The 230,686-nt window shown below is 53.5% G+C and carries 216 protein-coding genes and 1 pseudogene (1 of these 217 cut by a window edge); 105 read left to right on the top strand and 112 right to left on the bottom strand.

Annotated elements, in window-relative coordinates:
• Positions 1 to 564, bottom strand: partial view of a ketopantoate reductase family protein gene (locus PAT9B_RS28390; RefSeq protein ID WP_013512732.1) — the 5' portion only. The gene continues 321 nt to the left of window position 1, outside the view; the window shows 564 of its 885 coding nt (coding positions 1-564); it begins with the start codon at positions 562 to 564; its stop codon lies beyond the left edge, outside the window.
• Positions 561 to 1,205, bottom strand: coding sequence for an ABC transporter permease (locus PAT9B_RS31050; RefSeq protein WP_013512731.1), 645 nt, complete (start codon positions 1,203 to 1,205; stop codon positions 561 to 563). Before PAT9B_RS31050 ends, PAT9B_RS28390 begins: the two co-directional genes overlap by 4 nt.
• Before the next feature lie 342 nt (positions 1,206 to 1,547).
• Between PAT9B_RS31050 and PAT9B_RS28380 the strand changes: the two genes are divergently transcribed.
• Both PAT9B_RS28380 and PAT9B_RS31330 read left to right on the top strand, forming a co-directional pair.
• Positions 1,548 to 1,832 (top strand): helix-turn-helix transcriptional regulator, encoded by a 285-nt coding sequence (locus PAT9B_RS28380; protein WP_013512730.1) that lies wholly within the window; start codon positions 1,548 to 1,550, stop codon positions 1,830 to 1,832.
• A gap of 272 nt (positions 1,833 to 2,104) precedes the next feature.
• Positions 2,105 to 2,260: a hypothetical protein gene (locus tag PAT9B_RS31330; protein ID WP_223300537.1), complete on the top strand. Its 156-nt coding sequence runs from the start codon at positions 2,105 to 2,107 to the stop codon at positions 2,258 to 2,260.
• Between the two features lie 4 nt (positions 2,261 to 2,264).
• Here the strand turns inward: PAT9B_RS31330 and PAT9B_RS28370 are convergent, their stop codons facing one another.
• Positions 2,265 to 2,894 (bottom strand): DNA-binding protein, encoded by a 630-nt coding sequence (locus PAT9B_RS28370; protein ID WP_013512729.1) that lies wholly within the window; start codon positions 2,892 to 2,894, stop codon positions 2,265 to 2,267.
• A gap of 212 nt (positions 2,895 to 3,106) precedes the next feature.
• Here PAT9B_RS28370 and PAT9B_RS28365 point away from each other — a divergent pair, with 212 nt between their 5' ends.
• Entirely contained in the window at positions 3,107 to 3,580 is a 474-nt protein-coding gene (locus PAT9B_RS28365; RefSeq protein WP_013512728.1) for a DUF4174 domain-containing protein, read from the top strand.
• Here PAT9B_RS28365 and PAT9B_RS28360 read toward each other — a convergent pair.
• The 8 genes from PAT9B_RS28360 to PAT9B_RS28325 all read right to left on the bottom strand — a co-directional run bounded on the left by PAT9B_RS28360 (position 3,577) and on the right by PAT9B_RS28325 (position 13,002).
• Complete coding sequence (locus tag PAT9B_RS28360; RefSeq protein WP_013512727.1) at positions 3,577 to 5,022, bottom strand: amidohydrolase family protein; 1,446 nt, start codon at positions 5,020 to 5,022, stop codon at positions 3,577 to 3,579. The two genes, PAT9B_RS28365 and PAT9B_RS28360, sit on opposite strands and share 4 nt — an antisense overlap.
• Positions 5,022 to 6,665 carry an ABC transporter ATP-binding protein gene (locus tag PAT9B_RS28355; protein ID WP_013512726.1) on the bottom strand — a complete coding sequence of 548 codons (1,644 nt, stop codon included), beginning with the start codon at positions 6,663 to 6,665 and terminating at the stop codon, positions 5,022 to 5,024. Before PAT9B_RS28355 ends, PAT9B_RS28360 begins: the two co-directional genes overlap by 1 nt.
• Positions 6,662 to 7,537: an ABC transporter permease gene (locus tag PAT9B_RS28350; protein ID WP_150105906.1), complete on the bottom strand. Its 876-nt coding sequence runs from the start codon at positions 7,535 to 7,537 to the stop codon at positions 6,662 to 6,664. Before PAT9B_RS28350 ends, PAT9B_RS28355 begins: the two co-directional genes overlap by 4 nt.
• Before the next feature lie 15 nt (positions 7,538 to 7,552).
• Positions 7,553 to 8,494, bottom strand: coding sequence for an ABC transporter permease (locus PAT9B_RS28345; protein WP_013512724.1), 942 nt, complete (start codon positions 8,492 to 8,494; stop codon positions 7,553 to 7,555).
• Positions 8,495 to 8,510: 16 nt separating this feature from the next.
• The gene (locus PAT9B_RS28340) at positions 8,511 to 10,106 is read right to left on the bottom strand and encodes an ABC transporter substrate-binding protein (RefSeq protein ID WP_013512723.1); all 1,596 of its coding nucleotides are present in this window, start codon (positions 10,104 to 10,106) and stop codon (positions 8,511 to 8,513) included.
• 74 nt (positions 10,107 to 10,180) lie between these two features.
• A complete protein-coding gene (locus PAT9B_RS28335; RefSeq protein WP_013512722.1) occupies positions 10,181 to 11,035 on the bottom strand; it encodes a D-amino-acid transaminase in 855 nt (284 codons plus the stop codon).
• Positions 11,036 to 11,051: 16 nt separating this feature from the next.
• Positions 11,052 to 11,975, bottom strand: a complete 924-nt coding sequence (locus tag PAT9B_RS28330; protein ID WP_013512721.1) for an N-carbamoyl-D-amino-acid hydrolase — start codon at positions 11,973 to 11,975, stop codon at positions 11,052 to 11,054.
• A 106-nt stretch (positions 11,976 to 12,081) separates the two neighbouring features.
• The gene (locus tag PAT9B_RS28325) at positions 12,082 to 13,002 is read right to left on the bottom strand and encodes a LysR family transcriptional regulator (RefSeq protein WP_013512720.1); all 921 of its coding nucleotides are present in this window, start codon (positions 13,000 to 13,002) and stop codon (positions 12,082 to 12,084) included.
• Positions 13,003 to 13,180: 178 nt separating this feature from the next.
• Between PAT9B_RS28325 and PAT9B_RS28320 the strand changes: the two genes are divergently transcribed.
• Positions 13,181 to 14,080 carry an AEC family transporter gene (locus PAT9B_RS28320; RefSeq protein ID WP_013512719.1) on the top strand — a complete coding sequence of 300 codons (900 nt, stop codon included), beginning with the start codon at positions 13,181 to 13,183 and terminating at the stop codon, positions 14,078 to 14,080.
• Here PAT9B_RS28320 and PAT9B_RS28315 read toward each other — a convergent pair.
• From PAT9B_RS28315 to PAT9B_RS28305, 3 genes are all read right to left on the bottom strand, one after another.
• Positions 14,051 to 15,172 (bottom strand): FUSC family protein, encoded by a 1,122-nt coding sequence (locus PAT9B_RS28315; RefSeq protein WP_013512718.1) that lies wholly within the window; start codon positions 15,170 to 15,172, stop codon positions 14,051 to 14,053. The genes PAT9B_RS28320 and PAT9B_RS28315 overlap by 30 nt on opposite strands.
• 14 nt (positions 15,173 to 15,186) lie before the next feature.
• Positions 15,187 to 16,566 carry a diguanylate cyclase gene (locus PAT9B_RS28310; RefSeq protein ID WP_013512717.1) on the bottom strand — a complete coding sequence of 460 codons (1,380 nt, stop codon included), beginning with the start codon at positions 16,564 to 16,566 and terminating at the stop codon, positions 15,187 to 15,189.
• A 205-nt stretch (positions 16,567 to 16,771) separates the two neighbouring features.
• Positions 16,772 to 17,638, bottom strand: coding sequence for a LysR family transcriptional regulator (locus PAT9B_RS28305; RefSeq protein WP_013512716.1), 867 nt, complete (start codon positions 17,636 to 17,638; stop codon positions 16,772 to 16,774).
• A gap of 91 nt (positions 17,639 to 17,729) precedes the next feature.
• Between PAT9B_RS28305 and PAT9B_RS28300 the strand changes: the two genes are divergently transcribed.
• The 5 genes from PAT9B_RS28300 (at position 17,730) to PAT9B_RS28280 (ending at position 24,053) form a co-directional block, all read left to right on the top strand.
• Positions 17,730 to 18,716: a nitrilase family protein gene (locus PAT9B_RS28300; protein WP_013512715.1), complete on the top strand. Its 987-nt coding sequence runs from the start codon at positions 17,730 to 17,732 to the stop codon at positions 18,714 to 18,716.
• 276 nt (positions 18,717 to 18,992) lie between these two features.
• A complete protein-coding gene (locus PAT9B_RS28295) occupies positions 18,993 to 20,069 on the top strand; it encodes an alpha/beta fold hydrolase (protein WP_013512714.1) in 1,077 nt (358 codons plus the stop codon).
• A 110-nt stretch (positions 20,070 to 20,179) separates the two neighbouring features.
• On the top strand, positions 20,180 to 21,799 hold the full coding sequence (locus tag PAT9B_RS28290) for a methyl-accepting chemotaxis protein (RefSeq protein WP_013512713.1): 1,620 nt from the start codon (positions 20,180 to 20,182) through the stop codon (positions 21,797 to 21,799).
• Between the two features lie 247 nt (positions 21,800 to 22,046).
• Entirely contained in the window at positions 22,047 to 23,408 is a 1,362-nt protein-coding gene (locus PAT9B_RS28285; RefSeq protein WP_013512712.1) for a bifunctional diguanylate cyclase/phosphodiesterase, read from the top strand.
• 96 nt (positions 23,409 to 23,504) lie between these two features.
• A complete protein-coding gene (locus PAT9B_RS28280) occupies positions 23,505 to 24,053 on the top strand; it encodes a GNAT family N-acetyltransferase (protein WP_013512711.1) in 549 nt (182 codons plus the stop codon).
• Positions 24,054 to 24,099: 46 nt separating this feature from the next.
• Here the strand turns inward: PAT9B_RS28280 and PAT9B_RS28275 are convergent, their stop codons facing one another.
• From PAT9B_RS28275 to PAT9B_RS28260, 4 genes are read right to left on the bottom strand one after another with little or no spacing between them, the layout of a single operon-like run.
• Entirely contained in the window at positions 24,100 to 24,846 is a 747-nt protein-coding gene (locus PAT9B_RS28275; protein ID WP_013512710.1) for an anti-sigma factor, read from the bottom strand.
• The gene (locus tag PAT9B_RS28270; RefSeq protein WP_013512709.1) at positions 24,843 to 25,352 is read right to left on the bottom strand and encodes an RNA polymerase sigma factor; all 510 of its coding nucleotides are present in this window, start codon (positions 25,350 to 25,352) and stop codon (positions 24,843 to 24,845) included. The genes PAT9B_RS28275 and PAT9B_RS28270 overlap by 4 nt, the downstream gene beginning before the upstream one ends.
• 9 nt (positions 25,353 to 25,361) lie before the next feature.
• The gene (locus PAT9B_RS28265) at positions 25,362 to 25,901 is read right to left on the bottom strand and encodes a cytochrome b (protein WP_013512708.1); all 540 of its coding nucleotides are present in this window, start codon (positions 25,899 to 25,901) and stop codon (positions 25,362 to 25,364) included.
• Positions 25,898 to 26,953, bottom strand: a complete 1,056-nt coding sequence (locus PAT9B_RS28260; protein ID WP_013512707.1) for a catalase family peroxidase — start codon at positions 26,951 to 26,953, stop codon at positions 25,898 to 25,900. The genes PAT9B_RS28265 and PAT9B_RS28260 overlap by 4 nt, the downstream gene beginning before the upstream one ends.
• Before the next feature lie 196 nt (positions 26,954 to 27,149).
• Between PAT9B_RS28260 and PAT9B_RS28255 the strand changes: the two genes are divergently transcribed.
• Complete coding sequence (locus PAT9B_RS28255) at positions 27,150 to 28,349, top strand: MFS transporter (protein WP_013512706.1); 1,200 nt, start codon at positions 27,150 to 27,152, stop codon at positions 28,347 to 28,349.
• 76 nt (positions 28,350 to 28,425) lie between these two features.
• Positions 28,426 to 29,325, top strand: coding sequence for a LysR family transcriptional regulator (locus tag PAT9B_RS28250; RefSeq protein ID WP_013512705.1), 900 nt, complete (start codon positions 28,426 to 28,428; stop codon positions 29,323 to 29,325).
• Here PAT9B_RS28250 and PAT9B_RS28245 read toward each other — a convergent pair.
• The 3 genes from PAT9B_RS28245 to PAT9B_RS28235 form a co-directional block, all read right to left on the bottom strand.
• Entirely contained in the window at positions 29,311 to 29,856 is a 546-nt protein-coding gene (locus PAT9B_RS28245; RefSeq protein ID WP_013512704.1) for a DUF924 family protein, read from the bottom strand. The two genes, PAT9B_RS28250 and PAT9B_RS28245, sit on opposite strands and share 15 nt — an antisense overlap.
• 65 nt (positions 29,857 to 29,921) lie before the next feature.
• The gene (locus PAT9B_RS28240) at positions 29,922 to 30,644 is read right to left on the bottom strand and encodes a metallophosphoesterase (protein WP_013512703.1); all 723 of its coding nucleotides are present in this window, start codon (positions 30,642 to 30,644) and stop codon (positions 29,922 to 29,924) included.
• Positions 30,645 to 30,651: 7 nt separating this feature from the next.
• A complete protein-coding gene (locus tag PAT9B_RS28235) occupies positions 30,652 to 31,047 on the bottom strand; it encodes an ACT domain-containing protein (RefSeq protein ID WP_041526300.1) in 396 nt (131 codons plus the stop codon).
• 117 nt (positions 31,048 to 31,164) lie between these two features.
• Here PAT9B_RS28235 and PAT9B_RS28230 point away from each other — a divergent pair, with 117 nt between their 5' ends.
• On the top strand, positions 31,165 to 31,794 hold the full coding sequence (locus PAT9B_RS28230) for a LysE family translocator (protein ID WP_013512701.1): 630 nt from the start codon (positions 31,165 to 31,167) through the stop codon (positions 31,792 to 31,794).
• Positions 31,795 to 31,842: 48 nt separating this feature from the next.
• On the opposite strand, the gene PAT9B_RS28225 is transcribed toward PAT9B_RS28230, so the two are convergent.
• Both PAT9B_RS28225 and PAT9B_RS28220 read right to left on the bottom strand, forming a co-directional pair.
• Positions 31,843 to 32,385, bottom strand: coding sequence for a carboxymuconolactone decarboxylase family protein (locus PAT9B_RS28225; protein WP_013512700.1), 543 nt, complete (start codon positions 32,383 to 32,385; stop codon positions 31,843 to 31,845).
• A gap of 1 nt (position 32,386) precedes the next feature.
• Positions 32,387 to 33,205, bottom strand: coding sequence for an SDR family oxidoreductase (locus PAT9B_RS28220; RefSeq protein ID WP_013512699.1), 819 nt, complete (start codon positions 33,203 to 33,205; stop codon positions 32,387 to 32,389).
• Positions 33,206 to 33,375: 170 nt separating this feature from the next.
• Between PAT9B_RS28220 and PAT9B_RS28215 the strand changes: the two genes are divergently transcribed.
• Positions 33,376 to 34,320: a GlxA family transcriptional regulator gene (locus tag PAT9B_RS28215; RefSeq protein ID WP_013512698.1), complete on the top strand. Its 945-nt coding sequence runs from the start codon at positions 33,376 to 33,378 to the stop codon at positions 34,318 to 34,320.
• An 82-nt stretch (positions 34,321 to 34,402) separates the two neighbouring features.
• Here the strand turns inward: PAT9B_RS28215 and PAT9B_RS28210 are convergent, their stop codons facing one another.
• From PAT9B_RS28210 to PAT9B_RS28195, 4 genes are read right to left on the bottom strand one after another with little or no spacing between them, the layout of a single operon-like run.
• Positions 34,403 to 35,374 carry an XdhC family protein gene (locus PAT9B_RS28210; RefSeq protein WP_013512697.1) on the bottom strand — a complete coding sequence of 324 codons (972 nt, stop codon included), beginning with the start codon at positions 35,372 to 35,374 and terminating at the stop codon, positions 34,403 to 34,405.
• Between the two features lie 22 nt (positions 35,375 to 35,396).
• The gene (locus PAT9B_RS28205) at positions 35,397 to 36,725 is read right to left on the bottom strand and encodes a cytochrome c (protein WP_013512696.1); all 1,329 of its coding nucleotides are present in this window, start codon (positions 36,723 to 36,725) and stop codon (positions 35,397 to 35,399) included.
• An 11-nt stretch (positions 36,726 to 36,736) separates the two neighbouring features.
• Positions 36,737 to 38,983 carry a xanthine dehydrogenase family protein molybdopterin-binding subunit gene (locus PAT9B_RS28200; protein ID WP_013512695.1) on the bottom strand — a complete coding sequence of 749 codons (2,247 nt, stop codon included), beginning with the start codon at positions 38,981 to 38,983 and terminating at the stop codon, positions 36,737 to 36,739.
• Positions 38,980 to 39,438 (bottom strand): (2Fe-2S)-binding protein, encoded by a 459-nt coding sequence (locus tag PAT9B_RS28195; RefSeq protein ID WP_013512694.1) that lies wholly within the window; start codon positions 39,436 to 39,438, stop codon positions 38,980 to 38,982. The genes PAT9B_RS28200 and PAT9B_RS28195 overlap by 4 nt, the downstream gene beginning before the upstream one ends.
• Before the next feature lie 390 nt (positions 39,439 to 39,828).
• Here PAT9B_RS28195 and PAT9B_RS28190 point away from each other — a divergent pair, with 390 nt between their 5' ends.
• The 5 genes from PAT9B_RS28190 (at position 39,829) to PAT9B_RS28170 (ending at position 44,860) form a co-directional block, all read left to right on the top strand.
• Positions 39,829 to 40,716, top strand: a complete 888-nt coding sequence (locus PAT9B_RS28190) for a LysR family transcriptional regulator (protein WP_013512693.1) — start codon at positions 39,829 to 39,831, stop codon at positions 40,714 to 40,716.
• Positions 40,717 to 41,002: 286 nt separating this feature from the next.
• Complete coding sequence (locus tag PAT9B_RS28185) at positions 41,003 to 42,565, top strand: PTS sugar transporter subunit IIA (RefSeq protein WP_013512692.1); 1,563 nt, start codon at positions 41,003 to 41,005, stop codon at positions 42,563 to 42,565.
• 26 nt (positions 42,566 to 42,591) lie between these two features.
• A complete protein-coding gene (locus PAT9B_RS28180; RefSeq protein WP_013512691.1) occupies positions 42,592 to 43,611 on the top strand; it encodes a PTS fructose transporter subunit IIC in 1,020 nt (339 codons plus the stop codon).
• 8 nt (positions 43,612 to 43,619) lie between these two features.
• Complete coding sequence (locus PAT9B_RS28175; protein WP_013512690.1) at positions 43,620 to 44,477, top strand: helix-turn-helix transcriptional regulator; 858 nt, start codon at positions 43,620 to 43,622, stop codon at positions 44,475 to 44,477.
• A complete protein-coding gene (locus tag PAT9B_RS28170) occupies positions 44,474 to 44,860 on the top strand; it encodes a PTS fructose transporter subunit IIB (RefSeq protein ID WP_013512689.1) in 387 nt (128 codons plus the stop codon). Before PAT9B_RS28175 ends, PAT9B_RS28170 begins: the two co-directional genes overlap by 4 nt.
• Here the strand turns inward: PAT9B_RS28170 and PAT9B_RS28165 are convergent.
• Entirely contained in the window at positions 44,857 to 45,606 is a 750-nt protein-coding gene (locus PAT9B_RS28165; protein WP_013512688.1) for a phosphatase, read from the bottom strand. The two genes, PAT9B_RS28170 and PAT9B_RS28165, sit on opposite strands and share 4 nt — an antisense overlap.
• 68 nt (positions 45,607 to 45,674) lie before the next feature.
• A complete protein-coding gene (locus PAT9B_RS28160) occupies positions 45,675 to 46,343 on the bottom strand; it encodes an HAD-IA family hydrolase (RefSeq protein ID WP_223300535.1) in 669 nt (222 codons plus the stop codon).
• Positions 46,344 to 46,626: 283 nt separating this feature from the next.
• On the opposite strand from PAT9B_RS28160, the gene ptsP reads away from it, so the two are divergent.
• The 5 genes from ptsP to tal all read left to right on the top strand — a co-directional run bounded on the left by ptsP (position 46,627) and on the right by tal (position 53,079).
• Positions 46,627 to 49,137 carry a phosphoenolpyruvate--protein phosphotransferase gene (ptsP, locus tag PAT9B_RS28155; RefSeq protein ID WP_013512686.1) on the top strand — a complete coding sequence of 837 codons (2,511 nt, stop codon included), beginning with the start codon at positions 46,627 to 46,629 and terminating at the stop codon, positions 49,135 to 49,137.
• A 59-nt stretch (positions 49,138 to 49,196) separates the two neighbouring features.
• Positions 49,197 to 49,517, top strand: coding sequence for a PTS fructose transporter subunit IIB (locus PAT9B_RS28150; RefSeq protein WP_013512685.1), 321 nt, complete (start codon positions 49,197 to 49,199; stop codon positions 49,515 to 49,517).
• A 171-nt stretch (positions 49,518 to 49,688) separates the two neighbouring features.
• On the top strand, positions 49,689 to 50,792 hold the full coding sequence (locus PAT9B_RS28145; RefSeq protein ID WP_013512684.1) for a PTS fructose transporter subunit IIC: 1,104 nt from the start codon (positions 49,689 to 49,691) through the stop codon (positions 50,790 to 50,792).
• Between the two features lie 9 nt (positions 50,793 to 50,801).
• Positions 50,802 to 52,055: a class II D-tagatose-bisphosphate aldolase non-catalytic subunit gene (locus tag PAT9B_RS28140; RefSeq protein WP_013512683.1), complete on the top strand. Its 1,254-nt coding sequence runs from the start codon at positions 50,802 to 50,804 to the stop codon at positions 52,053 to 52,055.
• A gap of 73 nt (positions 52,056 to 52,128) precedes the next feature.
• Positions 52,129 to 53,079, top strand: a complete 951-nt coding sequence (gene tal, locus PAT9B_RS28135) for a transaldolase (RefSeq protein WP_013512682.1) — start codon at positions 52,129 to 52,131, stop codon at positions 53,077 to 53,079.
• A gap of 106 nt (positions 53,080 to 53,185) precedes the next feature.
• Here tal and PAT9B_RS28130 read toward each other — a convergent pair.
• Positions 53,186 to 53,904, bottom strand: a pseudogene (locus PAT9B_RS28130) (Rpn family recombination-promoting nuclease/putative transposase).
• Between the two features lie 348 nt (positions 53,905 to 54,252).
• Here PAT9B_RS28130 and PAT9B_RS28125 point away from each other — a divergent pair.
• Positions 54,253 to 55,428 carry an MFS transporter gene (locus PAT9B_RS28125; protein WP_041526298.1) on the top strand — a complete coding sequence of 392 codons (1,176 nt, stop codon included), beginning with the start codon at positions 54,253 to 54,255 and terminating at the stop codon, positions 55,426 to 55,428.
• Between the two features lie 7 nt (positions 55,429 to 55,435).
• Here PAT9B_RS28125 and PAT9B_RS28120 read toward each other — a convergent pair whose 3' ends face one another.
• The 3 genes from PAT9B_RS28120 to rpiB all read right to left on the bottom strand — a co-directional run bounded on the left by PAT9B_RS28120 (position 55,436) and on the right by rpiB (position 58,989).
• Positions 55,436 to 56,347, bottom strand: coding sequence for a LysR family transcriptional regulator (locus PAT9B_RS28120; protein WP_013512680.1), 912 nt, complete (start codon positions 56,345 to 56,347; stop codon positions 55,436 to 55,438).
• A 160-nt stretch (positions 56,348 to 56,507) separates the two neighbouring features.
• A complete protein-coding gene (tkt, locus tag PAT9B_RS28115; protein WP_013512679.1) occupies positions 56,508 to 58,499 on the bottom strand; it encodes a transketolase in 1,992 nt (663 codons plus the stop codon).
• 31 nt (positions 58,500 to 58,530) lie between these two features.
• Positions 58,531 to 58,989: a ribose 5-phosphate isomerase B gene (gene rpiB, locus PAT9B_RS28110; protein WP_013512678.1), complete on the bottom strand. Its 459-nt coding sequence runs from the start codon at positions 58,987 to 58,989 to the stop codon at positions 58,531 to 58,533.
• Between the two features lie 444 nt (positions 58,990 to 59,433).
• Between rpiB and PAT9B_RS28105 the strand changes: the two genes are divergently transcribed.
• The 13 genes from PAT9B_RS28105 (at position 59,434) to PAT9B_RS28045 (ending at position 73,954) form a co-directional block, all read left to right on the top strand.
• Positions 59,434 to 60,777: an MFS transporter gene (locus tag PAT9B_RS28105; RefSeq protein ID WP_013512677.1), complete on the top strand. Its 1,344-nt coding sequence runs from the start codon at positions 59,434 to 59,436 to the stop codon at positions 60,775 to 60,777.
• Positions 60,777 to 62,522: a dihydroxyacetone kinase family protein gene (locus PAT9B_RS28100; protein WP_013512676.1), complete on the top strand. Its 1,746-nt coding sequence runs from the start codon at positions 60,777 to 60,779 to the stop codon at positions 62,520 to 62,522. The genes PAT9B_RS28105 and PAT9B_RS28100 overlap by 1 nt, the downstream gene beginning before the upstream one ends.
• A 3-nt stretch (positions 62,523 to 62,525) precedes the next feature.
• The gene (locus PAT9B_RS28095) at positions 62,526 to 63,302 is read left to right on the top strand and encodes a triose-phosphate isomerase family protein (protein ID WP_013512675.1); all 777 of its coding nucleotides are present in this window, start codon (positions 62,526 to 62,528) and stop codon (positions 63,300 to 63,302) included.
• Entirely contained in the window at positions 63,302 to 64,114 is an 813-nt protein-coding gene (locus PAT9B_RS28090; RefSeq protein ID WP_013512674.1) for a sugar phosphate isomerase/epimerase, read from the top strand. The genes PAT9B_RS28095 and PAT9B_RS28090 overlap by 1 nt, the downstream gene beginning before the upstream one ends.
• A gap of 2 nt (positions 64,115 to 64,116) precedes the next feature.
• Complete coding sequence (locus PAT9B_RS28085) at positions 64,117 to 64,974, top strand: phosphogluconate dehydrogenase C-terminal domain-containing protein (RefSeq protein ID WP_013512673.1); 858 nt, start codon at positions 64,117 to 64,119, stop codon at positions 64,972 to 64,974.
• 121 nt (positions 64,975 to 65,095) lie between these two features.
• Entirely contained in the window at positions 65,096 to 66,064 is a 969-nt protein-coding gene (locus tag PAT9B_RS28080; RefSeq protein WP_013512672.1) for a sugar-binding transcriptional regulator, read from the top strand.
• Positions 66,065 to 66,097: 33 nt separating this feature from the next.
• Positions 66,098 to 66,535 carry a 6,7-dimethyl-8-ribityllumazine synthase gene (locus tag PAT9B_RS28075; protein ID WP_013512671.1) on the top strand — a complete coding sequence of 146 codons (438 nt, stop codon included), beginning with the start codon at positions 66,098 to 66,100 and terminating at the stop codon, positions 66,533 to 66,535.
• Between the two features lie 223 nt (positions 66,536 to 66,758).
• Positions 66,759 to 67,742, top strand: a complete 984-nt coding sequence (locus PAT9B_RS28070; protein ID WP_013512670.1) for an ABC transporter permease — start codon at positions 66,759 to 66,761, stop codon at positions 67,740 to 67,742.
• 32 nt (positions 67,743 to 67,774) lie between these two features.
• A complete protein-coding gene (locus PAT9B_RS28065; protein WP_013512669.1) occupies positions 67,775 to 68,773 on the top strand; it encodes a sugar ABC transporter substrate-binding protein in 999 nt (332 codons plus the stop codon).
• 54 nt (positions 68,774 to 68,827) lie between these two features.
• Positions 68,828 to 70,951 (top strand): SMP-30/gluconolactonase/LRE family protein, encoded by a 2,124-nt coding sequence (locus tag PAT9B_RS28060; RefSeq protein ID WP_041526297.1) that lies wholly within the window; start codon positions 68,828 to 68,830, stop codon positions 70,949 to 70,951.
• Positions 70,948 to 72,033: a hypothetical protein gene (locus PAT9B_RS28055; RefSeq protein WP_013512667.1), complete on the top strand. Its 1,086-nt coding sequence runs from the start codon at positions 70,948 to 70,950 to the stop codon at positions 72,031 to 72,033. Before PAT9B_RS28060 ends, PAT9B_RS28055 begins: the two co-directional genes overlap by 4 nt.
• A complete protein-coding gene (locus tag PAT9B_RS28050) occupies positions 72,026 to 73,516 on the top strand; it encodes a sugar ABC transporter ATP-binding protein (RefSeq protein WP_013512666.1) in 1,491 nt (496 codons plus the stop codon). Before PAT9B_RS28055 ends, PAT9B_RS28050 begins: the two co-directional genes overlap by 8 nt.
• A gap of 24 nt (positions 73,517 to 73,540) precedes the next feature.
• Positions 73,541 to 73,954 carry a carboxymuconolactone decarboxylase family protein gene (locus PAT9B_RS28045; RefSeq protein ID WP_013512665.1) on the top strand — a complete coding sequence of 138 codons (414 nt, stop codon included), beginning with the start codon at positions 73,541 to 73,543 and terminating at the stop codon, positions 73,952 to 73,954.
• Between the two features lies 1 nt (position 73,955).
• On the opposite strand, the gene PAT9B_RS28040 is transcribed toward PAT9B_RS28045, so the two are convergent.
• From PAT9B_RS28040 to PAT9B_RS28025, 4 genes are read right to left on the bottom strand one after another with little or no spacing between them, the layout of a single operon-like run.
• A complete protein-coding gene (locus PAT9B_RS28040) occupies positions 73,956 to 75,533 on the bottom strand; it encodes an aldehyde dehydrogenase (NADP(+)) (RefSeq protein WP_013512664.1) in 1,578 nt (525 codons plus the stop codon).
• Between the two features lie 12 nt (positions 75,534 to 75,545).
• Entirely contained in the window at positions 75,546 to 77,018 is a 1,473-nt protein-coding gene (locus tag PAT9B_RS28035) for an aldehyde dehydrogenase (RefSeq protein WP_013512663.1), read from the bottom strand.
• A gap of 21 nt (positions 77,019 to 77,039) precedes the next feature.
• Positions 77,040 to 77,831, bottom strand: a complete 792-nt coding sequence (locus tag PAT9B_RS28030) for an amino acid ABC transporter ATP-binding protein (protein WP_013512662.1) — start codon at positions 77,829 to 77,831, stop codon at positions 77,040 to 77,042.
• 1 nt (position 77,832) lies between these two features.
• Complete coding sequence (locus PAT9B_RS28025; RefSeq protein WP_223300543.1) at positions 77,833 to 78,717, bottom strand: amino acid ABC transporter permease; 885 nt, start codon at positions 78,715 to 78,717, stop codon at positions 77,833 to 77,835.
• Positions 78,718 to 78,897: 180 nt separating this feature from the next.
• On the opposite strand from PAT9B_RS28025, the gene PAT9B_RS28020 reads away from it, so the two are divergent.
• The 5 genes from PAT9B_RS28020 to PAT9B_RS28000 all read left to right on the top strand — a co-directional run bounded on the left by PAT9B_RS28020 (position 78,898) and on the right by PAT9B_RS28000 (position 84,453).
• Positions 78,898 to 80,118 carry a D-arabinono-1,4-lactone oxidase gene (locus PAT9B_RS28020; RefSeq protein ID WP_013512660.1) on the top strand — a complete coding sequence of 407 codons (1,221 nt, stop codon included), beginning with the start codon at positions 78,898 to 78,900 and terminating at the stop codon, positions 80,116 to 80,118.
• A gap of 120 nt (positions 80,119 to 80,238) precedes the next feature.
• Positions 80,239 to 81,351, top strand: coding sequence for a mandelate racemase/muconate lactonizing enzyme family protein (locus tag PAT9B_RS28015; protein WP_013512659.1), 1,113 nt, complete (start codon positions 80,239 to 80,241; stop codon positions 81,349 to 81,351).
• Entirely contained in the window at positions 81,344 to 82,408 is a 1,065-nt protein-coding gene (locus tag PAT9B_RS28010; RefSeq protein ID WP_013512658.1) for a proline racemase family protein, read from the top strand. The genes PAT9B_RS28015 and PAT9B_RS28010 overlap by 8 nt, the downstream gene beginning before the upstream one ends.
• Positions 82,409 to 82,433: 25 nt before the next feature.
• Positions 82,434 to 83,339: a dihydrodipicolinate synthase family protein gene (locus PAT9B_RS28005; RefSeq protein ID WP_013512657.1), complete on the top strand. Its 906-nt coding sequence runs from the start codon at positions 82,434 to 82,436 to the stop codon at positions 83,337 to 83,339.
• A 151-nt stretch (positions 83,340 to 83,490) separates the two neighbouring features.
• Positions 83,491 to 84,453, top strand: a complete 963-nt coding sequence (locus PAT9B_RS28000) for a dihydrodipicolinate synthase family protein (protein WP_013512656.1) — start codon at positions 83,491 to 83,493, stop codon at positions 84,451 to 84,453.
• 93 nt (positions 84,454 to 84,546) lie between these two features.
• On the opposite strand, the gene PAT9B_RS27995 is transcribed toward PAT9B_RS28000, so the two are convergent.
• Both PAT9B_RS27995 and PAT9B_RS27990 read right to left on the bottom strand, forming a co-directional pair.
• The gene (locus PAT9B_RS27995; protein WP_013512655.1) at positions 84,547 to 84,756 is read right to left on the bottom strand and encodes a YdgH/BhsA/McbA-like domain containing protein; all 210 of its coding nucleotides are present in this window, start codon (positions 84,754 to 84,756) and stop codon (positions 84,547 to 84,549) included.
• 150 nt (positions 84,757 to 84,906) lie between these two features.
• Positions 84,907 to 86,097 carry an MFS transporter gene (locus PAT9B_RS27990; RefSeq protein WP_013512654.1) on the bottom strand — a complete coding sequence of 397 codons (1,191 nt, stop codon included), beginning with the start codon at positions 86,095 to 86,097 and terminating at the stop codon, positions 84,907 to 84,909.
• A gap of 339 nt (positions 86,098 to 86,436) precedes the next feature.
• On the opposite strand from PAT9B_RS27990, the gene PAT9B_RS27985 reads away from it, so the two are divergent.
• The 5 genes from PAT9B_RS27985 to PAT9B_RS27965 all read left to right on the top strand — a co-directional run bounded on the left by PAT9B_RS27985 (position 86,437) and on the right by PAT9B_RS27965 (position 92,960).
• Positions 86,437 to 87,237 carry a phytanoyl-CoA dioxygenase family protein gene (locus PAT9B_RS27985; protein ID WP_013512653.1) on the top strand — a complete coding sequence of 267 codons (801 nt, stop codon included), beginning with the start codon at positions 86,437 to 86,439 and terminating at the stop codon, positions 87,235 to 87,237.
• Between the two features lie 10 nt (positions 87,238 to 87,247).
• Complete coding sequence (locus tag PAT9B_RS27980; protein ID WP_013512652.1) at positions 87,248 to 89,080, top strand: carbamoyltransferase; 1,833 nt, start codon at positions 87,248 to 87,250, stop codon at positions 89,078 to 89,080.
• Positions 89,081 to 89,149: 69 nt separating this feature from the next.
• Entirely contained in the window at positions 89,150 to 90,256 is a 1,107-nt protein-coding gene (locus tag PAT9B_RS27975; protein WP_013512651.1) for an SGNH/GDSL hydrolase family protein, read from the top strand.
• A gap of 120 nt (positions 90,257 to 90,376) precedes the next feature.
• Positions 90,377 to 91,624 (top strand): ATP-grasp domain-containing protein, encoded by a 1,248-nt coding sequence (locus tag PAT9B_RS29540; RefSeq protein WP_013512650.1) that lies wholly within the window; start codon positions 90,377 to 90,379, stop codon positions 91,622 to 91,624.
• Positions 91,625 to 91,634: 10 nt separating this feature from the next.
• Positions 91,635 to 92,960 carry an acetyl-CoA carboxylase biotin carboxylase subunit family protein gene (locus PAT9B_RS27965; RefSeq protein WP_013512649.1) on the top strand — a complete coding sequence of 442 codons (1,326 nt, stop codon included), beginning with the start codon at positions 91,635 to 91,637 and terminating at the stop codon, positions 92,958 to 92,960.
• Between the two features lie 24 nt (positions 92,961 to 92,984).
• Here the strand turns inward: PAT9B_RS27965 and PAT9B_RS27960 are convergent, their stop codons facing one another.
• Together PAT9B_RS27960 and PAT9B_RS27955 are read right to left on the bottom strand one after the other, a co-directional pair.
• Positions 92,985 to 94,055 (bottom strand): Gfo/Idh/MocA family protein, encoded by a 1,071-nt coding sequence (locus PAT9B_RS27960; RefSeq protein WP_013512648.1) that lies wholly within the window; start codon positions 94,053 to 94,055, stop codon positions 92,985 to 92,987.
• On the bottom strand, positions 94,052 to 95,488 hold the full coding sequence (locus tag PAT9B_RS27955) for an NAD(P)/FAD-dependent oxidoreductase (RefSeq protein WP_013512647.1): 1,437 nt from the start codon (positions 95,486 to 95,488) through the stop codon (positions 94,052 to 94,054). Before PAT9B_RS27955 ends, PAT9B_RS27960 begins: the two co-directional genes overlap by 4 nt.
• A 203-nt stretch (positions 95,489 to 95,691) precedes the next feature.
• On the opposite strand from PAT9B_RS27955, the gene PAT9B_RS27950 reads away from it, so the two are divergent.
• Together PAT9B_RS27950 and PAT9B_RS27945 are read left to right on the top strand one after the other, a co-directional pair.
• The gene (locus tag PAT9B_RS27950; RefSeq protein ID WP_013512646.1) at positions 95,692 to 96,576 is read left to right on the top strand and encodes a transporter substrate-binding domain-containing protein; all 885 of its coding nucleotides are present in this window, start codon (positions 95,692 to 95,694) and stop codon (positions 96,574 to 96,576) included.
• Between the two features lie 269 nt (positions 96,577 to 96,845).
• Entirely contained in the window at positions 96,846 to 97,499 is a 654-nt protein-coding gene (locus PAT9B_RS27945) for a GntR family transcriptional regulator (RefSeq protein ID WP_013512645.1), read from the top strand.
• Positions 97,500 to 97,542: 43 nt separating this feature from the next.
• On the opposite strand, the gene PAT9B_RS27940 is transcribed toward PAT9B_RS27945, so the two are convergent.
• Together PAT9B_RS27940 and PAT9B_RS27935 are read right to left on the bottom strand one after the other, a co-directional pair.
• Positions 97,543 to 98,475, bottom strand: a complete 933-nt coding sequence (locus PAT9B_RS27940; protein ID WP_013512644.1) for a ribokinase — start codon at positions 98,473 to 98,475, stop codon at positions 97,543 to 97,545.
• A 10-nt stretch (positions 98,476 to 98,485) separates the two neighbouring features.
• Positions 98,486 to 99,367, bottom strand: coding sequence for a MurR/RpiR family transcriptional regulator (locus PAT9B_RS27935; RefSeq protein ID WP_041526295.1), 882 nt, complete (start codon positions 99,365 to 99,367; stop codon positions 98,486 to 98,488).
• Positions 99,368 to 99,603: 236 nt separating this feature from the next.
• Here PAT9B_RS27935 and PAT9B_RS27930 point away from each other — a divergent pair, with 236 nt between their 5' ends.
• On the top strand, positions 99,604 to 100,554 hold the full coding sequence (locus PAT9B_RS27930) for a sugar phosphate isomerase/epimerase (RefSeq protein WP_013512642.1): 951 nt from the start codon (positions 99,604 to 99,606) through the stop codon (positions 100,552 to 100,554).
• A gap of 62 nt (positions 100,555 to 100,616) precedes the next feature.
• Entirely contained in the window at positions 100,617 to 101,852 is a 1,236-nt protein-coding gene (locus tag PAT9B_RS27925) for an MFS transporter (protein WP_013512641.1), read from the top strand.
• A gap of 57 nt (positions 101,853 to 101,909) precedes the next feature.
• On the opposite strand, the gene PAT9B_RS27920 is transcribed toward PAT9B_RS27925, so the two are convergent.
• From PAT9B_RS27920 to PAT9B_RS27895, 6 genes are all read right to left on the bottom strand, one after another.
• Positions 101,910 to 103,319, bottom strand: a complete 1,410-nt coding sequence (locus PAT9B_RS27920) for a 6-phospho-beta-glucosidase (protein ID WP_041526313.1) — start codon at positions 103,317 to 103,319, stop codon at positions 101,910 to 101,912.
• A gap of 134 nt (positions 103,320 to 103,453) precedes the next feature.
• The gene (locus PAT9B_RS27915) at positions 103,454 to 104,254 is read right to left on the bottom strand and encodes a Cof-type HAD-IIB family hydrolase (RefSeq protein ID WP_041526312.1); all 801 of its coding nucleotides are present in this window, start codon (positions 104,252 to 104,254) and stop codon (positions 103,454 to 103,456) included.
• A gap of 110 nt (positions 104,255 to 104,364) precedes the next feature.
• Positions 104,365 to 105,804: a 6-phospho-beta-glucosidase gene (locus PAT9B_RS27910; RefSeq protein ID WP_013512638.1), complete on the bottom strand. Its 1,440-nt coding sequence runs from the start codon at positions 105,802 to 105,804 to the stop codon at positions 104,365 to 104,367.
• 38 nt (positions 105,805 to 105,842) lie between these two features.
• Entirely contained in the window at positions 105,843 to 106,175 is a 333-nt protein-coding gene (locus tag PAT9B_RS27905) for a PTS lactose/cellobiose transporter subunit IIA (RefSeq protein ID WP_041526311.1), read from the bottom strand.
• Positions 106,175 to 107,491, bottom strand: coding sequence for a PTS cellobiose transporter subunit IIC (locus tag PAT9B_RS27900; RefSeq protein WP_013512636.1), 1,317 nt, complete (start codon positions 107,489 to 107,491; stop codon positions 106,175 to 106,177). The genes PAT9B_RS27905 and PAT9B_RS27900 overlap by 1 nt, the downstream gene beginning before the upstream one ends.
• Complete coding sequence (locus tag PAT9B_RS27895) at positions 107,491 to 107,811, bottom strand: PTS sugar transporter subunit IIB (RefSeq protein WP_013512635.1); 321 nt, start codon at positions 107,809 to 107,811, stop codon at positions 107,491 to 107,493. The genes PAT9B_RS27900 and PAT9B_RS27895 overlap by 1 nt, the downstream gene beginning before the upstream one ends.
• Before the next feature lie 270 nt (positions 107,812 to 108,081).
• Between PAT9B_RS27895 and PAT9B_RS27890 the strand changes: the two genes are divergently transcribed.
• From PAT9B_RS27890 to PAT9B_RS27875, 4 genes are all read left to right on the top strand, one after another.
• A complete protein-coding gene (locus PAT9B_RS27890; RefSeq protein ID WP_013512634.1) occupies positions 108,082 to 109,095 on the top strand; it encodes a LacI family DNA-binding transcriptional regulator in 1,014 nt (337 codons plus the stop codon).
• 182 nt (positions 109,096 to 109,277) lie between these two features.
• On the top strand, positions 109,278 to 111,083 hold the full coding sequence (locus tag PAT9B_RS27885; RefSeq protein ID WP_013512633.1) for a beta-glucoside-specific PTS transporter subunit IIABC: 1,806 nt from the start codon (positions 109,278 to 109,280) through the stop codon (positions 111,081 to 111,083).
• Positions 111,080 to 112,546, top strand: coding sequence for a glycoside hydrolase family 1 protein (locus tag PAT9B_RS27880; protein WP_013512632.1), 1,467 nt, complete (start codon positions 111,080 to 111,082; stop codon positions 112,544 to 112,546). The genes PAT9B_RS27885 and PAT9B_RS27880 overlap by 4 nt, the downstream gene beginning before the upstream one ends.
• A gap of 22 nt (positions 112,547 to 112,568) precedes the next feature.
• Positions 112,569 to 113,396: a PRD domain-containing protein gene (locus PAT9B_RS27875; RefSeq protein ID WP_013512631.1), complete on the top strand. Its 828-nt coding sequence runs from the start codon at positions 112,569 to 112,571 to the stop codon at positions 113,394 to 113,396.
• Here PAT9B_RS27875 and PAT9B_RS27870 read toward each other — a convergent pair whose 3' ends face one another.
• The 3 genes from PAT9B_RS27870 to PAT9B_RS27860 form a co-directional block, all read right to left on the bottom strand.
• A complete protein-coding gene (locus tag PAT9B_RS27870) occupies positions 113,397 to 114,227 on the bottom strand; it encodes an SDR family oxidoreductase (RefSeq protein ID WP_013512630.1) in 831 nt (276 codons plus the stop codon). It lies immediately after the preceding gene.
• Positions 114,228 to 114,352: 125 nt separating this feature from the next.
• Positions 114,353 to 115,033: an NADPH-dependent F420 reductase gene (locus tag PAT9B_RS27865; protein ID WP_223300542.1), complete on the bottom strand. Its 681-nt coding sequence runs from the start codon at positions 115,031 to 115,033 to the stop codon at positions 114,353 to 114,355.
• Positions 115,034 to 115,089: 56 nt separating this feature from the next.
• A complete protein-coding gene (locus tag PAT9B_RS27860) occupies positions 115,090 to 116,361 on the bottom strand; it encodes an NTP/NDP exchange transporter (RefSeq protein WP_013512628.1) in 1,272 nt (423 codons plus the stop codon).
• 247 nt (positions 116,362 to 116,608) lie between these two features.
• Here PAT9B_RS27860 and PAT9B_RS27855 point away from each other — a divergent pair, with 247 nt between their 5' ends.
• Positions 116,609 to 117,265 (top strand): carboxymuconolactone decarboxylase family protein, encoded by a 657-nt coding sequence (locus PAT9B_RS27855; RefSeq protein ID WP_013512627.1) that lies wholly within the window; start codon positions 116,609 to 116,611, stop codon positions 117,263 to 117,265.
• A 24-nt stretch (positions 117,266 to 117,289) separates the two neighbouring features.
• Entirely contained in the window at positions 117,290 to 118,345 is a 1,056-nt protein-coding gene (locus PAT9B_RS27850; protein WP_013512626.1) for an NAD(P)-dependent alcohol dehydrogenase, read from the top strand.
• Between the two features lie 36 nt (positions 118,346 to 118,381).
• Here PAT9B_RS27850 and PAT9B_RS27845 read toward each other — a convergent pair whose 3' ends face one another.
• Positions 118,382 to 119,275 carry a LysR family transcriptional regulator gene (locus PAT9B_RS27845; RefSeq protein WP_013512625.1) on the bottom strand — a complete coding sequence of 298 codons (894 nt, stop codon included), beginning with the start codon at positions 119,273 to 119,275 and terminating at the stop codon, positions 118,382 to 118,384.
• Positions 119,276 to 119,554: 279 nt separating this feature from the next.
• On the opposite strand from PAT9B_RS27845, the gene PAT9B_RS27840 reads away from it, so the two are divergent.
• The 7 genes from PAT9B_RS27840 to PAT9B_RS27810 all read left to right on the top strand — a co-directional run bounded on the left by PAT9B_RS27840 (position 119,555) and on the right by PAT9B_RS27810 (position 126,942).
• Positions 119,555 to 119,809, top strand: a complete 255-nt coding sequence (locus PAT9B_RS27840; RefSeq protein ID WP_013512624.1) for a DUF1471 domain-containing protein — start codon at positions 119,555 to 119,557, stop codon at positions 119,807 to 119,809.
• Between the two features lie 161 nt (positions 119,810 to 119,970).
• Positions 119,971 to 120,321 carry a helix-turn-helix domain-containing protein gene (locus PAT9B_RS27835; protein ID WP_013512623.1) on the top strand — a complete coding sequence of 117 codons (351 nt, stop codon included), beginning with the start codon at positions 119,971 to 119,973 and terminating at the stop codon, positions 120,319 to 120,321.
• A gap of 36 nt (positions 120,322 to 120,357) precedes the next feature.
• Positions 120,358 to 121,518, top strand: a complete 1,161-nt coding sequence (locus PAT9B_RS27830) for an efflux RND transporter periplasmic adaptor subunit (RefSeq protein ID WP_013512622.1) — start codon at positions 120,358 to 120,360, stop codon at positions 121,516 to 121,518.
• Positions 121,518 to 124,658, top strand: coding sequence for an efflux RND transporter permease subunit (locus tag PAT9B_RS27825; protein ID WP_013512621.1), 3,141 nt, complete (start codon positions 121,518 to 121,520; stop codon positions 124,656 to 124,658). The genes PAT9B_RS27830 and PAT9B_RS27825 overlap by 1 nt, the downstream gene beginning before the upstream one ends.
• Before the next feature lie 157 nt (positions 124,659 to 124,815).
• The gene (locus tag PAT9B_RS27820) at positions 124,816 to 125,214 is read left to right on the top strand and encodes a cupin domain-containing protein (protein WP_013512620.1); all 399 of its coding nucleotides are present in this window, start codon (positions 124,816 to 124,818) and stop codon (positions 125,212 to 125,214) included.
• A 142-nt stretch (positions 125,215 to 125,356) separates the two neighbouring features.
• The gene (locus PAT9B_RS27815; protein WP_013512619.1) at positions 125,357 to 125,572 is read left to right on the top strand and encodes a hypothetical protein; all 216 of its coding nucleotides are present in this window, start codon (positions 125,357 to 125,359) and stop codon (positions 125,570 to 125,572) included.
• 113 nt (positions 125,573 to 125,685) lie between these two features.
• Positions 125,686 to 126,942, top strand: coding sequence for a chloride channel protein (locus PAT9B_RS27810; RefSeq protein ID WP_013512618.1), 1,257 nt, complete (start codon positions 125,686 to 125,688; stop codon positions 126,940 to 126,942).
• Between the two features lie 63 nt (positions 126,943 to 127,005).
• Here the strand turns inward: PAT9B_RS27810 and PAT9B_RS27805 are convergent, their stop codons facing one another.
• Entirely contained in the window at positions 127,006 to 127,323 is a 318-nt protein-coding gene (locus PAT9B_RS27805; RefSeq protein WP_013512617.1) for a hypothetical protein, read from the bottom strand.
• Positions 127,324 to 127,781: 458 nt separating this feature from the next.
• On the opposite strand from PAT9B_RS27805, the gene PAT9B_RS27800 reads away from it, so the two are divergent.
• Entirely contained in the window at positions 127,782 to 128,984 is a 1,203-nt protein-coding gene (locus PAT9B_RS27800; protein ID WP_150105901.1) for a hypothetical protein, read from the top strand.
• Positions 128,985 to 128,997: 13 nt separating this feature from the next.
• Here PAT9B_RS27800 and PAT9B_RS27795 read toward each other — a convergent pair whose 3' ends face one another.
• Entirely contained in the window at positions 128,998 to 130,188 is a 1,191-nt protein-coding gene (locus PAT9B_RS27795; RefSeq protein ID WP_013512615.1) for an MFS transporter, read from the bottom strand.
• A 201-nt stretch (positions 130,189 to 130,389) separates the two neighbouring features.
• Between PAT9B_RS27795 and PAT9B_RS27790 the strand changes: the two genes are divergently transcribed.
• The 7 genes from PAT9B_RS27790 to PAT9B_RS27760 all read left to right on the top strand — a co-directional run bounded on the left by PAT9B_RS27790 (position 130,390) and on the right by PAT9B_RS27760 (position 136,533).
• The gene (locus tag PAT9B_RS27790) at positions 130,390 to 131,358 is read left to right on the top strand and encodes an AraC family transcriptional regulator (RefSeq protein ID WP_013512614.1); all 969 of its coding nucleotides are present in this window, start codon (positions 130,390 to 130,392) and stop codon (positions 131,356 to 131,358) included.
• Between the two features lie 163 nt (positions 131,359 to 131,521).
• On the top strand, positions 131,522 to 132,877 hold the full coding sequence (locus PAT9B_RS27785; protein ID WP_013512613.1) for an MFS transporter: 1,356 nt from the start codon (positions 131,522 to 131,524) through the stop codon (positions 132,875 to 132,877).
• A gap of 59 nt (positions 132,878 to 132,936) precedes the next feature.
• Positions 132,937 to 133,584: an NAD(P)H-binding protein gene (locus tag PAT9B_RS27780; protein WP_013512612.1), complete on the top strand. Its 648-nt coding sequence runs from the start codon at positions 132,937 to 132,939 to the stop codon at positions 133,582 to 133,584.
• A 224-nt stretch (positions 133,585 to 133,808) separates the two neighbouring features.
• Complete coding sequence (locus PAT9B_RS27775) at positions 133,809 to 135,080, top strand: OprD family outer membrane porin (protein WP_013512611.1); 1,272 nt, start codon at positions 133,809 to 133,811, stop codon at positions 135,078 to 135,080.
• A gap of 171 nt (positions 135,081 to 135,251) precedes the next feature.
• Entirely contained in the window at positions 135,252 to 135,833 is a 582-nt protein-coding gene (locus PAT9B_RS27770) for a flavodoxin (RefSeq protein WP_013512610.1), read from the top strand.
• Positions 135,834 to 135,890: 57 nt separating this feature from the next.
• The gene (locus PAT9B_RS27765; protein WP_013512609.1) at positions 135,891 to 136,088 is read left to right on the top strand and encodes a hypothetical protein; all 198 of its coding nucleotides are present in this window, start codon (positions 135,891 to 135,893) and stop codon (positions 136,086 to 136,088) included.
• Complete coding sequence (locus PAT9B_RS27760; RefSeq protein WP_013512608.1) at positions 136,057 to 136,533, top strand: hypothetical protein; 477 nt, start codon at positions 136,057 to 136,059, stop codon at positions 136,531 to 136,533. The genes PAT9B_RS27765 and PAT9B_RS27760 overlap by 32 nt, the downstream gene beginning before the upstream one ends.
• Before the next feature lie 59 nt (positions 136,534 to 136,592).
• Here the strand turns inward: PAT9B_RS27760 and PAT9B_RS27755 are convergent, their stop codons facing one another.
• On the bottom strand, positions 136,593 to 138,884 hold the full coding sequence (locus tag PAT9B_RS27755) for a FepA family TonB-dependent siderophore receptor (RefSeq protein ID WP_013512607.1): 2,292 nt from the start codon (positions 138,882 to 138,884) through the stop codon (positions 136,593 to 136,595).
• 208 nt (positions 138,885 to 139,092) lie between these two features.
• On the opposite strand from PAT9B_RS27755, the gene PAT9B_RS27750 reads away from it, so the two are divergent.
• A complete protein-coding gene (locus tag PAT9B_RS27750) occupies positions 139,093 to 139,431 on the top strand; it encodes a DUF488 domain-containing protein (RefSeq protein WP_013512606.1) in 339 nt (112 codons plus the stop codon).
• Positions 139,432 to 139,491: 60 nt separating this feature from the next.
• Here PAT9B_RS27750 and PAT9B_RS27745 read toward each other — a convergent pair whose 3' ends face one another.
• The gene (locus PAT9B_RS27745; protein WP_013512605.1) at positions 139,492 to 140,607 is read right to left on the bottom strand and encodes an alkene reductase; all 1,116 of its coding nucleotides are present in this window, start codon (positions 140,605 to 140,607) and stop codon (positions 139,492 to 139,494) included.
• 101 nt (positions 140,608 to 140,708) lie between these two features.
• On the opposite strand from PAT9B_RS27745, the gene PAT9B_RS27740 reads away from it, so the two are divergent.
• Positions 140,709 to 141,620 (top strand): LysR family transcriptional regulator, encoded by a 912-nt coding sequence (locus tag PAT9B_RS27740; protein ID WP_013512604.1) that lies wholly within the window; start codon positions 140,709 to 140,711, stop codon positions 141,618 to 141,620.
• A gap of 114 nt (positions 141,621 to 141,734) precedes the next feature.
• Complete coding sequence (locus PAT9B_RS27735; protein WP_013512603.1) at positions 141,735 to 143,516, top strand: tannase/feruloyl esterase family alpha/beta hydrolase; 1,782 nt, start codon at positions 141,735 to 141,737, stop codon at positions 143,514 to 143,516.
• Positions 143,517 to 143,556: 40 nt separating this feature from the next.
• Here PAT9B_RS27735 and PAT9B_RS27730 read toward each other — a convergent pair whose 3' ends face one another.
• From PAT9B_RS27730 to PAT9B_RS27695, 8 genes are all read right to left on the bottom strand, one after another.
• Positions 143,557 to 144,345 (bottom strand): hydroxypyruvate isomerase family protein, encoded by a 789-nt coding sequence (locus tag PAT9B_RS27730; RefSeq protein WP_013512602.1) that lies wholly within the window; start codon positions 144,343 to 144,345, stop codon positions 143,557 to 143,559.
• 10 nt (positions 144,346 to 144,355) lie between these two features.
• Positions 144,356 to 145,627 carry a 3-oxo-tetronate kinase gene (gene otnK, locus PAT9B_RS27725; RefSeq protein ID WP_013512601.1) on the bottom strand — a complete coding sequence of 424 codons (1,272 nt, stop codon included), beginning with the start codon at positions 145,625 to 145,627 and terminating at the stop codon, positions 144,356 to 144,358.
• On the bottom strand, positions 145,621 to 146,298 hold the full coding sequence (locus PAT9B_RS27720; protein ID WP_013512600.1) for an aspartate/glutamate racemase family protein: 678 nt from the start codon (positions 146,296 to 146,298) through the stop codon (positions 145,621 to 145,623). Before PAT9B_RS27720 ends, otnK begins: the two co-directional genes overlap by 7 nt.
• A gap of 23 nt (positions 146,299 to 146,321) precedes the next feature.
• Complete coding sequence (locus PAT9B_RS27715; RefSeq protein ID WP_013512599.1) at positions 146,322 to 147,011, bottom strand: substrate-binding domain-containing protein; 690 nt, start codon at positions 147,009 to 147,011, stop codon at positions 146,322 to 146,324.
• Positions 147,012 to 147,053: 42 nt separating this feature from the next.
• A complete protein-coding gene (locus PAT9B_RS27710) occupies positions 147,054 to 147,692 on the bottom strand; it encodes an aldolase (RefSeq protein WP_013512598.1) in 639 nt (212 codons plus the stop codon).
• A 25-nt stretch (positions 147,693 to 147,717) separates the two neighbouring features.
• Complete coding sequence (locus PAT9B_RS27705; protein WP_013512597.1) at positions 147,718 to 149,040, bottom strand: MFS transporter; 1,323 nt, start codon at positions 149,038 to 149,040, stop codon at positions 147,718 to 147,720.
• A gap of 85 nt (positions 149,041 to 149,125) precedes the next feature.
• Positions 149,126 to 149,893, bottom strand: a complete 768-nt coding sequence (locus tag PAT9B_RS27700) for a DeoR/GlpR family DNA-binding transcription regulator (protein ID WP_013512596.1) — start codon at positions 149,891 to 149,893, stop codon at positions 149,126 to 149,128.
• Positions 149,894 to 150,169: 276 nt separating this feature from the next.
• Complete coding sequence (locus PAT9B_RS27695; protein ID WP_013512595.1) at positions 150,170 to 151,060, bottom strand: LysR family transcriptional regulator; 891 nt, start codon at positions 151,058 to 151,060, stop codon at positions 150,170 to 150,172.
• A 97-nt stretch (positions 151,061 to 151,157) separates the two neighbouring features.
• Here PAT9B_RS27695 and PAT9B_RS27690 point away from each other — a divergent pair, with 97 nt between their 5' ends.
• The 3 genes from PAT9B_RS27690 (at position 151,158) to PAT9B_RS27680 (ending at position 154,365) form a co-directional block, all read left to right on the top strand.
• A complete protein-coding gene (locus tag PAT9B_RS27690; protein ID WP_255360085.1) occupies positions 151,158 to 152,603 on the top strand; it encodes a coniferyl aldehyde dehydrogenase in 1,446 nt (481 codons plus the stop codon).
• 26 nt (positions 152,604 to 152,629) lie between these two features.
• On the top strand, positions 152,630 to 153,313 hold the full coding sequence (locus tag PAT9B_RS27685; RefSeq protein ID WP_013512593.1) for a type 1 glutamine amidotransferase domain-containing protein: 684 nt from the start codon (positions 152,630 to 152,632) through the stop codon (positions 153,311 to 153,313).
• A gap of 98 nt (positions 153,314 to 153,411) precedes the next feature.
• Positions 153,412 to 154,365, top strand: a complete 954-nt coding sequence (locus PAT9B_RS27680; RefSeq protein WP_013512592.1) for an aliphatic sulfonate ABC transporter substrate-binding protein — start codon at positions 153,412 to 153,414, stop codon at positions 154,363 to 154,365.
• Between the two features lie 170 nt (positions 154,366 to 154,535).
• On the opposite strand, the gene PAT9B_RS27675 is transcribed toward PAT9B_RS27680, so the two are convergent.
• From PAT9B_RS27675 to PAT9B_RS27630, 10 genes are read right to left on the bottom strand one after another with little or no spacing between them, the layout of a single operon-like run.
• On the bottom strand, positions 154,536 to 155,504 hold the full coding sequence (locus PAT9B_RS27675) for a nucleoside hydrolase (RefSeq protein ID WP_013512591.1): 969 nt from the start codon (positions 155,502 to 155,504) through the stop codon (positions 154,536 to 154,538).
• A gap of 12 nt (positions 155,505 to 155,516) precedes the next feature.
• Positions 155,517 to 156,494 carry a substrate-binding domain-containing protein gene (locus tag PAT9B_RS27670; RefSeq protein ID WP_013512590.1) on the bottom strand — a complete coding sequence of 326 codons (978 nt, stop codon included), beginning with the start codon at positions 156,492 to 156,494 and terminating at the stop codon, positions 155,517 to 155,519.
• A 48-nt stretch (positions 156,495 to 156,542) separates the two neighbouring features.
• Positions 156,543 to 157,514, bottom strand: a complete 972-nt coding sequence (locus PAT9B_RS27665; protein WP_013512589.1) for a ribokinase — start codon at positions 157,512 to 157,514, stop codon at positions 156,543 to 156,545.
• A gap of 2 nt (positions 157,515 to 157,516) precedes the next feature.
• Positions 157,517 to 158,407: an allose kinase gene (gene alsK, locus PAT9B_RS27660; protein WP_013512588.1), complete on the bottom strand. Its 891-nt coding sequence runs from the start codon at positions 158,405 to 158,407 to the stop codon at positions 157,517 to 157,519.
• Positions 158,404 to 159,096, bottom strand: a complete 693-nt coding sequence (gene alsE, locus PAT9B_RS27655; RefSeq protein ID WP_013512587.1) for a D-allulose 6-phosphate 3-epimerase — start codon at positions 159,094 to 159,096, stop codon at positions 158,404 to 158,406. Before alsE ends, alsK begins: the two co-directional genes overlap by 4 nt.
• Complete coding sequence (locus PAT9B_RS27650; protein ID WP_013512586.1) at positions 159,096 to 160,145, bottom strand: ABC transporter permease; 1,050 nt, start codon at positions 160,143 to 160,145, stop codon at positions 159,096 to 159,098. Before PAT9B_RS27650 ends, alsE begins: the two co-directional genes overlap by 1 nt.
• A 14-nt stretch (positions 160,146 to 160,159) precedes the next feature.
• The gene (locus tag PAT9B_RS27645) at positions 160,160 to 161,149 is read right to left on the bottom strand and encodes an ABC transporter permease (protein WP_013512585.1); all 990 of its coding nucleotides are present in this window, start codon (positions 161,147 to 161,149) and stop codon (positions 160,160 to 160,162) included.
• Positions 161,142 to 162,650 (bottom strand): sugar ABC transporter ATP-binding protein, encoded by a 1,509-nt coding sequence (locus tag PAT9B_RS27640; protein WP_013512584.1) that lies wholly within the window; start codon positions 162,648 to 162,650, stop codon positions 161,142 to 161,144. Before PAT9B_RS27640 ends, PAT9B_RS27645 begins: the two co-directional genes overlap by 8 nt.
• Before the next feature lies 1 nt (position 162,651).
• Positions 162,652 to 163,635 (bottom strand): substrate-binding domain-containing protein, encoded by a 984-nt coding sequence (locus PAT9B_RS27635; RefSeq protein ID WP_013512583.1) that lies wholly within the window; start codon positions 163,633 to 163,635, stop codon positions 162,652 to 162,654.
• A 4-nt stretch (positions 163,636 to 163,639) separates the two neighbouring features.
• Positions 163,640 to 164,479 carry a DeoR/GlpR family DNA-binding transcription regulator gene (locus PAT9B_RS27630; RefSeq protein WP_013512582.1) on the bottom strand — a complete coding sequence of 280 codons (840 nt, stop codon included), beginning with the start codon at positions 164,477 to 164,479 and terminating at the stop codon, positions 163,640 to 163,642.
• 729 nt (positions 164,480 to 165,208) lie between these two features.
• Between PAT9B_RS27630 and PAT9B_RS27625 the strand changes: the two genes are divergently transcribed.
• Positions 165,209 to 165,607 carry a hypothetical protein gene (locus tag PAT9B_RS27625; RefSeq protein WP_150105900.1) on the top strand — a complete coding sequence of 133 codons (399 nt, stop codon included), beginning with the start codon at positions 165,209 to 165,211 and terminating at the stop codon, positions 165,605 to 165,607.
• 62 nt (positions 165,608 to 165,669) lie between these two features.
• Here PAT9B_RS27625 and PAT9B_RS27620 read toward each other — a convergent pair whose 3' ends face one another.
• The 8 genes from PAT9B_RS27620 to PAT9B_RS27585 are packed head-to-tail and all read right to left on the bottom strand — an operon-like array spanning position 165,670 to position 173,005.
• Positions 165,670 to 167,340, bottom strand: coding sequence for an AMP-binding protein (locus PAT9B_RS27620; RefSeq protein WP_013512580.1), 1,671 nt, complete (start codon positions 167,338 to 167,340; stop codon positions 165,670 to 165,672).
• Positions 167,321 to 168,586 (bottom strand): MSMEG_0569 family flavin-dependent oxidoreductase, encoded by a 1,266-nt coding sequence (locus PAT9B_RS27615; protein ID WP_013512579.1) that lies wholly within the window; start codon positions 168,584 to 168,586, stop codon positions 167,321 to 167,323. The genes PAT9B_RS27620 and PAT9B_RS27615 overlap by 20 nt, the downstream gene beginning before the upstream one ends.
• A gap of 17 nt (positions 168,587 to 168,603) precedes the next feature.
• Positions 168,604 to 168,894, bottom strand: coding sequence for an MSMEG_0570 family nitrogen starvation response protein (locus PAT9B_RS27610; protein WP_013512578.1), 291 nt, complete (start codon positions 168,892 to 168,894; stop codon positions 168,604 to 168,606).
• Positions 168,895 to 168,908: 14 nt separating this feature from the next.
• Positions 168,909 to 169,868 carry a sll0787 family AIR synthase-like protein gene (locus PAT9B_RS27605; RefSeq protein WP_013512577.1) on the bottom strand — a complete coding sequence of 320 codons (960 nt, stop codon included), beginning with the start codon at positions 169,866 to 169,868 and terminating at the stop codon, positions 168,909 to 168,911.
• Complete coding sequence (locus PAT9B_RS27600; protein WP_013512576.1) at positions 169,865 to 170,428, bottom strand: MSMEG_0567/Sll0786 family nitrogen starvation N-acetyltransferase; 564 nt, start codon at positions 170,426 to 170,428, stop codon at positions 169,865 to 169,867. Before PAT9B_RS27600 ends, PAT9B_RS27605 begins: the two co-directional genes overlap by 4 nt.
• Positions 170,429 to 170,438: 10 nt before the next feature.
• A complete protein-coding gene (locus tag PAT9B_RS27595) occupies positions 170,439 to 171,548 on the bottom strand; it encodes an MSMEG_0568 family radical SAM protein (RefSeq protein ID WP_013512575.1) in 1,110 nt (369 codons plus the stop codon).
• Complete coding sequence (locus PAT9B_RS27590) at positions 171,508 to 172,509, bottom strand: Nit6803 family nitrilase (RefSeq protein WP_013512574.1); 1,002 nt, start codon at positions 172,507 to 172,509, stop codon at positions 171,508 to 171,510. Before PAT9B_RS27590 ends, PAT9B_RS27595 begins: the two co-directional genes overlap by 41 nt.
• A gap of 13 nt (positions 172,510 to 172,522) precedes the next feature.
• The gene (locus PAT9B_RS27585) at positions 172,523 to 173,005 is read right to left on the bottom strand and encodes an MSMEG_0572/Sll0783 family nitrogen starvation response protein (RefSeq protein WP_013512573.1); all 483 of its coding nucleotides are present in this window, start codon (positions 173,003 to 173,005) and stop codon (positions 172,523 to 172,525) included.
• Between the two features lie 368 nt (positions 173,006 to 173,373).
• Here PAT9B_RS27585 and PAT9B_RS27580 point away from each other — a divergent pair, with 368 nt between their 5' ends.
• Positions 173,374 to 174,774, top strand: a complete 1,401-nt coding sequence (locus tag PAT9B_RS27580; protein WP_013512572.1) for a PLP-dependent aminotransferase family protein — start codon at positions 173,374 to 173,376, stop codon at positions 174,772 to 174,774.
• A 196-nt stretch (positions 174,775 to 174,970) separates the two neighbouring features.
• Here the strand turns inward: PAT9B_RS27580 and PAT9B_RS27575 are convergent, their stop codons facing one another.
• The 4 genes from PAT9B_RS27575 to PAT9B_RS27555 all read right to left on the bottom strand — a co-directional run bounded on the left by PAT9B_RS27575 (position 174,971) and on the right by PAT9B_RS27555 (position 180,280).
• Positions 174,971 to 175,579 (bottom strand): TetR/AcrR family transcriptional regulator, encoded by a 609-nt coding sequence (locus PAT9B_RS27575; protein WP_013512570.1) that lies wholly within the window; start codon positions 175,577 to 175,579, stop codon positions 174,971 to 174,973.
• 128 nt (positions 175,580 to 175,707) lie between these two features.
• A complete protein-coding gene (locus PAT9B_RS27570) occupies positions 175,708 to 176,691 on the bottom strand; it encodes a ParB family protein (protein WP_013512569.1) in 984 nt (327 codons plus the stop codon).
• Entirely contained in the window at positions 176,688 to 177,896 is a 1,209-nt protein-coding gene (locus PAT9B_RS27565; protein ID WP_013512568.1) for an AAA family ATPase, read from the bottom strand. Before PAT9B_RS27565 ends, PAT9B_RS27570 begins: the two co-directional genes overlap by 4 nt.
• Positions 177,897 to 179,260: 1,364 nt before the next feature.
• Complete coding sequence (locus tag PAT9B_RS27555; protein ID WP_013512567.1) at positions 179,261 to 180,280, bottom strand: RepB family plasmid replication initiator protein; 1,020 nt, start codon at positions 180,278 to 180,280, stop codon at positions 179,261 to 179,263.
• Positions 180,281 to 181,400: 1,120 nt separating this feature from the next.
• Between PAT9B_RS27555 and PAT9B_RS27550 the strand changes: the two genes are divergently transcribed.
• Positions 181,401 to 181,844 (top strand): GNAT family N-acetyltransferase, encoded by a 444-nt coding sequence (locus PAT9B_RS27550; RefSeq protein WP_223300541.1) that lies wholly within the window; start codon positions 181,401 to 181,403, stop codon positions 181,842 to 181,844.
• A 120-nt stretch (positions 181,845 to 181,964) separates the two neighbouring features.
• On the opposite strand, the gene PAT9B_RS27545 is transcribed toward PAT9B_RS27550, so the two are convergent.
• From PAT9B_RS27545 to PAT9B_RS27530, 4 genes are read right to left on the bottom strand one after another with little or no spacing between them, the layout of a single operon-like run.
• Entirely contained in the window at positions 181,965 to 182,876 is a 912-nt protein-coding gene (locus tag PAT9B_RS27545; protein WP_013512564.1) for an aminotransferase class IV, read from the bottom strand.
• Between the two features lie 15 nt (positions 182,877 to 182,891).
• Positions 182,892 to 183,671 carry an amino acid ABC transporter ATP-binding protein gene (locus PAT9B_RS27540; protein WP_013512563.1) on the bottom strand — a complete coding sequence of 260 codons (780 nt, stop codon included), beginning with the start codon at positions 183,669 to 183,671 and terminating at the stop codon, positions 182,892 to 182,894.
• A 15-nt stretch (positions 183,672 to 183,686) separates the two neighbouring features.
• A complete protein-coding gene (locus PAT9B_RS27535; RefSeq protein ID WP_013512562.1) occupies positions 183,687 to 184,352 on the bottom strand; it encodes an amino acid ABC transporter permease in 666 nt (221 codons plus the stop codon).
• A 12-nt stretch (positions 184,353 to 184,364) separates the two neighbouring features.
• Positions 184,365 to 185,036, bottom strand: coding sequence for an amino acid ABC transporter permease (locus PAT9B_RS27530; protein ID WP_013512561.1), 672 nt, complete (start codon positions 185,034 to 185,036; stop codon positions 184,365 to 184,367).
• Positions 185,037 to 185,176: 140 nt separating this feature from the next.
• Here PAT9B_RS27530 and PAT9B_RS27525 point away from each other — a divergent pair, with 140 nt between their 5' ends.
• Positions 185,177 to 186,571: an MmgE/PrpD family protein gene (locus tag PAT9B_RS27525; protein WP_013512560.1), complete on the top strand. Its 1,395-nt coding sequence runs from the start codon at positions 185,177 to 185,179 to the stop codon at positions 186,569 to 186,571.
• Between the two features lies 1 nt (position 186,572).
• Here PAT9B_RS27525 and PAT9B_RS27520 read toward each other — a convergent pair whose 3' ends face one another.
• Entirely contained in the window at positions 186,573 to 187,358 is a 786-nt protein-coding gene (locus PAT9B_RS27520) for a transporter substrate-binding domain-containing protein (protein WP_223300544.1), read from the bottom strand.
• Positions 187,359 to 187,660: 302 nt separating this feature from the next.
• Here PAT9B_RS27520 and PAT9B_RS27515 point away from each other — a divergent pair, with 302 nt between their 5' ends.
• Entirely contained in the window at positions 187,661 to 188,914 is a 1,254-nt protein-coding gene (locus tag PAT9B_RS27515; protein WP_013512558.1) for an SfnB family sulfur acquisition oxidoreductase, read from the top strand.
• 51 nt (positions 188,915 to 188,965) lie between these two features.
• Here PAT9B_RS27515 and PAT9B_RS27510 read toward each other — a convergent pair whose 3' ends face one another.
• The 5 genes from PAT9B_RS27510 to PAT9B_RS27490 all read right to left on the bottom strand — a co-directional run bounded on the left by PAT9B_RS27510 (position 188,966) and on the right by PAT9B_RS27490 (position 194,023).
• Positions 188,966 to 189,886 (bottom strand): ABC transporter permease, encoded by a 921-nt coding sequence (locus PAT9B_RS27510; protein WP_150105912.1) that lies wholly within the window; start codon positions 189,884 to 189,886, stop codon positions 188,966 to 188,968.
• Between the two features lie 58 nt (positions 189,887 to 189,944).
• Positions 189,945 to 190,958, bottom strand: a complete 1,014-nt coding sequence (locus tag PAT9B_RS27505; RefSeq protein WP_013512556.1) for an ABC transporter permease — start codon at positions 190,956 to 190,958, stop codon at positions 189,945 to 189,947.
• Complete coding sequence (locus PAT9B_RS27500; RefSeq protein WP_013512555.1) at positions 190,955 to 192,478, bottom strand: sugar ABC transporter ATP-binding protein; 1,524 nt, start codon at positions 192,476 to 192,478, stop codon at positions 190,955 to 190,957. Before PAT9B_RS27500 ends, PAT9B_RS27505 begins: the two co-directional genes overlap by 4 nt.
• Positions 192,468 to 193,454 (bottom strand): sugar ABC transporter substrate-binding protein, encoded by a 987-nt coding sequence (locus PAT9B_RS27495; RefSeq protein ID WP_013512554.1) that lies wholly within the window; start codon positions 193,452 to 193,454, stop codon positions 192,468 to 192,470. The genes PAT9B_RS27500 and PAT9B_RS27495 overlap by 11 nt, the downstream gene beginning before the upstream one ends.
• A 197-nt stretch (positions 193,455 to 193,651) precedes the next feature.
• A complete protein-coding gene (locus PAT9B_RS27490) occupies positions 193,652 to 194,023 on the bottom strand; it encodes an EthD domain-containing protein (RefSeq protein ID WP_013512553.1) in 372 nt (123 codons plus the stop codon).
• A gap of 74 nt (positions 194,024 to 194,097) precedes the next feature.
• Between PAT9B_RS27490 and PAT9B_RS27485 the strand changes: the two genes are divergently transcribed.
• Positions 194,098 to 194,448 (top strand): MerR family transcriptional regulator, encoded by a 351-nt coding sequence (locus PAT9B_RS27485; RefSeq protein ID WP_013512552.1) that lies wholly within the window; start codon positions 194,098 to 194,100, stop codon positions 194,446 to 194,448.
• A gap of 961 nt (positions 194,449 to 195,409) precedes the next feature.
• Here PAT9B_RS27485 and PAT9B_RS27480 read toward each other — a convergent pair.
• Positions 195,410 to 195,727, bottom strand: coding sequence for an ASCH domain-containing protein (locus PAT9B_RS27480; protein WP_013512550.1), 318 nt, complete (start codon positions 195,725 to 195,727; stop codon positions 195,410 to 195,412).
• Positions 195,728 to 195,987: 260 nt separating this feature from the next.
• On the opposite strand from PAT9B_RS27480, the gene PAT9B_RS27475 reads away from it, so the two are divergent.
• Complete coding sequence (locus PAT9B_RS27475; protein ID WP_013512549.1) at positions 195,988 to 198,027, top strand: RNA-binding domain-containing protein; 2,040 nt, start codon at positions 195,988 to 195,990, stop codon at positions 198,025 to 198,027.
• A gap of 136 nt (positions 198,028 to 198,163) precedes the next feature.
• Here PAT9B_RS27475 and PAT9B_RS27470 read toward each other — a convergent pair whose 3' ends face one another.
• Both PAT9B_RS27470 and PAT9B_RS27465 read right to left on the bottom strand, forming a co-directional pair.
• Complete coding sequence (locus tag PAT9B_RS27470) at positions 198,164 to 198,652, bottom strand: DinB family protein (RefSeq protein WP_013512548.1); 489 nt, start codon at positions 198,650 to 198,652, stop codon at positions 198,164 to 198,166.
• A gap of 66 nt (positions 198,653 to 198,718) precedes the next feature.
• Complete coding sequence (locus PAT9B_RS27465; protein ID WP_013512547.1) at positions 198,719 to 199,702, bottom strand: helix-turn-helix domain-containing protein; 984 nt, start codon at positions 199,700 to 199,702, stop codon at positions 198,719 to 198,721.
• Between the two features lie 283 nt (positions 199,703 to 199,985).
• Between PAT9B_RS27465 and PAT9B_RS27460 the strand changes: the two genes are divergently transcribed.
• The 10 genes from PAT9B_RS27460 (at position 199,986) to PAT9B_RS27415 (ending at position 207,694) form a co-directional block, all read left to right on the top strand.
• A complete protein-coding gene (locus PAT9B_RS27460) occupies positions 199,986 to 201,032 on the top strand; it encodes a phenylacetaldoxime dehydratase family protein (protein ID WP_013512546.1) in 1,047 nt (348 codons plus the stop codon).
• A 43-nt stretch (positions 201,033 to 201,075) separates the two neighbouring features.
• Entirely contained in the window at positions 201,076 to 201,942 is an 867-nt protein-coding gene (locus PAT9B_RS27455) for a transporter (RefSeq protein WP_013512545.1), read from the top strand.
• A gap of 113 nt (positions 201,943 to 202,055) precedes the next feature.
• Entirely contained in the window at positions 202,056 to 203,570 is a 1,515-nt protein-coding gene (locus tag PAT9B_RS27450) for an amidase (RefSeq protein WP_013512544.1), read from the top strand.
• 58 nt (positions 203,571 to 203,628) lie between these two features.
• Positions 203,629 to 204,246 (top strand): nitrile hydratase subunit alpha, encoded by a 618-nt coding sequence (gene nthA, locus PAT9B_RS27445; RefSeq protein ID WP_013512543.1) that lies wholly within the window; start codon positions 203,629 to 203,631, stop codon positions 204,244 to 204,246.
• 12 nt (positions 204,247 to 204,258) lie between these two features.
• Positions 204,259 to 204,918: a nitrile hydratase subunit beta gene (nthB, locus tag PAT9B_RS27440; protein WP_013512542.1), complete on the top strand. Its 660-nt coding sequence runs from the start codon at positions 204,259 to 204,261 to the stop codon at positions 204,916 to 204,918.
• Positions 204,915 to 205,352 carry a nitrile hydratase accessory protein gene (locus tag PAT9B_RS27435; protein ID WP_013512541.1) on the top strand — a complete coding sequence of 146 codons (438 nt, stop codon included), beginning with the start codon at positions 204,915 to 204,917 and terminating at the stop codon, positions 205,350 to 205,352. Before nthB ends, PAT9B_RS27435 begins: the two co-directional genes overlap by 4 nt.
• 26 nt (positions 205,353 to 205,378) lie before the next feature.
• The gene (locus PAT9B_RS27430; protein WP_013512540.1) at positions 205,379 to 205,588 is read left to right on the top strand and encodes a CbtB-domain containing protein; all 210 of its coding nucleotides are present in this window, start codon (positions 205,379 to 205,381) and stop codon (positions 205,586 to 205,588) included.
• 10 nt (positions 205,589 to 205,598) lie between these two features.
• Positions 205,599 to 206,366 (top strand): CbtA family protein, encoded by a 768-nt coding sequence (locus tag PAT9B_RS27425; protein ID WP_013512539.1) that lies wholly within the window; start codon positions 205,599 to 205,601, stop codon positions 206,364 to 206,366.
• 4 nt (positions 206,367 to 206,370) lie between these two features.
• A complete protein-coding gene (locus tag PAT9B_RS27420; RefSeq protein WP_013512538.1) occupies positions 206,371 to 206,913 on the top strand; it encodes a histidine phosphatase family protein in 543 nt (180 codons plus the stop codon).
• A 142-nt stretch (positions 206,914 to 207,055) separates the two neighbouring features.
• Complete coding sequence (locus PAT9B_RS27415; protein WP_013512537.1) at positions 207,056 to 207,694, top strand: NAD(P)H-dependent oxidoreductase; 639 nt, start codon at positions 207,056 to 207,058, stop codon at positions 207,692 to 207,694.
• Positions 207,695 to 207,725: 31 nt separating this feature from the next.
• Here the strand turns inward: PAT9B_RS27415 and PAT9B_RS27410 are convergent, their stop codons facing one another.
• The 5 genes from PAT9B_RS27410 to PAT9B_RS27390 all read right to left on the bottom strand — a co-directional run bounded on the left by PAT9B_RS27410 (position 207,726) and on the right by PAT9B_RS27390 (position 214,223).
• Complete coding sequence (locus tag PAT9B_RS27410) at positions 207,726 to 208,733, bottom strand: substrate-binding domain-containing protein (RefSeq protein WP_013512536.1); 1,008 nt, start codon at positions 208,731 to 208,733, stop codon at positions 207,726 to 207,728.
• Between the two features lie 29 nt (positions 208,734 to 208,762).
• A complete protein-coding gene (locus PAT9B_RS27405; protein WP_013512535.1) occupies positions 208,763 to 210,172 on the bottom strand; it encodes a sucrose-6-phosphate hydrolase in 1,410 nt (469 codons plus the stop codon).
• Complete coding sequence (locus PAT9B_RS27400) at positions 210,172 to 211,542, bottom strand: sucrose-specific PTS transporter subunit IIBC (RefSeq protein ID WP_013512534.1); 1,371 nt, start codon at positions 211,540 to 211,542, stop codon at positions 210,172 to 210,174. The genes PAT9B_RS27405 and PAT9B_RS27400 overlap by 1 nt, the downstream gene beginning before the upstream one ends.
• Before the next feature lie 67 nt (positions 211,543 to 211,609).
• A complete protein-coding gene (locus tag PAT9B_RS27395) occupies positions 211,610 to 213,130 on the bottom strand; it encodes a carbohydrate porin (RefSeq protein ID WP_013512533.1) in 1,521 nt (506 codons plus the stop codon).
• 166 nt (positions 213,131 to 213,296) lie between these two features.
• The gene (locus PAT9B_RS27390; protein ID WP_013512532.1) at positions 213,297 to 214,223 is read right to left on the bottom strand and encodes an aminoimidazole riboside kinase; all 927 of its coding nucleotides are present in this window, start codon (positions 214,221 to 214,223) and stop codon (positions 213,297 to 213,299) included.
• Between the two features lie 382 nt (positions 214,224 to 214,605).
• Here PAT9B_RS27390 and PAT9B_RS27385 point away from each other — a divergent pair, with 382 nt between their 5' ends.
• From PAT9B_RS27385 to PAT9B_RS27375, 3 genes are all read left to right on the top strand, one after another.
• Positions 214,606 to 215,580: a DUF1852 domain-containing protein gene (locus PAT9B_RS27385; protein WP_013512531.1), complete on the top strand. Its 975-nt coding sequence runs from the start codon at positions 214,606 to 214,608 to the stop codon at positions 215,578 to 215,580.
• Positions 215,581 to 215,607: 27 nt separating this feature from the next.
• Entirely contained in the window at positions 215,608 to 216,636 is a 1,029-nt protein-coding gene (locus tag PAT9B_RS27380) for a methionine synthase (protein WP_013512530.1), read from the top strand.
• 192 nt (positions 216,637 to 216,828) lie between these two features.
• Positions 216,829 to 217,038, top strand: a complete 210-nt coding sequence (locus tag PAT9B_RS27375; RefSeq protein WP_013512529.1) for a YdgH/BhsA/McbA-like domain containing protein — start codon at positions 216,829 to 216,831, stop codon at positions 217,036 to 217,038.
• Positions 217,039 to 217,106: 68 nt separating this feature from the next.
• Here PAT9B_RS27375 and PAT9B_RS27370 read toward each other — a convergent pair whose 3' ends face one another.
• Both PAT9B_RS27370 and PAT9B_RS27365 read right to left on the bottom strand, forming a co-directional pair.
• The gene (locus tag PAT9B_RS27370) at positions 217,107 to 217,847 is read right to left on the bottom strand and encodes an SDR family oxidoreductase (protein ID WP_013512528.1); all 741 of its coding nucleotides are present in this window, start codon (positions 217,845 to 217,847) and stop codon (positions 217,107 to 217,109) included.
• Positions 217,848 to 217,984: 137 nt separating this feature from the next.
• Positions 217,985 to 220,261: a TonB-dependent siderophore receptor gene (locus PAT9B_RS27365; protein ID WP_190274701.1), complete on the bottom strand. Its 2,277-nt coding sequence runs from the start codon at positions 220,259 to 220,261 to the stop codon at positions 217,985 to 217,987.
• Between the two features lie 728 nt (positions 220,262 to 220,989).
• Here PAT9B_RS27365 and PAT9B_RS27360 point away from each other — a divergent pair.
• The 3 genes from PAT9B_RS27360 (at position 220,990) to PAT9B_RS27350 (ending at position 223,371) form a co-directional block, all read left to right on the top strand.
• Complete coding sequence (locus PAT9B_RS27360; protein ID WP_013512526.1) at positions 220,990 to 221,259, top strand: hypothetical protein; 270 nt, start codon at positions 220,990 to 220,992, stop codon at positions 221,257 to 221,259.
• A gap of 107 nt (positions 221,260 to 221,366) precedes the next feature.
• Positions 221,367 to 221,783 carry an Exc2 family lipoprotein gene (locus tag PAT9B_RS27355; RefSeq protein WP_013512525.1) on the top strand — a complete coding sequence of 139 codons (417 nt, stop codon included), beginning with the start codon at positions 221,367 to 221,369 and terminating at the stop codon, positions 221,781 to 221,783.
• Between the two features lie 346 nt (positions 221,784 to 222,129).
• On the top strand, positions 222,130 to 223,371 hold the full coding sequence (locus PAT9B_RS27350) for an OFA family MFS transporter (protein WP_013512524.1): 1,242 nt from the start codon (positions 222,130 to 222,132) through the stop codon (positions 223,369 to 223,371).
• A 23-nt stretch (positions 223,372 to 223,394) separates the two neighbouring features.
• Here the strand turns inward: PAT9B_RS27350 and PAT9B_RS27345 are convergent, their stop codons facing one another.
• Entirely contained in the window at positions 223,395 to 224,279 is an 885-nt protein-coding gene (locus PAT9B_RS27345) for a LysR family transcriptional regulator (RefSeq protein ID WP_013512523.1), read from the bottom strand.
• 133 nt (positions 224,280 to 224,412) lie between these two features.
• Here PAT9B_RS27345 and gstA point away from each other — a divergent pair, with 133 nt between their 5' ends.
• Entirely contained in the window at positions 224,413 to 225,018 is a 606-nt protein-coding gene (gene gstA, locus PAT9B_RS27340) for a glutathione transferase GstA (RefSeq protein ID WP_013512522.1), read from the top strand.
• Positions 225,019 to 225,073: 55 nt separating this feature from the next.
• On the opposite strand, the gene PAT9B_RS27335 is transcribed toward gstA, so the two are convergent.
• On the bottom strand, positions 225,074 to 225,421 hold the full coding sequence (locus PAT9B_RS27335; protein ID WP_013512521.1) for a cupin domain-containing protein: 348 nt from the start codon (positions 225,419 to 225,421) through the stop codon (positions 225,074 to 225,076).
• A gap of 26 nt (positions 225,422 to 225,447) precedes the next feature.
• Positions 225,448 to 226,347, bottom strand: coding sequence for a LysR family transcriptional regulator (locus PAT9B_RS27330; protein WP_013512520.1), 900 nt, complete (start codon positions 226,345 to 226,347; stop codon positions 225,448 to 225,450).
• 167 nt (positions 226,348 to 226,514) lie between these two features.
• Here PAT9B_RS27330 and PAT9B_RS27325 point away from each other — a divergent pair, with 167 nt between their 5' ends.
• Positions 226,515 to 227,495: a LacI family DNA-binding transcriptional regulator gene (locus tag PAT9B_RS27325; protein ID WP_013512519.1), complete on the top strand. Its 981-nt coding sequence runs from the start codon at positions 226,515 to 226,517 to the stop codon at positions 227,493 to 227,495.
• Between the two features lie 85 nt (positions 227,496 to 227,580).
• Here the strand turns inward: PAT9B_RS27325 and PAT9B_RS27320 are convergent, their stop codons facing one another.
• Complete coding sequence (locus PAT9B_RS27320) at positions 227,581 to 228,942, bottom strand: RHS repeat-associated core domain-containing protein (RefSeq protein WP_223300540.1); 1,362 nt, start codon at positions 228,940 to 228,942, stop codon at positions 227,581 to 227,583.
• Between the two features lie 300 nt (positions 228,943 to 229,242).
• Here PAT9B_RS27320 and PAT9B_RS27315 point away from each other — a divergent pair, with 300 nt between their 5' ends.
• A complete protein-coding gene (locus tag PAT9B_RS27315) occupies positions 229,243 to 229,452 on the top strand; it encodes a DUF1471 domain-containing protein (protein WP_013512517.1) in 210 nt (69 codons plus the stop codon).
• A 283-nt stretch (positions 229,453 to 229,735) separates the two neighbouring features.
• Complete coding sequence (locus PAT9B_RS27310; RefSeq protein ID WP_013512516.1) at positions 229,736 to 229,945, top strand: glycine zipper domain-containing protein; 210 nt, start codon at positions 229,736 to 229,738, stop codon at positions 229,943 to 229,945.
• 62 nt (positions 229,946 to 230,007) lie between these two features.
• On the opposite strand, the gene PAT9B_RS27305 is transcribed toward PAT9B_RS27310, so the two are convergent.
• Positions 230,008 to 230,667: a DUF2625 domain-containing protein gene (locus PAT9B_RS27305; RefSeq protein WP_013512515.1), complete on the bottom strand. Its 660-nt coding sequence runs from the start codon at positions 230,665 to 230,667 to the stop codon at positions 230,008 to 230,010.
• Positions 230,668 to 230,686 lie beyond the last annotated feature (19 nt).

Here is a 230,686-nt window from a genome sequence, read left to right as displayed (position 1 = left end):
GGTCAGTGTGGTCAGCAACGAACTGGCGATATTGATGCGCAATTTTCGCCAGACTTCATGACGCAGATCACCCACCGGAATCACCGGCAAAGCGGGAGACAGCAGGTCAGTCAGTTGCCGTAATCGCTCGCTCCGGCCACCGCCAGGTTCCCCCAGATAGTAGCGCGCGCTAGCTCCTTCCTGTTTAACGACACCGGGGGCGATTAACTGACTGGGGCAATGAATAATGCACCCCACCGCACGTGACAAACCGATGTGGCGATCCATCACCGCTTCCGGGTCCAGCGTCACGCCGGGTACGGCCAGGTTTTGACTGCTGAAATACCACCACGGCACCCCATTCTGCGCAAAGATCACCGGGGTATCTTTCCCCAGTAAACGCGCCAGAGCCGGTGCTGACGCCGTCAGTGCATGGGCTTTTAAGGTGCAGATCACCACATCCTGCACACCGAAATCCGCTGCCTCTGCGCTGGCCGCAACCTCAACATGGAAGGTGCCGGTTGCGGCAACATATTCCAGACCACGTTCGCGTATCGCTGCTAAGTGCGCCCCCCTGGCAATCACACTGACCTCAGGCGCACATAGACGGATAAGAAGAACAGGCTGAGTGAAAATGCTGGCAGGATCAGGTGGTGCAGCACATCGGCGATGTGTTGCCAGATATTGACGTAATTGGCCCCGACAGTGGAAAACCCCCCGGAAGGTAGCCAGGGTAATTTCAGCGAGAAGGCGACAATCAGTAACAAGCCGATCCAGAATAAAGGCGTGGCAAACCCCAGGGTGGAAAAAACCGAGATCAGGCCGTCGATCCAGCTTCCCCGATAACGGGCAGCCAGTATCCCGAGCAGAACACCCAATACCAACGCGAAAAAGATCGCCGTCAGCGCCAACAATAACGTGGCAGGCAGGCGGCTGATAATCAGATCGCTGACGCTGGAGTTATAAAGAAACGAATACCCCAAATTAAGATGGAAGATAGCATTAAGATAATGGGTAAATTGCTGCCACAGCGGCACATCAAGACCGTATAACTGTCGCATTTCATGCATATATTCGGCAGAAGCGCCGCCAGATTGTGCGGCAATCACATCAGCCAAATCACCGGGTGCAAGCTTCATTAAGCCGAATGCCAGCAGAATAATAATGATGACGGTAGGAATGACCTGTAGAAGCCGAAAGCCTATGTATCTTAGGGTGCTGTTCATAGTTATCTCCTCGCCACTGGAGAGTATCGAAACAGGGTAGAATGCAAATCAACTAATTGTTATTAACAAAGTCCAGAAGTGGCATTGCAGGAAATTAAACAGCCCATCTGAATAATTAAAAACAGCAATATTATGCCTGATAATGCAATAAGTTTAATTTCATAGGGTTGAATCTGTCGTCGGTTCATGGGTATCAATTGCGCACGGCAATAAAGTTATCGCGCTTGATATTTCACCACGAAATGATCGGTTGGCTTTTATTACCATGCGATGTGGTTGATTGACAGCGGATCGCATAAGCGCCATGGTGAAACGCCGGGTAGACGCACGGAAATCAGGATTATGACAACCTTTGCCAATAACAGTAGACTGCTGGCGCAATGCCTGCGCATCCTGGGTCACCCGGACCGGCTGCATATTGCTTTCACACTCAGCCAGCACCCGGCTACCGTGGCGGAACTGGAAGCAACAACGCGGATTGCCCAACCTTACCTGTCTCAACACCTGGCCTCTCTGCGCAAGGCGCAGCTCCTGGTCGCAACCCGTACTGCCAGATCGGTGACCTATCGTCTCAGCAGTGGATTGCCAGAAAACCTTATTTCAGCGTTATTGCTGGCGGATCAATAATAAAGCATTCCGTGCCATCTGCATTGACGGCGTTATTTGTCCGGGTTAGAACCTTAGATATATTAACGATGACAAAACAGAAGGCACATTATGTCTTCATTACCACCTGAAGCTGTAATTGAGGAATTTTTTAGCCGTGCCGCAAGCGCGCAAGATGTATCAGTTATTGCGGAGTTGGTCAGCGATGATGTTGACTGGTATATCGCCAGATTCGCGAGCATATCACCTCGGAACATTTCGAAATCAGTGGTCTGTTGGCACAAGGCAACAGAGTGCTGGTACCGGGCAAATTGGCCCCACGGGTGAATAACACCGGCAAGCTGATTGAGACCGAGTTTGTGTTTGATTTTACTGTCTCAGATGGCCTGATCAGCCGTTTCCGGCTGTTTGACGACAGCTTCGCGGTGTCTCAGGCCTGTGTCAGTTAACGACTCAACGCGCCAGCTGGTAAAAAGGCACTCGCCGGGTTGTGCCGGTGAGTGTATCGAAGACATCGGTTTCTGCGGTGACAATCTTCATCCCCGTTTTTCTCAATCGCTGCACCTCGGCGGCAATGCGCTGCAGTCCAAACCAGAAAAGCCCATCCAGTGCCGTCACCGGTAATCCCGACTCAAGCGCCAGTTTAAGCCGTTCACGCGGCGCTTTAACCTCTTTGGCGATTTGCTGATAAGGCGCAGCACTGCCCCCTACGGCATCCGCCCTGCGGATGCGGGTCGAAAGGCGATACTGAAATTCGTCAGGAATCTGGCTCAAATCGCTGTTCAGGCTGTAAACACAACCAAAACGCTTGCCATTAAACAGCACGTTTTTCTGCTGGATTTGCAGTTCATCCCGTAGACCGGCAATCAGTTGGGGTGCGCGGATCAGCAGCAACCGGAAAGGGAGTTCAAAACTGGTGACATAATCGACATTGAGCAAGGCGATGCGCAGACGCTCTTCGGCCCCGGCATGGCACTGGCGACACTCTTCCAGTACTTCTTCCCACTGCTTTACCAGTCTGGCTGGCTCGGCGCTTTCCGTAAAACTGTACTTCTCAATGTGATAATCAATTTTCCCGCTCACCCGCAGTTCCCTTTTGATTATGCTTCAGCATCGGCCGCCATCGTTATCAACCTCTGAATATACCCGATCACGCGGTGCCGGGCTAAAAAGTTATTATTGGTCCGGTTGGTAAAGTCAGGTGAAATATCCGTCACACCGCCGCTGTTCCGCTAGCCTTATCAGGGTGGATGCGTATCTATCATCCCCATATATCGCCACCGGGAGCCAGAACCATGATGCCAATAAAACCTTTCTTTTCTTCCCACCTGCATGGTCTCGTTGTTCAGGCAGCCATGTTGTCCTTTTTACTGTGCAACGCGGCACTGGCAGCAGACAGCCCTTTGTTTCGTCCCTTGGCACCTGACACCGCCGATCTGAATCAATATCGCTGGCATAATCGGCCTGTGGTGATCTTTGCGCCCTCGGCTAAAGACGCTGATTATATTCAACAAATCGCGATACTTAACCATAACCAGGCGGAGCTGGCTGAACGTGACATTATCGTGTTGAGTGACACGTCGCCTGCGGCCCATGGGCAACTGCGTTCTCAACTCAAGCCGCAAGGTTTCGCCGTGGTGCTGGTGGGCAAGGATGGCGGGATGAAATTGCGTGACACCACACCGCTAAGCGCAGAAGTATTGCTATCCACCATCGACCGCATGCCGATGCGTAAGGCCGAGGCCAATCCGGCACTGCCCCATAATTAAAAAGCTGGGTTGAACTGCCGCGTTAACAGGCGGCCATTGCGCCTTTGAACCTGCCCCTGCTCATAACTCGCCACGCCGTTAACGATCACCAAATCAATACCCGGTGCCTGGCGGCAGGGATCGCTGTAGGTCGCCACATCTGCAATCCGTGCCATATCCACCAGGGTCAGATCCGCAAAAGCACCCGCGCGCACGATGCCCCGATCCTGCAAACGAAAGCGTTGCGCCGACAACCCGGTCATTTTCCGCACCGCTTCAGCGAGGCTGAATAATTTCAGATCGCGGCAATAATGCGCCAGCACGCGGGGAAACGTCCCCCACAGGCGCGGATGCGGATTGGGATCGGCAGGCAGGCCGTCGGACCCAATCATCGCCAGCGGATGAGCAAGGATTGTGCGGACATCGTCCTCGTTCATCATCGAGTAAATCGCGCCTGCCGGACGCAAGCGCTCCGTGGCTTGCCACTGATCCACCCCCCACTCCGCCGCTATCGCCTGCAACGTTTTTTTCGCCATCTCCGGATGAGGCTCCGACCAGGTGATCAAAATGTCCATCGTGCCATCCACACGCCAGGCATCCAGCGTGGTGGAACTACAGGCATAGGGGTAACAATCGCAGTTGCAGGGTTGTTGGCTGGCGGCGTTTTCCAGTGCCGCCAGCGCCAGCGGTGCCCGTCCCCAATTGCCTGCCCCGGCACACTTCAGGTGTGAAATCACCAGATCGGCCCCGGCACGCCGGGCAGTGCTGAATGATTCCTCAAGAGAATCCAGCAGCCCCGCATGTTCATTGCGCATATGGGTGGTGTACAAGGCACCGTAACGCCCGACGATATCCACCAGCGGCTGCATCTCGCTGGCCGGTGCCTGTTTGGCGTTAGTATATGCCAGACCCGAACTCAGGCCGATAGCCCCCGCCTGCAGTGCTTCCTCAAGCGTCGCAGACATCTGTGCCAGTTCCGACGCGGTGGCCGGACGATCAAATTCCGTCATCACATTGGCGCGTAACGCGGTATGCCCAATCAACGCCGCCACGTTCACACTCGGGACCGCGCGATCGACCGCTGCGGCATAATCCTGGAACCTGGGATAAACAAACGCCTCTTTTGGCCCCAGCAGGTTCATCGGATCGGGAGGGGCCGCCGGTAAACTGACCGGCGAGGCACTGATACCACAATTACCCACGATCACCGTGGTGACACCCTGCGCAATTTTAGCCAGCATCTCCGGCTGTTGGATCACGCTGGTATCATCATGGGTATGCACATCGATAAATCCCGGCATCAGGTAGCGCCCGTTACCGTCGATCACCCGCCGTGCAGGCTCACCGCGGAGATCGCCAATCGCCACGATACGGTCGCCCTGTACGGCAACATCGGCCAGATACGGCTCAGCACCACTGCCATCCACCACCGTCACTGCCCGGAACAGTAAATCAAACGCCATCACCCTATCCTCCTGCCACTCGCGAAATCCCAGCCTTGCCCCGGAACGGCGGCCATCAGTTGTTGGGTATACGGATGTTGTGGCGCGGCCAGCACCTCGATCGCCGCACCGTATTCCACCACCTCACCACGCTGCATCACCAATACGTCATCACACAGCTGGGCAGCCACCCGTAAATCATGGGTAATAAACAAAATGGCGACGCCAAGGCGACGTTGAATGTCGTCCAGCAGTTGCAGTACCTGGGCCTGTACGGAGACATCCAGTGCCGATACCGCTTCATCGGCGACAATCACATCCGGTTCCATCGCCAACGCACGGGCGATCGCGATCCGTTGTCGCTGCCCGCCGGAAAATTGGTGCGGGTAACGCTCGATGGCATCGGCTGGCAACCCGACCAGTTCCAGCAACTGCTGGCCGCGCGCCCAGGCGGCGGCGAAAGGCACACCATGATTCATTGGCCCTTCCACCAAACTTTTACCGATGCTGATACGCGGGTTCAGAGACCGATTGGGGTCCTGAAATATCATCTGGATACGTTTACGATGGGGTTTTAGCCCGGCGGGAGAAAGCTCGGAGATATCGTTGCCGGTCACGCGGATGGCACCCGTATCCGGCGTCAGCAAGCGCATCACGCAACGTGCCATCGTGGATTTGCCCGAACCACTCTCGCCGACGATCCCCAGCGTTCGGCCACGCTTCAGGCTGAAGGTCACATCATGCAACGCGCGCGTTCCTGCCCGCCGTTTACCCCACCATGCTAACGCGCCACGTTTGGCCGGGAAAACTTTGCCCAGCTCCACCACATCCAGCACCACCTGAGCACTGACGGGTGTTCGCGGCGCACGTGGGGCCAGGCCAGGCACGGCGGCCAGTAGCGCTTTGGTGTAGGCTTCGCGCGGCTGCGACAACACCTGCTCCACCGCACCAGACTCAACCACCCGGCCTTTGCGCATCACGCAAACCCGGTCAGCAATATCCACCACCACGCCCATATCATGCGTGATAAAAAGTACCGCCGTGCCATGCTTCTGCTGCAACTCGCGGATAAGTTTGAGGATCTGTTGTTGGGTGGTCACATCCAGCGCGGTGGTCGGCTCATCGGCAATCAACAGGCGGGGTTCCAGCACCAGCGCCATCGCAATCATAATGCGCTGGCGCTGGCCGCCACTCAGCTGGTGTGGATACGCACCGTAAATGCGTGAGATATCGGGCAGATGGACCTGCGACAAGGCATCCATAACCCGGGCATGGCGTTCCGCTGCACGCAGAACGGTATGGGTTTGCAGCACTTCGTCGATCTGCCGCCCTACCGTTAGCACCGGATTGAGGGCAGTCATCGGTTCCTGAAAGATCATCGCCATATGGCTGCCACGTAATGCCTTACGCCGCCCAGGGGTGACCTGTAACACATCTTCGCCATTCAGCCAGATATGCCCGCTTTGCACCTGTAATGCCCCTTTCGGCAGCAAGCCCAGTGTGGCCAGCGAGGTGACTGATTTGCCCGAACCGCTCTCGCCAACCAGGCACAAGGTTTCCCCGGCGTGAATGGTGAAGGAGATGTCCTGAAGAATGGGCGCGCCCTGTGCGGTATTGACCGACAGATGTTCGACATGCAGCACATCATGATGCTGTTCGCTCATTTGCGCTCCTTTTTATTCAGCCGTGGATCGAGGGCATCACTCACCACATCACCCAGCAGATTGATCGACAAAATGCACAACGAAAGAAACAATCCTGGCCATAACACCAGCGACGGTTTGAGCTGGAAGTAGACGCGTCCCTCAGCAATGATGTTGCCCCAGGTGGGGATCTCAGTGCCGATCCCCGCGCCGAGAAACGACAGAATCGCTTCGGTGAGAATGGCCGATGCGCAGATATAAGTACTTTGTACGATCAACGGCGCCAGGGTGTTGGGCATCAGATGGCGGGTCAGCACGGTGAAGGTGGAGGTGCCCGTTAAGAGTGCGGCTTCGACATAGGGTTCTTCACGTGCAGACAACACCCGCGAACGCACCAGCCGCACCACCTGCGGGACTTCCGGCACCATAATCGCTACCATCACCGTCCAGATACCGGCGCTGCTCAGTGACACAATCGCGATGGCGAGCAGAATGCCCGGTATCGCCATCAGACCGTCCATCACCCGCATTAATAGCGCATCCAGCCCGCGAAAATAGCCTGCCAACAGCCCCAACGGCAGGCCGATCACGATGCTCATCACCGTGACGCCGAGCCCCACCATCAATGAAATACGCGCACCATATACCACACGCGAAAACAGGTCGCGGCCATAGGCATCCGTCCCCAGCCACCAGGTCGCGCTGGGCGGTTTAAGACGAACGGCGGGTGCCAGTGCCTCGGGATCGTGGTTGGCAATCCACGGTGCCAACAGCGCCATGCAGACGATCAGCGCCAGTACCATCAGCGCAATAACCGACAGCAATGGCATCCGTGGCAGGGATAGCCAGCGTCGTCTGGGCGTCGGCAGGATTGCAGAAACAGGTTTACTCATGCTCATGCCTTACCCTTAATAACGGATGCGCGGATCGCTCAGCGCATAGGAGAGATCGATCAGCAGATTGATCACCACATACACCCCGCTGGTTAGCAGGATCATGCCCTGAATCACCGGGTAATCGCGGGCCAGTACCGCATCGACAATCAATCTTCCCAGTCCGGGGATGTTAAACACGCTTTCGGTGACCACGACACCTGAGATCATCAGGGCAAAACCGGTGCCGATGACCGTCAGGATCGGGATCATCGCATTGCGCAGCGCATGGCGAAATAACACATGGATTTCCGCCAACCCCTTGGCCCGTGCGGTACGGATATAATCTTCCCCCAGCACCTCCAGCACGCTGGCGCGGGTCATGCGGGCCACCAGGGCGATATACACCGACGATAAGGTCAGGGCCGGTAAAATAATACGCTCGGCAAACGGCCACACGCCTTTGCTGATGCTGGTAAATCCCTGTACCGGCAGCCACCGGAGTTCGATGGCAAACAGGGTCGCCAACAGGTAGCCGATGACAAAGACGGGAATGGAGAAACCCAGCACGGAGACTGACATCACCAGGTTGTCGATCCAGCTTCCGTGTTTCCAGGCAGCCAGCACACCAAGAGGCACCGAGATCAGGATGGTGAAGAGAATCGCCACCAGCGCCAGGCTTAGCGTCGGTTCAAGACGCTGACCAATCATGGTCAGCACCGGGGTGTGTGCCATCAGGGAAGTGCTGAAATCGCCGTGCAGTAGCTGCGAAACCCAGACAAAAAACTGTTGATACAGCGGTTGGTCCAATCCCAGATTGGCGCGAATCGCTGCCAGCTGTTCTGGCGTCGCCATATCACCGGCAATAATCGCCGCCGGATCACCCGGCGACAGCCGCAACAACAGAAAGACAAACAGCGCGACCACCAGCATTACCGGAAATGCCGCCAGCACGCGGCGAATAAAATATCCAGCCACAGGAACCCCCTTGCGATCAGTCGTCTTTCTCGACGTTCCAGAACACCGTTGAGGGTCCGGTCATTAAATGGCTGATGTGGTTGCTCCACGCGGCAACGTCATAAAATTGCCCGAGCGGAATGTAGCTGACCTCGTCCATCGCATGCTTTTGGATCTCCACTGCAATCGCTTTCTGTTGCGCGGGATCGGTAGCGGTGGCGAAATCCACCTTGAGTTGATTCATTTGTGGATCGGTCGGCCAGCCAAACCAGGCACCTTTGCGTCCCCCACCATCGAGCATCGGATTGACCACCGGGTTCCAGATGGTTTCCGCATTCCAGTAGGTGAAGAACATATTCCAGCCCCCCTGAGCCGGTGGATTCGGGTTGGCGCGGCGTGACACCAGGGTCTGCCAGTCCATCGGTTGCAAATCCACCTTGAAGCCCACCTTACGCAGTGCCTGTGCCGCCACCACCGGCTGTGAAGCCTGGCTCGGGACATCCGTTGGCTGCATGATCACCACCGGCGTGCCGTCGTAACCGGCCTTTTTCAGTAACGCTTTCGCCGCTTCAATATTGCCGCCTTTCAGCAGGGATTCACCGCCCGCCTCGCTTTCCAGCGCCGTACCGCAGCCGAATACCGAGGCACAGAATTTGTAGTACTGCGGGTTGCCGACCAACGCATCCAGCACATCCTTCTGGTTCATCGCCAGCAAGGCAGCGCGACGAATATCCGGGTTGTTAAATGGCGGATAGAGGAAGTTCATCCGGCCACCGGTCATCGAACCGAGTTTACTCAGGGTGCCGGTTTTCAGGTTGGGATCGGCCTGCACCATCGGCAACAGGTCGATCGGCAACTGCTCGATAAAATCAATATCCCCGGAGGACAAGGCATTAATCGCCGTCATCCGGTCGGGCATGTTGATCCATTCAACCCGATCAACCTTCACCACTTTGCCACCGGCAGTACCACTGGCTGGCTCTTTGCGCGGCACGTACTGCTGGAATTTCTCGTACACCACGCGGTTACCGGGATCGAACTCACTGGCGACAAATTTAAACGGCCCGGAGCCGGTATAGTCGGTGATCATCTGACCATCCGGTGTATTGGCGACCCGCTCCGGCATCATAAACGCCGCCACGGATGAGGGTTTCGCCAGCAGTTGCAGCACATAGCCAAAGGGTTTTGCCAGCTTGAGCGTGATGGTTTTGTCATTGGTGGCGGTGATGCTGTCGACATATTTCATCATCAGTTGGCCGCCGACGTCGTAGCGCGCCCAACGTTTCAGCGATGCCACACAATCGGTGGCCGTTACCGGTTTACCGTCATGCCACAGCAGCCCGTCACGCAGGGTGAAGGTGTAGGTCAGGCCATCGGGGGAAATTTTCCAGTCCGCCATCTGCGGTTGCGGCGTCTGTTTGTCATCCATCCCAATCAGCGTGTCGTAGATCATGTAGCCGTGGTTACGGGTGATCTGCGCGGTGGTTGCGATCGGATCTAACACACGCAATGAAGAGGACATCACCGCATGAATCGTCTTCTCCGCCGCCATGGCCGAAGGGGTGGCGATAGCGCTACTCAGCGCAAGGGTAAAAAGACAGGCAATCAATGAACGTGACGGAAATCGTTTCACTCTTAACACTCCAGTAGAAAGCAACCCCTGGTGCCGGGCGTTGCGGTGCGTAATGTAAGGAGACTGCACGGTCGTCAGGCGGTGACTGCCAGCGCCCGATCGATATAAAACTGCCTGATGCGTTGCGTCAGCTGACCGGGTTGACCGTCGCCGACAGGCTGACCGTCAACATTGACGACCGGATACACAAACGAGGTTGATGAGCTGATAAAGGCTTCAGCGGCGTGTTTCACCTCGTCGAGGGTAAAGCCGCGTTCTTCTATCCGCAGACCTTGCTGATGAATCAAGGTAATCAGCGTACTGCGGGTGATGCCTGGCAGCAGCAGTCGCGACAGCTCACGTGTGACCACCGCCCCGTCAGCCGTGACGATAAACGCATTGTTGGAGGTGCCTTCGGTGATCAAGCCCTCTTTTACCAGCCAGGCATCGTCAGCACCGCGTTGTCGCGCCTGCTCTTTCGCCAGGCAGGCATACAACAATTGCGTGGTTTTGATATCACAGCGTCCCCAACGCAGATCCGGCAGGCTGATAATCTTCATCCCCTGCTGTGCCAGCGGGCTGGCGATGATATTTTTCGCCTGGGTATAGAGCACCAGCGTGGGCGGCGTGCCCTCGGCCGGGAAGGCGAAGTTGCGGTCTTCAACGCCGCGACTGACTTGCAGGTAGACCAGGCCTTCCTGTAAGGCGTTGCGGCTCAATAAGGTTTGATGAATGGCGAGCAACTCGTCATCACTCAACGGCAGGGCGAGCGCCATCTCGCCCAGCGAACGGCGTAAGCGGGCAACATGCAGGTCAAAATCCAGCAGCTTGCCCTGCAACACGGCAGTTACCTCATAGATGGCATCAGCAAAGGTGAAACCGCGGTCAAAAACCGAAATTTTTGCCTCATTTTCTGCAATAAACTCACCATTCAGATAGACGGTGCGCATGACTCAATCTCTCCGGTTAAGGGCGTTCAACACCCGTCTGACGCGTGATGATGCCGTAATGTTCGATGCGACGATGGCGGGCGAAATTGAAAATGGTGGTTTTGCCAAACTGGCACAAATCCATGTCGCAGCGGTGGGTGATCAGCTCATCCCCCTGACCGCTGGCCCTGGCAACCACGAATCCATTCGGATCGACGATCACGCTGCCGCCCATCAATGGGAAACCATCCTCTACCCCGGCTTTCGCCACCCCAACCACCCAGGTTGCATTCTGGTAAGCGCCAGCCTGCATGCAGAGTTCGGAGTGAAACAATCGTTTGGTCTCACCCTCATTACGTTCAAGGGCGTTCACTGAAGGGGTGTTATAACCGAGGGTGATCAACTCAACGCCCTGTAAGCCCATGACCCGATAGGTTTCCGGCCAGCGGCGGTCGTTGCAGATACACATCCCCATTACCGCCCCCTCGTTTTCCCAGGTGGGAAAGCCCAAATCACCGGGTTCAAAGTAGCGTTTTTCCAGATGCTGGAAATCACGGTGCGGGTCGTATTCATCATGACCCGGCAGATGCACTTTGCGGTATTTCCCGACAATGTTGCCCTGACGATCGGTAACGATGGAGGTGTTAAAGTGACGCCCTTCCGGGGTCAGTTCGGCGTAACCGAAGGAAATGGCGATACCGTGCTCACGTGAGAAGTCAAACAACGGTTGCGTGACCGTGCCCGGCATCTCGCGTTCAAACCAACTATCGACTTCCTGCTGATCTTCCATATACCAGCGTGGAAAAAACGTCGTCAGCGCCAGTTCAGGAAAAACCACCAGTTCACACCCCTGCTGCCGTGCCTGCTCCAGTAACGCCAGCATCCGTTGCACCACACTCTCTCTTGAATCGCTTTTCTGGATTGCTCCCAACTGAGCACCGCCAATGACAATCTCGCGCACGTCCTATTCCTCAACATGACCGACCCGGTGTCGGCGCTTGAGGTCATTGTGTGAGGTTCAGGGCGCTCTGTCGTATACCTTTATGTCGCCTGCACTTAACCTGAGGTTAATCCAGGTTGAACAGATGAAAACCACTGGCGTCCAGCACCCGGCGCAGATGTTCGACAAACACCTGCGCGAATTGCGCCAGCGGTTCATGCCGCAGGTGCACCAGGCTGATGGTCAGGCGTTCTTCGCCGAGGATCGGCAGCACCGCCATGCGTTCACTGCCCGACGCGCGGAAGGAAATTTCATCAACCACGGAGAATCCGCTGCCATTTTTCACCAGCGCACAGGCATGATGCGGGGAATCAACATCAATGCTCGGTCGGTAAGGCAGCCCTACGCGTTCGAATGCCTTCATCATAAAACTGTGAAACGGGGTATCGGCGGAATAGCCGATGAATGGCATCTCAGCCAGCGCCTGAGGTAACTCTTTAGCGGGCAGCTGCGTCACCGGATGGTCCAGCGGACACACCACCATCACGCGGATATAGCTCAGCGGGACGGCGAGAATATTAGGATGATCAATAGGAAACAGGGAAATACCCAGATCGGCATGCTGGTCCAATAGCCGATCGCGCAGCAACAAATGGCGCAGACACTCCAGACTGACCTGGATATGCTCATTGCACTGCCTGAAAGCACCAATGGCATCTGGCACTAATTGATGCCCCAGACTGGGGCTACTGGCAATGCGTAAGACTCCCTGCCGCTGCTGTACCAGGTTATGCAACGTGGTGTTGACCCGCTGAATATCGCGATACACCGATTCGACATCATTAAACAGGCTGCGGGCTTCCGGCGAAGGATAAAGTCGCCCCTTAACCCGCTCGAAAAGTTTGAAACCAATACGCGCTTCCGTATGGGAAAGCATCCGGCTGACGGCGGGTTGCGACACATACAGCAGTTGTGCAGCACCGTTGATTGAACCGGTGATCATCACCGCGCGGAATACTTCAATCTGACGCAGATTAAGCAACTGCATTCGACGTTCCTCTGAGGAATGAATGGCCTGCGTATACCGACATACGCTTAACACCAGGTTATAGGCTGTTAGCAATTAGCATGCCAGCGCGCCTCAGTGCCGGAGAAAGGGCACTGACAGAGGGGAGCGGTCCCGGTAATAATAAGATTCGCCCGTCTTTATATCGGAGTCTTTTGCTGTGAGCGCTGCACACATTATTTTGCCGGTTTTTCTGTTGATTATTTTGGGCTATGTACTGGCACGTCGTGGCGCGCTTGATTCGCATGCCAACAAAGCGTTGGGGAATCTGGCTTTTAAGTTATTTATGCCGATGGTGTTGTTTACCGGTATGGTCAATGCACCGTTACAGGATGGCCTCAATATCAGAATCCTTGCGGCCTACTTTGTACCGGCATTACTTATTTTTTCACTGGTTAACCTCGTCGCACATCGGTGCATGGGCTATCCCACTCCTTTCGGCCTCACGGCGTCTTTTTCCAACAACGCCCTGATTGGTCTGGCGATGGTCGCCGGGATGTATGGCGATGCGGGCCTGGTGTTGCTGTTTACCGTGCTCGCTGTCCATAGCCTGCTGCTGTTCAGTTTTCAGAGCCTGTACAGCAGTCTGACCAATGGCGAACCTTTTAAAGCCAGGATTCTGCTGGCAAGTCTGGCTAATCCGATGATTGTCGGATTGCTGGCGGGGACGGCGGTGAACGTGTTGGGTGTCACGCTGCCTGACTGGATAATGAAGCTGGCACACTGGCTGGCGCAGGCCGCGTTACCCTGCGCATTGATAGTACTGGGGGCTAACCTGTCTGGGTTCCGGCTGCGTCCAAATGCCAGCGTTGTTGGGATTACCGCTGCGAAACTGATTATTATGCCGTTGGTGGTGCTGCTGGCGTGCTTACTGCTGGATATTGATGGCATGCCGCGCGGGGTATTGATCCTGATGGCCGCCAATCCCTCCGGCGTCAATGTGCTGGGGTTTTCACGCACGCAGGAAGATAGCCAGATAACCAGCTCGGCGATATGCCTGACCACCTTGCTATCCATGGTAACGCTGCCACTATGGATCGGGATCAATAGCCTGTTTTAACAGGTTTTTTACCACATAATCGCCCACGACCATGACCAGGGCGAGAATCGTCACGGCCAGCAAAATACTCAGACAACGAATGACCCCGATTTTGACATCCGCCAACCATAACTGGTCCTGGATAAAAACAATAATCCAGGCGATGGTAAATTGACGCCCTAAATAACTGACGTCCGGTTTTTTCTGTTGCAGGTGGCTACCCAGCCATAATCCTGCCGTCAGCGTAATAATGTAAAACGAGGGCGACCCCCGTAATAACGGTAACAGCAGCAGGCTGAGCACGGCGGCAATAAAACAACCCGCAAAACGCTGCTGCATTCGCTGTTTAACCAGTGAAGTTCTGTCCTGGTTGGTATTGGGCAGAATCAATATCGCCAGCACGGAAACCATCGCTTGCCAGAAGCCCGCCATAGAAAATTTCAACAATATTGAGGCGACCAGCGCTAAGGTGATCCCCGCCAGTATGGCAAGCTGAAGACGCAGGGACGAGCTTATCTTGCTTTCGGGTAAATCCTGATGCGGAGCAGAGCCGGGTTGAACGTCATTAAGGGGATGGAACAGCAGCACCGTAAAAACACAAAGCGCGCAACCAATCATCACTTCTTCAAGACGTTCCAGCGCAAAGCTGAATAGCGCTTGGGTATCGTTGACCGTTTGCGCCTCGGCCAGCACCATCATCGCGGTGACCACCCCTAATATCCAGGCATAGGCACGGGAAGACGCCACCGCTATCCAGACCACGACTCCACCACAGCACGCACAAAACAGGATCAGGAGATAAGGGTTAGCAGCCAGAATCGGCGTCAGGATCAGGGCTACGCCTCCGCCGATAAACGTCCCGACAATCCGATGCCCCGCACGCGTCAAACTCGCACGGACAGCCAGGCTCATAACCGCAAAGCTGCTGAGTGCAGCCCAGCCGGGATAAGCAAGGTGCAGCGCGTCGGAAACGGTCACCGACAACAGTAGAGCGATGATAACCTGAAGCGTAAAAACCTGTTGCAGCAGCACGACACGACAACCCACCCACCCTCTTGTCAGCCAGCTGACCAGCAGCTGCAACCGAAATTTAAGCAGTTGATATCTGGCCATGCTGAGACCCTTACTTACTGTTGCTCGATACGATTCCTGCCGTTGCGCTTGGCCTGATACAACGCAACATCCGCCCGATTGAGTAACTGATTATAGTCTGGGTGTCCATCATGGACGGTATAACCAATACTGACTGTGAGGGGGAGAATTTTTCCGGAAACCGCTTCAAAAGGCGTGCTGCTGACGATGCGACGGATGCGTTCCAGCAGGGTATAGGCTTCTGACCGTCCGGCTTCCACCAGCACAATCATGAACTCTTCGCCGCCGTAGCGGAACACATAATCACTGGCACGAATATTATCGCTCAGCAAGTTAGCAATATGCGTTAACGCACGATCGCCAACAGAATGTCCCCATTCATCGTTAACTTTCTTGAAAAAGTCGACATCGATAATCGCCACGCTCAATGGCAGATGGTTTTCCATCGCCAGGCTGACTTCATGTTTCAGGACAATCGGCAAATAACGCTTATTCAGTAAATTTGTCAGGGCATCTTTGCCGTCTTGCATATGCGAGACGTCATTGAACAGCATCTCCATATAGGTGCCAATTTTCTGACAACAGGCATGGATGGTGCGCAACAGATCCTGCATTTTTTCTACGGGTATGACCGCTGTAATATCCAGATGCGCCATCTTTTCGTCAATGGTGGTCATCAGTTGGCGTATTTGTTGAATCTGATCATTTTCGCCAAACTGGCGCGCACATTTATGGCGGAACCATAAGCCAAAATTGGATTCAGCAATTTTTATCAATGGTTCCGTCTGGTGAACACCACTGACCAACCCGTAAATAACCGAGTTTTCCCAACTGGAAAGCGCAGACTGTTGTTTGCCTTGTTCCTGATAAGCATTATTCATCAATACATGCATGCGATACGCTTCTTCATTGCGCGTGGCGCGGTAATGAGACATCGCATAGGCGTGACTCATCATTTCAATCGCAATATCAATCGCCATTGCAGCATAGTGCATCACCTGTAAACCAAGGGCCGTGGTAATATTATTGTCAGTGACATAGTCATAAATGCCATATTTAAGCTGACGGGCACCTCGCTGAACAAATTCCACCGGAATACCGATGCGGGCGTGCACACCCCCGACGTGATATTGCTGTTGCGCCAGCACTTCAAACTGACTTTCGTCTTGCGTCAGAATCGCCTTTACCCATTTAGACAAGGAGCGGCTCAGCTGTTCTTCTACCAGCTCATAGGACAAATGCCTGGAAATCGCCGGATCTTTAAACAAGCTTTCATAAAATCGATGCGCTAAATTGTCTGATTGTTCTTCGGCAATATTTCGCAGAATAACAATGACATCTTGTGGAAGCTCTGCACGTAAAGGCTGCCATTCTTTAAGAATAACAGAGATATATTGTTTAATTTCTTCCTGCATTTTTTGATCGACCAAGTGTTCGCTGGAGAGTCTGGTGAAAATAAAAGCGGCTATCCTAACATACCTGATCCAGTGGCCTTGGGCTTTTAACGCTTCCCAGACAAAAATAAGAGTTTTGCAGCTTTCAATGCAATTATCGCCTGCCACGATTTAAAAGAAAAAGCCAACTTATCCTTAGCGTATATCCGCGTTCACCAAACATAATTCAATTGCCTGGCGACAAAACGACATTCAGGAAATTATCACGCAGTGGATCTCTGATAGCGGGATTCCAGGCAATCCCGGTTTGCCAGTGAGTCCGCTCTCCGCTCAGCGCCAGCAGCACCACACCCGATGGCAGGATATGGCTGACGCTGGCAGGCAGCAATGCTACACCCTCTCCCGCGGCGACCAGCGCCAGCAGGGTCTGGATATCATCGGCTGCCGCGACGGTTTGAGGTGCCAGATGATGTTCACGCAAAAAGGCCTCTCCTTGCGTCACCAGACCTTCCCCCCGGTTCGGGCTAAGCCGCAGCAGTTGACTGCGTTGGATCACCTGGCGGAAGTCGCCCATCGCGGCAACGTGCTCGGGGGCGGCCAGCACCAGTGTTTCTTCCTTAAGCAGCGCCGATGCCAGCGGCTCCGGCGCAGGAAGCCGAACAAAGCCGCACTGCAACTGACCTTCCATCAGCCATTGAAACTGCATGGCAGAAGGCAGGTCATTCAGCGTAATCCTGACGGACGGATAACGGGCGCGAAAGGCCGCCACTTTTAACGGTGCCAGTTGAAAAGAAGAAATACCAAATCCCAGCTTGAGTTGCCCCGCACTGCCACTTTGCATGCCAGCCACGTCGTTACGGAATAACTCATGACGTTGCAACAAATCACGTGCGCCGGGCAAAAGTTGCTGTCCGCTGACCGTGAGTTTTGCGCCATGACGCCCGCGCTGAAATAGCGTCATGCCCATCAAATGTTCCAGAGCCTGAATCTGTTTGGTCAGTGCCGGTTGGGTGATACACAGGCTTTCTGCCGCCTGATGATAGCGTCCCTGTTCTGCTAAGGTGACGAATGCACGCAGTAATTTGATATCCATTCCAGTTCGTTATCAAAAGTGGATAATTGGTGATTATACCCGGCACGTTCTCTTTGGTGAAATCTTCGCACTTTCCAACGAGGAGAAACAAATGGACGATTTAATCCGGGTTGCCACCGTGCAGTTTTGCCATCGCGCCAGCGATAAGGCTTACAATCTCGGCGTAATGAAAAACTTTATCCAGCAGGCCGCACATCAGGGTATTAAGATTCTGGCCTTTCCCGAAATGTGCATCACCGGCTACTGGCATGTTCCCGATCTCACTGCTGATCAAGTGAGCGATCTGGCTGAATCCATTGAAGATAGCCCCTCACTGGCTCCCCTGCTGGCACTGGCAAAGCAACATGATATGGCGATTGGCGCAGGTTTCATTGAGCGGGGCAACGACGGGCTGAATTACAATTCCTATGCGGTCTGTATGCCGGATGGCAACATCCATGTCCATCGTAAAATGTACGCATTTGAACATCAGGCCATTGTACGTGGCGATCGCTTTACCGTCTTCGATACGCCCTGGGGCGTCAAAGCCGGGGTGCTGATTTGCTGGGATAACAATCTGGTCGAGAATGCCCGTATTACTGCGCTGATGGGTGCCGACATTCTGATCGCGCCCCATCAAACCGGCGGTACGCATTCCCGCAGCCCGTTTGGCATGAAACCGATCCCCGTCAGCCTGTGGGAAAACCGCCACGAACAACCGGAAATGCTGGAAGCCGCCTTGCGTGGCGACAGCGGCCGCGGCTGGTTGATGCGTTGGCTGCCATCAAGGGCGCACGACAATGGCCTGTTTATTCTGTTCAGTAATGGTATTGGTCTGGATAATGGCGAGATACGCACCGGTAATGCAATGGTGCTGGACCCCTACGGCAGAATTATCAATGAAACCTGGTCCGCTGAGGATACGCTGGTGGTGGCCGATCTGGATACCAGCCTGTTGGCGATGTCCACCGGACGGCGCTGGATTCACGGACGTCGCCCCAATCTCTACGGCATGTTGTGCGAACCGCAATGTTATGAACGCGATGCCCGCGAGGCACGTTTCTCGGACGATATTCCTTCTTTCGGTCAGAAGAAATAACCCAAAACGTCACGCTTAAGCAACACAACAGGTGACCAGCAGAAAACATCCCCTTTACTTGTATCGGGCTGAACTAATCATCTGAAGCAGGCAGCAAAAATAATACAAGGATGTATTATCCTAAGAAAAACCAACTAAAAATCGTCTTGTTAAAACTCAAAATCAAAGAGCATTGTGTGTTTTTTCCCTGATGTTGTTGATGTTCATTGGGATTTTTCTTAATTGAAACTAATATCAGGCCTCCAGGGGACTACATATAACTTAAGAGTTGCTTTTATGATTAGTCGCACGATATCAGGAGTGGCATGTACCCTTCTGTTAGCTTTATCACCTTTAAGCCAGGCAGCAAATGTATTACCTGCACCCAAAGAAGCTGACTGGGTCGCCAAAGAATTTACTTTTAACAACGGCGAAAAACTGAAAGATTTACGTATTCATTACTACACACTCGGCGACCGCAGTAAACCTGCGGTATTATTACTCCACGGAACTAACCAGCCAATTAACGCGTTACTGGCTCAGGGTTTTGCCGGTGAGCTATTTGGTCCGGGGCAGGCACTGGATAGCAGTAAATATTTTATTATCATCCCGGAGAGCATTGGCTCCGGAAAATCATCCAAACCTTCGGATGGTTTACGCATGGCTTTTCCTCACTATGATTATGACGATATGGTGACTGCCCAATATCGCTTAATTAAAGAAGGTTTGGGTATTTCTCATCTGCGGCTGGTGATGGGCTATTCGATGGGAGGAATGCAGACCTGGCTATGGGGTGAAAAATACCCGTCGATGATGGATGCGCTGGTGCCGATGGCATCACAACCCAATGAATTGTCCGGTCGCAACTGGATGCTGCGCCGCATGCTGGTCGAATCCATCAAAGGCGATCCGGCCTGGGCAGAAGGCAACTATCACCAGCAGCCGCCGGTGCTAAAAACCGCCAATATTATGTTCAGCATCGCCACGACCGGCGGTACACTGGCGTATCAACACAAAGCACCCACGCGTGCGCTGGCGGATAAGCTGGTTGATGAACGTCTTGCAGCACCGGTCACTGCCGATGCGAACGACCTCATTTACATCTGGAGTTCATCGGCAAATTATAATGCGTTACCTGCCCTGAATCGCATTAAGGCACCGATGTTAATTATTAACTCCGCAGATGATGAACGAAATCCGGTGGAGACTGGCATTTTACAGGGTGAATTGCATCAGATAAAACAGGCTGAATTGCTGCTTATCCCGGCGAGTGCGGAAACCAGCGGCCATGGCACCATGATGCAGGCAAAATTTTATCATGCACGGCTGAAAACGTTCTTAGCACATACGCCCGTTACCACAGAAAATCATTAATATTTTTCTTTATCGGGAAGTCACTCAGGTGACTTTCCATTTTTTAATAAGGGATTTATTTTCGACAGCACTCTCCTTTTTATCATTTAATCGTTAGCAGGGAACACTCTATGTTTCGTAGAATAAAGATCCGTACTGCACTCAGCATAATGATTTTTTCACTGACTGCATTATTACTCTTCGTCGGCGTTCTGGGATTATTTGCCGTGCAGTCGGGAAATAAATCCTTTGCCACGGTAGACACTGAAGTTTTGCCAGGATTAGTGGCGCTGAATGAAAGTTCAGAACTCTTATTACGTGGCCGACTGGATTTGCGTTTATATGAATCACTGATGGGTAGCGGCGACACCGAAAAAGCCAAAGTTGCGCTGGAGCGCGCCCGTGGAAAAATTGATAGCGCCAGCGCGAAATGGCAGGACTATCTGAAATATCCGCAATCCGCAGAAGAGCGGCCGATTGCGGCAAAAATGGCCTCCACCCGTGATGCGTTAATGAAAGAATTCATTGATCCCGCCTTTGTTGCGCTGGAAGCCGGTAAGTTAGACGAATATCGTCAGCGAGCAGGCAAATCGACGGCGCTGTATGGTGCATTTGATGCCGCCTCTAAAGCACTGGTCGCCTTTAAACTGAAAAGCATTGATGTCGCCTATGACGATTCCAGCGACCGGGTAAAACGCATGGCGTTCGTTTTGTACTTCTCCATCGCCTGCGCCCTGGTACTGGCCGGTCTGGCCTGGTCGGTAATGACCAATCTGATCGTCAAACCACTCAATAACGTGATCGCTATATTTGACCGTATCGCCGAAGGCGATCTGCGCGCCCGTATTGATATCAGCGGGAAAAACGAGATCGCCCAGCTGTTTGCCGCCGTACAGCGCATGCGCGACGGGCTGGAAAACATGGTACTGATGGTGCGCAGCGGAACAGATGCCATCGGCACCGGCGTGGAAGAGATCGCCTCCGGCAATATCGATCTCTCCAGCCGCACCGAGCAACAGGCTGCTTCGCTGGATGAAACCGCATCCAGCATGGAGCAAATCATGGCGACGGTGCAGAATAACGAAGACAACACCCGCAAGGCGAATGCGCTGTCACAGAAAGCGTCAAACTCCGCGTCACGCGGTGCTAACGTGGTGTCGGAAGTGGTATCCACCATGAGTTCGATTGAGAAAAGCTCCGCCAAGATTGGCGATATCGTCGGGGTTATTGATGGCATTGCTTTCCAGACCAACTTGCTGGCGCTGAATGCCGCCGTTGAAGCCGCACGTGCCGGAGAAGCAGGACGTGGATTTGCCGTGGTGGCCTCAGAAGTGCGTGTGCTGGCGCAGCGCAGCGCTACGGCTGCGAAAGAGATCGGCACCATGATTAATGACTCGCTCAGCAGTATTGAGCAGGGTTCCGGGCTGGTGAAACAGGCGGGCGTTACCATGAATGAAGTCATGGTTGATGTGAAAAAAGTGGTCGAGATTATGGATGAAGTGATGCTGGCCTCCGGGGAGCAGACACGCGGTATCTCGCAGATCAATATTGCCATTCAGCAGATGGACGGCGTGACCCAACAGAATGCCTCGCTGGTTTCTGAAGTGGCAACAGCGGCCAGTTCGCTACAAGAACAGGTAGTGAACCTGCAACAGTCGGTGACGCGTTTCCAGGTGGATGACGATAAAGCCACATTTGGAAATGATCGCTATACCGGCCCGCATGACCTGGCATTGATTAACCTGAACTGATCGCAAATAGCCGGACCTTTTCTCCCGCAGAGATAAAGGCCCGGCTGAAATAAATGACGTCACCGCCCCTCTGCTACCCCCTCTATACGGCTCTGTCAGCTTAACTCACCGCCAGCAAGATATATCTTTCGCCATCAAATATCGTCTCTGCCGATAAATAATGCAAAAAAAATAATGACACCTCACAACTGCAATCTCGTTATAATATGATGATTCATCACCTATAACATTTAAAAAGAGAAGAAGAATGAATGCTTATTTCGCCACCAGATACGCAAAAATAAAGAACTTACCATTCATTCTAAAGGGCAATAGCGCTGAGAGAAAGCTCAGTCTGACCATTCTCATCTCTGGCATCGCCAGCATTTTGGCCGGTGTCTATATGGCTGCGTTAAACTTTTCCATTGGCGATCGCGCTATCGCGTTTTTTTATTGCATGACCACTATTCAAGGGGTATACATTTCGGCCACCGCCTTCTGGAATAACATTAATCGCCACATTTATATTATTACGCACAGTTTATTACTTAGCATTATTCTGCTTTGCCTTTTTGATAACAATCATGATTTTGCCAAACATTCCGAATACAATTACCTTGTCGCATTAACAATTGGTGCCGCATTGGTATTACGCCAACAGTCCTGGTATTTAAAGCAGGCATTTCCTTTGATTTGTCTGCTGGTATACCTGTTTTTTGTATCCACCGGCACATTATGGCAGGATGGTCGCCTCCAGACTGATATGGCGCATATATCCGGTTTTTATATCGCTAACTGCTCGGTGCCTGTGGTGGCGCTTTTACTGGCTGTATTTACCGCACGCGGAAATTACTCTGAAACCGATTTAATTAAGCGTGAACTTTCTCTGGCGATTGAGCGAAACCAGTTGCAATTGTATTACCAACCACAACTGGACAGTAATAAGGCCTTGATTGGCTTTGAAGCTCTGCTGCGCTGGAAACATCCGGCCAAAGGGTTTATCTCTCCTGAAGTATTTATTCCGATAGCCGAGAAAAGTGGTCTGATTATCGACATCGGAAGATGGGTCATGGAGCAAACATTACGGCAAATTGCTGAATGGGAACGCCTTCACCACCTCGGAGACATTGCCTTCTCCATCAACATCAGCCCATTACAGCTCATGCACCGCAACTTTACTCAGGATACGCTACTCACATTATCACGCAGTAAAATCCGCCCGGAAAGAATCAAGTTTGAAATAACCGAAACCACCTTCATCTATGATCAGGAGAAAATTGCTGAAGTCATGCATCGCTTCAGTGCGCTGGGCATAAAATGGGCGATTGATGACTTTGGTGTGGGTTATTCATCGTTAAAATCAATCAGCGATTTCGCTGTTGATGATATCAAGATCGATAAGTCACTTATTATGCAAGTATTCAAAAATGAATCCGCATCTTTAGTGGTACAAAAAACCATCGAATTATCCCGTGAGATGGGGTTAAACGTGCTCGCCGAGGGAATTGAAAATGAAGAATATTTTGAATACCTGAAAAAAATGGGCTGTCATTTGTTTCAGGGTTTTCATTTCGCCCGTCCCCTGCCTGCGGCCGATGCCTTGATGTGGATTAAAAAACAAAGATTATAATGAGAAATCCGCCCCTCCCGCGAGCGTTAACTTTTGGTGTCGGGGAATGAAATAACCTATACTGCCGCTCATTACCATCGTATTTCAGGGAAGAAAATGCATCTGCTTTCAACCAACCGTACCGATATCTATCTGCTGACAGAAAATCTCTCTGCGGCTTATCTCGCTTTTTTAGTGCATAACCGGGACCATTTTTCCCCTTTTGAACCTTTACGTACCGACGAGTATTTTACCCTTGATCACACCCGTCAGCGGATTATCGATTCAAGCGCTGATTTTGTCGCCAGAAAAAACCTGTTGCTGGTTTTTACACCGCAAGGCGAAGAGAAGATCATTGGCAGCATCAATTTTACCAACTTCGTATATGGTGTTTTCCAGGCATGCTATCTGGGTTTTTCCCTCGACAGCAGGTATCAGGGCAAAGGATTCATGCACGAAGCGCTGACGATGGCGCTGTCTTATGTGCGAAGAGAATATGGTTTGCATCGGGTGATGGCGAATCATCTCCCCACCAACCTGCGTAGCAGCAACACCCTGGCGAAGCTGGGATTTTGCCAGGAAGGCTATGCAAAGTCCTACCTTAAAATCAACGGCAGCTGGCAGGACCATGTTCTTAATGCATTGGTTTTCGATGAAACTATCTGACTGCCAGCCGGGGGATTAACCTCGATGGTTGTTCCCCTGGTTTGCATTAACTCGTCGCCAGCGCCACTGCCTTGCGCAACCCGCTCACCCCGGACGAGTTAACTGGCGTCACCAGCGCGTAGTTGTAATGCTGATCACTCCAGTACTGTGCCATCACATCGTCGGCCTGACGTTCACCATGGGGTAATTTCACCGGATCCAGCGGGCGGATATACCAGCCCACCCGTGTCCCTTGCGGGTCCTGATACATAATCAGCGCGGCTGGCCCCTGTGCCGTCGCCATCAGCCGCGCCCCCACCAGCCTGAAACCAAACTGTTCGAGATTGGGTGGCGGATTACCATTGATAAAATACCGTGCCACCCAGCTGCTGAGTTCGGCGTGCTGGCTCGCTATTACGTCCATCGGGGTTTGTGTCTGATTATCAAAGATTTTATAAGCCTGCACGGCGTCTTCCATCGGCTGCGGGCTGCTCATGGTCTGCGACTCTTTCAGTTGCCAACCGGCGACACCACCGATACTTACCGCCAGTACCAGCATACACGCCGTCGCCAGTTGCCGTAACCGCTGTTGCCGCATCTGACGCCGCAGGTATTGGGGATGGGGACGATCCATTGCCGGCGAGTGCCGGCTGATAGCCTGCCGCAATTGTTGCGCGTCCGCCCGCCAGCCAGCAACTTGCGCAGCAGCCTGCGGATTGTCCTTCAGATAACGTTCAACGCGCTCTGCCGTGGCTTCATCCGCTTCGCCATCCATCCAGGCATGGAGATCGTGTTCATCAGGTGGCAAAGTCATTTCAGTCTCCTTAGCGGCAATGGCGTCGCCTTACCTTCCAACTGCTCATGCAGCAACTTGCGTCCACGTGACAACCGCGACATCACGGTCCCCAGGGGGATATCCAGCGTTTCAGCCGCCTCTTTATAGCTCAGGCCTTCAACACTCACCAACAATAAAATGACGCGATAATCCTCAGGTAACGCCGCAAATACCGCCAGCGTATCGTCGGCAATCGCCATCGATTCGGAGGATTGTGCAAACATCTCTTCACCGCTGAAAAAAGTCAGCAGCTTCATATAGCGCTTGCGCCGCCGTTCGCCATCAACAAACTGGCGATACAGAATGGCAAACAACCAGGCGCGCAAACTCTGTTCCCCCTCGCTCTGCCGCTGGCGGGTTAACGCTTTCGTCAGGCAACTTTGCACCAGATCCTCCGCGCTGTGCGGATTGCGGGTCAGCCACAGCGCAAAACGTTCGAGATGGGGCATCATCTGGCGGATTTCATCATCAGTCAGCTGGGACATGGCTATCCTTTAGCGTCTACGGGTGCCCGACATACTGGAAAAAACCCCATCGCGCAGTATCAACGCATGAAACAGCGCGGCGGCTAAGTGCAGCAACACGGTGATAAATAATATCAGCGCCACCAGGGTATGCAGTGGACGCAGTATGGCGTACCAATCATTATCCACCGGCAAAATCGGCGGCAGAACCCAGTGACCACCTAAAGTGATCGGGACGCCCGCCGCAGACAGCATCCCCCAGCCGATTAACGGTTGGAGCAGCATCATCGCATACAGTGCCCAGTGCGAGAGATGCGCCATGCCACGCTGCCAGGCAGGGAGAGACGCAGGTAATGCCGGGGTAACAGTAGCAAAGCGCAACCACAAACGCACGATCACCAGCACCAGAATCATCAACCCCAAGGGTTTATGGATGGTGACCAGCAGGCTATGTAGCGACGACACGGTGGCGACCATTGCTACGCCAATAAACAGCATCGCCACAATCGCCGCCGCCATTAACCAATGAATAATGCGCAGTGCAGGGTGAAAATAGCCGACATGTCTCATAAATGGGTCCCCGCTTGTTGTGCCTGTTCATGTGTGCGCAGGTTGTAGGATTTGGCATAAGCCGCCGAACGCGCATTAAGTAACGGATCATCGGATGCAGCAATACCATCCGGCAGAATCAGCGGATCGTAATTGATGTCGTTGCACGGTCCCTGCTGCTGCGGCACTGCCCGGGTTAGCACTAAGGTCCCGGCATTGATGGTTTGACGGTCGGCAGGCCAGACTTTCGTCGCATTGCTGCCATCATCACCTGGCTGGGCAACGGTAATGATCAGATCCCATTTCAGCGGCGCTTGTTTCAGACGTTGTTCTAAATCCTGTTGGAGAAAATCTTTGTCATTTTTATCCGCCGCACTGATCGGCTGATAATCGGCATGCGGCACCATACTCCAGCGCACCAGATGCGCAGCGCCCGCTTTATCGATAAAGCGAAACGCATTCAGACTATTAAAACGATCGCTGGCCCAACTGGAGGAGGGAACGTATTGCTTTGCCCAGGCAAGGAACGCCTTGAATTCAGGATGTTTCCCAACGAAGGCACCTAACTTCTGTGGATCGGGTTTACCTGTCGCCGGATCGGGTAGCGTGGCGGTTTGCAGTTCATAAAATCCTTCCGGCGTTGCGACCGGGAACAACGGCATAGCATTCATTCCGGTACGCCATTGCTCACCGTCGTTCAGCTGAAAAGCTAACGCCATACTGCGCACCGGCACCGCATAATCCGGCGCTGACGGGTTACCCCCTGCGATGGCAAAGCGCCCGGTTACCGAGGTCTCACCCGGTGCAAAGAGCGCCGCGCGTGATAACGCACTGGCGTTGCCGTTGGCAGCAAACGTGCCAATCACGCAGATCCCTTTGGCATGGTTGCGGCGATAGCCCGGGTGCTCACCGCCCGCTTGCTGCAACACCGAGACCAGTTTGTCCGAGGTCAGGCGTTCTGGCGTCAGCCAACCACCTGCCCACAAAAACAGCACGAGTAAAACCAGTGGAACCAAACCGATCAGCAATACGCGCCGAAGTTTCTGACCGGTAGAAAGTGGAGTTGGAATCATTTTTTGCTCACCCTGCTCACATTGAGCCCATAAGACGAATGAGCGGCAGGTTTATTCCCGCAACCAAAAAATTTTTTATACGTGAGTGAAGCGATCAATAAGATATAAATTAAATTATAGGTAGTACAATTATCATGATTATATTTATGTAGCAGTTGTCATTACTCTGCACTCCTCAATGTCACGGGAGGCAGATATGCCACTGGTAATTTACGTTTTTACAATCAGCGCCTTTGCGCTGGGACTGGCCGAGTTTGTCCCAATCGGCCTGACCGATATCATGGCGCGGGGTCTGGGTGTGGATGTCGAACAGACCGGTATCATCATCACCGCATACGCGCTAGGCGCGACCTTCGCGGCACCGGTACTGACAGCGTTGACGGCGGGCTGGAGCAGAAAAGGCACCATGCTGGTGACGGCACTGGTGTTTACGCTTGGCAGCCTGTTCTCTGCACTGGCGGTTAACCTGCCGATGATCATCATCGCCCGCTTTGTCGCGGGTCTGGGTCATGGCCTGTTCCTCGCGGTAGCTTCCAGTACGGCGGCGCGGTTGGCAGGCAGTCACAAAGCCGGCAGTGCCGTGGCGGTGGTGTTTGGTGGTTTCACCCTTGCGATGGCGATTGGTGTTCCACTAAGCACCTGGCTCGGCAGTTTCATTTCATGGCGGCTGGTGATGGGAGCGATCGCCGTGTTTGGTGCAATCGGTTTTCTCGGTTTACTGTTGGGTATGAAAGATCCGTTGCCAACCGCGCCCCAAGAGCGTGCCGGTGGCGCGCTGGAGCATATTGCCGCCATCTTTAACCGGAAGCTGCTGGCAGGCGCGTTGGTGACGGTGCTGGCGTATGGTGGATCCTTCACGGCCTATACCTACATTGCACCGTTTCTCACTGAGATGACCCAGGTTTCTGCCCGTACCGTCAGCCTGTTTATGCTGATTTTCGGTGTCATGGCGGCGCTGGGCAATATTCTTGGTGGCCGTCTGACCGATAAAATGGGGGTGAATCGTGCCAATATCTTCATCGTGAGTGGGCTGGTTATCGTGACGGCCGGTATGTGGCTGTTCAGCCAATCGGCGGTGATGATGGGTGTGCTGGTCGCCATCCTCGGCATGCTGACCTTCGCGGCAGTTCCGGCACTTCAGGCCCGACTGATTGGCGTCGCTGAAGTCCACGCTCCCCATGCTCACGGTGTCGCGGCGGGTCTGAATATCGCGGGGTTCAACTCCGGGATTGCCCTGGGTTCGGTGCTCGGGGGGGTGACCATTACCGGGCTGGGGATCATCTGGGTCGGTCTTGCCGGAGCAATCCTTTCCTTGCTGGGGCTGGTGCTGTTGGTGGCACAAATCAGACGCGGTGGTGATATCACGTTACGCTCGGCTGTTGGCACAGGACACTGAACGGAGCGCCTTTACGGCGCTCCTTTATGATGTAGCGGCGCGATTTATCGCGCGATCCCGATGGACAGGTAACATTATGAGTCACCTTGCGCACTTACGTACCTTTTTGGAAGCTTACCGATGCGGATCATTCTCGCGGGCGGCAGAGCAACTCGGCATCACGCAGCCTGCGGCGTCTTTGCATATCCAGTCTCTGGAGCATTTTGTCGGTAAACCACTGTTTATCCGCCAGGCACGGGGAGTCAGCGCCACGGATGCCGCTGACGAACTGGCGCGATCGATATCGCCCTTTATCGATGGCCTGGAGGCCAAACTGGCCAGTTTCCGCCCCGGAGAAGCGCAGGGGAAAACCCTGTACTTCATCGGTTCCTCCGACTTTGTGCACTATCGCTTTGCCGCTACACTTGCCCGACTGATGGACCAGGGTTATCGCATTCGCTTTAACATTGGCACCCGCCAGCAAATTTACGAAAAACTGCATCAGGAAAGTGTCGATTTTGCCATTACCGCCACCCCACCGGATGAACGATTATTTGGCTATAGCCTGCTGCATACCGAGCGTATGTTGCTGGTTCACGCCCCAGCACTGACCGAAATGATTGGTCATCATCCAACACCGGATACGCTCTGTAACGTCCCGCTGATTGCCTTCGATGAAGAACTCCCATTGGTGAGAAACCTGTGGAGCATGATGTTCCGCAGCGCGCCAAGCTTACAGGCCAGCTGTACCGTACCGGATATGCGCATCATCAGGCAAATGCTGATCGGCGGCCACGGCTGGAGTGTATTGCCTGATTATCACTGCGAAGACGCTTTACAGGAGGGGTTACTGGTCAGCCCGACGCACAAGGAACTGGCTCCGACCAGCCATCTTTATCTGGTCTGGCATAAAAATCGGGCGGGAAACAGCATGACTGCGGCCCGGGAAGTGATCATGTCTTCTTTTCCCTTCCCCAGCAAATCAGAAGAAAGATAAGCGCTTTTGCTCCAGAAAGGCCCGTTCCTCAGCTGATGACGCCCTGCCCAACAGCGCATTACGATGCGGATAGCGGCCGAACCTGAGGATAATGTCGCGATGTTGCTGTGCACTTTGTGCATAGGAAGTCCCTTTAAGTTGTGCAAACAGCCCCACCGCTTTTTCATGAATGGCGACTGACTCCGAATGCATCCACGGCATTAACATAAACCCCTTTTCGTCGAGGGTGAGATATTCCCACCCCTCAATGTTTAACGCCTCCTGCGAGAGGATCAAGGCCATGCCATCCTGCTGCCAGGCAACGCTACTCTGACGGTTCAGGTTACGGGAAAATTGGTCGAGAATAATGATTTCGGCGAGACGGCCGTAGAGATTTTCACGCCAGGTAAACAGTTCCCCCCGGCAGGCTGACACCCAGCAATGACCAAATAACCGGCGTATTTCGTCGTCAAACGCCTGATCGTTTTTGAACCATTTATCTTCGCTGGTATGACTGAACCAGAACTGGAGCACATCTTCGTAATTCATCATTTACCCTCCACCACCATCATCGTAGCGGCGCGATTGATCGCGCCGCTACGGAATGTACCTGCACGTCAGAGGGAAACATGGTGACTGGTCAGCACGTTATCCACATAACGATGAATCATCAGCGCCGGAGGATCGTTAACCGGGGGAACCGTATCGGTACCAAACCAGACGGGATTCGCCGGGCACAACGAGCCACAGATATAAGCCGGCACCCCGGCTAAAGCACCCGCTATCGGTCGGTGAACATGACCAGAAGCAATCGCCAACAGCTTGCCGGGCATATGCCTGATCAGCGCAGCCAGCTCGGGAACGCCTGCACACATCGTCTTGTCCAGTGAGGGGATCCCCGATGCAAAAACATGATGATGCAGAAATAGCAGCGCGGGGGATGTATGGATATCCCGGAGTTGTTGCTCCAGCCACGCAATATGATTAACTACGCTACCTGCTGTCACACCCACTAACGTGGAGTCCAGGCCGAGCAGACGAAGATCACCAGCATCATAATTAAAGTGCAGAAACTCATCTGCGGCAGTAGCCCCCCAAACCGCACGCATCTGGCGGCGATCATCAGAATTACCGGGAAGCACCCGCGAAGGCCACTTTTTCTGGCTAAGCCGCTCGGCAATCAGCGCATACCCTGCAAGCCACTGGTTATCAATCAAGTCCCCGGTCAGCACCAGAACATCCGGGTTAAGCTGATCGAGCCACGCAAGGGCCTTATCGAACCGTTGCAGATTGTCATTGTCAGGGGACGCATGAATATCTGAGATCTGCGCAACCAGCATATTTACCTCAGCATGCGGCAAGGGAACCAATAACCGCGATGGCGCGATCCGTATCCTCCCAGGCCACAAAAATATGGTCATGGTAGTAACCCGCAACCACGTTGCAGCTGATGCCCTTCTCTGCCAGTGCCGCAGAAAATGCCGCAGTCAGCCCAACGGCAGCCAGTGAAGAATGGACTTCCAGGGTGATCCATCCGGCGAGATAGTCATAGCCAATGCCTTGCGCCTGCGCCACCGCGAGCGGCAGCACCAACGTGGTTCCTTCACGCTCCCGTACCACTACCACGGCCTGTGCCAGTAACTCAGAGGCGGGGTTGGGCAAAGTACAAAAGACGAACTGTCCCTCATTACGTCTGGGCGATGCCGAACGCAACAATATCTGAAGATTATTTTCACCTGACATTATCATCACTCTTTTCATCATGGACCTGGGTTGCTTTCCCACGTAAGAGGATAGCCGCAACCCCTCACGGCGTGTATTCTGAGCCAAATAATTTCAGACATTTGATGGGGAGAAGCTATGTTGTTATCCAGCCTGATGGCCATTGCAGCAGTTCTGGTTATGGGTGTGATTAGCCCGGGTCCTAGCTTTATCTATGTTGCCCGCAATGCTGTCGCGCGCTCACGTTTACACGGCCTGTTAACTGCGCTGGGTATGGGAACCGGCGCGGCGATCTTCTCCATCATGGCGATGTTTGGTCTGGAGAAGATTCTGGTTGCGCTGCCCGAATTATTTACCGGACTAAAAATTGCCGGTGGCCTCTATCTGATCTGGATGGGCTACAAGATCGCGAAGAATGCGTCAAAACCCTTTAGTGTGACCTCAGGATCGTTATCAGAAACCCATTCGTTGTTCGCCACCTGGCGAGACGGATTGCTGACCCAGTTGAGCAATCCAAAAACTGCCCTGGTCTTTGCCTCCATCTTCACAGCGTTACTCCCCAAAGAGATTCCCGGATATTTCTATTATATTCTTCCGCTAATGGCATTTGTCATTGATGCGGGATGGTATTCACTGGTCGCGGTTTTATTATCCTCGAAGCGACCACGAGATATTTATCTGCGCCTTAAGCGCGCCATCGACACCCTGTCCTCGACGATTCTGGTGTTGTTAGGGGTTAAAATTATCCTCACATCGTTTCAGAAATAACCCGCAACCCAACAGGCTTCCATACGGGAAGCCTGTCTGGTCATAACCCTACAATGATCGAATCGCCGGAAAATCAACTTCCGTGTCATTCACCCGATTAATCATGTTGGTGAACAGAATCGCGGTCACCACACCGATGGTTTCAACCACCTGTTGGTCACTAAAACCGGCGTCGCGAAATGCACTGACATGATGAGCTGATAACGTACCGCGCGAAGAAACCAACAGTTGCACAAACTTCACCAGCGCATCAATTCTGGCATCATCAACCAAAAACCCCTGGCGCAATTCAAGCGTCTGTGCCTCGCTATAGCCCGCTTTTATCGCCTGCGGCGTATGCGCGGCAAGGCAATAATCACAGCCACTTTCCTCACTGACCGCCAGGTTAATCGCCTCACGTTCACGCGCGTTGAGGCTGCTCCTGGCCAATACCGCGTTCAGCTGTAAAGTCTGCGCCAGAATATCAGGGGCATTGCTGCCAATGGTCAAATACGCATTGGGGACTTTCCCCATCGCCTGTTTAATGCCTTTGAACAGCTCCGCGGCTTTGCCCGTAGCTTCATCAAACGTATCCGTATGTAAACGACTCATCTTATTTCTCCGATTTTGCCACTGAAGATCCCAGATAACGCGTGGCCGGGATATTGTGTGAAAAGTCCTGAATCACCGCTTGGCGTGCCTGTTCCCATTGCTGCAAACGACTTTCGTCATGCAGTGACGGGATGGTGATCAACTCGCCATGCAGGAAGCCGTTCAGCGCGGCATCAACCATATCTTCCGCTTTCATCACAATCTCCGGATCGAGCTGACTTAACGGCAAACCGCCGTTATCCCAGAACGGGGTGGCTGTCGCGCTGGGCAGCACCACCTGGACCTGAATCCCTTTGCCTGACAATTCATGATGCAGAGACTGGCTGAACGCCAGCACATAGGCCTTGCTGCCACCATAGACTCCGTTCAGGATCTCGGGGGCAATACCGACAATCGAGGCAATGTTGATGATGGCCCCCCTTCCACGGCTAATAAAACCTGGCACAACGGCGTAAGTCAGCCGGGTTAACGCGGTGACGTTGAGATTAATCATCGTCGTCATTTGGTCGACATTGCTATCAACCAAGGGTGTGTGTGTGCCCATGCCCGCGTTATTCACCAATAACGTAATGCTGGCATCGTTTCGGAGCTTCTCCTCCAGTGCCGCCAGTTGCTGCGCGTCATTCAGGTCTGCGGCCACCACTTCCACATTACGTTGGCTATCCGCCGTGATATGGCTGGCCATCTGGTTCAGACGATTGTGGTTACGGGCGACAATGATCAGGTCATAACCCATCTGTGCCAGCCTGGCGGCATAAATGGCCCCCATGCCGGTCGACGCGCCCGTTACCACCGCCGTGCCTTTCACTGTCTCACTCATCTTTTTCACCCTTCATGATGTGTTGGATGCATTGAGGTTACGCCATCGCCGTACCGCGAAAATGACGTAGAGGGGTGCGATTTCAGACATCTTTCCGCCGGAAAGTGATTGATTGAAGGGGAGGGATCTTTCAGGATAGTTTGCCCATCTGCCAACACAAGGATCCTAAAATGCATCGGGTTGGATTGCTGATTGCCGATCAATTTCAGTCACTGGCTTTATCGACACTCACCATTTTCGAGTTTGCCAATTTGGTACTTGGCGAGCCGTTTTATCAATGCACGGTGTATTCAGAAAACGGTGGTCAGGTTTCCTCTTCTTTCGGCATCAGTGTGACGACCCTTGCCTTAGACGATGATTCTTCCGCCGATACTTGGTTAATCGGCGGTGTGCTCACGCCGGTCAAACTTCCGGCCACCGACCGGGTGGTGCATTTCCTGCAAAATCATGCGCTGCGGGCGCGCCGTGTCGCGGGGATCTGCACCGGGGCCTTCGTGTTGGCTCAGGCTGGTTTACTTGCCGAACGCCGTGCCACCACCCATTGGGCTTATGCCCAGAGCCTGAAGACATTGCATCCCACCATCAGAACCGAAGATGATCTGATTTATATTATTGATGACCAGATTTGGACCTCCGCCGGGATGACGGCAGGCTTAGATATGGTGCTGGCAATGGTGGAAAAAGATCACGGCAGCGAGGTGGCACGCAGCATCGCTCAACGTATGGTGATGAATCAAAGACGTTCAGGTGGACAACGCCAACACTCGGAGCTGCTGGCGCTATCACCACGCAGCGATCGCCTGCAAACGGCGATCGAATATATCCGCAACAATCTCACCAAGTCACTTTCCGTCGAGCAGCTCGCGGATGCGGTGCATCTTAGTTCCCGCCAACTGAACCGCTTATTTCTGGCTGAAACTGGAAAATCACCGGCGCGCGTCATTGAGCGTTTGCGTCTTGAAGCGGCCCGGTTGTTGATTGAGCAAACCCGGTTCTCGCTGGACGTGATTGCGCGGGATTCAGGATTTCGCGATCGCCGCCATATGCGCGACGTGTTTATACGGGGCTACGGGATCCCCCCGCAGGCGCTGCGGGTCGGGAAGAATCCCGTTTAGTCGGGTAAACGCCTCTCTATTCATACAAGCTGCGTTGTTCGGTTTCAGCAACCCCGATCGCGGCTGACAAGAAGCCGAATTCCTACTCACTTGCCAGGCCGTTTTTATGACGCACAATATCGGCCATAATTGACAGCGCTATCTCAGCCGGGGTTTTGCTGCCAATCCTCAGCCCAACCGGTGCATGGATGCGGCTCAACTGCTGTGGTGTAACGTCGCCATACATCACCAGGCGTTCTTTGCGGCGCAGGCTGTTCTTATGCGAACCCATGGCACCGATATAGAACGCCGGTAGATTGACCGCTTCCATCATCGTCAGATCATCGATACGCGGATCGTGGGTTAACGACAGGATCGCCGTGCCCGGATGGCATCCCTGCCGCTCCAGATAAAACGCCGGGAACTGTTTTATCAACGTTACCCCCGCAGCAAGATCGGCGGCCAGAATGTTCAGTACCTCCTCCCGGTGCTCACAGACGAGGGTTTCAAAACCCAGCGCCAGCGCGAAATTGGCGCAATACACCGCCACGCTCGACAAGCCGCCGATAACCAACCTTGGCGGCGCAGAAAGGGTTAACGTCACTGCATCTCCGATGATGTGTACCGCGGTCCTGCTGCCGTACTCCGCCGGTTCCAGTGAGCTACAGGGCGCAGGCAGCGTTACCCTTTTCGTCATTGCCGTCGCGCTGATCAGCGCGTCATACATCTGCCCGAGGTAAGCCAGCGCCCCGCTCCCCGGCAGCAATTTTTCCACCAGAATATCCAGCACCCCACCGCACGGCAGCGCCCGATCCGGCTCATAACCACCGTCACCATAACGCACCAACTGACTCGGGGCAGAAAAGGCATTATCACGCATCCGCGCGATGAAACTCTCTTCAACACAACCACCGGATAGTGAGCCGCAATATTGCCCGTCTTTGCGGATCACCATCATCGCCCCCGGCGGTCGTGGCGAGGAGCCATACGTGCTCAACACGGTGCACAGCCATAGCTCATGGGTTTGCGCCCAATGCCGGGCAGTGCTGACCACCTGCACATCAAGATTCTGCATCACATTCTCCCAAAGGCTGTGATTAACGCATTTGCAGGATGATCACGTTGCTACTGGCCGGATCGGTTTTGTCGCGCAATGCCTTGACTGCCTTCGCGTCGGTTTTTTCTCCCTGATTTCCCCACGAAGAACGGATAAAATTCACCACATCCGCCGCTTCCTGATCGCTGAGCTGTTTACGGTAAGGCGGCATACGGTAAGCATCGGGCACGCCATCCGCCACAATGCGGGCTGAGCCATTCAGCAGCACGTTGATTGATGAAGCGCTATCAACCTGCATCGAGGTCGCGCCTGCCAGCGGTGGGATCCACGGTGCCTGGCCACGCCCATCCGGGCCATGACAACTGCTGCATCGTGCCATGTAGGTCTGGCTGCCGGGTTGGAGAGGTGCCTCTTGCTGCGAGGACTGCCACCCCTTACCGTTGTTGTTACTGCCCGGTGGCAGCGACTTCAGGTAGTGGGCAATGGCGCGCAGGTCATCATCACGCATAAACTGGGTGGAGTTATTGAATGCATCAGCCATTGAACCAAACACCACCGCGTGCTGATTGCGGCCTTTCTTCAGGAACGTCACCACATCCTCTTCGCTCCAGCGGCTGATACCGGTGTTGGCATCGTTACGCAGGCTGGGGGCATACCAGCCATCCAGCAGCGCACCGGCCAGATAATCCGGGCTGCTGGCATCCAGGGCTTTCTCATTGAACGCCAGCCCACGCGGCGTATGGCAGCTACCACAATGTCCCGGCCCTTCCACCAGATAGGCACCGCGATTCCACAGTGCATCCTGATTTGCCACCGTCTGCTGCGGCCCACCACGCGAAAACGCGGCGCTCCACAACGCCAAGGGCCAGCGCATATTCAGCGGCCAGGGGATTTCCGTGGCGCGATTCTGGCGTGACACCGGTTTGACGTCATGCATCATAAAGGCATAGAGCGCCGCGACATCTTCATCGGTTAACTTCTGATAGGACGGAAACGGCATCGCCGGGTAGAGGCGGTGGCCATCACGTGCGACGCCATGCCGCACGGCACGATCGAAATCCGCCAGCGAATAGTGACCGATACCGGTTTCTCGATCCGGAGTGATGTTGGTGGTATAGATTTTGCCCACCGGCGTCGCCATCGCCAGACCACCGCTGAAAGGCGGGCTGTCCGGCGTACTGTGGCAGGCGACACAATCGCTAAGCCGGGCCACATACTCACCCCGCCGGATAAGTTCGGCAGACACAGGTTGTTGAGCGGTATTTGCACCATCAAAGGAGGAAGATGGCGTGCGCAGCAGCCACAACAGCGCTCCTGCGGCCACGCACACCACGCCAATTACCATCAGGCTGAGCCTTTTTATCCTCATGTCATCCATCCTCAGGCTCGGGTAAAGTCATAACGAGAAAGTGGCATCGAACGGATGCGCTGCCCGGTCAGCCGGGAAACGGCATTGGCAACGGCGGGCGGAATGGCCGGTAACGGCGGTTCACCGATGCCGCCCATCTTTGCCCCGCTCTCGACAATGCGCACCGCCACCTTCGCCATCCGTGAAGGCGGCAGGATCGGATACATGTCGTAGTTACGCGCTACCGGTTGCCCCTGCTCATACACGCTCTCTTCCAGCAATACCTGAGACAGCCCGAGCGCTATCGCGCCATTGACCTGCGCTTCAACGATCGCCGGATTGACTATGCTGCCCGGATCGACGGCTTCCCATACCTGATGCACCCTGACCTGACCATTCTCAATCGACACCTCGGCAATGGCTGCCGCTTCAGTGCCGAAAGGGGAAGCCATCGCCACACCCCGGGCGCGGCGGCTACCATCTGCAGCGGTATAAGGCCCGGCCTGCCAACCACCGGACATCTCCGCCACCGTATTCAGCAGTTTGGTCAACCTTTCGTTACCCTGTAACAAATGCAGCCGCAGGGCGAAAGGATCAATTTTGCCCTTGTCCGCGATTTCATCGAGGAAGCACTCGTAGAGAAAATCATTCATTGAGTTGCCTACCGAGCGCCAGTAACCCAGCCGCACCGGGCCTTTCTTGTAGATTTGGGCGATGCGCACATGCGGGATGGCGTAGGATTTTCCGGCCAGTCCTTCCACTGCTGTCGGGTCCAGTTTGGCACCCTGTTTCCCGGCCAATCCCTCCGTCGGACCTTCACAAATGCTGATGGCTTCCAGTGCCAGCGGATAGCCGTTGCCATCCAGACCGGCACGAAAACGCACGGCAGCCATCGGTCGGTGGGTGTCGCGTAAGAACTCCTCTTCCCGGCTCCAGATCACCTTCACCGGACGGCCAACCGCCTGAGCCAACAGGATCGCCTGGGGATAAACCATTGCGCTGTCATAGACAAAGTGCCGGCCAAAAAAGCCGCCCAGCAACGGCGAATGGATAATGATTTTTTCTGCCGGCAACCCGGTACGTTTCGCTGCATCAGCCTGGAACATTTCCGGTGCCTGATTGGGTAGCCACAATTCCAGCGTGCCATCGGCATTAAACCGCGCCAGGGCGGAAGGCGGCTCCAGTTGGGCATGATTGAGATACTGGCTGTGATAGGTCGCTTCCAGCGTGCTTTTCGCCGCTGACATGCCCTCGCTGATATTGCCTTTCACTTCCGCGTCCGCGCCATTGCCCGGTTCTTTCGCCAGCGCTGCCGCAAAGGCCGCAGAGGAGAAATCCGCAGGCATATAGCGACCATCCGGCGTCTGCGGTTCCTGCCATTCAACCTGCAAGGTTTCGGCAGCACGCTTCGCCTGCCACCAGCGTTCGGCCACGACCGCCACGGCACCGGGTAGCACATGCACGGAATGCACGCCTTTCATTGCCTTAACCTGCTGCACATTACGCAGTGGGCCAGCGGTCAGGCCAAGACGTGGCGCGTGCTGAACTGCCGCATGCAGCATGTCGTCTACGTGACAATCGATGGTGTAGATCGCCTGGCCGGTCGATTTCTCATGCATATCCAGGCGTGGCACCGGTTTGCCGATCCAACGAAATTGTGCGGGATCTTTCAGATGAACCGCATCCGGCGACGGAACCGGCAAATCACGAGCTCGCGCCGCCAGTTCACCGTAGGAGAGTGAACGGCCGGAATCATCATGAATCACTTTACCGGGTTCGGTACGCAGGCGTTCAATCGGCACATCCAGTACTGCGGACGCGGCCTGCAGCAGCATGTGACGCGCCAGCGCGCCGAGGCGGCGCATGGTGGTGTAGCTGGTACGTACCGACTGGCTGCCGCCGGTAATCCGCAACCCGCTGTCCATCACTTTATATTGTGCCCCTGCCGGGGCGTTCTCCACCACGAACGTGGCGGGGTCAGCATCCAGTTCTTCACCAACAATCTGCGCCATCGCGGTAAAAATACCCTGCCCGCCTTCAATAAAGGGCGAGAGGAACTTCACGGAACTGTCCGGTCGGATCTCAAGAAAAGCGGGCACCAGCGTGCCTGGCGCGGCAACAACGCCAGAGGCTTGTGCCCGAGTCTGTCCCACGGGCAAGCCAATGCCCAGCACCAAAGCGCCCGCCATGCTGCCGGTTGCCAGCAGGAAACGTCGCCGGGAAAGGTTGGTGGGCCGATGTTCGCTCAGTGATGCCAGCACCTCATCACGCTCACTCATGCTTTCTCTCCCTTACCAGCCACATCATGAATGGCGGCACTGATCGCGTTGTAGGTGCCACAGCGGCACAGGTTCACCATGGCAGCGGCAATCTGGTCATCTGTCGGGTGGGCATTTTGTTTAAGCAACGCGGTCGCCGCGATGACTTGTCCTGACTGGCAATAGCCACACTGCGGCACCTGATACTTGATCCAGGCCTCCACCACCCGTTTCCCCATCTCGTCCGTTTCAATCGCTTCGATGGTGGTAATTTGTTTGCCCGCCACCTGATCAATCGGGGTAACACAGGCACGCGTCAGCTTGCCGTCGATCATCACCGAGCAGGCACCGCATTGCGCCAGGCCACAGCCATATTTGGTGCCGGTCATGCCCAGATCGTCACGGATCACCCACAGCAACGGCGTATCGCCCTCTGCATCGACTTGCCAGACTTGGTTATTGATGTGCAGTTCCATAGGTCTCCGGTATTCATTAAATGAGATGATGCAAAATAGAAAAGCGAGAAAATATCCGGGGCGGGAAGGTCGTAATATAATATTATTTACAACGACTCTCTCGTCCGCCCGGGCAGAAATAGCAAACACACTTAAGCTCCGATTATTATTAAGCGTAGCGCAATGTTTAATAGTTAATATCGAAATGCCGTTATGAATTAAATTCACCAATCCATTCCTGAACCTCGCGCACAATTCCGCCGATGAATGAGAAATATTCTTATTCAAGTTTCCTGTTTAATGTTCTGTGCTAAAGGATAACGCCAGGCGTCAATGACGTGGATTACGCTGAAAAGATCAGATAATTTGCAGCTGGTTGTGAAAAATAATCACAAATAAGGCGCAGACAGAATGAATGATATACAGGCGTTTATTGCCGTAGCCCGAGAAAGAAGTTTCACCAAAGCGGCGGCGATGCTTGGCGTCAGCCCTTCCGCTCTCAGCCATACCATGCGCAACCTGGAAGAAAGAATTGGTGTCCGGCTGTTGGCGCGTACCACGCGCCATGTTGCACCGACAGAAGCCGGTGAAAAGTTGCTGCTTTCCGTCGCGCCGTTGTTTGAGCAAATAAATAGTGAAATTGAACGTATCGCCGAATTACGCGCGACACCCGCCGGCAATATTCGCATTACCTGTTCCGATAATGCTGCGGAAGAGTTACTGCGCCCGATGTTGCCTGCTTTTCTGGCGCAATATCCGGATATCAGCGTCGAGATCTGTATCGACTACGGTTTTACCAATATTGTCTCCGAACGTTTTGACGCCGGTATCCGTTTGGGCGAATCCATAAGCAAAGATATGATTGCCGTGCGGATGGGGCCCGACTGGCGACTGGTGGTCGTCGGGACGCCGGAATATTTTCAGGCCAATCCTGTCCCGCTGACACCGCAGGATCTCGCCCGACATCGTTGTATCAATATCCGCCACTCTCCCGCAGGCAGTGTCTATGCCTGGGAATTTGAAAAGGAGGGGCGAAAACTGAATATTCGCGTCAACGGTCCGCTGATCTCGAACAGTATCCTGCACGTGATGAATGGCGCGCTGGATGGTATCGGGCTGGCCTATGTACCGGACGCCATGGCCCAGCCACATATTGCCGCCGGACGCCTGGTGGAAGTGCTGTCTGACTGGAGTCCACTGTTTGAAGGTTTTCACCTTTATTATCCGAATCGACGCAATACCTCTTCCGCCTTCGCCGCCTTTGTTGATGCCGTCAGATACCGGGGGAAAATTCGCTGATTGCCAACGCGATGGCAACCACGCAAAAACTTAAAAATTGTGACCTGTGCCGCAATCCCTCTCCGTTCGCCATCAAGCAAGATTACTAATAAAAACAAAGCAGCTGCCGACACGAAGACGATCCTTAATATGACAAGTGTCACAAATTCATCATCAGGTCACTATTTTCCAGCAAAGGTAACTTTTTTACTATATTAGCGCTTACGCAAACGGTTAAAGATAGCCGCCACCGGGGAGATAACTCAAACCGGTTAACCCGCGTATTGGCCTTATGTCTGGAGTCAGAATGGTGGTGGAACTAACCTATCAATGCGAAATAAGCGAGGGGATCCACGCCAGACCTGCCGGGCATATCGCCCGTCTGTGCAACAGCTTTCAGGCCGACGTGGTGTGGCAAAACTGCCGTACTCAACGGGAAGCCAACGCCAAAAGTGCACTCTCCCTGATCGCCACAGATACGTTACTTGACGATAAATGCATCATCACGTTGCACGGTGCTGACGCCCTTAGCGCGTCACAGGCGCTGGCAGATTTGCTCACACACCTCCCGGCGTTTACCACCGTTGCCGAACCGGAACGGGTTTCCGCTGCCACTTCCCTGCCACGCTGTCTGCGCGAACTGCAACCGCAATACCTGACCGGCATACCTATCAGCGGCGGCATTGCCATCGCCCCATCCCGGTTTTTCACCGGGGTGACCTTCAGTGAGCTGCTGGCACGCAGCCCCAGCGCTGTGGTTAAGCGGGAGGAAGAAATCGTCCGCCTCACTGCCGGGCTGCACCGGCTACGCACGCGCAAAGAAGCGGCGCTGGCGATTGCCGGGGGAATTGAACAGGACCTGATCGAAGCCCATTTGCTATTCATTACCGACAGTGCCTTCCGTGAAAGCATCATCAGCTATCTCGATACCCCGATGAACGCCTGGTCTGCGATTGTCAGCGCGGCGATGGGCTTTAGCGCCATTCTCGAACGTTCATCCAGCCATTATATTCAGGAACGCACCCTGGACATGCTGGATATCGCCACGCAACTGCTGAGCGAGATCTACGGTGCGCACGCCAGGGTACAACCTGTATTGTCGTTAGATGCCGCGACTATCGTGATCGCCGATACCCTGACCCCCGGTCAGTTTCTCGCCCTCAACAAACAACATCTTGCCGGTTTGATCCTGTCCGCCACTGGCAAAACATCGCATACGGCCATCCTCGCGCGTTCGCAGGGTATTCCCACCCTTGCTGATGTCGATGTTGCCGACAGCCATCTTCCGTCGCAACACGAAATGATACTCGATGGTGATCAGGGGATACTGATTACCCGTACTGATGAGAAAATCCTGCGCTATTACCGTCATGAAATAGACGTACAGCAGCAGATGAGCCAGAAGAAACATCAAGCTCGGACAGGCAAGCCGTTGCTGACACCCGAAGTGGTCCTGTGGGAACTGGACGTACTCGACAAAAACGAAGTGATCAAAAAAATGGTCGATAATCTGTGGTTGCAACAGCGCACCGACTGCCGCGACAAGCTGTGCCAGGATATCTGGTCACGCGAGGTTCCCTTCCCCACCGTCGTGGGTTCCGGCTTTGCCATCCCTCATGCCCGCAGCTCCGCGATCCTCGATTCCACCATCAGCGTTGCCAGGCTACGTCAGCCGGTGTCCTGGGGTGGAGTCGCCGTTGATACGGTGTTTATGCTGACCATCAGCCAGGCCGCCGCAGAAAACGAGCATATGAAATATTTTTCCACGCTGGCGCGGATGTTGATGAACGATGAGTTTGTCGCCCAAGCCAAAGGCGCAGCCACACCTGAAGCGCTTTACCAATTGATAATCAGTACCTTAGCTTGCTAGTTGCCGAATAACATTATGAGGCGGGTATGTTAAAACTATTAAAAAATACCAAAAGACATTTTATGACCGGGGTGTCTTACATGATTCCGTTCGTGGTCGCCGGCGGCGTTCTGCTGGCCCTGGCTGTGATGTTTAACGGCCAGGCCGCTATTCCGGACCACGGTTTTCTCAAAGCCATGTCGCAAATTGGCCTCGCCGGGCTGACGCTGTTTATCCCAATTCTCGCCGGTTTTATCGCCTATTCGATGGTGGATAAGCCCGGTATCGCCCCCGGTGCGATTGGCGGGCTGATGGCCTATCAGATGGGGGCCGGGTTTTTAGGCGGCATGCTGGCCGGGACCCTTGCCGGGCTGATTGTCTGGGGGCTGCTGGCACTGATCACCCACCTGAAAATCCCCCATTTCCTGCGTATGGTGTTGCCGATTTTCATCATCCCGCTGGTTGGCACCTTTCTCACCGGGATGGCGGTTTATTACATTATCGGTGACCCGGTGGCCGGGCTGATGAAATGGCTCAGCGCCTGGCTGGGCAATATGCAAGGGGCATCGTTTATCATTCTCGGCAGCGTGCTGGGATGCATGATCGCCGTAGATATGGGCGGCCCGATGAACAAAACTGCGTTCTTCTTTGCCGTCGCGCTGATCAGCACCAACCCACAGCTGATGGCCGCCGTCGCTGCTGCCGACTGCACACCGCCGCTCGGACTGGCATTGGCGACGTTTCTGTTTAAAGGGATTTTTAACGATGTCGAACGCGAGGCCGGTAAGCCTGCGGTGATCATGGGGTTTATGGGGATCACCGAAGGGGCGATCCCGTTTGCTGCCGCCGACCCGCTGCGTGTCATCCCGGCAATTATGCTCGGCAGCGCGGTGGCGGCCGTGATTTCGTTGTGGTTTGGTGCCACCAATGCTGCTCCCTGGGGTGGACTGATCGTCCTGCCGGTGGTGGGCAACCATTTGGGATATATCGTCGCCGTCGCTGCGGGCACCGTGACCACAGCGCTGGCCGTGAAGGTACTGAAAACCGTGGTTAAACCCCAGGCATAAGGCAGGATATGAGCGCATTCATCCAATCCATTTTGAGCGAGTTCAGCCTGCAATGCGCCACCACAGAGAGCGTGCTGGTGGCGAATGGCAACGCGCAGCCCCCGGCGATGGCCTACCATCTGCACGTACCGCGCATTGAGTTGATTGTGAAAGGCACCCTCAGCATGTTGCTGCCAAAAGGCGAGGATAAGATCGTCAAGTATCTGCGTCCGGTGGGCACCGTCACCTATATTCCGGCCAATAGCTGGAACTCGCCGTTATGGGGCAGTCCGGTGATCTGCATGTCGATTGTGTTCTGGAAGCAGGATGTCGGTTTCAGTATCAGTAACTGGGACGGTACACAGTTCAAAGAGGTGGAGAAATTTAATCTGGAGAACTCCAGCAGCTCAGTGCGCGATCGTCTGCTTGAATTGGCAGAATCGCTGGCATGGACTCATAACAACAGCGGCGAAACCTTTGCCCATATTGTCTATGCCCTGCTGAACGATCTGCTGTATCAGATTACGGACGGCATGAGCAATGCGAAAGGACCGCTCTCGCTGCTGGATGAGATCAAAAGTCACATCGATAGCCATTACCAGGCAGATATTAATCGGGAGAGCGTGGCTGAGACCTTCAACATCTCCCCCGGTTATTTATCGCGTCTTTTTTCCCGAGAGTCAGACGTAAAATTCAATGAATACCTCAAGTTAGCCCGGATCTCGCGGTCGAAAACTTTGCTGACCAGCACCAACCTGAAAATCAATGAAGTTTCTGAGAAGTGTGGTTTCACTGATACCAACTATTTCTGCAAGGTGTTCCGGGATATCAATGACTGTACGCCGCTTGAGTACCGGCGTAAGAACAAGGGAGTAAGTTTATCATGAGCCGAGCAGCAAAAGACGAAGTGCACCCCTTCTCCAGCGAACGTAACCTGCATATCGTGGCGGTCACCGCCTGCGCCACGGGCGTGGCCCATACCTACATGGCGGCAGAACAGTTGGAAAAACTGGCGAAAACCTACAATTTCACGATCAAAATCGAGACACAGGGCGTACTGGGTCTGAAAAATCAGATTACCGAGAAAAATATCCTCGATGCGGATCTGGTGATTATTGCCTCGGATATCACCATTGATCAGCCGTCTCGCTTTGCGAGTTGCCGGTTATTGAATGTTTGCATTAACTCCCTGCTACTGAAACCGGCTGAGGTGATCTCGGCGATTCGCAAGTCGCTGACGCTGCCCAGAGGCAACGTGATCGACCTTTAGTCTGTCACGTTCAGCAACGCATCAATCTCCGCAATTCTTTCGCCGCCGTGTCGCGCCAGAAATTCAAGGACGCGCCACGGTGAGGCATTGAGAATTCTCGCTTCAGGAAAATCCGCCTCCCGGAGTATCGGCAGGCAGGCGCTGAAATCGCCCACGGCAAAGGCGCTGTGCGCATCCGTGCCGAGAGAGATCATCCCGCCATGGTCGCGCACGGCGGCGACAATCTTGCGACAGTTGGCTTCACTGCCGCGTCTGGAATGGACAAACGAAGCGTTATTCACCTCAAGGGCCACATTACAGGCTTTCGCCGCTTCAACCACCGCCGGGATATCGATCGGGTATTCGGGATTACCGGGATGGCTGATGATATGCACCTTACCACTGGCAATCACCGCGATCAGCGCATCGGTATTGGTCACCTTATCCGCCGGAGCAAACACCTGTTTGTGAAAACCGGCAATAATCAGATCCAGCGCCGCACGCATTTTATCGCTGCAATCGGTCTCACCGCCCGCTTTGATGTTTGCCTCAATGCCGCGCAGTATCCCTACGCCATCGACCACCCGGGGCAAAATACGCATGTTACTGAAGTGAAAGGCATGAGGTGCATCGACCATCTCTGGGCCGTGGTCGGTGATGGCAATCAGTTTAAGCTTTTTACGCGTGGCCGCTGCGATATAGTCATGTACCGTGCTGTAAGCGTGCGTGCTGGCAACGGTATGCATATGAAGATCAACGTTGTACATCGTCCCTCCTGGTTTGAGTGTGACCCCGCGCACCCGTGTTTTTCGTGATGATATGTGCAGATCCCGGGTTAAATCTTGAGGATAAAATCGTCCCCGCGCTGATGATGAACGGTAAGGTTGAGGTAATTGCTGATGGTGGCGTAAGTCGCAATAGCGTGTGCGCCGGTTTGCGGCGTCAGCACTTCAATCACCACATGCTCTGCGGCGCTGGCAGCGCGCAGTCCGGCGTCAGAATCCTCAAAGGCGATGCAGTGGGTGGGAGGAATATTGAGTTGCTGCGCACCGTGCAGAAAAGGTTCGGGGTGTGGTTTCCCCTGCTGAATATCCTCACTGGTGACCAGTACGCGAGGAGCAGGAAAGCCAACCTGTTTGATGCGTGCACACGCTACTTTGCGCGATCCCGAGGTGACGATTCCCCACGGCACCCCCAGCGCGTCTAACTGGGTGAGAAATGCGATGGCTCCGGCTACCGGGGTGATCCCTTGGGTATTACGCGCTTCATACTCTTCCAGTTGCCGAAACTCCTGCTCGATCACCGCGTCGCTGGCATCCGGCATAAAGTGGCGCAGCGTGCTGAGTGCCGGTTTGCCATGCAGATAGTCCCGCACCTGCGCGGCGTTCAATCCTTTCCTCTGCGCCCATGCACACCAAGATGCTTCAACAAAATCAAGGGAATTGACCAGAGTTCCATCTAAATCAAATAACAGCCCACGGAAATGCATATTACCCACCATCATGATTTACACCGGAATATGCTGGCTATTTATACCCTTCGCGGCCGGACATGAAAGGGTAAATTTGGAGTTTTAATAGCAATATCGTCACCCCATGGTGAGCAATCATCAATTTATGATAATCATCACAAAACAATAATCAGGATATTTTTTTCAAGTAAAGAACACTTTTTTCCTATTCAAACGTCGTGAGAGAAACGGAAGGATATAAATTATCAAATGCAGGACAGCGCGTTCGGCTGGCAAAATAATCAGCATTTATCTTAAAGATTTATTGGGAGTGGTTATGTCAGAATTAATAAGCTATCAATGTGACCTCAGCGAAGGAATCCATGCCAGACCGGCAGGACACATCGAACGACTTTGTAATTCTTTTCAATCCAATGTGTGCTGGAAAAATAGCCGTACCGGCCTGGCAGGCAGCGCCAAAAGCGCCCTGTCTCTGGTAGCGACCGATACCTTATTCAACGATATCTGTGAAATTACACTCAACGGTGCTGATGCGTCTATTGCTGCAAATCAGCTCGCCACCTTACTGAAAAAACTGCCTGATTTTGAAGTTGCGCCAACAGTTGAAAATGCCGCACCAGCAGGCTATCTGCCGCGTTCACTGCAAGAAACGCAGCTGAGTTTTATCCAGGGTTCACGTATCAGCGGCGGCGTGGCCATTGCCAAACCGGTGGTGGTGCGCAGCCTTTCTTTTGCTGAGATGCTGGCACGTAGCCCGACGCAAAAACAGACGCCGCAACAGGAAAAAAATGCCGTCATGGCGGGTTTGGAAATCCTGAAAAATGAAAAAGTTTTGTCGCTGGAAAACAAATCTGGCGTCGAGCACGACATTGTTCAGGCCCATTTATCGATAATGACGGACATCAGCTTTCAGAATGCCATCACAAATTATATCGACAACGGTAAAAATGGCTGGCAAGCCATTATTCTGGCAGCCATGGATTCTTGTGAGATACTCAATCGTTCAGCCAGTAAATACATCAAAGAAAGAACTCTCGATGTTTTTGATATTACCAACCAGTTGTTGGTTGCCATCTATGGTGCCGATGCGCTACCCAAAAGCAGCCTCGACTTACAGCAGCCGTCCATTATTTTGGCCGACAACCTGACCCCGAGTAAATTTCTTAGCATCGACAAACGCTGCCTGGCAGGTCTGGTGTTATCCGCCACCGGGAAAACATCACACACCGCCATCCTTGCGCGTTCGCTGGGTATTCCGACATTAACCGATATCGATTTCCCGGCACTGAACCTTGATCCGCAGCGGGATATTATTATCGACGGTAATCCCGGTATTCTCATCACCGCACCTGATGAACGCGTGTTGCGGTATTACCGTCATGAAATAGCGGTGCAGCAAACCATGCAACAGCAGATGTTGGCCACGGTTAACCACACCGCCACCACCGCTGATGGGCAGCGTATCGAGATCGCCGCCAATATCGCCAGCTTGGCTGAGGCCGAGGCGGCCTTTGACAACGGTGCTGAAGGTATCGGCCTGTTTCGCACCGAAATGTCGTTTATGGACCGGGAAACACCACCTGATTATGCCGAGCTGGCGGAACTCTATACTCGTGTTGCCCAGCGTGCGGAAAACAAACCGGTAATCTTTCGCACCTTTGATATCGGCGGTGATAAGCCGGTGGACTATCTCAGTATCGGCGACGAGGAAAACCCCTTTCTCGGCTTCCGCGCAGTACGTACCTATCGGCGCTACCAAGACTTATTCGCCATGCAGTTAAAAGCGATCCTGACCGCTTCAGCACATGGCAATGCCAAAATCATGATTCCCATGATCTCTAACGTCGAAGAAGTGATCTGGTGTCGTGAGGTGCTGAGCGCGGTGAAGCAGGAGATGAGCCGCGCAGAGCAGCCCTATAACGAGGGTATTGAACTGGGTGTCATGCTGGAGGTGCCTTCCGTGATCTTCGCCATCCCGGAAATTGCCGACTATGCCGACTTTTTCAGCGTCGGCAGCAATGACCTGACGCAATACTTTTTTGCTGCTGACCGTGGCAACCGACAGGTTGCAGAGGTTTATGACAACTATGCGCCTTCTTTTTTACGCGCGATGCAGTTCGCGGCACAAGAGGTACATCGTGCAGGAAAATGGATCGGTATCTGTGGCGAACTGGGTGCCAGCCAGGATTTTCTGCCGCTGTTTACCGGTATGGGCTTTGACGAACTCAGCATGAGCAGTACCGCCATTCCTGGCGTCAAGCACGCGTTACGCGAGCTGAATTTCGCCAAATGCCAGCAGTTGGCGCAGGAGGCAGTACAGCTTAAACGTTCGGCGGAAGTGAAAGCGGCCCTGCAAACGCCGGATGTTAAAGAGGTCAGCACCAGGCCGTTGCTGGCACCGGAGTTTATCCTCTGCGGTCTTGAAGCCAGCGATAAAAACGAGGTCATTAAGATGATGACCGATAACCTCTGGCTACATCATCGCACGGATAACCGCGAACAGTTATGTGACGACATCTGGACACGGGAAGATTCCTTCTCTACCGCCGTCGGCTATGGTTTCGCTATCCCGCATACCAAATCCGATCATATTGGCTACTCCACCATCAGCATGGCAACACTGGCCAAACCCATTCTGTGGGGGGACCAGGAAGTCACAACCGTCTTTATGCTGACGGTAAACAAATCTGCCGATCCCAATCAGCATATGAAATATTTCTCCATCCTTGCCAGAACATTAATGAAAGAGGAGTTCCGCAATGCAATAAAAAATGCCGATAACGTCACCCTACTCTACAACCTGATGACCAGAACATTAGACGTATAAATTCAAGGTCAGCTGAAAACTTTAACAGGCAGCCAAATAAGCAGAACCAGGAGTTATTTATGAAAATCGTCGGAGTCGCAGCATGCATTACCGGTATCGCACATACCTATATGGCTCAGGAAGCCATTGAGCAGGAGTGCAAGAAAAGAGGTTATGACGTCAAAGTCGAAACGCAGGGTGGCATGGGCATTGAAAACGAATTAAGTGAAGATGAAATTGCCGATGCGGACGTGGTGATTATGGCGGTGGCTATCGGTATTGAAGGCGTCGAGCGTTTTGAAGAAAAAGAGGACGCAGGCCGAATTATTTCATTGAACCCGGCGGAGGTCATTCGCAATCCGGCCGCAATCATTGATAAAGCCGAGCAACTTACACAATAACGTCTGGATAAAATAAAGATTATTTATTTTATCGACTGAATACTGTGTAACACAACATCAAATCGCTTTCTGTGAATGTCATTTTTTCATCGGGCAATGCTGCCTGCGGATTAATACGCGCTTTTTATGCGAACTCGGGGAAAAAACCAGTGACATTCGGGAGGAATAAACATGTCGGATAAGATGAAAACCATTAAGGATGATTTAGTCAAAGCCTTCAGCACCGGCGTCTCTTATATGATGCCAGTGGTGGTGGTTGGCGGGATCTGCCTGGCGTTGTCTCTGGTCGGGGGTGAACCTACCCCCGGTAAAGGGATCGTGGTCACCAATCCCTTTTTATTGAATCTGGGGGCGATTGGTAGTGCGGGCCTGGGCATGATGATCCCGGTCCTGGCGGCCTATATCGCCTACTCACTCGCCGGTAAACCTGGCCTGACGCCGGGTCTGGTCACCGGCTTTATGGCCGCTACCCCGCTGGGGGAAGCCCATGTGGTGACCGGATTTCTTGGCGCGATGCTGCTCGGCATCCTGAGTGGTTACGTTGCCAAATGGGTGAAAACCTGGAAGGTCGGCAAAGTGTTGATGCCGGTGATGCCAATCCTGATTATTCCTATCGTCACCTCCTGCCTGGTCGGCATGTTGTATTTGTATGTCCTGATTGGCCCGATCGGAATAGCGATGAAGTGGCTGGTCTCCATGCTGTCAAATATGCAGGGCGGCAGCGGTTTGGTGCTGGGTTTGATCCTTGGAGCCATGGCAGCCTTTGATATGGGCGGACCGGTAAATAAAACCGCCACGGCATTTACTCTGGCGTTAATGGCTGAAGGGATTTATGGACCAAACGGTGCCTATCGTATCGCCTGTGCTATTCCGCCACTGGGTATTGCGCTTTCCACCTTTATTTCGCGCAATAAATGGGCCGAAGATGAAAAACGCATGGGCACCTCTGCCGCCTTTATGGGTTTAATCGGCATTACCGAAGGAGCCATTCCCTTTGCAGTTAAAAATCTTAAAACCGTGCTGCCTTCAATTATTATCGGCAGCGCCGTCGGTGCCGGTCTGGCGATGATTCATGGCGTGGAATCCATGGTGCCACATGGCGGATTAATTGCGATTGCTGGCGTCAATAAAGGCGCGATCTGGTACGTCATCGATATGGCAATCGGCGTTATTGTCACCGCTATCTGTCTGCATATTCTACGCCCCAACATTAGCGACACGGTTAAAAATGAAACCGTCAAGAAAACCATCACTTCTGATATGAATAAAGCCTAAGGAGTTATCATGAAAAACACCATGAAGCAGTACGTCGATTATATCGTTAACGGTGGTAAATCGACGATGCTGGGTATCGGTCCGATGTCACCTGCACTTATTCAGGCATGTTTCGAACTGGGCAAAGAGAAAGATCTGCCATTGATGTTTATTGCCAGCCGTAATCAGGTCGATGCCGATGAATTTGGTGCCGGTTACGTTAATAATTGGGATCAGTTCCGCTTTGCCGCCGATCTCAAAGCCATGGCGGAAAAAGTCGGCTTTGATGGCGACTACTTCCTGTGCCGTGACCACGGTGGTCCCTGGCAGCGTGACAAAGAACGTAAGGACCATATTCCGGAAGCGGAAGCGATGAAACTGGCACGCCGTTCCTATCAGGTGGATATGGATGCCGGGTTTGATCTGCTGCACATCGACCCGACCAAAGACCCGTATGTGGTGGGCAAAGTGATTGATATCGAACTGGTGTTGAGTCGTACCGTTGAACTGATCCGCTTCTGCGAAGATTACCGCAAGGCCAACAACCTGAAAGAATTCTTCTATGAAGTGGGGACAGAAGAGACCAATGGTGGCCTGACCGACATCAGTGCCTACGAAGGTTTTATTATCGAACTGAACAAACGCCTCTCTGACGAGGGTTTACCGCAGCCGCTGTTTATTGTTGGTCAAACCGGCACCCTGACGCGTCTGACCAAAAATGTCGGACACTTCAATGACACCCAGTCAGCTGAACTTTCAGCGATCAGTACTCGTTACGGTGTTGGTTTGAAAGAACATAACGGCGACTATCTGCCGGATGATATTTTGCTGAAACATCCGGGTCTGGGGATCACAGCGATGAACGTCGCCCCGGCTTACGGCACCATTGAAACTCGCGCCTATCTCAAACTGGCCGAAGTCGAAAAAGATCTAGCTGCGAAAGGATTCGTCCAGTCCGCCTCCAACCTGAAAAATGTACTGACCCGTGAATGTGTACTCAGCCACAAATGGGAAAAATGGATGACCGATGAGCATAAAGATAAATCTGAAGAACAGATCTTTAATGAACCGGCATTACTGAAAGAAATCCTTGAACTCAGTGGTCATTATAATTATGAGAAACCCGCAGTGGTTAAAGAGATGAAAACCCTGTTTGCCAATCTGCGTGCCTTTGGTGTCGAACCTGAGCGTTATGTGGTCAACAAAATTAAAGACATGATTCAGAACGAAGCAGAATGCTTCAATATGCCGGGTCTGACCTCTCGCGTCGCTCAAGCAAAATAATCATTTCTTCACTTAATAACAGGGAGCCTGCTGCTCCCTGTTATGTTCCACCATCATTATCAGGGTTACGATTATGAACCAGCTTGAGGCATTAAAGCAGCACACCATTATTGTCGCTGACAGTGGCGATATTGATAGCATCATGGCGTATCAACCCGAGGATGCCACCACCAATCCGTCATTAATTTATAAAGCCGCCCAACTGCCCCAATATCAACAGTTGATCCAGGACGCGGTAAGTGCGGTTAAATCACGTCAACCCGGCAACGCCGTGCTTCCCTCCGACATCGCCGATTATCTGGCCGTCAGCATTGGTGCATTAATCCTGAAAAGCATCCCGGGACGCATTTCAACTGAGGTCGATGCCCGGCTCTCTTTCTCGACTGATGCCAGCATTCACAAAGCACGGGAATTGATTGCGCTGTATGCAGAGAGAGGGATCCCGAAAGAGCGAGTACTGATCAAACTGGCGGCCACCTGGCAGGGCATTCGCGCCGCCAAAGTACTGGAGCAGGAGGGTATCAAGTGCAATCTGACGCTGCTGTTCTCCTTCGCCCAAGCCAGAGCCTGTGCCGATGCCGGTGTATTCCTGATTTCGCCTTTTGTGGGTCGTATTTATGACTGGTACAAAAAGCATCAACCGGATACCCAGTTTACCATCGACAACGATCCGGGCGTGGAGTCCGTGCGGAAAATCTATCAGTTCTACAAAATGCACGGTTATCAGACAGTAGTGATGGGGGCCAGCTTCCGCACGCCAGAACAGGTTCTGGCATTGAACGGCTGCGATCGCCTGACCGTTTCACCGCAACTGCTGGCACAACTTCAGCAGAGTGAGGCACCCGTTCCCGCCCCACTTGCTTTTGACGGTAAGTGCCAGTCAAAACCAGATGCTATTCGCGAAGCTGAATTTTACTGGGCACACAATCAGGATGCGATGGCGGTAGAAAAACTCGCCGAAGGGATTCGCTTGTTTGCGGTTGACCAAAATAGTCTTGAAGGTTTGCTGGCGCAGTATCTTTAATCTTTCCGCTCGGGAGCCCGCCCCAAATATTATGCAGTTAATGGGGGGCGGCCTCTGGCGTTAATCTGAGCAGACGAGGCTGTCGGGAGAAAATAAAGAGTATTGATCAGTGGCGAATCTGTGCCAGCTCATCTTCCGTAAGGCCGGTCATTTTCATGACAGTAGTGCGATCGATACCATTTTGCAGCATGGTGCGGGCTACTTCCAGTTTTCCCTGGTTACGCCCTTTCTCAATCCCACGCTGTTCACCCAGTTTGATCCCCTGTTCAATGCCTTTCTCAATGCCTTTCTCAATACCTTTCTGTTCAAGCTGCTGTGCGATAGTCATCAGTTCATCCTCATGTTGCGGCATCCGCTGTGCCAGGTCGCGGACAAAGGCTTCTGCGTCTGAAGTTTCGCCTGCCTGAACGAGGTAGTTTATCAGCGAAACAAGCTGCTGTCCTGTGATGTGTTCTGTCAAAAGCAGGGTGGCGAGCTATCCAACAGGTCTGCCATGTCCCGTCGGTGAATGTGTTTCTGTAACAGAGTCAGTGCTGCCATACTGCGATGGCCCATTATTTCTTCATCTGGAATCACGGTCTCATCAACCAGAGGGAAATCACCACTGTAGAGTACGTCGCTAAAGTACGGGCGTAGGCTCTCTTCAACAAAACTTCCCGACTCCAGTTTAAGGGTATTGAAGTCACATACGGCCTGTAGCTCTGCCGGGATATGTAACTGCATAAAATCCCTGGCCGTATCGGGATGGGTGAGAAACTGCTTGAATGCAAGATCATGTGGAGTGGGTGTAACACTTCCCTCACCCTTCGATTTTCTGCCTGACATACCCTTCTCCCTGGCATTAATGGTGACCATTTTTTCTTTCTGGCATATTACCGAAACACGTAACTTTATATCCGTGATAATCGGTACAGGCGTGATGATTTAAAACATTCACTCCTGAAAAACATCGTCAAGCAATACTAAATTGTTGTTTCTTACGCCAGAAAAATACCCTTCATCTCGTGCATAAAACATCACCATGATTTATAGAATCTACGTCTACAAAGAGTAGCCGAAACACCTATTATCACCCGGTTAAAAATACCAGAAAATATCCCTGCTGGTTCAATACCGGTTTTCACCATTTTCTTTATTTCTAAATTTATGCGATTGATTCCCAAGGGTGGTTCTGTGCAAAAAAACTATTCTCTGTTATTACTGGCGCTGTCGGTGGCCGTTTTCGGGGTGATTACCACTGAAATTGCTATTATTGGCCTGCTGCCAAAACTGGTATCCCAACTTCAGGTGACACCAACCCAGGTCGGTTTTCTGGTGAGTGTTTACGCAATTATAGTGGCGATTACCGGCCCGTTTATTACGTTGCTGCTGTCGGGTTGCAACAAAAAAACTGTGTTGCTGAGTATCTTGCTGGTATTCATCGTTGCCAATCTGATTTACGCCACCAGCACGGCCTTTAATCTTATCCTCGTGTTCCGCATCCTGCCCGCGCTGGCCCATGCGGTGTTTTTTGCCGTGGCATTGGTGGTCGCGGCCAATTCAGTTCCAGCCGAAAAGCGCGCCAGCGCCGCCGCGAAGGTTTTCGCCGGAGTAGCCATCGGCCTGGTGCTGGGGGTGCCGCTGAGTTCGATGATTGCCGAGCACTTTTCTCTCGCGGCGGCATTCTATTTTGGTGCGGCGGCATGCATTGTGGCCTTTATTGGCGTGCTTTTCCTGATGCCTTCCATGCCCGCCACTCACAAGGCTTCGTTCTCCAGCCAGCTTTCGGTACTGCGTAAAGGCAAGCTGTGGCTGACCATCTCGACAGTGACCTTTATTTTCGCCGCCATGTTCTCCAGTTTCAGCTATGTCGCTGATTATTTGTCAAAAGTTACACAACTCGACAATAACGACATCAGCGCCATGCTGATCCTGTTTGGCGTATGTGGATTTTTCGGCAATTTTGTCTTCAGCAGTTTCTTGCAGACAAATCTGGTTAAAACCACCCATCTCTATCCGTTGTTCTACGCGCTGGTATTCCTGCTGGTCTGGTCGTTTGGTTTTTCCGTGCTCGCCATGTGTCTGCTGACCATTTTCTGGGGCGCTTTCCATTCGTCCGGGCTGGTGATTAGCCAGACCTGGCTGATGCGCGAAGCCAGTGAAGCACCTGAATTCGCCAACAGCCTGTATATGTCTTTCTCCAACCTGGGTATTACCATCGGATCACTCAGCGGTGGCTGGTTTATCGCGCACCTTGGCGCACATTCGGTGGTGCTGAGCAGCATTATTTTTGCCCTGCTGGCGTTTATCAGCATTGTGATTAAACACCATCTGGACACGCAGCGTCAGGGGGTGTTGGTTGAGGAATGACCTGATATCAGTCCAGTAGCCCCTGCTCTGCGGCCTTAACCAGGGTGTCGACAGCGTGACGTATTTTAGGCAAAAGCTGACGGCTTTTGGGCCATAACGCGCTGATCGGCACCTCGCCTCCCGAATGCCCTTTTAGCACCTCTTTCAGCTCACCGCTTTGCAGGTACTTGCCAACCAGCCACAGCGGTAGCTGTGACAATCCGCATCCGGCAAGCGTCGCGGCCAGCATGGCATCACCATCAGCGAACTCATGCGTTGCGGGCGGTGTAAAACGTGAGATTTGTCCATCATCGCCTTTCAGCAGCCAGGATAGCGGCTGATTGCGACGAAAACCCAACACGCAATGATGCTGACTCAACTCGCTCGGACTCGCCGGTTCACCCTGTTCGCGCAGATAGCCAGGCGAGGCACACACCACCAGTTTCTGCGTGGTCAACCGTCTGGCAATCAGGCCGCTACTGTCGGCCAGTTCGCCGATGCGAATCACTAAATCGATGCCCTCTTCGATCAGGTCGACAAAGCGCTCACTAAAAGTGACGGTCAGGGAGAGCTCCGGGTAGTGGCGGGTGATGTCCAGCAGGATAGGTAGAATACGTTGTCGGCCAAATGCCGCCGGAACATCCACCCTGAGCCTTCCTGCGGGTTGTGCAATCTGTGAGGTCAGCTCGGCTTCCGCCTGCTCAAGAATTTCAATCGCGCTCTGACAGCTCGCCAAAAAGCGCTCACCTTCCGGTGTCAGGCTCAGATGTCGCGTCGAACGCTGAAAGAGCTTCAATCCTAGTCGGTCTTCCAGGCGCCCGACGCTTTTACCGACCGCTGATTTGGTCAATGACAGACGTTCAGCCGCCGCAGTAAAACTGCCCAGTTGCGCGGTAATAACAAAGGCAGTAACGCCTCCAAGATGGTCGGTCTTACGCATCGAACGGCTCACAATCACGTTTAAAAGATTAAAACTACTCTACCGTTTAACAATAGCCATGATTGTGGAATTTATGTCTACACAGCAACGAATAAAACCCGCGCGATAAATCGCGCCGCTACGGGCATAATCGGGCGGCCTGATGGCCGCCCGAGGGGCATTACAGAATGGATTTCGCAGTCGCGACCACATTGGCCACGGTGAAACCAAACTCTTCGAACAGCTTCTCGGCCGGAGCAGACTCACCGAAGCTGGTCATGCCGACGATTGCACCGTTCAGGCCGGTGTATTTGAACCAGTAGTCCGCGATACCCGCTTCGATTGCCACACGTGCAGCAACCGCTTTCGGCAGTACGGATTCGCGGTAAGCCGCATCCTGTTTGTCGAACGCATCGGTCGACGGCATGGAAACCACGCGTACCTTGCGGCCTTCGGTGGTCAGTTGGTCGTAAGCACCGACCGCCAGTTCCACTTCTGAACCGGTGGCAATCAGGATCAGTTCCGGCTGACCGGCACAATCCTTCAGCACATAACCACCGCGTGCCACGTTAGCCAGCTGCTCGGCGCTACGATCCTGCTGCGCCAGGTTCTGACGGGAGAAGATCAGCGCGCTCGGGCCATCTTTGCGCTCGATGGCGTATTTCCACGCCACGGCGGATTCCACCTGGTCACACGGACGCCACAGGCTCATGTTCGGGGTGGTGCGCAGGCTGGCCATCTGCTCAACCGGCTGGTGCGTCGGGCCGTCTTCGCCCAGACCGATGGAGTCATGGGTGTAGACCATGATTTGACGGATCTTCATCAGCGCCGCCATACGTGCCGCGTTACGCGCGTATTCCACAAACATCAGGAAGGTAGCGGTGTACGGCAGGAAACCGCCGTGCAGGGCGATACCGTTGGCAATCGCGGTCATACCGAATTCACGCACGCCGTAGTGGATGTAGTTACCGGCTGCATCTTCGTTGATCGGCTTCGAGCCGGACCACATGGTCAGGTTGCTCGGTGCCAGGTCCGCAGAACCGCCGAGGTATTCCGGCAGGATTTTGCCGAAGGCTTCGATGGCATTCTGTGAGGCTTTACGGCTGGCGATTTTCGCCGGATTGGCCTGCAACTGCTCAACAAATTTCTGTGACTCTTCTGCCCAGTTGGCCGGCAGTTCGTTGTTCATACGACGTTTGAATTCGGCAGCCAGTTCCGGGTGCGCAGCAGCGTAGGCGGCGAATTTCTCGTCCCATGCCGCTTCTTTCGCTTTGCCTGCTTCTTTGGCATCCCACTGCGCATAGATGTCTGCCGGGATCTCGAACGGTGCGTAGTCCCAGCCCAGCTGTTTGCGGGTCAGCGCCACTTCGGCGTCGCCCAGCGGTGCGCCGTGGGAGTCGTGGGTACCGGCTTTGTTCGGAGAACCGAAACCGATGATGGTTTTGCACATCAGCAGGGATGGCTTGTCAGTAACGGCTTTGGCTTCTTCCACCGCTTTTTTGATGGCGTCGGCGTCGTGACCGTCCACGCCGCGCACCACGTGCCAGCCGTAGGCTTCAAAGCGTTTTGCGGTGTCGTCGGTGAACCAGCCATCCACGTGACCGTCGATGGAGATGCCGTTATCGTCATAGAAGGCAACCAGTTTGCCCAGCTTCAGCGTACCAGCGATGGAGCACACCTCGTGTGAGATACCTTCCATCATGCAGCCGTCGCCCATAAACACGTAAGTGTTGTGGTCCACGATGTCGTGGCCCGGACGGTTGAACTGCGCAGCCAGGGTGCGCTCAGCGATCGCGAAGCCCACGGCATTCGCAATCCCCTGACCCAGCGGGCCGGTAGTGGTTTCGACGCCAGCGGTGTAGCCGTATTCCGGGTGACCTGGCGTTTTGGCATGCAGCTGACGGAAGTTCTGCAGCTCGCTCATCGGCAGATCGTAACCGGTGAGGTGCAGCAGGCTGTAAATCAGCATCGAGCCGTGGCCGTTAGACAGCACAAAGCGGTCGCGTGCCGCCCATTGCGGGTTGGTCGGGTTATGGTTGAGATAATCGTACCACAGCACTTCGGCAATATCGGCCATGCCCATCGGTGCACCAGGGTGTCCCGATTTGGCTTTCTGTACTGCATCCATACTCAGGGCACGGATAGCATTGGCGCGTTCACGGCGTGATGACATAGGGTTCTCCAGAGGTAACGATGTCGGCGAATTACTTCGCCTGACACACCTGTTCGTAATAACCAATCTTCTCCACTTTCGCGGTCGAACCTCCCCCTTCAAACTCCGATGCCAGCCAAGCATTGACGATATTTTTTGCCAGTTCCGGTCCAATCACGCGGGACCCCATGGTCATGATCTGCGCGTTGTTACTTTTACGTGCACGCTCGGCAGAGAAGGTGTCATGGCACTGGGCCGCACGCACGCCTGCCACTTTGTTAGCCACAATCGCCACCCCAATGCCGGTGCCGCACAGCAGAATGCCGCGATCGTGTTCACCCTGCTGGATGGCGGTAGCCAGCGCAAACGCCACATCCGGGTACATTGGACGATCGTTCTGCGCGTCATTGCTGTAGTCCTGGACATCGTATTGTTTCTCTTCCAGGTAACGTTTAATCAGGTTTTTCAGTTCGATAGCCGCGTCATCGGCACCAATGGCAATGGTTTTCATGGGTATTTCTCCAGCAGGTTATGCGCTCATGCCTGCGCGCTTCACAGGCGATCAACTCGTCTTCGCATACAGCCTGCCACAACAACGTTCATATGTTCAATATGAGTTCTTTTGTTTTATCGCATAGAAATCCTTCTCCTGCTGCTGCGCAAAGCGCACACCACGCGGAATCAGGCATCATTATGCCCCTGAGTCCGCGTTATTGATCAGTTTCATAACATATGAGCCGTCTCACAATTTTCGGAAATGGCGCTTGAGAGCTGCTCATTTATCCGTGTAATGTTCATTTGTTCGTTGCAACTACCAAAGCACAAGAAGACCCTTGAAGGACTCGAATATGTGTAATCAGCCCTGTACATCGCTGTTCATCTGCCGCCATCACGCCGTTTGCGTCTGGCCAACACCGCTAATCACGTTCAACCACGCACGTCACGGAGGTGCGTTATGAGTCAGCAGAATCTGCCGGCAGTGGAGCAATCCGCTATCCGCAAAATATCCTGGCGCCTCGTGCCGTTCGTCGCGCTGATGTTCTTTATCAACTTCCTCGATCGCACCGCCATCTCCTTTGCCGGTCCGAATGGTATGACGCAGGATCTGGGTCTCACCGCATTGCAGTTTGGCCTGGCTTCTGGCGTGTTCTTTATCGGTTACATCCTGCTGGAAGTGCCGAGCAATCTGGCGCTGCATCGCTTCGGTGCACGTCGCTGGCTGGCGCGCATCATGATCAGTTGGGGGATTGTGTCGCTGCTGTTCACCTGGGTCAGCAGCGTGGAAGGCTTATACACCCTGCGTCTGCTGCTGGGCATTGCCGAAGCAGGCTTCTTCCCCGGCGCGATTCTCTATCTGAGCATGTGGGTTCCGGCACGCCATCGCAGCAAGATCCTGTCGCTGTTCTACCTCGCCCAGCCGCTGACCGTGGTATTTGGCGCACCGCTGGCCGCAGGCTTGATTGAGCAACATGGTTTGTTCGGCCTGGAGGGCTGGCGCGTGATGTTTATGGGCGTGTCGATTCCGGCGATCCTGATTGGTATTGCAGCGCTGTTCTGGTTAGTGGATTCTCCGCGTCAGGCCAAATGGCTCAGCAATGAGGAGAAGGATTGGCTGACTCGTGAGCTGGAAGCCGAGCATCAGCAGAAACAGCACAAGACCCACCACAGCGTGCGTTCGGTGATGGGCAATGGCCGCGTCTGGATGCTGTGTCTGATCTACTTCGGCTTTATCTATGGGTTGTACGCGCTGGCGTTCTTCCTGCCCACCATCATCGCCGGCTTCCAACAACAGTTTGGCACCACCTTTAACGTGATGCAGAAAGGGCTGATCACCGGCGTTCCTTATCTGATTGCCGCCGTGGTGATGTTCTTCTGGTCAAAAGATGCCACCCGTCGTGGCTGCAAAACCTGGCACATTGCGATTCCGGCCATTGCGGGCGGCATCAGCGTACCGCTGGCGCTCTACATGGATTCGCCACTGACCACTATCCTGGTGATCGCCATCACCGCCAGCTCGATTTTTGCTGCCTTACCCAATTTCTGGACCTTACCGACGCAGTTCCTGACCGGAGCCTCGGCGGCGGCGGCCATCGCGCTGATCAACACTCTCGGCAACGTGGCCGGTTTCTCCGCGGGCTACATCACCGGCGCGCTGCACGACGCTACCCAAAGTTATGCCCTGCCGATGTTTGTGGTAGGGGGATTCATGTTGCTGTCAGCCGTCCTGATGTTGCTGCTTAACCGCCGCCGTCCGCAACCTCTGCATCAGCCAACTTCTCTCGCACAGGAGCAACAATAATGACGTACCTGTTTAACCAACCTTCGGCCTTTGCCGCTGAACTGATTGAAGGATTTGTCGCGGCCAACGCTGATAAAGTGCGTCAGGTGCCGGGCGGAGTGGTACGCAGCACCCGCAGCCAGGCTGACACCGTTGCGGTGGTGGTGGGAGGCGGTTCCGGTCACTACCCGGCGTTCGCCGGGTTGGTTGGACAAGGTCTGGCACACGGCGCGGCGATGGGGAACCTGTTCGCCTCCCCCTCGGCCCAGCAAATCTACAATGTGGCGCGCGCAGCCCATAACGGTGCAGGCGTGCTGCTGATGTTCGGTAACTATGCCGGTGATGTACTGCATTTCGGCCAAGCCTGTGAGCGACTGCGCGCCGAAGGTATTGCCTGTGAAGTGCTGGCGGTGACGGATGATATCTCCAGCGCCAGCGTCAACGAACGTGAAAAACGTCGCGGCGTGGCCGGTGATCTGACGGTGTTCAAAGCCGCCTGTGCGGCGGCAGAAGCAGGATATGACCTCGCGGCGGTGTTGCGGCTGGCGCAACATGCCAACGAACGTACCCGTTCATTTGGCGTGGCATTTTCCGGCTGTAGCCTGCCGGGCGCGCAACATCCATTGTTCGAAGTGGAAAAAGGACGGATGGCGCTGGGGATGGGCATCCACGGCGAACCCGGCATTAAAGAAGACGACGTCCCGCGCGCCGATGTGCTGGCGGAGATCTTCGTCGATCGCCTGCTGGGCGAACTGCCACCGGGTATCGCTCACCCCGCCGGACAGCGGGTCGCGGTCATTTTAAACGGTCTCGGCTCGGTGAAATACGAAGAACTGTTTGTGGTTTATCGCCGGGTCGCGCAACTACTGGCCGAGGCACAATTGCAGGTGGTGGAACCGGATGTCGGCGAGTTTGTCACCAGCTTCAATATGGCCGGTGCCTCCCTGACGCTGATGTGGCTGGATGATGAGCTGGAAACCTTCTGGCGCGCTCCGGCCAATACCCCCGCCTACCGCAAAGGCAGCGTTATCGCCGCCGAACCGCTCAGCGCGGTGGAATGTCTGGCAAGCGCAGAAGAACCGCTGCCACCCGCTACCGCCGAATCGCAAGAAAGTGCGCAGCGGATGTTACAGCTGCTGGAGGCGGTAACCGCCATGCTGCAACGTAATGCACAGTTGCTGGGAGATATCGACGCGGTCGCAGGCGATGGTGACCACGGCATTGGCATGGAACGTGGTTCGCTCGGCGCGGTGGCTAAAGCCCGTGACGTCGCCGCACGTGGTGCCGGAGCAGGCAGCCTGTTGTGCCGCGCTGCGGATGCCTGGGCAGATAAAGCTGGTGGTACATCCGGTGCGTTATGGGGCGTTGCCCTCACGGCACTCGGCACCGCGATTGGCGATCGGCATGCGCCTGATGCCCAGCGCGTCGCCAGCGGCGTGCGGCATGCCAAAGAGGGCATCATGCATTTCGGCAAAGCCCGCGTGGGCGACAAAACCATGGTGGATGTGCTGGTGCCGTTCAGCGACAGCCTCAATGCGGCAGTCGCGCAAGGGGTGTCGTTGACCGATGCCTGGCTGGCCGCCGCCGAGGTAGCCGATCAGGCCGCGCAGGCCACCGCTCAGTTGTTACCAAAGATGGGACGTGCTCGCCCACTGGCGGAAAAAAGCCTCGGTACACCAGATGCCGGTGCCATTTCACTGGCAATGGTGGTCAATACCGTGGGTGATTTGCTGAAACAACAAACCACCAGCGAGCAGGGAGCCTGACCAATGGCACAACCGCAAGTGTGGCTCGGCGTCAGCCTGAAAATGTACTTTGGCTATCAGCAGACGCTGGCATGGTGTCGGGATGTCGCCGATTTGGCACAGCGCCATCCGGCCATTCAGCAAGGTGATATCGGGTTGTTTGTGCTGCCCGCCTTCCCGGCGATCCCGGCAGTGGCAGAGATCTTTGCCAATACGCCGGTACGCTTTGGCGCGCAGGATGTCTGCCAGGCAGCAAACGGTGCCTGGACCGGTGAAGTCAGCGCCAGCATGTTGCAGGAACTGGGCTGTTCACTGGCTGAAATTGGGCATGCCGAACGCCGTCGTCATTTCCATGAAGATAAAACCCAAATCGCCGCCAAAGTGGCGATGGCGCTGCGCCACGATTTAACCCCGGTGTTGTGCATCGGCGAAGAGCAGGAAGGCCAGCCTGAGCAAGCCATTGCGCTCTGCGCACAACAACTGGCAGAAGCGTTAGCAGACGCGGAACAACAGGGTCTGCGCGGCAACCTGTTGTTTGCTTACGAACCCCAATGGGCAATTGGCGCGCCGCAGCCCGCACCGGACAACTACATTCGGGCGGTCTGTGACGGTCTGCGCCAGTTACCCACACCACAAGGCATTACCTTACAGGTGATTTACGGCGGCAGCGCCGGGCCGGGGCTGATTCAACGTCTGGGAGACAGCGTAAACGGGCTGTTTCTTGGACGTTTCGCCCATGACCCGCAGGCGCTGGCGCAGATTGTTGATGAAGCCAGTGTGCTTTTACAGGAGATCCGTTAATGAGCCGTATCGGACTCAGTACCTATGCGTTTTTCTGGCGCATGTCAGCGAAAGTCCCTCAGCCACTGACGCTCAGCCAGATGCTTGAGCAAACGGCAGCGATGGATGTGTCGGTTTTCCAGATCTGCGATTATCCGGCGATTGAAAGCTGGTCAGATGAACAATTGCAGGCGCTGCGCCAGCAGGCTGATGCGCTGGGTATCACGCTGGAGCTGGGCACCCGTGGCCTCGGCACCGCCCATCTGCAGCGCTACTTGCATATGGCCGCGATCCTTGATGCTCGCGTGGTGCGTTCGATGTTCTACACCGCCGACCATCGCCCGTCGCTGGAAGAAGCCAGTGCGCTTATCGCCGCCGTGCTGCCGGATTTTGCCCGTCAGCAGGTACGCCTGTGCCTCGAAACTTATGAACAGGTCAACAGCGCCGCCATGATGTCGGTGATCAACAAATTCCTCTCGCCGTGGCTGTGTGTCTGTCTTGATCCCGCGAACTGCGTCGCCGGGCTGGAGCTGCCGGAACAGGTGATAGCCAATACCGCTGCACGCGTCGGCAACCTGCATATCAAAGATTTCGCCTTCACCCGCCGCGACGGCTGGGTCGGTTTTACCTTTGCCGGTTGCCCGATGGGTGACGGGCTGCTCGATTACGACCGGATGATTGCCAGCGTGCGCCCGGCGGAGCGGGACATTAATCAGATCGTCGAACACTGGCTGCCGTGGCAGGACGATGCAGCCCTTACTTGTGAGCGCGAAGCCGAATGGACGCGCCGCACCGTGGAATTCTTACGTAGTAAACAAGATCAGGAGTCTTAATCATGAGCAATACACTGAAAACCATTACCGTCATTGGCGCGGGCGGCAAAATGGGCATGCGCATTTCTGCCAACTTCCAGAAAAGCGATTATCAGGTGTTTTACTGTGAAAACTCAGCCAAAGCACAGGAGCAGGTCACTGCCCAGGGCCGTGAGTTGTCAGATGCTGCATCGGTGGTGCCCCTGAGTGACGTGGTGATTCTGGCAGTGCCGGATATTGTGCTGGGCAAAGTCTCTGAAGGCGTTGTGCCGCAGATGAAAAAAGGCGCGGTCTTGCTGACCCTCGATCCCGCAGCAGCCTATGCCAACCTGATTGCGCAACGCGACGGTATTGAATACGCCGTGGCCCACCCCTGCCACCCTTCCGTGTTCCTGGCACGTTACACCAAGGAAGAACACGCCGATGCCTTTGGTGGCGTAGCCGCCGTCCAGCATGTCGCCGCGTCTTATGAAACCGGCAGCGACGCGCAAAAAGCTGAACTGAGCAAAGTGATCAGCGTGATGTACGGCCCGGTTGAGCAGGTACATTGGGTAACCGTCACGCAACTGGCCTACCTGGAGCCAACGCTGGTGGAAACTGTGGCCTGTATGGTCGGTGCCTTTATGAAAGAAGCACTGGATGAAACCGTGAAGCACAGCGGCGTGCCTGAAGAGGCCGCCAAAGCGATGCTGTATGGTCATATTCAGATTGCGCTGGCCGTGGCGTTCCGTGCCACCAACCCGTTCTCTGATGCCTGCATGATCGCGATGGAGTATGGTCGTGAGAAAATCGTGAAACCTGACTGGAAACAGATCTTCGATCAGAAAGAGCTGGATATCGTGATTGCCCGCATGCTGAAAATTGACGCGATTCGCCGCTAAACGTGATGCCTATAGCGACTCGCTGCGCCGCCGTCTGGCAAAGCGAGTCGTATCAGTGATATAACTCCCCCCTATCGCATATTGATCCACTCAGATATCACGCTGTCAGGCAGGTTAACCCATGAATAAAAACACGCTCTCTCAGGATGCCGAGCTGCTGACGGAAATTGCGGTTGCCTATTATCAGGACGAAATCACCCAAGAAGAGATCGCGCAAAAGTTTGGTATCTCCCGCATCAAAGTGGGTCGTCTGCTGAAACGGGCACGTGAAGAAGGCATCGTTGAAATCAACGTGCGCTACCATCCAGTATTCAGCACCCGTCTGGAACAACAGCTACTGGAGCGCTTTCCGCAACTGCAACGCGCACTGATTGCGCTGGATTTGCAGGATGCGGACGAACAACGCCGTCAGGTCGCGGCGCTGGTTTCCTCACACCTGACGCAGTCACTGAAAGAGAACACCGTGGTCGCCGTCGGCCAGGGCAGCAATGTAGCGGCAGTTGCCGATCATCCCGGCCAGGTGCCGATGCGTCAATGTCAGTTTATCTGTGGAATTGGTGGGACACACCGTCCAGGCGATGCCATCAATGCAGACCATATCAGCCGCCGTCTGGCGAAAAAGTTTGGTGGCACCAGCGAAACACTCTATGCCCCGGCTTATGTCGAAAACCGTGCGCTCAAAGATGCGTTCATGCAGAACGGCACCATCAAAGAGACACTGGACCGTGCACGTAAAGCCGATATTGCGTTGGTGGGCATCGGTGATATGAACGAAAACAGTTATATGGTGAAGCTGGGCTGGTTTACTCCCCATGAGATCATTGATGCCAGCGTTAATCAGGGCGTGACGGGCGACATTGCCGGGTATGCTTTTTTTAACGCCCAGGGACAACAAGTGGATACGGTGATGAACGATCGGGTGATCGGTCTCAGTATCGATGAGCTGCGTAAAATTCCCTGTGTCATCGCCGTGGCCTCGGAAAATACCAAAGCCATGGCGATTCTCGGTGCGTTGCGTACCGGTGCCATCGACATTATCGCGACCACGGCGCAAAATATTCGCACTATTCTTAGCCTGTCAAAACAATAAATACTGAAATTGCAGTGGGAAACTGGAGTCACTATGAAGAAATTGAATATCGCCTTTATTAAAGCCAGCTGGCATAAAGAGATTGTCGGTAAGGCGCTGGAAGGTTTTCAGCAGGAGTTATCGCTGCAACAGGCCGATGCTGAAGTAAAGGCGCTGGACGTACCGGGCGCGTTTGAAATGCCGTTACTGGCACAACGTCTGGCGAAGACCGGCAAATATGACGCCATTGTGTGTGCCGCGCTGGTGGTCGATGGCGGCATCTACCGCCATGATTTTGTTGCTCAGGCGGTAGTGGATGGTTTGATGAACGTGCAATTAAGCACCAATGTCCCGGTATTCTCCGTCTCCCTGACACCCCATAATTTCCAACCCGCTGACGAGTTTATTCAGTTTTATGAAAAGCACTTTGTTAAAAAAGGTGCAGAAGCAGCGCGTGCAGTGTTGGCAATTACCCATTTAGCTATCGACTGAGAGTACCGTAGCGGCGCGATTTATCGCGCTGTACGCCAACGCGATGTTAATTCGCGAGATAAAGCGCGCCGCTACAGATTGCCTATTTACTGATCCGTTACTTCTGCATTGCAGTTTTTGTTCTATTAGCCGCAACTTTTCTGCTTTCACTTTCTTAATCTCCTCTTTTAGGATTGCAACAGGAATTATCCTGGTATCTAGCGACCGACTATTAAGAGTAAAAATGAACGTCAGCGGAATTTATCGGCGAGATCGGCAGGGAATCATCGTACTGCTTTTATCGGTGGCAATTTTTATTGTCTTTACGCTTTTCTTACCCCATTTTCTCTCCACAGATAATCTGGTTAATTTGGTGCGTAGCGTCACGCTGCTCGGCATTCTCGCCGTCGCGATGGGCATGATTGTCATTGGCCGCGGTATCGATCTCTCCTTAATTTCAGTCATGGCCATGTCCACCGCCTGGCTGTTAAATATGCTGAATCAACAAATATCGCTTGAAGTGGCTTTGCCATTAACGCTGCTGGCGGTGGTCGGCGTTGGTGCGGTCAACGGTATCCTGATTGCCTATGCCGAAATCCCCGCGTTGTTTGCCACGCTGGCGACCGGCATTCTGGTCTATGGCGTCGGGCGTTCATTGTTAATCAGTCAGGATGTGATCTATCTTGCCAAATCTCAGTCTGGCATTGCGGCATGGGGTGAAGCATCCGTCGGTCCGGTGCCGCTGGAGATCATTCTGTTCTTCGCCCTGGCGGCGCTGATGGCATTGCTGCTGCGTTTTTTAAAATATGGTCGTTATCTTTATCTCATGGGTGATAATTTACAGGCGGCACGCAACAGTGGCATTCCGGTTCGTCCTCTGATTACCCTGCAATATATTATTTCCGCCCTGGTCGCCTTTGTTGCGGGTTTAGTGATCGTGACCAGCCTGCATTCAATTAATACCCGCATCATCAACTCAACCTTACTGTATGACGTGATATTGGTGGTGGTGGTCGGTGGAATAGGATTATCCGGCGGCAAAGGTGGCATGCGTAATATTATCTTTGGCACATTGCTGATTGGCCTGTTAATCAATGGCCTCACCATTCTTGATATTTCTGACTTATATCAAAATCTGATCAAAGCCAGTTTTCTTTTAATTGCCCTGATCATTGACGGGGTGATTAACCCGCGTGATGAGCAAACCGACCAACAGGGCGACATTTGAATGATCACTTCTTCACTCACAGGGTAACGAATATGAATAAATGGCAAAAAGTGGTGGCGCTGGGTTTGGCACTCAGCATGTGGGGCAGCAGCGCCTTCGGTCGCGACGATCCCGGCCCCACCAGCGTGGCAGAGCATTTCAAAGATAAAACGGTGGTGTTGATCCCGATGGCAATGGGCATGGACTTGTCACAGGGTTGGGCCTACTACATCGGCAAATCGCTGAAAGCGGCTGGCATCAATTTTGAAACACGCGACCCCAACTGGAAACCGGACGATGGCGCGAATGCGCTGACCGATGCCATCAACCGCAAAGTGGCGGCGGTGATCGTACAATCGCCCGATTTACAGTCCTATTCACGCTTGTATAAACGGGCGCAACAGGCGGGCATCTACGTTATTCAGGTGGATAACCCGAGTAACTTTTCATCTGATGCCTTTGTTGGCAGTGACTGGACCACCGTGGGTCAGTTAGAAGCCCAGGCGGTGGTTAAAGGTTGTGGGGCTAATTCAACGAAAAAAATTGGCGTGATCCAGGGCGACCAGGTGAATGCCTCCAGCCTTGATCAGTGGGATGGCTTGCAGGCGGAACTGAAAAAACATCCGGGTTTTGAAGTGGTCGCCGCGCCCTACTCCAACTGGGATGAAACTACCGCGCGTAACGTCACCAATACATTGATTCAGCAACACCCTGATGTCTGCGGCATTGTGGATTTCTGGTCAACCACCGCGCAGGGCACTGGAGCGGCGATCCGTGACGCTGGCAAGACCGGCAAGATCTTCCTCGCCACCACCGGCGGTGGTGAGCAGGCCGATTGCGATCGCCTCAACAACGGCGTCATCGATGCACTGGTTTCAACCGATGTACCGAATCAGTCGCGTGATGTCAGCACCCTGGTGAAATTCCTGCTGCAAAGTGGTGTCGCGGCAGGCACCAGCAAAACCTGGCTGTATACGCCGGAATCCATCACCACGCGTAACGACCTGAAGTCCGGCACCTGCTGGTCACTGAAAGCCAACGCGGCAGCCTAATCACTTCCGGTCAGCCGGGTACGGCTGACCACTTTGTTTATTTGGTCACTCAATATGTCTATGCGCGAACGGGCGGCACAGCTCCGCTACAACCTCATTCCTGGTTATTTAATCGGTGAGTTACTGACCAAGCGCTGGATCGACAACGCCATTCCGTTGCTGTTTCTGTTGCTGCTGTTGCCTGCACTCAACCATTTCCTACCCGGTTTTCTCGCCCTCTCCAGCCTGAGCGATCTGTCACGCCAGTGGGGTGAATTTGCCCTGGTGGTGATGGGGATGAGTATTGTGATGCTGGGGGGTGGGATTGACCTCAGCGTCGGTGCCATCTTCGCCCTCAGCGCCTTTACCGCCGTCTCTGCCAATAGTTTACTGGCGCTGCCGTTGTGGCAAACCCTGCTGTTATCCCTGGTAACCGGTGCGCTGGCGGGTGCCTTCAATGGCGTATTAATCGGCTATTTACGACTCCGGGCGTTTCTGACCACGCTGGTCAGTTTTATCCTGTTGCGCACGCTGTTCGATATTCTGGTGGTGAAATACGCCTCACAAATTCAGCAATCGGCAGTGGATAACCCGCAGTGGGACTTTATTGGTGAAGAGAGTATCGGGCCGCTGCCGGTCAGTTTTGTGCTGGCAGTCGTGGTGGCGCTGGCTTTGCATCTGTTGTTAAGCCGTATGCGTCTCGGCTGGCACATCCAGGCTGTGGGCGGCTCACGTCGTTCAGCATGGAATACCGGCATTGCCGTGCGGCGCACGGTATTTATCACCTATGTACTCTCGGGGTTGTGCTGCGGCCTGGCGGGCTTCTTACTCGCCGCACGCATGGCCGGGGTCGGTCCTGGCACCGGATTAGGGCTGGAGATCATGGCGCTCACAGCCGGCGTCGTCGGTGGCAACAGTCTTGGCGGTGGGCGTGGATCGATCATGAAAGGCGTCCTCGGCGCGATCATTGTGTTGCTGTTGACCAATGCGCTGATTCGCCTGGGACTGCCAAGCGGCAGCACCCAACTGGTACTCGGCCTGGTGTTGATCGCTGCCGTGTTTCTGGATATCCGCTGGCTCAAGAATCGTCACAAGGTGTTGGCGAATGTCTACGTCGCGCCGATCTATACCCGCATGGGTATCACCCCCTCCGCTGAACCTGCTGCACAATCCCCCTGGTCGCTGAACGATAAACTGGCCGACACCGAATTTATCGGGCTGGGCGAGTTGGAAGGGCCGGAAGATGTCATCCTCGATAATGATGATCATCTCTATTGCGGCACACGCCACGGCGAGATTATCCGCTTTTTCGCCCCTGATTATCAGCGATCCGAAGTCTTCACCCATATTGGCGGCTTTCCGCTCGGCCTGGCACTGGATAAAGATCGGTCATTAAAAATCTGTGTTGGCGCCATGGGATTATATTCCGTCAGCCACGATCGCCAGGTCACGCAACTTTCGACGCAAACCCGCCGCTCGTGGTTATCGGTGGTGGATGATGCACGCCTGCGCGATCCCAACGATTGCGATATCGCGCCGGATGGACGCGTGTTCTTTACTGACTCCACTACGCGCTACGATGCGCATGAATGGGCACTGGATAGCATCGAAAGCCGACCAACCGGACGGTTACTGTGTTACCACCCCACCAGCGGCAAAACCGAGACCCTGCTCAGCGGCCTGCGCTACACCAACGGCGTGTGCATCGCTCACGATGGGCAGTCGCTGTTTCTGGCGGAATCCTGGGCATGTCGTGTCCACCGTTACTGGTTCGACGGTCCGAAGAAAGGCCTGCTGGAGTGTGTCATCCGCGATATGCCGGGATATCCCGACAACATCAATCGGGCATCGGATGGCCGCTACTGGATGGCATGGCTGGGGATGCGGACTCCGAGCTTCGACCTGGCATTGCGCCATCCATCGATGCGGCGACGCATGACCCGACGGCTGGTGCAGGACGAATGGCTGTTTCCCAACATCAATACCGGTGGCGTGGTGAAATTTGATGAGCAAGGCCAGATTCATGATGTGCTGGGCAATCTGGGTGGCATGAGCCATCCGATGGTGACCTCAATGCGCGAGCACAAAGGCTATCTCTACATCGGTGGCATTTTGAATAACCGCATTGGCCGCTATCGACTGCCCGATGCCGACCCTAACTGGACCAGCTTTAACGCATATTGGGGGCGATCCGCATGAGCCGTTTTTCCCTGCTCGACCTGTTTCGGGGTAAGGCCTTGACCATTCCCCCGCTGGACGGCCCGCTCCAACCCAACACCGCGCTGGACGATGCAGCCCCCTGGCTGGCGGTGACGCAGCCCGATAACTTATCCGCTGATGGCGATCGGGTGCTGTTCTCCAGTGGCAATCAGTTGCTGCGATTGCCGCAGCAACCGCACGCGGCCGCTGCCCTGCTTTGGACGTTCGCACACCCGATCATCAGCATGGCGTCCCGTCCAGGCGGCGGCGTAGTGCTGGCCTTAGCGGATGATTCGTTATGGCTGTGGCAGGGGAATTCGCCGCAACCATTAACACCACCTCAGCCTGAAATAGGTTGTATTACCGCCATGCTGTTTATCGATCGGCAGCAACTGGTGCTGTGCAGCGGTTCACGACGTTTACCCGCCAGCGAATGGTCACGCGACCTGCTGCTCAAACACCGTGAAGGATCGGTATGGCTCTGGGATCTTGCCAGCCAACAGGCGCGTTGTCTGGCCGCTGGATTGGGCTATCCACAGGGTGTCTGCGCAGGCCCGCAACCCGATACGCTGCTGGTCACGGAAAGCTGGCGGCATCGGGTGATCGCACTGTCGCTCACCCGTGCGGGCATCCGTGTGGTGTTAGATCATTTACCGGCCTATCCCTCCCGCATCGTTGCCTGTCGGGAGGGTCATGGCTTTTGGCTGAGTTGCTTTGCCCCACGTAATCGGCTGGTGGAGTTTGTGTTACAGGAGAAAGCTTATCGCCACGCGATGTTGGCCGAGGTTGCGCCTGAATACTGGATCGCCCCGGCCTACGCATCGGGGGCCAGTTTTCTTGAACCTTTGCAGTGCGGAGGGATAAAAGTCATGGGGGTACACAAACCCTGGTCTCCCAGTCGTTCGTGGGGATTGGTGGTGCGACTCGATCAACAGGGACAACCACTTGCCAGCTATCACAGCCGGGCTGATGGACAACGACACGGTGTGAACAGCGTGCTGGAGACCGCAGACGCGCTATGGGTCGCGTCACGTGGCGGTAACGTTGTGATGAATTTACGTCAGGAGCCCTACCATGCATGAGTTGCTGCGCTTAGATCACATCAGCAAACATTATCATGGCGCACAGGCACTGGATGATGTGAGTTTCAGCCTGCGCGCGGGTGAAATTCATGCGCTACTCGGGGAGAATGGCGCAGGCAAATCTACCCTCAGCAAAATCATCGCCGGGGTGGTCACGCCCGAGCAGGGAGAACTGCGCTGGGAAGATCGCCTGATTAAATTTACCTCCCCCGCCGACGCACGCCAACAGGGGATCGCGATGGTGTTCCAGGAAACCAGTCTGATTCCTTCGATGACGGTGGCGCAAAATATCTGGCTGGGAGATGAGAAGACGTTCAATCGCCTGCGTGGCGTCTATATCGCGGCGCAGCAGTTCCTCCAGGCACTGAATTTTCCGGTTGATCCGACAGCCCAGGTTGCCACGCTGGGCGCAGCCAAGCGGCAGATGGTGGAAATCGCCCGTGCGGTGCGTCTGCAAGCCAGGGTGATTATCTTTGATGAACCGACCGCCACCTTAACGCCAGAGGAGAAACAACATTTCTTCGCCCTGATGCGCCGCTTACAACAACAGGGGATCACGCTGGTATTTATCAGCCACGCCATTGAAGAAGCGTTGCAACTGGCCGATCGCATCACCATTCTGCGCGATGGTAAGCATGTGATCACCGGTGACGTCAGGCAGTTCAACCGCGAAACCATCATTGCCCAGATGGTGGGCAGGCCGACGGCTGGCGTAGCAACCACAGCGCCACGCGTACCGCGTCCAGCCGGTGAGAAGATCCTGAGTGTGCAGGATCTGTCGCGCGGCAATGTAGTACGCAATAACGCCTTTTCCCTCTATCGCGGGCAAATTACCGGTATTTTTGGTTTGGTTGGCTCGGGTCGCACCGAGACGGCACGCATTATCGCCGGTATTGATAAGCGTGACTTTTCCCGTGGGGGAACCATCGAACTTAACGGCCAACCGGTACGTTATCGAGTGCCACGTCAGGCAATGAAAGATGGCATCGTGTATGTGACCGAAGATCGTAAATCCGAGGGCTTTTTCGAAACATCCACGATCGCCGAGAACCTCTATGCCGGACTGCTGGCGTCGGAGCAGCATCGTTCCGCGTTCGTCAGCCGCCGGGCGCAGAGCGCGCTGGCGGAACTGTGGCGGAAACGGCTTAACATCCGCGCGCTTAATCCTCAGGAACCGGTGGTGGCGCTGTCTGGCGGTAATCAACAAAAGGTGGTGATTGGCAAAAGCCTGGTGCAGCAACCACAGCTGATCATTTTCGATGAGCCCACGCGCGGCGTGGATGTCGGCGCGATCCGCGAGATTCATCAGTTGATTAACCAACTGGCGGATGACGGCCTGGCGGTGGTGGTGATTTCCTCCTATCTGCCGGAAATTCTGGCGCTGGCTGACCGCATTCTGGTGTCGCGCCAGGGCCGGATTGTTGAAGAGTTTATGGCCGACCAGGCCGACGAGAAAAAAATCATGTATGCCGCAGTGCACTAAGCGGCTGATTACAGGAGAAGCGCAATGGCGTTAGTTAAGTACATCAATGAAGACCAGGCAGAACCCCGCGTTAAAGCGGTGTTTGACGATATTAAACACACCCGTCAGGTTGAGACCATCAACAATTTCTGGCTGGCGCTGGCTAATGATCCGGCGGCGCTGGAACGCACCTGGTCAAGCCTCAAGGCCATCATGTCACCGGAAGGTGAGCTGGACCCGCTGACCAAAGAATTGATTTATGTTGCGGTGTCCATCACCAATGGCTGCGATTACTGCACCGTGTCACATCTGGCGGCAGCACGTAAAGCCGGACTGACGGCCGGTCAGCGCAACGAGCTGTTGGCGATCATCGGCATGGCCAATGAAACCAACCGTCTGGCAACCGGCTATCAGGTGGATATTGATCCGGCGTTGCATAGCTACGCCTCAGGGTTGTAACTCAGCCCGCTTCGCGACCATAAACCCCATTCACCAACCGTAGCAAATGGAGGGGATTATCAGGTTTCAGCGCGTCCGGCAGCAATTCCACCGGGTAGTTTTGATAACACACCGGACGCAGGAAGCGGTCAATGGCGAGCGTTCCCACTGAGGTGCCGCGGGCATCGGAGGTGGCCGGATAAGGTCCGCCATGTACCATGGCATCGCTGACTTCTACGCCGGTGGGATAGCCGTTAAACAGCAACCGCCCGGCCTTGCGTTGCAACAGTGGCACCAGATGGGCGAACTGCTGCACATCCTGCGGCTCAGCCAGCAACGTGGTGGTCAGCTGTCCACGCACCCCCTGTAGCGCCGCCTGCAATTCCGCCTCATCGCGCACGGTAACAGCAATGGTCACCGGGCCGAAGACTTCCTCCTGCAACAGGTCATCACCCGCAATCAGCAGCGATGCATCCGCTGCGAACAGCTGTGGCACCGCCTGATGCCCCTGTTGCACCGCACCGGCCAGATGACGAATGCCGCTGTGTTGATGCAGTTGCGTCAGGCCATGTTCATAGCTACTCAACACACCCCGGTTCAGCATGGTCTGCGCCGGGCTGGTGCGGATATTCTCCGCCATCATGGCAAGGAAGGCGGAAAACTGAGGCGAAGCGATACCGATAATCAGCCCAGGGTTAGTACAGAACTGACCGCACCCGGCTACCACGGAATCGGTCAGTTCACGCGCAATACGTTCGCTGCGCACCGCCAGTGCGCCGGGCAGCAAGATCATCGGGTTGATGCTGCTCATCTCAGCAAACACTGGGATCGGCTGTGGACGGGCGGCCGCGATATCACATAATGCCCGGCCCCCTTTCAGTGAGCCGGTAAAGCCCACCGCCTGGATCGCCGGATGACGAACCAATACCTGACCGATGCTGCCGCCGTAGATCATATTGAACACACCGGCTGGCATCGCGGTTTTCTCTGCCGCCCGCATAATCGCATCCGCCACGCATTCCGCCGTTGCCATATGGCCGCTGTGCGCTTTCACCACCACCGGGCAACCGGCAGCCAGCGCGGCGGCGGTATCGCCCCCTGCTGTGGAGAAGGCCAGCGGGAAGTTACTGGCACCAAACACCGCCACCGGACCGACACCAACCTTAAGCTGGCGCAGATCCGGCCTTGCCAGCGGCTGGCGATCGGGCAAGGCGGTGTCGATGCGAACGCCGAGATAATCACCCCGACGCAGCACGCTGGCGAACAGGCGCATCTGCCCACTGGTGCGCGCACGTTCACCGCGAATGCGTCCTTCCGGCAACGCGGTTTCACGCATCACCAAATGGATAAAATCATCGTTCAGCGCATCGAGTTCATCGGCGATGGCATCAAGAAAAGACGCGCGTTGTTCGGATGGCAGCGCCTGGTAAGGGGCAAAAGCACGCTCAGCAGCGAGGCACGCCTGTTCCGCTTCCTGGTGACTGGCCTGGCTAAAACGGTACGGCAACGCTTCGCCGCTGTGCGCATCGACGCTGCACAACTCGGGGGCGTGCTGGCTGCTGCGTTCACCGCCGATATAGTTTTTTCCCATCAGATTCATGACATGACCTTATCAGCTCAGCGAAACCCAGACGGTTTTCACATGGGTGTATTGATCAAAGGCTTCGATACCTTTGTCGTAGCCGCCAAAACCCGAGGTTTTATAGCCGCCGAAGGGTGTGGTGATATCCCCTTCGCCATAGCCATTCACCGCCACGGTGCCTGCCTGAATCTGACGCGCCATGCGGATAGCCACGTTGATGTCATTCGCAAACACCGTCGCCGCCAGGCCATATTCTGAGTTGTTCGCCAACGTCACCGCTTCTTCTTCAGATCCAAAGGTCATGATCGCCACCACCGGGCCAAAGATTTCCTGCTGCGCCAGCGTCATCTCTGCGGTGACCTGATCGATAATCGTCGCCTCAACGAACCAGCCGCCGGTCTCGGTCAGTACCTGTTTGCCACCCAGCGCCAGTTTGCCGCCTTCGCTGACCGCCTGATCGATGGCACCCAGCACCCGTTTCAATGCTGAGGGTTCAATCATCGGTCCGAGTTTGGTGGCGCGATCGCCCGGCTGGCCGTTTTTCCAGATGGCCGCCGCTTTGGTAAACGCCACCATAAAGGCGTCTTTAATGGATTCATGCACCAGAATGCGCGAGCCGCAGGTGCAGTTCTGCCCCATATTCCAGAAGGCAGCGTTTGCCAGGTTTTCGGCGATGCTGTCGAGATTCTCCGACACATCCGGCATGATGATTTGCGGACTTTTACCGCCACACTCCAGCACCACTTTCTTCAGGTTGCTGTCGGCGGAGTAACGCAGGAACTGACGGCCAATTTCGGTGGAGCCGGTAAAGGTCAATGCATCCACATCCTGGTGTAAACCCAGTGCTTTGCCTGCAATATGCCCCAGTCCCGGCACCACGTTAAACACCCCGGCCGGAATTCCCGCTTCCAGCGCCAGTTCGCCAATACGCAGGGTTGACAGCGACGCCAGCTCGGCCGGTTTCACCACAATCGAGTTACCTGCCGCCAGCGCCGGGGAGATCTTCCACGAAAGGGTAGCCGCCGGGAAATTCCACGGCAGCACCATACCGACCACCCCGACCGGCTCGCGCACAATCAACCCGAGGTTACCTTCCCCTGTTGGTGAAATTTTGCCAAACACCTTATCGATGGCCTCGGCATACCAGCGCACGTTATTCACCACATCCGGGATATCGAAGTTCTCACAGTCCGAGATCGGCTTACCGGCATCAATGGAGTCCAGCTGAGCCAGTTCCGCCGTATGCTGCTCCAGCAGGCTGGCGAACTTCAGCAAAATACGTTTGCGCTCACGCGGATCGAGACGGCTCCAGACCCCGGCCTGAAAAGCCTCACGCGCGGCCTGCACCGCTTTATCCACATCACCTTCAGAACAGGCGGCAATCTGGTTCAGCACCTGGCCGGTGGCCGGGTTGTAGTTATCAAACACTGCGCCATGTTCAGCAGCAACAAACTGTCCATTGATCAATGCCTGGGTACGAACGGTCTCAGGTAAGGAAGTCATAAACGCTCCAGCGGATTAGAGTTAGAGAACTTTGCCAAGAAAGGCTTTGGCACGCGCATTCTGTGTGTTCTGGAAGAATTCATACGGCGAGCCTTGTTCCATCACCACGCCTTTGTCCATAAACACCACCTGGTCACACACCTCGCGGGCAAAGCCGAGTTCGTGTGTCACCACAATCATGGTCATGCCCTCGGCAGCCAGCTCGCGCATCACGCTCAGCACCTCACCCACCAGTTCCGGGTCGAGGGCGCTGGTTGGCTCATCAAACAGCATCAATTTGGGTTTCATCGCCAGCGCGCGCGCAATCGCCACGCGCTGCTGCTGTCCACCGGAGAGGGTGCGCGGATAAGCGTTGGCTTTGGCACTCAGCCCCACTTTGGTCAGCAACGTCATTGCCTGATCGATGGCTTCGGCCTTGCGCATGCGGCGTACATGAATCGGCGCTTCGATGATGTTTTCCAGCACCGTCATATGCGGGAACAGATTGAAGCCTTGAAACACCATGCCGATGTCGGCGCGCTGACGTGCCACTTCGGACTTCTTCATTTCATACAGTTTGCCGTGATGTTCGCGGTAACCCACCATCTCGCCGCCAACCTGCAACAGACCACGATCGATGCGCTCCAGATGGTTCATACAGCGCAGAAAGGTACTTTTGCCGGACCCTGACGGGCCGAGGATGCAGCACACGCGGCCATACTCAACAGTGAGGTCGATACCGTTCAGCACCGGGAGATGGTCATAGGACTTTTCGATACCTCGTGCCACAACCGCAAACTGGCCGGGCAATATGGGAGAATAAGCTGAGGCCATATCAGGAACTCCTTGCCGGTTGTTCTTGTGGTTCCACCTGCGTGGCTGCGGCACGTTGTTCACTCCTGGCAAAGTATTTTTCCAGGTAATGTTGCAGCACGGAAAGCACCGTGGTCAGCACCAGATACCAGAGCGAAGCCACAATCAGCAGCGGGATGGTTTGAAAGTTGTTGGTGTAAATCAGCTGGGCGGAATAAAGCAGGTCCTGCATGGCAATGACACTCACCAGCGAGGTGGTTTTCAGCATGCCAATCAGCTGGTTACCCGTAGGTGGAATAATGATGCGCATCGCCTGCGGCAGAATGACGCGGAACATCACGCGGAAGCTGGACATGCCTAACGCTTCTGCCGCTTCACGCTGACCGTTTGGCACCGCGCTCAGGCCGGAGCGCACAATCTCCGACATATACGCGCCTTCATTCAGCCCCAGACCCAGCAAGGCAGCGGCATAGACGGTAATCACCTTGTTGGCATCAAACGCTCCGAGGCTCGGTCCGAACGGAAATCCGAGGGTGATTTGCGGATAAAGTGCCGAAAGGTTGAACCAGAAAATCAGTTGCACCAGCAGCGGCGTACCACGAAATAGCCATAGATAGGCGGAGGCGACCGTGGAGAGTACCGGGTTTTTCGACATGCGCATCAACGCGATGAGCGTTCCCAGAACAATACCAATCGCCATTGAGGCCAGCGTCAACCAGGCGGTGGTGTAGAGTCCCGCGATGATCGAGTCATCAAAAAGATATTGCGCGACGGCGTCCCAGTGAAAGCGTGGATTGGTGATGGCAGAGATAATCAGACCGATGGCGATCACCAGTAAAACCCCCGCAGCAAACCAGCGACCACGGTGCCTCAACGGGACGACGGGCATATGTTCAAGCTCTCTCATATCTTTCATTACCTGCCGATTTAACAGTTGTGTCTGTGTCACTTGCGTTCCCCTGAACATGTTTAAACCTGGTAAGGCGATAAAATAACCTGGTAATCGATAACCGGTAGCCGCTAACATAATGTTGGTTTATTTTTTATGCGTCAATACCCCTTAATCACAAATTGCGGAGCGCAACACATGACCCAACATCACTGGCAGAACTGGGGCGGTAACCAGGCATTCGACTGCGACAAGCTCGCCCGACCCGGCGACGAAGCCGCTGCCATCGCCCTGATCCAACAGGCGGTAGCGGAAAAATACAGCGTGCGGGTGGCAGGCAGCGGCCATTCATTTACCCCAGTGGTGGAGACGAAAAACCTGCTGCTGGATCTCTCGGCGCTGAGTGGCGTGCTTGCCTGCGACAGCGAGAAGTTACAGGCGCAGGTATGGGGCGGATCGACGCTGGCCTCGCTCGGCGCACCGCTGTGGCAGGCGGGCATGTCGATCGCCAACCAGGGGGATGTGGATGCGCAGTCGATTGCCGGGGCAATTGCTACCGGCACCAAAGGATCGGGCATCCACTACGGCTCGATCTCATCTCAGGTGACCAGCCTGCGGGTGGTCAACGGGCGTGGTGAGGTGATGGATATCGACGCCAGCACGCCGGAGCTGCTGCATGCGGCGCAGGTGTCACTGGGGATGTTGGGTCCGGTGCTGCGTGTCGGCTTACAACTGATCCCCTCCTATAGCCTGCGGGAAGAAAACATCATCCTGCCGATGGAGGAAGTGTGGCGTCAGTGGGACTTTCTGCTGCGTGAATATCGCCATTTCTCCTTCTGGTGGATGCCAGGAGCGCGTTCCGCCGACCTCTATCAGCTCGGCGAGGTGCCTGCCGGGCACTGCTTCGTTAAGTTGCTGCGCGAAGTCCCTCACGCTGCACCCGGCACGCCGGTGGGAGAGATCAACCATCGTACCGATCAGGCCTGGCGGATTTATCCCGATGGCACCACCGAATCGAAATTCCATGAGCTGGAGTACATGGTCGATGCCAACGATGCCCGTGACGCGGTGCAGGCACTGCAACAACTGATGCTGACGCAGTTCCCCGATGCGCAGTCGCCGTTACAGGTACGCTGGCAAAAAGCCGATCACGGTTTTCTCTCGGCGCAGTCAGGCCGTGACAGCACCTCCCTCTCCGTCTCCGGCGAGATCGGTAAAAATTACCTGCCGTTCCTGCGCGCGGTGGACAGCACCCTGGCTGAATTTCAGGCGCGACCGCACTGGGGAAAATTGCACTTTCTCAGCCGTCAACGCGTGGCGCAACTCTACCCGGATTTCAGCCGTTTCGTGCAGCTACGCCGCGAGCTGGACCCGCATAACCTGTTCCTCAACCCGCAACTGGCCGCCCTCTTTAGTTGATCACTGATTCAGACGCGGCACGCTACAACGGCGAATTGAGCAAGAAAAAAGCAGATTGACAGCCCAAGTGTCGAATGTAATATATTACCCATTACCAACAACGCAAGGTGGCACCGACAGATGAAAATCGCTGCAATCGAAGTGTATGGCTATGACCTGACTTACGCCCACGGTGAATACGTAATGTCAGGTGGACGCGCGGCCCAAAGCCAGGCTTCCACCCTGGTCCGTCTGGTGACGGATACTGGTGAAGAAGGCTGGGGAGAAAGCTGCACCCTCGGGGGGACTTACCTGCCCGCGTTTGCCGGTGGCACACGGGAGAGTGTGCGGGCTATGGCTCCAGCGCTTATCGGTCTTGATCCCACCAATTTGGCGCTGATCCACCAGCAAATGAACGCGGTGCTGCTCGGTCAGGAAAGCGCCAAAAGCGCCATCGATATCGCCTGCTGGGATCTGTTGGGTAAAACCGCTGGCCTGCCGATTGCACGGTTGATTGGCGGTATCGCACAGCCGGATTTCCCGTTGTATGAGGCCGTGCCGCTCTCGTCGCCTGAGGCGATGGCGGAGTTTGTGCGCCTGCGTCAGCGTGAAGGCATCAACCGCTTCCAGCTGAAAGTCGGTAACGATCCTTATGAAGATGCAGAACGCACTCGCCGTGTCGTTGAGGCTTGCGATAAAGATGCAGTGATTGTCGCCGATGCCAACGGTGGCTGGAACCTGCAGGCGGCGGTGGTCGCGGTACGTGAAATGGCCGGGCTGGATATTATCGTTGAGCAACCCTGCCGTGACACCGCCGATTGCGCGCTGGTGCAACGTATGAGCAGCCTGCCATTATCGATGGACGAATCGGTGATCAACGCAGCCGCATTGTATCGCGCCAAATACGATGCCGGAGCGGTGTCGGTCAATATCAAGCTGGCGCGTGTGGGTGGGATCACCGGTGCCGTGCGCATGCGCGACCTGGCGCAGGATCTCGGCATGACCATCGTGATTGAAGATGTCTGGGGGGGTGATGTCACCTCGGCGGCAGTGGCGCATGTGGCCGCCGGCACCCACCCGGCAGCACTATTGCACGCCTCGTTCTTTAACGACTGGACCAAAGAACATATCGCCGGTTATCAGCCCCGTTCAGAGCGGGGTCGTGGTCGCGCGCCGCAAGCGCCAGGGTTAGGCATCAACGTTGATCGCGCCCTGCTCGGTCAGCCGCTTTTCCGGGTGGATAGCCATGAATAACAGCCGCACTTTACCCGCCAGCGCGCTGGCATGGCTGGAGCGCGCTGATCGCCAGGAGATTCTGGCGGTGGATTCTCATACCTGTGGCAACCCGACACGCATCGTTTTATCCGGCATCACCCTGCCAGAGAGCGTGCAGGGAGTGGATGCCGCGCGTCTTTGGCTACGCGATCATGCCGACCACTGGCGGCGGCGTCTGGTGCATGAACCACGCGGTGGCGGCCTGACCTGTGCGGTACTACCGATTGCCACCCAGGAAGACGGCTGTGATATTGGCGCGGTGATCATGGAGCCAGGCTCTTACCCGCCGATGTGCGGCCACTGCATGATTGGTTTTGCCTCGGTGATTGTCGAAATGAACCTGCTACCGGGTTTGTGGCAGGACCATCCGCAGCAGACGACGTTTCGTATCCGTACCCCAGCGGGTCCGATTGGCATCACCGCACGCCGTACAGGTGAGCACTTCACCACCGTGACCATGGTGAATGTCGAGTCGTTTGTGGTGAAAACCCCGCAACCCTATCAGGTTGATGGCCGCACCCTACCGGTTGAGTTGCTGTACGGCGGCGATTACTACATCTCGGTGGACGCCAGCCAGATTGGCTTATCGCTGGAACGGGATAACGCCACAGAAATTGTGCGGCTGGCACGCCTGCTGCGCGCCGAATATACCGCCGGTGGGGTATGCGATCCTCTGTCCGGTGATGAACTGGATGTCTATCAGGTGTTGTTTTATCACTACGATGCCACACAACCGCAGGATGCCAGTATTGTGGTGGTGGCCCCACCCGGGGTGATCGATCGTTCGCCGTGTGGTACCGGCACCAGCGCGCTGTTCGCCAAGCTGGTGAGCGAAGGCAAAGTCGCACCCGATGCCACCGTCACTACCCACAGTATTATCGGTTCGACCTTTAGTGTCACCGCGCAGCAGGTGCGCGAAACCACCGATCGTTTATATGTTATCCCGGCCATCACCAGCCGGGCTTACATTAACGGTTTTCTTATCCTTGCTGCCGATGCGGAAGACGCACTCGCAGATGGTTTTCCCCCGCTTTAATCATTTATTAACGGAGATTTAGCACATGATCCTTAAGGGTGTACTTTCTGCCATCGTTACGCCTTTCACCGCCGACGGTGAAAAAATCGATGAAGCTGCACTGCGGAAGCTGGTTGAGCAGGGTATTGCAGATGGCGTCGACGGTTTCGTTCCCGCAGGCGGCACCGGTGAATTCTCGGTACTGTCCCACGACGAACGTTTGCGTCTGGTGGAAATTGTCGTGGACCAGACTGCTGGTCGTGCCTCGGTGCTGGCGCATACCGGTGCTACCTCCACACGTGAAGCTGTTGCGTTTTCCAAACACGCCCAGGAGGTGGGAGCCAGCGCGGTTATGCTCGCCACCCCTTATTATGAGCCAATCGGCTTTAATGAAGCCTTCGCCTATTACGCGGGCGTCGCCGAAGCCACCGACCTGCCGATTTGTGCTTATAACTTCCCACCGGCCACCGGACTACATCTGGACGTCGATTTTTTATTAAAACTGACGCGTGAAATTCCGCAGGTGAAATATGTCAAAGACTCATCGGCCAATATTATGCAGATGAGTACCTTAATAAATGAGCATGCCAATGAGATCCATTTTCTTAATGGCGAAGATGTTTTAATGCTGCCGGCATTAATGTTGAAAGCACCAGGCATGGTGATGGGCATTGCCAACTTTATGGCACCGGCGCTGGCAAAACTGCATCAGGCGAGTCAAAGCGGCGATGATCAAACGGTGGTGACAATCTGGCGACAGATTTATCCGCTGATTTGCCTGCTGGGTTCAGGCCGCTACAACAGTGGCGTAAAAGCCGCCTGTGAACTGCTGGGACTGTCTGTCGGGCCAGTGCGCGCACCGATTCCGCAATACAGCAGCGAACAGAAAGCCGTGTTGAAAAATGTCCTGGCAGAGATCGATCCGGCATTATTGACCGGCGCGGCACGCTAATCCGGCTTTATTAGCCGCCTGATCTCAGCAGGCGGCGCGACAATCCAAAAACCCCGTGTGGGACGCTCAGATTTATTCTGACGATGGCCTCCCCTACGCCGATTTTCGCTGTCGCAAAGATGATTCAATTAAATTAACGGGAGATGAAAACATGAAGTCAGCGATATTTTCCGGTGTAATTCCTGCATTAATGACGCCCTGCAACGCAGAACGTCAGCCGGATTTTGATGGGCTGGTGCGTAAAGCGCAGCAATTATTGGCCAGCGGTATGTCGGCGGTGGTGTATTGCGGATCGATGGGTGACTGGCCGCTGCTGACCGATGCGCAGCGTATGCAAGGCGTTGAACGTCTGGTGCAAGCGGGCGTACCGGTCATTGTTGGTACCGGTGCCGTGAATACCGCTTCTGCCGTGGCCCATGCCCGTCATGCCCAGCAGGTAGGCGCTAAAGGGTTGATGGTTATTCCGCGTGTGCTGTCTCGGGGTTCGGTGATTGCGGCGCAGAAAGATCACTTCAAAGCCATCCTGGCAGCGGCACCGGATTTACCGGCAGTGATCTACAACAGCCCGTATTACGGCTTTGCCACCCGCGCCGATTTGTTTTTCGCCCTGCGCGCAGAGCATCCCAATTTGGTCGGTTTTAAGGAATTTGGTGGCCCGGATGACCTGCGCTATGCCGCCGAACACATCACCAGCCGCGATGATGATGTCACGCTGATGGTAGGCGTTGATACCGCCGTGGTACACGGTTTTGTCAACTGCGGTGCTACCGGGGCAATTACCGGTATTGGTAATGTGCTGCCGAAAGAGGTCATCCATCTGTGCAACCTGTCGCGCACTGCGGCAACCGGCCACGCTGAAGCCCGCCAGCGTGCCCAGGAGCTGGAGCAAGCGTTGGCGATTCTGTCATCTTTTGATGCCGGACCGGATCTGGTGTTGTTCTTCAAGTACATGATGGTATTGCAGGGTGATAAGGAGTACGCGCTGCACTTCAACAGCAGTGACGAACTGAGCGCCAGCCAACGTGGTTACGTGGAACACCAGTTGAAGCTGTTTAAAACCTGGTACGCCGACTGGAGCCAGTTACCTGGCGTGGTTCAGGAAACCAAAGCCTGACAGATCCCAGCGGGCTGCACAGTTGCGCAGCCCCTGTGCAAAAAAGGCCGCCTTGCGGCGACCTTTTCCGGCATATCCCTATATGACCATCCGTTATTTATACAGTTCTGCGGTCATGTGAACACGGTTATTGGTGTTCGCTTCGGTAATTTTGTACTGTGCACCCTGCTGTGCGGCCTGTGCAGCGATTTTCGCTTCTGCGCCATCCAGGGTGGAAGCGGAAGCAGTAATGCTCTGTGCAAAGCTGCCGAAAGAAATCAGTGACAGAGCCGCAACTGCAACGAAAGTTTTGATAGATTTCATGGTCATTTCCTCAGAATTTTGTTTAGTCGGTGAGGCGTTCTGCCTCGATGTGAGAAAGAATAGACCTGTCGGGTGGCGAGGGAAAGCTGAGGGTTTTGCTGTTAAAATTCAAAAAAATTGAATGAAATATGCACTGACTCGCTACTGTGATTAGCACCGCCTTTTGAACAGCAGAATATAAAGTGCAACGACCATACCGCTGATGATGAAAAGTCCGGTTGCCGTATATCCCATCATCACATCGTGATGCCTGACCAGCCAACTGACCGCAAGCGTGGCAGGAACAGAAAGCGCCAGACCAGCGGCATTTGCATAACCGAAAAAACGTCCGGTCGCCTCCCTGCGACAAACACTGTAGATAAGCTGACGGCAGCCAATTCGCGCAAAGCCATAAAAAAGGGTTCCCAAAGGGAACAGGACAAAATAATGAGACAGACCGAAGCGCGGCTGCAAAAAAATGCAGATTGCGCACAGCAGGTATCCGCCAGCAATGATGACAACCAAAGGGAACTGTTTGTGAATGCGGGTGTAAAGCAACGATGAAACAATCACACCAACCCCGGCCAGCGCATCCGCGATACCCAGAGACGTTGCGCTGGCCGAAAAATACTGCACCACCAGAATGACCATCAGGGTATTGGTGACGGTAATAATGACATTGCCTGTCGCATACAAAAGTAATGCTCCTGCGGGCCGGTAATGGTTCAAGACCTGTTGAACATCCGCATCGGTTTCCGCGGATGTCGGAGATCGGTAGCGAAGTGAGCCGATAAGCAAGCCACTGATAAAATAGGCTATCGCACTGACGAGAAAAACACTGGCCGGTGAAAAGTGGTCCATCGCTGCCCCACCGATGGCAACTGAAATCAATGAACCCGCCTGGATAGCAATTTCGAAACGCGAACTAAAGCGGGGGAGTTGTTCTTCTCTGACACAATGCCTGATAAGGGCATTGGTTGCCGGAAAAATCATCGCGGTACAGGCGGAAAGTAAAAACGAGAAAAAATAGAGCGGGTAAGGGGTCAACTCTCCAAACACCGCCAGCAGCAGCAGCCCACCGCCACCACTGGCGCTAATCAGATTGGCAACCAGACAAATTCTCTGTGGTGAATAGTGGTCTGCCATTCTGCCAGCAACAAATGACAGCAGTGCCTGTGGTAAAGACACCATGATGAACAACACCCCGATACTGCCCGGATCACCTGTGGTTTGGCTCATAATGAGCGCGGCAGCGATAACGGCGATGCCATTGCCGAAAGTGTAGGCGAACGTGCCGGATAACAGACGCCAGGCAAGACGTCGTTCTTCTGCCCGAAGAGATATTTCTGGAATTATTGACATAAATTCATCCTTGAATAATGACTGCCTGTGAATATGACTTAATCGTAAAAGGTAATTATAATTTATTTATTAATCATCAAAATGACGTTTTATCGCCCCTTGCAACATCGCACTTTTTGCGAACGCAGTTGAGCTTACGTCCCCTCTCTTGGCTGAATTGCTGACCGTATTTTACGCATAAAAATTACTCACGGTACGTTTATTTATTGACGGGCTATACTTTGGTCAGTAGATTGTTATTGTTTATTAATCCATCACCCTGCATTGAAAATCGCATGGATTTATAAATTAATCATTATATTTCAATGGAATAACACATAAAGTCATAGGATGAAAGAAATGGATGCAAAGGAAATGGAATTGTATGCTCAACATGGATTTAACATCATCGAATCACTGTACACTCGTCATGAAGTCCGGGTCATGGAAGATGAAACCCAAAAGTTGATGCAGCAGATCATCGTGGGAACGGTTCTGGAGGAAGACGGTAAAACAATAAGAAGTATTAATGGACCAGACCTGCACAGCACGTTTTTTCAAAACCTGGCCTGTGATGAACGTCTGCTTAAGCGTGCAGAAGCCCTACTGGGCGGCCCCGTCTACGTACATCAATATAAGATAAATACCAAACAGGCGTTCCAGGGGCAAAACTGGGAATGGCATTCGGATTACTGGTTTTGGAAAAAAGAAGACGGCATGCCAAAACCGGAGGCGTTAACGGCTGTTATTTTCCTGGACGAGATCAATGATTTTAACGGCCCTATGTTACTGGTGCCCGGCACTCAACATGATGAACTCATCGATGAGATCCATGCAAAACCCTACGGAGAGCTTGATGGCGGTGAAAATTGGGCGATTACCACCGCACAAAAACTTAAATACCGTCTTTCCGAAAATTACCTGCGCCGCAAAATCGAACATAAGGGAATGGTTGCAGCCAAAGGCCGTCCCGGTGATGTCCTTTTCTTCCATTGCAACCTCCTACACTGCTCCAGCGCAAACGCCTCCCCCTGGGACAGAAAAGCCGTTTTCATTTCTTATAACCGGGTCAGTAATCCATTAAACGACGTTTCTTCACCGCGCCCCGCGTTTATGGCATCCCGTCAATTCACACCTCTGAGTGCCAGACTCGCTTTCTGAGAGGAATATCATGAAAACTTACATTCTTGGTCTGTCATGTTTTTTCCATGACAGTGCTGCTGCATTGCTCTGCGATGGAGAAATTGTCGCCGCAGCTCAGGAGGAGCGATTCACTCGTATCAAACAGGATTGTTCATTTCCTGAGAATGCGGTGAAGTTTTGTCTGCAAATGGCGGGAATAACGCTTGCCCAGGTATCGGAGATTTTTTATTACGAGAACCCCGAAAAAAAGTTTAACCGCATTATGTCCACAGCAACCACGTCGGGGTGGTCAGGTGTTAAGTCGCTTTTTCTTCACGTACCAGGCTGGCTGACCGACAAAATTCATGTCCGCAAAAAATTAAGAAAGGCACTGAGCTTCTGCGGCACTTCTGTCCCAGAAATCACCTATATCGATCATCATCGCTCCCATGCAGCATCAGCATTCTTTCCAAGCCCTTATGAAAAAGCCTTAGTAATCTGTATTGATGGCGTTGGCGAGTGGGACACGACAACGGTCTGGGAAGGTGACGGTAACAGGCTCACAAAACATTGGGAAATTCGTTTTCCCCACTCCCTTGGTCTGCTGTATTCGGCATTCACCTTCTACTGTGGATTCAAAGTGGATTCTGGTGAATACAAACTGATGGGACTTGCTCCCTATGGAAGCCCGGTTTATGTCGATCTGATTAAAAAACATCTTATTCAGGTTAACCCGGACGGCAGTTTCGAGATGGATATGTCTTTTTTTGACTATGCTACCGGCGATCAGATGACATCAAACAAGTTTCATGAATTGTTTGGTGGCCCGCCACGTATGGCTGAGAGTGAACTCACTGAGCGCGAGTTTAATCTGGCCGCCTCGGTGCAATCCGTACTTGAAGAAGTGGTGTTACTCATGGCGCGGAACTGGCAGACAAAAACCGGGGCAACCAATCTTTGTCTGGCCGGGGGTGTTGCGCTTAACTGCGTGGCCAATGGCAAGCTGGCAGAATCGGGGATATTCAAAAATATCTGGGTACAACCTGCCTCCGGCGACAGCGGTGGTTCCTTGGGCGCAGCCCTGTCGGGTTGGTATGAACACGGCAATGCCGTGCGCATGCCTGAGCCAGAAGACAGCATGAAGGGAAGCTACCTTGGAAGCGATTATACACGTGATGAGCTCCTGGCATTTCTCACTGAACGGGGCGCAGTCTTTACCGAATTGCCAGATGAGAAACTTTGCGCCGAAGTTGCCCGTATTCTTGCCAATGGCAATGTGACGGGCTGGTTTCAGGGGCGGATGGAATTCGGTCCAAGATCGTTAGGCGCACGTTCGATCCTCGGTGATGCGCGTAATCGGCAAATGCAGACAGTGATGAACCTCAAAATTAAAAACAGGGAGTCGTTTCGTCCATTTGCGCCAGCGGTGCTGGAAGAATACGCGCAGGAATGGTTCCGCGCCAAGGCACAAAGTCCGTACATGCTATTCGTCTGCCCGGTAGCGGAAGCAAAACGTATTCCTACACAGCCCGACACTCCACGAGCAACGGGCCTGGAGCGGCTGAACCAGGTCCGTTCCCAGATCCCCGCGGTCACTCATGTGGATAATTCGGCGCGTCTGCAAACGGTCAATGGCCGATATAACCCTCTTTTTTTCAGACTCCTGAGTGCGTTCCATGCACGTACCGGCTGCCCGGTGCTGGTTAATACCTCATTCAATGTTCGGGGAGAGCCGATAGTGGAATCGCCGGAGAATGCTTGGGTCTGTTTTATGCGCACCTCAATGGACTATCTCGTATTAGGTAACTTTGTTTTGCGCAAACAGGACCAACCAGCGTGGGAAGAACAAACAGACTGGAAGGAACATTATCCGCTGGACTAATTCTGGATAAATTAATCCAGCTACCGAGGGACAAGCACACCATGCTAATAATTTTTCAAAGGACGAACCATGAAATTTAAAAAACTGTCGCATCAGGAAGCGGTAAATCGTTGCTATGAACTTACACCACAATTACGTGAATATGATGAGTTCATGTATTTAGGTGTCAGGTGGGTGCCATATACCATGTTTTTCCATCATCAAAATTACACATCAGATGTTATTAATACCGATAGCATGGGGTTTCGCCTGAGCTATTCACCTTTTGGCTGGGCATCAACGGCAGACTTCCCGAAAGACATGCCAGTCAATATTGTGATCGGTGGTTCGACGGCAATGGGAACAGGAACAACATCTGATGCAAACACTGTGTCCTCTACCCTTTCCCGGCTCACAGGTGAGGTCTGGTTGAATTTTGGTGGTCGCGGATACAATGCCATCCAGGAAGCCATTATTTTTATGTTAAACCAACACCGGTTCTCCAGAATTAACAACATCATCATTCTCAGCGGGCTAAATACCTTAACACTAGAAGGATTACCAGACGATTATTCGAGTGAGTACGGTAAATATTATTATTCATACGAATTCACCCATTATATGAGTCGATACAATGAGGACTTAAAGAAGCGCGCAAACTCCTATGCGTCATGGAATGACACCGCAACCAAAAACCTTTTTCCCCGACTGACAGAGAAGTTCTACAACTGGCTGGATGAAGATATTGAAAATCCAGCAGAGAACGTCATTAATGACACCCATATGAACCTCGCGGAGCGTATTCATCGTGCAGCCCGGACAACCGTGGACTCTGCTGCTCAGATTAATCAATTGGCACGCCGTAATCGCGCCAAAGTGCATTACATTCTACAGCCTCTGTCACGATGGAGTAAGAACGAGTTTCATGAGACAGAAGAAGAAATGTTCCATGCCATTGATGCTTGTGCGAACAACTTCTGGCGGTTATTTGAAAAACTCACTACACCCGATTTACATGAGTCCTATTCTTCAAAGATACGAGCAGGATGTCTTGATGAAGATATAGGCTATTTTGACATGAACCTTCTGATGAAAGATTCCCCTGTCCTACACGAAAATGTTTATATCGATCATCTTCACTTTAATGATTCTGGTTACGAAGAGATGGCAAGGATTATCCATGAAAAAATTATCTGATAAAAAACCAGGCAAACATTCTGAAAATATTATCATCCGAATTTTCCAGCGAATTTTCAGAAAAAAGAATAGAAAAACAGGTTCAACCTATCCCCTGAGATAAATGGAGAGATGAGCGCCATGTTGAATAAATCTAAAGTTGTCAGACCTGTTATCGTCATTGTTGATGCCGTTTCTTCTGGTGCATTGCTCACTGAAGAGATGGCTCCAGATTTTGATCTGGTTCATGTTGAATCAGATGCTTCCGTACATGCATTATCTCACCCCCGATTCCATAAGCATTTATTTAAGACACTTTATCGCTGGGAAGACCGTCAGGAAAAAACACTTCTGCATGAAATCGCCCGTCATAGTCCCCTGGCGATTATTCCTGGTAATGAGTCAGCCGTGATGCTGGCTGACAAACTGGCATGGCATATTGAACCCGATGGAAATAATCCTGACACTACCTCGCTTCGCAGAGACAAATATCTGATGAATGAGGCGGTAGGTCGTGCCGGTCTGAAGGTCACACCTCAAACTTTCAGTCATGATCCTGAAGTACTTAAAAAATGGTTCAGACAGTTGGGTAAACCAAAAGTTGTGGTGAAACCACTCGACAGTGCGGGATCTGATGACGTGTATATCTGTACGAATGAAAAGCAAATTGAAACGGCTGTGTTAGCTATCACAGGCAAACAAAATAGTATGCACAATCACAACCATAATGCTCTTATCCAGCAGTTTATTGACGGTACTGAATATGTCGTCAATACCGTGAGCCTAAATGGTATACATAAAGTCACTGATGTATGGCGGGTTTCAAAACGACTGACTGATGGAAGGAATCTGTATGACTACGATGACCTGTGCAACCCAGTAGATGCAGAAGTTCATCAGTGTATTGCTTATACCCTACGGGTGCTTGACGCAACCGGGATAGTAAAAGGTGCCGGTCATACAGAACTGATATTGACCTCTGAAGGTCCCGTGCTGCTCGAGGTGGCTGCCAGAGCTTCTGGTGCTGCCAATCCCAAAGCCATCCGCCATGCTACGGGTAGTGATCAGCTGGAGCTGATGAAATATGCCTATACCTGCCCTGAGACCTTCCATCAGGTGGTTGCTCTATACCATCTCGAACTTCCCCTGCGTTGTGTTCATGCTATTGCTTCCAAAGCTGAACCCTTTTCCCATGCTGCACTTCTGGCGTTTCTTGAAAAGTTGCCCGGTTTTGTCAGCGTCATCATGAAAGCGGCTGATGGCGGATTGCTCAGACCAACAACGGATGTTTCTTCCTGTCCTGCTGCTTTTTTTCTGACGGGGCAGACGGATCAGGAAATCGCTCTCACCTATTTTCAGTATCGCCAGTGGGAAGCTGAGCATCTCTGAAGGATATGTTATGAAAAAAGCCATTATTTTTATTCATCCCTGGATGTGGGCCGAAGATGCTTTTGAGGCCTGTCGCCGCAAAGATTATTGCATCCTGGCAGTGCTTACCACTTTTGAAACTCTACGTATTGATACTCACTGGCTCACCCAACACGCTGACTATCTGATTCAGTCTGGAGGCGACGCAAATAAAGATGTATTTAATATCAATAGGTTGCTTCGCGGACACAACGCTGAAGCAGCCTGTGTCGTAAACGGTCTGGATGCCGCATTAAGTTATGCGGATGCTATCAGCCGTTTGCTGAACCTGGCCCCCCTGGCGACAAAAGCTGAGATTTTTTTAAACAAACATACTTTTAATACCTACCTCAGTTCACGAGGGTTGTCTGTCATTCCGGGTATAGAAATAACGTCACTCACCGACGTCCAGGGGAAAAAAGCGTTACTTGAGGGAATTGGTTATCCATTAGTGGCTAAGCCCTCTGAAGATACCGCTGCGATGGCTGATGTCAGAGTGCTCTATTCTGCCAATGAATTAATGGACTACCTACGCAAAACGCTTGGCAAGAAAAACACATATTATCCTGACCGGGACATCGCCAGGATCAGTGTTCAGCAATATATCCCGGCCACCAGCAGAGAATTCTTTATTGATTTTCTGACCATAGATGGCAGGCACTGCCTGGTTGGAGCCGGAGAGTATCTCTATGATGAAAACAGAACCCTTAAAGGGATTGAAATCTATGACGCTGACAGCCCGGCCCTGCCTGACAACGTCATCCGCTACGTGTCCGATATCCTTAACGCTTCGGGTATGCTTAACGGGTTCACCCATAATGAAGTTTTTCTGACCAAAGAAAACGCCGTTCTGCTTGTTGAAAGTAATCCACGCCATTGCGGCCAGCCCAGTTCAACGCTTTACAAAGTGATCTATGGCAGACACCGCATGGATTTGTTGCTGGATGCCATCGAGGGAGTCTCCCCGTCCGAAAAAGAAGGGATTGTCAGAAAAGGGCCTTTGGCCCGTGCACTGCATCTTTATAATTTTTCGACTGAACGGCCCGACACAATAAATTCCGACGGGATAGTGTCAGAGATGAGAATTCTCTCATTTAAGGGTAGGGAACGAGATAGACTTCCTGCTGATTTCTATCGCACCCCAGACAGAATCAATCAGATTTCAGCCATTGTGATGCTGGTCAACCCCTCGGACACACAATTACTCATCGACAGCAACACACTCCGGGACAGGGAAACCGCTGGCACGCTGTTTATTCGCTCACGCCAATCCACATGCCAGGGATGCTGCGCTGACTGTCAGACTCGAAACCGGTAATGCAGCTCTCGACGTGACCCAGGTTCACGTTATAACCGCTACAGACGATGTAAGCGTGGAAACCTCAATCACCTTCCCTTCCCGTGCCGCCCGATACATCGCCTCCACCACCTTGACTGACAACATGGCGCGTTCGCCATCGGCGGCAATCTCACCCAGTTGCAGACGCTGCACAATCGCCTGCAACTGGCGCAGTTGGCCGTCGGTGGGATAGTCACGCGGGTCCGTCGGGTCGGCAAAACTAAAACTTGGCGGAATGGTATGGCTCTGGCCGCTTTCGGCCGTGCTGCGAAAAATGATCTGATCATGCTCCCCGTTGATCATTATCGAACCCTGAGTGCCGCTGATGGTCAGCAGATGACGTTGTCCGGGATACGCGCAGGTGGAAGATGATAGCGTCCCCAACACACCGGAGGTGAAATGCAGTACCGCCACGGCGACATCTTCGGTTTCAATCGGATGATAAGCGGTGCGCGTGGCGGCATACAGCGCATGCACCGGGCCAAGCAGAAACTGCACCAGGTCAATCAGATGCGTGGTTTGGGTGATCAGGCAGCCACCGCCCTCCAATGCCTGAGTGCCGCGCCAGGCATCACGGGTGTAATACCGATGGGGACGAAACTGGTTATCTACGATGTTGACCAACGTAATCTCACCCAGCCGCCCCGCCGCAATATCCTCTGCCACCTGACGGGCGGCATCGGAATAGACACGTTGATAAATCACAAACAGCCCCACGCCTGCCATCCGGCAGGCGTCGATAATGTTTTGTGCACGTTCTGTGCTAATTTCCAGCGGCTTTTCAATCACCACATGCTTCCCGGCCCGCGCGGCTTCCAGTGCATACTCGCGATGCAAGCCGTTGGGTGTGGTGATGATGACCACATCCAGTTCCCCCTCATTGAGAAACGCCGTCAGCTCATTAAACGCCCGGGGGATAGCATAGTTGGCCGCAAAGGTTGCGGCTTTATCGCTGTCCCGCGCCAGCACGGCGTTCAGCACTGCGCCAGCCACCTTTGCCAGCTCGCGGGCATGAGTTTCTGCCGCCGCCCCCGCACCAATAATGCCAAAACGAATAGTGCGGGTGGCGGTCATGCTTTCTCCTTTACCGCTGACAGGGTGCCGCGTTGCGTCAGAGCAGCCAGTCGCATTTTCAGCTGCTGTGCTTCCTGCGCCATTAAATGGGTACGTGCACGGCGTGCGGCCTCGTGGCCCGTTCCGGTGGCGATTTCCATATTGCCGATCTCGGCAAAGTAATCACCGGCGAAATGAATATTCACATCATGCCGTTCGCAATAACTCAGCATCGGTTGAAAATCGAAGCCTGCCGGACGGTAGGTATTCCCCGGCTCCCACCGCTGCACAATGGTCTCTTTCACATGTCCCTTCAGTTCCGGGAACATTTTGTAGACGTCGGCCAGATAACGATCACGGATCTCTTCATCGGTCAGCTTCAGCATCGCACGGGCTGGCGCACCGCCGGAATAAACCATCAGGCTACCGCCCGGTTTGCGCGGCCCGGTACGCAATGGGTTGGCGTGGTTAAAGAACATATCGAAGGATGCATCCGGCGTGGTGATGGCGTAGATATCGTCATACGGCATCGGTCCGGTTTCATCGGTGATGATCCCCATGGTCGGGAAAGGGCCGTACTGGACGTTTTTCAGCGTAGCACGCACATCATCAGGAATATCCTGCACGATCTGATCGGCAAAATGCGCAGGTACCGCGACAATAACTTCAGCTGCCGTCACCGTCTGCTCACGTCCTTCGCTCTCGAACACCACCGTGACTTTGTCACCCACTTTCTTCACGGATTTCACCGTGGTGTGATAGCGCACGCGGTCGCCCAGCATCTCCATCATCACTTCGCCAAAACGACCAGAACCACCGTTCAGGTTGAGTGCCATCGAGTCACCTTTACCTGCCCACACGGCCCCGAACAGTGAGACGCCGACCCCGGCATGCTGATCTTCCATTTCAGCTGCCGCACGACGCGCAGCCGACTGGAATAAGGCCTCAAGACGCTTCGGCAGTGGCCCCATAAAATCACGGAAAGATTCATCCGCCAGATAACTTGCCACACGGGCGCGACGGCGCTGGTTGTTTTCACCGATAACCGGTTTCATCGCTTCCTGCCAGCCTTTCACCGCTTTAAGGATTTTCAAGCCGCGCATGGCCAGCGCAAAACGCTCCCGCAGCGTCATCGACATGGTCAATGGCAGCGCGGATACCGCGTTAGGTTTGTACACTTTGCCGCCCCAATAGATGGCAAATTTGTTGCCCGGGATGCTGATCACATCCAGGCCAATAGAATGCAGGATATTACGCATATGCGAACCGGCTGGCGGAAACAGGTGCCCCCCGAGGTTAAGCCAGTAATCACCACGCGACATGGAATAGAGGCGCCCGCCAAGACGATGCGTTTTTTCCAGAACGAGAATATTACGATCTCTCAATTCCCAGGCTGCGGAACAACCTGAAGGACCACCACCAATAACAATGACATCAAAATCAGTTACTTCCATTCTCTTTCACCTCAATTGCCTGCATGTTCAATGTGATAGCCGTAGCGGCATGACGTCGCCTCCACGGGTGAGTAAAGCGAAAACCTGGGGCACTTGCAATGCTGTGTATAATGGGTAATATATTACCCGTTACATCGCATTGTCAATGGACTGCCTTTTACACAACACCGTCGTGCCGCAAAATCAACCTGAGGAGAGCGTTAATGAAAGTTTTCAGTTTCCGTCTGTTGTGCCTGGCAGCCACGATGGCGACGGGTGCGTTTTCTATAACTACAAGCTATGCACAGATGACCGTCGCCAAAGTAGATGCCGTTGCTGCTCTGGTTCCTCCTGCTATTAAAGACGCCGGGGTGCTACGCATCGCGGTACCGGATATCGGTAAACCACTGGCTTATAAAGAAGGCGGCAGCTTAAAAGGAATGGATGTTGAACTGGCGAATGCCGTCGCCCAAACCATGGGGCTGAAAGCGGAAATCAGCCTGATCCCCTTCTCCGCCGCGTTGACCGGGTTGCAAGCTAATAAATTTGATATCTCCTACGGCGAGTTTTATGTCACCGCTGAACGGCTGAAAACTGCGGACTTTGTCTCGAACTGGCAGGATTACAGTACGTACCTGGTGAAAAAAACCAGCGGTTTCAGCCCGAAAGTGTTGGCCGATATTTGCGGTCATAAGATGGGTGCCATGGCCGGTTCCGCCGAGCTGGCCACATTGAAAACTGCTGCCGATAAATGTGGCAGCAATGCCGCCACCATCAGCGCTTTCCCTTCCATCAACAATGCCGTACTGGCTCTGAACAGTGGTCGCGTTGATGGCGTGCTGATCAATCGTGGCGGCGCACAGGAATCAATTCGACTGGATCAAGGTCTGGATGCCTCCGGTGCGATTGGTGGTGGCCCCACTGCCACCGCGGTGGCACGGAATGACAACTCCGCCCAACTACTGGAAGCGCTCAAAGGGGCCTATGAGCATCTGATCACCAGCGGTGATTACGCGAAAATCCTCAATAACAACGATACCGCCTACGGTGCGGTGAAAACCATAGAAGTCTATAAAGAAGGCTCCACCCCACCGACTTACAGCTTCTGACCGATAAAACTCTCCCAGCCGGGAGAGTTTTTTTATATGGGGAGATGTCGTTAATCTATTGCCATAAGAAATCATTTCGCTGGCAAAGGAAAGGTTAGCCGATAACAAAGTCTGTATTTTCGTTATTTAACGAAATTAAAAGTTAATATCTGATAATGACTTAGATAAAAATCAAAGTGCATTATTGTCATACCAGCAGAGATGGCTCTTTGTCAGGAAACATGTCAAAATTACTGACATGTAGCATGTTATCGTTTACTGGAGTATCTATGGAAAACGTAAATCAATTACGGCAAACCAATCTGAGGGATCAGGCACTTTCTATTCTGAAGCTGCGCCTGCTATCGGGCGATCTTGCGCCAGGCAAAATTTACTCTGCTTCTGCGCTCGCCGAAGAATTGGGCGTTTCTAACAGCCCGGTGCGCGAAGCAATGCTGACGCTGGTAAACCAGGGCTTGATGGAAGCGGTGCGCAACCGTGGCTTCCGCGTGCTGCCCTTCAGCGACAAAGAGCGCGAGAACGTTTATGAACTGCGCATGCTGCTGGAAATCCCGTCGATGATGAAACTGGCCGGTTTGAAAGAACGTATTGAGCCGCGTAAAGACGAGTTCGCCAAAATTGCCGCTGATATGGTGCAGTTTGCCGAAACCGGAGATATCGCGGGCTATCTGGAAATGGACCATCAGTTCCATCTTGGCCTGCTGTCGTTACTGGAAAATGAACCACTGCTGGCGATTGTGGAAAACCTGCGTGATCAGTCACGTCAGTATGGTCTGAAGGCATTACGCGAGAGTGGCGGCCTGGTTAAATCCGCCGAAGAACATCAGCCAATCCTTGATGCGATGCTGGCAGGTAATACCGAGCTGACTGGCGAGCTGATGAAAAACCATCTCAGCCATATGGTGGGGGACTGGGCAGGCTGAATAATGTTGCCCGTCACCTGACGGGCAATTTAATGAATCAGCGTCAGTGACTGAGTTCGGATTGTTGCACACGCAAGGCATGCACCACGTCGGGTAACATGGGGAAAGAGCTCTGTCCGCCGTACTTTTGAATCGAGCAAGAGCTGATTTCAGCGGCAAAAGGCACCGCTTCCGCTAACGCAATCCCCTTAACAAGACAGTAGGCAATCCCACCAATAAAGGAATCCCCTGCCCCGGTGGTATCGACAACATCAGGACAGAAAACCGCAGGGAAATGTTGCGCGCCCGTTCCGGTTGAAATCACCGCGCCCTTTTCACCCAAGGTCACAATCACGTCTCCGGCAATACGTGCTTTCAAATGCGTGGCGCAGATTTGGGCTTCCTCAACGGAGTTAACCGGCGCAGCGTGCATAAAGCCCGCCTCCGTTTCGTTGACCACCAGATAATCGATCAGCCTGAGCGTTTCATCGGCAATATGGCGAGCTGGGGCATTATTTACCAGAATCTTGCTGTCCAGCCGGTGGGCTTTTTGAATGGCGTATTCTACGATAGCCGAGGGAATCTCCGACTGGAAAATTACCAGTGGCTTATTCTCGAACAGGTCATCCGTAATATCCTCTTCAGTGAGCAGATAGTTGGCCCCTTTGATGATCGTGCTACAGTAATCGCCCGACTCCAATATCTGAACAATACCAATGCCTGAGTTATTACCCCGTGCAGCAATATGACTGACGACAACATTGTTTTCAGCGAGCGAGGAAATTAACTCTTTGCCATAAATATCATTGCCAACGCAACCTACCATACTGACGTTTAGCCCCAGTTTGGCGCACTGAACCGCCTGATTCGCGCCCTTACCTCCGGGCATCAACATTAATTCATTGCCCGTGAAGGTTTCACCAATATCAGGCAGGCGATCCTGTTGCACCAGGATGTCATAGTTCAAACTGCCGATAACCACCACATCAACTTTCATAATCAAATCCTTAACTGACTGTGCGTTTAGAGGCCACAGCGTTTCTGGTATTGTGTAAACTTTCCTGGCTGAATTCACTGGTCTTGCTGGCGATAATGGTAAAGATTGCATCCAGAATATTCAGGTGAACTATGCGTGTTGTTGCATTTTCACCGGTAATCGGGTTGTTTTTAACCGATGAAATAATCGCATGGCGTGAAATATGACTTAACGGACTGTTAGGATAGTTGGTCAGACAAATCGTTTCTGCGCCTTTGTCATTCGCCATTTTTGTCATATTAATAATATCGGTGGTCTGCCCGGAGTGAGATACCGTAAGCAAAATATCACCGGGGCGCATCAGCGATGCGGTCATCAGCTGTTTATGGCTATCACTGAATACCGACGAAAAAATACCAATCTTAAGCAGCTTGTGGTTAAAATCTTCGCATATTGATCCGGATCCACCACAACCAGCAATCACTATCCGCGCATTTTCACTGCGGTGAATAAACAGCGCGGCTACGGATTTCACTACCGCAATATCTATCGCCTTAAGCGCATCCTGTAAAGCAAGGATTGAATTATACAGCGTACTTTCCACAATTTTCTCAGTATAGAACTCCCCTCCAGAAACAGGAGGGACGTCGATCAACTCCTCCGATACAGTGATGTGTTTTCCAATATTCATTTTTAAATCGTGGAAGCCGGTGAACCCCAGCTTTTTTGCCACCTTGGTAATACTGGCAACACTGACATCAAGATAATCAGCAATATCAGTAATAGACATGGAGGCGAGCGTTTCCGGGTTATCATCAATAAACCGTGCAATCGATCTTTCTTTTCTACCTAACTCCGGAGCCAACGTGCGCGCCAGTAAAAATATTTCGTTTCCTTTTAGACGATTATGCATACTTATCACCAAACAGAACAATCCTCTGGCAAAAAGGTTAGCATGTGGTTTCTGCGTGAAAATGTTAACTGCATCACAGGTTGTGAAATGTTTTATTTTTGTATTTTACTCCGAGTAAAATTTTAACCATCAATTTCAGATTATGATTTTACTTTTAGTATCATTTCAATCAGGGCATTTACCCCATGGCCAGGTTGCCTTATAACTCTGCCGATGTTCCATTAAAGGTAAAGGCTATGAAATTCTCATCACGCATCAACTCGTTTCGTTCTCGCCCGGAATTATTCTCAGCGAAGAATAATATGGATACCTGTGACCTTATTACGCGTATGGGCAAAGCTGAAGGATTGACCCATATCGAATTGAACTATCCTGAGCATTTTATTGGTCAGGATAAATCCGCTATCAAATCCTGCATCGCCGATAATGGTTTGCAAGTGGGCGGCATCGCACTCCGTTATAATAAAGAGTTTATTAATGGCGAATTTACCAACCCCGATGAAGCTTTGAGAAACAAAGCCATTAATATTACGCTTGACGCTGCGGAGATGTGCAAATTCCTCGGCGGCAATACGGTCACATTATGGTTCGGCTATGATGGCTATGATTATCCCTTCCAACAGGATTATTTCAGAGCCTATGAATTACTGGTGAGTGCCTTGCAACAGGTGACGCAGGCTCATCCTGACATGCAATTCAGCTTTGAGTACAAGCCTTATGAGCCGAGAACATTTTCCTTTATCGGAGATGTCTCTTCAACATTAATGTTGATCGACGATGTGGGTTCACCAAACTTTGGTATTACTCTTGATTTCTGTCATATGATCATGAAAAAAGAGAACCCGGCTTTTTCACTGTTCTTATCGGCACGCAAAAACAAGTTGGTTGGATTTCATCTGAATGATGGTTATGGCCATTTTGATGATGGACTGATGCTGGGTTCTGTTCACTTGATGCAGACGCTGGAATATATCTATTATGCAAAACGCGTGAAATTTGACGGGCTGGTTTATTTTGACACCTTCCCCAGCCGTGAAGATCCGGTAGCAGAGTGTGCGCAAAATATTCGCATGTATAAAAAGCTGGCGAACTTTATTGACCAAGTTGGTCTGGAAGAAATGGAGCGTCTTATCAGAGATCAGGATGCGATTAAAGTGCAGTCTCTGCTGTTGAATCTCATTAATTAATAAAAATATATTTATCTTACCTCGTCTCTCTATCCATACAGTGTCCTGCACTGGGGGGAACTATGTTTAATCTACTGGGTTTACCTAAAAATCTGTTGTGGGGTTATATTGGTCTGACAATATTCATGATTGGCGACGGTGTCGAGCAGGCATGGATATCTATCTGGTTAGTTGAAAAAGGATTATCGGTTGCCGAAGCCTCCTTCCTGATTACCGCCTACGGCATCGCGGTAACGCTGGCGGCCTGGGTGACCGGCGTCTTTGTGCAGACCCTGGGGCCACGCAAAGTGATGCTGTACGGTTTGATCGCCTTTGTGGTTGGCAGCATTGGTTTTATTGGCATCGGTTTGAAATCGATGCATCTGGCCCTGATGCTGCCATTCTATGCCATTCGCGGTATTGGCTATCCGCTGTTTGCTTACTCGTTCCTGGTGTGGATTAACTACAGTACCCCGATTGAGCGCCGTTCAACTGCAGTCGGCTGGTTCTGGTTTACCTTTTCCCTCGGCCTGAGTGTCATTGGGCCTTTTTTCTCCTCGCTGGCACTACCGGTAATGGGCGAGATCCATGTGCTGTGGACCGGGATGGGATTCGTGATTGTGGGTGCCGCACTGGCTATTTGGGTTAACCGCGACAAGGTTCCGGCGTCAGAAATCCACCCTTTTAGTGCCGCAGAGTTGATGAAAGGCATCACCATCCTGCAACGCCCGGTGATTGCGATGGGGCTGGTGGTGAAATCGATTAACGGCGTGGCGCAATATGGACTGGCGACCTTCCTGCCGCTGTATCTGATCAGCTTTGGTTACAGCAAAACCGAGTGGTTGCATATGTGGTCATCCGTATTCGTGGTGGCGATATTTGCCAATCTCTTTTTTGGCTTCTTCGGTGACAAATTTGGCTGGCGTAATACCATTCTTTGGGTCGGTGGCGTGGGCTATGCCATTGTGTTGGTGCTGGTGTGGCTGGTGCCTCAACTGCTGGGCCATAACTTCTACGTCATGGCTTTTGTCCTCTGCCTGTGCGGAGTAACGATGGCAGGCTATGTACCGCTTTCCGCCCTGTTTCCGATGCTGGCCCCCGAGAGTAAAGGTGCCGCCATGTCAGTACTCAACCTTGGTGCCGGACTGGGTGCCTTTATCGCACCGGCGATCACCGCGTTGTTCTATACCTCTTTGGGCGCGGGCGGTGTGTTGGGTATCTATGCCGGGCTGTATATCCTGAGCGCAGTGCTGACGCCGTTCCTGAAAACCCCCGATGAGCTGGGTGCTCAGGTGGCGATGAAAGATAAAGCCGCATGAGTCCGTCATACAGAATCTGACAACAAAAGCGCCAGTGGCGCTTTTGTTGTCTTTTGCTTACGCGTGCGTTTTTCTATCTGCCAGTAACTGATCAACAAACCTCACCACTTCCGGTTTATTTTTTTCAATTTCGGCGATTTTCTCCTTAAATTTCGGCAGATACGCTTTATGCGCGTACAACAGTTCATCCAACACCTTAATCGCCGTATCGCCCGCCGGAATCAGCGGATTGATGGTGAAGGCATGTAATGCTGCGCCATAATCACCGGTCACCGCCGCTTCGATCACCGTCTCTTCCATGGCTTTCATCAACTGGATCATGCCACGTGCCGCAGGCGGCAATGCGCCCCAGCGCAGCGGTTCAGGGCCGTGCGAGGTAATCGACGCCGTCACCTCCACGATGCAGTCAAACGGCAGGTCGGCAATCGCCCCGTTATTACGCGTGGAGACCACCATCAGCTTGCCGCTGTTGTTATGAATTGACGCGATCAGGTCACAGGCGGCATCACTGTAATGCGCTCCACCCCGCTGGCTGAGTTCTTCCGGTTTGTAGTTCAGGTTAACGTCTTTATACAGCTCAAACAGACGCGCTTCGGTTTTTTTCACCACCTCAGCACGGGTTTCATAGCGTTCGAACTCCTCAACCGCATGGGCCAACATCGGTTCCTGCAGGTAGTAGTAGCGATGATAACCACATGGCAACACGCCCAGATGTTTCACCTGTTCATAATGGAACGGGATCTGGTGAATGTTCTTAAGCCCTTCATCACTTTGCGCCCGATGCTCCGGCGCATAAATTTTATCGATCAACTCGGCGGTACGTTCGTTACCCTGCTGGTCCCACACACGATGCCAGTGAAAATGGTTGAGGCCGGCAAATTTGAAGAACAGATCTTTTTCCGCTTTTGCCAACACCTCACAGGCCTGATTGATATGACCAAACGGCACATTACACAACCCGACCGTTTTCTCCCACTTGCCCTGTTTAATCGCCGCTTCGGTCACCATTCCGGCCGGGTTGGTAAAGTCCACCAGCCAGGCGTTGGGACAGAGTTCACGCATATCTTTGATGATGTCGAGAATCACCGGAATGGTGCGGAAGGCTTTAAAGATCCCGCCTGCGCCGTTGGTTTCCTGACCGAGCAGCCCGTTTGCCAGCGGGATCACCTCGTCTTTCAAGCGCGCATCCAGTAAACCGACGCGAAATTGGGTGGTGACATAATCCGCATCTTGCAGGGCTTCACGTCGGTCGAGGGTCAGATGCACCTGCCAGTCCAGTTTTGCCGCAGCAATCATGCGTTTTGCCATGTTGCCGACGATCTCCATTTTCTCTGCGCCTGCGTCGATATCGACCAGCCACAATTCCGCGATTGGCAACTGCGCCTGCCGCACAATCAACCCTTCAATCAATTCCGGGGTATAGCTTGAACCTCCACCGATAGTGACAATTTTTATCTTATGTTGCATAGGACAGCACTCCGTCAGGTTACAGGTCAGGCAACAGCGTGCCAGCCTGATAATGACCAGCATTCGCCCTCACCTCGTGGATGATATTTTTCCTGGAGACTGAATATTTTTATTAAACCAGATGCGGGTCTTTATTAATTTTGCAGCGATAGAATGCGTTTAATGGTGTTTAATACCGCATTCTCATCATTGGAACGGGTAATAAAATTCGCCACTGCTTTTGTTTCGTCAAACGCATTACGCATGGCAAAGCTGTATTCCGCTTCTGCCAACAATTCAATATCGTTATAACCGTCACCGAACGCCATCGTTTCATGACGATCAATATTCAACATTTGCTGAAGTCGCCGGATGGTGGTGCCTTTGTGGACGCCCTGATTGGCAATATCGATCCACGCGGCTTCTGCTACCACGATATAAACCTGATGTTCAAAAGGCGTCAGAGATGGGCGCGTTTGCGGGCAGTTTCCGGCTGCATCGTAGACCGTAATTTTGACGAAGTCCTCCTTCAGGCTGCTGAGGTCCTCCACCTTATGCAGACTGGCATAGGACTGGCGAACACGCTCGGCCAGATACGTGGGGGTATCTTCACGGATCACTGCTCCGGATGGGGTACAGGCGATCACCACATGATCGGAATTCGCCTGATGCAGGGTGGCAATAATTTGCTGTCCGAGATGATTATCAATAAGTGACTGATAAAGAAATTCACCGTTGCGTTTAATACGGGTGGCACTGTCTCCCACAATCCACATATCACGAGAATTATCGCCGAATAACTCCTCCACGCGTTCACATTGTTTACCGGTACAGGCCGCAAAGTGGACACCTTTTTCCTGCATCAACTGACGCACTTCCGCATATAATTTACGGTCATAATCGCCCTGACTATTCAGAAAGGTGCCATCCAGGTCGCTGATAATTAATTTAATCACACTCATATCCCAGAAAATATGCCGTAGCGGCGCGATTCATCGCGCAGGTTTTCCTGCATCGCGCACGGGGCCGCGCGATAAATCACGCCGCTACGTGTTAACAGACCGACTTAAAGTTGTTCACCATTGCTGGCAATAACGGTTTTATACCAGTCAAAACTTTTCTTTTTGCTGCGAGAGAAATCACCGGTTTCATCATCATTACGATCGACGTAAATAAAACCGTAGCGTTTACTGTACTGGCCGGTACCGAATGATACGCAATCCAGGCAGCCCCATGGGGTAAAGCCCATCAGGTCAACACCATCCTCCAGCACCGCTTTCTTCATCTGTTCGATGTGCGCACGCAGATAACTGATGCGATAGTCATCATTGATCTCGCCATTGGCTTCGACCTTGTCGATGGCACCAAAACCGTTTTCCACGATAAACAACGGTTTCTGGTAGCGCTCGTACAACGCGTTCAGGGTGTAACGCAGTCCGACCGGATCGATCTGCCATCCCCAGTCGGAAGCCGGCACATGCGGGTTTTTGCGGCTGCCGGGGAAGGCTTCCAGTGGCGTATGCGCAGTTTGCGTTGCGGTGGCGTATTCCACTGCGTTGCTCATGTAATAGCTGAAGCCGAGATAATCGGTACAGCCTTCACGCAGCGTCTGCTCATCTCCAGGTGCCATTTCGATGTGGAAACCACGGCGCTCCCACTCCTTCTTAATATAAGAAGGGTAAGCACCGCGCATATGCACATCACCGAACAGATAACGCTGCTGCATCGCCTTTTGCGCGTACATCACATCGTCCGGGTTACAGGACCAGGGGTAGAGCGGCACCATCGCCAGCATGCAGCCAATTTTGAAATCCGGGTTAATGGCATGACCGAGTTTCACCACCCGGGCGCTGGCGACAAACTGATGGTGCAGCACCTGATACATCACTTCTTCCGGCTTCTCGTGGTCGGTGAAAATCACCCCGGAATTGCTGTAACCGTACAGCGGCCTGCGCCAGTTGCGCTGGTTGTTGATCTCGTTGAACGTCATCCAGTACTTCACTTTGTGTTTATAACGCTGCAACACCACTTCGCTGTAACGCACAAACAAATCGATCAGTTCACGGTTGAGCCAGCCGCCATAGTGCTGCACCAGATGCAGCGGCATCTCAAAGTGCGACAGGGTAATCACCGGTTCGATACCGTGTTTCAGCAGTTCATCGAACATCTGATCGTAGAACTGGAGTCCTGCTTCGTTCGGGGTGAGTTCATCGCCTTTGGGGAAGATGCGCGTCCAGGCTATCGAGGTGCGGAAGCATTTGAACCCCATCTCGGCAAACAGCGCGATATCTTCTTTGTAGTGATGATAAAAATCAGTCGCCAGATGGTTAGGGTAGTGTTTTCCCGCTATCACGCCGTCAGTGATCTCGCGATCCACCCCGTGTGCGCCACCGGTCAGCACATCGACGATGCTCGGGCCTTTACCGCCCTCATTCCAGCCACCTTCCACCTGATGGGCCGCCACGGCACCGCCCCATAAAAAACCTGCCGGTAATTTGTCAGACATAATCCTTCCTTTAAGTAGATTAACGACGTCTTGCGACATTAATGCGTTTGGGTTTTGCTCAGTTCCTGCACCTCGCGGTGCAGATAAATCAGTTCTTCTACCAGGTCACGGCACAGCATGGCGTTCATCAGATGATCCTGCGCATGCACCATGATCAGATTGACCGGGATCTTGCCGCAGCCTTCATCCGCGCCAATCAGCGAGGTTTGAATTTTGTGTGCTTCGCGTGCCGCCTGGCTGGCGTTTTCCAGCATGGCATCCACCACAGTCCAGTTGTGTTTCCGTGCCTCCTGCAAGGCCTGCATCGCTGAGGAGCGCGCTTCTCCGGCGTGGATAATCAGTTCCATCACCGTGGTTTCCATATCGTTCATCATTTCATCTCCTCTGCCAGGGTTGCGTTAGCCATCTCCGCTTCCTGTTGCAGCAGTTGGCGCTCATACATTTTGAAAAACGGGTAATAAATCAGGGTCGACAAGCCAATCAGGAAGATCACCAGTATCACCGCACGCCAGTCCCAGCCGGTGGACCAGGCCGCACCAATCGGTCCGGGGGTGGTCCAGGGGGCGAGTGAAATCACGTGGTTGATCAGATTGGTACGCGTGGCTGTCCAGGCAATGATGGCGTTCAGCAGCGGCGTGGTAATAAACGGAATGAACAGCAGCGGGTTCATCACCACCGGCGAGCCGAAGATAATCGGTTCGTTAATGTTGAACATGCCGGGTACCAAGCCGAGACGGCCGATAGAACGCAGATGCGCGGAGCGACTGCGCAGGTAAAGAATAACCAGCCCCATGGTGGCACCTGAACCCCCGACGGTAATAAAGAACTGCCAGAACGGTTCAATAAAGATTTTTGGAATTGGCTCCCCGGCAGTTAACGCTTCCTGATTGAGACCCAGATTACTCAACCAGAACGCCTGCAAAATGCCGCCAACAATCGCTGCGCCATGAATACCGGCAAACCACAGCAGATGGCATAACAGCACCGCAATCAACACCGCAGGCAGGGAGTCAGCCGCCGAGATGATCGGGGCAAACACCGCCATAATCGCCTGAGGAATGAGTAAGCCGAAGTGGCTCTGCATAAACAGATTCAGCGGATAGAGGGTCAGGAAGATCACCACAATCGGGATCAGCAGGTCGAAGGACTGGCGGATTTTCGGCGGCACCTGTTCCGGCAGTTTGAAACCGATGTTGTACTTCACCAGCAGATGCATCACTTCGGTACAATACAGGCTGATAAGTATCGCGGTGAATATTCCTTCCCCACCGAGCGAAGCAACAGAAAGGGTGCCATCTTTGGCCGGCGCAGCGACCACCAGGAACGTCATCAACGCCAACAGCGCCGCCATCAGACCGTTGAGTTTGTAGCTCTGTGCCAGGTTATAGGCGATAGCGCCGGTGATAAACACCGCCATAATGCCCATCGTCATGTTATAGGGCATCATCAGTTGGTCGTTGTACTGTCTGACAATACCCAGCCACCACTGAGCAAACCCCCACTGGCTGGTTTCACTGAACGGAGGATGCGAGAACAGCAGCATAAAAGAGCCAACAATTAAAAATGGCATCGACGCAATAAAACCATCTTTAATCGCCACCACATGTCGCTGCGAGGAGAGCCGCGCGGCAATCGGACTGATACGATTCTCGATCACCCCAAATAATGAATCAGCCAGTGTGCTCATTAAGCCCCCTTGTGGGAATCAATCAGGGAAAGGGCAGACTTCAGAATTTTTTCACCATTCAGCATGCCGTAATCCATGGTATTAATGACGGTGACGGGTTTATTAAATTCTGCTGCGCGTTGTTGGAAATCAGCGAGTTTGTATTTGATTTGTGGACCGAGCAGACAGCAGTCGTAATCCGCGATTTTATCCCTGAACTCCTCCATGCCAACCGCCTCGATACGGGCATCCAGACTCAGTTGCACCGCGGCTTTCTCCATTCTCTGCACCACCATGCTGGTGGACATTCCTGCTGAGCAACACAATAAGATTTTAACCATGACACCCTCCTTTTTTTCTAAATTCTTACGCGTCACTCGCCACATCTGCAACCGGTTACAGATTCATTTATCTTTTTTGTGATCTATAACTCAAACGAAGTATCACGTTATTTTGTGATGAAGTTAAAATAATCTGCAACCGGTTTCAGATTATCCCATTGTCAGGGCGTTTAATTTTAACGATATCGGCAACGCATTATTTTCCGGCAGGCTTTTACTGTTAGCGGGGTTATTGGTTACAATGGGTTGGTGAGCTAACAAGGAACATGAATGATTACCATGCTTGATGTTGCCCAACGCGCAGGCGTTTCGAAGGCAACCGTATCCCGCGTACTGGCCGGACACAGTTATGTGTCCAAAACGGTGCGCGACAAAGTGATGCAGGCAGTTGACGAGATGGGCTATCGCCCCAATCTGGTGGCGCGTAACCTGGCGACCAACCGTTCGCATAGCATTGGTCTGATGGTGCCCAACACCCTGTATCATGGGCCGTTTTTCAGCGAACTGATGTTTCAGGTGGCGACCCTGACCGAGCAACTTGGCTCCCAACTGGTATTGGCCGATGGTAAACACAATGCGCAACAAGAACGCGACGCGATTCATTTCCTCATCGACAGCCGTTGTGATGCGGTGATCATTTACCCACGCTACCTGAGCGTGGAAGAAATCGACGCATTGATCCCCACCCTGAGCAAACCGCTGATCATCCTGAACCGTCGCTTAAAAAAATTCCCCCAATATTCCGTTTGTGCCGACCATGAGAAAGACACTTGCGATGCGGTGAACTATTTGATTCGCCGTGGACATCGCGATATCGCGTTTATCAAAGGGATGGGCAGTTCACACACCGGCCTCAGCCGTTTGAAAGGGTTCCAGGCCGCCATGACCCAGAATAATTTGCCGATGGCACCGGCGTTAATGCTGGATGGGTGCTGGACCATGGAAAGCGGTAAGCGAGCCGCCGAGGAATTGCTGGCACGCAACGTGACATTCTCGGCGATTGTCGCCAGTAACGACGATATGGCTATCGGAGCCGCCTCTGCCCTGCACAATGCGGGCAAGCGGATGCCGCAGGATGTCTCCCTGCTCAGTTTCGATGATATTCCAATGGCGTCCTACACCATTCCGGCGCTGACATCGGTGCATGTCCCGATGGCCGAAATGGTCTCCAACGCCCTGGCGCAACTCACGAAAATGCTGGATGGTGAAGAGGTTGCCGCGCTGCCCCTGATGTGTGGCGAATTAATCCATCGACAATCGGTCTGTGATGGTCCGTATGCCTGAACAAAACGTCGTGCGCATCACAATTCATCATTAACCGTTCGGGATTGTTTTGACAGAACTTTGCCGCTGACGTTAGAACTGTCGTCAGGCGTGTAACTGGGTAACCAGGCAAGACCTGAAGCTCGCTTCCAAATCGGAAGCTGGCTTCAGGTCTTTTTTTTGGCAAAAAAAGAGGGGGGTATATGAATTATCAAACCACAGCAAAAGCCGTTATCGCACATGTCGGCGGAGCCGGAAATATCGACCACATCGAACACTGCTCCACCCGACTACGTCTGACCCTGCGTGACAACACGCGTATCGACCAGCCCGCCCTTGCGGCCATTCCGGGCGTACTGGGGGTGCGCATCAATGTTCAGTGCCAAATCATCATTGGCAAGGATGTGGTGGACGTCTATAACGCGGTGAAAGCGCTGACATCCGGGCAACCCGCCAGCGACGCCAGCAGCCAGCTCAGTTGGACGGCGCGCAGCGTGGATTTCGTGATCAGTGTCTTTCAGCCGCTGGTGCCCGCCATCGCTGGCGGCGGGGTGCTGAAGTCACTGTTGATCCTGCTGGACTTACTCGGCTGGCTGCCGCGCAGCAGCGAGAGCTATAAAGTGCTGGATAATATCGGCTCCGCCCCACTCTATTTTTTGCCCATCCTGGTGGCCATCACCACTGCCAACAAACTTAAAGTGAATGTGCTGGTCGCGGTATCCGCCGTGTCGGTGATGGTGCTACCGCTGATGTCGAAGCAACTGGCGGAAGGTATCGCCCTGTTCTCTTTCGACCTGAAAAATATCGCCTATGCCTCACAAGTGTTCCCCGCCATTCTGTGCGTACTGTTTTATTCCCGCGCAGAACGGTTCTTCAATCGCTATTCCCCCGCAGCGTTGCGTATTTTCCTCTCGCCGATGCTGTCCCTGTTGGTGACCGTGCCAGTGACGCTGCTTATCCTCGGGCCGCTCGGTTTTGAGTTAGGTTCCGGGCTGGCCACGGTGATCCTGTGGCTCTACAGCAAGCTGGGATTTGTCGCCACCGGGCTGCTGGCCGGGGTATTACCGTTTATGGTGGCAGCGGGCATGCACAAGCCGATGATCCCCTACGTGGTCGCATCGATGGGGCAATTCTCCCGCGAGATGCTGTACCTGCCAGCTTCGCTGGCGCATAACATTGCTGAAGCAGGCACCTGCCTGGCGATTGCGTTGCGCAGTAAAGACAAGGTGATGAGATCCACCGCGCTCTCTGCCGGGATTTCTGCCTTGTGCGGCATCACCGAACCGGCGCTGTACGGCATTACGCTGCTGAATAAAACTGCGCTGTACGCGGTGATTGCCGCCAGCGTGATTGGCGGCGGCTTCCTCGGCTGGATGGCAGTGGAAGCCTTTGCGCTGGTCAGCCCCGGTCTCGCCAGTATCTCAATGTTTATCTCTCCCACCAGCCCGTGGAATATCCTGTACGCGTTACTGGGTGCCGGGCTGGCGTTCGCTATCTCGTTTATTGCCACGCTGTTTTTCTGGCGGGAAAAGGCCGTACAAGCGACCAACCTCAACCACTTTGTCACCCCGGCGGAAGGACAGCTGATCGCGCTGGCCGAGGTGCAAGATGATGTTTTTTCCGCCGGTATTATGGGCGATGGCATCGCGGTGATACCGACCAGCGGCAAACTGTTCGCGCCGGCCAACGGGGTCATCAGCCATGTTTTTGACAGCGGGCATGCCGTAAGCCTGCTGACGACGCAAGGGGCGGAAGTGATTCTGCATATTGGCATCGACACCATCAAACTCAACGGTACAGGTTTTCTGCCGCGCGTCACTGCGGGACAAGCCGTTCAGTCCGGTGATCTGCTGGTAGAGTTCGACCTCGACGCTATCCGGGCAGCGGGTTTTGATCCCGTCGTCGTGATGGTGATTACCAATAGCGAGCGGTTTTCCTTCACCGCCAACGCCGCTGACACCCCGCTCACCCTTCATTCCCCGATCATGACGTTAAAGGAGTCTCTATGACGGTAACCAAAGCCACCTTTCCACGAGGATTTTTATGGGGTGCCGCGATTGCGGCGAATCAGGCCGAAGGTGCCTGGAATGTGGACGGCAAAGGACCATCCGTGGCGGATGCCATCAACTGGAAACCCAATCTGGATCTTAAGGATTTCACCGCGCATATGGCGGTGACGGACGAGAATGTGGCGGATGCGCTCAATGGCACCCATGATGCGCGCTATCCGAAACGCCGTGGCATTGATTTTTATCATCACTACCCGCAGGACCTGGCGCTGTTCGCCGAGATGGGGATTAAAGTGTTACGCGTGTCCATTGCCTGGTCGCGTATTTTCCCCGATGGCGAAGATGCGGCACCGAACGAAGCGGGTTTAGCGTTTTATACCAAGCTGTTCACGGAAATGCGGCGGTTAAACATCGAGCCACTGGTGACGCTGTCACATTATGAAATGCCACTCAAACTCAGTGAACGTTACAATGGCTGGGTGCACCGTAACGTGGTTGATGCCTTCGTGCGATTCAGCAATGTCTGCTTCGACCGTTATAAAGATTTAGTGCGTTACTGGCTGACGTTTAACGAAATCGACAGTATCCATCGCCACCCGTTTACCACTGCGGGAATTCGAGAGGATAAATCGGTTCCGGGCCAGGAAAAACAGGACATCTATCAGGCACTGCACCATCAGTTTGTCGCCTCGGCGCTGGTGACGCGTGATTGTCACGCCAAAATCCCCGGCAGCCAGGTAGGCTGTATGCTCACCAAGCTCACCACCTATCCGCGCACCTGCCATCCGGATGACGTGGAAGCCACCCTGAAGAAGAACCTCGAAAACCTGTTCTATGCCGATGTTCAGGTGTTCGGCAGTTATCCGCCGCTGATCAAACGCGATCTGGAACTGCGTGGCATTGAGCTGGTTATGGCGGCGGATGACCTCGACATCCTGCGCCAACACACGGTCGATTTCGTCTCCTTCAGTTATTACATGTCGATGACCGAATCAACCCAACCGGATGCCGAACGCACCGCAGGGAACACCGTGCTGGGGGTGAAAAACCCGTACTTACCGGCTTCCGACTGGGGATGGCAGATTGATCCGGTGGGTCTGAAGATTTCACTACTGGAGCTGTACGATCGCTATCGCAAGCCGCTGTTTATTGTGGAAAATGGGCTGGGCTGTAAAGATGTGGTTGAAGACGGAAAAATTCATGACAGCTACCGCATCGACTATTTCCGTTCGCACTTTGAACAAATGCTGGCGGCGGTGCAGGCAGGCGTCGACCTGATGGGTTACACCAGTTGGGGCACCATCGATATCATTAGCGCGGGCACTTCACAGATGTCAAAACGCTATGGTTTTATCTATGTCGATCAGGATGATGAAGGCAACGGCACGCTGGCACGCCTGCGCAAAGACTCTTTCTGGTGGTATCAGAAAGTTATCGCCACTAACGGCAGCGACATGAGTTAACGACGCAGGGACGGGTATCGACGTGATTACAGTGAAGAAATCGCTGAATAACAGCATGTTGCTGGTGGAGCATGATCAGCAAGAGATGATTCTGTTTGGTAAAGGGATTGGCTTTGGTGCTCGCCCCGGTACGCAGGTGAACGCGTCCGGGATTGAGCAGGTGTTTATCCCGCTGGAACATCTCAAGTCACGCCACTATTTCTCGCTGACCAACACGATACCCGTTGCCTGGTTTGATATCACCCATGACATCATCACCCTGGCGCAGGCTCAGTATGCTGAAAAGCTGCATTCGGTACTGTTTTTCACCCTGACGGAGCATCTGTGGTTCGCCGCTGAGCGTGCCCGTGCGGGTCAGGTGATCACCAATAAGCTGAGCTGGGAAGTGCAACGCTATTATCAGAAAGAGTACGCCATTGGTTTACAGGCCAGAGCGATGGTGGAGGCCCGTTTTCAACTGGAGCTGGGTGATGATGAGGCGGTGCACATCGCATTCCACCTGATTAATGCGTCAGGAAGTGCCAGTCAGGATACGGCTCACCAGCAGGTACAACTGGTCAACCGCATCGCCGAGATTGTGCGTTACAAGTTAAATGTGTCGATTGATGTGACGTCGATTAACTACAACCGTTTTATTACGCATCTGCGTTACTTTGCTGAACGCATACTGGCCGGAAAAATCAGTACGGGTGCGGGTGAAGACTTTTACCAGGAGCTGCTGAAATTCCATCCTGAAGCCATGTCCGTTGCCTGGACGATTCGCGACTATATTCAGGAGAAATATCAGTTGTCGTTGCCAAAGGAAGAACTCACCTGGCTGAGTATGCATATCAGCCGCTTACAACACTGATTATTTCGTCGGTTTTAAATCGCCGTACCAGTATGACGCCGTCACGCCGCCGTCCATCAGGAAATCGCTGCCGGTAATAAAAGTGCCTTCTGGTCCCATCAGCAAGGCAGCCAGCGCACCCACTTCATCGGGGGTGCCGCCACGGCCAACCGGCGAGCGCGCCAGCATATTGCGATAGCCTGCGCCACGTGGTCCGGACAACTCATCATTCGCCAGCGGGGTATAGATGATCCCCGGACTGATGGTATTGACGCGTGCACCACGCTTGCCCCACTTCACCGCTTCTGCCATTACGCGCAGCGCATTGCCGCGTTTTGAGTATTGATACGCCAGCAGCGGATCGGTGATGGTGTCTTCCTGCAAAAACGGCAGCGCCAGCAGGTCTTCCGTGGGCGTGGTTGCCAGTGCCTCGTTCTGTTCCACGCTCAGCGGCGGCAGGCGGTGACCGGACTGGGAGGCAATAATAATACCCGAGCCACCTTCAGCAATAACCTGACCGAACTCTTCAAGGATCACCGCCGTACCATAAAGGTCAACGTTTAAAATCGTTTTCGATGAGGCCTGTGAAGGCGACACCCCAGCCGCGTTGATCACCCCTTTTACCGGGCCTAGCGCCGTCGCCGTTTTCACCAACGTCTGAATGGAGTCGCGCGACGAGACATCCACCTGACTGGTGGATACCACGAAACCGGCATCGCGTAGCACTTTCGCCGCCGCTTCGGTGTTTTCAGCACGGAGATCCGCCAGCAATACCGTTTTGCCCTGGCTGACCCGACGAGCAATCGCCTGCCCGATTGAACCCGCACCAATCACCACAATCACGTCTTTCATATTCACTCCGAAGGTAAGTTATGTTTCACCAACAATGTCGATGGGGAAAATATACTCGTTCCGGCGTGCAATGACTTTAGGGATAATCAGCATGAGTTTATGAGTGGCGATCATAAATCGCGCCGCTACACATCCACATGCAGAATAGCGCGTAGCGCCGGGGCGTTGGTATTCGCCCGAAAACCGGGGCCACCACGCTGGAAGCTGCGGGCCGTCGCCAGATTTCCGGTGATCACCGGAACAGAACCGACGTCTTCAACCAGTTTCGCCACGGTCTGCAATGCCTCAGCATCGTCACTGGCGATCGGGACACCTAACTTGTTCGCCGGACTGGCACTGGCGGACGCTTCAATGGCGGTCGCATCAACGGCACTGAATGCGCGAACATAGCGAGTGCCGGGCAACAATTTCTGGCTGGTCTCTGCCACGCCGTTGTGGTTGGCTTCACGCGCGAGGGCGCTCTGCTGCCAGCCGGAAGGATTACAGGCATCCAGCACGATTTTTCCCTGCATCGCCGTGGCGAGCTGCTGGCCGAGTTGCGGCAACGCGTCATAGGGCACGGCAAATAACAGGATGTCGCCAAATGCAGCCGCCTCGGCTGGGGTTCCCACGCTGGCATTGGCCCCCAGGGGCGCAATCTCGCGGCGCAGCTCATCCAGATGCCGGGTGGAGAACATCACCTGATGCCCGGCTTTAACCCACAGTTTTGCCACTGTCCCTCCCAGCCAGCCTGCGCCGATGACGCCAATTTTTAACGGCTGCCCCTTTCCGGTGCCATCTGGCTGGGCGATAACTTTACCTGACATACTCATTGCTCCTGTGATTGCGGCTAACTTAATCAGTTGACGTCGTGAGAGAGACATTAGTCACCTCCTGAGTTGAGGGGAATTAACGGTGATTGACGCCCCAGCCAGACCGACAGTGCCAGCCATACCAGAGACAACGGGATAGCGATATAGGCCAGCAGGCCGGCACTCCCGGCCAATCCCATTAGCCCGGCATAGCTCCAACTTCCCATCTGATCGCCAAGGCGATACACCACCGTATCGATGAAATTTTTCGACTTATAGCGCTCTTCTTTTGCCACGCGGGTAAATAAAATTTCTCGGCCAGGGCGGGCGAAAGCGAAGTTACTGATGCGACGTGCGACCTGGAATACGACAAAAACAAGCAGCGAAGGGCAGGCCAGTAGCAGCGAAAATCCTGCGAGCGTCACCAGTGGCAAAATGGCCAGGGTCAAAGAAACACCCAACCCTTTCAGCGCCCGCGAGGTGAAAAAGATCTGTGCAATTAGGGTGAAGAAATTGACCCACATATCGATGGTGGCAAAAAACGCGGTACGTGACGCACGGTCAGAAAAGGCATTGGCCGCGATGGTTGCCTGCTCAAAATAGAGCAAGGTGGAGGTCACACTGTAGAGCATCATAAACAGGGCGATACCAGCGAGATAAGGCGACCGCAGGGTGTGGGTGATCCCGGCCAGCACCGTGCCGCCAACAGGGCGATCCGCTGTTGCCCCGGCAAAATTTGAACTGTGAGCAGCGGCCCGCTGAGCTGATAACAGGCTGATTTCCAGCAGCAGAAACGCCAGCAATAGCAGGCCACGCTGGTCAATGCGCTCTACCGCAGCCAGGGTCAGAGACGATCCGATGAGCGCCCCCAGGGTTGCCCCGGCGGAAAGCATGCCAAAGAGTCGCATCCCCTGCTCGGAGGTAAAAATATCGACGATCAAGGACCAAAACAGGGAAACGACAAACAGGTTGAATACCGATAGCCAGATAAAGAAAAACCGTCCAGTCCAGACCCGATATTCATTGAACGCAGGTAGCAGCAACACAAAGAACAGCAGCAAGTTGCTGGCAAAAAAATGGTAACTAAGCCGGATGACGGTTATTCGCTGATAGCGTTTTACCAAAAAAGAAAATAATGGTGTCAAAAGCAACATCGCTACCAGCGTACCGCTGAACAACCAGGGAAGATTATTAATCCCTCCCGCCACACCTAATTCATCACGAACCGGACGCAAAAGATAATAAGCAACAAATAAAGAAAAAACATACAACAGCGACCATACCAGCGTTTTCAGTTCTTTTGGTCTGACATTGAGAAATTGATAATATGTATCAAAGCGCATTTATCGTCACCCAAGCGTCATGTCCCAGACAAAAATATTTTAATTAACCGATAAAGTGCAGAGATTAAGCGTTAGTGGATTAGCATTTTGCGGCATTAATGATGAGTTCAATTCATAACGTCATTCAGCATAAACCGGTAATCAAGGGCTGAATATTTCAGACTTTTATCTTAAGGTGAAGGGCGCGTTGCTGCTGATAGCGACGCTACGACTTATCTATGCGTCAGGTTATAAAGGCCACTCCAATATGAATACGACAGCATCACTCAATGCCAGCCAGCGAGCCATTGTTCCCATTGCAGCCTGGACTGCCAAAGGTGATTTACCCGCACTTTCTCAGGCTCTCAACGCAGGGTTAGACGCCGGTCTGACCCTTAATGAAGTCAAGGAAGTGTTGCTGCAAATGTATGCCTACACCGGATTCCCGAGAAGCCTGAATGGTATTACTACCTTTATGAGCGTGGTGAAACAACGTGCTGAACGAGGTATCCACGATCCTGTCGGACAAGCCCCATCCCCCCTGCCGCAGGATAAATCTCGTAAAGAGATAGGGACCGAGATTCAGACGTTAATTGCCGGACGCGAATTAAAAGCCGAGAAAGGGAATTTCATCGAATTCTTGCCAGAAATTAACCTGTTCTTGCAAGAACATCTTTTTGCCGACGTGATTGCCCGTGACAACCTCAGTTTAGCGGATCGCGAGATCGCCACCATTGCCGCGCTCACCGGCCTTGGCGGGGTGGAATCTCAATTGCAAGCACACCTTGGCGGCGGCCTGAATGTCGGGCTGAGCGAACAACAAATTAAAAGCTTGTTTGCGGTCTATGACAATACCGTCAATAGCAGTGAAGCCCAACGCGGTATGCAGCTATTAGATGAAGTGATGGTCAGCCGCGCACGTTAGTCGAATTCCTTCAGGAGAGACAGAATGACTTTAAATGTAAAAGGCTATGCCGCTTTTGCTGCCAAAGAAGACCTGGTGCCGCATAATTTTGTCCGTCGCGATCCGCGCGACAATGACGTTGTGATTGAGATCCTCTACAGCGGCGTTTGCCACTCCGATATTCACAACGCTTACAACGATTGGGGTGGCGCGAAATATCCGATGGTGCCCGGCCACGAAATTATCGGTCGCGTCACCCATGTGGGTAAAGCCGTGAAAAAATTCAGCGTTGGCGACCATGTCGGCGTGGGTTGTATGGTGGATTCCTGCCAGCATTGCAGCGCCTGTGAACAGGGCCTTGAGCAGTATTGTGAAGAAGGGAATACCCTCACCTATAACGACGTTGATCGTCATGACCATATGCCAACTTATGGCGGTTACTCGGACAAAATCGTGGTCACGGAAAAATTCGTGGTCAAAGTACCGGAAGGTCTGGATCTGAAAAGCGCCGCGCCCCTGCTGTGCGCCGGTATCACCACCTGGTCTCCGCTGCGTCACTGGAACGTGGGTCCGGGCAGCAAAGTTGCTGTAGTGGGCCTCGGTGGGCTGGGACATATGGCGCTGAAATTTGCCAAGGCGCTGGGTGCCGATGTGACCTTGTTTAGCCGTTCGCCAAATAAAACTGACGATGCTCGTCGCCTGGGTGCAGAGCATATCGTGATTTCCACTGACGACGCGCAGATGCAGGCGGTGTACAACCAGTTTGATCTGATTATCGACACCGTACCTTATGTCCATGATCTGAAACCCTATATTCCAACCCTCGCGTTAAACGGCACGTTGGTGCTGGTGGGTTATCTGGGCGATCTGGACCCGGTGCTGAACAGCGCCCCGCTGGTGCTGGGTCGTAAATCGGTCGCCGGTTCGGTGATTGGTGGCATTGCCGAAACACAGGAGATGATGGATTTCTGCGGTGAGCATGGCATCACGTCAGACGTAGAAATGATCAACATGCAGGATATTAATGCTGCGTGGCAGCGCATGTTAAAAAGCGATGTGAAGTATCGTTTTGTTATCGATATTGCCTCACTGAAGGCATAAAAAATAAGGGCAGTGGCCAACCACTGCCCTTTCGCATTACGCCTGATAGCGCACCGCTTCAATCAGTTTTGAAAACGCGGCCGTGTGTTGTTTACGGCTGGGGTAGTAAAGATAATATCCGGCAAAAGGCGCACACCAGTCATCCAACGCAATCTGGAGCTTTCCCTCGTCAATATATTTTCGCACGCAATCTTCCGGTACATAGGCAACGCCCATCCCGGTTAATGCAGCATCAACCCGCGAAGCAAGGTTATTAAAAATCAACTGACCTTCCACTTTCACCCGAATCTCTTTGCCATCTTTATAAAACTCCCAGCTGTAGATCCCGCCGAGCGTGGGCAACCGCATATTGATGCAATTATGGTTCTGCAGTTCATAAGGGGTTTCAGGTAAACCATGTTGTGCGAAATATTCCGGTGCCGCCACCACCACCATGCGCCAGTCCGGGCCGATCCGCACCGCCACCATATCTTTTTCGACTTGTTCACCGAGGCGAACCCCGGCATCAAAGCGTCCACTGACAATATCCGTCAGCGTATTATCCACCGATAATTCAACATTGACTTCAGGGTAGGCTTGTAAAAAAGGCTTTAACAATGGCCAGAGCGTCGACGAGAGAGCATGCTCCCCTGCGGTGATACGAATGTTGCCGGAGGGTTTTCCCTGTTCGTCGGACAATTGCAGTAAGGCTTTTTCTATATCGGCGATCATCGGCCCGACATTCTGAATTAACCGCTCACCGGCTTCCGTCGGTGCCACACTGCGGGTCGTCCGGGTGAGCAATCGGGTATTCAGCCGTTCTTCCAGTCCGCGAATCGAGTGGCTTAACGCCGATTGTGAGACGCCGAGTTTGGCGGCCGCACGGGTAAAACTCTGCTCGCGTGCCACCATCACCAGATAGATGAGGTCGTTAAAATTTTCCCTGAGCATCAATGCGCCCCTATGTCATTTTTTGTCAGGCCGGGCCTTGACGGCTATACATAAACTGAAATATATGTGAGTTACTCACGAGTTGACCAGCTAAAACTCACCCTCTGTGACCGGCATCATGTTCTAAGCCATGATTCAACGCAAAACTTAACCTTTTGTAGCGTGATTGATGAATTCATCTCATAACGGCTATAAATTTTTAGCCGCTAATAAAATGTATCTTGTAATGATACTCTTATTTCGTGGTTTGTTATTCCCTTTATGAAATGTGAGGTTTCCATGAAAACACTAATTGCTTCCGCCCTTGTCCTGACCAGCCTTTTGGCAGTTAACAGTGCCTTCGCCGTCGATGTCATTCATGACACCGCGGGCAAACAAAAAGTCGGTGTGGTTTCTGCATCAGGTGCTTATTCTCTCGACGGCCTGACCAATAAACTCGCTGACAAAGCTGAAGCCGAAGGTGCCACCTCGATGAAAATTATCGCCGCAGGCGGAGAAAATAAACTTTACGGCGTAGCGGAAATTTATAAGTAATCGCCCCTTCTGAAGACGAAATATCCCTGAACAAGCTCACTGCCAGATTCTCTTAGTCTTGTTGCGCATACTGTTCCCTGGTGCGTTGGTTGCCCGTTCCGCTTGTACTTTATTTCGTCTTTCTTCATCGCTAATCTTAATGTGATTAATAAGGTGCTGAAATGGATCGACACGAAATTATCATCCATGACTTAATTGCATGGATTGATGAAAACATTCGCCGCCCCCTTAAGATAGAAGAAGTTGCTCAGCGGTCCGGTTATTCAAAATGGCATCTGCAAAGGATGTTCCAGCGCATCATGAATATCAGCTTAGGAAACTATATTCGGGATAAAAAGCTGGAAATGGCCGCGCATGATTTAATCGAAAGTCGTGAGACGGTCATTGATATTTCCGTTAAATATGGTTACGACTCCCAGCAGTCATTTACCCGCTCTTTTGCCAGAAAATACCATGTGCCCCCCGCGACGTGGCGGCGTTTAAAAACACATCATTTAACGTTTCTGGTTTAACTCATCGTCATTACCGGTTTCCGGGAGAAAATAACAATGCCCCATAACGTGGCACTTAAGCCTCTGGCTTTGCTATGCGCGTTCGTCATTTTAAATTTAACAGGATGTGATGATTCAACAGGCCAGGCCGCTCAGGCGCAGAGTGCGCCCGAGGTGCAGGTCCAGACCCTGACAACCCAGTCACTCCCCGTGTCCACTGAACTCCCCGGACGCACCTCAGCCTATCGTGTGGCTGAAGTTCGCCCGCAGGTTTCCGGCATTATTTTAAAACGCGCCTTCACCGAAGGCAGTGACGTGGTTGCCGGTCAGACGCTGTACCAGATCGATCCGGCCCCCTTCCGCGCCAGCTACAACAATGCCCGGGCAGCCGTGAATGAAGCAGAAGCCAACGCGCGCATGGCGCAGGTTACCCTGAATCGCTATCGCTCGCTGACCGGGACACATTACATCAGCCGTCAGGATTATGATCAGGCGCAGGCGACAGCAGCTCAGACACGCGCGGCGGTGGATGCCGCCAATGCCGCGCTGGATACGGCTCGCATCAACCTCGCCTGGAGCACCATCACCTCGCCCATCAGTGGGCGTATTGGCCGCTCATCGGTGACCGAAGGCGCGCTGGTGCAGGATGCGCAAAGCGATGCGCTGGCAACCGTGCAACAACTGGACCCCCTGTATGTCGATGTTACCCAGTCGAGTCAGGATTTCCTGCGTCTGCAACAGGAACTGGCCTCCGGTCGCCTGCACCAGAATGCCGGTAAAGCGCTGGTCAGCGTGATCCTCGGCGATGGCTCGGTCTATCCCCATAACGGTACGCTGGCGTTTTCTGATGTCACCGTCGATCAGACCACCGGCTCTATCACTCTGCGTGCCATTGTCCCTAACCCGGACCACGCGCTGCTACCCGGCATGTTTGTGCGTGCACGACTGGATGAAGGCACCGACCCCAACGCCCTGCTGATTCCGCAACAGGCGGTCACCCGCACACCTCGCGGTGACGCCACGGCGCTGGTGGTTGGCAGTGATAACAAGGTGGAAGTCCGCACCATCAACGTCTCGCAAACCGCAGGCGACAAATGGCGCGTCACCGGTGGTCTGCAATCCGGTGAGCGTGTGATTGTCTCCGGTGTCCAGCGCGCCCAGCCCGGTATGACCGTTACCCCGATTACTGCCTCTACCTCCACAGGAAACGCTGACTGATGTCCAGATTCTTTATTGACCGCCCGATCTTTGCCTGGGTGCTGGCGATTATCGTCATGCTGGCCGGGGGAATATCGATCCTGAAGCTGCCGGTGGAACAGTACCCTGACGTTGCGCCTACCTCAGTGCAAATCCGCGCGACCTATCCGGGGGCGGATGCCACCACCTTGCAGAACAGCGTGACTCAGGTGATTGAGCAGAACATGAGCGGGCTGGATGGCCTGATGTATATGTCCTCCACCAGCGATTCGTCCGGTACGCTGCAACTGACGCTGTCGTTTGAAAACGGCACTGACCCGGATATCGCTCAGGTGCAGGTGCAGAACAAATTGCAGCTCGCTACCCCGCTGCTGCCGCAGGAAGTGCAGCAGCAAGGCATCACGGTGCGCAAGTCCTCCAGCGTGTTCTTCCTCGTGCCGGGTTTTGTTGATGACACCGGCCGCATGAGTATGGAAGACATCGCCGACTACGTGGCAGCTAACCTGAAAGACCCCATCAGCCGTATCAATGGCGTGGGTGACACCACGCTGTTTGGTTCGCAATACGCGATGCGCATCTGGCTCGATCCCAACAAGCTGAACAACTACCAACTGACGCCGGTCGATGTGATGAACATGATCGAAACCCAGAATGCGCAGATCGCCGCGGGCCAGTTGGGTGGCGCGCCGCCGGTAAAAGGTCAGCAGTTGAATGCTTCGATCATTGCCCAGACCCGTCTTACCTCGCCGGAAGAGTTCGGTAACATCCTGCTGAAAGTCAACAGCGATGGTTCACAGGTGCGACTGCATGATGTGGCGCGTATCGAACGCGGCGGCGAGAACTATAACTTTGTCGTCAAGATCAATGGTAAACCTGCGTCAGCGTTAGGCATTCAGCTGGCGGCAGGCGCTAACGCGCTGGACACCGCCAATGCCATCCGCGCGAAAATCGATGAGCTGAAACCCTACTTTCCACAGGGCCTGAAGGTGGTGTATCCCTACGACACCACGCCGTTTATCAGCATCTCGATCCACGAGGTGGTGAAAACGTTATTCGAAGCCATCGTGCTGGTGTTCCTGGTGATGTATCTGTTTTTGCAGAGCTTCCGCGCCACATTGATCCCGACCATCGCCGTGCCGGTGGTGTTGCTTGGCACCTTCGGCATCCTCGCCGCCTTCGGCTATTCGATCAACACGCTGACGATGTTCGGGATGGTGCTGGCGATTGGCCTGTTGGTGGATGACGCCATCGTGGTGGTGGAGAACGTGGAGCGTGTGATGGCTGAAGAAGGTCTGAAGCCAAAAGCCGCGACACGTAAATCGATGGGGCAGATCCAGGGCGCGCTGGTCGGCATTGCACTGGTGTTGTCGGCGGTGTTTGTACCGATGGCGTTCTTTGGTGGCAGTACCGGCGTGATCTATCGTCAGTTCTCGATCACCATTGTTTCGGCGATGGTGCTGTCGGTGCTGGTGGCGCTGATCCTCACCCCGGCGCTGTGCGTCACCATCCTGAAACCGGTCAAACCCGGCAGTCACGGCCAGCATCGTGGGCTGTTTGGTTGGTTTAACCGCAAATTCGATCAAAGCGCCCATCATTACACCAACAGCGTCGCCCGCATGTTACATCGCAGTGGACGTTATCTGTTGATTTACGGCGTGCTGGTCGCGGGTATGGCGGTGTTGTTTATGCGTCTGCCCACCTCGTTCCTGCCGTCGGAAGACCAGGGCGTGCTCGCCACCCAGGCCATCCTGCCTGCCGGTGCGACGCAGGAACGTACTCAGGCGGTGCTGGATCAGGTGAATGATTACTATCTGAAGAACGAGAAAAACAACGTTGAGAACGTACTGACGGTGAACGGCTTCGGTTTTGCCGGACGGGGTCAAAACGTCGGGATCGCCTTTATCGGCCTGAAGGACTGGTCACAGCGTCCGGGGGAGGAGAACAAGGTAGACGGCATTGTCAGCCGTGCCGCGAAGGCGTTCAGCAACATTATGGACGGTAATGTCGTGGCCTTTAACCTGCCACCAATCATTGCGCTGGGTAACGCCACCGGCTTCGATTTTGAGTTAATTGACCAGGGTAGCCTTGGGCATGACAAACTGGTCGCAGCGCGTAACAAACTGCTGGAGCTGGCACGTCAGCATCCCGACACGCTGGTGGCGGTGCGCCCGAACGGTATGGAAGATAGCCCACAATACAAGCTGAATGTTGACCAGGAAAAAGCCACGGCGTTGGGCGTGGATCTCTCCGACATCAATACCACCCTGAGCAGCGCCTGGGGCGGCAGCTATGTCAACGACTTCGTTGACCACGGCAGGGTGAAGAAGGTCTACGTGATGAGCGATGCGCCTTATCGCATGATGCCGAAGGATCTCGACAATTGGTACGTGCGCGCCAGCAACGGCAAGATGGTACCTTTTGCCAGTTTCTCGACGGCTGAGTGGGTGTACGGCTCACCGCGCCTGGAGCGTTATAACGGTTTGTCTTCACTGGAAATCCTCGGTCAGCCAGCAGCGGGTAAAAGCTCGGGCGAAGCGATGGCACTGATGGAACAGCTGGCGAAACAACTGCCACCCGGCGTCGGTTATGACTGGACGGGTATGTCGTACCAGGAACGCATGACCGGCGAGCAGGCTCCGGCACTGTACGCGCTGTCACTGATTGTGGTGTTCCTGTGCCTGGCAGCGTTGTACGAGAGTTGGTCGATTCCATTCTCGGTGATGCTGGTGGTGCCACTGGGTGTGTTTGGTGCGCTGGTCGCCACCCTGTTGCGTGGGCTGAATAACGATGTTTACTTCGTGGTTGGCCTGCTGACCACCATCGGCCTGTCAGCGAAGAACGCCATCCTGATTGTCGAATTCGCCAAAGACCAGATCGAGAAAGAAGGCAAAGGTGTGGTGGAAGCCACGCTGGAGGCGGCTCGTATGCGTCTGCGCCCGATTCTGATGACCTCACTGGCGTTTATCCTTGGTGTCCTGCCGCTGGCACTCAGCTCCGGTGCGGGTTCTGGTGCACAGAACGCCGTCGGCACCGGGGTCATCGGCGGGATGGTGGCGGCAACCTTGTTGGCTATCTATTTTGTACCGGTATTTTTTGTGGTGGTACGTAACCGCTTTGGCGGCAAGTCCCGCGACGATGAGGACGACGACATCCTCGTGTAATCACCCCGAGCAGCCAGCCCGCGTCACCGGCTGGCTGTCACCTTAGAACTCATGAGTAATGTTCATAGGTCCAATCGCATTAGGCTATCTAATCACTTAACGCCGCCTTTGCTACAGTGATCGCATCACTCGTGAACAACGAATAGAGGAACATCACATGTTGAAAATTATCGCTAATGGCTCCGTCCCCTCACGTCAGGGCCCGGAAGAGTATTTCACCGGTACGGTCAGAATCGATGCGCCCTTCAGCGGGACGGAATCAGCACGGGTCGGGGGCGCAACCGTGACCTTCGAACCCGGAGCACGTACCGCGTGGCATACCCACCCATTGGGGCAAACACTGATTATCACCCACGGCCAGGGCTGGATTCAGTGTGAAGGCGAAGAAACCGTGGTGATGAATCAGGGCGATATCGTTTTTATTCCGGAAGGGGTAAAACACTGGCACGGTGCAACGCCAGATAATGCCATGACACATATCGCGATTGCCGAATCACTGAATGGCAGCCCGGTGGACTGGATGGAAAAAGTGACCGACGAACAGTACCAAAAATAACCGTAACGCGAAGCAGCTAACATCAGGATGAGCACGGGCTGGCTTAACATTTCGCGTGGTTTACTCCGAATTTTCCGAAGTAGCCAAAAAACTGTGCTAAAAAAGCAGGGTTAAAAGCCGATTTCTTAATCCGGGGAATGAAATGAAAAGCGTAACAGCCACCTCAATTCATGACGTCAACGACAAGCTACTAAGCGGTGAACATAAGGAAGTCATCATCGATTTTGATATCAGCAGCGATGACTTCTTTGCCCTCTCTGATTACTGGTGTGAACGGGGTGCCAAAATCAAAAAAGAGGGCAATCGATTTATGATAAAACTTAAGAAAATCAGTATCCCTGAATCCCTCGATCCCTGAACATCACCTCTTTTTCATGCCACATTCAGGCATATCAGATTGGTCCTGATAGACTGAATGTTTACTAAGTTCCTGTTATCTTTGCGTCTTCATTTCTTCAAGGACGCTTGGTAATGACTCCTCCTGTTGGCGCAAAACATGCGCTGCTTCGTCTGATTGCGGTGGTAATGACCGGATTTCTCGCGGGTGTGGCGGGGATGTTGCTCGCCATGATTTTGCACAGCATCCAGCATCTCGCGTTTGGTTACAGCATGGACCGCATTATCAGTCCGGAATCCTTTTTACAGGGGGTGACGGACTCTGATCGACTGCGGCGGATGGCCGCGATTGTAACCGGCGGTCTGGTAGCAGGTGGGGGTTGGTGGTTACTGGGACGTTATGGGCGCAAGCGGGTTTCCATCAAAGCCGCCGTTTCGTCTCACGCCACACCGATGCCGCCTGGCACCACCACCCTGCATGCCCTGCTGCAAATCGTGACCGTTGCGCTGGGATCGCCGCTGGGGCGTGAAGTCGCCCCACGGGAAATGGGTGCGCTGGCGGGCGGTTTTATGGCACGCCGTATCGGGCTTGAGACCGATGAGGCCCGGATTCTGATTGCCTGTGGTGCCGGAGCCGGTCTGGCTGCCGTCTATAACGTGCCGCTGGCCGGTGCGCTGTTCACCCTGGAAGTGTTGTTGCTGTCGTTCAGTTGGGAAAAAGCGCTGGCCGCGATCATTACCTCGGCTATCGCCGCCTGGACCGCGACGCTCGGGCTGGGTAATGAATCACAATATCACTTTACCTCTGGCCCTCTTGCGCACAACTTCCTGGCGTGGGCCATTGTGGCTGGCCCATTACTGGGTTGCGGTGCGTGGTTGTTTCGCAAAACCACCGGTGCCGCACGCGCCGGGGTGAAAGAAAACTGGCAGATGCCAGTGTTTTGTTTGCTGGCATTCACCTTACTTGCCGTTCTCAGCCTCTGGTTCCCGGAGCTGCCGGGTAACGGTAAAGGACCGATGCAGTTGGCGCTGAACGACAGCATCAATTTTCACCATGCGGCGTTGCTGTTAGGTTTGAAAATGGTGGTGATTCTGGCGGTGCTGCGCGGTGGTGCTGAAGGTGGGCTACTGACGCCAGGACTGACGGTCGGCGGACTGCTAAGCCTGCTACTTTGCGCGATCTGGCAGCCGTTTTTCCCTGGTGGAGACACTGGCAGCTTTGCGCTGGTCGGAGGCGCAGCATTTCTCGCCGCCTCGATGCAAATGCCACTGACCGCCGTGACGCTGGTAATGGAGTTTACCCATATGAACCATGACTATTTTGTTCCTGCCCTGCTGTGCGCCGCAGGCGCGGTGATCACCTGCCGGGTGCTGGAGAAAACGCAGCGTTAATAACATGGCGTAAGCCGGAACGCTGAGCCTACAGCGTTCCGGGTCCGGTTAGCATGTAATCTCTTAACTTTCTTGCTCCGGTTGCGGCTGCGCGGCTGCGGTGACCCCCTTCTCGCCAAATAATGCCTGCACCATCTCATTGGCACGTTGTTCACCGCGCTGTACCTCACCAGCAATATCAACATCACCGCCGCTCAAATAGCGGGTTACCCGGAGCGTCGTGCCGACATCCTGAGGGGTAACCTGCGCCTGCGGAAAACGCCGCTTAATGGCTTTCTCCGTCAGTTCACAGGCGGTGGCTTCTGTGTATTCGTCACACAAATCGTTGATGAGATTGAGTCTCCCCAGCAGGCCGCCGGTGCCAGAAGTCGATTTATCCATTGCACACCTCACTTTTTAGAGTCTTTGGGATGCCACGAAAAGGACGTGGCGACCGGCTAACCCTAACCTGAAGGCGCAAGACGGTAAAGATACGATTATCGCTACAATTTGGTAATGAAAAACCAATAAAGATATGCAAAATTAGCCATATATAAATTTTCGTATCCATAATAGCTTACTGAGATATACAAATGGACGACCAACAACGTAATCAACAATTTCTCAGCGCACTGGGGATAAAACGCCCGAAGCTTATCAGAAGAATCAACCTGACCCGGTTAATGGCGTGGGAGCAAATTTTGCTCATCGCCCTTTATGGACGACGGCAATACCAAAGCGATAAAGGGATGCATTTTCATGCGCGTATGGAGGTTATCAGCACCCTGAGGAACAGTCTGTATGATGCTGTAACGCCTTATGCCCTGCGACTACTGGACGATGGCTGTAGCTTCCTGACCATGATGGAGCAATTAAGAGAACATCTGGAAGAGGGGAAAATCGAAGCCAACATTTACCACGCGCTGAAAAATGATCTGGAACGTAAGCAGGTCGCTTTCGCCCGACTTGATCAACCTTTTGCCTACCCGCATTATGCGATTTACATCGCGTTGACCCAGTTTATTCATCTTTGCCAGCATATGCTGAATAACCCAGCCGCTGAGGTCATCTGCGATGCTTTGGTCGAGCGAACACTGCGCGAAATTTATGCTAAAGAGACTATTTTTCATTTAAATAGAGATAAAGAAACGCCCACCTTCTCTGCATTACTAAAATGGTTTGAAGGTTCAACACTGCCGAAACCGGATGTGATTGCTGTTGTCGATGCGTATATGGCAGAAGATATGCAAAATCTGCACAATTTTTTTGTACCTTCCGACTCAGCAAACCTGGCTACGGATAATCGTGGAGGCAGGAATGCGGAAAATAGCACAAAAAGACAAAGCCTGATTCATACCGAGATCCGCCGTGCGGAACAACGGTTGATTATTGACCTTGACCTGATGCAGCTGAAAAACATGATTTTGCTGGGGCAAAATGAGGAGATCGGAAAATGGCTTGGCGATGTGGTGCAGGGACAAGTGGCAGAGCAGCTGAAATTACCCCCACTCCACACCCCGGCAATCGAGAAAGCCTCAGCCGATAAGTGGCAACACGCCTGTTCGGTGCTGCAACTCAACCGCATCGATAGCGTGCCACCGCGCGTGGCAGCCATCCTGTGTAATGACATGGCACACGCACATTATCGTATCCACAATAGCTGTGATGAACTACATAGTTACCCTAATGAGGCGTTTAGCCCCAAAGAGGCACAATTGATGACGACATGGGTGATCCGTCATTGTCTGCTCGGCACCGGCTCACCCGGTGATTTTGGTCAATCGCTCTACCCTTTGACTGTCGAGAGCAGCCGCCTCACCGCCAACCAGCAAACCGCACCTCGGGCGGACCCCTTGATGCATGAATGGGCAAATGATGCCGATATGGCGACCATACAAACGCGTTTTAAGACACGCACCCGCGACTGTTATAAATCACTGCGTGAGGTGACACATCTTGTTTCGCAGCAGATGGCACTGGCCCGGCAACAGCCTTATCCCTTGCGTACCGGTTTCCCGCCACCTCTATGGTTGCCTGAGATGAGTAGTGAAGACGTTGAATAAGTGAGTTACTGCGCTATTTTAATATCCTGAGCCGCTTGCGCTGCGTCAGCCATATCAGCAAGGCGCAGGCGGTCAATACCATCTCCCCCACGGTGATGCCTGACCAACCACCACGTTGCCACAGCGAACCGGCAAACGCAGAGCCGATTGCTCCACCGATAAAATTGCTGACCACAAACGCCGTATTCAGACGACTGCGGGCCTGCGCGTCCACCGCGAACAACCGGGTTTGATTCAGTACGTTGATCGCCTGTATCGCTACATCCAGCAATAATACCGCCGCCAGTATCGCGATGAGAGAAGTTGCACCGGCCTGGGCAATGATGAGTGAAACCATCACCAGCAGCAACGCAGCCCCGGTCGCGCCGACCGACCAGCCACGATCATGCAAACGACCGGCACGCCTTGCTGCCAGCGCCCCTGCCAAACCAACAAGACCGACCAGACCAATCTGGCTGGCGCTAAACCCAAAGGGTGGCGAGCTGAGCAGGAACGTCATCCCGGTCCAGAACAGGGTAAAAACGGAAAAGCTGAGAGCGCCCAGCAGCAGCGTAACCTGCACCCTGGGATGCTGGCGCACCACCGTAACCACCGAAGCCAGCAGTTGCAGGTATGAGCTGGCCTGACGTGGCCGGTCAGCTGGCAGAGCACGCCATAAGATCACCGCCAGAAGCAGCGTCATCAACGCAGCGAAGAGATAAATAGCCCGCCAGCCGAATGCATCTGCCACCAAACCGCTGACGGTACGAGAAGCAAGGATGCCGGTCAGGCCCCCGGAAACCACCGTGCCGACAATCCGGCCGCGCTGGTTTTCTGCCGCCAGATCACCCGCCAGCGGAATCAGTAGCTGCCCCGTCACCGTGGTAAGGCCAACCAAAAACAACCCGGCAAGCAGGAATCCAAAGGTCGGCGCAAAAGCACTGACCACCAACGCCAGGGCTGAAATCGCCATCATCCCCGGAATTAAACGGCGACGGTCCTGGCTATCACCAAGGGGGACAATCAACAACACACCCATTGCATAACCAATCTGGGTCAGTGTCACCAACCAACCGGCGTGGCCCGGCAAGATGTGAAAGGCACGACCAATGTCATGCAATAACGGCTGTACCCAATACAGGTTAGCTACCGCCATCCCTCCGGCAACAGAGAACAACAACGTCAGGCCTGGGGACATGCCCCCAGAGGGTGCCAATGGCTTCACGCTTTCTCCTTCAGATCGCTACGGTGAGTTGTTGGGTCATCGACCAACGGCTTTTTTAGCAAAAATCCATCCCAGCATTAACCCGTTAAACACTAATGGTGTTATGAAATAAAATCATCAATGGCAAAGCGCTTGCTGATGTCATCGCCGCCAGGTAGTCTTTTAAGCATCTTATAGGCCATATTATTTTGTGAGAATCTCATGGACCTGTTATCTGATGTGCTTCAGCTCCTGTCAGCACAAAGTTATGTCACCACCGGGCAGACCACCGGGACAAGCTGGTCGATGCGCTATCCGGGTTTCTCCGGCATGAAGTTTATGGCGGTGCGCAAAGGAAAAATCTGGTTCCGCCTGGAAGCGGACGACAACTGGCGGGCGCTGTTGCCTGGAGATGGGGTCATTATCACGCGCTCGGCACCCTTTATCATGGCGTCAGACCCGGCGCTGTCTCCCGTCGCCGCCGAAAGCGTGCCTTACATCAGAAAAAATGGCCTGGCTGATTACGGTGGTGAAGACAGCCTGTTGCTGGCAGGAAAAATGGAGATCGACCCGATCTCTGCGGAACAACTGCTTAATGTGCTGCCGGTGGTCATTCCGCTGCACTCAGACTCGGAATCCTCCTCCACGCTCAGTTGGCTAATGAGCAGACTGCACGATGAAAGCCTGTCTAACCGCCCCGGTTCGGCATTGGCAGGCAATCACCTGATGCATCTGGTGATGATTGAAGGGTTCCGCAGTTGGGTACTTTCTGAGGCAGCGCAATTGCATGGCTGGATGGGAGCCTTGCGTGATGCACGCATTATGCGAGCCGTCACCGCGATCCATGCTGAACCGGCAAAAAGCTGGCAATTGATGGAGCTGGCCGCTATTGCGGGCCTGTCGCGCGCCGGGTTTGCTCGCTGCTTCAGTGCAACCACCGGCACGTCGCCACTGAATTACCTCACCCACTGGCGAATGCAGCTCGCCAGCAAAGCCCTCCGGCTCAGCACCGAACCGATCAAGCATCTGGCATATCGTCTGGGGTATGCCTCCGAAAGTACCTTCAGCACCGTCTTTCGGCGGGTTTATGGCGTAGCACCTTCCGCCCATCGGGCGGCATGGCGGGATGGGCCGTTGCAGCGACTTTCAGCCTTCAGGGATAAACTTTCCGCACCTGAAGCCGCAAAATGAGACTTTCACAAAGCAAATGTGGATTTTTGATTATTAAAAATCCCATCAGCGCAGCGTAATATCCTTCCCCGACGCTGGGCTGTCTGGTTCAGCTGATGTTTTCTCTGCCTCCATCATCGCTTCAGTGACCAAACGCTTTGGTCGGCTTATCTGTGGAATTATCATGCAAATACATAAAACGGGCCGGGACCGGCTGTTCACCGCCGCCGTATGTCTGGGTTTTGTTCTGGTTCAGTTGGATGTCAGTATTGTTAACGTGGGCCTGGAAGTCCTGCGGCAGCATTTTCAGGCGGGAATCGCCGATCTCGAATGGGTGATGAATACCTACTCCCTGCTGTTTGCCTCGTTGCTGTTGGGTGCCGGCACCCTTGGCGATCGCTTTGGGGTCAGAAACGTTTTCGTCTGTGGGATTTTGATTTTCATTGGGGCTTCGCTCAGTTGCGCTTTTGCACCGACGATATATTGGCTCGACACCGCACGCGGCATTCAGGGCGTCGGCGCGGCGCTGCTGGTCCCCAGCTCACTGACGCTATTGCGGCAATATTTTTCCGACCACCACGCGCGCGCCGGGGCCATTGCCATGTGGGCAGCATGTGGTAGTTTCGCGCTGGCGGCAGGCCCGGTCGTCGGTGGCGTGCTGATTAAGTGGCTGGGATGGAAAAGCATTTTCCTGATCAACGTGCCTGTGGGCCTGCTGAGCGTATTTTTCACGTTACGCTTTGCGCCGATCAGCCCGCGTTTTCAGCGGAAAATAAACATCGCCAGCCAGGTTTTGATTGTTCTCGCCCTCGGGCTGCTCACCTTCGCCCTGACAGAATCTGCGCATTTTGGCTGGGGAAGCCGGACGACGTTATCCACGTTGTTGGTCGGGCTGGCGGCACTGGTGTGGTTTATTCTGAGTGAGAAAAAATCAGCCGATCCGGTTGTGATGCCATCCGTGCTGCAAAATCGATTGATCGTCAGCAGTGTGATCATCGGCTTTCTTTGCAATATGGTTTTTTACGGTGCCGTGTTCATTTTCAGCATTTTTTTCCAGAGTGAGCTTAAGCTCAGCGCATTACAGACCGGTCTGGCCTTCCTGCCAATGATGCTGTTTACCGCCGTGGTGAATTACAGCAGCAGCAAGCTGGGCAGACGTTTTCGCCTGCGCTGGCTGTCATGTCTGGGCAGTCTGGTGAGCCTTACCGGGTTCGCGCTGTTGCTACTGATTAAACCGGACTGGAGTACCTGGGCGTTGTTTATTCCGATGATGTTGTTGGGTGCCGGAACCTCCCTGGCAATGCCCGGGGTGGCAAACCTGATCTTTTCGCAGGCGACACATCAGGAAGCCGGATCGGCCTCGGCACTGTTCTCCTGCGCACGGCAGATGGGCGGTGTGATGGGGGTGGCGGTATTCGGTCTGATGATCAGTTACACCGGTGATGCGAACCTGATTAGCGGTCTGAAATTGATTGCCGCGACGGCGATGCTAATGTCCGTTATTTGGTGGGTGATCAGCAGAGCGCGTTTGCCAGCATAAAGCGGTACGATAAAGGGTGTGGTTGAACAACAGCCAGGCGGCTAAAGGAGAAATACAAGATGTCCACAAGAACCGTATTGCTGGCCGGAGCCACCGGTCTGGTGGGGGGGCTGATGCTTGAGGCCCTACTGGCTGATCAGACTGTCTCGGCCGTGCATGCGCTGAGCCGTCGACCGTTAGCGATCCACCATCCTAAACTTCAGGTCCACACGGTGGATTTTAGCCGTCTGCCCGCGTTGCCCGCGACGGATGAGGTCTATCTGGCACTCGGCACCACCATCAAGGTAGCAGGCAGCCAGGCCGCGTTTCGTGCGGTCGATTTCTCGGCCAATCTGGCGGTTGCTCACGCAGCCGGGGCGCGGCGGGTGGGATTGGTCAGCGCTGCCGCCGCCAATGCCACATCCGGCGTTTTCTATAACCGGGTGAAAGGAGAACTGGAGGATGCGCTCAAAGCGATGGACCTCGACGCGCTGGTGATTGCCCAACCTTCCCTGCTGCTCGGTTCACGGGAACACCTGCAACAACAACGGCGTATGGGAGAAATAATTGCCAGCCCAATTGCCCGGCTCCTCGCCCCCGTCTTGCCCGGCGCTTACCGTCCGGTGTCGGCACGCGCCGTGGCGCAAGCGCTGGTTAGCACCGTCCCAACTGCAAACGGTCTGGTGGTCCTTCCCTCAGATGTATTGGCCAAGTTTGACCGCAACTGACAATACAATAATTATTCCCGGTAGCCACGCCTGTTTGATTTATATTCACCAACAGGCGACTTCACCCCGCGAATAATATCCTCACCTCCCGTCATTATCAGCCCGTAATAAAACCGCATAAATCGATAAAAAACAGCCCATTTTCTGTAAGCATAAAATGTTAATATCCCGCGCGCACTTTTAGCATTAACAAAATAATATCGAATTTATAAGGCAGACATAACGTGAAAAAGATCTTCAAACTTTCACTGGTGGCATCATTAATTGGACTCTCTGGAACGGCCGCTGCGGCCCAGGAATCAAACGGATTTCTTGAGGACAGTCACCTTGATGTACTTTTACGCAATGCGTATATCAACAGGGATTACAAAGATGATGATGTGCGTACCCGCCGTGAGTGGGGCCAGGGCATCATCGCCAACTTTTCTTCCGGGTTTACTCAGGGGCCGGTAGGTTTTGGCGTTGATGGTCTCGCACAGTATGCGGTCAGACTGGATGGTGGCCGTGGTCGCAGTGGTGCGGGTGGCATCGACTTCTTCGCTCAGGATAACGATGGCAAAGCCAAATCTGACCTGGCGAAATTTGGCGCGACCGCTAAAATGCGTTTTTCCAATACCGTACTTAGCTACGGTACTCAACGCCCGACACTGCCGATCCTGACGGCGGATGATTCGCGTCTGCTGGCTGAAACCTATACCGGTTTTATGCTGAACTCGCAGGAAGTCGCCGGATTAAACGTGTCTGCCGGTTACTTTACCGATGAACAACAGAAAAGTGACGATAGCCATGATACCGGCCTGAAATCACTGAGTTTTGCCGGTGCGAGTTATCAGTTTACCGATCAATTGAGCGCGGCCTTCTACGCTTCCAATGTTGAAGACGTGATTAACAAACAATACCTTGGACTGAATTACAAAACGCCGCTGGCAGGCAATCAATCCTTTGGCCTTGACTTCAATGGCTATAATTCGCGCCTGAACCAGGAATACGCCAATCAACTCGATACCGGCCGCAGCAACACGATCTGGAGCCTGGCGGCAAGCTATACCTTTGATATTCATACCTTCAAGGTGGCTTATCAACAAAGCAGTGGCAGCACCGGTTATCATTACGGTGGTTATCGCAACCAGGGTGGCGTCGGTGATGGTGGCAGCACCATTTGGCTGGCGAACTCTTACTGGTCTGACTTTAACGGTGAAGACGAACGCTCGTGGCAGGTTGCTTACTCGATTGATCTGAGCGGAGTCGGCATTAACGGCCTGAGCTATGACGTTGCGTATGTACGTGGCGACAATATCAAAACCTCGGCAACCGATAATGGGCACGAACATGAATTCTTTAATCAGGTGCAATATAAGGTGCCTGCTGGTGCCGCTAAAGACCTGAAAGTGAAGCTGCGATTCTCCTCACTGCGCGTCTCCTCTGACGCCGCTGATTATAATGTCGGCGGTAATGAAGTGCGCGTATTTGTTGAATATCCGTTCTCCATTCTCTGATTAAAAAAATGGCAGCCATACGCTGCCATTTTCCCCATCCGTCTCACTATCCGCCAAATTATGAAATAGGGGCTATGATCGCCGCTCATCAATAATGCCGCAAATCGTGTATTTATCCGCGTAGATTAACCATTAAGGTTGTTTGAGTTGGATAAATTATGATGAGGTCGTATGGACGATAACATTAACCTGTCTCGCAGGGAGCTACTGCCTTTTCTCGCGGGTATTTCCCTGCTGGCGCAGCCTGCAACGGCTGCAATCATCACCGGTCAGTCGGATACGCTGGTGGCTTATCACTCGCGCAGCGGCAACACGCGTGTGATTGCCGGAGTTCTTCAGCGCGCCCTGCACGCCGATCTGCATGAGATCCTGCCACAGACACCTTACCCGGCTGATTATCTCCAGATGGTTGAACAGGCAAGCAACGAGCGTAAAAACGGGTTCAACCCGCCGCTACTGAATGATTTAGCGGAGATAAAACCCTATAAAACGCTCTACCTCGGCTACCCCATTTGGGGCATGAGTTTGCCTTCCATCGTCCGATCTTTTTTAACGCGCCATGATTGGTCAGGGATAACGATTGTGCCCTTTATCACGCATGGCGGCTATGGCATCGGCGACAGCCTGACCGTGCTGGCACAATCTGCGCCAGGTGCCCATCTGTTACCCGCTTTTATTATGCAGGCCGATCAGGAACGCCAGACCATGGAAAAAACCCTCGGCTGGCTGGTAGCAGCGCAACATAAAAGCTAACTCTTAGGATGCTTCAGCAGGTATGGTATAGTGGTGAAGGAATAAACAGGAGGATGTATGAAACATACCCCAGTAAATGCTGAAAATCTTTCGGGCATGTTAACTAAGGCCCGTAAAGCTGGAACCGTGCGTATTGAAGGTGGCACTTACGATGAGCGCCGTGCACAGTTCATGAAAGACGTCCTGGGAATGGATGACAATCGTATGGTTGAAGGAACGACCCGTGGCCAGAAGAAAAAAGATTTCGCACGTTGAAACCAGTGCCCTCTTCAGAGCCATCAGTGCTGAATATGGCTTTGATAATGAGGTCGTGCTCTCTTACTTCCAGGATATTGATGAACTCCAGCAGCTGTGGGAAACAAACAATGAAGTTTGGGTATATTCACAGGGCGAAAAACACCAACATGGCTGGTTGAAGGAATCACATCTGAAAGGTGACGGCAGCCTGGTCCCTCTTTATATCGGTCTACACCATACCCGCGTACTTGATGACAAAGATGAACATGATCCTCTGCTCGTCGTTTCCTTTGAAGAACGAGAGGGTCTTGAACATCCAGTTCTGCTGATCCTCACCATGATCGACCATTCCGATATGTTTGGTGAAAAGGGTGCGGCAAAACATAATACGCAGCAGATGCACCTTATTCATAAAAAATTGGATTGTCTGGTTAATGGAATATTTCCGGCTGATGAAAGCTAGAGGATTAGCTAACTAAAATGGGCCTCATCATTGACGATGAGGCCCTTTCCTTTCAGCTATCAGAACGAGGTGGTCACACCCGCATAATACGCGCGGCCTGGCTCGTTGTAGGTCGAAGCCCCTTCGTTTTCACGATAGATTTGCTTGTTCAGCAGGTTGCTGATACCGACGTTGAAACGCAGGTTTTTGTTGTACTGATAGTTCAGTCCGGTACCAAAGATGGCGTAGGCACCCACCTCATTTTCCGACAACCCGCTGGCTTCCTTACGGATTTCAGCTGTGGTACGCGGATGCTGGCGACCATACATCGTCCAGCTCAGGGTGGCGGACAGTGCATCGGTCATCTGCCAGTCCAGCCAACTGTTCACCGTGTATTTCGGGATCAGAGAGAGTGGATTCCCGGTCGACTTATATTTCGAGGTAAACATATAAGTCGCATTGGTACGCCAGTTCAGGGTGTCTTCCACCAGCGGGATGGTCAGGTTGGCCTCAAGACCCTGAGTCAGCGCCTTGCCACCATTCTGCCACTGATAAATATCATAGGTTGATGAATACCAGGAGCTGGCTACATTCACCGTTCCCAGAGACGTGTCGCCGGCCACGATCTTATTCTGATAATCGTTGCGGAAATAAGTCAGGCCCGCGCTGTAACCTTCATCAGTCCATTGCAGCCCAACCTCTTTGTTAACGCTGATTTCAGGTTTCAGATCGCTATTACCCATCAGATAACAGCCGTTGCTGCCTCCAACGTTACAACCGTTGCCACTGCTTGCCAGCAGATAACCTTCACTGGACTGATACAGGTTGGGTGCTTTGAACACACGGGCAATACCGGCTTTCAGTGTAAGGTGATCACCCAACTCCTGCTGAATGTTCAGGCTCGGGCTCCAGTTGCTGCCAAAGCGATCGCTGTAGTCAAAACGCAGCCCCGGGATCAGCGTGGTGGAGTCGAAGGCATCAATGGTGTCTTCCAGGTAAATGGCGCTCAGCTCCTGGCTGTTTTTGCTGCTGCGCTGCGACGGATCGCCGGATACACCGTTGATATCAATGCCGGTCGCGTCCGTTTCCTGCATCGATGCCGGATCGTTCAGCTGTTCCTTATTCCATTCACCGCCGAGCGTCAGGGTGTTATCCACCAGCAGGGTGAAGGGAATGGTGTACTCATTATTGACGCGCCAGGTTTTATAACGGCTGGTGTTATAGGTGTCGCTGTTGATCATCCCTTCCACTTTACCGGTTGAACCTTCATCCAGACGGGTGTTGTGGGTGTCTTCATAACTCAGAGTCAGTTTTGACTGGCCCCAGTCCCAGATGCCGTTATGGGTCACGCTGTAGGACTGGCGGTACATACGGTTGGTTTCCTGACCGTATAAGGTCGGTACCAGGGTACTCAGGTTGCTGTTGCTGTACTGGGTATCACCAGCATAGATATTGCCCTGCCGACTGTAAGCGTAGTTAAAATCCATGTACTGCTGCGGATTGATCTTCCACTGTACTGCGGTGTTGATATCGCGGTTGCGCACCCCTTCGCGACCCGCCGCATAAGAACCGTTTTCGTTGGTGTTGATATCGTAGGCGTCAGCGTCCGTCTTGTTGATGTTGCCATACAGGCGCATGGTCAGCACATCATCGATCAGCGGGCCGCTCAGGCTGAAGTTCATGCGTTTGGTCGCACCTTCATCCTTGTCTTCCGGTTGGTTGGTGTAGAGCGATAACGAGCCATGCCAGTCGTTCGTCGGGCGTTTGGTGACGATATTCACCACCCCGCCCATCGCCCCGGAGCCATAGTGCGCAGCAGCCGGGCCACGTAACACATCGATATGATCCACCATCTCCGGTGGCACCCAGTTGCTGTCGCCACGGGTGTCTCGCTCGCCGGTACGGCTGTAACGTACAGAGCTGCGCGAAGATACCGGCACGCCATCAATCAGGATCAGGGTGTTTTCCGGCCCCATACCGCGAATATCAATCTGGCGGTTGTTGCCACGACTTCCGGTCGCACTGTTGCCGGTTAAATTCACACCCGGCATCTTGCGAATGATTTCGGACAGGTCGTTAACCGGTGGGTTGCGTTCGAGGTCTTCTTTGGTGATCAGCGATGCGCCAGGCTGTTGCTTAAGTTTCTCTTCGGCTTTGGCCGACACCACCATGGTGTCTTCGTTGGTCGGATTGACCGTCGGTGCAGTGGTGGTTTTCTTTGCGGTGTCAGAGGTCGTTTTGGTTACCGCCTCCTGCTCCTGTAACGATAAAACATTCGTTGGTGTTTCGGCTGCCAGAGAGTAGCCACTGTGGATGACCAGCCCAATCAGTAATGACAGGGTCGTTTTCCTTTTTCCAATTAAGTGAGACATTTTGTTACGTCCAGTTATTATTTTCCATACTCAGAAATGAGCATGCGAATAATTATCATAATCATTCCTATTTTTGACATAAACGAAACAAACTGACACACCTAATCGCATTGAGTTACGTCCTTTATCTCAATCCTGATGATAATCGCCGGACTATTAAAATTATGGATAAAATAAGGAGATACGAATAAGAAAGGGAGCAATCAGCGTGATCCAATGTAAACGCGTTTATGAATTAGCCTCCCCCGCGGATGGTTATCGGGTACTGGTTGATCGACTCTGGCCGCGCGGGCTGAAGAAAACTGACCTGCAATACGATGAATGGAACAAAACCCTGGCACCGTCGACAGCGTTGCGTAAAGCGTTTCACGCTGATTTGATCGATTTCACCGCGTTTCGTACTGAGTATATGCAGGAGCTTGACGGGCTGCGGGAGGAAGGGTGTCGGTTGGTGGCGAGGGGTAACGTTACGCTGTTATATGCCACCCGCAATACGACACAAAACCACGCTGAAGTACTGGCGGAATGGCTGCGCTCGCTGGCGTAGATGACAAACAACAAAAGCGCCAAATGGCGCTTTTGTTGTATCTAATACCCTATCAGTTATTCACTGCATAACCGCTGCAGTGTCATAGCGTGGATAATCAGTGTAGCCGGTCGCCCCGCCACCAAACAGCGTGGATGGATCGCTGACGGTCGCCAGTGGCAGATTCCCGGCAATACGTGCAGGCAGGTCCGGGTTGGCGATAAACGGACGTCCAAAGGCCACCAGATCTACCCACCCCGCCCGCAGATAGGTTTCGGCTTTTTCCACCGTGTAATTGCCGGCAACAATCAGTGCGCCACTGAACGCCGCACGCAACGACCTGCGGAAGCTATCCGGGATAGTGGGCGCGTCATCCCAATCGGCTTCTGCCAGGTGGATAAAGGCAATGCCTTTTTCATTGCACCATTGCGCCAGAGCGAGGATGGCGTCTACCGCTTCAGGATCGTCCATACCGCGTTGAGTAATAAACGGTGCAAGGCGGATACCGGTACGTTGTACACCAATCGCATCGCTGATGGCCGTCAGCACCTCCTGCGCAAACCGGATACGGTTGCTGAGCACGCCACCGTATTGATCGGTGCGCTGGTTTGAAGTACGCCGCAAGAACTGGTCCACTAAATAGCCATTGCCACCATGCACCTCAATACCATCGAAACCAGCATCGATGGCGTTAAGCGCTGCCTGGCGATATTGATTAATCACCGCCTGGATATCCTGTTGCGTCATCTCGCGCGGCACCGGACAGTCAATCATCTGCCCCTGGCCGTTGTCATCGACAATCCACACTTGCCCGTCAAACGGAATGGCAGACGGAGCAAGCGGCTGCCCGTCGGGATGAAAAGAGGGATGGGACATGCGCCCAACATGCCACAGCTGCGAAACGATTTTGCCACCATGACGGTGCACCGCATCCGTGACCAGACGCCAGCCCGCCCGCTGTTCCGGCGTATGCATGCCGGGAGTCCAGGAATACCCCTGCGCCTGCGGAGAGATTTGCGTCGCTTCGGTAATGATCAACCCTGCCGTCGCACGCTGCTGATAATATTCCGCCATCAGGGCGGTGGGGATATTACCCGGTTGCGCTGTTCGCGCCCGTGTCATTGGTGCCATAACGATACGATTTGTCAGCGTCATGCCGCCCAATTGCGTTGGCTGTAACAACATTTTCTCTGTCATTGCTGGGTGCCTCGGTAATAGAAAACGTTGACACTAAGCCTTTCCAGGTATTTTGATAATACCGAACAAAACTGAATCTCTGTTCGGAAAAGCTGAATAATATGGGCAAACTTGAAGACCTGACGTTGTTGGTGCAGGTGGTTGAAGCGGGAGGGTTGGCAGCGGCTGGCCGCCGTATGAACCTGTCACCGGCGACCATGAGCGCACGCCTGAAAGCACTGGAGGAGCGTTATCAGACGCGCTTTTTCCATCGTTCGACCCGTGCGATTTCGCTCACCCGGGTGGGTGAAGAGTTCTATCAATCAGCACTGCGCGTGCTGGAGGAGATGGAGCAGGCCGAAGCAAAATTGGCGCAGCAGGAGGGCGTGCTGAGCGGGACGTTACGCATCTCGGCACCGTCGGATTTTGGTCGCCAGTACCTTTCACCGGCCCTGCTGGCGTTTTCCCGCCTACACCCCGGCGTCAAAAGTACGCTATTGCTGAGCGAGGAAATCGAAGACCTGATTGCGCAACGGCTGGATATGAGCATCCGCTTTGGCAATTTGCCCGACAGCAATCTGATCAAACGCGATATCAAACCTAATCACCGGGTGTTGGTGGCCTCACCCGCGTATCTCGCTACCCAGGGTGCGCCGGGCCATCCGCTGGAACTGCCCCAGCATCGCTGCCTGATCATGGAACAGCGTGGTTCGTTACTCAACGTGTGGCGCTTTGCAGTAGCGGGAGAGGTCAGGACGCTGGAAATCAGCCCGGCGATGATCACCGATGATGGCGCACTGATTCGCGAGTGGGTGCTGGCAGGCGCGGGTATCGCCAGCAAGTCGTGGTGGGATGTAAAACGCGATGTGGAACAAGGGAAACTGGTGGTGCTGTTTGGCGATCACTTTATCGGTTTTAGCCGCAATGACAGCCATCAGGTAGGATTACAGTTCGTTTACCCACAGCGGCGCTTTCAGCCGTTACAGGTGGCGGCATTCAGTGATTTTTTTATTGGCTGGCTGGAACAGAACTGAGAACGCAGATTAATTCGTTAAAATACCGAAAAAATCCACTTTAAAATTTTGCTTCTGTCTATCATTCCCAGATTAAAACCACAGTAACGCGGTGATAAAACAGGAACCGATGCAATGAATGCAATAAGAAACCGAATATTAGGATGGCTGGTAGCCACAGGTGTCATGCTGCTTGCGACGCAGGTCAATGCGAACGTGAACTTCGCCGTTGTGAAGCCGGTGATGGACTGTGGCCAGTTAGCTGCCGTCAACCTCAGTGATAAAATTGGCGCGAAAGTGACCATTACTGCTGCAACGCCACTGAAAACGGACAAAGGCACCTATTGTCAGGTCAAAGCCACCATCGCCCCGGCGATTGGAGTCGAGGTGGCACTGCCGCAACAGCAGTGGACGCAACGCTTCTTACAGGTGGGATGCGGTGGGTTATGCGGCCAGATCAATCTCAGCCCGGCGAATGCCAACGGTTGTGCACCGGCCACTCAGGGCGAATTTGTCGTCGCGGCGACTGATATGGGCCATAGCGGCGGCATGATGGATGCCAGTTGGGCGGAAGATCCACAAAAACGCATTGATTTTGCGTATCGCGCCAATCATCTCACCGCACAGCTGGCAAAAGCCTTGATCCAGGCATATTACGGCCAGGCGCAAAAATACGCCTATTTTATGGGCTGCTCTGATGGCGGGCGTGAGGCGTTGATGGAAGCACAACGCTTCCCGGATGATTTTGATGGCATCAGCGCCGGGGCACCGGCAGCGTTTTTCCAGTTCCAAAACTCCTTTTTCCACGGCTGGAATGTGGTCGCCAATCAGCGTGCGGACGGCAGCGCGATCCTGCTGCAAGACCGTCTGCCGATTCTGCATCGCGCCGTACTGGCACACTGCCCAACCCTGTCGGGTGTCAATGATGGCCTGCTGGCTAATCCCTATGCCTGCACCTTCTCCGCCAATTGGGTCAAGACCTGTGCCGCCAACCAGAGCGATAAATCAGACTGCCTGACCACAGAAGAAATTGGCGTTGCCGAAAAACTCTATCGGGGAGCTTACGACAGCGCAGGCAATCAATTTGTGGTGGCGGGTCTGCCACTGGGTTCAGAGTTACGCTGGCCAGTGCCCGCCAGCGCCGACGGCCATTCAATGTCGGAGATGATGGCACTGCCTGCGCTGCAATCGGTATTGTTGCCAGGTGGCAAGCAAAACATTACCTCGATGCGCGATTTCCCGCTGAACAAGCAAAATTTCGCTGCTGTTGCACAGCTGGCTCCGCTATACAACGCCACCAACACCAACCTGAGCCGCTATATGGAACGCGGTGGTAAGCTGATTATGTGGCACGGTTTGGCGGATGACTCGGTTAGCCCGGCGTTCTCCATTGCTTACTACCGTGGCGTTGAAGCTTATCTCGGTAAGCAAGCCACAGAAAAATTTATCCGCCTGTTTCTGCTGCCAGGGGTAGCCCACTGCGGTGGTGGTGAGGGGTTAGATCAGATAGATTTGTTGACGCCGCTGATGGCCTGGACCGAGCAGCAGGTTGCGCCGCAGGCGCTGGTGGCAGGTAAGTCAGCGCAACCAGCCAGTGCGGGAATGCCGCCGATGCCGCCACAAGGCAAAATGCCCGCTGGCGAGGCGAATGCCGCAGCGCATTTCCACGGCGTACAGCGCGCCAGTTCACCAGTAGCGTCGGCGATGCCGCCATTAAAAGCCACCCGACCGGTATTCCCTTATCCGTCTATCGCGCACTATACCGGGAAAGGATCGCCGGACAAGGCAGAGAATTATGTGGCGGTGAAATCGGCGGCCTATGACAATCTGGTGGTGGGTAAACCGGCCAGCGATTTTATTGGTCCAAATAATCAAAAAAACTATGTCGTGGACGGCGCTGACTTGAAAGTGCAGTAAGCATGGTAGCCCCGATTCGTCCGCCGAATAGGGGCTACGTTCATGAAAGCTGGTCTAACCAAACCAGACCGTCTCCGGTGGTCGTAACGGGCCGATATTCGCACCCTACCCAGCCCTGATAGCCGAGACCGATTAGCTCGCCGAAAATATAGCGCCAGTTCAACTCTCCCGTGCCCGGCTCATTGCGGTTGGGTGAGTCAGCCACCTGCACATGTTTGATATAAGGGAAATACTGGCGCATTTTCGCGCTGACATCCCCTTCGCTACGTTGCGTGTGGTAGATATCAAACAGCAGCCCCACATTAGTCGCTGAAGCCGCTTCAATCACCTGCAGCGACCTGGCCTGAGTCGTTAACAACGAACCGGGCAGGTCATAATGGTTGACCGCCTCCAGCACCAGCGTGACGCCACTGCCTGACGCCTGCTCGGCTGCCCAGCTCACGTTATTCACCAGCGTCTCGAAAGCCTGCGCGTCAGCCACCTCTGGCTGCTTGATCCCGCCTTGCAAATGAATAAACTCACACGCCAGCCCGCTGGCATACTCTAAAGCCGAAGCAAAATCAGCCCGAAATGCCGCCACACTGTCAGGATGACAGGCCTGGCCTGACGACTTTACCGTGCCGGGTTGTCCCACCGGCGTGTTAATCAAGAGTTGTTTTAATCCACTGTTATCAAGCAGTTTTCTCACCTCAGCCAGCGGCCAACTGTAAGGCCACGGAAATTCTACCGCCTTAAACCCGGCAGCGGCGGCCGCGTCATAACGCTGTTCGAAGGGCAATTCCGTGAAGAGCCATTTTAGATTGGCGCTAAATTTGAGTTTGCTGTGCATGCTGCATTCCTTATTGGCCGCGTAGGGTAGCGACAGCTTTAGAGAAGAAGTCTTCGCTGCCAAAATTGCCTGACTTCAGGGCTAAAGCAATGGGATGTTCTCCCGGAGAGACAAGGGCTGGCACGCCAGTATCAATCTCTTCACCAATCTTCAGCTCACCAAGATTCAACGCACTGACCACCGCACCTGAAGTTTCACCGCCGCCCACCACCAGCCGCCGAATGCCCGCCGCGACCAGCGCCTGCGCCGTTTTGCCAAACAACGCGTCAAGTGTGGCAGAGACAGTTTCGCGTCCATAGACGTCCTGCGCGCGGAGTACATCCGCTTTATCGCCGGAGGTGAACACCAGCGGCGATTTCCCTTCATTCGCCTGGATAAATGACACCAACTGCTCGGCGCGAATAGCCCCTTTCATCACCTCATCAACACTGACCATCATCACCGGATGTGCTTTGGCATGTGCGGCGATCTGCCGCAATGTGGTACCGGAACAGCTCCCGACCAGAATCGCTTCAGGGCCGTCAATCTCAGGCACAACACTGCCAACCCCCGCCGCCAGACCACGTTGAATGAAGTTATGGGGCAAACCGATGGCAATACCAGAACCGCCGGTCAGCAAGCGCGTATCGGCACAGGCCTTCCCGATGGCGATGAGATCCTCGTCTTGCAACGCGTCTATCACCGTCAGTGTCTCGCCCTGCGTAACGGCATGATCCAGCGCGGTACGAATCGCTGCCATCCCCCTCTGCACCACCGGCCATGCAATATGGCCGGGTTGGCTGGTCGATTGAGACTGCAACACGCGTCGGATGTCGGCGTCTTTCATCGGCGTTAACGGGTGGTGTTCCATTCCTGATTCATTCAATAACCGGTCCCGGACAAATAAATGCCCCTGATAGACGGTGCGGCCCATGGAAGGAAAAGAAGGACACACCGGCACCGCTTTCTGACCGAGGAAAGCGGCCAGCGCTTCCGCAACCGGGCCGATATTACCCTCTGCGGTGGAATCAAAGGTGGAACAGTACTTGAATACAATTTGACGACAGCCTTGGGCAATCAGCCATCTGCAGGCGGCGAGCGATTGCATTACCGCCTCTTTCGCCGGAATTGAACGGCTTTTCAGCGCGATAACGCCCGCTTCAACCTCAACGGCAGCGGGTTTTTCCGGGATGCCCAGGTACAACGTCGTGCGTAATCCCCCCTCGTGTGGCAGCCCTTTCGCCAGCGTGACGGCAATATCACTCGCCCCGGTGAAATCATCTGCAATCACCCCGATCAACATGATGTCGCTCCCTCTTGCGCCTTAACCAGCGATTTCATTAATTGCACCGCAGCATCTGGCGCACTTAAGACCGGGACAGCGACCTGCTCTTTTACCGCCGCTGCCGCGCGCGAAGTGGAGAAGTGCGCCAGCATAATGACATCGCAATCTGCCAGCTCAGGCGCACGGGCTGCCACCAGACGGTTGTGCGTCTCCGCATCCCCTTTGCGCAGCAGGTCAATCGCCTCTTCAACAATCAGGGTTTTTAGGGTGGCAGCGCTGCCGGTTTCAGCGACAAATTCATTAAACTCATCCGTCATGGTGGCCACCGCCGGAGCAAAGGTTGCCAACATCCCGATACGCTTACCCTGTTGCAGCGCCGCACGGAACATCGCTTCATTCGGTTTGAGCACCGGTATAGGGAATGCCGCTTTCATCTGGTCAATGGCCGGGCCAAAGGCCGAACAGGTGACGAGAATGCCTGCGGCCCCCATGTCATAACCATAGCGTCCCAGGCGAACAAAACGTTCTATCATCTCCGCGCTCAGATCCGTGGTACGAGCACGATCCAACGTTAGCCCGTCATCAAGCAGGTTAACCTGCTCTGCTTCAGGCCACAGTTGTTGAAAACTTTGATGGATCGGCTGCATCGCGACTGGCGTTGCATGTAAAAGCACAATTCTTTCCGACATTAGGTTCACCACTCTTCCGTCACTTAGCGACACAGCAGGCCATTGGCTGCATAAATGCGTTGGCATTGTTCACTCAGCAGATATTGAATAAACAACTGCGCCTTGACCTCATCGCCACAATCATTCACCACTGCCACCGAAAACGGTGTCAGTTGCTGGAGTTCATCCGGGAACGGACCCACGATGTCTATTCCCGGCACCACCATCAGTTCACTCATCTGCTGCACCGCGACATCTGCTTCACCGCTCACCAATTTTTCTGCGGTAAACCCTTGGCTGATTTTGGTGGCCCGTGGTTCAACTGCGGCCAAAATGCCGCGTTCGGCCATGACCTGCTGCAGATAGATCCCGCTGGCACCACCGAGGGAGTAACAGACCGAGCGGGCTGCACGCAGGGTGTCGAGGAAGCTCTGCGCAGTTGAAATATCCGGTTGGCCTGCACCTTGCCGCACCGCAACACCAAACAAGGCCGTGGCTAACGGGTAGCAATTTTCCGCCTTCACCACGCCTTTACTCACCAACCGGGCTAGCGCGTCATCGGTCGCGATCACCACATCCGCATGTTGGCCTGCTGCCAGTTTGCTTTCGATCACCGTGGTAGGACTCCACGCAAAATGGAGTTCGTCGCTGGCCGCGTAACCAGCCAATACCCCATTATCGAAAGGGGCGCGCACGGCCAGCGTGCTGAATATTGTCAAATTCTGAAGACCCATTGTTCCACTCCAGATACAGGAAAATAGTGAGATAACATGGCGTTACCAGCGGCAATCGAAGGTATCGAACAAGTCCTGCATCGCAGCCTGATCGAGCGCCTCGGGTTTAGGATCGGTCATCAGCCACAGCTTCGCGGTTTCTTCCAGCTCTTCCAGAATCTCCGCCGCTTTGGTTACCGTCGCCCCCCAGATCACCGGGCCGAGACGTTCCAGCATGATGCCTTTCACCGTCGCCGCAAGCTGAGCTGCCTGTTCCGCCACCAATGGCGAACCGGGACGGCAATAATCGATCAGCGGTATCCTGCCCACTTTCATCACCTGATAGGGCGTAATCGGCGGCAGGATCGCGGCTTTGCTCCACACCTTGCCCAGCGTCATGCCGACCAGATGGGTTGAATGGGTATGAACGATGCCATGCACCTCCGCGTTGTTCTGGTAAATGGTCCGATGCAGGGTCAGCGTCTTTGAGGGCTTGCCACCCTTCACCCACTCGCCGTCACTGTTCACCTTAGCGATCATTGCGGGTTGCAGCGCGCCGAGGCAGACATCGGTTGGCGTGATCAGCCAACCATCATCCAGTCGTGCACTGATATTGCCTGAACTGCCAACGGTGAATCCTCGCTGATGCAGGCTGAATCCTGTCTGGCATATTTCTTCACGAAGGGTGTTTTCATGAGACATCGTAATACCTTCCTTCTTCAACAACTTAGTTAGATTCAGCTCGCGACGGCGTGGGGGTTGAACCTACCCCGCTATTGGAATCCGGTGCATTCAGCGGCTCGATTTTTCCAACGATAAAGATGTAGGACAGCGCGCCAATCAGGCAGATGACACCGGTGGCAATCAGCGGCACCTCAAAGGAGCCGTTGTTCAGCGACAGCATGATGCCGGTAAACGAAGAACTGATAATGCCAGCCAGGTTGCCTGCGAAGTTCTGAATACCACCAATGGTGCCGACATATTCAGTGCTGGGCGCGACGTCGGCGGGCAGGGACCAGACCACGGCAGCCGCGAACGCAATGCTGGCATACGAAATCGAGAGCAAGGTGATGATCAGCGGAATGCTGTTGGTGTAAGTGGCAAAGCTAATCACTGAGGACAGCAGCAACCCGAATACCAGACAGGATTTGCGTGCAAAGGTCAGACTCATGCCCTTACGGTACATCCAGTCTGACAAGTAGCCCCCCAGCATACTGGCTGGGATTCCCACCAGCGGCGGGATCATGCCCAGCGTACCCAACTGCTTGAGAGAAAAACCCTGACTTGCCATCAGATAGGAAGGAAACCAGGTCAGAAAAAAGCTGAGTGCAATGTTCAGGCAGAAGAACGACAGCATCATTCCCCACATGGTGCGATAGCGGAACAGGAACAACCACGCTTTCTTCTCAGTGCCTTGCTTCTTCGCCGGACCGCGATCGGCGATCAGGTTGTCACGTTCTTCTGCATTAAGCCCGGCTTTCAGTTCGGGTGTGCGATAAATGATGTACCAGGCCACCGCCCAAATGATCCCCAGCACGCCGGTGACGATAAACGATGTTTCCCAATCCCATGTTGTGATGATCCAGGCGACCAGCGGCAGCGCCAACGCTGACCCGGCACGTGGACCGGCATTGAAAATCCCACTCGCCGTGGCACGATCCTTTTTGGGAAACCAGGAATAGACCACTTTTGCACAACCCGGATGTCCACCCGCTTCACCAATGCCCAGCAGCATACGCAAGCCCATCATCGAAACCAGCCCACGACCAAACGCCGTCAGAACCGTAAACACCGACCACCAGGCGACCGCAATGGTTAAACCAATGCGCTCACCAAAGCGATCGAGCAGGCGGCCGACCGGAATTTGCATCAATGCATAGGTCCAGAAAAAGGCTCCCATGATCAGCCCCATGCTGACATCATCCAGCCCGAGGTCATGCTTAATATGTGGTGCGGCGACAGAAAGATTGACACGGTCAATATAATTGATCGCCATGGCAATAAAGCACATGATGATCATAAACCATCTTATTTTAGGGTAGTTACGCATTATTGTTTTCCTGTGAATTGAAGCGTAAAGCATAAGAAGCCCCTGCCAGAGGTAAAATCGGGCAGTATCAACGGCACTTCACTGATTAAGTTGCGACAATTTTTAATTCTACACCTGATTTACTGATGCTCTCTTTGGCATCTTTCGGTAAAAATGCATCGGTAATAATCATATCCATTTGATGAAGAGGGCAAATAGAATAAAGCCCGTACTTACCGTATTTACTGCTATCAGAAAGCAAAATTTTCTTGGTTGATGCCTCAATAACCGCCTGTTTCACCACCGCCTTTTCTTCATAAGGCGTGGAGATACCACGCGTCGCGTCCCATGAGCTGGAGCTGATGAAAGCCACATCGATATTCAGCGTGCGGATAAAATTCGCCGCGCTGATCCCTACAGACGAAAAGTTTCTTTTATCCACCAGACCACCGGTATGAAAAAGTTTAATTTGCGCTTTATTCATCAAATATTGGCTGATGGAAAAATCATTCGTAATGATAGTGGTATTAAATTTTTCCCCAAGGTGTTTGGCCAGTTCGAAGGTGGTGGTACCCGCATCAACGTAAATAACCAGGCCTTCATCAATAATGTCAGCGCCGGCTTTCCCCAATAATTGTTTGGTACGATGGTGAATCATCGCTTTATCGCTGTAACCCATTTCATGGCGCAGAATATCGTTTAACTTTATTCCGCCACTGACGATGACCACTTTACCCTCTTTTTCCAACATCAGGATGTCGCGCCGAATCGTCATATGCGAAACGTTCATCATCTCTGCCAGACCATTGATGGACGCGGTATGGTTCTCATAGACGTAGCGGTAGATAAAATCCTGTCTCTCATTGGGGATCACGCTGTCACCTTATTATTGAAATTTATCTGCAATGACATCAGCTGTCGCTTCGTGTCCTGATGACATATTCTTGCGCACATAAATTCACAAATGAATGATGGTTATCACACATTTGCATCAGCACGATAAATCACAACGCGATGATAGATAGGGATTTTTATCAATTACATTGTTCACACGCTAATGTGAAAGATGGGAAGTAATGGGAAAACCTGATCGCATTTTGTGAAATCAGGTTAAGTCAGCAGCGAGGGTGAAGCCTGGTGGCTGGGGTGATCACTCTGCCCGATTCAGCCGCCATACCAGCGTCTGCCGGGCATGAGCCACTCTGGGCTGGCGCAATGCGCTGGCCAGCCACACCAGGTTATAGCGAATCTCGGTATCTCCCACCGGAGCCTGGAGCGCCACCAGCTCGCCCTTCTCAATCTGCTGCTGGCACAGAAACAGCGGCATCACCGACCAGCCAAATCCCTGCACCAGCAAACTCCGCTGGCCGCGTAAATCCTGGCCGACCATCGCCGGAAGTAACGTCGAGTAACTGATACGGTTTTTTTCCAGCCAGTGGTCGATCAACGACAGTTCCAGGTTATACGCCAGCAACGGCTCTTGCAGTATATCGGTGGCAAAGTTGGGGCTGGCATTGAGCCGTGATGCCACGCCCGGTGAAGCGACTGCCAGCACCTTATCACGAAAAATCACCTCGCCTTTTAAGCGGCTGTCCGTCACCGGATGGGCGGTGATGCCTAAATCACAGTGCCCCTCTACCACCATTTGCGTCACCATCGGCCCATCTCCGGTATGCATATGCACCCTGATGCCGCTCTCCAGCAGTGGCAACAACTCTCCGGCCAGCTTATCTGCCATAAAATCGGCGTGGCCGATAATTTGCAGCGTCCCGCTAACGTCCATTGAACGCGCTCTCGCCGATGCCAACGCTGACTCTGCCGTGTCGAGGCTGCTGCCAATATCCGCCGCCAAATCTTCCGCTGCAGGCGTAGGTATCACCCCTTGTGGTTGGCGTTCAAACAGCGGTCGCCCGATCGCCACTTCCAGCCCACTGATGTGCTGAGAAACCGCAGGTTGCGTCAGGTTGAGCGCTCTGGCGGCTCCAGAGATGGAACGCTGACGGTAGACCTCCATAAAGGTACGTAAACGGACCAGTGACATAACACCCCATAAATAAATTTATACCCCCACGAAAATAGCCTTGTTAGCCAGCAAAATCCAGCACGGGTAAGCTCAGCGCATCTTAATCAGTGACCCGATTCGACAGGACAACATGATGAACCCGACCCAACACGATCAGCAGTTGCTGCACATCCTGCGCAACATGAAAAACGCCCATTTACAGGCGGGGGCCGCCTCTGCGGCATTACGTCGCGACCGTTTGCAACGCAGCATCGCGCTGATTCGCGATAATCATGCAGCGATCGCTGAGGCGATTAACGCCGATTTCGGCCATCGCAGCGCTTATCAGACACTGGCGGCCGACCTGGTCACCACCATCAATATGCTGCAACATTCCGCCGATAATCTCGAAGCCTGGATGGCAGCGGAAAACGCGGAAGTGCCGGTTGCTGGCATGCAGGCGTGGATTGCACCGCAACCGTTGGGTGTGATCGGCATTATCAGCCCGTGGAATTTCCCGATTAACCTCGCCTTTGGCCCCCTGGCGGGCGTATTTGCCGCCGGTAACACGGCGATGCTGAAACCTTCCGAGCTGACGCCAAAAACCTCCGAGCTGCTGGCAGAGCTGGTCGCACGCTACTTTGATCCCCAGGAGCTGACCGTGGTGCTGGGTGATGCTGATGTCGGTCAGGCCTTCAGCCGTCTGCCTTTCGATCATCTGGTGTTTACCGGTAGCACCAGCGTGGGCAAACACGTCATGCGTGCGGCAGCGGAAAACCTCGTGCCGGTCACGCTGGAACTGGGGGGTAAGTCGCCGGTGGTGGTCGATGTGGATGCCGATCCGGCCCTGGCTGCAGCCAGAACCTTGACCATCAAAACGTTTAATGCCGGGCAGATCTGCATCTCTCCCGATTATTTGCTGTTGCCTGAAGGGGCCGAAGACGCGTTTGTCAGTGCCGCCCGTCGCTTTATGCAACTGACGTTTCCGACCGTGCAGTCGAACCCGGATTACACCGCTATCATTAGCGATCGCCATTATCAACGGCTGGTCACGCTGCTGGAGGACGCGAAAAATAAAGGTGCACGCATTATCAGTCTGGCCCCCGAGGGCGAACCGGCTTTCGATGCCCACAGCAGGAAAATCGCCCCACATCTGATTCTTGCCGTCACAGAAGAGATGGCGGTGATGCAGGAGGAGATCTTTGGTCCGCTGTTGCCCATCAAAACCTGGTCAACCTCGGTCAATAAAGCGATTGATTATATCAACGCGCATCCTCGCCCGCTGGCGGCCTACTATTTTGGTAACGATGCGCAACGTCAACAACAGATGGCGCAGCGCACCACCTCGGGCGCATTGGTGATTAATGACGTCATGACCCATGCTTCTCTCGACAGCTTACCGTTCGGCGGCGTCGGGGCATCCGGTATTGGCGCATACCATGGCATTCACGGTTTCCGCCGTTTCAGCCATGCCAAACCCGTGGTTGTTCAAGACGAGGCAGGCACCACTAACCTGCGACTGCGCGCCCCTTATCAGGACAAGATGGCGTTACTCACATCGCTGCTGGTTAAACAACAGTAACTTATTGTGTAGAAAGAGGATTTATCATGAAAGTGTTAATGGTACTGACATCCCACGATGCGCTGGGAAATACCGGTAAAAAAACCGGATTTTGGCTGGAAGAGTTTGCTGCACCTTATTACGTGTTTAAAGACGCGGGAGCCGAGATCGTGCTGGCTTCACCGGCAGGCGGGCAACCGCCACTCGATCCGAAAAGCGATCTACCTGATTTTCAGACCGCAATGACGGAGCGCTTTAAAGCCGACCCTGCCGCGCAACAGGCGCTGGCAACCACGGTGAAACTGGATACCGTTGATCAGACCACTTTTGATACCGTGTTCTATCCTGGCGGTCATGGCCCACTGTGGGATCTGGCAGAGTCCGCCCAGTCAATTAGCCTGATTGAGTCATTTGACCGCGCCGGTAAACCGATTGGTTTCGTCTGTCATGCGCCGGGAGCATTGCGTCATGTCAAAGCCGCCAGTGGCGAACCATTGATCAAGGGTAAACAGGTCACCGGCTTTACCAACAGCGAAGAAGCCGCTGTGGAACTGACCGACGTGGTGCCGTTTCTGATCGAAAACGAGTTTATCGCTCTGGGCGCGCACTATAAGAAAGGCGCTGACTGGATGCCGTTTGTGGTTGAGGATGGCAATCTGATTACCGGTCAAAACCCGGCCAGCTCAGAAGAAGTGGCAAAACGCCTGCTCAGCAAGCTGGCTGGCAACTGATTACTGATTTTTGGCAAATGTTATGCAAATACGGCAGTTGGTACGCTGCCGTCCCCATCTTACCCTCCTTTTAATCATAAACATTAAAAGGAACGGCCATGCACACTCGACGTCCATTACTGGCAGGCGCACTGCTGCTCACTGCCCTTTTCTCGCTAACCACCCAGGCAGAAGAAACCTTACGTATTGGCTATCAAAAATCGTCAACGCTGCTGACATTGATTAAACAGCGCGGCGATTTGGATAAGACATTGGCCGATCAGGGGATAAAGGTGAGCTGGCATGAGTTTTCCAGCGGCCTGCCATTGCTGGAAGCCCTTAATCTGAACAACGTCGATCTCTCCGCCGATGTCGCCGATACCGTACCGGTGTTCGCCCAGGCCGCAGGTGCCGATCTCACCTATTATGCGCGAGAAACACCGTCACCCACGGCGCAGGCGATTCTGGTTCCGGCTGACTCGCCGATCAAAAGCTTGCAGGACCTGAAAGGTAAAAAGATCGCGGTGACCAAAGCGGCAGGTAGCCATTACCTGCTGATCGCCGCACTGCACAAGGCCGGACTGACATTTAGTGACGTTAACGCCGCCTGGCTGACACCGGCCGACGGACGCGCGGCCCTGGAGAATGGTAGCGTTGATGCCTGGGTCAGTTGGGAACCCTTCGTCACCAGTGCGCAGGTGGAGCAACACGCGCGCGTACTGGTGAACGGTAAAGGGTTGGCAAGCTATCAGCGTTACTATCTGGTCTCGACACCTTACGCCAAAGCACATGCTCAGGTACTGAACACGGTGTTTAACGCATTGAATCAGGAAGCCGCATGGGTGAAAGCCCATCCTGCAGCTGCGGCAAAAATCCTGTCGCCGCTATGGGGAAATTTGCCGGTCGCCACCGTGGAGCAGGCGAACGCCCAACGTAGTTATCAGGTTGAGCCGGTGAAACGCAGCGACCTGGCCGAACAGCAGAAAATTGCCGATGCATTTTATGCGGCAAAGCTGTTACCGAAGCGGATTGATGCGCAAGATGTGGGGACGTGGCAGCCGGAAACTCCGTAATTCGGGCGGTTCAGAATCCGTGAATAATGAAGTGTGACGTTCTGCTGGCGTGGTTTAAGCACCGCGTTGGGTGTTACCTGTGTAATTCACACAGCATTCTGCACTCAGGGATACGCATTTCTGACGCAGACCGTTTTAGCAACCTCACAGGGGGCAGCTGCCCCCTCCTCTCACCCCACAATCACCCGCACAATATCATTCACGATCTTCTGTCCCTCTATCCGGGTACAGACGCGAACATTGGCAGGCGTGTCGCGCAGCGGCACGGTTTGCCCGAGGGTTAAGCGCCCCTGGGTTTCAATGCCAATCGCCATCTCAGCAAATTCACCGATCGCGTCATCAGCGGCAACAGCCACCGCCAGCGGATCGTAAAGCACGCAACCTTCTGACCAGTCAAACATCGGTGCGTCGAAATAGCAGGCACACACCTGCTTAAACAACGCCGTCAGCGGCTGCGCATCACTCAACCCTTGCAGATGCTCGCGGGTTAACACCAGCCCCGCTGCGGCGTTGGTGACATCGAGACTGACCATCGCAAGTGGAATCCCCGAGCGGAAAACGATATCAGCCGCCTGTGGGTCAAACCAGATATTGCACTCCGCCACCGGGGTAATGTTGCCGCGCCCCCAGGTGGCATCCAGTCCCAGCGCACCCGCCATCATCACCACCTGTTTAATCAGCGGAGCGATGTCCGGCGCTTTCAGCAACGCCAGCGCCAGGTTGCTCTGCGCACCAATGCACACCAGGGTGATCTCCCCCGGATGTTGGCGCACCAAATCGATAATCAGCTCGCTGGCATGCTGGCCGCAGTGGGCGGCATCCGCTTCCGGTAACGCGATACTGCCTGCACGCCCGCGCGGCCCGGCATAGGCTTTCTGCAACAATTCAGGCAGGGTGCCGCTCATCGGCACCGCCTGCCCTACCGCCACCGGAATGTCTGTGCGCCCTGCCACTTGTAAAATACGGGTGGCACAGCGCGCGCCCAGCAGCGGCGGGCAATTGCCGAACACGGTGGTGATCGCCATCAGTTCCAGACGTGGGTCCTGCAATGCCAGCATAATGGCGATGGGATCGTCGGCGTCAGTGCCGGGGATCCCGATCGCCGGATCGGTATCAATAATGATTTTACGTGCGCTCACGGCTGCCTCCCTTTACAGGCCCATCTTGATCAATTTAGGCAGATTGTCTTTATCGAGGCTTTCAAGATTCTGGCCGTACAGGGTATGGTTAGCTGCATCGACCTTCATTTTGCCCATACCTTCAATCTCAGTGCTTGCCGTGATCGGCTTGTTCTCAGCCACCATTTTTCCGATACGGACGAACAGCTCTCCGGCGGTCATCGGGTTCCAGATATAACCGCCCTTGATATCGCCACTGCGTACCAGTGACGCGGCCTGACCAGGGCTGTAAGCCCCCACCACGCAGACTTTATCTTTAGCATTGCGTCGTTGCACCGCACGTCCCGCACCTACCGGCCCCGGTGAACCGAATGCCATCATGCCTTTGAAATCAGGGTATTTACTCATCATCTCGTTGGTGACGCGCATGGAGTCATCCACCGATTCGCCGGTGCCAAACAGGTCGCCAACCTGCTGCATTTTCGGGTAATGCGCTTTCTGGTAATCAATCGCCGACTGTGCCCACTGGCGATGCAGCGGAATGGTCAGGCTGCCGACGATAATCGAGTACTGGCCCTGCTCTTTCATGCACTCGGCCATCAACTGCATATGGCGCTCACCAAACGTTTTGGCATCCACCAGTTCAAAATCCCAGTCAGCGTATTTCTGCTCCGGGGATTCATGCACGATCACTTTAATACCTGCATCTTTGGCTTTTTTCAGCACCGGCTCCAGTGCCGCTGGATCAACCGGCACAACGCCAATAATGTCGACCTTTTGTGCAATCAGATCTTCAATCGCCTTCACCTGTTGCGCCGGGTCCTGCACCGTCGGCCCGACTTGCCAGGCATTAACACCTTCTTTCGCGGCCTCTTTTTTGATGCCTTCTTCCATCGAGTTAAACCAGGCGTTGCCACCCACTTTGACCACCACCCCCATTTTCAATGGTTCGGCGGCCAGCGCATGCCCACTGAGGGCGAGGGAGATCAGCATTGCTGCGATTTTTTTCATTGTTTGCTCCGTTATTGTCTGTGTAGGGTACTGCGTTTAAAACCGGTTCTACGGCGTGGCGGCAGCAGACACACCGATCTCGCTGATCGCCAGTTCCGGGAACTGCTGCATGCGTTTTACGGCGTCGTCGTAGCGCGGCATGGAGTTCGCTGCCCCGGCACGTTCGACGCATACCGAGGCATACGCCGAAGCGAACAGCGCCGCCTGCTCCAGCGGTTCACCCGCCGCCAGACGTGCCGCCAGTGCGCCGTTAAAGGAATCGCCCGCTCCGGTACTGTCCACTGGCTGCGCCGGGAAAACCGGCACCAGCAACATACGTTCACCGGTCGAGAGTAGTGCGCCCTGAATGCCGAGGGTGATGATCAACTGGCGCACCCCTTTGCCGTGCAGAATCTGCGCCGCCACCTGCGCGGAAGCCAGATCGGTGACATTGGTGTTGGTCAGTTGACCGGCTTCCGTACTATTCGGTGTAAGCAGGTCAACATGACGCAGAAAGGCATCGCTCACTTTTTGCCACGGCGCCGGGTTCACAATCACATAGGTTCCCGCCTGGCGGGCGTTATCCACCATGCGTTGAATGGCGCTCAGGTTGTTTTCGAGTTGCACCAGCAAAATGTCGGCGGCCGCGACGGTGGGCTGGCAACGGTTCACCTCTGCGGCGGTGACCATCAGGTTGGCACCGGGGTAAACCGAGATCATGTTTTCAGCATCATCACCGGCCACGTAGATCATGGCGTTACCGGTTGGTTTTTCTTTGCAGGTAAACAGCGTGATCGCGTCAAAACCGGTCTTCTCCAGATGGCGACGGGCAAACAGGCCGAAGTCGTCATTGCCCACTTTGCCGATGTAATGCACCCTGGCACCGGCGCGCAATGCTGCCGTGGCCTGATTCGAACCTTTGCCGCCCGGCCCCATCATGCTGCTGTGCGCCACCAGTGACTCGCCAGGCTGTGGAAAGCGCGACATTTTGGTGACGATGTCGAGGTTGAAGGAACCGAATACGCACACTTTACCTTTCATACTTACCTCCCAAACTGCCGTGCGGCCGCCAGACAGGCACCACGGCAACCGGTCTGATCGGTAGCATGGCTTACCACCATCCGTAATCCGGCGCGGGTCACGGGTGGACGCAGATGCTGGCTAATCTGGCTGCGCAGCGACGCCAGGGGAAAATCATTCATCGCCAGCACGCCGCCACCGAGGATCAGGTATTGCGGATCAATAATATTCATCTCACTGGCGATGATTTTTGCCAGGCGGCTGACAAACTGCTGCAAATCGGGATGATCGCCATGCAACGTAAACAGTTGCGCCATATCGGTTTGCGCGCAGTGCTGGCGCGCCCACTGGCTTAGCCAGTGCCCCGACGTTAACGTTTCGGCACAGCCGTGATTACCGCATGGACAGGGCAGATCGTTATTCGCCAGCGGAATGTGGCCAATCTCTCCCGCACCACCATGCTCGCCGTGGTAAAACTGGCCGTTCAGCCACAGGCTGTTGCCCATGCCAGTGCCCAGATATAAGCCCACGGCATTATCCGGCAGCGTCTCCAACTGCATTAAATCCCACAACATCAGATGGTTAACATCTTTATCCATCGCCACCGGCACACCGGTCATCTCGCTGAGATGGGTCGCCACCGGGGTATCGTCCAGCGCCTGAATAAACGGCAGCGATACCACATGCTGACGGTCGCGGCTCAGGATGCCGGGCAGGCCAAGCATGACGCCATCAATCGGTTGCTGTGCCAGCACCTCATTAATCAACCCAGCCAGTGCACCCAACGCATCCGCTGATTGTGCCCAGCTGGCGGTCGGCAATTTGCGAAATCCCGCCCACTGATCCTCCCCGTGCAGGGTGAGCAACCGGGTGCTGGTACCACCAATATCTATACCCAGCCAGGTTCGACTCATGCTGACTCCCGTAATTCACCTTTTGCCTGTTCGATGTTGCCCATCATTTGATCCCAGGCGGTTTCAAGGTTGTCATTGAGGTTAAACAACCCGGAGGTGCCAACAATCAGCACTTCCGCGCCCGCTTCCAGCAACGTGCGATAGGTGCGCTGATTACAGGAGCCGTCAATCTCAATCAGGTAGTGATGGCCGTGACGCGCTTTCAGGTCGCGCAGCTCCTCGATTTTCTTCACCATCTCGGTGATAAACGGCTGGCCCGCATAACCCGGATCGACGGTCATTACGGTGATCTTATCCAGCAGATGAATGTAGTGATGGATGTATGACACCGGCGTTGCCGGGTTCAACACCACGCCCACTTTCTTGCCGAGTGAACGGATCTGGTTGATCACGCGAAACGCATCACGGTTGATGGTTTCCGCATGTGGGCAGATGTAATCCGCGCCCGCTTTGGCAATCACCTCGATAAAGTCGGTCGGCTCCTCCACCATCAGATGGACATCCAACGCCACTTTGGTGTGCGGACGGATCTGCTCAATAAAGAACGGCGACAGAGTAATATTTTTAACGTAGTGACCGTCCATGATGTCGATGTGCAGGAAGTCAGCACGGGTATCGAGCACCGCCAGCTGCTGTTTAATTTCCATCAGGTTCATGCACATCAAAGAGGGAGAAATTTGGGTACGCATCAGACTTCCTTTTTTTTGGTCAGGCCGGCCTGGCGTGCAAGTAAAGTACTGCGACGCACCGCACGGGAATGAGTGAATTTGGTTTTAAAGAACTTCAGGCCCAGTACCACAATCAGTACCGCACCCCACATCGCCAGGCTGAAGTGCTGACTGATGTTTAACAGGTTGAAGCCGGTGGAGAGGATCTGGAGCGCAATCAGCGACAGCACCACACCGGTAACGCGGCCAAAACCGCCGTTGGGATCGGTGCCGCCGAGGATGATTGCCAGCACGGTGATCAGCAGATAAGAGTCGCCATAGCCCATACGCGCCGAGTTAAACCGCGCCATCATCACCAGCCCCGCCAGCACACACAGCAGGCTGGAAATGACGTACACCAGAATCAGCAGACGATGGGTGTTCACACCGCTAAACCAGGTGGCATTGATATTGCTCCCACCCATGTAGATACATTTACCGGCACGGGTTTTGCCAAGGAACAGCGCCATCAGTCCGGCAGTGATAAAGAACAGCCACAGCGGTAACGGAATGGTGAGGAAGGTATCCGCCCCCAGCGCCCGCACCACATCCGGCATGCCACTCACCGCCGCACCGCGTGTCAGCCAGATGCCAATGCCGTTGACCGTCATCATGGTCGCCAGCGTCACCAGGATGGGGTGCGCCCCAACCCGGCTAACCATCAGCCCAGTGATCACGCCAATCAAGGTGGCGATCAGCGCCGCACCCACCAGCGCCATCAGCAGCCACAACAATTGCAGCCCGGTGCCCGCACCGGCAGGCATAAAGTTCAGTAGCACCCAGGCAATAAACAACGCCGTCAGGTTAGCGGTGGCGATGATGCACAGGTTAAGGCCGCCGCTGAGAATGGCGATAAACATCGCCAGCGTCAGCAGGCCCAGCTCCGGCAACTGGAAAGCCATGCTCATAAAGGTGGAGTCAGTCAGGAAGCGGCCTGGCAGCATAATGCTGAACACCGCGACCCCGAGCGCAATCAGCAGCAGCAGGCCGGGATGCGCTTTTTCACTGGTCAGAAAATTTACAGGTTTCATCACACTCTCTCCGATCAGACGAAGCTGACGTCGGTTTCTTTGCGCTTTTTGTAGTGGGTGACGGTAATGGCAACCATAATCACCACGCCGATCACGATGTTCATGAAGTAGCTCGAAACACCGACCAGGTTGAGGCCGTTTTTCAGGATGGCGATCAGAAAGACCCCCATCAGCGTGCCGGTAACGGTGCCTTTGCCCCCCATCAGGCTGGCACCACCCAGCACCGTGGCCGCCAGTACATCCAGCTCGCCACCGACCAACGCATTTGGCACCACTTCACCGACGCGGTAGACCTGTACCAGCCCACCTACTGCCGCCAGCGCGCCCAGCCAGCCGTAGGCGAGGATATGGATCAGTCCAACGCGAATACCGATACGCCGGGCCGACTCCTGATCGCCCCCCGTGGCATACAGCTGGCGGCCCAGATGGGTTTTGTTCAGCAGCAGCCAGGTGATGGCGGCAATCACCAGCATGATGCTCAGCGGCAGCCCAATCTGGTACGTCTGCCCGTGGACGCTGAACGGCAGGATGTTGTGCAGCGTCACCCACCATTCCGGCAGGTTGTAGAGGCTGCGCCCCTCGGTGATCCACATCAGCATGCCGAACAGCAGTGACTGCATGCTGATGGTGATGATGATCGAGACAATGCGCAGCCAGTAGATCAGCACCGCATTGATCACCCCGAACAATGTGCCGCAGGCAATCGCCAGCAGGATGCTGAGCGGCGCGTTGTCGAAACCAAACTGCACAAACAGCGTGGCGATGACGTACTGCACCACCGAGGCCACCGCCGCAAAGGAGATGTCGATCCCACCGGTGACCAGCACCACAAACAAGCCGAGGGCAAAGATGCCGGTGACGGCATAGGTTTCTGTCAGGTCGAGCAGGTTCTGCAACGTCAGAAACTGATCGCTGGCGCAGGAGAACACCACGAAGAAGAACACCAGCACCCAGGCCAGCCAGCCCTGACTCGACTGGGGTTTGAAAAACGATAAGTCAGGCATTGATCACCTCCGCCAGTTGCTGCTGCGCCACCTGTTGTGGCTGATACTCGGCATGCACGGTGCCATCCCGGAAATGCAAAATGCGGTCGCAGTTGTAGTACACCTCAGGCACCTCATCGGAAATCAGGATGATCGCCAGCCCCTCTTTCGCCAGCTGGTGGATCAGGGTGTAAATACTGGCTTTAGCGCCCACGTCGACGCCCACGGTGGGAGAATCGAGGATCAGGATTTTGGGCTGCGTCAGTACCCATTTCGCCAGCACGATTTTTTGCTGGTTGCCGCCCGAGAGCGTGGAGATGGCGTGTTCCGGGTCAGCGACGCGCACCCCCAACTGCTGAATCCAGTCGTGGATCAGCTTGTTTTTGCGGTATTCATCGATGATGTGGAAGCGATTGCGCAGTTGGTCGAGAATAGACAGCACCATGTTGTCGGCCACCGATTGCTGCTGCACCAGGCCCAGCGTCAAACGGTCTTCCGACACATAACCAATGCCAGATTTGATGGCATCTTCATGACTGCGGAAACGTACCGGCTTGCTATCGAGCCAGATTTTGCCACTGTCCGGTTTGGTCATGCCGAACAGCGACAACGCCAGCTCGGTGCGACCGGACCCCAGCAGGCCGCACAATCCCAGCACTTCGCCTTCATGCAGTGAAAAACTGACATCGTGGTACTGATCCTTGCGGCTGAGATTCTCGACCTCCAGCAACTTGCGATGCGGATTCAGGGTTGGGGCTTTCAGGTGATAATCGAGTTTCAGCCCGGTCATCAGTTCCGTCAGACGATGGCCGTCCATTTCGCTGGCAGGCCAGGTGCCCATTTTGCGACCATCACGGATCACCGTGACGCGATCGGAGATCTCCAGCACCTCATCCAGACGATGGCTGACAAACACCACGCAGATGTTCTTCTCTTTCAGATAACGCACGGTGCGTAGCAGCTGATTCACCTCGGTACGGGTGAGTGACGCTGTCGGCTCGTCCATAATCACCAGGCGGGCGTCAGCGACCAGCGCACGGCAAATCGCGACTTGCTGGCGTTGGGCGATCGACAGTTCAGCGACTTTGGCGTCGAGATTCAGGTCAAACTTCAGCTCGGTGATGATCTTCCCGGCGCTGGCCCGCAGTTTTTTCTTGCTGTACCAGCCAAGCAAGCTGCCGAGGTTATGCTCAAACGCGATGTTCTCAGCCACGCTAAGATTGGGGAACAGTGACAGATCCTGATAAATCACCTGCACGCCAAAATCGCGCGCCTGCTTGGGCGTCAGACGCGTAAAAGGCTCACCACTATCGCCGAGGGTGATTTTGCTACCTGCATCCGGGGCATGCACCCCGGAGATCACTTTAATCAGGGTGCTCTTACCACAGCCGTTAGTACCAGCAAGGCAATGCACTTCCCCAGCCATCAACGACAGTGAGATATCACTTAATGCCCGGTTGCCGCCGAACGTTTTCGACAGGCTCTCGAGGGCAATCAGCGTCTGTGGTTCGATCAGTTGCATATTACAGCCCCAGTTTGACCAGTTTTGGCAGGTTGGTTTTGTCCAGGCTTTCGGTGTTGTTGCCGAGAATGGTGTGGGTCTGCTCATCGACCTTCACCTTACCCAGACCTTCGATGGTCATGCCGTCGGTAATCGGTTGGTTTTTCTGCATCATGCCCGCAAGGCGCACGAAGACTTCACCCGCCGTCATCGGATTCCAGATGTAACCGCCTTTAATTGCGCCACGGTTAACCAGCATCTGACCCTGTCCCGGGCTAAAGGCACCAATCACACAGACCTGGTCAATTTTGTTACGCGCCATCACCGCGCGTCCGGCACCAATTGGCCCCTGCGAACCGAAGGCGATAATGCCTTTCAGATCCGGGTATTTGGACATCACTTCATTCGTGGTACGGATGGAATCATCCAGCGATTCGCCGACGCCAAACTTGTCGCCAACCATCTGCATTTTCGGGAAATGGGCTTTTTGATACGCGACGGCGGAATCCACCCAAGCGTTATGCAGCGGCACTGTCAAACCGCCCATATAAGCGACATATTTGCCCTCGCCGTGCATACACGCGGCCAGCGCTTTCATATGGTTTTCGCCGTGAGTTTTGGCATCCACCAACTCAAAGTCCCAGTTGGCGTACTTCTGATCCGGCGATTCATGTACCAGCACGCGGATACCCGCGTCGCGGGCGCGTTTCAGGACGGGTTCCAGCACTTTCGGGTCATTTGGCACCACGCCAATGATGTCAACTTTCTGCGCAATCAGGTCTTCAATCGCCCTGACCTGCAATGCCGGATCGGCCGAGGTAGGGCCAACCATCCAGGCATCAATTCCCTCTTTGGCCGCTTCGCTCTTAATACCGGCTTCCATCGCGTTGAACCAGGGAATGCCGCCCACTTTAACCACAATCCCCATCCGCAGTTTGTCAGCAGCATGGACGGAGGTGGCAGCAAACAGCGCCAGTAGGGAACAGGCGATAAATGTTTTTTTCATAGGGTTAAATATCCTGAGAGTTCATTAATTGCATGACATTCTGGCGTTGTGAACAATCGATAATATTGACGCCGTTCCAGGCCAGCTCCTGTTGTAATTCTTTATCTTTCAGACTATCGGTTATTAAAAAATCCACTTCACGGTAGTGGCAAATTCGGGCAAAAGAAGGACGAAGGAATTTCCCTGCATCGATCAGCAGATATTTCCTTTCTGATGCCATTAACATTTGTTGTTTTAAATGTGCATTATTTTCATTGGCTGCACGCAAATATCCGTCGTTACCCAAACTGCTACAGGAGAAAAATATTTTGTTGATTAAATAATCTTTCAGCGGCTGCTCAGCAACAATGCCATTAAAATCTTCATTATGATCGGAATACTCTCCTCCCAGACAGATGGTGCGGATATGGCCTTTGGCGGCCAGCGTCTGCACGATGCGCAGTGAGTTTGTCAGCACCGTTAGCTCGATATCTGGCAACTGCCGTGCCAAAAACCAACAGGTGGTGCTGCTATCCAGTAATATACAATCGCCCGGCGTAATAAAATCGAGCGCCCTTTTGGCGATTAATGTTTTGGCCTGGGTGTTTTCATTCATCCGCAGGCGAAAGGTGGATTCATATTCGTTCGGTTTATTATTTTTTCCTGCCAAATTCCCCTGGTGTTTCTGCGCCATCACCGCACCGCCGTGACTGCGTTGTAATAATCCTTTCTTCTCTAACTGAGATAAATCCCTGCGTATGGTTTCCTGAGAAACCCGACAAAGTTTAACCAGTTCTGCAACCAATACCCGACCATGTAAATTTAATTCTTCCATGATCTGACGGTGACGCTCAATCGGTAACATGACGACCTCCGATGCCATTAAGTTAGTGGATTCGACCGGCGCAAAATGTGCACCAGGCAAAAGTGTCAGGCAGCGATTTTACCGCCGCTAAAAAAGTGACTTTTATCGAGAAAAAAATGAAACGAGAATCTATATTCATTTATTAACGCGACCTTCATCACAAATAACAGCGACTTTAAGAAAAACGCACAACAAATCGCAACGTAGGGAAATAGTTTTAAAATGAAACTACCATGACCGACTATGACCGTTTATGTGTGAATGACCGTTTTGCGAACAAAAGCATACTTCGGAAATAAATAAATCCGCCGGGGAGATTTGCGTTAAGTGGGAAAAAGAATGGAATGATGAGAGTGATGACTGATCAATTTTTCGACATGGCACCGTTTAATAAACCACTGGTGCCCTGCCTGCACCTGCTGACTTCACAACCTGTGCCCTTTCATGGCGCGAAATCATAGCCCAGGCTATTATCAAGGTAATGGATTCCTCCAACTGACTGCCCAAGGCGATGTCCCAAAATCAGAACAGCAGCAGAAAGGAAAATATGCTGGTCGCCCTGAAGGCAGTTCGCTCCATGATCTGTGTCGTTATCTTCCTGATGAGATGATGCGCTTACTAAAACCGCACCGATAAAACATCGGTGTTTCGTTTTTTTGCTCAGGAACTTTAATTTAAATTATGCCGTTGAAAGAAAGATTCATCCTTGTTAAACCCCAAAATGAATTGGTGTCGCAATACAACAATGTTGTTGAATTTGCCATCAATCATGCCAGCCAGTCCGGACGTAACGTCAGGATTTGTGTGCCGAACAAATCTTCACCCTCGTGTGAGGATTTCTTCAGCCAGGTGTTTGACGGGCAAATTTACCGCGCGTTGCGTAACAAAAAGCAATTGGTCTCGTCCGGCGTGAAAATCGGCCTGTTCTCCAGCCAGACACTGAGGAAAGAACATATCCTGCTGGATGCTGTCTATCTGGTCACGTTCCCCAACGCCGAACTCCTGAGTGTGATTGAATCACATGGTCGCAAGGCGACGGTGATTGTGTTTGGCGCGGTCGGTGAAGAGATCGACGTGGTGGATAACTGGGCGCAACGCTACCAGCCCAAACCCCTCAACCTCGCATAACCACGGTGTCCGGCATCAGGCAGGATGCGATATTGTCAGGCACAATATCGCATCCCGGTACTTCAGGCTGACAACATCCGGCGTAGATACTTTCCCGAAAAGGTCTTCGGTAATGAACGCCGGAAATGAATTTTCCTTGGCAAGGCAAACCGGCCACACCGACTCACCAACCGCTCGCGTATCTGCTTCTTCAGCACCCCTTCTTGCTGCTCACTTAACCCCTCAGTGACAACAAACAAGGCCACCATTTCACCCAGCAGATGATGGGGCGTGCGGGTTGCTACCACTTCAATAATGCCCGCGATACCTGTCAGTGCATGCTCCACCTCGGCGGTTGCCAGACGTTTACCGCCGATGTTGATCACATCATCCATCCGTCCCTGAATAATGATTTTATCGTTCAGCCGCACCGCACAATCATGTGTGGCGTAAAGCCACTGCTCACCCTGGCGCAGCCAGTAACGTTGATCGTGTTGGGTATCGTCCTGCCAGAGCGTCGACATTCCTCCCGGCCCAAGCGTGCCCTTCACCACCAGCATTCCCGCCTGGCCGGGTGCACAAAATTCACCACTGGTGGGATCAACAATATCCACCGCGCGAGTAAATACCGGTGCTAAACCGCTGTCCGTTCCCGCCAGCAGCGGCCAGCCGGATTCGGTCTGCCAGTAGTGATTTTCACACGCAACACCCATTCCACGGCTCACCCAGGCGTGGGTCGCATGATCCAGCGGTTCGCCAGCAAGATAAAGAGCACGCAGCGTGGCCAGACTGGCACGGGGTTTTCCCTGCTGTCGCGCGAGGCGAATCGCACCAGCGATGGTCAGCATGCGGGTGATCCCCAGCTCCTCGACCATCTGCCACCAACGTTCTCCTGGTGTATTTACCGTACCGGCCTCGCACATCACCGTGGTGATCCCCGCCAGTAACGGTGCGTAAATACCGTAGCTGTGACCCGTGACCCAACCCACGTCCGCCGTGGTAAAGAAGATTTCATCATCCTGAACATCGAACAGATGTCGGAAACTGGCCAGCAAAGCCACCGCGTAACCGCCAGTATCCCGCACAATCCCTTTCGGTGCCCCGGTGGTGCCGGAGGTAAACAATAAATGTGAAGGCTGGGATGCTTCCAGCCAGACACAAGGCACTACGCAGCCATTATGCTGTGCCAGGGCCTGAGAGAAGTCCGGAGAGTGAATATCCGCCACACGCAGGGTCGGGCTGGAGGCCGGGATCGCCGGTAGCGCCTGACGACCACGCACCTCGCTACTGTGCAGCAGCAACGAGGGTTGGCAGGCAACGACACGCTGCGCCAGCGCCTCGCTGGTCACGCCCGAATAGACCACCACATGCACCGCCCCTAATCGGGCACAGGCCAGCATGGCAACCGCTGCCATCGGCGTCATCGGCAGCGCAATCATCACCCGATCCCCCTGGCGAATGCCCCAGCTGATCATCAGGTGACTGAGCGCATTCACCTGCTGCCACAATTCACGGTAGCTGAGTCGGTGCGTCTCTCCGCGGAAGTCACGCTGGATAATCGCACAGCGATCGCCTTTCTGGGCCAAATGACGATCCACGGCGTTATAGCTCAGATTGGTGCGACCCGCAGGGAACCAGCGGCAGCGCGGACCGCCGTCAATGTCCTCAACCACGGCGCTGAAGTCCCGTTGCCAGTGAAGGCGCTGTGCTTCCTGCTGCCAGAAAGTCGTGTCATTAACGCTGATCGTGGACATAAACGCCCTCCGCAGGGGTTGCTCGCAGCGAGTGCCGGACAATGGATTCTGCCAGCCAGGCCGCATCCTCCCCTACGCCCTCAAAGCGGCCAGAGCCCCACGTCCACAACCACGGCAGGCCGAGGAAATAGAGACCCGGCTGGACCGACACCCCACGGCTATGCCGGGGATAGCCGCTTTCATTAAACGCCGGTGCTTCGATCCAACTGAAATCGGTGTGAAATCCGACTGCCCAGATAATGGCGGAGATGGGGTTCAGATCGATGCGGGTGGCGGCAGATGCGGGTTGCCACACGGGCTGATAACGCGCTTCTTCCGGTGCCTCAATGCCCTGCTCCGCAATCCAGACATCAATGCTGTCTTTAATTTTTTGCGCGGTCGCATCCGCACCGTCGAGATTCTTTTGCAGATCATCGGCGGTCAGTAACATGCCGTCACGGTAACCCAACAAACGGCCATACAGTTGCATGCCCTGTAAGGCGAAGGCGCGCAAGTCGATATCGCGTCCCCCGTCACGTCCGGTGACATAGTGGTTGGTCTTGCGTCGCGCATCTTCGCCGAGTGGATGATCATCCACCGTCAGGCGGTAATGCCCCATATCATCCAGCCAGTCCACCACATCTCGCCCGCGATAAAAACGTGCCACGCGCGGTGCACTCCCGACACACAAATGAACGCGGCGACCGGCCAGATGCAGGTCTTCGGCAATTTGCGCACCAGATTGCGCTGAACCGACCACCAGCACCTCCCCTGCCGGCAGTTGCTGTGCCGATTTATAGTTGGCGGAGTGTACCTGCGTGATATGCGCGGGCAGTTCTCCGGCAATGGGCGGAAAGCGTGGACGATGGTAGTTACCCACAGCAATCACCACCTGATCGGCGGTAAATTCGCCAGCCGAGGTGTGGAGCAGGAAACCGCTGTCGGTTTTTACCACCCGCAGTACGTTAACCCCTTCACGCAATGGTGCGTCAAAGCTGCGTGCATAACGTTCGACATAATCGACAATCTCATCACGCAGCATAAAGCCGTGCGGATCGTCTCCGTCATAGGGAAAACCGGGGAGTTTGCATTGCCAGTTGGGTGTCACCAGACAAAAATTGTCCCAGCGCTGCTCACGCCACGCCCAGGCCAGGCGGTGACGTTCCAGCACCATATGGCGGATATTTTTTTGCGTCAGGCTCCAGCTCATGGCGAGACCAGCCTGCCCGCCGCCAATAATGACGACAGGATAATGATTGTTGTTCATCGTATTCTCGCTGGTTATCAGACCGGGACGGGGGTGATTTTTTCTACAATGACCTGCTGCTGCGCACTGAATTGCCGCGCTTTTTGCACAATCACCGCCGACTGATCCTGAGCACTGGAACAGAAATAGCCGAATTTCGCTTTTACCCGCTCACTGGCCTCGTCCAGGGCACGGGTGCTAAGAGTGACAAACTCCTCCAGCGCGTAGGGATGATTCACCTCGAGGTGCTTCTCAATCGCGGTGGACGGGGAGTAGCAGGTGTCTTTGCTGCCGTCAGGCCAGCAAACAACAAAATGCATGGCAGGCATGGTGTGTTCCTCTGTTAGCAGGTCATCCCGGTCAGGGATTGTTGAGTGAGATCCCAGTAGCAGGCGTGCTGCTGCCGGAAATGCATGATGAGTTTTCTCGTCGGCGTGAAACGCCCCACCGCTGCACAGGCGATGTCATACCGGGCAAAGCGTTGTTGCACCGCGGCGCGATGCGCATCGTCCACCGCCAGCAAAAAACCAAAGCTGGGAAAAGCGCACAACCACTGCTCAAGCCCGACGTCGTCAGGTATCGGGATCTGTTCCAGCGCCAGCTCAGCGCCGAGGTCACAGCTTTCCAGCATCATCACCAATGTCCCGGCCAGACCCGCCTGGCTGATGTCTTTCGCTGCCCGGATTAACCCGGCTTCTGCCAGTTCGGGCAGCAATGACCAAGCCTGACGCAGTGCCGCAGGTGCCGCCTCGGTGGCCGCATCCCAGTTGTAACCCGGAGGATGCCAGCGCCCGCGAAGATTGATCGCCACCATCAGCGTCTGACCCGATTGCACCGCAAAGCTACTGAGCGGCGCGCGTGTTTCACCCAAAATGGCCACCGCCAACTGGGGCTGATCGCTACGCAGATTGGTATGCCCACCGACGATCGGCACCTGATACGCACGTGAAGCCGCCGCCATGCCTTGTAAAATTTGTTCCGCATGGGGCAACGTGTCATCCCACAATGCGTTCACCACCGCCAGCGGCCGCCCGCCCATTGCCGCGATGTCGCTCAGATTCACCATCACTCCACACCACCCCGCAAACCAGGGGTCATCCGCCACAAAGCGGTTAATGAATCCTTCCATCGCCAGCAATTTGTAGCCATTACCGTCAGGGATCAGGGCACAATCGTCACCATTCGGATTGGGGTTCGGCCAGGCCTCCTGCAGTTGTTTTGCCACCTGCTGAATATCGCGCTTGTGTGCGATACCGCTGAAGGTCTGTAGGCGCTCAATCAGCGCCGGTAAACTCAGGCTCATACCGTTACCCCCGTCAAAAATGCCGGTATCTCCGCAACCCGCCTGCGTGTCGCTGTGCTAATCACCATGCCGCTGAGCGGGTCGTGACAGGGCGGGTAACAATTGAGATCGGCCTGCATGTGCGCATGCCGTACACCGCGCAATTCCAGCCAGTCCAGCGTGTGCCAGTGCATACGGCGAAACAACGGTTCGTTTTGGTGTTGCACCTGCGCATAAAATTCACGGCACCCAAGCGCATGCGCGCTGCATACTGCCAGCCGGATCAGCGTCGGGCCGAGTTGCCCCTGCCGACGATAAGCGCTATCCACCGCCAGACGCGATCCCTGCCAGATACCGGGAGCCGTCTCATGAATGCGCACCGTACCGACCACCGCATCGTGCCAACCACCGACACTACCCAGCGCCACCAACAGGCGGGCATGGCGATCGATATCATCCAGATCATGCCCAACAAACAGCCCCTGTTCCTGGCAGAAGACCCGCTGGCGCAGCGCATAAGCCTGCTGCCGTTCCCACGGCAGCGTGACCCACTTGATGGTGTAACCCGCGTACTCGTTCATTATTCACTCCTCACGCCATCGCCTGCTCAAAGCTGGAAAGTGACGAGCAGGCACCGCAACGACCGCAGCCTGCTTTGATATCACTGGAGCGCAAGCGAGCCTGACTCAGCATCTGCCCCAGAGGTTGCAGGATGGAGGACATAAACTGGCTATCGGGCGCAGGATGGTGCTCCAGTGGCGTGCCGCTGATCGGCACAAACGGTACAACAAACGGATACACGCCAAGGTCGATCAAGGTCTCCGACAGCGACAAAATCGCCCGGGGCGTATCGCCCAATCCAGCCAGGATATAGGTACTGACCTGACCGCGACCAAATACCGCCACCGCGTCGGCAAACGCCTCAAGGTACTGATCAACGCTGACCTGCGCTTTGCCCGGCATAATGCGGGCGCGCACTGCCGGGGTTACCGCTTCCAGGTGCATGCCCAGCGCATCAATTCCGGCGTCTTTCAGGCGTTGAAACCACTTTGCATCACCGGGGGGTTCGCACTGGCCCTGCAAGGGCAAATCCACCGCAGCTTTAATTGCCAGTGCGCTTTCCATCAGGATGCGCGCACCGCGATCGCTGCCGGAGGGTGTACCAGTGGTCATCACCATATGCTTCACCCCATCCAACTCAACCGCCGCTTTTGCCACTTCAGCCAGTTGTGCCGGGGTTTTGCGCGCAATGGTGCTGCCCGCCGCCAGCGACTGGCCGATGGCGCAGAACTGACAGGCTTTCGCGCGATTTTCATAACGAATGCAGGTTTGCAGCACGGTGGTCGCCAGTACATCGGTGCCGTGCAGCGTGGCAATCTGCGAATAGGGAATGCCTTCCGCCGTCTGCCGTTCATAAAAGCGGGGCTTGTGGGCGATGCTGATCTCTCGCACCGGAATGAGGTTGTTGTAGAGCCGGGTCGCACCAGACGCCTCATGCTTCACCTGCCACGGCGATTGACGGGCGGAATGGGTGTAGATCGGCACCATTACCGTCACGCCATCAATGTTCATCGCCTGATGATCAGACGGCCCGGCACCACCATGACGACTGACATGATCCTGCTGCGGGTTGATGACATTGACCCCCTGGGTCAGTAGCTCAGTGATCAGCTGCTGGCGAGTAGACGGAACGTTCTGCATCGCGCTCTCCTCCGGTTGCGGGTTCATCATCACGTGCGATCACATAGCGGGCGGGGGTCGCGTCCAGACGCAGGCTCAATAATTCCGGGCGCGCGTAATGCCCTACGGAATCCATCATGCGTTTGCGTTTGGTGATTAACGCCATATCCAGATCGGCAATCAGAATGCCTTCACCTTCCGTCAGCGGCGGCACCAGATGGCGTCCTTCCGGCGAAATGATGGCGGTATTGCAGCCACCCCGTAGCCCCTTCTGCAACGCCGGGTCTGTGGTAAGTTCGTTGATCTGCGCCTCGGTCAGCCAGCCGGTGGCATTGATAACAAAGCAGCCGGACTCCAGCGCGTGGTGACGGATAGTGACGTCCATCTGCTCGGCGAAGATCGGCCCCACCAGTGAGCCAGGAAACTGGCTGCAATGGATCTCCTCGTGCTGGGTCATCAGGCTGTAGCGCGCCAGCGGGTTGTAATGCTCCCAGCAGGCCAGCGCCCCCACACGCCCTACCGCGGTGTCGACCACTTTCAGCCCGGCACCATCACCCTGCCCCCAGATCATCCGTTCATGGTAGGTCGGGGTAATTTTGCGGCGCTTGAGCACCAGCTCGCCGCTGGCATCAAACACCAGTTGGGTGTTGTATAGCGTGCCGTGATCGCGTTCATTGACGCCCAACACCACCACCATGTTGCGCAGGCGAGCGCGCTCTCCGACGGCATGGGTGATCGGCCCGGGGACCACCACCGCCTGGTCGTAAAGTTTCAGGTGGGCAGCACCGGCGGTCATCGCGGGCGTGATAAACGAGAAATAAGGGTAATAGGGTACAAAGGTCTCGGGGAAAACGATGATCTCTGCGCCCTGCTCTGCCGCTTGATCAATTGCCTCCAGCACCCGGGCCAGCGTTTTGCTGGCCTCATGGAGATCTGGCGCAATCTGGGCTGCGGCGGCACGGATAATGCGTGATCCAGCCATAGCGCGCCTCCGCTTACATCGTCCAGGTATCGATAATCACCGCGTTGTCACGCACGTGCAGCAGTTTCAGATCCAGAACGTCGAGCGGATTGATGGGACGCACGCCCTCCAGCAGCGAGGGTTCACCATGGCCGTAGAGTGCCTGTAGCGCGAAGCGGCAGGCGTAAACCTTGCCACCTTCCGACATGAATTTGTTCAGCTGGTTAGCGTAGTTTTGGTGCCCCGGAAAGGCTTCCGCGCCGATGGTGGGAAAACCGCGCTGTACGCCGAGCAGCACACCCGGGCCATACAGCAGAATGGAGGTTTCGAAGCCTTTGCGTTGCAAACGGGTCGCCTGCAACATATTGACGAAACCGATGGAGCCTTCAAATGCGACGGTATGAAAGGTCACCAACGCTTTCTGGCCCGGTTCCGCTTTTACGTCCTCAAAAACCTTCTCTTCGTAATCAACAAAGAAATCTCCCGTCTGGTGGGCAGGTAACGTTACTTTTGGCATAGCACTTTTCTCCCAGTCTTTATCAGGGGGGAGCCGCGCTCCCCGTTATGGCACATCCGCAGGTGATGCAGGGAGAGTGGAGCAAGGTGCGTGCCAGCAGCCGATCGCAGGGATGCAATCAAGATCCCATCAACTGCTCAAGTTATGAGCTAAAAAATTTTTAAACCCTCTGAATGACACGGGATTAGCCGGTGTCCAGTGCAGAACCATGCTGATTTTTGCACCAGATTGATGCCAATTCGCACCAAAAATGCACACAATAAAAATCATCATGCAATCATTAATGCAATCAATGATAAAGGTGATTGCAGAATAACCTCTACCAGGCAATAGTGATGCTTTCTTCTCCATCGGTCTGGATTGACTTCATGCTTACTAAACTCGTTAGCCGTTGGCATCACCATCTGAGTCAGCACACACAACGTCCGGCTTATTTGTTGATTGCGGACATCATTGCTGATGGCATTAACAGCGGCGAGTTTCAACCGCGTGATCGCCTGCCCCCTCTGCGCGAACTGGCGGTCCAGCTCTCCCTGAATTACACCACCGTCACACGTGGCTATGCCGAAGCCACCCGGCGCGGGTTGATTGACTCACGCCGGGGACTGGGCAGTTATATTCGTGGAAAAGTGCCTGCGGTACCGTTGAGTGGTGGCAGTAGTTATGAAATGACCATGAACTCACCGATTGAGCCCGGGGAAGAGCTGGCGCAGGCCATCAGGCAGGGAGCCATCAACCTCTTTACCCAGAAAAATATCCTCGGCCTGTTACGTTATCAGGACTTTGGCGGCCAGGCCGATGATAAAGCGATGGCAAAAGTCTGGCTGGAAAAGCAACTGCCCGCGGTGAATAGCGATGAAATTCTAATCGCACCAGGCATTCATAGCGCGCTGGTGGGATTGTTGACACTGTTGTGCCGCAAAGGTGGTAGCGTGTGCGTGAGCGATTTAATTTATCCCGGCCTGAAAGCCATCGCCAGCCAGCTGAATATTACGTTGCAATCCTTGCCCTGTGATGAAGATGGTCCGCTGCCGCGGGTGTTCGAACACCAGTGCCAGACCGGTAACATCAGCGCCTTGTATATCAATCCCACCATCCAGAATCCCACCACCTTAACCCTGCCGTTGCGGCGACGCGAAGCACTGGCTGATGTGGCGGCACGTTACAGCATCCCGGTGATTGAAGATGAAGCCTATGCGGCTCTGGCGACCCACCACATTGCATCATTCAGTGAACTGATCCCGGAGCTCACCTGGTACATCACCGGTATGTCAAAATGCTTTGGTCCGGGGCTGCGTACCGCCTTTATCAAAGGCCCGGGTAAACACCAGACGCAGTTACTGGCGGGGGCGTTACGCGCCTTAAATGTGATGGCCAGCCCGATCACTAACGCGCTGGCTGCGCAGTGGATCAACGACGGCACCGCAGACCGGGTGTTGCAATCGGTGCGCGCAGAATCAGTGATCCGCCAGAAAATGGCGTCGGAGATCCTGAAGGAATTTACGTTCCGCGCCACGCCACAGGGGTTCCACCTCTGGTTACTGTTGCCGCGCCATTTCGACTGGAATCCGGCTGAAATGGCGGTGCGTTTGCGCGAACTGGGGGTTAGCGCAGTCTCAAGTGCCGCCTTCTGTACCGATAATAATCCCCCTGACGCACTGCGTATTTGCCTCGGCGGTTCCTGGTCCCGTGAGATGTGCGCGGAGAACCTGCAAACCATCGCTCATGTCATGCGTAATCCGCTGCATTTTGGCAGCGTGATTCTGTGATGTCTGGAACCTCAGGTCATCGGCCACAGATCCGAATACGGCATGCACAACCGTAGCTGGTCGGCCGGAAAACGCCGTTTATAAAACCGGCCTCTGTCTGTCCAGCCGCAGGTAACGGTATCGCCCTCCGTTTCCAGGACCACCATCACTTTTCGTCTTCTCTGGCGGCGAACCAACGCACCGGGCATCAACATGCTCACCTCTGTCCTGCACGGGTCAGCACGGATTGAAGAATAAATTGGTTACTTTTTCTCAGCACGCTGATATCAGGCCTGATTTTGCCGTAAACACGCATGCCCTCCAGCAGCATAAAAATACATTCCGCCATCACCTCTGCTGGTTCATCGGAACGAAATACCCCCGTCTCCTGCCCTTTGCGCAGGATGTTGCATAAACGCGCCACTATGCCGCGAAACTTATACTCAACCCGGCTCCTGACTTCATCATCACCCGGCAGCAACTCGCAGGCCGCCGCGATGGTAAAGCATCCCTTTTCGCCCTCTGGCCCGGATGAAAACAGCGCAACAAACTCCAACGTTTCCCTCAGAGCAACCTCCGGTGCCAGCTCCTCATCACGTTGTTCACCGCGCACCAGCCCGGCGTCCATATATTGCTGGAGCGCGGCAAGATAGATCGAACGTTTATCCGGATAGAGTTTGTAAATGCTGGCACTCGCCAGCCCTGATGCCTGCATTAAATCGGCCATCGAAGTCGATCGATAGCCTTTCTGCCAGAAGCACTCCAGTGCTGAGTTGAGGAAAACGTGAGGGTCAAACTCTCTGGGTCTGCCTGGGCCTGGTTTCATGATTGCATCGCTGTAGGTGAGTGTTGCGATAATTGTAGATCAGTCAATCTACAATTAAAAACAAAAAAACCGCAAGCGGGTAAAGCTGTAGCGGTACGGTACTTCACCCGCTACAGGGAAAACGGTTGTTAAGCGTTCTTATCCGCGACCATTTTTTCTGTCACCGCGCGGATCGCTGCATCAAGCTCCGCCTGAAATTCGGCAGAAATACGGGAAAACTCATACGTCACCAGCCGTTTTTCCGTATCGACCTTTTTACGGGCAAATTGTTTCTTGTCCTTAAACACCACCAGATTTTCTGCAGACGCTTTTTTGCCAGGTTTAGGTGTCTTCAGACGGCTGCTTTCAGCACGGAAAAAACCAATGATTTTGGATTTTGTCACCGGGTCATCGAACTCGGTTTCATCCTGTTTTTCGATGCGCTGGCGCACCCCTGCCACAATGTCAGCAATATCCAGCTTTTTGCTTTTGGCTTTCTCCGCAACATCGAGCAAAAACTGGTAATCGGCGATCGCGAGATCGCTGACAGATGGGAAAACTGCGATCATCTCTTCCGGCACGGCGGCGGCCTGGAAGGCACGCGTAATTTTTGCGGCAGAGATACCTTCTGATTTCGCAATTTCCGCCTGGCTCATATCACCGGGATACATCAGTTCAAGGCGTTTACCCAGCTCACGCAAGGTGTGTTCTTTGGCGGTCTGGATGTCCACTGCCAGCTGGCGCGCATCCGCCAGATCCAGCTCATCTTTGGTCACCAGAACTTCGAACGGCGTCCCGTTGTACAGACAAGCCGCACGGCGGCGCGATCCATCGAGTATTTCAATACGGTCATCGACTTCCCGTCCGATAGCCGGGAAGAATTGTTGCAGCGTAATGGTGCGGGAGATATCCGCCACCGACTCTGGCGTGAGCAGTGACTGATCGCGCCCGTTGACGGAAGAATCAATATACGTCTGCGCGTCAATATCGTCGTGCAGCACTTTGGTGAGGACAAAGCGGGCTTCTTTGCCAGATTTGAGGACGAATACTCGGGTGCCTTCGCTTTCACTCAGCATTTTAGAGAAATTCGAGTTCCCCAATGTACGGCCCATTTTCTTCATGACTTTGGTCATTTGATACCCCTCACAAATTCGATCCTTTTGAATACCGCCTGTGTAAATCGCTCCGCTTCACGCTTGGCATTTTTAAGCGCTTCCGCGCTGCCCGGATAGGATTGTGGGTCAGCACTTACTATCGTGTCGAAGGTTTCACCACAACGCTCGAATCCATCAAGGCGTGGCAAAGTGGCATCGAGGATGTAGGATGTGAATACGTCGCGCGCCAGACCATGTGTCATCTCATGATCACGTTTGGTGGTCATTTTTGACATGAATCCGATGTTGCCCTTGATGCGCGGGTTAATGCCCTCCTCTTCCAGTTGCTCCAGCATTTCTGGCAGACGCGTCAGGTATTTTAAGGTCGAGTGAAAATCAACCTGCGCGGGAGGCGTGGGGGTGAGTAGCAAATCACTCGCCGCAATCGCATTCAACATAAAGGCATCCAGGTGCGGCCCGGTATCAACGAAGATGAAATCGTAATCATCGCCAACACGGTCAATGATATTGCGGCGCAGCACTTCAGAAGGTAACAAACCAGGCAAATGCTCGTGAACTAACTCATTCCACTGGCTGGCGACAAAGCCATCGTCGATAGAAGCCGGGATGATATCGACACCAGGAATGATGGTTGGCTGGATGATGTCCTTATGTAGCTGCTCGGCATCCAAATCGTTCAACATCGCCTGAGCCGCTGTCTCCATAATGGAACCGATACTGTTGGTATGGTTCAGAAACATCGTGCTGGAGGCTTGTGGGTCGAGATCGATCACAAGGTTACGCAGGTCATACTGCAACAGGTCAGGATGCACACGAAGCCCATGGGCAAGCGTTACCGTGCTGACCGTTTTAGATACACCGCCCTTCAGGTTCACCACAAAGATAACGAACGGTCCCTTGCCTGCATGAATGTCGCGATACTTAGGCACCTTACGGTGTGCATAAATATCAACAACATCTTGCACGGTGAGCGCGTAATGCCTGGCATTACCGGCATCTTTCTTGCCAAACTCGTGACCCGCCGCTTCCATTTCGTCGATTGCCTGTTCAACAGCACGGCGGCTGAGCTTGGGCATATTGGCCACAGAGTTTCGGGTAAAGGTCTGATAGTAACGGTCAAGTCCAAATTCATGACGCTTATCGATGATGTCGTCACTCATACTGCGCAGCATTGCGTTAGCCCTGCGGGCAGTCTCGTCCACGCCACCATAGTTACTCTTCATCCCATTACTCCATTGGCAAAATTTTCCCTAAGTGTACATGGCAATTTGCTACGTGCAACATTTTTCGTTTTTCAGGAAAAAGTTGTACAGCCCATCAGTGCCCGTTCATCTCCTGAGCAATACCTCCAGGTAAGTGGTTGTGCAGCAAGCGGCTACGGTTTCAGGCTTCACTTGTGATCCTGTCACCTGTTGGATGAATAGTTGGGCACAGGTTTCCGGTTGTATGCTGAATATCGCACCTTAAGGAAAAATTCGGGGCAATTAAATTGAATGAAAAGCAGGCTATTTAGCGTCAACACTATATAAATTTCATATAGATAGATGACACCACCCTCGTACCGGCCTCCTTTGTATAACTTAAAAGGGTTATCGGTCGTATGCCGGAATATCCAAAGTGACAGGATCACAATATGGATCCTTTCAGCGATCTTCCTGGTAATCGCGTAGAGTTCGCCCAAAGGTTTCCAGTCGTATGCAGGACATTGGCATTTGTGCGCCCTTGTTCATTGATAACTAAGCGATCTGGCAAATTGTGAGCAGGATCACTCTTATTCTGGTCCTTAAAGGTTATCAGTCGTATGCAAAACTGACTTCTTCATATAGATCAATCAGCTCTCGAGCTTTTGAACTTTTCAGGTTTCCAGTCGTATGCAAAAAGTTATCTGTCATATGCCGTGAATCACCATGGTTGGCAGTCGTATGCCGATCGTTTCCGTACAATCTTTGATCATCAAAGGTTGGCGGTTATATGCAAAAGGTTTCCTGTCATATGCTGAAAGCAGATCGGTAATCGCCTGAGCGTTTGAAGTTTAAACACAATGTTGGTGGGCAGGTTATTCGTGCGGCAGAAAGGTTATCTGTCGTATGCCAAAAGTTTCCCGTCGTATGCTGGTTATGCAGGTTGATTCAAACACAGTAACGTCTTGTTATTTGTCAGATGAAGCATGGAAAGTTTGCAGTCATATGCAAAAGGTTATCCGTCATATGCTGATAGTGCTGCACGGGCTGATTCCTTGCTTTAACGCGACATGCTGTATTTTTTAATTTAAATCATATTATTAACGTCATCATGACTGGCTTTATTGTGGAAAGGTTGGCAGTCGTATGCCAATGCCGTATTGAAGGCTCTTCTGAACAGCTAAAAGTTATCGGTCATATGCTTCAGAGCAGTGTATGGGGGCAAAGGTTATCGGTCATATGCAGATTTGCGAGCGAATGCGCAACAAATTGCAGTTCAGAAGGATGGCAGGCAGTAGAGAAAGGCAGCTAAAACAGACAGATCCCATTCATAACTCTATGAATGGGATGATAAAAATAGAAAGGTTAGCCGTAGTATGCTGGCGAAGTTATCGCTGAGATGCCACTCATTTTGAATCGAGGCTAATCAGGATCTTGGCAATCTCTTCCTCACTGAAGCCAGAATCTTTGAGTTTACTGATTTTAGCGATCATCGCCTCATCAACGATCTGAGGTTCATCCTCAGCACTCCTGTCGAGTTTCAACGACTTATCCGGGATCAGGTTTGGATTACGCTTAGTGATGTTGAAATAGACCGATCGACCCCGCTTGGTTTCGGTGTATTCGAGATAATTGATTTCCTTTAGCTCTTCCAGCGCCTTACGCACAATGTGGTTTTGGTAAGCGATACGCGATTTGAGCCTCAGACGCTCTCTGAGACGTTTCATCGAGACCGGTGCCGGATTGCGGGGGAGACTCTCGATAAACGTATAGAGGGCCTGTGCAGACTCTTTACGGGGCAAATGGTCGATGGCTTTGAGGCGCAGGTACACCTTGTAATCCATCTGATAGAGATCCGCCAGCCGATGGTCGCCCTCAATTTCGACTTCATTTTTTGCCATGTTGTAATGCGCGCTGTTCACCAAACCCGTCGTCAAAGAACCGGTGTCATTACGGAACTGGATAGTCACACCACGCAGGCGCATCAGTGAGTCATCGATACGCTTCTTCATGTCTTTGTTCGAACGTTTTGAGTCAAACCCGCAGTTCTGCAAAAACTTAGTAAACGGCAATTTTAACTTACCGGCAAAGGTACCGTTATCATAGATCGAACGAATGATCCCCAACCAGACACGAAAATCAGTTGCCATATCAAGGCGTTCTGAGCGGATCGAGATATCTTTATACCCTTCCCTTTTCACCACTTCCAAATGGTAAAGATCCTCAGTCGCATCCACTGTAGACTTAACCGTGTTGACTGAGCTTTTCGCTTTCGCATGATCGGTATTGGGAACGAAAAGACCCAGCCGCATCAATGCTACAGGCTGCACCGTTGCTGCTGCCGAAGGATTTAAGTGGACAACTTCGCCCGTTTTCTTATTAACTTCCTCGGTCATGCTATCTAAGTCATTGACTTTCTTAGCCATAAACAGGGTCCATTTATCAACAGTTAATTTTGCCACCGCATATGACCGATAACCTTACCAGCATATAAGCGGAAATCAAAGTGCACCTGACAGATAACCCTTTGCATATGACCAGAAACTTTTAGCATCCAACCGGAAACCTTTTGCATATGACTGATAACTCAGATCTTAACTTTGACCAGAGATACCAAGGCCTGTAGCGATCCGGGGATCGTTTTGGCTTTTATGGGATCGATATAAGATCGTATTAAGATCAGATTATTGGATCTACCCTGTGAATAATGTGAATAAGTCAGAAGAGAAAATTGCGATTGAGCGGATAACCTTATAACAAGGTGATGATGATGCTTCACCATTGCTCACTCCTCAGGCTTCTGCTCATCTCTGGTGAAATGATGCCATCATTCTCATGTTCAAATTGCTGTTCCTGAAGAATGCGCTAACTGAAAACCCAAGCATGATTAACATTTAAGACATTGATTTATATTAGTTTAAATTATAAATTTCAAACTGAAATTCCCACGAATAAGTACTAATAATCAAGTTAAGAATCGGTAATCCTGGACAAAAGATCCATATCACAGGGCAGCATTGGTGTTAAGGTGAAGGCTGAACACGGTATTATCCTGCAAAAGACTATTTATAAAATTCGGCAATAGTCCAATAAACCCTAACCCCCTACCCTTCCAGGCTACTCAAGAATATTGGCATCTCTACGCAAAAATTCGCAAGGTAAGAGCCTGTAATCCTCTCAGAATTCGCGTAGCTACGTCTGTAAATTTACACCCAGAATAATAATCATATAAAACATTGATTTATATAGATAAAAATAAAATATTATCGGTATAATAAATACCCATTGTACCTTTTTCATTTCTCGCTATGCATGCAGGTCATGTAATGGAATCCAAACAACTAAAACAAAAGTATACTTTCCATCGATGTTAGATGTGAGTAAGCGTGACTTTATGGCATGAAGTTACCCTTAAGAAAAACCGACATATCTCATTGTTATGTAATCATTTTTTGTAAAAATTTCAATTTGAAATTCCCTGGGTTTCAAACCATCATCATTCAATTGAGTGAATCAGAAACTCATCGCAGACGTACCAAGAGGAGCATGATGGACATCAATATTCGTCGGATAACTGAGAGTGATTATCTGAACTGGCTGGCATTATGGAATGCCTATCTGGATTTTGCGGGTGCGGTATTAGAAGACGGTATTACGGAACATACCTGCCAGAGAATAGTTTCTCCGCATGCCCCCCTACTCTGCTGGGTTGCCGAAGTTGACGAGACTCTGGCTGGTTTTGCGATTGCGGTGCTACACGAAGGAGCATGGGTTAAGCAACCTGTCTGCTATCTCGAGGACCTGTTTGTTGCGGAACATCTAAGAGGGTCTGGTGCCGGACGTGCAATCCTCGAGAAAATTCGCATCGAAGCTAAAAATGCTGGCTGGTCGCGAGTTTACTGGCTAACACGAGAAAACAGCCATGCGCGGCATTTGTATGACAAAGTCGCAACGGTTGGTGATTTTGTCCGATATACCATGAAAATTTAAGGCGTGATCCGGAAGGATGTCGGAGGTTACTGAAGAAGTTCACAGATGAAGCATAAAGGATGCTTGTCAGGTTCCCGGGGCGGGACGGTTTCCTTCCCAAGAACCTGGCTAACAACAAGGTTAAACGCCGTTGTCCAGATAAGCCTGATACCACTCATTTAGCTGTAAAGTGATGTGATTGCGGTTTAAATCAAATTCCCTGCCATCGAGTTTTCTAACCGGTGTGATGCCTGCAAGTGTTCCTGTGACAAACGCCTCATCAGCAGTCAGTGCCTGAGCCAGGGTAAATGGTTTTTCATGAACACGAATCCCATGCTGGCTCGCCAAATCGATCAGAGTCTGCCGTGTAATGCCGTTAAAACAATAAAGACCGGTTGATGTCCACAACTTCCCCTGACGAACAATAAAAAAGTTAGTGGAATTGCAACTGGCGACAAATCCATGAGGATCGAGCATCAGTGCTTCGTCTGCACCTGCATCCAGTGCCTGTAATAACGCCTGAATGAGATTCAGGCGGCTGTGTGAGTTCAGGCGTAAATCAAACACATCAGGCGTACTGGTCCGGTATGTCGCGGTAAAGAGTGCCAGACCGCGCTTCTTAGCTTCACTATCCACCACTTTGAATTCAGCAACGCAAACAACGGTGGCTCCACCAATAATAAAACGAGGGTCTTGATTCGGTGTACGCTTCTTACCCCGGGTAACCATCAGACGCAAATGTGCACCATCGGTCATGCCGTTCACCGCCAGCGTCTGGTACATGATGGCAGTGATTTCTTCGCGGCTGTGTCCAATGTCTAACTGAATCGCTGCGGCACCGGCGTACAGGCGATCAAGATGGCTCTGCAATGCAATAAGTTTGCCCTTTACCAGCCGCAATCCTTCCCATACGCCATCTCCGCAGACATAACCAGAATCGAAAATTGATACTGTTGCATTGTCACGATGCACAAACTCACCATTAACATAAACCTGAACGTTGTCATTTCTCGGGTCATGCAAATAGGCTTGACTGCTTTGACTTGCACTCATCACTCTTCCTTTTGTTTAAAATGATCGTTCGGTAAAACGCGCGAGGAATTCACGGGTGCGTGATTGGCGTGGGTATTTTAAAACTTCATCCGGGGTACCCATTTCGTGAATCACACCGTTCTCAATGAAGATCACCCGATTGGCAAAATGCCAGGCAAACCCAAGTTCATGGGTCACCAACAGTAAGGTCCGGCCTTCATCCGCCAGTTCACGGATGGTGTGCAATACCTCACCGACCAGTTCAGGATCCAGAGAGGAGGTTGGTTCATCAAACAGCATGATTTCTGGCGTCATGGCTAAAGCCCGCGCAATGGCTACGCGTTGTTGCTGGCCACCTGACAGGCTGCCGGGCCAGGCCTGTTGTTTCTGACCGAGACCGACTTTTTCCAGTTCGCGTTGAGCGATCAGTGTTGCCGCATCTCGTCGCATTTTTTTAACTGAAATCAGGGCTTCAGTGACGTTATCCAGCACAGTGAGATGCGGAAAAAGGTTGAACTGCTGAAACACCATCCCCACACGTTCACGCACCTGGCATAACTGCTTCTCGCTGTAGGTACGTTGATGGTTTTTATTGTTGGTCCCCAGCACCACGCCATCAAGTTCAATGGTGCCAGCGTCAGGAATCTCCATAAAATTAAGGCAACGCAGCAACGTACTTTTCCCTGAACCGCTACCGCCGATGATGGCAATTTTTTCCCCTGGATAGATATCAAGATCTATTCCTTTTAATACCGGCTGATCGCCGAACTGCTTTTGCAGCCCACGAATACGCATCACGGGTTGTTTATCTGACATGAGGTCTCTCTTTAATTAGGGCTGGGGGCGATAGTGGCGTTCAAGGCGTGAGGCCAGATAGCTGCCCGGCCAGATCAGGACAAAGTAGAGCAGGGCGACCACGGTCAAAATCTCCACCGGTCGATAATAAGTACTGCTGAGTAGCCTGCCCTGATACATCAATTCATTGACGGTGAGGATTGAAGCCAGCGAAGTCACCTTTGCCAGCTCGATCATGCGGTTGGTGAGCGCCGGTAGCATGCGACGAAACACTTGTGGCAGGATAATGCGACGTAATGCTACTGGCCGTGACATGCCCAGAGCTTTCGCCCCTTCCCACTGACCACGCTCAATGGACTGCAACCCGGCACGGAAAATTTCGCTACTGTAGGCTGCGGTATAGAGTGTCAGAGCCAGGGCTGCGGCACCAAAGGTAGAAAACTGGATACCCACCAATACCGGGAAGGCGTAGTAGAACCAGATCAACTGAATCAGTACCGGTGTATTACGAAAAACCTCGACCACGCTTCGTGTTATCACCATGATCCAGCGACGCGAGTTGGTTCTTGCCATGCCCAAAATCAAACCGATGATTGTGCCGCTAAGCCCTGCCACCAGCCACAGTTCCAGCGTGACACCCAGTCCTTTCAGTAAAACCGGGAAATTCTGCGCGATGATAGAAAAGTCCCATTGGTAGTTCATTGTAAAACCTCCTTAACGCACATCAGAAACAGCGAGACGCTTCTCAATCACCTGGCTGCATTGGCTGATGATTAACAGCAGAGTGAAATACATCACGGCGATCACCGAGTAGACCTCAAGTGGCCGGTAAGTCTGGCTGTTGACTTGCATCGCCTGATACAACAGTTCGCTGTACGCCAACGAAGAGGCAAGGGCGGTTGACTTCAGCAATTCAAAAGAACGTTCAAGGAAAGGGGGGATCATCCGGCGTAAGGCCTGCGGGAAAATAATGCGACGCAGCGCAGTGCTTCGTGGCATACCCAAAGCTTTCGCACCCTCCCACTGCCCTGCACTGATGGATTGGATGCCACCACGATAGACCTCGGCATAAAACGCAGCAGATTGCGCTGACAGCGCAAGAACCGCTGCAGCAAACGGGGAGAGGGTGAGTGGTGATATCACCGGTAAGGCGTAATAAATCCAGAAAAAATGCACGATGGCAGGGGTATTACGATAAAAACCAATTAGCACCATGGCGGGAATACGCAGCGAGCGGAGTGACGAATTTTTCATTATCGCCAGTACCATTCCGGCCAGCATCCCGAAGATGATACTGGTCACACCGATTTGAATCGTTCCCCACAACCCTTCGAGCAACAACATGCGATATGGCCAGATGGCGGCAAAATCCCACTGATATGACATGCGACACAACCCCTAAAAGACGTAATTCAATTTCAGTGCGTTAGAACGGCATCATCTTAGCAGTACGAAAATGTGATAAATAAATAATATAAAATGCCGCTATTATCTCATTTTGCTATATCCATTTGATCGGGAAAGCTATGGTTCACTCCAATTCTCTGACCTGCCAATTAACAACATTCGCCTGCCAGCTGACTCCTGATGCAATCCCTACGGCGCTGAAACGAAAAATTCTGCTGCATTTTATCGATAGCCTGGGATGTGGCGTGGCTGCCCGGGAAGATCGCGTGTTACAGATGAGTGCCAGGATGGCGCGTTCACAGTATGCAGCGGGTAACAGCATCACGCTGGATGGTGGCACACCGCTCGCCTCTACAGGTGCCGCCTTTCTTAATGCTGTCGCTATCAATGCGTTGGATTACGATGACGGCTTTGAAGTGGCGGGGAGGGGAATGGGGCATCCGGGAGCAACATTGGTGGCGGGCGCGTTGGCGGCAATCGGTTCCCGCCAGGTCAGTGGTGCGGCCTTTGTTACTGCTCTGGTGGCAGCCTGGGAGATCAATGGTCGGGTGATTCTTTCACAACAACCCAGTCCGGAACGTTTTCGCCAGGTATACGGTGTCTGCCAGCATGAATCATTGGGGGCTGCGGTGGCATACGGTCTGCTGAACGGCTGTGATGCGAGGGAACTGGAAAATTGTCTCGGGCTGGCAGCGTCACTGACGCCATTGCCGTCATTGCACAAATACAACTGGCAGCAGCGACCGCTGGTCTCCCTGAAAGACTATAACGCGCCTGCCGCTGAAGCAGGGGTGCGTGCGGTTGAAATGCATCTGGCAGGTATCATCGGTCCGCACGATGTCCTGGCAGGGGAGCAGGGATTCTGGCGGATGATGGGGTCAGATCAGTTCCATCCTGACGTGTTAATCGATAATCTTGGGTCGGTCTGGCAGCTACAACATGCCAGCATTAAAACGTATCCGACCTGCCGCTGGATGCATACCGCACTGCAATCGTTCGAGGAGGTGTTGATTACACTCCCCGACCCGGAAAAAATCCAGCGTGTGCGAGTTTATGCCAGTCAGCTGCTGGCAAACTTGTTTACCGATACCCGGCCACAGTGTAGTACCGATGCGCAATTCAGCTTGCCGTTGGCTATCGCCTGCCTGGTCTTCCGGGTACCTCGCCATCTGTGGAGCAGCGATGCAGTGCGAACTTCCGACGATATTCTCCATTTTGCGGAGCGAGTGGAGGTACTGGCGGAAACGCATTTTGATCAACTGATGCAGCGACACCGTCGCCCGGCGGCGCGCGTAGAGGTGGTGATGCAGGATACGGTGCTGATGGGTAAAACTATTGATTACCCGGCAGGCACGCAAGAAAACCCACTGTCAGAACAGCAGATTGTGGATAAGTTCATCGCAAACCTGTCAGCGCTGATGCTGCCAGAGCATGCACGGATATTTGCTCAGCAGTTGCTCGATATGGAACGCTGCGAGGATATCGGGGCCATGCTTGCCCCGATACTGGGTTAGGTTATTGCCACTCTTCTTTAATGACGGAAGGGACTTTACTGATATCCACACCACGTAATTTCAGTGCGTCCTCGTAAAACTGCTTGCTCTGACCGGATTTGTAGATTTTAACGAATTCCTCATTCAGGAAATTGCGGAAACGCGGGTCGCTCTCTTTCCGTAATGCGCCACCGGTGCTGATGGCAATAATGGGTTTCGGCAGGATCAGATTGCCCTTATGCACTTTGGCCTGCTGTAATGCCAATGCCGGATGGACATAGGAGAGCGCATCAACGCGTCCGGCGTAGAAAGCGGCGACACCTTCATCCATATTGGTGAAACGCACCAACTGTGCTTTTGGGAGCTTTTTGGTCAGAATGAGGTCTGGGCTGCTGCCCAGCGTTACACCAATTTTGATGTCAGGACGGTTGAGATCTTCCCAGTTTGTCGCGGGAATGCCATCGCGGATCAACACCCCCTGAGCGTACCAGAGAAACGGTTGATCGGAGAAATCAGCCGCTTTACGCCGTTCATCAGTGGGATCGAGCACCAGCATGGTATCAATTTGCCCTGCCTGTATTGCCGCCACGGCGTTACCCCAGGTGGTCTCAACCGGCACCAGTTTTACCCCAAGATCTTTCGCCAGCACTTTACCCACGTTATAGCCTATGCCGTTCCACTCGCCGGTCGAAGGATCTTTAAAATACCAGGGTTCCCCCTGGGCGACACCGATACGCAGCTCACCGGTTTGCTTGATATGGTCCCAGGTGGATTCTTCCGCATGGCTGAAAAGGGGAGCGGCCGCCATAAGTAAAGGCAGTACGAAGTGATGCAGTTTGAATGTCATGTGATGGCCCTGATAAGAAAAGAAAGAAAAGTGAAATGCAATTCAGGCATCAAAATAGCGAAGTTTTATATAACTGTAATAGAGTTAATAATATTATCTAATTCCATATGGTTATTAATGTGTGGAATAAGAACATACGTAGCCGGCAGAATAACTCCCTGTGTTAAAACACATTTCTCTCTTTGTATAGCCGCAATTGAGATATGGCCCCGCTGGGACGCGTGCGAAGATATCGTTCCACACCTCGACCCGCTGGAGTCACCATGTCACTTAATGAAATCCCTGACTTAAAGGTTAATTCGCAGCAGGCTGAAGCGCCGGTGCCGTTGCCCGTCGAGCCTGCTCATGTGATCCGCGATGATGCGGAAGCGATTGCCATTGCCCATCGACTCGCAGAAGAGTTCGCCCGGGAAGCTGCACGGCGCGACCGCGAAGGGATTTTGCCGCTCAAAGAGCTGAATGCTTTCTCCCAAAGCGGTCTGTGGGGGATGGCGATCCCGAAAAAATGGGGTGGCGCGGGCGTCTCATGGACGACGGTGGCGAAAGTGATTGCGATTATCTCTGCCGCAGATTCTGCCTTGGGACAATTACCGCAAAACCATCTGGCAGGAGTGGCGCATCTGATTGAAGACGGGACGGATGCGCAGCAGCACACGCTGCTGGCTGAGGTGCTGGCCGGATTACGTTGGGGCAACGCCTTTTCCGAGAAAAACTCACGTACCGTTGCCGATTTCCAGACGCGCTTTCAGCGCGCAGGTGATGAGGTCGTCATCAATGGCGAAAAATTTTATGCGACTGGCGCGCTGCTGGCCCATCGCATCCATGTGGTTGCCGTGGATGATGAAGGACGAGCACACCTGATTGTGTTGGATCGCAACAGCCCCGGGCTGACCATTATCAACAACTGGTCGAGCTTCGGCCAACGGACCACGGCCTCAGGTACCGTGCGACTGGAGAATGTGCGTGCGCCATTGTCGCGAGTGATCCCGGTTTTTAAAGCCTTCGAACGCCCGACCGCCGCCGGACCGATTTCTCAGATTATTCAGGCAGCGGTGGATGTCGGTATCGCGCGCGGTACTATCGAAGACACCCTGCGCTTTGTGCGGGAACGTTCCCGCCCGTGGATTGACAGTGGGCAGGCACGCGCGTCCGACGATCATTTCACGTTAGCGGCCGTGGGGGATTTAAAAATCCGGTTGCATGCCGCCGAAGCGTTGTTGTGGCGTGCCGGTGAAGAAATTGACCGGGCGTTGCTGCAACCCGATGAACCGACGGTCGCTGCCGCTACGGTGGCAACCGCGGAGGCCAAAGTGCTGACAACCGAAATTGCCATCCTCGCCGGAAACAAACTGTTTGAGCTGGCCGGCACCCGTTCAACATTGCAGGAGTTTAACCTCGACCGGCATTGGCGCAATGCTCGCACCCATACGTTGCACGATCCGGTACGCTGGAAATACTACCATGTCGGGAATTATTACCTGAACGGTACACCGCCACCGCGTCATGCGTGGAGTTAAGCCGAGGAGGGGAGGGCGGCTGCGCGATCTGCCGCCCTGTTTGCCGGGATATCAGAGATGACGTCTGACGCGTAATGCGCCGACCGCCAACACCACGAAGATCAAGCCGCCGGTAGCGACCTGCTGCCAGTAAAAATTCCAGCCGATCAACAATAATCCGTTGGCAATGAAACTGAGCAACAATACGCCCAACAAGGTACCCGGCACATTGGGACGTCGTGATGGTGCAAAGGTAGCACCGATAAAGCTGGCCCCGATCGCGTTCAGCAGATAGGCATTACCCGAGAGTGGGACCCAAGCTTTGACGTTAGCCGCAAGGATTACACCGACGATACCGGCAATCAATGCGCTGAGGATTAACGCCAGCGCCGTCAGGTGTTTGACCGGCACCCCCGAATGCAGTGCCACGCTGACCTGTTCCCCCATCACGCTCAGCGACCGTCCGGTCGCACTGCGATGCACTAACTGCCAGAGCGCGAGTGCCACCAGCAGCAGTAGCCACAGTGGAATCGGGATGCCCAGCAGCGTACCGTGGCCGATCGCCGAAAAGCCGTCGGGTAATGTCTGACTCAGCAGATATACCGGTTGCCCACCGTTGGATGATAATTGCTGTACGCTCTGACCAATAAACAATGTGCCAAGTGTGGCAAGAAACGGCTCCACACCGAGCCACGTTACCAAAAAGGCATTAAATACGCCGACCAGCAGAGCCGCCAACAACGCGGTGATCAACGCCAGCGGCAGGCTGACGTGATGCAGTACCAGTGTTACCAGCACCAGGCAGGCTATATCAATGGCCGTGCCCACTGAAAGATCGATCGCACCTATCCGCGTCACCAGCGTCATCGCCAGCGCGACAATCGCCAGCGGGGCGACATTATTCAGCAGCACGCTGCGAATATTTGAGGCTGTGGCAAAACCCGGCGCGTTAATGATAAAAAACAGCAGCAGAACGGTGAATGTAAATACCATTGCGACACGTAGCAGTCCGGCTGGCCGCAAAGCCTTCGTTCTGCGGGTAAAGGTTAATTCAGACACCTTGAGTACTCCTTAGCTGACGGCGACGCAGCAACGCGGTCAGTGCCACCACCAATAAAATCAGCGCGCCTTCAACCCCATTGATCCAGTAGCTGGAGACGTTGATCAGCTGGAAACCATTGGCGATCAGGCTGAGAAACAACGCGCTGATCAGTGCACCACCGAGGGTCGGGACCAGGCGTCGCGAGAACACCACCCCTAAAAGAGCGGCAGCGATCACCATCAGCAGATTGTCGTTGGCTCCGGGAGAGCTGCCACTCAGCAGCGACACTGAAGCGATAGCAGCAAATGCTGCACTGACACCGCATAACACGTAACTCAGCGCCCGATAGCGTTTGACGCTAATGCCTGCGGCGTTGGCGGCCTGTGGATGACTGCCGACTGCCTGCAAACGTAGGCCGAAGGCGGTGAAACGGCACAAGGCGATGGCAGCACATGCCAGACACAGGAAAGACCAGCCCAACCAGGAAACCCCAAGCGGGCCATTGGCGAGCAGGAGGTTTTGCCAATCGCTGCTGGCCGGGACAGATGCATTACCGGTCAACACCATTTCCAGTCCGATGGCGATATTCATGCTGGTTAGTGTGGCCAGCAGCGGCAGAATTCCCAGCCAGACAATGGCCAGGGCGTTAAACAGACCCATTGCTGCACCGGTGAACAGCGTCAGCAGCAGCGCCTGTGGAATAGCGTGTCCGGCATTTAGCTGGCTGGCGAGCACTGCCGCACATAAGCCGAGATTGGCGGCAATCGACAGGTCAATACCGCCGGTAATGCCTTGCAGGCCGCCGCCACTCAGTACCAGGGTCAAGCCCAGTGCCAGGGTGCCGACTACCGCCGTCTGCTGCGAGACATTGCCGAGGTTAATCACTGTCAGGAATATCGGTGAAAGCCAGGCAAATACCGCCAGTACCAACAGAATCAGCAGCAGAGAAATGTGTTGTAGCCACTGCTGTCCGTTTGGTTTGCGCGGATGTTCTATCGGCGCGGCTTGAGTGACGTCAGTCATATTACCTTCTCCGTCAGCGGTCCTGTGCCTGAAGCCCAGGAGAGAATTTCCTGATGGCTGGTTTGCTGTGCCGCCAGCGTGACAACCTGATCGCCGCGCGCCAGTACAATGATGCGGTCGGCCAGGGTTTGCAGTTCCAGCAAGTCAGTCGAAAACACCAGAATCAAGGCTCCTTCATCGGCTAATCGTTGTAGCGTGTGGTAAATCGCGGCTTTGGCGGCGATATCGACCCCGACGGTGGGTTCATCCAACAGATACAGTCGCGCTCCGGTATTGAGCCATTTTGCCAACACGGTTTTTTGCTGGTTGCCGCCAGAGAGCTGACGCACCGGGGCCAGTTGTCCGGGAGAGCGTATTGCCAGCTGCTCGATGTTTTTCGCCACCAGCTTACTTTCTGCCTGGCGTGAGACACCGCCCCAGCGCAACAGCCGCCGTACCGTGGTCAGGGTGATGTTCTCGCGCAGGCTGGTGTCGAGCGCGATACCATTGGCGCGACGGTCCTCCGGCACAAAAGCGATACCGCGTTTTACTGCCGCATGCGGCGAGGAGGGGATGCCCGTGTTCTCACCCAATCTGACATGGCCACTGACGCCCGTTTCCAGCCCAAACAATGCGCGGATTAACGCCTTACCCCCTGAACCTAACAACCCGGTAATCCCGATGATTTCGCCCTGTCGTCCGTGGAAGCTAACGTTACGAAAGCGGCCAGCCGCGCTGAGTTTTTCTACCTCAAGTACCCGATCGCCGGGACGGCGTAAGGTTCGCGGCACAATATCATGGCGTTCATCACCGACCATGGCCCGGATAAGCGCGGTGGGATGAAGGTGAGGCGCAGTGAAGTGCGCCACATCTTTACCATCGCGCAGTACCGTGACGTGCTGGCAAAGCGCCTGAATTTCATCGAGATAATGCGAAACATAAATCAACGCAATCCCTTGCTGACGCAGGTGTTCAATGACGCGGAACAACGCCTGCACTTCGTGACGTGCCAGTGCCGCCGTGGGCTCATCCAGCACCATCACGCGTGGCGAGCTGCGCAACACACGGCAGATTTGTACCAATTGCTGCTCCGCCACGCTCAGTGTGGCGATCAGCGCCTGAGGATTGAGCTGCAAACCAAAATGCTGTTGCAGCAATTGTTCTGCCTGTTGCCGCATCTTTCGGCGTTGCAGAAAGGGCGTACCGGCCACGCGTGGCTCATCACCGAGCAGCAGTGCTTCGGCGACGGTCAACGTACCCGCCAGCAAGCGTTCCTGATGCACGATGGCGATGCCGCGCTTGAGCGCCTGCGCCGGGCTGGATAATGCCAACGGCTTGCCATCCAGCTCGATGCTGCCATGATCGGCAGCATGTATACCGCCCAGCACTTTGGTCAGCGTCGATTTCCCCGCGCCGTTGTGCCCAATCAGCCCGTGAACTTCACCGGCGTTGACGCTGAGCGAAACCGACTGCAATGCCGGGATGCCATTAAAGGCTTTGCTGATGTTGTGCAGTTGCAAGCGCGGAGGGTTATTTCCCATCCGTCTGGCCCAGCGTTTTCTGCGCTTCGGCAGCGTTTGTTTTGGTGACCAGGATCGCCGGTACATACGTGGCCGGAGGCAAGGTGCGATCGCCTGCCAGGTATTTCGCCACATTCTGTACGGCGGTCTGACCAATCAGATAGGGTTGCTGCGCCACTACGGCTGCCGCGCTGGATTTAGGATCTTTCACCAGCGACACCACATCCGGGCTGCCATCTACCGCGTAGGTTTTAATTTCACTGCGCCCTGCGGCATCTACCGCCTGAGTGGCACCGATTTGTGGTACATCCCATGCCGCCCAAATTGCCTGTACCGATCCTTTAGGATATTTATTCAGCAGCTGGCTGATTTGCGCGTAGGCATCCTGTACGGTGTTGGGAATGACATCACGCAGTTCCGGTTGGATGATTTTAATTTTTGGATACCACTTCAATACTGCTTTTAATTGGTCATAGCGCATTGCCACGACAGGCACCCCATAGAAGCCATTAAAAACCAGAATATTGCCTTCGCCACGCAGGTCATTCACCAGCTTCAACGCCAGTTGTTCGCCAATATAAAAATTATCGGAGGTGGTGACATTAATACTCGACGGACTGGCGGTATCGACAGTAAATAACGGAATACCGGCATCGCGAATTTTTTTCAGCCAGGGTTCCAGCACGGATGCGGTGCCCAGGGTTTCGATAATCGCATCCGGTTTCTGTGCAATCAGGGTCTGAATCTGCGCGATTTGCTGTGCATCCTTACGCCCGCCATCCAGCGCGATAGGCGTGCCACCAAGGCGTTTCACCTCGTCGATCTGCCCCTGATAGGCTTTCAGATCCCAGTAATGTTCTGTACCAGCAACGGTGATGCCGATGCGTTTGCCCGCCAGTGACGGGATTGGCGCATCAGCGGCTTGCGCGATAAAGGAATGGCTGAATAACAGCGATGCAGAGGTCAATAACAAGCTTGCCAGGCGGAGCTTTTTCATTCTGAATATCCCTGGAAAAAATAAGATAAATAATGGTGTGTTACGTCAGCTGGATGCTGCGTAGAATAAAAATTATCACAGCCATTATTTATCCCTAATGCTATTTTTATCTTAGGCTATTCAGTTACTGGCGAAGAGTGTCTTATTTTTAAATCAGCATTAATTAAGAACAATATTGTCGTTACTTAACACCGGCGTTATAGAATCTCACGTTCCTCTCCGTACCACAGCTGAGAACGTGACAGGTCAACAAAACGTCGCTCATCTTCAATCAGTTCCTTAAGCGCGGCCAGTCCCTGTTCGGTTGTGCGGGCAGCGAGATGAGCAGCAAGATCATCCCACCAGAGTTCGGCACATCCGTCGAAATCTACCGGATCTGAAGCTCGCCCCTGTTGCAGTGCCTGCTGCGCCTCGGGATTGGGCAGTGGTGCGGTCTGAATATAGCGGCGAATACCAAGGACCTCCGCATGCTTACGAACCAGCGGGGCATGGTGATTCTGCCAGTGGTCATCAAACGCTTCACGCGAGAGAGTGGGCAATCGTTTCACACTCATTATCAGTTTTAACATGTCAGACTCCATCGATTGTGATTGAATGCAGCCAATGCTAAACGATGACATCACTGTCAGGGTCAAGGGCCAAAATGAAGATCGGTGAATTTTCGCGCGTGACCGGCGTCAGCGCCCGCATGTTGCGTTACTACGAACAGGAAGGCTTAATCCACCCGGCGCGGGAACCCTCGGGTTATCGAAATTATTCTGCGGAGGAGGCTAACAGGGTCAAAAGTATGGTGTTGCTTAACAGGGCAGGGCTTCCCCTCAGCGTGATTCGCGATGTTATCTCTTGTGTCCCGCAGATCGCCCCCGCCACGCCGCTGTGTGATGTTTTGCAGGCAAAAATCAGACAGCATATGGCGCAAATTGATCAGCAACTTGATGTGCTGACCGACAGTCGGCAGCGGCTGGCTGGGCTACTGCGCGAGGGTGGTCAGTAAATAACCGTCACACCCGCGAGCGTCGTCACAAGCGTGCCGGTCAATTTTATCCACAGGGTTTGGCGTCAGATATGCACCGTGATTGTGGACAACTTTGAAATATATAGGGATAACAGAGATGCAAAGGTTAATCATCCGGAAAGAACGGACTCAATCATGATGATGCTTTCGTCTTCCAGGAATTTGAGGTTGTTGAGCTGATTAATCGTCCAGTGTGATGAGGTGGCTCACTACCATCATGGAAGCGAACGGGCTATTTTCGAGATTGATCACAAATATTAGAAAATAGTAAAACGAATAATCCTCAACATTGTTTTTACTATCTTGAATTAGTTGGTCTATTAATTTGAATGATATACATTTTCTTTTAAAATGAGGTGGATGTGTATGTGTTATATGGCTTGTGAGGGTGCTTTTATGACATGTTTTTTGATAACGATATTTTAAATAGATCTGTTATCATCAAGGTTTTCAGTGTTTATCTCTTGTTATAATGTTTGAATTTCTTATTTTATGGGGTGTCGTTTAATTTCCTGAAACAGATATCAACAAGGAGATTAAATGGAAATGGTATTCAGTTTGGGTTGGGTTTATTTAAAATCAATGTGTTGCATCACTACCAGTATCGCTGGCGAAAGGACGGTTTTATGAAGGGATTCGGATCGGGTACACGTAATCGTCGTTTTATGATTTTTTTATTGTGGATGCCTACGGTATCTCCTCTTTCGAATGCAGTCGGGCCATGTAGCCCAATGAATACACATGGTCTGCTGGGGGTAATATCCTGGATTTTCATGCTCATTGGTGCTTACGCGTTTTATTCCGGTTTATTTCGATTTTACGACTGGTTTAACGGTAAATAGCTTAAAAAACTTCTCGGTATTCACCGGGAAGCGTTTGTTCATTACCTTCATATTTATAAAATTAATTCCGATGATAGCGGAAGGAGAGGGTGAATGGTTCAATCTGATGCTGGTGGAAGGTGGTGGATTATCTCCACCATAGAGTCCATATCAATCCCCGGATAATGCTCACGCATACCGGCCAACAACACATCGTCTGGCCACTCTTTTGATTTGCCAAGATGGTGTGCCACGGCAGAAAGCGGCATGGTCTCCACATTTGTCACCCAGACAATAAGCATATCTGCGGCATCCTCCGCATTAACATACAACATCGGGCCGGGCGAGATTTTACGTTCCTGCCAGCGAATGGTATGAAGTTTCTTCCCGGAGCGCACCTCAGGGAGCAGCCGTGCAACAATTTCAAGACTCTGCATTATTATAGTGCTCCCTTCAGCGAGCAGTGGTTCTGGACAATCTATCAGCCAGTTACCACGTTTGTGTTAGCCCGGAATATCATGTCGACCATGTAATGTGATTCATCAAACTTAGCATCAAATGGTGTTTACGTTCGTCATCAGACTTATTAAGCACTTTTCCTGCTCAGTGTTTATTGTCCCGTATTGCAGATGATGTATCGAGATACGAACGAATAAAGTATGATGAAGCAGGATGTTTTCCGGCCAGAGGATACGGTATGCCATTGCTAATTCAGGATATTATTGATCTACAAACTCTTGTTGAGTCAGAACAGGTTGAGTTCAAACTGGCTGGTGGTAAGGATGGTAAAGGGGAGCTTCCGAAGGATTTCTGGCCGACATATTCTGCAATGGCAAATGGGAGAGGCGGCTGGGTCATACTGGGAGTGAAAGAGGAGTCCGGAAACTTCACTCCGGTTGGTGTAGTTGATCCCAACAAGATAAAAACAGATTTATTCAATCAACTGAACGATCGAGACCGTATCAGTGTGAATGTTATTCAGTCAGAAAAAGATGTTCAGCTTATTTGTTTGCAAGGAAAGGATGTGTTGGCAATTCATATTCCGCCAGCCATGCGTAAGCAAAAACCAGTTCATCTTAAAAAATCCCCGTTTGGTCATACTTATCAGCGTTTGCATGAGGGAGACCGGATTTGTGATGACATGACCGTCAAACGAATGCTTGCTGAGCAGATTCACGATAGTCGTGATAATGAAGTTCTTTCAGAGCACTATCTCTTTGAAGAAGATATCGAACTCGATAGCCTGAAAGTCTATCGCAACCTACTCTCAGCCAATAATCCGCAGCACCCTTACCTTGCCTGCGAACCTTTTGAACTACTGAAAATGGTAGGTGGATGGCGTAAAGATCGAGAAACCGGTAGGGAGGGGATTACCCTTGCGGGGATTTTGATGTTTGGTAAGTGGGAAGCGATTATTGCCGCATCACCTAACTATATGGTGGATTATCAGGAACGACCCGAAGCTAAAACTGAGTTACGTTGGGTTGACAGAGTAACCCCTGATGGTACATGGTCCGGAAATATCTTTGATTTTTATAGAAAAGTATATCAAAAACTGGTTTCTGATCTGAAAGTACCTTTTAGTCTGGAAGGTGGTCAGCGCAAAACGGATACGCCAGTACACATTGCTTTGAGAGAGGCATTAGTTAATACGCTGGTACACGCCGATTTTTCAGATCGGGTATCTATTCTCGTCGTTAAACGGCCCGATATGTTTGGTTTCCGTAATCCTGGGCTGATGCGTCTTCCTTTGGAAGATGTGATAGCCGGTGGTACGAGTGATTGCCGTAATCGTTTATTGCATCAGATGTTTTTGCTCATTGGCTTAGGAGAAAAGGCTGGCTCAGGGATGCCTAAGATTTTCAGTGGCTGGAAATCGGCTAACTGGCGTATTCCCAAGTTATGGGAAAAAACGGTACCGGCACAGACTCTTCTCGAACTTTCGACAGCGAGCCTAATCCCACAACATATCCTGGATGAATTACATCTGAAGTTTGGTGAGAATTTCGACCAACTCGATGACTTTGAACAAGTTATTATAGCCACAGCGGCTATTGAAGGTTGGGTTAACCATGAGCGTGCTTGCCAGCTCACAATCAAACATCCTCGTGAAGTAACATTGACGCTTCCCCGACTGGAAAGTAAAGGCTTCCTTACCGCAGGTGGAGAGCAGAAAAGCAAACATTACACTCTACCGGGCGTTTCCGTTGTGACACCGGATGAGGTCTTCTCACTGGGGTCTATTAATGTGTCAAGTAACTCCACACCTAACGATGAGGACTCCACATATAGCGGGCGGAGGTTCACACATAGTGAAACTGGCCCAACACATAACGCAGCACAATCAGGTGGCAGAACGACAGGTCTGAATAAAAAAACAAATATAAATCAGTCTATAAGTCGAGATGATCACGGGCGTATCATAAGTCGATTTATCGGCTTGCCATATATCGACTCCGTGGAACATTTAACTGAGGCTTTTCGGGATACTCTGTTTGCTCAAGCCGCTATACCGCGCGAGAAGTTGCGGCTTGGCGATAAAGAATTAATGAAGGATGTAATCCTGAAAGTATGCGCAGGGCATTTTATTTCTGTTTCTGCCCTTGGTGAAATACTTAATCGTAATCCTAACGCGTTGCGCCAGCAGTATTTAAAGCAACTGGTTGAGCAGGGAGAACTAAAATTGGCATTTCCACAGTTTAAAAATGATCCAAAGCAGGGATATAGTGCGGTTTGAAGAAAGTTGCAGGTGATGAAACGGATTAAGCCGAGTCATCCTCCACAAAATCGATCTGAATACCCGGAACGCACATCAGGGAGCAGCCGTGAAACGATTTCAAGACTCTGCATTATCATGACTCTCCCTTCAGCGATCAGTGATTATGGTCCCGCAGAAATACCGTCATCACATCTTTTGGCGGGACACCGCCGCACTCTGATATCAGCCAACCCACCGCACCACGATGATAGGTTCCGTGGAAAAGGACATGGTTGATCATATCGATGGCTTTCATTTCTCCGTCACCACCGTCCACAAACCGGAACCTAATGGTCTCGGCAAAATCCGCCTCGTTCATGGCACCGATATGTTCAATATACCAGTCAGTGCCCGCATTCATCCGTGCTGCCAGCTCATCGCAGGAGGGGGTTTCAGGCGTATTCAGTGCGGTATAGCCGTGTGACTGACCGCTGATATTGGCCCGGAAGATCATATCGACCACGTAGATGTGGTTCATCAACCTTAGCATCAGATGGCGTTTTTGGCTGTCAGCCGAGGCGTCAAGCGCGTTGATTGCCGCAAGGGTCGCGGCATCAGCCCATTTTTTATACTGCAATAACGTAACGACCGTGTTTCTGTCCATGACCTTCCCTTCGTACCTGTTGAGGGAAGTGTTATATCTGACAATGATGCTCAGGAAAACAATTCATTACTCATCGCATGGGTTTGACCGCTGGCTACCCTGACGGTGTTGCTTCATCACGGAATGTGGGGTAACGCCAAACGCTTTGCGAAACGCATGGCTGAAATGGGAGAAGTCAGAAAAGCCGTAGTCCATCGCTGCCTGCGAGACACTGGCAACCCGCCCCTGCACCAGCGCCTCACGACTGGCTTCCAGACGTTCCTGCCAGATAATCGCCACCGGTGTTTTCTGATGTCGGGCAAACGCGCGTGTCACGGTGCGCACCGACACATGGTGGGCGAGGGCGATGCTCTCCAGATTCAGTGCTGGATCGGTGAGATGTCTGCGGATGTAATTTCTGATCCTGGCGTACAAATCACGCTCAACGTGTTCTTTCTCGGGTGTTTGTAATTCCAGGCTCAACACCAGCAGATCGAGCAGCGTTTGTGAGAAACGCCCGGCCAGTTGAGGATGGCTAAACAGCTCTGGGGATTGCACCGCCTGATAGATCATCTCGCGCAACGGAATGATGCCGGGACGTGATTCATCCAGCACGGTGGCGGTCATCGATTCCGCACCTGGCAGTTTGCCGCACAGCAAATGCCTGGGGATACGAATCAAGTGATTGTTATACCCACCAATACTAAAACGGAAAGTTTGCGCGGCATCGTACAGCACCAAATTGGTTGAGGTGAGGTTCGCTTTTCTTCCCCCCTGTTCCAGTTGACCATAGCCGCCCTGAAAGCAACCCAGCCATAAATCATCCTCTGGCCCGGTGCGCAGGTGTTTTGCTTTGCGTTCCCAGTAGTGGGTACTGGCACTGAGGGTGCAAATATCGACCAGCCCGACCTCGCGTACCCCCAGTTCGCCGTCAAAAGTCCCTGACAGTGGTTTGCCATCCGAAGGGATGCAATGGCGCAGAATCACATCATTCCAGTACTCAAAGCGCTGGGGTTCCGCGACTTGTGCGGTGGAATAGCGGACATTACCAGGAGCCAATGTGCTGTTCACTCTCTCACCTCAACGTGGCAATTAATTGTCGGATCTCATCATTTCTGACTGAAAGCAATAATTGCGCCATTGTCAGCGGCGTGCTGTGAGATCAGTGAGTTACTGCCAGTGAAAAGTGGAAAGTGCGCCAGTTCAGGGCAATCCTGCACCATTTCAGTTCTCCCTTCCGCCGTTTTTTCCCCTTGTCCGGCCCAGCCAGGCAGTTGTCCGCCACAGCCAGGTGAGTTGTGAATTTCTCCTTAATATCGGGGGTGATTTTTCTTCACAACACCAGGGAGTCATTATGGAATCTGCCATCGATACGCATCTCAAATGTCCCCGCACGCTGTCCCGTCGGGTGCACGACGATTATCAACCGCCTTTCCCGATGTTCGCCGGACGGGCCGACGCCAGCCTGACTCAGGTGGTTATGGCTTATCTGGGCGTGCAGTTTCGCGAAGAACAACGTGCAGCCGCGATCACGGCCATGCAGCACATTGTTCGCAGCTTCAGTCTGGACAACGGCCCAGGCAATCATGACGTGACCTTCCACACCGATAATCAGGGGTTCGGCAACTTCATCGTTGTCGGCTACTGGCGCGATCCTGCTGCGTATTGCCGTTGGCTGCATCAGCCAGCCATTACCGGCTGGTGGTCATCCGATGACCGTTTGCGCGATGGATTGGGGTATTTCCGGGAAATCATTGCTCCGCGTGCTGAGCAATTCGAAACACTTTACGCCTTTAAAGAGGCGTTACCTGGCGTTGGTGCAGTGATGGATAACCTCAGTGGGGAAATCCAGGAGCATGGCTACTGGGGTTCCGTTCGCGACCGTATTCCGGCGTCGCAAACGGACTGGCTACAACCTGATGGTGAGCTGCGCATTATTTCTGGCGATCCTGCCGCCGGAGGCCGGGTGGTGGTGCAGGGCCATGACAACATCACCCTTATCCGTTCCGGCCAGGACTGGATGGACGCGGATGAACAGGAACGTGCGCTGTATTTCACGGAAATGCTGCCGCCGCTGCAAGCCGGCATGGATTTCCTGCGCGATGAAGGGCAGACGCTCGGTTGTTACAGCAACCGTTTTGTGCGCAACGTGGATATCGACGGCAACGTATTGGATATCGCCTACGATATTGGTTTCTGGCGCTCGCTGGATCGGCTTGAGCGCTGGGCGGAATCGCATCCTACCCATCTACGCATCTTTACCACCTTCTTTCGGGTGGTGGCCGGACTGCAAAAACTCCGGCTCTATCACGAAGTGTCGGTCTCCGATGCACGCTTTCAGACGTTCGAATACATCAACTGCCATCCCCAGACCGGGATGCTGCGAGATGCCGTGCGCTGACCACTGATAACCATCTGAAACGCCCTTTTTCCGAGGAATGATTATGCCGGGATTACGCTTTTGCCTGCTGGGTATGCTGCTGTCTGCGACATCGGCGTTTGCTGTTGAAGTTGCGCCTGGCGATTACAGCCAGTTCCCTGACGGTACGACGGTGGGTCTGCTGTATTACCAGCACGCAACCACCGGTTCGGCCCGCTCGCACGGTGACAAAGTCAGTTCTGATTACAATGTGACCTCCGATATCGGCATGCTGAGGCTATTGCATACCGTGCAGATCAGCGAGACGGCAACGCTCGATCCTCAGTTTTTGCTGCCGTTTGGCCGGGTGTTTGGTAGCGGCGATGCCGCTGCACTGGGTTCAGCCAATGGCACGGGGGACCTGATCCTGACCGTACCGCTCAAGGTCCGGCTTAACAGCGGCGGCGATATCTTCGGTTTTGCCCCCTATCTGTATGTCCCGACCGGCAACTATGACCATAACAACGCGCTGAATCTTGGCGAGAACCGCTGGAAGGTAGATTTACAGGCCGCCTGGGTGAAGTTCTTCGGCGAGAAGTGGGCGCTGGATATGGTCGGGGACGCCATCTGGTACGGCGACAACAACGATTACGGCACGGCGTCATCCCGCCTGAAGCAGGACAATTCATGGGCAGCGCAGATCATGGGACGCTATATGCCTGACCCGACGCTGTCGTTGGGTCTCGGCTTTGGACAGACCTGGGGCGGTGAGAGCCGAATCGATGGCGTAGAACAGGACAACCAGAGTCAGACCACCAATGTGCGACTGACGGCCACTAAATTTGTCACCCCACGCGATCAGTTTCAGATCCAGTTAGGCAGAGATCTGCGCGTCGAAAATGGCGCAGCAGAAGATTTCCGCCTGAATCTGCGCTACGCACGCGTGTTTTGAGGTTGTCCTTCCTGACCAGGAGTTTGTCCGTCTCAACCATGTGAACAAACTGCAGGCACGTTATGTTCGGGTCAGGGTTAACACCGTTTATGGTTTAAATCAGGGAAAAAATCATGGCTATTGAACGTCCAGATGCAGCGCAGCTGCATCACCTTGCCAGCTTGCTTCATCTGCAACTCAGTGACGAGGAGGCGGCTGAATATCTGGCGCTAATGCAACCCAATCTGGATGCGTATGACCTTATTGATGCGCTGCCGGATGACATTCCTCCGGTTAACTATCCACGTCAGCCGGGCTACCGTCCGGCTGGTGAGGAAAACCCGCTGAATGCCTGGTATTACAAAAGCGAAGTTAAGGGCGCAGCGGGGGGACGTCTGGCGGGAAAAACAGTGGCTCTTAAGGATAACGTTGCCCTTGCCGGGGTGCCAATGATGAACGGTGCGACCTCGCTGGAAGGGCATGTCCCGTTATTTGATGCCACCGTGGTCACCCGGCTGTTGGACGCCGGGGCGACCATCCTTGGTAAAGCCACCTGCGAACATTTCTGCCTGTCAGGTGGCAGCCACACCGCCGATCCGGCCCCGGTACATAATCCCTGGCGTCAGGGTTACAGCGCGGGTGGCTCCTCGTCAGGGAGCGCCGCGCTGGTGGCGGCGGGGGAAGTGGACATGGCCATTGGCTGCGATCAGGGAGGATCGATCCGCATTCCCTCGGCGTTTTGCGGCACCTATGGCATGAAACCGACCCACGGACTGGTGCCTTATACCGGCATTATGCCGATCGAGGCCACCATCGATCATGCTGGCCCGATTACCGCGACAGTAGCGGATAACGCCCTGATGCTGGAAGTGATGGCCGGGCCTGATGGCCTCGACCCACGGCAATACAGTTCACGTGGTGGCAACTATACGGCGGCACTCGGTAAAGGGGTTAAAGGGCTGAAAATTGGCATCCTTACCGAAGGTTTTCAGTTACCCAATTTGCAGCCAGAAGTGGCGCTGAAGGTGCGCAACGCGGTGGCCCGACTGGAAAGCCTGGGTGCCGTGGTCGGCGAGATCTCGGTGCCGGGTCATCGTCTTGCTGCGGCCTTATGGTCACCGATTGGTTGTGAAGGACTGACCATGCAGATGATGCACGGTAACGGCATGGGCTTTAACTGGGAAGGTTTGTATGACGTTGCCCTGCTCGATAAACATGCCGCCTGGCGTGACCACGCTGACTCGCTTTCTCCTTCACTCAAAATCTGCATGCTGATCGGTCAGTACGGACTCTCCCGTTACCATGGCCGGTTTTATGCCAAAGCGCAGAATATCGCCCGTCGTGCACGTGCGGACTATGATAGCGCCCTGAGTGACTTTGACCTGCTGGTGATGCCTACGGTGCCGATCACCGCGCAACCCCTGCCTGAAGTTGATTGCTCCATCACGGAGTACATTTCCCGCGCCTTCGAGATGATTGGCAATACGGCGGCACTGGACGTTACCGGCCATCCGGCAATGTCGATTCCCTGTGGGTTAGTCGCGGGATTACCGGTTGGCATGATGCTGATAGGGCGTCACTACGCGGAAAGCACGATTTATCAGGCCGCATCAGCGTTTGAAGCCAGCGGCGACTGGAAACAGATGTAAGGCCGTCCGGGCCGCGTGAGGCCCGGATATCAATCCACTGTCTTTACGGAGAAGCACGATGGCACACGACCATGACCATGAACACACCGCACCCCCGGCGGACATCGCCCTGCGCGTGAAAGCGCTGGAATCGCTACTGATTGAGAAAGGGCTGGTGGATGCGGCGGCAATGGATGCGCTGATTGACACCTATGAACACCGTATCGGCCCGCGTAATGGTGCCAGGGTGGTGGCAAAAGCCTGGAGCGATCCGGCTTACAAAGCGCGCTTGTTGGCGGACGGCACGCAGGCCATCGCCGAACTGGGATTTTCCGGCGTGCAGGGCGAGGACATGATGGTGGTTGAGAATACCCCGGAGGTCCACAACGTGACGGTCTGCACCCTGTGTTCCTGTTATCCCTGGCCGACGCTGGGTTTACCCCCGGCCTGGTACAAATCTGCGCCGTATCGCGCCCGCATTGTTATCGACCCGCGCAGTGTGCTGGCCGAATTTGGGGTGACGATTGGCGAAGACCGCGAAATCCGTGTGTGGGACAGCAGTGCTGAGCTGCGTTATCTGGTGTTGCCAGAACGACCGGCCGGAACCGAGGGCTGGAGCGAAGATCAATTGGCCGATCTGGTAACGCGTGACGCGATGATTGGTACCGGCGTGGCATTACAACCTGGCAGCAATTAACGGGAGACACCGATGAACGGGATACACGATCTGGGTGGCATGCACGGCATGGGTGCTGTCATGACTGAACCTAACGAACCGCCTTTCCATCATGAATGGGAGCGCCGGGCGTTCTCACTGTTTGCGTCGCTGTTTGTTGGCGGTCATTTCAACGTCGACATGTTCAGGCACGCGATTGAGCGCATGAACCCGGTTCATTATCTGGAAGAAAGCTATTACGAACACTGGATGCATGCCTTTGAGACCCTGCTGCTGGAGAAAGGCGTGATTACCCGCGAGGAGCTGGCAGGCAAGGTTGCTGCCGTGCCGGCCAGCGCTGCGACACCGGTACTGCGGCCGGATATGGTGCAGGCTGTGGTCACCACCGGGGCTTCTGCCCGGGTTGATGAAGCGGTGACGGCCAGATTTCGCGTCGGTGATCAGGTCAGAGCGAAAAACCTCAACCCTGGCGGTCATACCCGTCTGCCGCGTTATGCGCGCGGAAAAGTCGGCACCATTGAGATTGATCACGGTGTGTTTGTTACCCCGGATACCGTGGCTCATGGGCTGGGCGAACATCCGCAACATGTTTACAGCGTCAGGTTTGCCGCGACCGAACTGTGGGGTGCGGATGCACCAGCGAAAGATACGGTACGCATTGATTTGTGGGACGACTATCTGGAGGCCCTATGAGCAAAGACGTCGCGATCGCTCTCCCCGGCACTGATGCCGATGCCGCGCCTTTTGAGCATCCGTGGCAGGCACAGGTGTTCTCGTTGATTGTTCACTTGCATCAGGCGGGCAAATTTAGCTGGAAGACATGGGTGGAGGTTTTCAGTCGTGAAATCAACGCGGCACCTGCTCGCCCGGATGAAAGCATCAATGATGCCTATTATCGCCAGTGGGTGGCTGCGGCGGAGACGCTGATTTTGTCGCTTGAAATGACGGAAGAAGCGGACATTGCAAACCGCGCAACAGAATGGCGTCAGGCTTATCTGCATACGCCGCACGGTATGCCGGTGCTACTCAGTAACGCCAGTTGTCCACCCGCGCACAGCCATCATCACCCCACATTGCGGGTGCCGGTGGCGGTCAGTCCGGCCACCCGTACCCCTGAACTTTTATGATTAACCGCCAGAGAAGAGGAATGTGTATGAGTCACGTAGCGACATCCACCCAGGTTCAGGTTGCACCCATCCCACTGAGCACGTTACTGCCCTGGGCCGCATTCATCACCTTAATGGTGTTGCTGGCGGTCTATTTTGTTGGCGCAGAACAGGGGGCCACTGCCGTTTTTTCCGGTAACCAGGTCCATGAGTATTTCCATGATGCCCGGCATCTGCTGGGTTTCCCCTGCCACTGAGGATAAAGCGATGACCGGAAAACTCCTGTTGCAGGGCATGATGGCCGGAATTCTGGCGGGCATCATCACCTTCGGTTTTGCGCATGTGTTTGGCGAGCCGCAGGTCGATCGGGCAATTTCTATCGAAGAGCAGCTTTCCCATTCGCATCAGCATGCTGCCGCTGAGAATGGCCATCACCATGATGAGTCTGATGGCGAAGTCTTCAGTCGCCAGACCCAGTCCGGTGCCGGACTGTTGAGCGGAGTGATCCTGTTCAGTGCTGCAATGGGTGGCGCGCTGGCGCTGATCTGGTCTTTTTGCTGGCAGCGCACTGGCCCGGCGCATCCGCGCGCCCTGGCACTGACTCTGGCGATAGCCGGATTTCTGGTGATGAGCCTGATGCCGGGCCTGAAATACCCACCGAACCCACCCGCGGTGGGGGATCCGTCCACCATTGGTTACCGCACCAGCCTCTACTTTGTCATGCTGCTGATTTCCGCTGTGATCATGGTGGCCGCGGCGTGGAGTGCGCATCAGCTCCAGCCGCGTCTGGGGGCCTGGAATGCGGCGCTGTGGGGCGGCGTGGCGGGCTGCATCATGATGATCGTCGCCTGTATGCTGATGCCGGCGATTAATGAGGTTCCGACCAGCTTCCCGGCGGATGTGTTATGGCGTTTTCGCCTGAGTGCTATCGGCACCCAGCTGACGATGTGGTGTGTGATGGGGCTGCTGTTTGGTGCTTTTGCCGAGAAAGTGGTGCAGAAACCGGCGCTGCGCCAACTGGCGGATGTGCGTTGATCCTATGTCAGCGACCCTGCAACTGGTTTGCCAGGGGGAAACCCTGGCAAACCGGCAATCCCGCTTTCCCGCTGATGATCCTTTATGTGAACCGGCTTTGCTGCAACGGCGTAGCGGTTTTGCGTCGTACAGTAAAATCTGGACTGCGCCCGGTGTGGCGAGCCTGCAGACCGCTCAGGCGTTAGGACTAAGCGGGGAGCCGGTGGCCGCGCTGGTGGAACCCGATCATGGGCGCTGGTCGGGTTTAGCCATCAGGGATGTGATGAAGCAGGAGCCAGACGTCTTTCTGCGTTGGCTGGAAGGCGCAGCGCCACCCGAGGGCGAATCGCTTCAGCAGTTGATGCTCCGTTGTGAGGCGTGGCTGGCGCAACATGTCGCTGAACGCGGGCAGCACTGTGCCGTGGTGTCTTCAGCCATCATTCGGGCGATGGTAGTCAGCCTGCTGGGTGCGCCAGTCCGCGCGTTTAACGCTATCGATGTTCATCCCCTGAGCGTGACAGAACTGCGCAGTGACGGTAAACGCTGGCATGTGTGTTTGGGGAAGTGAGCACGTTTCCCTGGTGTGCATAGCTCGTTCTGCTTCAGACGAAGCGGCGGTGTGCTGTTAACATCAACCGCGTTTTGCAGGTTTGCGCCGCCGTAGCGTGGCGGGTGTTGCCTGCTTTCTCCCACACCAAAAGGAAAACATTGTGTCGATCGTGAATGAAAAACTTGCCTGGCGCTACGCGACCAAAAAATTTGATGCCAGCAAAGTGGTGCCTGAAGACAAGCTGGAACGCATTATTGAAGCGGTGCGTTTGACCGCGACATCGAGTGGGTTGCAGCCGTTTGAGTTGATGGTCATTACCAATGATGACATCCGGGCAAAAATTCGTGCGGTCGCCTGGGATCAGGCACAGGTTACCGATTGTTCTCACCTGATGGTGTTTGCCGCCTGGGATGACATCACGCCGGAACGCGTCAATATGATGTTCGATCTCACCAATGAAGTCCGTGGCTTCCGTAATGAAGGCTGGGAAAACTACCGTCAGATGCTGCTGGGTATCGTGGGTGAGCGGGGTACAGAGGCGAACTATCAGGCGGCGGCGCGTCAGGCGTACATCGCTCTGGGTAGCGCTCTGATTGCGGCAGCGTTTGAAGAAGTTGACGCGACGCCGATGGAAGGTTTTGACCCGGAAGCGGTTGACCAGATTCTGGGCCTGAAAGAGAAGGGCTTACGCAGCGTGATCATTCTGCCGCTGGGTTATCGTGCGGCTGAAGGTGACTGGCTGGTCAACCTGCAAAAAGTCCGTCGCAGCCGCGAAAACTTCGTCACTGAAATTAAGTAAACGAACCGTAGTGGCGCGATTTATCGCGCCGCTACGCCGAACGTAAACGCAGCGTAGCCGGAAGTATCACCTGGCTTTCTGCCGGGTCTTGCCCCTGAATCATCTGCGTCAGCATGGAGAAACACTCCTGCGCCAGGCGCGGTATGTTTTGCTCAACAGTGTCAATCGGCACTGACAGGGAATCGTACAGATAGTGATCATCAAAGCTGGCAATACGAATCTCACTGGTCAGTAAATGATGCTGGCTCATATAGCGCAGCACCCCTTCCAGCAGGCCACAGGCGGCGGTAAATAACGCTTTTGGCGGACGACCTAACCGGGCGCATAATGCCGCGAACATTTCATAACCGCTGCTCGGGTGGTAATTGCCATGAATGATCCATTCCGGACGCGGTGTTACGCCTGCGCGCTCCAGCCCTTGCATAAATCCCGCCAGACGATCTTTGGTGGGCGATAAACGTGGTTGCCCGCCAAGAAAATAGATCTCGTCAGGATTAGCGCGTGCCAGTCGCTCGACTAAATCGGCGGTGGGGGTAATGGAATCGGTAATCACCAGGGGCAACCGGGTGTCATTCATATGACGGTCAAACAGCACCACCGGCAGTTGTTCACTCAGCTTCACGTAATCGCTATCGCTCAGCATGCTGGATGCGACGATGATGCCATCCACCTGGCGGGCCACCAGATTGTTCACCACCACCATTTCCTGACCGGCGTTCTCGTCAGTACAGGAGATGAGTAATTGCAAACCCGCTTCGCGGCACAAATTTTCCAGCTCGTGAGAAAAAACCGCGAAACCGTGGTTAGTGATTTCCGGCACCACCAGCCCCAGCGTATGGCTGCGATCATCGCGCAGCAGACGGGCATGGATACTTGGCTGATAGTGATGTTGTTGGGCGAGAGTGAGCACTCGCTCGCGCGTCTCCTTCGCGACCCTTAACTCTTTGCCGCGGCCGTTAAGCACCAGGCTGGCAGTGGCTTTAGACACCCCAGCCAGCGCGGCGATATCACTAATGGTAACGCGTTTGGTTTTTCTCACGACAATGCATCGGTTAATGAAACAATAACTTATTCTACCATGCAGCGACGTAACGACCAGTAGCGGGCCTGTACTTCTGCGTGACCGCTCAGGGTTAATTGTGCCGGATGCGCAGGGAAGTAGCGGCTGCTCATGACCCCTTCGCCATCATTGATAAAGATCTCCACGCTGGAATGATCACACAGAATCTGCAAACGCCGCGCCGGGCCAACCCAGAAGCGATAAAGCCATTCACCGGTTACCAGGCTGCGCCGGGCCAGACGCAGCTCATGCTGATGCCACTGCAAAATCAAGGTATCAGCAAAATTCAGCGTGATATCGCCCTGAGATTCCAGCTCCAGTTCCAGGCGCTGTGCATCCAGTGCAGGGGCGTGGCAGGCGCTGCCGTGATACACCTGCTCCTCTGCGCGCAGTGCCTGCAATTCTACAATCGGCTGTTGATACAATTTGCCATTGCGATCGCTCAGTTCGCGCAGGCAGGTCATCTGATGAATCCAGCCGTTGTTGACCGTTGGCTGATGCATCTCTTCACCATCCGGCACGCCCATCCAACCCACCAGCAAACGACGGCCTGCGGCGGTCAGTGTGGTTTGCGGGGCATAAAACTCAAACCCGGCGTCCAGTTCGTGAAATGCGCCGTGATGAAAGCGCGCGGTAGCATAATCGAGCTCACCGCTGATCCAGGCGCTCGCGTGGGTGTTCAGGAAACGTTTCTCCTCGCGTGCGATGCCTTGTGGGCAGCAGATCAGCCAGCTGTGATCGCCGAGGGTAAACATATCCGGGCACTCCCACATGTAGCCAGCGGGCCCGGAACCGCCAACGCCACTGCCGGCGATCTCACCGAGATTGTGCCAGTCCCGCAGGTTCTCTGAACGCAGCAACAGTACTTTGCCCTGCAACTGCCGATCCTGCGCGCCCAGCACCATGTACCAATACTCGCCGTGTCGCCATACCTTGGGGTCGCGCACATGGCCGGTATAACCCGCGGGCAGCGCCATCACCGGGCCGAGTTTATCAAAGCCCCCGGCGCTGTTTTGTACCGCCAGACACTGCCAGGCGGTACGGCTGCCGTCGTCGAATTTGACGTTGCCGGTGTAAATCAGCGTCAGTACCCCGGCGTTGTCGACGGCGCTCCCGGAGTAGCAGCCGCTGCGGTCATAGTCGTCATCGGGCATCAGTGCGATGGGTTCGTGTTGCCAGTGCAGCAGGTCCTCTGAACTCCAGTGGCCCCAGCACTTGTGTTGATGCTGGCAACCCAGTGCGTTCCACTGGTAAAACAGATGGTAACGACCGGCGAAGTGGATAAAGCCATTGGGATCGTTTAGCAACCCGGTGACGGGTGCCAGATGCCAGCCGGGATAGTGGCTGTCGCTCAGGGCTTTGGGCTGACCGTGCATCACCGCTTTTAAAATGGCGGCCAGGCGTGTTGATGATGCCATTATTCAGAGTCCGTTTTGTATTTAAGCAGGTAAGAGAGAATAAACGCCGTACTGAAAGCGATGACCATCCCAATCGCATAATTGAGCAGCGAACTGGCTTGTACGATGGCCATACCGGGCAAACCGGTCAACCCAACGGCAGTCATATAGACATGCACCGACACCACCCATGCACCTCCGATCGCCCCGCCAATCAGGGCGGCAATGAACGGTTTCATAAAGCGCAGGTTGATACCAAAGATCGCCGCCTCGGTAATCCCCAGTAAGGCTGAGAAGGCCGAGGGTAGGGTGATGGCTTTGATCTTCGCATCGTTGGTTTTAAACCAGACCGCCAGACAGGCACCGCCCTGGGCGACGTTAGCCATGGCCCAGATGGGCAGCAGGAAGTTGACGCCAATCGAAGGATTACCCAGCAGTCCGGCTTCAATGGCGTGGAAGCTGTGATGTACGCCGGTAATGACGATCACCGAATACAGCCCGCCAAACAGCAATCCAGCCAGCCAGCCGGCATGGCTGATCAGTGTGCTGAGTACTAAGGAGATGCCGTCGCCCAGCATACGACCGGCCGGACCGATAACCAGCAATGCGATAAAGCCAGAGATGATCACCGTCAGGAAGGGGGTCAGGATCAGGTCCAGTGCATCCGGGATCACCCGGCGCAGCTGTTTCTCCAGCAGGCTCATAAACCACACCGCCAACAGCACCGGAAACACCGTGCCCTGATAGCCAATCATCGCCACTTCAATACCAAAGAAGTTCATGGTGTGGAAACCGGCCGCCACACCCCAGGCGTTGGTGAGTGCCGGATGGGTGAGGATACCGCCCAGCGTTGCCCCGAGGAACGGGTTACCGCCAAACTCGCGTGCGGCAGTGAAACCAATCAGGATGGGCAGAATGATAAACGCAGCGGAGCTGCACATATCGAGCATAATGTAGAGCGCGTTATCCGGATTGACCCAACCGTAAGTTTTCACCATCCCCAGCAGGCCCATCAACAGACCGGAGGCGACAATCGCCGGAATAATCGGCACAAAAATATTCGACAACAGACGGGCAATACGCTGGAACGGGTTCAGTTTGCGTGCGGCAATGTCGGCAGCTTCCGATTTGCTTGCTTCGCTAATTCCAGCCTCGGCAATAAAGGCGGCGTAGACCTTGTTGACGATCCCGGTGCCAAAGATCACCTGCAGTTGCCCGGCATTACGGAAACAGCCTTTCACCCCGTCGATTTTGCCAATGGCATCGGTATCCGCTTTGGCGTCATCCACCAGCACCAGACGCAGACGTGTCGCACAGTGGGCGGCACTGGCAATATTGTCCCTGCCTCCCAGTAGCGGCAGTAGCGAGCGGGAAATTTTTGCAAAATCCATACATACCTCTGTTTTTGATTTTTATGCTATCAACCCGCCTGATATGGCCCCCGCAGGGGCCAAACGGTCAGAACCAGGTTTCCATTTGTACGCCGAAGTTCCATTCACCACCGGCTTTGAAACCATTGCTGCCAAAGGCATCATCGCTGGCGTAGTTATCCAGGCGATGGTCCCAATCCATCCAGGTGGCGAAGAGGCGGATTTCCGGGCGTTTCAGGAACTCACCCACATCGCTGGCTTTCAGCGTGGGGGCGACAGTGAGTTTGTAGAAGCTGCCGCTGACGGCATTGCGGCTGTTGTAACCTTTCGGACGCAGATCCATATATTGGTAAGATCCCTCGTACTGCATCTCGAAATTCTGTGTAATTTCCTGAATCAGGCGCAGGTTGGCGGTAGCCCACTCATAGCTGTCACCTTTGACGTAGCGATCTTTACTGCTCTGTGCCAGTAACGCCGGGGCGATATGCCAGCCTCCCCCGAGCGGCGTAATGCCGTAACTGGCCAGACGCCAGGTATTGGCTTCCGGTAGCAATGCGCCGTCGGAGCCGATTGACTTGACCTCGGCACCCAGGCCGTGGCCGTAGAGCAGGGCAGTCTTGGCCGAACCGTCTCGCAGGCCGTAGAAGCTGTCGTTATGCAGCCCGACCAGGGCATGCAGACCGGTATTGGCCGCATCACCTTTGACTTTGTTGCCCTCAGTATCGACGCGATCATCGTTATCTCTGGCTCGCATACCGCTCACCATCAATTGCAACGGGCCAGCGAAGTTATTCAATGAGAGGATGTAGTTCTGCGAGGTGTTGTCGTTGTTTTCGATATCGCCAAAGGTGCGTCCGTACAGCGAGAGGTTGCTGCGAGCATCATCACTCCACTTCATGTCATAGATGCCTGCGCCAGTACCGGCGAGGAACACCACATCAGAGTCGATCCAGTGGATATCGAAGTTGTCGCGATCAAAGCGCTTGCCAGCCCAAACGGTGGCATCTTTAAACGCACCGGAAAAGGTGGGGAGATGGCCGATTTCCGTAAACGCCTGACGCAGGTTGAGATCACTGCTGGAGGCCGTCCAGTCGTTGTAGGTACGCTGGCCGTCGGCGAGCATGACTTTAAAGCGGGTAGTCGCACCATTGGTCAGCGTTTGTTTATGTTCCAGATTCAGTTCAACGTAGGTATCGGGTTCATTACCCAGGCGACCGATGTTGCCGCCAGTTTCGCCAGCAGGCGTCACGGTCGGGCCGCCCTGTGTTTTTGACGCAGAGTTATTCATCAGCAGCCCGGAGCGGGCATAGCCATGGAACTCAAAACCACTGTCATCATGGGTGGTTTGTTGTTCCAGTTTGGCGGTGCGTTGCTCGACCTGCGCGGTAGTGGTTTGATTTTGTTGTTGTGCGGCGGCAAGTTGCTGCGCCTGTTTTTCAGCGGCCTGAGCACGGTTTTCGGCGGCATTGGCACGTTGCTCTGCCGCCTGCAAGCGCTGTTCTAACGCCGCCAGGCGTGCCTCGATACTGCTCATACTGGGGTCTGCTGCCCATGCTGAACCGGAACCCAGCAACACACCAAGGGTTATAGCGAGAGTGCTTTTTTTCATTGTTTTGCGTCCCTGAGGAAAGGCTATCATCACAAAGTTATTTTTTGCTAAACCGGTTTAGGCGTTGAATCATAGCCACGGGTAATTTCTTCGCGCAATGAAATTTGCTAAACCGATTTAGTGATTGTGAGATAGCTCGCAAAACGCAGCGGCAGTTGGCCCTGATTTAGGCGAGTTGCTGCTCAAGCTGTTGCAGCCACGGCAGTGCTGTCATGGCTCCTTTGGCGGTGGTTGCCAGTGCGCCACAAATCTGGGCCCGGGCAAGACGTGTTGCCAGCTGGGGTTCATCTTGCGGTAGTCCATGTCGGGCAAGTCCCCACAGCAAGCCTGCAACAAAGGCATCGCCAGCCCCGGTGGTGTCCACGCTGATTACCGGCAGGGTGGGGTAGTGAGTGATCCGGTTATTATGCCAGGCCAGTACGCCAGCTTTGCCTTGCGTCACCAGCAGCAATACAAGACCAAATTCTGCGGCCAATTGGTGCATGGCGGTATCGGTCTGGCCCGATCCGGCAATAAACGCCAGTTCCTCCTCTGACAACTTCACCACATCTGCCATCTGCAAGGCCTGGTTAAGGCATGTCATCAGTTGGGCCGGGTCTGACCACAGGTCGTGGCGGATATTCGGGTCGAAACTGACCCGACCTCCAGCGGCCTTTATGCGCTCCATGGCGGTAAAGGTGGTGGAACGGGAGGGCTCTGCGGCCAGCGCTATTGAACAGCAGTGCAGCCACTCATCGGATTGAAATGGCGGCAAATCAGCCGGTTCGATAAAAAGGTCGGCTCCCGGGCGTACCATAAAAGTAAACGAACGTTCACCGTCTGCATCCAGCGAAACCACCACGGTCGAGGTCCGATGCACCGGGTCGGCAGTCATAAAGCGGATATCCACCTGCTCGCCCGCCAGCGTTTGGCGCATAAAATGACCAAAAGGGTCATCACCGACACGGCCAATAAAACCGCTGTTACCCTGCAATCGCGCGATACCGACAGCAACATTTGCCGGTGCGCCACCCGGACATTGCAACAATCGTCCATCTGCTTCCGGCAACAGATCCACTACGGCGTCTCCCAGACACCAGACACGTGCTGACATGCAATTTCCTCCATCAAATGAATGGGTGAAAGCTAACTAAACCGGTTTAGCAAGGCAACAGAAATTTTAGCCAGGAGAAGAGATCTGGATTGGTCGCTACAACAACCCGCAAAATTTCGCCCCCGCTGCGTTGCGGGCAAGGAAGAGGCCGGTCAGGATTTCATGTTGCCACTCTATATATACCTGATCATGAAGATGGCTCATGTTGTATTGAAATTAAATCACTTTTCACCCTTCAATGGCTCTGGCATAAAATATGCATTATCAACTTCAAGCCAGATAAAAAATACTGAATGAGAAAGTCCCAAAGAAAATTGGCTGACTTTTCACCAATCAGATGCCATTTCAGTATTTATCTCAGACATCAGGGTGCCGGATTGCGATGAGTAATAATCTTACATTTTCTATTAAGCGTATTTCTTTTGACGAAAATTATAACCCTTCAAAAAATACACGTATCACCACTAACTTTGCTAACCTGGCGAGAGGCGAGAAACGTCAGGAGAATTTGCGCAACGCCCTGGTGATGATTGACAATCGTTTCAATTCTCTGGCGTGCTGGGATAACCCTCATGGTGATCGTTATTCTGTTGAACTTGAAATCATTTCTGCTGAATTGAATATCGGTGCTGATGTTAGTTTTCCGGCGATAGAAATATTAAAAACCAGTATCGTTGATAAGAAAACCAATCAACGCATTGATGGAATTGTAGGAAACAACTTCTCTTCTTATGTACGTGATTATGATTTTAGCGTAGTGCTGCCTGAGCATAATAAGACGCAATCTGGATTTAGCACGCCAGATAATTTTGGTGATCTGCATGGGAATATCTTCAAATCTTTCCTGAGCTCAGAGGCTTATAAAGAGAGTTTTAGTAAGCAGCCAGTTATTTGCCTGAGTGTTTCCAGTAAAAATATCTATCGTCAGACCGGCAACCAGCATCCGGTGTTAGGCATTGAATACCAGCAAGATGAACCCTCCCTGACTGACCATTATTTTAATAAGATGGGATTGCAGGCCCGTTATTTTATGCCGCCGAATAGTGTTGCGCCTTTGGCCTTCTATTTTTCTGGCGATTTACTCAGTGATTATACGAATCTTGAGCTGATCAGCACTATCAGCACCATGGAGACATTCCAAAAGATTTATCGCCCTGAGATTTACAATGCGAATTCTGCGGCAGGAACATGCTACCAGCCCAGCCTGAAGCATCAGGATTATTCCTTAACGCAAATTGTTTATGATCGCGAAGAACGCAGCCAGTTAGCTATTGAACAAGGAAAGTTTACTGAGCAGCACTTCATCAAACCTTATCAAACTGTTCTTGAGCAATGGTCTGCTGATGCCGTTCTTTGATTAACCGAAAGTACAAGGTCACCTGTGATGAAAAAATTATTACCTACTTCAACTGCTGGCAGTTTACCTAAGCCCTCCTGGCTTGCACAACCGGAGACACTTTGGTCGCCCTGGAAATTGCAGGGTACGGAATTAATTGAGGGTAAACAAGATGCGCTGCGTCTGTGCCTGGAAGATCAATTAAGGGCGGGTATCGATATTGTCAGCGATGGTGAGCAAACCCGCCAACATTTTGTCACGACATTTATTGAACATCTCAGCGGCGTTGATTTTGAGAAACGCGAGATCGTTAAAATTCGTAATCGCTATGAAGCGAGTGTCCCCTCTGTCGTGGGTGAGGTTGCTCGTCAAAAGCCCGTTTTTGTTGAAGATGCAAAATTTTTACGTCAACTGACCAGCCAACCGATTAAATGGGCCTTGCCCGGTCCCATGACGATGATTGATACCCTGTACGATGGTCATTATAAAAGCCGGGAAAAACTTGCCTGGGAATTTGCCAAAATTCTTAATCAGGAAGCCAAAGAGTTAGAGGCGGCAGGTGTAGATATTATCCAGTTTGATGAGCCAGCGTTTAATGTGTTTTTTGACGAGGTGAATGATTGGGGAATTGCCGCCTTAGAAAGAGCCATTGAAGGGCTTAAATGTGAGACGGCTGTGCATATTTGCTACGGCTATGGCATCAAAGCGAATACCGACTGGAAAAAAACGCTGGGGACTGAGTGGCGGCAATATGAAGAGGTGTTCCCCAAACTGCAAAAATCCAACATCGATATCATCTCGCTGGAGTGTCACAACTCACATGTTCCAATGGATCTGATCGAACTGATTCGTGGTAAAAAAGTGATGGTGGGGGCTATCGACGTGGCAACCAACACCATTGAAACGCCAGAGGAAGTTGCCAATACGCTGCGCAACGTGCTGCGGTTTGTTGATGCCGATAAACTTTATCCTTCTACCAACTGCGGCATGACGCCATTATCGCGTCGGGTAGCCACAGGTAAACTCAATGCGTTAAGTGCGGGCGCGGAAATCGTTCGCAAAGAACTCCTGGGCTGACGTTTACCACGCACGACGTTCAGGATGCACCCGCTGTAAACAAAGGCGCGATTCATCGCGCCTTTTTACATTCAAATATTTTGAATTATTTAAGCAAATCCCTCAGCTTTTCCTCGACCCGATACAGGTCTATTCTCTCTCTCATCGAGGCAATACGCCTCACCGACTAAACAAAATTCTGAGGGAATGACCATGAAATCTATCAAAACTTTCGTTGCAGTTGCGGCTCTGTCACTGGTTTCTTTCGGCAGCTTCGCACAAAGCATTACCGCTTCCGCTGCAACGCTGGACGGTGCAGAAGCTAAAATTGCCGCTCAGGCAGCCCAGCAGGGTGCGCAGTACAAAATTACTGAAGCGAACACCAACAACCGTGTTCACATGACCGCAGAACTGTATAAATAACGGATGGTCGTACAAGGAAGTACCGTCAGAGGCCGCCGCAAGGCGGTCTTTGTCGTTTGGTCTGCCGCTCAGTGACGTACTAATCCGCCATCAACCGCATACTGACTGCCGGTAACATAAGCTGCATCATCAGATAATAAAAACAGCGCGACGGCCGCGGCTTCTGCTGCCGTGCCCACACGTTGCAACGGAACCTGACCCACCACAAAATCTTCAAACTGCTGTCGTGCCGTTTCAGGCATAAAATGACGAAAATTGGTTTCGATCGGTCCGGGTACCAGCGTGTTGGCGCGAATATTCCGGGCAGCAAGCGCCGATGCCCAGCTCTTAACCATCGCCACCACAGCGCCTTTGGTCGCTGCATACAGGCTGGTCATCGCTGCGCCCTCATAAACAGAAGAGGAGGCAGTGACGAGTACCGATGCGCCAGGATTGAGCCAGTCTGAAAGGCGGGCAAGTTGCAGCATCGGACCACGAACATTGGCGTTCATCATGCGGTTAAACGCATCGGCGGTAATGGATTCTGGCGGGCCAACCTCCGCATAACCGGCGTTTAACCACAGCGCATCGAGTTTGCCCCAGTTTTCCACAGCGCGGCCGAGCGTCGCGATGTCTTCTTCACTCGCCGCATCGCTGCGCAGTACCAGCGACGATGCCGGTAACCGTTCACGGGCTTGCTTGATGCGTCCTTCATTCAGTCCGGTGATGGCAACGCTGCCCCCTTCGCTAACGATACGTAAAGCCCCGGCCAGGCCCATCCCACTGGTGCCGCCGGTAATCAGCACCCGTTTGCCACTAAAACGGCCCATGTTCCTCTCCCTTTCTGCAAGACGTGCTTGAAAAATAGCTGATTTCACCGCCGACGGCTTAAAAGGATGTGCGGTGATCAGAAAAACAAAACCCCGTACCATCGCGGACGGGGTTGAGGATGACAGGCGGCCTGATATCAGAAATGCATACCCAGCTCCATATAATATGTCCGGCCCGACTCATTATAAGTCCGTGCCCCTGCTCCATAGGCGTAGGTGCCGTTGGCACCTGATGTCAGGGCGTTGCCTGCGCGGAAATGGCGTTTATCCAGCAGGTTATCGATACCCGCCGTGATATCGATATTCTTGTTGATGTTGTAAACCGCACTGGCACCAAAAATTGCGTAGGGAGAAACCTGCCATTTCTCGCTGCCAGAGGTGTCATCGCCCTGCGAGTTATATTTGGGTGGTTTTTGTCGGCCATACCATGTCATGGTTCCCTGCACGGAGAGGGCGCTGGTCGCCTGCCAGTCCAGTGTGGAGTTGATGGTATATTTCGGGATGATCGACAGATAATCACCAGAGGTTTCGTTTTTATTGTCGATGATCCAGGTGAAATTGTTATTCATCGTCAGGTTTTCACTGATCGGGAAGTTCAGTGTGCCTTCCAGCCCCTGAACGACCGATTTTGGTACGTTCTCCCACTTGTAAATATTTGACGTGCCGTTGCTGTACTCCGGTGAGTAACCTGCCTCAATTTTGTTGTGGTAATCGTTACGATACCAGGTCAGCCCTGCCTGCACCCCTTCATGATGGTACTCGATGCCGATCTCTTTATTGACGCTGGTTTCAGCCTTCAGATCCTTATTCCCCTGCAAATAGCAGCTGGTGGAGCTGGCGTAACAGCCGTTACCACTGCTGTAGAGCAAATAATTGGGATTGGTCTGGTACAGGTTCGGGGCCTTCCAGGCACGGGCAATACCCATTTTCAGGGTGAAGTCATCCCCCAAATCCTGCGACAGGTTCAGGGAGGGACTGATATTGCTGCCAGTGTAGGTTTGATGATTGAAGCGCAATCCCGGTGTCAGGCGAGTGGAATCGGTCAGGTCAATATTATCTTCGGTGTAAACCCCGTAGATGTCGGCTGAGCTGTAGATGCTCCGCCCGGAACTGGCGACCCCCTCCACCTCAGAAGTATTCGCCAGGGTATTGGAGGTGGGATCTTTCATCGTCTGATGATTCATTTCCGCACCAAAGGTGATGGTCTGACTGACCCACCAGTCAAAGGGAATATTCACCTCGGAATGCAGGTTGGTATCGTTCAGATCGATGGTAGAAAAGCCTTCATCCGTGGTACTGAACAATCCTTCCAGGCCGCCGGACAGCCCCTCATTGAGTCGTTTATTACGGGTTTTCTCGAACTGAATATAGTTATTGGTCGTTACGCCGTTGTCCCAGGCACCGGTATATTTCAGGGAAAGCGTCTGACGGTAAATAACGTTGGTTTCTTTGCCGTAGTTTTCCTTTACCAGCGTGCTACTGTTGGTGTTTTGCGTATCACCGGCATAAAGATTACCCTGACGACTGTAGCCGGCATTCAATTCCAGCGCCTGCATCGGCATAAATTCCCAGCGCAGCACGCTATTAATATTTTTATTGATCACCCCTTCACGGCCCGCCGGGACCATACCCGCGTATTTACCGGTACGTTCCGCTTCATGCCCGCTGTTAATATCCTGTGCATCTGCCTGGGTTTTACTCCAGTTACCGTACAGACGCAGGGTCAGATTATCCGCCAACGCGCCACTCAGGCTGGCGTTGTAACGCTTGGTGGCCCCTTCGGATTTGTGTTCCGGCACGTTGTAGTAGGTGTTGAAATTACCATGCCACTCTTTTTCCGCCGGTTTGGTGATGATGTTGACTACACCTCCCATGGCACCGTTGCCATACAGGGCCGCTGCCGGACCACGGATGACTTCGATACGGTCAATCATTTCGGGGGGCACCCAGTTGCTGTCTCCGCGGGTATCACGTTCGCCGCGCCATCCATAACGTACCGAGTTACGGCTACTGACCGGCATTCCGTCAACCAGAATCAGCGTGTTCTCCGGTCCCATACCGCGAATATCGATTTGGCGGTTATTACCGCGTTGGCCGCTATTGGAGTTACCCGTCAGATTCACGCCGGGCATGGTGCGGATCAGTTCAGAGACATCACGTTGGATGGGGTGTTTTTTGATGGCTTCGCTGTCGATGATGGAGACACCGGGTGCTTGCAGAGTCTGCTCGCGAGCCGTCACGACCAGGGTATTGTCGTTGCTGCTTTTCTTATTGCTGATCGCCAGTTGGTCATTCTGGTCTGGCGCGCTGGTTTGTCCCTGTTGTACTGACGCTTCGTCTGCAAATGCCAGGGACGTTCCCAGGCTACACGCAATAAGAGCAGCCAGTAGCGAATATGAGTATGTCGTTTTCATCATGATATTTGTTACCTGTCCGTTGCCAACAATATAAATGAAAACGCGAACTATAATGAGAATTATTATTGATTACAATGAAGGTTTTTTATTGATCGATGAACGCCGGGAATAAATGCCATAACCTTATTGTTTTGGTGGTTAACGGTTCGGCAGCAATAGCTGATGAGGGCAATATACAGAGCTGAAATAGTAATTAACCGGGAGTAATGAGCAACGGCATAATTATATATCAACAGGCCACGGCTTTATTATTTCAGTTACCAGCGACCCCACCAACAGGGTGATAAGTTCAGAAATCCAGTCCCCCTGCTTTGCCCGGTCTGACCACATAAACGCTTCAGAATTCTTCATGATACATCTTAGGGACAATCCGTCATGATCTCCGGGTTACATAGACCGGTATCAACCGATGCTGGTGTCTACAGCCGTTCCTTGAAAGCGCGCGAATCCCCCGGAATAAAGCAACTACCAGATTTAGTAGTGACAATAGCCACCGTCCGAAATCCAGTGCATACTGGGCCTCGCTGCCATTTTCTGCTGGCAGTAAAGGTTGTATAACACATAATCCAGTCTTAATTTTCCTTACGGAATATTTACATTTCCTTTTCGATATTCTTATTATGGGGAGTACCCCCACTGAGCTGATAACAAGCGTCTGACCACAATGGTCTGAAGGCGCGAGGCCATTCGTTTAGCAGACAATCTTATCCAGGGGAAGGGAAGGTATGGGAATTTCACAGGCAAAACTGATTACTTTGCGTCGTATGCAAAGTGGTACTAAACACCGGCTACGGGGTGATAAAGCCATTGGGCTGGAAATGAAATGTGATTTTGAAATTGAGGTACGCAAACGAAGGGATATTACCTGCCGGAGTTTGGCGTCATTAATGCGGTCGGGGCTGATTGAATTCATTGCCTCTCCGACAGATATGTCACGCTATTACGAAGTCAGGTTAACGGAAGAGGGCGAAAAGGTGGTGAATGACAACAGATAAGGCCACCTGACGGATCCCGACCAGCACCCTCGGGTGCTGGTTTTTAGCCCAACATGGCTGTTGTAATTTAATGAAAAATATGATTTTTTTAAAAAGGATGCTTTTGAATGAATGGAAATGTAGGTATTTTGAGTATCGCTGCTTTATCCCTCCTGTTACTGAGTGGTTGTGCACAGACAGATTCCAGTGCGAAACGCCACGCGATTAAGTTTGTCTATACGGTTGAAGATTCTGATCCTAATTTCATGATGAACAGAGCGGATTCGATCCGCATGGCGACGCCTTTTTTTGAACAGTTCTGGCAACTGGGCAAAAAAGACCGCACGCAAGGCATCTCCAGCGCTGATGCGCAGAAAAGAGTCAGCTATTTCCATAGCGATGAGTTCATAAAATCCATCAGTGGAACATCACGATTTGCGGGCAAAGAGTACAAAGACAATGCCAGTTTATCACCACGCTGGCGTAACAATATGTCGGAGGCTGTCGCACAAACCTATATGGATGGATATCTCGGCAAGGAGTAATCAACCCGCCTGATGGTGCCCGGTTGAGCTTGACCGGGTATCCGTCATCCCGTCAATGTCAGGGGGACACCCCGTGGCAAAATCGCTATCAGGAAGCCGTCCATCTGAACCCTGCGAAGCATCATTCAGGAGGCATCTTGTGGCTCAGTATTATATTAAGCCTAAGTTTCTCTCTGTTATTATTCATGAAAAATCTCTTCTGATATTTATCTGTTTATTTGTTTCGTTCAATTGAAGTGAATTTATGCCTTTTTTATAATCAGTGGTGGGGAGGTAAGTAATAAGCATTAATTGGCGTCACCAGGAAATAATTTTAATATCATGGAATGTTGATGAAGAGGTTATCATGAGTAATCGCTGGGTTATTGCAGCCGCAGCTGTGGGTATCCATATTTCTTTGGGATCAGTCTATGCATGGAGCGTGTTTAAAAAACCTTTTATAGATGTGTTTGGCTGGAGTGAATTTGAAGCGGGTATTCCTTTTGGTCTGGCTATCTTCGTACTGGGAATATCTGCGGCGATCATGGGGCATGTGGTTGAACGGCGAGGGCCTCGTTTGTCGGGCTTCATTTCAACATTTTTGTGGGTTGCTGGCCTGTTGGGGGCAAGCTTTGCCACCTCAGAGATGGTGACTGACAACAGCCTACGGTTAGGGGGATTACTGTTTTCCTGTCTGGTCGGCGGCGTCGGTTTGGGTACGGGTTATGTCACCCCGGTTTCAATGCTGATGAAATGGTTCCCTGACAGGCGTGGTCTGGCGACCGGACTGGCAATTATGGGGTTCGGCTTTGGGGCTTTTGCAGGTGGACCGATTATGAGTTTACTCATCGCCTCAATAGGTATTTCTCAGACATTTTTCATTCAAGGGGTCGTTTATGCCGTCATCATGTCGATTTCCTCCTCTTGCCTGAAGTTACCGCCAGAAAACTGGCAGCCTACTGGATTAAACATAAAAGAGGGGAAATTACCTGCGCAAGGCGTTATACCCATGTCGGCCAATGAAGCTGTCCGTACTCGTTGTTTTTTTGGTTTGTGGCTGATGATGTTCATTAATATTACCTGTGGTATCGCGCTTATTTCTGTGGCGTCTCCCTTGGCTCAGGAAGCCACCGCGATATCAGCGATAGCGGCGGGATCGCTGGTAGGGATGATCGGCTTATTTAATGGGTTGGGTCGAATCCTGTGGGCATCCTTCTCCGATATTATTGGTCGCCCCAATACCTACATTATCTTTTTTATTCTGCAAATAGTCGCGTTTTGGCTGCTGCCCGGTTTGCATGATGTTTTATTGTTTGAAATCGTTCTGCTGCTGATCATTACTTGCTATGGCGGCGGATTTTCCACGTTACCTGCCTACATTGGTGACATATTTGGTTCCCGCCAGGTCAGTGCTATCCACGGATATGTGTTAACCGCCTGGGCGTTAGCGGGACTGGCGGGTTCTTCGGTATCCTCGTTGCTGCGACAAAGTACCGGGAGTTATGAGGCGATGATGCAGATGTTTGTCTGGGCATTGGCGCTGGCGTTGCTGGTGTCTGTGGCTACGAAAATCTACCTGTTACGCCAGTTAAAACCGGGGAGAGCCTAAGGGGAAAAGTAGGGTGCAGGCCATCAGCGTCGGTCCGCTGCTTTTCGCAGCTCTTCAATGAAAGCCTGCACCGGACGCATATTTTTACCCGCATCCGAACATACCAGGCCAAATTCCCGTTGAATCGTTGGTGCTAATGGCATTACCCGGAGGCCATGTTGCTCCTCTGGCAAGGTTGATTCCGGCATCAACGCTATCCCCATACCCTCACGCACCAGCACACAGGCGCTGGCCCAGTCGCGCACTGTCACCCGGATGTCCGTCAGGTTCAAACCTGCTTTTTTCATCAGACTCAATCCGTTCACGGCACAGCCACCGGTGGCGAGCACGAAAGGCTGTTCTGCCAGTTCTTCCAGGCTAATCCCGGCGTCACGGGCGCGTCGGCCCAGCGGATGACTGACAGGCAGAACGGCTACCCAGGCGTCGTATCCCAGCATCAATTCCGCCCGACCTGGGGACGGGTTGAGCACCACACCTAATTCCACGGTACCGGAGGCCAGCCATTCTTCAACTTCCTCATCTGTACCCTCTAGCGCAATCAGGTTGATGCCCGGATGGCGGCGCTGGAAATGACGCACCATCTCGGGCAACACCCTTGATATCAGCGACGGAAAGCTTGCCAGGCGAATGCGTCCCTGATGCAGCCCGGCAGTGTCGTCAGCCAGCCTCCGAATCGCATCCAGGCTGGTCAACATCGATCGGGCATGCTCAATAACCTGTTCACCCAGCGCGGTGGCACTGATATTTCGTCGCTCGCGGGTAAATATCTGAAAACCCAGGGAGGTTTCAAGCTGAGCGATCGCCTGGCTGGCACCCGATTGTGTGATCCCCACGCGTTCGGCAGCCCGGGAGATGTTGCGTGTATCGGCAACCGCGGCCAGCAGTTGCCAGTGCAGCAAGTTCATCATTTTATCAGTAGCTCAGCTTATAGTTCGTCATTTAAACATTAATTTTACAGATTAACGCACCTGAGACAAATATGGTCATGCCCACGGCAGTTATTGACGCCGTGCCTATTTTTCCACGCCAGACGGAGCCAACATGAAGCTGTATTACGCCCCTAACACCTGTTCACTCTCCCCGCATATTGTGTTGCGAGAACTGGGTTTACCGTTTGAACCGGTGAGGGTAGATAACAAGACCAAGCTGACCGCCGATGGCCGTGATTTCCGTACTATCAATGCGAAAGGGTATGTGGCAGCACTGGAACTGGCTGACGGGCAAATCCTGACGGAAGGCCCGGCGATCATTCAGTATCTGGCGGATCTCAGACCAGAATGCGGACTTGCTCCGGCTCGGGATACATGGGCCCGTGTGCGTTTGCAGGAATGGTTGAGTTTTATCAATAGCGAAATCCATGCGGGGTCCGCTCCTTTGTTTCGTACCGACTTTCCCGCATCGGTGGAGGCGGTGTTTCGCGCAAGGCTGTTTAGTCGCTTTGATTTCTTGCAGGAGACGCTGAATCAACAGGCGTTTTTGATGGGGGATCGTTTTACCGTTGCGGATGCTTATCTTTTTACCGTAATGAGCTGGTGCACTTTGTTTGCTATTGAGCTGGAGCGCTGGCCCGCTCTGCAAACCTATCTGAAGCGCATCGGCAACAGACCTGCTGTGCAAGCGGCGCTGGCTGCCGAAGCTGAGAAGTAACCCTTTTCCACGACAACCCGCTGCCACTTTACGGAGCCTGGCAGCCTTTTACCTTTCACGCCAAGTCAGGCAGGTCAGTGCGGTCGCCGCGTGTGCTGGGGTGGGAAATAACAATAAATTCTACCGCATCATCGCTGTCGTTTCTGGCCTGATGTTTTGCCTCAGGGGGAATCTCGATGCCTTGTAAAGCAGCGATCGCCTGTTTTTCACCTGCCAGTTCCATGGTCAGTACGCCTTTCACGACGAAGAAAAATTGCCTGGAGACGGAGTGATAGTGTCTTTTTTCCTGAGTATGCGGTGGCATTTTTTCGTGGATAACCAGCATGTCCTGGCGCTTGACCAGATACCATCCGTCGCAGCCTTCACCCCAGACATAGTGCTCGGCATTGTCTTTAGAAATCATCCAGTCCTCTTAAGTTATTTAACGGTTCATAACGCGGTGGAAAATAACAAATCTCGCAACCAGCGATGTCCCGGATCGCGGTGGGTGCGTTCATGCCAGGCGACCGACTTGGTGAAACCTGGAATAGCCAACGGGGGTGCCACGATTTTTAATCCGGTGGTATTCAATGCCAGCCTGCGTGGCACCACGCTAATCAAATCACTCACCCGCAGGATTTCCGGCAGTACCAGGAAACTGCACACGGACAGTGTCACCCGGCGGGAGCGGCCCAGGGTCGCCAGTGCTTCATCGGTGACGCCGTGAAAACTGCCACCAACATAGGACACCAATGCATGATCCTGTGAGCAGAATTCATCTAAAGACAAGACGCCGGAGGGTGCCAAAGGATGATCGGCACGCAGCAGGCAAACGTAATCTTCCGCGTACAGCGTTTTTGCGTGCAATTCGGGCGGAGTGGTTTCCGGGGTGATCAATGCGACATCGACCGCACCACGTTCAAACTGCATCGGCAACAGGTCGTTATTCACCGGTAACACCGCCACGCGGATACCCGGTGCCTGCTGACGTAAGGCGGCCATAAACGGCACGACCACCGCACGTAACGCATAATCTGTCGCGGCGATATTGATGGTCATTTCAGCCGTGGCCGGATCGAATTCACGCGGCTTCAACAGCTCCCCGACTTCCGCAAGGATAGTTTTTACCGGCGCAGCCAGCTCCAGCGCCCGTAAGGTAGGGATAATGCCGCGCTGCGCGCGCGTGAATAACGGGTCGTCAAAACATTCACGTAACCGGGTGAGCATACCGCTGACCGCGGGTTGCGTCAGTGATAACCGTTCAGCGGCACGCGTGACGCTACGCTCATCCAGCAGCGCGTCCAGCGCTTTCAGCAGGTTGAGATCCAGATTCCTGATATCGGTTTTCATGTCATTCACCTGAAGGGTGAGCTAAAGATATTGCGAAAAACTATATCATGGAAAATAAACCCACCCTTGCCGTTATTTCTTATCAGCAAGGAAGTGTCGTGCCGTCAGCCTGAGGTATTTATGGTAGCCTGCATGCCATTAGTTTCTCTGCAGGAAATATTGCCAACATGTCTATCCAAGAAATCGCCAGGCTGGCGGGCGTTTCCGTGGCCACGGTTTCGCGTGTGCTGAACAACAGCGACACCGTAAAGGAAAAAAATCGGGTAAAAGTGCTGGAGGCAATCAAAGAGAGCAACTATCAACCCAACCTGCTGGCACGTCAGTTGCGGACTTCGCGCAGTTCAATGGTGCTGGTGCTGGTTTCTGATATATCCAATCCCTTCTGTGCGGAGCTGGTTAAAGGTATTGAGGAGCAGGCTGAACAAAACGGCTACCGAATTTTGCTGTGTAACTCGGGTTCCGATATCAATCGCTCGCGGTCCAGCCTGCAACTGCTGTCCGGCAAAATTGTCGATGGGGTGATCACCATGGATGCCATCACTACCTTGCCCGAGTTAACCGAGTTGATTGGCTCCACGCCTTGGGTGCAGTGTGCCGAATATGCCGACGCCGGGAATGTTTCCAGTGTTGGCATCAGCGACATTGATGCCTCGCGGCAGTTGATAGGTCATCTGATCAAGAAAGGCCGTCAGCGTATTGCCTTGCTGAACCACGATCTCAGTTATAAGTATGCGCAGCTACGCCAGCAAGGTTATCAGCAGGAGCTGGCAGCCCATCAGCGCGACTGGCAGGCGATCGCTTACGCCAGTGAATTGAGTTTCCATGCGGGTAAACAGGCGATGGCCGATCTGTTAGCGCGCGCAACGCGACCGGATGCGGTGTTTGCCGTCTCTGATACATTGGCTGCGGGGGCGATGTCGGCGATTGAGCAGGCGGGCCTGCGGGTGCCACAGGATATTGCCGTGGCGGGCTTTGATGGCACAGAACTGGCAGAAATGGTTTCGCCGCCATTGACCACCATTGTGCAGCCGTCACGTGATATTGGCCGTAAAGCCTTCACTCTGCTGCTGGAGAAGATCGAACATCCGGATTCTCCGCCGGAGAGGGTGATAATGGACTGGCACCTTGAAGTGCGTGCCAGTACCTGACAACATGATTTGTTGCCTTCAGCCGAGTTTTGTTAACCGGGCTGGCGTCGCCCCTTAATAAGGGCCATTTAACGCAGTAGATCTTTTAATTATGGCGGATACGCATCCATTCACGATCAACCATATTTTTGTTGCCAGCGTGAGTATAAAAAAACCGTGGCTCGTAGCTAAAATTAGCATGTTCGAAGGGATTTCTTAGTGGGTCATAAGGATTTACTGTACCGATACTAAAAAAAGATTCATTTTCACCAAGGCAGGTATTATTTCTTCCAAGCTCAGTCGCAAATGCCCAATAACTACGATCAAAAAGTCGGTTTTCCAGATCTACAGGCCATCTTTGGTTGTATATGACTTGTGACAGCGTTTCTAGTGGTCTGATCGCAAACCCACGGTACAGCGCGGTGACGGTACCCTCGAAGCCTGTGACCGGTTTACCCGTCATTGTCGACATTCTTGCCGCTAAACTTGAAAAGCCGCGTTCCCCAGAATGGCACACCGCCAGGCGAATACAGTCGAATTGCTCAGGATTGATGTGGTATCCATCCAGTAAGTCACGCGCAGTGTAATTATAACCGTTTAACATGAGATATCCTTGCGGCGCTCCGGCAGGATGCTCACCATGACCTAAAATATTTAGACGATGCTGGCCATGGATATTATCTGCAAACATAATTGCCATCATATCATTTGGAGCAATTTCATTTGAAGTCGACCCCGGCGTTCTGCCAAGAGACGCGATAAAATCGAAATTGTTCAGAATGGGTTTATTCCCCACGGGTGGGTTTTGTAAAAGGTTGCGGGCAAAATTAACCCCTAATTGTTCAGCTGCTGCAGCGAAATCCTGCTCCGCAGGGAGTTGCCACATACGTCCATCATCATCCTTAATAGTGACAGGGTTGTTATCGGCCATTTTATATAGATGCAACCCATTTACCGTTCCTTCCGGGTCAGTATTGATCCACCGCATCAGCCAGGGCGCATAATAACGGTACCCGTAATACACCAGGCAGGTAACATCATGCTCCTTACCTGAATAGCGCACCGTTTTATAACGGGCTTCCGTCTGATTGTGCGTTGCCCATAACGCTGTGCCACCAAAGGGGTAATACTGCTCCTGGCTGATGATGTTTCCGTCATGGTCCAGCTCCGACTGGGTGCTGCCGCTACGGTCTGCCACGTTAAATCTCATCTGGTTGTTGTGCACATCTTCCGGTTTGCCTTGCCGCCAGTGCAGAATACGCGTGCTGTTTACGATGACGACCCGCAGATTTTCGGTCTGCCGGTCACCGCTGGCATGGGTCCGGATTTCCAGACCCGGTAGGTAACGTACCTGATTCCGGTGTTCATTTATTTTTTTCGCTAGGCAGGTCGATTTCAGTATACGTGCACCCTCGCGGGCGTAACGGTAGTGCTCGTGGGGCGTACCGGGTTGGGTTGTGTCGGACATTATTATCGTCTCCGGATAGTGGGCCCTCACAATATTCACGTTTATGTCCGCAGAATAGCCGCGCACTGTCGCTATAGGGGCGCTAAACAGGACTTCCCGGTGTCCTGAATACAAGTGATGATCAATAAGGTTCATGCGGTCGGCATTGATACCGCCCCAATGCATGGTGCCTTTTTATTCAATTTATTTGATTGTTTAAAGCAAAACCCTCAGCTTTTACTCCTCTGGTAACAGGTCTATTCTCTCTCATATTGGGGCACAACACCCCATCAACTAAAAATTATCTCTGAGGAAATGACCATGAAATCTATCAAAACTTTCGTTGTAGTTGCGGCCCTGTCACTGGTTTCGTTCGCTAGCTTTGCACAAAGCATCACGGCTTCGGCCTCAACGCTGGACGGCGCAGAAGCGAAAATCGCGGCTCAGGCAAAACAGGCGGGTGCATCATATAAAATCACCGGTGCACGCGTGGATAACGGTGCTTACCTGTCAGCGGAACTGACCAAATAATTGTTGCTGGCAAGCCTGTGAGTACAAGGCCGCCCTCGGGCGGCCTTTTCCGTTTGGTTTTCAGATGCCTAACACAATCCGTGTTTGCCAGCGCCTGATACCCCTGAAGGCTCAATCGAGCGACCGGTTAGCCATTTCTTTATCTGTTTGAAAAGATAACGTATTTATTAACCGATGCTTACAGATCTCCCGATCAATTTGCGCAATTGTTCATTATCCATTGGGATATCAAGCGTTATGCTGTGATCCCGTTCTTTATCAAATTTCAGTGGACTAAATTTACATGCGTAAGCTTTCGATGCTGGTCGTCACGTTGGGCCTGTTGTTGTCTGTTACCTCCGAGGCGCAGGCTGCGGGCTGTCTGAAAGGCGCCGCGGCTGGCGCAGCGGTCGGGCATCTCAAGCATCATGCTGTGATTGGTGCTGCGGTAGGTTGTGTAGTGGGTCATCATCTGGCCAACAAGAAGCAGGCAAACGCGGCAGAAAAACATTGATTTGTCATCAAGAGGGGCCAAAGGCCCCTCTTATGCAAGCGGGGAGTGAAATACTCGCAGACTTAGCGCTGATTAAGGCCCTGTGCTAATTCGTGAGAAAGCGCCCAGTGTTCCGCAATCGCTATCCTGGAACGCTTGCGCTGCGCCAGTGGCAATGTCGGTTCGGTCCACAGAAAAGGGAAAAAAGCATAAACGTCGTTACCGCTGAGTGAGGCAATATCATCCCGCCATCCTTGCCACCGTACCGTCTGATAAAATATCTCCAGATCACCGTTGAATGCCCACTCCAGAAAACCTGAATAACCCATCCCGAGGCTTTCCCATGCAAGGGAATCCGGTGCGAAGTAGTATATTCCCCCCTGATCGTCACCCAGCTCGCCACCATTGAGGGCGAAGAAGCCACCCGATGCATCATCAGCGATGAGCAGGGCCTGCAAAGCAGGGGATAGGGAGCGTGTCCAGGCGACGGGGTTGCGCGGTAATTGTGGATGACCAGAACCCAGAATACGCAGCCATCCTCCATCAATTAACAACCCGCCGGTTTCGTAAACGACGGCTCCCAGCGGGGAGCGCGTGGTTACCTGGAGGTCAATTAAAGCCTGAGCGGCGAGGTCGTTATCCTTAACCAGAACGTCGACGCTGTTGGTGGCAGCCGCCAGCCATTGTTGCACGATGTCCCACCCTGGCTCCTGGCGATTAATTAATGCATCCAGCCCTTTCATTACGACTCCCATGAAGTTT

This window comes from Pantoea sp. At-9b, from assembly GCF_000175935.2.
Classification (GTDB): Bacteria; Pseudomonadota; Gammaproteobacteria; order Enterobacterales; family Enterobacteriaceae; genus Pantoea.
This window is presented reverse-complemented; position numbering and strand designations above follow the sequence as displayed.

Excerpts from the sequence above, each read along its gene's own strand:
- PAT9B_RS27550 (WP_223300541.1), top strand. The coding sequence starts at position 181,401 with ATGATGGACATCAATATTCGTCGGATAACTGAGAGTGATTATCTGAAC.
- PAT9B_RS28040 (WP_013512664.1), bottom strand. The coding sequence starts at position 75,533 with ATGAATCTGATGGGAAAAAACTATATCGGCGGTGAACGCAGCAGCCAG.
- PAT9B_RS28165 (WP_013512688.1), bottom strand. The coding sequence starts at position 45,606 with ATGTACAACGTTGATCTTCATATGCATACCGTTGCCAGCACGCACGCT.
- PAT9B_RS28025 (WP_223300543.1), bottom strand. The coding sequence starts at position 78,717 with ATGAGAGAGCTTGAACATATGCCCGTCGTCCCGTTGAGGCACCGTGGT.
- PAT9B_RS27780 (WP_013512612.1), top strand. The coding sequence starts at position 132,937 with ATGTCCACAAGAACCGTATTGCTGGCCGGAGCCACCGGTCTGGTGGGG.
- PAT9B_RS28030 (WP_013512662.1), bottom strand. The coding sequence starts at position 77,831 with ATGGCCTCAGCTTATTCTCCCATATTGCCCGGCCAGTTTGCGGTTGTG.
- PAT9B_RS27755 (WP_013512607.1), bottom strand. The coding sequence starts at position 138,884 with ATGTCTCACTTAATTGGAAAAAGGAAAACGACCCTGTCATTACTGATT.
- PAT9B_RS27840 (WP_013512624.1), top strand. The coding sequence starts at position 119,555 with ATGAAAACACTAATTGCTTCCGCCCTTGTCCTGACCAGCCTTTTGGCA.
- PAT9B_RS28045 (WP_013512665.1), top strand. The coding sequence starts at position 73,541 with ATGGCGTTAGTTAAGTACATCAATGAAGACCAGGCAGAACCCCGCGTT.
- PAT9B_RS27345 (WP_013512523.1), bottom strand. The coding sequence starts at position 224,279 with ATGATGAACTTGCTGCACTGGCAACTGCTGGCCGCGGTTGCCGATACA.
- PAT9B_RS29540 (WP_013512650.1), top strand. The coding sequence starts at position 90,377 with ATGTTGAATAAATCTAAAGTTGTCAGACCTGTTATCGTCATTGTTGAT.
- PAT9B_RS27325 (WP_013512519.1), top strand. The coding sequence starts at position 226,515 with ATGTCTATCCAAGAAATCGCCAGGCTGGCGGGCGTTTCCGTGGCCACG.
- PAT9B_RS27835 (WP_013512623.1), top strand. The coding sequence starts at position 119,971 with ATGGATCGACACGAAATTATCATCCATGACTTAATTGCATGGATTGAT.
- PAT9B_RS27665 (WP_013512589.1), bottom strand. The coding sequence starts at position 157,514 with ATGAAAGGTAAAGTGTGCGTATTCGGTTCCTTCAACCTCGACATCGTC.
- PAT9B_RS27425 (WP_013512539.1), top strand. The coding sequence starts at position 205,599 with ATGACCGGAAAACTCCTGTTGCAGGGCATGATGGCCGGAATTCTGGCG.
- PAT9B_RS27350 (WP_013512524.1), top strand. The coding sequence starts at position 222,130 with ATGAGTAATCGCTGGGTTATTGCAGCCGCAGCTGTGGGTATCCATATT.
- PAT9B_RS27400 (WP_013512534.1), bottom strand. The coding sequence starts at position 211,542 with ATGGATTTTGCAAAAATTTCCCGCTCGCTACTGCCGCTACTGGGAGGC.
- PAT9B_RS27670 (WP_013512590.1), bottom strand. The coding sequence starts at position 156,494 with ATGAAAAAAATCGCAGCAATGCTGATCTCCCTCGCCCTCAGTGGGCAT.
- PAT9B_RS27925 (WP_013512641.1), top strand. The coding sequence starts at position 100,617 with ATGTTTAATCTACTGGGTTTACCTAAAAATCTGTTGTGGGGTTATATT.
- PAT9B_RS27555 (WP_013512567.1), bottom strand. The coding sequence starts at position 180,280 with ATGGCTAAGAAAGTCAATGACTTAGATAGCATGACCGAGGAAGTTAAT.
- PAT9B_RS28160 (WP_223300535.1), bottom strand. The coding sequence starts at position 46,343 with ATGATGGTGGGTAATATGCATTTCCGTGGGCTGTTATTTGATTTAGAT.
- PAT9B_RS27850 (WP_013512626.1), top strand. The coding sequence starts at position 117,290 with ATGACTTTAAATGTAAAAGGCTATGCCGCTTTTGCTGCCAAAGAAGAC.
- PAT9B_RS27605 (WP_013512577.1), bottom strand. The coding sequence starts at position 169,868 with ATGAGCCTGAGTTTACCGGCGCTGATTGAGCGCCTACAGACCTTCAGC.
- PAT9B_RS27580 (WP_013512572.1), top strand. The coding sequence starts at position 173,374 with ATGCTTACTAAACTCGTTAGCCGTTGGCATCACCATCTGAGTCAGCAC.
- PAT9B_RS28350 (WP_150105906.1), bottom strand. The coding sequence starts at position 7,537 with ATGAGTAAACCTGTTTCTGCAATCCTGCCGACGCCCAGACGACGCTGG.
- PAT9B_RS28250 (WP_013512705.1), top strand. The coding sequence starts at position 28,426 with ATGAGTCACCTTGCGCACTTACGTACCTTTTTGGAAGCTTACCGATGC.
- PAT9B_RS28000 (WP_013512656.1), top strand. The coding sequence starts at position 83,491 with ATGAAGTCAGCGATATTTTCCGGTGTAATTCCTGCATTAATGACGCCC.
- PAT9B_RS28170 (WP_013512689.1), top strand. The coding sequence starts at position 44,474 with ATGAGCCGAGCAGCAAAAGACGAAGTGCACCCCTTCTCCAGCGAACGT.
- PAT9B_RS27505 (WP_013512556.1), bottom strand. The coding sequence starts at position 190,958 with ATGACTGACGTCACTCAAGCCGCGCCGATAGAACATCCGCGCAAACCA.
- PAT9B_RS27640 (WP_013512584.1), bottom strand. The coding sequence starts at position 162,650 with ATGCAACTGATCGAACCACAGACGCTGATTGCCCTCGAGAGCCTGTCG.
- PAT9B_RS28245 (WP_013512704.1), bottom strand. The coding sequence starts at position 29,856 with ATGATGAATTACGAAGATGTGCTCCAGTTCTGGTTCAGTCATACCAGC.
- PAT9B_RS28335 (WP_013512722.1), bottom strand. The coding sequence starts at position 11,035 with ATGCGCACCGTCTATCTGAATGGTGAGTTTATTGCAGAAAATGAGGCA.
- PAT9B_RS27810 (WP_013512618.1), top strand. The coding sequence starts at position 125,686 with ATGACTCCTCCTGTTGGCGCAAAACATGCGCTGCTTCGTCTGATTGCG.
- PAT9B_RS27765 (WP_013512609.1), top strand. The coding sequence starts at position 135,891 with ATGAAACATACCCCAGTAAATGCTGAAAATCTTTCGGGCATGTTAACT.
- PAT9B_RS27650 (WP_013512586.1), bottom strand. The coding sequence starts at position 160,145 with ATGAAACCTGTAAATTTTCTGACCAGTGAAAAAGCGCATCCCGGCCTG.
- PAT9B_RS28010 (WP_013512658.1), top strand. The coding sequence starts at position 81,344 with ATGAATAACAGCCGCACTTTACCCGCCAGCGCGCTGGCATGGCTGGAG.
- PAT9B_RS27930 (WP_013512642.1), top strand. The coding sequence starts at position 99,604 with ATGAAATTCTCATCACGCATCAACTCGTTTCGTTCTCGCCCGGAATTA.
- PAT9B_RS27360 (WP_013512526.1), top strand. The coding sequence starts at position 220,990 with ATGGGAATTTCACAGGCAAAACTGATTACTTTGCGTCGTATGCAAAGT.
- PAT9B_RS27480 (WP_013512550.1), bottom strand. The coding sequence starts at position 195,727 with ATGCAGAGTCTTGAAATTGTTGCACGGCTGCTCCCTGAGGTGCGCTCC.
- PAT9B_RS27610 (WP_013512578.1), bottom strand. The coding sequence starts at position 168,894 with ATGCCTGCCATGCATTTTGTTGTTTGCTGGCCTGACGGCAGCAAAGAC.
- PAT9B_RS27305 (WP_013512515.1), bottom strand. The coding sequence starts at position 230,667 with ATGAAAGGGCTGGATGCATTAATTAATCGCCAGGAGCCAGGGTGGGAC.
- PAT9B_RS27940 (WP_013512644.1), bottom strand. The coding sequence starts at position 98,475 with ATGAAAGTTGATGTGGTGGTTATCGGCAGTTTGAACTATGACATCCTG.
- PAT9B_RS27525 (WP_013512560.1), top strand. The coding sequence starts at position 185,177 with ATGGTTCACTCCAATTCTCTGACCTGCCAATTAACAACATTCGCCTGC.
- PAT9B_RS27335 (WP_013512521.1), bottom strand. The coding sequence starts at position 225,421 with ATGATTTCTAAAGACAATGCCGAGCACTATGTCTGGGGTGAAGGCTGC.
- PAT9B_RS27545 (WP_013512564.1), bottom strand. The coding sequence starts at position 182,876 with ATGAGTGCAAGTCAAAGCAGTCAAGCCTATTTGCATGACCCGAGAAAT.
- PAT9B_RS28185 (WP_013512692.1), top strand. The coding sequence starts at position 41,003 with ATGGTGGTGGAACTAACCTATCAATGCGAAATAAGCGAGGGGATCCAC.
- PAT9B_RS27880 (WP_013512632.1), top strand. The coding sequence starts at position 111,080 with ATGACGGTAACCAAAGCCACCTTTCCACGAGGATTTTTATGGGGTGCC.
- PAT9B_RS27825 (WP_013512621.1), top strand. The coding sequence starts at position 121,518 with ATGTCCAGATTCTTTATTGACCGCCCGATCTTTGCCTGGGTGCTGGCG.
- tkt (WP_013512679.1), bottom strand. The coding sequence starts at position 58,499 with ATGTCATCACGCCGTGAACGCGCCAATGCTATCCGTGCCCTGAGTATG.
- PAT9B_RS28300 (WP_013512715.1), top strand. The coding sequence starts at position 17,730 with ATGGACGATTTAATCCGGGTTGCCACCGTGCAGTTTTGCCATCGCGCC.
- PAT9B_RS28035 (WP_013512663.1), bottom strand. The coding sequence starts at position 77,018 with ATGACTTCCTTACCTGAGACCGTTCGTACCCAGGCATTGATCAATGGA.
- PAT9B_RS27965 (WP_013512649.1), top strand. The coding sequence starts at position 91,635 with ATGAAAAAAGCCATTATTTTTATTCATCCCTGGATGTGGGCCGAAGAT.
- PAT9B_RS27735 (WP_013512603.1), top strand. The coding sequence starts at position 141,735 with ATGAATGCAATAAGAAACCGAATATTAGGATGGCTGGTAGCCACAGGT.
- PAT9B_RS27630 (WP_013512582.1), bottom strand. The coding sequence starts at position 164,479 with ATGTTACCGATTGAGCGTCACCGTCAGATCATGGAAGAATTAAATTTA.
- PAT9B_RS28275 (WP_013512710.1), bottom strand. The coding sequence starts at position 24,846 with ATGACTTTGCCACCTGATGAACACGATCTCCATGCCTGGATGGATGGC.
- PAT9B_RS27815 (WP_013512619.1), top strand. The coding sequence starts at position 125,357 with ATGAAAAGCGTAACAGCCACCTCAATTCATGACGTCAACGACAAGCTA.
- PAT9B_RS27645 (WP_013512585.1), bottom strand. The coding sequence starts at position 161,149 with ATGCCTGACTTATCGTTTTTCAAACCCCAGTCGAGTCAGGGCTGGCTG.
- PAT9B_RS27355 (WP_013512525.1), top strand. The coding sequence starts at position 221,367 with ATGAATGGAAATGTAGGTATTTTGAGTATCGCTGCTTTATCCCTCCTG.
- PAT9B_RS27695 (WP_013512595.1), bottom strand. The coding sequence starts at position 151,060 with ATGTCACTGGTCCGTTTACGTACCTTTATGGAGGTCTACCGTCAGCGT.
- PAT9B_RS28120 (WP_013512680.1), bottom strand. The coding sequence starts at position 56,347 with ATGCGTAAGACCGACCATCTTGGAGGCGTTACTGCCTTTGTTATTACC.
- PAT9B_RS28230 (WP_013512701.1), top strand. The coding sequence starts at position 31,165 with ATGTTGTTATCCAGCCTGATGGCCATTGCAGCAGTTCTGGTTATGGGT.
- PAT9B_RS27845 (WP_013512625.1), bottom strand. The coding sequence starts at position 119,275 with ATGCTCAGGGAAAATTTTAACGACCTCATCTATCTGGTGATGGTGGCA.
- PAT9B_RS27540 (WP_013512563.1), bottom strand. The coding sequence starts at position 183,671 with ATGTCAGATAAACAACCCGTGATGCGTATTCGTGGGCTGCAAAAGCAG.
- PAT9B_RS27910 (WP_013512638.1), bottom strand. The coding sequence starts at position 105,804 with ATGTCTGACAAATTACCGGCAGGTTTTTTATGGGGCGGTGCCGTGGCG.
- PAT9B_RS28195 (WP_013512694.1), bottom strand. The coding sequence starts at position 39,438 with ATGGAACTGCACATCAATAACCAAGTCTGGCAAGTCGATGCAGAGGGC.
- PAT9B_RS28240 (WP_013512703.1), bottom strand. The coding sequence starts at position 30,644 with ATGCTGGTTGCGCAGATCTCAGATATTCATGCGTCCCCTGACAATGAC.
- PAT9B_RS27460 (WP_013512546.1), top strand. The coding sequence starts at position 199,986 with ATGGAATCTGCCATCGATACGCATCTCAAATGTCCCCGCACGCTGTCC.
- PAT9B_RS28070 (WP_013512670.1), top strand. The coding sequence starts at position 66,759 with ATGAACGTCAGCGGAATTTATCGGCGAGATCGGCAGGGAATCATCGTA.
- PAT9B_RS28260 (WP_013512707.1), bottom strand. The coding sequence starts at position 26,953 with ATGATTCCAACTCCACTTTCTACCGGTCAGAAACTTCGGCGCGTATTG.
- PAT9B_RS27535 (WP_013512562.1), bottom strand. The coding sequence starts at position 184,352 with ATGAACTACCAATGGGACTTTTCTATCATCGCGCAGAATTTCCCGGTT.
- PAT9B_RS28255 (WP_013512706.1), top strand. The coding sequence starts at position 27,150 with ATGCCACTGGTAATTTACGTTTTTACAATCAGCGCCTTTGCGCTGGGA.
- PAT9B_RS28380 (WP_013512730.1), top strand. The coding sequence starts at position 1,548 with ATGACAACCTTTGCCAATAACAGTAGACTGCTGGCGCAATGCCTGCGC.
- otnK (WP_013512601.1), bottom strand. The coding sequence starts at position 145,627 with ATGTTGATCGGGGTGATTGCAGATGATTTCACCGGGGCGAGTGATATT.
- PAT9B_RS27800 (WP_150105901.1), top strand. The coding sequence starts at position 127,782 with ATGATGGAGCAATTAAGAGAACATCTGGAAGAGGGGAAAATCGAAGCC.
- PAT9B_RS27790 (WP_013512614.1), top strand. The coding sequence starts at position 130,390 with ATGGACCTGTTATCTGATGTGCTTCAGCTCCTGTCAGCACAAAGTTAT.
- PAT9B_RS28365 (WP_013512728.1), top strand. The coding sequence starts at position 3,107 with ATGATGCCAATAAAACCTTTCTTTTCTTCCCACCTGCATGGTCTCGTT.
- PAT9B_RS27380 (WP_013512530.1), top strand. The coding sequence starts at position 215,608 with ATGAAAAAATTATTACCTACTTCAACTGCTGGCAGTTTACCTAAGCCC.
- PAT9B_RS28310 (WP_013512717.1), bottom strand. The coding sequence starts at position 16,566 with ATGCAGGAAGAAATTAAACAATATATCTCTGTTATTCTTAAAGAATGG.
- PAT9B_RS27375 (WP_013512529.1), top strand. The coding sequence starts at position 216,829 with ATGAAATCTATCAAAACTTTCGTTGCAGTTGCGGCTCTGTCACTGGTT.
- nthB (WP_013512542.1), top strand. The coding sequence starts at position 204,259 with ATGAACGGGATACACGATCTGGGTGGCATGCACGGCATGGGTGCTGTC.
- PAT9B_RS28290 (WP_013512713.1), top strand. The coding sequence starts at position 20,180 with ATGTTTCGTAGAATAAAGATCCGTACTGCACTCAGCATAATGATTTTT.
- ptsP (WP_013512686.1), top strand. The coding sequence starts at position 46,627 with ATGTCAGAATTAATAAGCTATCAATGTGACCTCAGCGAAGGAATCCAT.
- alsK (WP_013512588.1), bottom strand. The coding sequence starts at position 158,407 with ATGAGTCGAACCTGGCTGGGTATAGATATTGGTGGTACCAGCACCCGG.
- PAT9B_RS27890 (WP_013512634.1), top strand. The coding sequence starts at position 108,082 with ATGATTACCATGCTTGATGTTGCCCAACGCGCAGGCGTTTCGAAGGCA.
- alsE (WP_013512587.1), bottom strand. The coding sequence starts at position 159,096 with ATGCGTACCCAAATTTCTCCCTCTTTGATGTGCATGAACCTGATGGAA.
- PAT9B_RS27770 (WP_013512610.1), top strand. The coding sequence starts at position 135,252 with ATGGACGATAACATTAACCTGTCTCGCAGGGAGCTACTGCCTTTTCTC.
- PAT9B_RS27855 (WP_013512627.1), top strand. The coding sequence starts at position 116,609 with ATGAATACGACAGCATCACTCAATGCCAGCCAGCGAGCCATTGTTCCC.
- PAT9B_RS27975 (WP_013512651.1), top strand. The coding sequence starts at position 89,150 with ATGAAATTTAAAAAACTGTCGCATCAGGAAGCGGTAAATCGTTGCTAT.
- PAT9B_RS27515 (WP_013512558.1), top strand. The coding sequence starts at position 187,661 with ATGTCACTTAATGAAATCCCTGACTTAAAGGTTAATTCGCAGCAGGCT.
- PAT9B_RS28215 (WP_013512698.1), top strand. The coding sequence starts at position 33,376 with ATGCATCGGGTTGGATTGCTGATTGCCGATCAATTTCAGTCACTGGCT.
- PAT9B_RS27830 (WP_013512622.1), top strand. The coding sequence starts at position 120,358 with ATGCCCCATAACGTGGCACTTAAGCCTCTGGCTTTGCTATGCGCGTTC.
- PAT9B_RS27635 (WP_013512583.1), bottom strand. The coding sequence starts at position 163,635 with ATGAAAAAAACATTTATCGCCTGTTCCCTACTGGCGCTGTTTGCTGCC.
- PAT9B_RS28090 (WP_013512674.1), top strand. The coding sequence starts at position 63,302 with ATGAGCCGTATCGGACTCAGTACCTATGCGTTTTTCTGGCGCATGTCA.
- PAT9B_RS27420 (WP_013512538.1), top strand. The coding sequence starts at position 206,371 with ATGTCAGCGACCCTGCAACTGGTTTGCCAGGGGGAAACCCTGGCAAAC.
- PAT9B_RS27980 (WP_013512652.1), top strand. The coding sequence starts at position 87,248 with ATGAAAACTTACATTCTTGGTCTGTCATGTTTTTTCCATGACAGTGCT.
- PAT9B_RS28175 (WP_013512690.1), top strand. The coding sequence starts at position 43,620 with ATGAGCGCATTCATCCAATCCATTTTGAGCGAGTTCAGCCTGCAATGC.
- nthA (WP_013512543.1), top strand. The coding sequence starts at position 203,629 with ATGGCACACGACCATGACCATGAACACACCGCACCCCCGGCGGACATC.
- PAT9B_RS27510 (WP_150105912.1), bottom strand. The coding sequence starts at position 189,886 with ATGGTATTTACATTCACCGTTCTGCTGCTGTTTTTTATCATTAACGCG.
- PAT9B_RS28020 (WP_013512660.1), top strand. The coding sequence starts at position 78,898 with ATGACCCAACATCACTGGCAGAACTGGGGCGGTAACCAGGCATTCGAC.
- PAT9B_RS28295 (WP_013512714.1), top strand. The coding sequence starts at position 18,993 with ATGATTAGTCGCACGATATCAGGAGTGGCATGTACCCTTCTGTTAGCT.
- PAT9B_RS27485 (WP_013512552.1), top strand. The coding sequence starts at position 194,098 with ATGAAGATCGGTGAATTTTCGCGCGTGACCGGCGTCAGCGCCCGCATG.
- PAT9B_RS27405 (WP_013512535.1), bottom strand. The coding sequence starts at position 210,172 with ATGGCATCATCAACACGCCTGGCCGCCATTTTAAAAGCGGTGATGCAC.
- PAT9B_RS27895 (WP_013512635.1), bottom strand. The coding sequence starts at position 107,811 with ATGGTTAAAATCTTATTGTGTTGCTCAGCAGGAATGTCCACCAGCATG.
- PAT9B_RS27730 (WP_013512602.1), bottom strand. The coding sequence starts at position 144,345 with ATGCACAGCAAACTCAAATTTAGCGCCAATCTAAAATGGCTCTTCACG.
- PAT9B_RS28095 (WP_013512675.1), top strand. The coding sequence starts at position 62,526 with ATGGCACAACCGCAAGTGTGGCTCGGCGTCAGCCTGAAAATGTACTTT.
- PAT9B_RS27820 (WP_013512620.1), top strand. The coding sequence starts at position 124,816 with ATGTTGAAAATTATCGCTAATGGCTCCGTCCCCTCACGTCAGGGCCCG.
- PAT9B_RS27680 (WP_013512592.1), top strand. The coding sequence starts at position 153,412 with ATGCACACTCGACGTCCATTACTGGCAGGCGCACTGCTGCTCACTGCC.
- PAT9B_RS27860 (WP_013512628.1), bottom strand. The coding sequence starts at position 116,361 with ATGCGCTTTGATACATATTATCAATTTCTCAATGTCAGACCAAAAGAA.
- PAT9B_RS27985 (WP_013512653.1), top strand. The coding sequence starts at position 86,437 with ATGGATGCAAAGGAAATGGAATTGTATGCTCAACATGGATTTAACATC.
- rpiB (WP_013512678.1), bottom strand. The coding sequence starts at position 58,989 with ATGAAAACCATTGCCATTGGTGCCGATGACGCGGCTATCGAACTGAAA.
- PAT9B_RS27950 (WP_013512646.1), top strand. The coding sequence starts at position 95,692 with ATGAAAGTTTTCAGTTTCCGTCTGTTGTGCCTGGCAGCCACGATGGCG.
- PAT9B_RS27590 (WP_013512574.1), bottom strand. The coding sequence starts at position 172,509 with ATGGCTGGATCACGCATTATCCGTGCCGCCGCAGCCCAGATTGCGCCA.
- PAT9B_RS27615 (WP_013512579.1), bottom strand. The coding sequence starts at position 168,586 with ATGAACAACAATCATTATCCTGTCGTCATTATTGGCGGCGGGCAGGCT.
- PAT9B_RS27370 (WP_013512528.1), bottom strand. The coding sequence starts at position 217,847 with ATGGGCCGTTTTAGTGGCAAACGGGTGCTGATTACCGGCGGCACCAGT.
- PAT9B_RS28220 (WP_013512699.1), bottom strand. The coding sequence starts at position 33,205 with ATGAGTGAGACAGTGAAAGGCACGGCGGTGGTAACGGGCGCGTCGACC.
- PAT9B_RS28190 (WP_013512693.1), top strand. The coding sequence starts at position 39,829 with ATGAATGATATACAGGCGTTTATTGCCGTAGCCCGAGAAAGAAGTTTC.
- PAT9B_RS27385 (WP_013512531.1), top strand. The coding sequence starts at position 214,606 with ATGAGTAATAATCTTACATTTTCTATTAAGCGTATTTCTTTTGACGAA.
- PAT9B_RS28225 (WP_013512700.1), bottom strand. The coding sequence starts at position 32,385 with ATGAGTCGTTTACATACGGATACGTTTGATGAAGCTACGGGCAAAGCC.
- PAT9B_RS28325 (WP_013512720.1), bottom strand. The coding sequence starts at position 13,002 with ATGCAGTTGCTTAATCTGCGTCAGATTGAAGTATTCCGCGCGGTGATG.
- PAT9B_RS31050 (WP_013512731.1), bottom strand. The coding sequence starts at position 1,205 with ATGAACAGCACCCTAAGATACATAGGCTTTCGGCTTCTACAGGTCATT.
- PAT9B_RS28360 (WP_013512727.1), bottom strand. The coding sequence starts at position 5,022 with ATGGCGTTTGATTTACTGTTCCGGGCAGTGACGGTGGTGGATGGCAGT.
- PAT9B_RS27685 (WP_013512593.1), top strand. The coding sequence starts at position 152,630 with ATGAAAGTGTTAATGGTACTGACATCCCACGATGCGCTGGGAAATACC.
- PAT9B_RS27490 (WP_013512553.1), bottom strand. The coding sequence starts at position 194,023 with ATGTTAAAACTGATAATGAGTGTGAAACGATTGCCCACTCTCTCGCGT.
- PAT9B_RS28080 (WP_013512672.1), top strand. The coding sequence starts at position 65,096 with ATGAATAAAAACACGCTCTCTCAGGATGCCGAGCTGCTGACGGAAATT.
- PAT9B_RS27495 (WP_013512554.1), bottom strand. The coding sequence starts at position 193,454 with ATGAAAAAGCTCCGCCTGGCAAGCTTGTTATTGACCTCTGCATCGCTG.
- PAT9B_RS28060 (WP_041526297.1), top strand. The coding sequence starts at position 68,828 with ATGTCTATGCGCGAACGGGCGGCACAGCTCCGCTACAACCTCATTCCT.
- PAT9B_RS27530 (WP_013512561.1), bottom strand. The coding sequence starts at position 185,036 with ATGTCATATCAGTGGGATTTTGCCGCCATCTGGCCATATCGCATGTTG.
- PAT9B_RS27745 (WP_013512605.1), bottom strand. The coding sequence starts at position 140,607 with ATGACAGAGAAAATGTTGTTACAGCCAACGCAATTGGGCGGCATGACG.
- PAT9B_RS27900 (WP_013512636.1), bottom strand. The coding sequence starts at position 107,491 with ATGAGCACACTGGCTGATTCATTATTTGGGGTGATCGAGAATCGTATC.
- PAT9B_RS27315 (WP_013512517.1), top strand. The coding sequence starts at position 229,243 with ATGAAATCTATCAAAACTTTCGTTGTAGTTGCGGCCCTGTCACTGGTT.
- PAT9B_RS28015 (WP_013512659.1), top strand. The coding sequence starts at position 80,239 with ATGAAAATCGCTGCAATCGAAGTGTATGGCTATGACCTGACTTACGCC.
- PAT9B_RS27905 (WP_041526311.1), bottom strand. The coding sequence starts at position 106,175 with ATGAACGATATGGAAACCACGGTGATGGAACTGATTATCCACGCCGGA.
- PAT9B_RS27600 (WP_013512576.1), bottom strand. The coding sequence starts at position 170,428 with ATGAACGAGTACGCGGGTTACACCATCAAGTGGGTCACGCTGCCGTGG.
- PAT9B_RS28270 (WP_013512709.1), bottom strand. The coding sequence starts at position 25,352 with ATGTCCCAGCTGACTGATGATGAAATCCGCCAGATGATGCCCCATCTC.
- PAT9B_RS28200 (WP_013512695.1), bottom strand. The coding sequence starts at position 38,983 with ATGAGTGAGCGTGATGAGGTGCTGGCATCACTGAGCGAACATCGGCCC.
- PAT9B_RS27865 (WP_223300542.1), bottom strand. The coding sequence starts at position 115,033 with ATGTCAGGTAAAGTTATCGCCCAGCCAGATGGCACCGGAAAGGGGCAG.
- PAT9B_RS27945 (WP_013512645.1), top strand. The coding sequence starts at position 96,846 with ATGGAAAACGTAAATCAATTACGGCAAACCAATCTGAGGGATCAGGCA.
- PAT9B_RS27330 (WP_013512520.1), bottom strand. The coding sequence starts at position 226,347 with ATGAAAACCGATATCAGGAATCTGGATCTCAACCTGCTGAAAGCGCTG.
- PAT9B_RS27320 (WP_223300540.1), bottom strand. The coding sequence starts at position 228,942 with ATGTCCGACACAACCCAACCCGGTACGCCCCACGAGCACTACCGTTAC.
- PAT9B_RS28210 (WP_013512697.1), bottom strand. The coding sequence starts at position 35,374 with ATGCAGAATCTTGATGTGCAGGTGGTCAGCACTGCCCGGCATTGGGCG.
- PAT9B_RS27395 (WP_013512533.1), bottom strand. The coding sequence starts at position 213,130 with ATGAAAAAAAGCACTCTCGCTATAACCCTTGGTGTGTTGCTGGGTTCC.
- PAT9B_RS27310 (WP_013512516.1), top strand. The coding sequence starts at position 229,736 with ATGCGTAAGCTTTCGATGCTGGTCGTCACGTTGGGCCTGTTGTTGTCT.
- PAT9B_RS28105 (WP_013512677.1), top strand. The coding sequence starts at position 59,434 with ATGAGTCAGCAGAATCTGCCGGCAGTGGAGCAATCCGCTATCCGCAAA.
- PAT9B_RS27390 (WP_013512532.1), bottom strand. The coding sequence starts at position 214,223 with ATGTCAGCACGTGTCTGGTGTCTGGGAGACGCCGTAGTGGATCTGTTG.
- PAT9B_RS27720 (WP_013512600.1), bottom strand. The coding sequence starts at position 146,298 with ATGTCGGAAAGAATTGTGCTTTTACATGCAACGCCAGTCGCGATGCAG.
- PAT9B_RS27470 (WP_013512548.1), bottom strand. The coding sequence starts at position 198,652 with ATGGACAGAAACACGGTCGTTACGTTATTGCAGTATAAAAAATGGGCT.
- PAT9B_RS28285 (WP_013512712.1), top strand. The coding sequence starts at position 22,047 with ATGAATGCTTATTTCGCCACCAGATACGCAAAAATAAAGAACTTACCA.
- PAT9B_RS27595 (WP_013512575.1), bottom strand. The coding sequence starts at position 171,548 with ATGCAGAACGTTCCGTCTACTCGCCAGCAGCTGATCACTGAGCTACTG.
- PAT9B_RS28355 (WP_013512726.1), bottom strand. The coding sequence starts at position 6,665 with ATGAGCGAACAGCATCATGATGTGCTGCATGTCGAACATCTGTCGGTC.
- PAT9B_RS28140 (WP_013512683.1), top strand. The coding sequence starts at position 50,802 with ATGAAAAACACCATGAAGCAGTACGTCGATTATATCGTTAACGGTGGT.
- PAT9B_RS27435 (WP_013512541.1), top strand. The coding sequence starts at position 204,915 with ATGAGCAAAGACGTCGCGATCGCTCTCCCCGGCACTGATGCCGATGCC.
- PAT9B_RS27585 (WP_013512573.1), bottom strand. The coding sequence starts at position 173,005 with ATGCCAAAAGTAACGTTACCTGCCCACCAGACGGGAGATTTCTTTGTT.
- PAT9B_RS28085 (WP_013512673.1), top strand. The coding sequence starts at position 64,117 with ATGAGCAATACACTGAAAACCATTACCGTCATTGGCGCGGGCGGCAAA.
- PAT9B_RS28205 (WP_013512696.1), bottom strand. The coding sequence starts at position 36,725 with ATGAGGATAAAAAGGCTCAGCCTGATGGTAATTGGCGTGGTGTGCGTG.
- PAT9B_RS28315 (WP_013512718.1), bottom strand. The coding sequence starts at position 15,172 with ATGGCCAGATATCAACTGCTTAAATTTCGGTTGCAGCTGCTGGTCAGC.
- PAT9B_RS27785 (WP_013512613.1), top strand. The coding sequence starts at position 131,522 with ATGCAAATACATAAAACGGGCCGGGACCGGCTGTTCACCGCCGCCGTA.
- PAT9B_RS28145 (WP_013512684.1), top strand. The coding sequence starts at position 49,689 with ATGTCGGATAAGATGAAAACCATTAAGGATGATTTAGTCAAAGCCTTC.
- PAT9B_RS27365 (WP_190274701.1), bottom strand. The coding sequence starts at position 220,261 with ATGAAAACGACATACTCATATTCGCTACTGGCTGCTCTTATTGCGTGT.
- PAT9B_RS27740 (WP_013512604.1), top strand. The coding sequence starts at position 140,709 with ATGGGCAAACTTGAAGACCTGACGTTGTTGGTGCAGGTGGTTGAAGCG.
- PAT9B_RS28305 (WP_013512716.1), bottom strand. The coding sequence starts at position 17,638 with ATGGATATCAAATTACTGCGTGCATTCGTCACCTTAGCAGAACAGGGA.
- PAT9B_RS27430 (WP_013512540.1), top strand. The coding sequence starts at position 205,379 with ATGAGTCACGTAGCGACATCCACCCAGGTTCAGGTTGCACCCATCCCA.
- PAT9B_RS27620 (WP_013512580.1), bottom strand. The coding sequence starts at position 167,340 with ATGTCCACGATCAGCGTTAATGACACGACTTTCTGGCAGCAGGAAGCA.
- tal (WP_013512682.1), top strand. The coding sequence starts at position 52,129 with ATGAACCAGCTTGAGGCATTAAAGCAGCACACCATTATTGTCGCTGAC.
- PAT9B_RS28235 (WP_041526300.1), bottom strand. The coding sequence starts at position 31,047 with ATGTCAGGTGAAAATAATCTTCAGATATTGTTGCGTTCGGCATCGCCC.
- PAT9B_RS27885 (WP_013512633.1), top strand. The coding sequence starts at position 109,278 with ATGAATTATCAAACCACAGCAAAAGCCGTTATCGCACATGTCGGCGGA.
- PAT9B_RS27870 (WP_013512630.1), bottom strand. The coding sequence starts at position 114,227 with ATGAAAGACGTGATTGTGGTGATTGGTGCGGGTTCAATCGGGCAGGCG.
- PAT9B_RS27955 (WP_013512647.1), bottom strand. The coding sequence starts at position 95,488 with ATGGAAGTAACTGATTTTGATGTCATTGTTATTGGTGGTGGTCCTTCA.
- PAT9B_RS27705 (WP_013512597.1), bottom strand. The coding sequence starts at position 149,040 with ATGCGTAACTACCCTAAAATAAGATGGTTTATGATCATCATGTGCTTT.
- PAT9B_RS28075 (WP_013512671.1), top strand. The coding sequence starts at position 66,098 with ATGAAGAAATTGAATATCGCCTTTATTAAAGCCAGCTGGCATAAAGAG.
- PAT9B_RS27475 (WP_013512549.1), top strand. The coding sequence starts at position 195,988 with ATGCCATTGCTAATTCAGGATATTATTGATCTACAAACTCTTGTTGAG.
- PAT9B_RS27960 (WP_013512648.1), bottom strand. The coding sequence starts at position 94,055 with ATGACCGCCACCCGCACTATTCGTTTTGGCATTATTGGTGCGGGGGCG.
- PAT9B_RS27710 (WP_013512598.1), bottom strand. The coding sequence starts at position 147,692 with ATGTCTCATGAAAACACCCTTCGTGAAGAAATATGCCAGACAGGATTC.
- PAT9B_RS27805 (WP_013512617.1), bottom strand. The coding sequence starts at position 127,323 with ATGGATAAATCGACTTCTGGCACCGGCGGCCTGCTGGGGAGACTCAAT.
- PAT9B_RS27715 (WP_013512599.1), bottom strand. The coding sequence starts at position 147,011 with ATGGGTCTTCAGAATTTGACAATATTCAGCACGCTGGCCGTGCGCGCC.
- PAT9B_RS28050 (WP_013512666.1), top strand. The coding sequence starts at position 72,026 with ATGCATGAGTTGCTGCGCTTAGATCACATCAGCAAACATTATCATGGC.
- PAT9B_RS27450 (WP_013512544.1), top strand. The coding sequence starts at position 202,056 with ATGGCTATTGAACGTCCAGATGCAGCGCAGCTGCATCACCTTGCCAGC.
- PAT9B_RS28180 (WP_013512691.1), top strand. The coding sequence starts at position 42,592 with ATGTTAAAACTATTAAAAAATACCAAAAGACATTTTATGACCGGGGTG.
- PAT9B_RS27575 (WP_013512570.1), bottom strand. The coding sequence starts at position 175,579 with ATGAAACCAGGCCCAGGCAGACCCAGAGAGTTTGACCCTCACGTTTTC.
- PAT9B_RS28065 (WP_013512669.1), top strand. The coding sequence starts at position 67,775 with ATGAATAAATGGCAAAAAGTGGTGGCGCTGGGTTTGGCACTCAGCATG.
- gstA (WP_013512522.1), top strand. The coding sequence starts at position 224,413 with ATGAAGCTGTATTACGCCCCTAACACCTGTTCACTCTCCCCGCATATT.
- PAT9B_RS27565 (WP_013512568.1), bottom strand. The coding sequence starts at position 177,896 with ATGAAGAGTAACTATGGTGGCGTGGACGAGACTGCCCGCAGGGCTAAC.
- PAT9B_RS27455 (WP_013512545.1), top strand. The coding sequence starts at position 201,076 with ATGCCGGGATTACGCTTTTGCCTGCTGGGTATGCTGCTGTCTGCGACA.
- PAT9B_RS27920 (WP_041526313.1), bottom strand. The coding sequence starts at position 103,319 with ATGCAACATAAGATAAAAATTGTCACTATCGGTGGAGGTTCAAGCTAT.
- PAT9B_RS27995 (WP_013512655.1), bottom strand. The coding sequence starts at position 84,756 with ATGAAATCTATCAAAACTTTCGTTGCAGTTGCGGCTCTGTCACTGATT.
- PAT9B_RS28005 (WP_013512657.1), top strand. The coding sequence starts at position 82,434 with ATGATCCTTAAGGGTGTACTTTCTGCCATCGTTACGCCTTTCACCGCC.
- PAT9B_RS27990 (WP_013512654.1), bottom strand. The coding sequence starts at position 86,097 with ATGTCAATAATTCCAGAAATATCTCTTCGGGCAGAAGAACGACGTCTT.
- PAT9B_RS28150 (WP_013512685.1), top strand. The coding sequence starts at position 49,197 with ATGAAAATCGTCGGAGTCGCAGCATGCATTACCGGTATCGCACATACC.
- PAT9B_RS27520 (WP_223300544.1), bottom strand. The coding sequence starts at position 187,358 with ATGGCGGCCGCTCCCCTTTTCAGCCATGCGGAAGAATCCACCTGGGAC.
- PAT9B_RS28100 (WP_013512676.1), top strand. The coding sequence starts at position 60,777 with ATGACGTACCTGTTTAACCAACCTTCGGCCTTTGCCGCTGAACTGATT.
- PAT9B_RS27500 (WP_013512555.1), bottom strand. The coding sequence starts at position 192,478 with ATGGGAAATAACCCTCCGCGCTTGCAACTGCACAACATCAGCAAAGCC.
- PAT9B_RS28265 (WP_013512708.1), bottom strand. The coding sequence starts at position 25,901 with ATGAGACATGTCGGCTATTTTCACCCTGCACTGCGCATTATTCATTGG.
- PAT9B_RS28280 (WP_013512711.1), top strand. The coding sequence starts at position 23,505 with ATGCATCTGCTTTCAACCAACCGTACCGATATCTATCTGCTGACAGAA.
- PAT9B_RS27570 (WP_013512569.1), bottom strand. The coding sequence starts at position 176,691 with ATGACCAAAGTCATGAAGAAAATGGGCCGTACATTGGGGAACTCGAAT.
- PAT9B_RS28055 (WP_013512667.1), top strand. The coding sequence starts at position 70,948 with ATGAGCCGTTTTTCCCTGCTCGACCTGTTTCGGGGTAAGGCCTTGACC.
- PAT9B_RS27935 (WP_041526295.1), bottom strand. The coding sequence starts at position 99,367 with ATGCATAATCGTCTAAAAGGAAACGAAATATTTTTACTGGCGCGCACG.